The organism is Limnohabitans curvus (assembly GCF_003063475.1).
Taxonomy (GTDB): domain Bacteria; phylum Pseudomonadota; class Gammaproteobacteria; order Burkholderiales; family Burkholderiaceae_C; genus Limnohabitans; species Limnohabitans curvus.
In genome coordinates this window covers 1908364-2138559 of record NZ_NESP01000001.1, presented here as the reverse complement: position 1 = coordinate 2138559, position 230196 = coordinate 1908364, and the positions used below count along the sequence as shown (strand labels likewise).

At 56.4% G+C, this 230196-nt stretch carries 217 protein-coding genes, 1 tRNA gene and 3 pseudogenes (2 of these 221 cut by a window edge); 108 read left to right on the top strand and 113 right to left on the bottom strand.

What is annotated here, in order from left to right:
• Both fdhF and B9Z44_RS10700 read right to left on the bottom strand, forming a co-directional pair.
• Nucleotides 1–542: the start of a formate dehydrogenase subunit alpha gene (fdhF, locus tag B9Z44_RS10705; protein WP_108402436.1), read on the bottom strand. Its footprint begins 2377 nt before the window's first position; 542 of the gene's 2919 nt are visible here — the first part of the coding sequence; its start codon is at nt 540–542; the stop codon falls past the left edge of the window.
• Nucleotides 543–2240 (bottom strand): NADH-ubiquinone oxidoreductase-F iron-sulfur binding region domain-containing protein, encoded by a 1698-nt coding sequence (locus B9Z44_RS10700; RefSeq protein WP_245912809.1) that lies wholly within the window; start codon nt 2238–2240, stop codon nt 543–545.
• An 87-nt stretch (nt 2241–2327) separates the two neighbouring features.
• On the opposite strand from B9Z44_RS10700, the gene B9Z44_RS10695 reads away from it, so the two are divergent.
• Complete coding sequence (locus B9Z44_RS10695; RefSeq protein ID WP_108402435.1) at nt 2328–3068, top strand: class I SAM-dependent methyltransferase; 741 nt, start codon at nt 2328–2330, stop codon at nt 3066–3068.
• On the opposite strand, the gene B9Z44_RS10690 is transcribed toward B9Z44_RS10695, so the two are convergent.
• Nucleotides 3052–4353 (bottom strand): hemolysin family protein, encoded by a 1302-nt coding sequence (locus B9Z44_RS10690; RefSeq protein ID WP_108402434.1) that lies wholly within the window; start codon nt 4351–4353, stop codon nt 3052–3054. The two genes, B9Z44_RS10695 and B9Z44_RS10690, sit on opposite strands and share 17 nt — an antisense overlap.
• A 13-nt stretch (nt 4354–4366) precedes the next feature.
• Here B9Z44_RS10690 and B9Z44_RS10685 point away from each other — a divergent pair, with 13 nt between their 5' ends.
• Nucleotides 4367–5224, top strand: a complete 858-nt coding sequence (locus tag B9Z44_RS10685) for a symmetrical bis(5'-nucleosyl)-tetraphosphatase (protein ID WP_108402433.1) — start codon at nt 4367–4369, stop codon at nt 5222–5224.
• Between the two features lie 36 nt (nt 5225–5260).
• Here B9Z44_RS10685 and B9Z44_RS10680 read toward each other — a convergent pair whose 3' ends face one another.
• From B9Z44_RS10680 to B9Z44_RS10660, 5 genes are all read right to left on the bottom strand, one after another.
• Nucleotides 5261–6862 (bottom strand): AAA family ATPase, encoded by a 1602-nt coding sequence (locus B9Z44_RS10680; protein ID WP_108402432.1) that lies wholly within the window; start codon nt 6860–6862, stop codon nt 5261–5263.
• A 160-nt stretch (nt 6863–7022) separates the two neighbouring features.
• Complete coding sequence (locus tag B9Z44_RS10675; RefSeq protein ID WP_245912808.1) at nt 7023–9005, bottom strand: AAA domain-containing protein; 1983 nt, start codon at nt 9003–9005, stop codon at nt 7023–7025.
• Between the two features lie 127 nt (nt 9006–9132).
• On the bottom strand, nt 9133–9522 hold the full coding sequence (locus B9Z44_RS10670; protein ID WP_108402430.1) for a helix-turn-helix domain-containing protein: 390 nt from the start codon (nt 9520–9522) through the stop codon (nt 9133–9135).
• Nucleotides 9523–9539: 17 nt separating this feature from the next.
• Nucleotides 9540–9848, bottom strand: coding sequence for a type II toxin-antitoxin system HigB family toxin (locus tag B9Z44_RS10665; RefSeq protein ID WP_108402429.1), 309 nt, complete (start codon nt 9846–9848; stop codon nt 9540–9542).
• Nucleotides 9849–9857: 9 nt separating this feature from the next.
• Nucleotides 9858–10070 carry a helix-turn-helix domain-containing protein gene (locus tag B9Z44_RS10660; RefSeq protein WP_108402428.1) on the bottom strand — a complete coding sequence of 71 codons (213 nt, stop codon included), beginning with the start codon at nt 10068–10070 and terminating at the stop codon, nt 9858–9860.
• 107 nt (nt 10071–10177) lie between these two features.
• Between B9Z44_RS10660 and B9Z44_RS10655 the strand changes: the two genes are divergently transcribed.
• Nucleotides 10178–10942 (top strand): BRO-N domain-containing protein, encoded by a 765-nt coding sequence (locus B9Z44_RS10655; protein WP_108402427.1) that lies wholly within the window; start codon nt 10178–10180, stop codon nt 10940–10942.
• Between the two features lie 90 nt (nt 10943–11032).
• Here B9Z44_RS10655 and B9Z44_RS10650 read toward each other — a convergent pair whose 3' ends face one another.
• From B9Z44_RS10650 to B9Z44_RS10630, 5 genes are all read right to left on the bottom strand, one after another.
• A complete protein-coding gene (locus tag B9Z44_RS10650) occupies nt 11033–12532 on the bottom strand; it encodes a DEAD/DEAH box helicase (RefSeq protein WP_108402893.1) in 1500 nt (499 codons plus the stop codon).
• An 82-nt stretch (nt 12533–12614) separates the two neighbouring features.
• The gene (locus tag B9Z44_RS10645) at nt 12615–13448 is read right to left on the bottom strand and encodes a Rossmann-like and DUF2520 domain-containing protein (protein ID WP_108402426.1); all 834 of its coding nucleotides are present in this window, start codon (nt 13446–13448) and stop codon (nt 12615–12617) included.
• Nucleotides 13449–14024: a dCTP deaminase gene (gene dcd / locus B9Z44_RS10640; protein ID WP_100132599.1), complete on the bottom strand. Its 576-nt coding sequence runs from the start codon at nt 14022–14024 to the stop codon at nt 13449–13451.
• 18 nt (nt 14025–14042) lie between these two features.
• Nucleotides 14043–15095 carry an adenosine deaminase gene (locus B9Z44_RS10635; RefSeq protein ID WP_108402425.1) on the bottom strand — a complete coding sequence of 351 codons (1053 nt, stop codon included), beginning with the start codon at nt 15093–15095 and terminating at the stop codon, nt 14043–14045.
• 37 nt (nt 15096–15132) lie between these two features.
• Nucleotides 15133–16350 (bottom strand): polyhydroxyalkanoate depolymerase, encoded by a 1218-nt coding sequence (locus B9Z44_RS10630; protein ID WP_108359356.1) that lies wholly within the window; start codon nt 16348–16350, stop codon nt 15133–15135.
• Nucleotides 16351–16473: 123 nt separating this feature from the next.
• Here B9Z44_RS10630 and B9Z44_RS10625 point away from each other — a divergent pair, with 123 nt between their 5' ends.
• Both B9Z44_RS10625 and B9Z44_RS10620 read left to right on the top strand, forming a co-directional pair.
• Nucleotides 16474–17130 (top strand): glutathione S-transferase family protein, encoded by a 657-nt coding sequence (locus B9Z44_RS10625; protein ID WP_108402892.1) that lies wholly within the window; start codon nt 16474–16476, stop codon nt 17128–17130.
• Between the two features lie 2 nt (nt 17131–17132).
• Nucleotides 17133–17582 (top strand): cupin domain-containing protein, encoded by a 450-nt coding sequence (locus B9Z44_RS10620; RefSeq protein WP_425437181.1) that lies wholly within the window; start codon nt 17133–17135, stop codon nt 17580–17582.
• A 45-nt stretch (nt 17583–17627) separates the two neighbouring features.
• On the opposite strand, the gene B9Z44_RS10615 is transcribed toward B9Z44_RS10620, so the two are convergent.
• From B9Z44_RS10615 to B9Z44_RS10595, 5 genes are all read right to left on the bottom strand, one after another.
• A complete protein-coding gene (locus tag B9Z44_RS10615) occupies nt 17628–18515 on the bottom strand; it encodes an outer envelope protein (protein ID WP_108402424.1) in 888 nt (295 codons plus the stop codon).
• 75 nt (nt 18516–18590) lie between these two features.
• Nucleotides 18591–19733: a BMP family ABC transporter substrate-binding protein gene (locus B9Z44_RS10610; RefSeq protein ID WP_108402423.1), complete on the bottom strand. Its 1143-nt coding sequence runs from the start codon at nt 19731–19733 to the stop codon at nt 18591–18593.
• Nucleotides 19734–19775: 42 nt separating this feature from the next.
• A complete protein-coding gene (locus tag B9Z44_RS10605) occupies nt 19776–20693 on the bottom strand; it encodes an ABC transporter permease (protein ID WP_108402422.1) in 918 nt (305 codons plus the stop codon).
• Nucleotides 20693–21763 carry an ABC transporter permease gene (locus B9Z44_RS10600; protein WP_108402421.1) on the bottom strand — a complete coding sequence of 357 codons (1071 nt, stop codon included), beginning with the start codon at nt 21761–21763 and terminating at the stop codon, nt 20693–20695. Before B9Z44_RS10600 ends, B9Z44_RS10605 begins: the two co-directional genes overlap by 1 nt.
• Nucleotides 21750–23297: an ABC transporter ATP-binding protein gene (locus B9Z44_RS10595; RefSeq protein ID WP_108402420.1), complete on the bottom strand. Its 1548-nt coding sequence runs from the start codon at nt 23295–23297 to the stop codon at nt 21750–21752. Before B9Z44_RS10595 ends, B9Z44_RS10600 begins: the two co-directional genes overlap by 14 nt.
• Nucleotides 23298–23386: 89 nt before the next feature.
• Between B9Z44_RS10595 and B9Z44_RS10590 the strand changes: the two genes are divergently transcribed.
• Nucleotides 23387–23815 carry an acyl-CoA thioesterase gene (locus tag B9Z44_RS10590; protein ID WP_108402419.1) on the top strand — a complete coding sequence of 143 codons (429 nt, stop codon included), beginning with the start codon at nt 23387–23389 and terminating at the stop codon, nt 23813–23815.
• 4 nt (nt 23816–23819) lie between these two features.
• Here B9Z44_RS10590 and B9Z44_RS10585 read toward each other — a convergent pair whose 3' ends face one another.
• Nucleotides 23820–25148, bottom strand: coding sequence for a glycerate kinase type-2 family protein (locus B9Z44_RS10585; RefSeq protein WP_108402418.1), 1329 nt, complete (start codon nt 25146–25148; stop codon nt 23820–23822).
• A 93-nt stretch (nt 25149–25241) separates the two neighbouring features.
• Between B9Z44_RS10585 and B9Z44_RS10580 the strand changes: the two genes are divergently transcribed.
• Nucleotides 25242–26684, top strand: coding sequence for an 8-oxoguanine deaminase (locus tag B9Z44_RS10580; RefSeq protein WP_108402417.1), 1443 nt, complete (start codon nt 25242–25244; stop codon nt 26682–26684).
• A 38-nt stretch (nt 26685–26722) separates the two neighbouring features.
• Here B9Z44_RS10580 and B9Z44_RS10575 read toward each other — a convergent pair whose 3' ends face one another.
• The gene (locus tag B9Z44_RS10575; RefSeq protein ID WP_108402416.1) at nt 26723–27925 is read right to left on the bottom strand and encodes an MFS transporter; all 1203 of its coding nucleotides are present in this window, start codon (nt 27923–27925) and stop codon (nt 26723–26725) included.
• Between the two features lie 204 nt (nt 27926–28129).
• Between B9Z44_RS10575 and B9Z44_RS10570 the strand changes: the two genes are divergently transcribed.
• Nucleotides 28130–28480, top strand: a complete 351-nt coding sequence (locus B9Z44_RS10570; protein WP_108402415.1) for a CidA/LrgA family protein — start codon at nt 28130–28132, stop codon at nt 28478–28480.
• Nucleotides 28473–29213, top strand: coding sequence for an LrgB family protein (locus B9Z44_RS10565; protein WP_108402414.1), 741 nt, complete (start codon nt 28473–28475; stop codon nt 29211–29213). Before B9Z44_RS10570 ends, B9Z44_RS10565 begins: the two co-directional genes overlap by 8 nt.
• A 3-nt stretch (nt 29214–29216) precedes the next feature.
• Here the strand turns inward: B9Z44_RS10565 and modC are convergent, their stop codons facing one another.
• The 9 genes from modC to uraH form a co-directional block, all read right to left on the bottom strand.
• Entirely contained in the window at nt 29217–30305 is a 1089-nt protein-coding gene (gene modC / locus B9Z44_RS10560) for a molybdenum ABC transporter ATP-binding protein (RefSeq protein ID WP_108402413.1), read from the bottom strand.
• The gene (gene modB, locus B9Z44_RS10555) at nt 30302–31006 is read right to left on the bottom strand and encodes a molybdate ABC transporter permease subunit (protein ID WP_108402412.1); all 705 of its coding nucleotides are present in this window, start codon (nt 31004–31006) and stop codon (nt 30302–30304) included. Before modB ends, modC begins: the two co-directional genes overlap by 4 nt.
• A 9-nt stretch (nt 31007–31015) precedes the next feature.
• Nucleotides 31016–31777, bottom strand: coding sequence for a molybdate ABC transporter substrate-binding protein (gene modA / locus B9Z44_RS10550; RefSeq protein WP_108402411.1), 762 nt, complete (start codon nt 31775–31777; stop codon nt 31016–31018).
• A 9-nt stretch (nt 31778–31786) separates the two neighbouring features.
• Nucleotides 31787–33004 (bottom strand): urate hydroxylase PuuD, encoded by a 1218-nt coding sequence (locus tag B9Z44_RS10545; protein WP_108402410.1) that lies wholly within the window; start codon nt 33002–33004, stop codon nt 31787–31789.
• Nucleotides 33005–33184: 180 nt separating this feature from the next.
• The gene (locus B9Z44_RS10540) at nt 33185–34405 is read right to left on the bottom strand and encodes a D-amino acid dehydrogenase (RefSeq protein WP_108402409.1); all 1221 of its coding nucleotides are present in this window, start codon (nt 34403–34405) and stop codon (nt 33185–33187) included.
• 104 nt (nt 34406–34509) lie between these two features.
• Complete coding sequence (gene xdhC, locus B9Z44_RS10535; RefSeq protein WP_108402408.1) at nt 34510–35382, bottom strand: xanthine dehydrogenase accessory protein XdhC; 873 nt, start codon at nt 35380–35382, stop codon at nt 34510–34512.
• A gap of 45 nt (nt 35383–35427) precedes the next feature.
• The gene (gene xdhB, locus B9Z44_RS10530; protein WP_108402407.1) at nt 35428–37785 is read right to left on the bottom strand and encodes a xanthine dehydrogenase molybdopterin binding subunit; all 2358 of its coding nucleotides are present in this window, start codon (nt 37783–37785) and stop codon (nt 35428–35430) included.
• Nucleotides 37786–39258, bottom strand: coding sequence for a xanthine dehydrogenase small subunit (gene xdhA / locus B9Z44_RS10525; protein WP_108402406.1), 1473 nt, complete (start codon nt 39256–39258; stop codon nt 37786–37788).
• 93 nt (nt 39259–39351) lie between these two features.
• Nucleotides 39352–39708, bottom strand: coding sequence for a hydroxyisourate hydrolase (gene uraH / locus B9Z44_RS10520; protein WP_108402405.1), 357 nt, complete (start codon nt 39706–39708; stop codon nt 39352–39354).
• Nucleotides 39709–39814: 106 nt separating this feature from the next.
• Here uraH and B9Z44_RS10515 point away from each other — a divergent pair, with 106 nt between their 5' ends.
• The 10 genes from B9Z44_RS10515 (at nt 39815) to B9Z44_RS10470 (ending at nt 50508) form a co-directional block, all read left to right on the top strand.
• Nucleotides 39815–40483 carry a GntR family transcriptional regulator gene (locus B9Z44_RS10515; protein ID WP_108359234.1) on the top strand — a complete coding sequence of 223 codons (669 nt, stop codon included), beginning with the start codon at nt 39815–39817 and terminating at the stop codon, nt 40481–40483.
• Between the two features lie 27 nt (nt 40484–40510).
• Complete coding sequence (gene puuE / locus B9Z44_RS10510; protein WP_108402404.1) at nt 40511–41494, top strand: allantoinase PuuE; 984 nt, start codon at nt 40511–40513, stop codon at nt 41492–41494.
• A 60-nt stretch (nt 41495–41554) separates the two neighbouring features.
• On the top strand, nt 41555–43387 hold the full coding sequence (uraD, locus tag B9Z44_RS10505; RefSeq protein WP_108402403.1) for a 2-oxo-4-hydroxy-4-carboxy-5-ureidoimidazoline decarboxylase: 1833 nt from the start codon (nt 41555–41557) through the stop codon (nt 43385–43387).
• 43 nt (nt 43388–43430) lie between these two features.
• A complete protein-coding gene (locus B9Z44_RS10500; RefSeq protein ID WP_108402890.1) occupies nt 43431–44711 on the top strand; it encodes a M20 family metallopeptidase in 1281 nt (426 codons plus the stop codon).
• A 319-nt stretch (nt 44712–45030) separates the two neighbouring features.
• Nucleotides 45031–46518, top strand: coding sequence for a nucleobase:cation symporter-2 family protein (locus tag B9Z44_RS10495; RefSeq protein WP_108402402.1), 1488 nt, complete (start codon nt 45031–45033; stop codon nt 46516–46518).
• Nucleotides 46519–46710: 192 nt separating this feature from the next.
• The gene (locus tag B9Z44_RS10490) at nt 46711–47400 is read left to right on the top strand and encodes a TerC family protein (RefSeq protein ID WP_108359239.1); all 690 of its coding nucleotides are present in this window, start codon (nt 46711–46713) and stop codon (nt 47398–47400) included.
• A 244-nt stretch (nt 47401–47644) separates the two neighbouring features.
• Complete coding sequence (locus tag B9Z44_RS10485; protein WP_108402401.1) at nt 47645–48679, top strand: ABC transporter substrate-binding protein; 1035 nt, start codon at nt 47645–47647, stop codon at nt 48677–48679.
• Between the two features lie 14 nt (nt 48680–48693).
• On the top strand, nt 48694–49518 hold the full coding sequence (locus B9Z44_RS10480; protein ID WP_108359241.1) for an ABC transporter ATP-binding protein: 825 nt from the start codon (nt 48694–48696) through the stop codon (nt 49516–49518).
• 6 nt (nt 49519–49524) lie between these two features.
• Nucleotides 49525–50292 carry an ABC transporter permease gene (locus B9Z44_RS10475; protein ID WP_108359242.1) on the top strand — a complete coding sequence of 256 codons (768 nt, stop codon included), beginning with the start codon at nt 49525–49527 and terminating at the stop codon, nt 50290–50292.
• 12 nt (nt 50293–50304) lie between these two features.
• The gene (locus tag B9Z44_RS10470) at nt 50305–50508 is read left to right on the top strand and encodes a hypothetical protein (RefSeq protein ID WP_108402400.1); all 204 of its coding nucleotides are present in this window, start codon (nt 50305–50307) and stop codon (nt 50506–50508) included.
• Between the two features lie 26 nt (nt 50509–50534).
• Here B9Z44_RS10470 and B9Z44_RS10465 read toward each other — a convergent pair whose 3' ends face one another.
• From B9Z44_RS10465 to B9Z44_RS10450, 4 genes are read right to left on the bottom strand one after another with little or no spacing between them, the layout of a single operon-like run.
• Nucleotides 50535–52283, bottom strand: coding sequence for an ABC transporter transmembrane domain-containing protein (locus tag B9Z44_RS10465; RefSeq protein ID WP_108402399.1), 1749 nt, complete (start codon nt 52281–52283; stop codon nt 50535–50537).
• A 1-nt stretch (nt 52284) separates the two neighbouring features.
• Nucleotides 52285–53763 (bottom strand): SulP family inorganic anion transporter, encoded by a 1479-nt coding sequence (locus B9Z44_RS10460; RefSeq protein ID WP_108402398.1) that lies wholly within the window; start codon nt 53761–53763, stop codon nt 52285–52287.
• Between the two features lie 8 nt (nt 53764–53771).
• Complete coding sequence (locus tag B9Z44_RS10455) at nt 53772–54584, bottom strand: 4-hydroxy-tetrahydrodipicolinate reductase (RefSeq protein WP_108402397.1); 813 nt, start codon at nt 54582–54584, stop codon at nt 53772–53774.
• Between the two features lie 25 nt (nt 54585–54609).
• Nucleotides 54610–55869, bottom strand: coding sequence for a putative Na+/H+ antiporter (locus B9Z44_RS10450; RefSeq protein ID WP_108359247.1), 1260 nt, complete (start codon nt 55867–55869; stop codon nt 54610–54612).
• Between the two features lie 66 nt (nt 55870–55935).
• Here B9Z44_RS10450 and B9Z44_RS10445 point away from each other — a divergent pair, with 66 nt between their 5' ends.
• The 9 genes from B9Z44_RS10445 to B9Z44_RS10405 all read left to right on the top strand — a co-directional run bounded on the left by B9Z44_RS10445 (nt 55936) and on the right by B9Z44_RS10405 (nt 63645).
• Nucleotides 55936–56187 (top strand): hypothetical protein, encoded by a 252-nt coding sequence (locus B9Z44_RS10445; RefSeq protein ID WP_146179030.1) that lies wholly within the window; start codon nt 55936–55938, stop codon nt 56185–56187.
• Between the two features lie 94 nt (nt 56188–56281).
• Nucleotides 56282–56857, top strand: a complete 576-nt coding sequence (locus tag B9Z44_RS10440; protein WP_108402395.1) for a hypothetical protein — start codon at nt 56282–56284, stop codon at nt 56855–56857.
• An 8-nt stretch (nt 56858–56865) separates the two neighbouring features.
• Nucleotides 56866–58506: an ion transporter gene (locus B9Z44_RS10435; protein ID WP_108359249.1), complete on the top strand. Its 1641-nt coding sequence runs from the start codon at nt 56866–56868 to the stop codon at nt 58504–58506.
• A 103-nt stretch (nt 58507–58609) separates the two neighbouring features.
• The gene (locus tag B9Z44_RS10430) at nt 58610–59521 is read left to right on the top strand and encodes an ion transporter (RefSeq protein WP_108359250.1); all 912 of its coding nucleotides are present in this window, start codon (nt 58610–58612) and stop codon (nt 59519–59521) included.
• Between the two features lie 7 nt (nt 59522–59528).
• Nucleotides 59529–60482 carry an ion transporter gene (locus B9Z44_RS10425; protein ID WP_170108494.1) on the top strand — a complete coding sequence of 318 codons (954 nt, stop codon included), beginning with the start codon at nt 59529–59531 and terminating at the stop codon, nt 60480–60482.
• 19 nt (nt 60483–60501) lie between these two features.
• Entirely contained in the window at nt 60502–60705 is a 204-nt protein-coding gene (locus B9Z44_RS10420; protein WP_108359252.1) for a hypothetical protein, read from the top strand.
• Between the two features lie 10 nt (nt 60706–60715).
• Nucleotides 60716–61288, top strand: coding sequence for a DUF4337 domain-containing protein (locus B9Z44_RS10415; protein ID WP_108359253.1), 573 nt, complete (start codon nt 60716–60718; stop codon nt 61286–61288).
• Between the two features lie 80 nt (nt 61289–61368).
• Nucleotides 61369–62973 (top strand): ion transporter, encoded by a 1605-nt coding sequence (locus B9Z44_RS15420; RefSeq protein WP_108359254.1) that lies wholly within the window; start codon nt 61369–61371, stop codon nt 62971–62973.
• 57 nt (nt 62974–63030) lie between these two features.
• Nucleotides 63031–63645 carry a flavin reductase family protein gene (locus tag B9Z44_RS10405; protein ID WP_108359255.1) on the top strand — a complete coding sequence of 205 codons (615 nt, stop codon included), beginning with the start codon at nt 63031–63033 and terminating at the stop codon, nt 63643–63645.
• Nucleotides 63646–63672: 27 nt separating this feature from the next.
• Here B9Z44_RS10405 and B9Z44_RS10400 read toward each other — a convergent pair whose 3' ends face one another.
• Both B9Z44_RS10400 and B9Z44_RS10395 read right to left on the bottom strand, forming a co-directional pair.
• Nucleotides 63673–64359 (bottom strand): LemA family protein, encoded by a 687-nt coding sequence (locus B9Z44_RS10400; protein ID WP_108402393.1) that lies wholly within the window; start codon nt 64357–64359, stop codon nt 63673–63675.
• A gap of 67 nt (nt 64360–64426) precedes the next feature.
• Nucleotides 64427–66088, bottom strand: a complete 1662-nt coding sequence (locus B9Z44_RS10395; RefSeq protein WP_108402889.1) for an L-lactate permease — start codon at nt 66086–66088, stop codon at nt 64427–64429.
• 166 nt (nt 66089–66254) lie between these two features.
• Between B9Z44_RS10395 and B9Z44_RS10390 the strand changes: the two genes are divergently transcribed.
• Nucleotides 66255–67013: a FadR/GntR family transcriptional regulator gene (locus B9Z44_RS10390; RefSeq protein ID WP_108359258.1), complete on the top strand. Its 759-nt coding sequence runs from the start codon at nt 66255–66257 to the stop codon at nt 67011–67013.
• Here the strand turns inward: B9Z44_RS10390 and B9Z44_RS10385 are convergent.
• Entirely contained in the window at nt 67010–67819 is an 810-nt protein-coding gene (locus B9Z44_RS10385; protein ID WP_245912807.1) for an amidohydrolase family protein, read from the bottom strand. The genes B9Z44_RS10390 and B9Z44_RS10385 overlap by 4 nt on opposite strands.
• 39 nt (nt 67820–67858) lie before the next feature.
• Between B9Z44_RS10385 and B9Z44_RS10380 the strand changes: the two genes are divergently transcribed.
• From B9Z44_RS10380 to B9Z44_RS10370, 3 genes are read left to right on the top strand one after another with little or no spacing between them, the layout of a single operon-like run.
• Nucleotides 67859–68599: a GntR family transcriptional regulator gene (locus B9Z44_RS10380; RefSeq protein ID WP_108402391.1), complete on the top strand. Its 741-nt coding sequence runs from the start codon at nt 67859–67861 to the stop codon at nt 68597–68599.
• A 26-nt stretch (nt 68600–68625) separates the two neighbouring features.
• Entirely contained in the window at nt 68626–69624 is a 999-nt protein-coding gene (locus B9Z44_RS10375; RefSeq protein ID WP_170108493.1) for a Bug family tripartite tricarboxylate transporter substrate binding protein, read from the top strand.
• Between the two features lie 17 nt (nt 69625–69641).
• Nucleotides 69642–70646 (top strand): Bug family tripartite tricarboxylate transporter substrate binding protein, encoded by a 1005-nt coding sequence (locus B9Z44_RS10370; protein WP_108402390.1) that lies wholly within the window; start codon nt 69642–69644, stop codon nt 70644–70646.
• A gap of 46 nt (nt 70647–70692) precedes the next feature.
• Here B9Z44_RS10370 and ttdB read toward each other — a convergent pair whose 3' ends face one another.
• Genes ttdB through B9Z44_RS10355 form a run of 3 tightly spaced genes read right to left on the bottom strand, consistent with a single transcriptional unit; the run spans nt 70693 to nt 73196 of the window.
• A complete protein-coding gene (gene ttdB, locus B9Z44_RS10365; protein ID WP_104796406.1) occupies nt 70693–71301 on the bottom strand; it encodes a L(+)-tartrate dehydratase subunit beta in 609 nt (202 codons plus the stop codon).
• The gene (gene ttdA / locus B9Z44_RS10360) at nt 71298–72197 is read right to left on the bottom strand and encodes a L(+)-tartrate dehydratase subunit alpha (protein ID WP_104796407.1); all 900 of its coding nucleotides are present in this window, start codon (nt 72195–72197) and stop codon (nt 71298–71300) included. The genes ttdB and ttdA overlap by 4 nt, the downstream gene beginning before the upstream one ends.
• 30 nt (nt 72198–72227) lie before the next feature.
• Nucleotides 72228–73196 (bottom strand): tripartite tricarboxylate transporter substrate binding protein, encoded by a 969-nt coding sequence (locus B9Z44_RS10355; protein WP_108402389.1) that lies wholly within the window; start codon nt 73194–73196, stop codon nt 72228–72230.
• 96 nt (nt 73197–73292) lie between these two features.
• Here B9Z44_RS10355 and B9Z44_RS10350 point away from each other — a divergent pair, with 96 nt between their 5' ends.
• Nucleotides 73293–74207 carry a LysR family transcriptional regulator gene (locus B9Z44_RS10350; protein ID WP_108402388.1) on the top strand — a complete coding sequence of 305 codons (915 nt, stop codon included), beginning with the start codon at nt 73293–73295 and terminating at the stop codon, nt 74205–74207.
• Nucleotides 74208–74229: 22 nt separating this feature from the next.
• Here the strand turns inward: B9Z44_RS10350 and B9Z44_RS10345 are convergent, their stop codons facing one another.
• Together B9Z44_RS10345 and B9Z44_RS10340 are read right to left on the bottom strand one after the other, a co-directional pair.
• Nucleotides 74230–74901 (bottom strand): hypothetical protein, encoded by a 672-nt coding sequence (locus B9Z44_RS10345; protein ID WP_104796410.1) that lies wholly within the window; start codon nt 74899–74901, stop codon nt 74230–74232.
• Nucleotides 74902–74952: 51 nt separating this feature from the next.
• The gene (locus B9Z44_RS10340; RefSeq protein ID WP_108402387.1) at nt 74953–75192 is read right to left on the bottom strand and encodes a putative hemolysin; all 240 of its coding nucleotides are present in this window, start codon (nt 75190–75192) and stop codon (nt 74953–74955) included.
• A 157-nt stretch (nt 75193–75349) separates the two neighbouring features.
• Here B9Z44_RS10340 and recC point away from each other — a divergent pair, with 157 nt between their 5' ends.
• The 8 genes from recC (at nt 75350) to B9Z44_RS10300 (ending at nt 90738) form a co-directional block, all read left to right on the top strand.
• A complete protein-coding gene (gene recC, locus B9Z44_RS10335) occupies nt 75350–78970 on the top strand; it encodes an exodeoxyribonuclease V subunit gamma (RefSeq protein ID WP_108402386.1) in 3621 nt (1206 codons plus the stop codon).
• Complete coding sequence (recB, locus tag B9Z44_RS10330) at nt 78967–82569, top strand: exodeoxyribonuclease V subunit beta (RefSeq protein WP_108402385.1); 3603 nt, start codon at nt 78967–78969, stop codon at nt 82567–82569. The genes recC and recB overlap by 4 nt, the downstream gene beginning before the upstream one ends.
• On the top strand, nt 82566–84377 hold the full coding sequence (gene recD / locus B9Z44_RS10325; RefSeq protein ID WP_108402384.1) for an exodeoxyribonuclease V subunit alpha: 1812 nt from the start codon (nt 82566–82568) through the stop codon (nt 84375–84377). Before recB ends, recD begins: the two co-directional genes overlap by 4 nt.
• Nucleotides 84378–84401: 24 nt before the next feature.
• Nucleotides 84402–85955, top strand: coding sequence for a methyl-accepting chemotaxis protein (locus tag B9Z44_RS10320; RefSeq protein WP_108402383.1), 1554 nt, complete (start codon nt 84402–84404; stop codon nt 85953–85955).
• A gap of 17 nt (nt 85956–85972) precedes the next feature.
• On the top strand, nt 85973–86725 hold the full coding sequence (locus tag B9Z44_RS10315) for an OmpA/MotB family protein (RefSeq protein ID WP_108402382.1): 753 nt from the start codon (nt 85973–85975) through the stop codon (nt 86723–86725).
• 15 nt (nt 86726–86740) lie between these two features.
• On the top strand, nt 86741–88171 hold the full coding sequence (locus B9Z44_RS10310; RefSeq protein WP_108402381.1) for an EH signature domain-containing protein: 1431 nt from the start codon (nt 86741–86743) through the stop codon (nt 88169–88171).
• Between the two features lie 136 nt (nt 88172–88307).
• Nucleotides 88308–90272, top strand: coding sequence for an acetate--CoA ligase (acs, locus tag B9Z44_RS10305; RefSeq protein ID WP_108402380.1), 1965 nt, complete (start codon nt 88308–88310; stop codon nt 90270–90272).
• A 124-nt stretch (nt 90273–90396) separates the two neighbouring features.
• The gene (locus B9Z44_RS10300) at nt 90397–90738 is read left to right on the top strand and encodes a flagellar protein FlaG (protein ID WP_108359282.1); all 342 of its coding nucleotides are present in this window, start codon (nt 90397–90399) and stop codon (nt 90736–90738) included.
• Nucleotides 90739–90756: 18 nt separating this feature from the next.
• Here B9Z44_RS10300 and B9Z44_RS10295 read toward each other — a convergent pair whose 3' ends face one another.
• Complete coding sequence (locus tag B9Z44_RS10295; protein WP_108402379.1) at nt 90757–91383, bottom strand: ParA family protein; 627 nt, start codon at nt 91381–91383, stop codon at nt 90757–90759.
• 144 nt (nt 91384–91527) lie between these two features.
• Between B9Z44_RS10295 and B9Z44_RS10290 the strand changes: the two genes are divergently transcribed.
• The 9 genes from B9Z44_RS10290 (at nt 91528) to B9Z44_RS10250 (ending at nt 99055) form a co-directional block, all read left to right on the top strand.
• On the top strand, nt 91528–91854 hold the full coding sequence (locus B9Z44_RS10290) for a bactofilin family protein (RefSeq protein WP_108359284.1): 327 nt from the start codon (nt 91528–91530) through the stop codon (nt 91852–91854).
• 81 nt (nt 91855–91935) lie between these two features.
• Nucleotides 91936–92568, top strand: coding sequence for an energy transducer TonB (locus B9Z44_RS10285; RefSeq protein ID WP_233246893.1), 633 nt, complete (start codon nt 91936–91938; stop codon nt 92566–92568).
• A 27-nt stretch (nt 92569–92595) separates the two neighbouring features.
• Nucleotides 92596–93333 carry a MotA/TolQ/ExbB proton channel family protein gene (locus B9Z44_RS10280; RefSeq protein WP_108359285.1) on the top strand — a complete coding sequence of 246 codons (738 nt, stop codon included), beginning with the start codon at nt 92596–92598 and terminating at the stop codon, nt 93331–93333.
• A gap of 3 nt (nt 93334–93336) precedes the next feature.
• Nucleotides 93337–93759 (top strand): ExbD/TolR family protein, encoded by a 423-nt coding sequence (locus B9Z44_RS10275; RefSeq protein ID WP_108359286.1) that lies wholly within the window; start codon nt 93337–93339, stop codon nt 93757–93759.
• A gap of 2 nt (nt 93760–93761) precedes the next feature.
• A complete protein-coding gene (locus B9Z44_RS10270; RefSeq protein ID WP_108402378.1) occupies nt 93762–94184 on the top strand; it encodes an ExbD/TolR family protein in 423 nt (140 codons plus the stop codon).
• Between the two features lie 102 nt (nt 94185–94286).
• Nucleotides 94287–94742: a (2Fe-2S)-binding protein gene (locus B9Z44_RS10265; protein ID WP_108359288.1), complete on the top strand. Its 456-nt coding sequence runs from the start codon at nt 94287–94289 to the stop codon at nt 94740–94742.
• A gap of 2 nt (nt 94743–94744) precedes the next feature.
• The gene (locus B9Z44_RS10260) at nt 94745–96988 is read left to right on the top strand and encodes a xanthine dehydrogenase family protein molybdopterin-binding subunit (protein ID WP_108402887.1); all 2244 of its coding nucleotides are present in this window, start codon (nt 94745–94747) and stop codon (nt 96986–96988) included.
• Nucleotides 96985–97962 (top strand): Bug family tripartite tricarboxylate transporter substrate binding protein, encoded by a 978-nt coding sequence (locus B9Z44_RS10255; protein ID WP_108402377.1) that lies wholly within the window; start codon nt 96985–96987, stop codon nt 97960–97962. Before B9Z44_RS10260 ends, B9Z44_RS10255 begins: the two co-directional genes overlap by 4 nt.
• 22 nt (nt 97963–97984) lie before the next feature.
• On the top strand, nt 97985–99055 hold the full coding sequence (locus tag B9Z44_RS10250; RefSeq protein ID WP_108402376.1) for an amidohydrolase family protein: 1071 nt from the start codon (nt 97985–97987) through the stop codon (nt 99053–99055).
• On the opposite strand, the gene B9Z44_RS10245 is transcribed toward B9Z44_RS10250, so the two are convergent.
• The gene (locus B9Z44_RS10245; protein WP_108359291.1) at nt 99052–100101 is read right to left on the bottom strand and encodes a LacI family DNA-binding transcriptional regulator; all 1050 of its coding nucleotides are present in this window, start codon (nt 100099–100101) and stop codon (nt 99052–99054) included. The genes B9Z44_RS10250 and B9Z44_RS10245 overlap by 4 nt on opposite strands.
• A 144-nt stretch (nt 100102–100245) precedes the next feature.
• Between B9Z44_RS10245 and B9Z44_RS10240 the strand changes: the two genes are divergently transcribed.
• From B9Z44_RS10240 to B9Z44_RS10215, 6 genes are read left to right on the top strand one after another with little or no spacing between them, the layout of a single operon-like run.
• Nucleotides 100246–101163, top strand: coding sequence for a dioxygenase family protein (locus tag B9Z44_RS10240; RefSeq protein WP_108402375.1), 918 nt, complete (start codon nt 100246–100248; stop codon nt 101161–101163).
• A 28-nt stretch (nt 101164–101191) separates the two neighbouring features.
• Entirely contained in the window at nt 101192–101959 is a 768-nt protein-coding gene (locus tag B9Z44_RS10235; RefSeq protein ID WP_108359293.1) for an SDR family NAD(P)-dependent oxidoreductase, read from the top strand.
• An 18-nt stretch (nt 101960–101977) separates the two neighbouring features.
• Complete coding sequence (locus B9Z44_RS10230) at nt 101978–102862, top strand: beta-keto acid cleavage family enzyme (RefSeq protein ID WP_108402374.1); 885 nt, start codon at nt 101978–101980, stop codon at nt 102860–102862.
• Nucleotides 102863–102883: 21 nt separating this feature from the next.
• Complete coding sequence (locus B9Z44_RS10225) at nt 102884–103879, top strand: quinone oxidoreductase family protein (RefSeq protein WP_108359294.1); 996 nt, start codon at nt 102884–102886, stop codon at nt 103877–103879.
• Nucleotides 103880–103894: 15 nt separating this feature from the next.
• Nucleotides 103895–104254, top strand: a complete 360-nt coding sequence (locus B9Z44_RS10220; RefSeq protein ID WP_108402373.1) for a cupin domain-containing protein — start codon at nt 103895–103897, stop codon at nt 104252–104254.
• A gap of 29 nt (nt 104255–104283) precedes the next feature.
• On the top strand, nt 104284–105273 hold the full coding sequence (locus B9Z44_RS10215; RefSeq protein ID WP_108359296.1) for a Bug family tripartite tricarboxylate transporter substrate binding protein: 990 nt from the start codon (nt 104284–104286) through the stop codon (nt 105271–105273).
• 29 nt (nt 105274–105302) lie between these two features.
• Here the strand turns inward: B9Z44_RS10215 and B9Z44_RS15415 are convergent, their stop codons facing one another.
• The 3 genes from B9Z44_RS15415 to B9Z44_RS10205 are packed head-to-tail and all read right to left on the bottom strand — an operon-like array spanning nt 105303 to nt 107559.
• The gene (locus B9Z44_RS15415; RefSeq protein WP_281258803.1) at nt 105303–105437 is read right to left on the bottom strand and encodes a hypothetical protein; all 135 of its coding nucleotides are present in this window, start codon (nt 105435–105437) and stop codon (nt 105303–105305) included.
• 8 nt (nt 105438–105445) lie between these two features.
• Nucleotides 105446–106375 (bottom strand): hydroxymethylglutaryl-CoA lyase, encoded by a 930-nt coding sequence (locus tag B9Z44_RS10210; RefSeq protein WP_108359297.1) that lies wholly within the window; start codon nt 106373–106375, stop codon nt 105446–105448.
• Complete coding sequence (locus B9Z44_RS10205; RefSeq protein ID WP_108359298.1) at nt 106372–107559, bottom strand: CaiB/BaiF CoA transferase family protein; 1188 nt, start codon at nt 107557–107559, stop codon at nt 106372–106374. Before B9Z44_RS10205 ends, B9Z44_RS10210 begins: the two co-directional genes overlap by 4 nt.
• A gap of 113 nt (nt 107560–107672) precedes the next feature.
• Between B9Z44_RS10205 and B9Z44_RS10200 the strand changes: the two genes are divergently transcribed.
• Entirely contained in the window at nt 107673–108578 is a 906-nt protein-coding gene (locus B9Z44_RS10200) for a LysR family transcriptional regulator (protein WP_108359299.1), read from the top strand.
• Here B9Z44_RS10200 and B9Z44_RS10195 read toward each other — a convergent pair.
• On the bottom strand, nt 108575–109939 hold the full coding sequence (locus B9Z44_RS10195) for a carbohydrate porin (RefSeq protein WP_108402886.1): 1365 nt from the start codon (nt 109937–109939) through the stop codon (nt 108575–108577). The two genes, B9Z44_RS10200 and B9Z44_RS10195, sit on opposite strands and share 4 nt — an antisense overlap.
• A 135-nt stretch (nt 109940–110074) precedes the next feature.
• Between B9Z44_RS10195 and leuC the strand changes: the two genes are divergently transcribed.
• The 4 genes from leuC to leuB are packed head-to-tail and all read left to right on the top strand — an operon-like array spanning nt 110075 to nt 113397.
• The gene (leuC, locus tag B9Z44_RS10190; protein ID WP_108402372.1) at nt 110075–111496 is read left to right on the top strand and encodes a 3-isopropylmalate dehydratase large subunit; all 1422 of its coding nucleotides are present in this window, start codon (nt 110075–110077) and stop codon (nt 111494–111496) included.
• A 15-nt stretch (nt 111497–111511) separates the two neighbouring features.
• On the top strand, nt 111512–111646 hold the full coding sequence (locus tag B9Z44_RS10185) for an entericidin A/B family lipoprotein (RefSeq protein ID WP_104801556.1): 135 nt from the start codon (nt 111512–111514) through the stop codon (nt 111644–111646).
• Nucleotides 111646–112290, top strand: coding sequence for a 3-isopropylmalate dehydratase small subunit (leuD, locus tag B9Z44_RS10180; RefSeq protein WP_104801555.1), 645 nt, complete (start codon nt 111646–111648; stop codon nt 112288–112290). Before B9Z44_RS10185 ends, leuD begins: the two co-directional genes overlap by 1 nt.
• Before the next feature lie 21 nt (nt 112291–112311).
• A complete protein-coding gene (leuB, locus tag B9Z44_RS10175; protein WP_108402371.1) occupies nt 112312–113397 on the top strand; it encodes a 3-isopropylmalate dehydrogenase in 1086 nt (361 codons plus the stop codon).
• A 57-nt stretch (nt 113398–113454) separates the two neighbouring features.
• On the opposite strand, the gene B9Z44_RS10170 is transcribed toward leuB, so the two are convergent.
• Both B9Z44_RS10170 and B9Z44_RS10165 read right to left on the bottom strand, forming a co-directional pair.
• Nucleotides 113455–113775: a type II toxin-antitoxin system RelE/ParE family toxin gene (locus B9Z44_RS10170; protein ID WP_108359304.1), complete on the bottom strand. Its 321-nt coding sequence runs from the start codon at nt 113773–113775 to the stop codon at nt 113455–113457.
• A complete protein-coding gene (locus B9Z44_RS10165; protein ID WP_108359305.1) occupies nt 113772–114053 on the bottom strand; it encodes a YlcI/YnfO family protein in 282 nt (93 codons plus the stop codon). Before B9Z44_RS10165 ends, B9Z44_RS10170 begins: the two co-directional genes overlap by 4 nt.
• Before the next feature lie 282 nt (nt 114054–114335).
• On the opposite strand from B9Z44_RS10165, the gene asd reads away from it, so the two are divergent.
• The 7 genes from asd to accD all read left to right on the top strand — a co-directional run bounded on the left by asd (nt 114336) and on the right by accD (nt 121687).
• Nucleotides 114336–115466: an aspartate-semialdehyde dehydrogenase gene (gene asd, locus B9Z44_RS10160; RefSeq protein ID WP_108402370.1), complete on the top strand. Its 1131-nt coding sequence runs from the start codon at nt 114336–114338 to the stop codon at nt 115464–115466.
• A 21-nt stretch (nt 115467–115487) separates the two neighbouring features.
• Entirely contained in the window at nt 115488–117086 is a 1599-nt protein-coding gene (locus B9Z44_RS10155; RefSeq protein WP_108402369.1) for a type IV pilus assembly protein FimV, read from the top strand.
• A 5-nt stretch (nt 117087–117091) separates the two neighbouring features.
• Nucleotides 117092–117889, top strand: a complete 798-nt coding sequence (gene truA, locus B9Z44_RS10150; protein WP_108359308.1) for a tRNA pseudouridine(38-40) synthase TruA — start codon at nt 117092–117094, stop codon at nt 117887–117889.
• Nucleotides 117886–118566 carry a phosphoribosylanthranilate isomerase gene (locus B9Z44_RS10145; RefSeq protein ID WP_108402368.1) on the top strand — a complete coding sequence of 227 codons (681 nt, stop codon included), beginning with the start codon at nt 117886–117888 and terminating at the stop codon, nt 118564–118566. Before truA ends, B9Z44_RS10145 begins: the two co-directional genes overlap by 4 nt.
• Nucleotides 118567–118633: 67 nt before the next feature.
• On the top strand, nt 118634–119923 hold the full coding sequence (gene trpB / locus B9Z44_RS10140) for a tryptophan synthase subunit beta (RefSeq protein WP_108402367.1): 1290 nt from the start codon (nt 118634–118636) through the stop codon (nt 119921–119923).
• An 8-nt stretch (nt 119924–119931) separates the two neighbouring features.
• Entirely contained in the window at nt 119932–120741 is an 810-nt protein-coding gene (gene trpA / locus B9Z44_RS10135) for a tryptophan synthase subunit alpha (RefSeq protein ID WP_108402885.1), read from the top strand.
• A 73-nt stretch (nt 120742–120814) separates the two neighbouring features.
• Nucleotides 120815–121687 carry an acetyl-CoA carboxylase, carboxyltransferase subunit beta gene (accD, locus tag B9Z44_RS10130; protein WP_108359311.1) on the top strand — a complete coding sequence of 291 codons (873 nt, stop codon included), beginning with the start codon at nt 120815–120817 and terminating at the stop codon, nt 121685–121687.
• A 65-nt stretch (nt 121688–121752) separates the two neighbouring features.
• Here accD and ychF read toward each other — a convergent pair whose 3' ends face one another.
• Nucleotides 121753–122844 (bottom strand): redox-regulated ATPase YchF, encoded by a 1092-nt coding sequence (gene ychF / locus B9Z44_RS10125; RefSeq protein WP_108359312.1) that lies wholly within the window; start codon nt 122842–122844, stop codon nt 121753–121755.
• Nucleotides 122845–122983: 139 nt separating this feature from the next.
• Between ychF and B9Z44_RS10120 the strand changes: the two genes are divergently transcribed.
• A complete protein-coding gene (locus B9Z44_RS10120) occupies nt 122984–123364 on the top strand; it encodes a hypothetical protein (protein ID WP_108359313.1) in 381 nt (126 codons plus the stop codon).
• 12 nt (nt 123365–123376) lie between these two features.
• Here B9Z44_RS10120 and B9Z44_RS10115 read toward each other — a convergent pair whose 3' ends face one another.
• Nucleotides 123377–124276 carry an MOSC domain-containing protein gene (locus B9Z44_RS10115; protein WP_108402366.1) on the bottom strand — a complete coding sequence of 300 codons (900 nt, stop codon included), beginning with the start codon at nt 124274–124276 and terminating at the stop codon, nt 123377–123379.
• Nucleotides 124277–124309: 33 nt separating this feature from the next.
• Between B9Z44_RS10115 and B9Z44_RS10110 the strand changes: the two genes are divergently transcribed.
• The 7 genes from B9Z44_RS10110 to B9Z44_RS10080 all read left to right on the top strand — a co-directional run bounded on the left by B9Z44_RS10110 (nt 124310) and on the right by B9Z44_RS10080 (nt 130725).
• Nucleotides 124310–125431, top strand: a complete 1122-nt coding sequence (locus B9Z44_RS10110) for an FAD-dependent monooxygenase (protein WP_108402365.1) — start codon at nt 124310–124312, stop codon at nt 125429–125431.
• A 38-nt stretch (nt 125432–125469) separates the two neighbouring features.
• Complete coding sequence (locus tag B9Z44_RS10105) at nt 125470–126195, top strand: DsbC family protein (RefSeq protein ID WP_108402364.1); 726 nt, start codon at nt 125470–125472, stop codon at nt 126193–126195.
• A 14-nt stretch (nt 126196–126209) separates the two neighbouring features.
• Nucleotides 126210–126662, top strand: a complete 453-nt coding sequence (locus B9Z44_RS10100) for a DUF3429 domain-containing protein (RefSeq protein WP_108359317.1) — start codon at nt 126210–126212, stop codon at nt 126660–126662.
• Between the two features lie 2 nt (nt 126663–126664).
• Nucleotides 126665–128455 carry a M61 family metallopeptidase gene (locus tag B9Z44_RS10095; RefSeq protein ID WP_108402363.1) on the top strand — a complete coding sequence of 597 codons (1791 nt, stop codon included), beginning with the start codon at nt 126665–126667 and terminating at the stop codon, nt 128453–128455.
• A 50-nt stretch (nt 128456–128505) separates the two neighbouring features.
• The gene (locus tag B9Z44_RS10090) at nt 128506–129285 is read left to right on the top strand and encodes an enoyl-CoA hydratase (RefSeq protein WP_108359319.1); all 780 of its coding nucleotides are present in this window, start codon (nt 128506–128508) and stop codon (nt 129283–129285) included.
• A 78-nt stretch (nt 129286–129363) separates the two neighbouring features.
• Complete coding sequence (locus B9Z44_RS10085) at nt 129364–130101, top strand: TerC family protein (RefSeq protein WP_108359320.1); 738 nt, start codon at nt 129364–129366, stop codon at nt 130099–130101.
• Nucleotides 130102–130155: 54 nt separating this feature from the next.
• Nucleotides 130156–130725 (top strand): hypothetical protein, encoded by a 570-nt coding sequence (locus tag B9Z44_RS10080; protein WP_108402362.1) that lies wholly within the window; start codon nt 130156–130158, stop codon nt 130723–130725.
• A gap of 89 nt (nt 130726–130814) precedes the next feature.
• Here the strand turns inward: B9Z44_RS10080 and B9Z44_RS10075 are convergent, their stop codons facing one another.
• The 7 genes from B9Z44_RS10075 to B9Z44_RS10040 all read right to left on the bottom strand — a co-directional run bounded on the left by B9Z44_RS10075 (nt 130815) and on the right by B9Z44_RS10040 (nt 137024).
• Nucleotides 130815–131060 (bottom strand): MarR family winged helix-turn-helix transcriptional regulator, encoded by a 246-nt coding sequence (locus tag B9Z44_RS10075; protein WP_146180613.1) that lies wholly within the window; start codon nt 131058–131060, stop codon nt 130815–130817.
• Between the two features lie 546 nt (nt 131061–131606).
• Nucleotides 131607–132182 (bottom strand): DUF2461 family protein, encoded by a 576-nt coding sequence (locus tag B9Z44_RS10070; protein WP_108402361.1) that lies wholly within the window; start codon nt 132180–132182, stop codon nt 131607–131609.
• Between the two features lie 39 nt (nt 132183–132221).
• The gene (locus B9Z44_RS10065) at nt 132222–133757 is read right to left on the bottom strand and encodes an FAD-binding domain-containing protein (RefSeq protein WP_108402360.1); all 1536 of its coding nucleotides are present in this window, start codon (nt 133755–133757) and stop codon (nt 132222–132224) included.
• 162 nt (nt 133758–133919) lie between these two features.
• Nucleotides 133920–134585, bottom strand: coding sequence for a TetR/AcrR family transcriptional regulator (locus B9Z44_RS10060; RefSeq protein WP_211308703.1), 666 nt, complete (start codon nt 134583–134585; stop codon nt 133920–133922).
• Nucleotides 134586–135252: 667 nt separating this feature from the next.
• Entirely contained in the window at nt 135253–135438 is a 186-nt protein-coding gene (locus tag B9Z44_RS15475) for a DnaJ domain-containing protein (protein WP_108402358.1), read from the bottom strand.
• 50 nt (nt 135439–135488) lie between these two features.
• Nucleotides 135489–136091: a TIGR02444 family protein gene (locus B9Z44_RS10045; protein ID WP_108402357.1), complete on the bottom strand. Its 603-nt coding sequence runs from the start codon at nt 136089–136091 to the stop codon at nt 135489–135491.
• A 21-nt stretch (nt 136092–136112) separates the two neighbouring features.
• Nucleotides 136113–137024, bottom strand: coding sequence for a LysR family transcriptional regulator (locus B9Z44_RS10040; RefSeq protein WP_108402356.1), 912 nt, complete (start codon nt 137022–137024; stop codon nt 136113–136115).
• A gap of 406 nt (nt 137025–137430) precedes the next feature.
• Here B9Z44_RS10040 and B9Z44_RS10030 point away from each other — a divergent pair, with 406 nt between their 5' ends.
• From B9Z44_RS10030 to B9Z44_RS09990, 9 genes are all read left to right on the top strand, one after another.
• On the top strand, nt 137431–138888 hold the full coding sequence (locus tag B9Z44_RS10030; RefSeq protein WP_245912805.1) for a UbiD family decarboxylase: 1458 nt from the start codon (nt 137431–137433) through the stop codon (nt 138886–138888).
• Entirely contained in the window at nt 138885–139481 is a 597-nt protein-coding gene (locus tag B9Z44_RS10025) for a UbiX family flavin prenyltransferase (protein ID WP_108402354.1), read from the top strand. The genes B9Z44_RS10030 and B9Z44_RS10025 overlap by 4 nt, the downstream gene beginning before the upstream one ends.
• Nucleotides 139482–139552: 71 nt before the next feature.
• Nucleotides 139553–140752: an amino acid ABC transporter substrate-binding protein gene (locus tag B9Z44_RS10020; protein ID WP_170108492.1), complete on the top strand. Its 1200-nt coding sequence runs from the start codon at nt 139553–139555 to the stop codon at nt 140750–140752.
• Between the two features lie 12 nt (nt 140753–140764).
• Entirely contained in the window at nt 140765–141631 is an 867-nt protein-coding gene (locus B9Z44_RS10015; RefSeq protein WP_108402352.1) for a branched-chain amino acid ABC transporter permease, read from the top strand.
• A complete protein-coding gene (locus B9Z44_RS10010) occupies nt 141628–143418 on the top strand; it encodes a branched-chain amino acid ABC transporter ATP-binding protein/permease (RefSeq protein WP_170108491.1) in 1791 nt (596 codons plus the stop codon). The genes B9Z44_RS10015 and B9Z44_RS10010 overlap by 4 nt, the downstream gene beginning before the upstream one ends.
• The gene (locus B9Z44_RS10005; protein WP_108402350.1) at nt 143412–144116 is read left to right on the top strand and encodes an ABC transporter ATP-binding protein; all 705 of its coding nucleotides are present in this window, start codon (nt 143412–143414) and stop codon (nt 144114–144116) included. The genes B9Z44_RS10010 and B9Z44_RS10005 overlap by 7 nt, the downstream gene beginning before the upstream one ends.
• Nucleotides 144117–144132: 16 nt before the next feature.
• Nucleotides 144133–144906: a sterol desaturase family protein gene (locus B9Z44_RS10000; protein WP_108402349.1), complete on the top strand. Its 774-nt coding sequence runs from the start codon at nt 144133–144135 to the stop codon at nt 144904–144906.
• Nucleotides 144907–144916: 10 nt separating this feature from the next.
• A complete protein-coding gene (locus B9Z44_RS09995; RefSeq protein ID WP_108402348.1) occupies nt 144917–145699 on the top strand; it encodes an SDR family NAD(P)-dependent oxidoreductase in 783 nt (260 codons plus the stop codon).
• A gap of 9 nt (nt 145700–145708) precedes the next feature.
• The gene (locus tag B9Z44_RS09990) at nt 145709–147166 is read left to right on the top strand and encodes an aldehyde dehydrogenase family protein (protein WP_108402347.1); all 1458 of its coding nucleotides are present in this window, start codon (nt 145709–145711) and stop codon (nt 147164–147166) included.
• Nucleotides 147167–147408: 242 nt separating this feature from the next.
• Here B9Z44_RS09990 and B9Z44_RS09985 read toward each other — a convergent pair.
• Both B9Z44_RS09985 and B9Z44_RS15360 read right to left on the bottom strand, forming a co-directional pair.
• Nucleotides 147409–147683, bottom strand: a pseudogene (locus tag B9Z44_RS09985) (integrase core domain-containing protein); the annotation flags it as partial.
• Between the two features lie 4 nt (nt 147684–147687).
• Nucleotides 147688–148669: pseudogene (locus B9Z44_RS15360) on the bottom strand (IS30 family transposase); the annotation flags it as partial.
• Nucleotides 148670–149053: 384 nt separating this feature from the next.
• Here B9Z44_RS15360 and B9Z44_RS09970 point away from each other — a divergent pair.
• From B9Z44_RS09970 to B9Z44_RS09915, 12 genes are all read left to right on the top strand, one after another.
• On the top strand, nt 149054–149929 hold the full coding sequence (locus B9Z44_RS09970) for an AraC family transcriptional regulator (RefSeq protein WP_108402883.1): 876 nt from the start codon (nt 149054–149056) through the stop codon (nt 149927–149929).
• 211 nt (nt 149930–150140) lie between these two features.
• Nucleotides 150141–153125: a xanthine dehydrogenase family protein molybdopterin-binding subunit gene (locus tag B9Z44_RS09965; RefSeq protein WP_245912804.1), complete on the top strand. Its 2985-nt coding sequence runs from the start codon at nt 150141–150143 to the stop codon at nt 153123–153125.
• A complete protein-coding gene (locus B9Z44_RS09960) occupies nt 153122–153946 on the top strand; it encodes an FAD binding domain-containing protein (protein ID WP_108402344.1) in 825 nt (274 codons plus the stop codon). Before B9Z44_RS09965 ends, B9Z44_RS09960 begins: the two co-directional genes overlap by 4 nt.
• Entirely contained in the window at nt 153943–154446 is a 504-nt protein-coding gene (locus B9Z44_RS09955; RefSeq protein ID WP_108402343.1) for a (2Fe-2S)-binding protein, read from the top strand. The genes B9Z44_RS09960 and B9Z44_RS09955 overlap by 4 nt, the downstream gene beginning before the upstream one ends.
• Nucleotides 154439–155977, top strand: a complete 1539-nt coding sequence (locus B9Z44_RS09950) for an AMP-binding protein (RefSeq protein WP_108402342.1) — start codon at nt 154439–154441, stop codon at nt 155975–155977. Before B9Z44_RS09955 ends, B9Z44_RS09950 begins: the two co-directional genes overlap by 8 nt.
• Nucleotides 155978–156013: 36 nt before the next feature.
• A complete protein-coding gene (locus B9Z44_RS09945; RefSeq protein ID WP_108402341.1) occupies nt 156014–156826 on the top strand; it encodes an enoyl-CoA hydratase/isomerase family protein in 813 nt (270 codons plus the stop codon).
• A 50-nt stretch (nt 156827–156876) separates the two neighbouring features.
• On the top strand, nt 156877–158043 hold the full coding sequence (locus tag B9Z44_RS09940; protein ID WP_108402340.1) for an ABC transporter substrate-binding protein: 1167 nt from the start codon (nt 156877–156879) through the stop codon (nt 158041–158043).
• An 11-nt stretch (nt 158044–158054) separates the two neighbouring features.
• Nucleotides 158055–158948, top strand: coding sequence for a branched-chain amino acid ABC transporter permease (locus B9Z44_RS09935; RefSeq protein WP_108402339.1), 894 nt, complete (start codon nt 158055–158057; stop codon nt 158946–158948).
• A complete protein-coding gene (locus tag B9Z44_RS09930; protein ID WP_108402338.1) occupies nt 158941–159927 on the top strand; it encodes a branched-chain amino acid ABC transporter permease in 987 nt (328 codons plus the stop codon). Before B9Z44_RS09935 ends, B9Z44_RS09930 begins: the two co-directional genes overlap by 8 nt.
• The gene (locus B9Z44_RS09925) at nt 159927–160676 is read left to right on the top strand and encodes an ABC transporter ATP-binding protein (protein ID WP_108402337.1); all 750 of its coding nucleotides are present in this window, start codon (nt 159927–159929) and stop codon (nt 160674–160676) included. Before B9Z44_RS09930 ends, B9Z44_RS09925 begins: the two co-directional genes overlap by 1 nt.
• A 9-nt stretch (nt 160677–160685) precedes the next feature.
• A complete protein-coding gene (locus tag B9Z44_RS09920) occupies nt 160686–161393 on the top strand; it encodes an ABC transporter ATP-binding protein (RefSeq protein WP_108402336.1) in 708 nt (235 codons plus the stop codon).
• Nucleotides 161394–161654: 261 nt separating this feature from the next.
• Nucleotides 161655–162796 (top strand): IS3 family transposase gene (locus B9Z44_RS09915; RefSeq protein ID WP_211308669.1). Its coding sequence is split into 2 segments (ribosomal slippage): nt 161655–161901 and nt 161901–162796, totalling 1143 coding nucleotides; the frame shifts between segments, so codons are not numbered across the junction.
• On the opposite strand, the gene B9Z44_RS09910 is transcribed toward B9Z44_RS09915, so the two are convergent.
• The 9 genes from B9Z44_RS09910 to pal all read right to left on the bottom strand — a co-directional run bounded on the left by B9Z44_RS09910 (nt 162781) and on the right by pal (nt 170039).
• Nucleotides 162781–163440, bottom strand: a complete 660-nt coding sequence (locus B9Z44_RS09910) for a phage integrase SAM-like domain-containing protein (protein ID WP_108402335.1) — start codon at nt 163438–163440, stop codon at nt 162781–162783. The two genes, B9Z44_RS09915 and B9Z44_RS09910, sit on opposite strands and share 16 nt — an antisense overlap.
• Nucleotides 163441–163702: 262 nt before the next feature.
• Nucleotides 163703–163779: transfer RNA gene (locus tag B9Z44_RS09905), tRNA-Met, on the bottom strand.
• A 38-nt stretch (nt 163780–163817) separates the two neighbouring features.
• Nucleotides 163818–164732, bottom strand: coding sequence for a ZIP family metal transporter (locus tag B9Z44_RS09900; protein WP_108402334.1), 915 nt, complete (start codon nt 164730–164732; stop codon nt 163818–163820).
• A 6-nt stretch (nt 164733–164738) separates the two neighbouring features.
• Nucleotides 164739–165209, bottom strand: a complete 471-nt coding sequence (locus B9Z44_RS09895; RefSeq protein ID WP_211308702.1) for a flavin reductase family protein — start codon at nt 165207–165209, stop codon at nt 164739–164741.
• 21 nt (nt 165210–165230) lie between these two features.
• Complete coding sequence (locus B9Z44_RS09890) at nt 165231–166424, bottom strand: acetate/propionate family kinase (protein WP_108402333.1); 1194 nt, start codon at nt 166422–166424, stop codon at nt 165231–165233.
• Entirely contained in the window at nt 166421–167848 is a 1428-nt protein-coding gene (locus B9Z44_RS09885) for a bifunctional enoyl-CoA hydratase/phosphate acetyltransferase (RefSeq protein ID WP_108402881.1), read from the bottom strand. The genes B9Z44_RS09890 and B9Z44_RS09885 overlap by 4 nt, the downstream gene beginning before the upstream one ends.
• Nucleotides 167849–167856: 8 nt before the next feature.
• The gene (gene fabI, locus B9Z44_RS09880; RefSeq protein ID WP_108402880.1) at nt 167857–168624 is read right to left on the bottom strand and encodes an enoyl-ACP reductase FabI; all 768 of its coding nucleotides are present in this window, start codon (nt 168622–168624) and stop codon (nt 167857–167859) included.
• Between the two features lie 5 nt (nt 168625–168629).
• Complete coding sequence (locus B9Z44_RS09875; protein ID WP_108402332.1) at nt 168630–169526, bottom strand: NUDIX hydrolase; 897 nt, start codon at nt 169524–169526, stop codon at nt 168630–168632.
• A 24-nt stretch (nt 169527–169550) separates the two neighbouring features.
• Nucleotides 169551–170039, bottom strand: a complete 489-nt coding sequence (gene pal, locus B9Z44_RS09870) for a peptidoglycan-associated lipoprotein Pal (RefSeq protein ID WP_108359672.1) — start codon at nt 170037–170039, stop codon at nt 169551–169553.
• Nucleotides 170040–170364: 325 nt separating this feature from the next.
• On the opposite strand from pal, the gene B9Z44_RS09865 reads away from it, so the two are divergent.
• From B9Z44_RS09865 to B9Z44_RS09855, 3 genes are read left to right on the top strand one after another with little or no spacing between them, the layout of a single operon-like run.
• Complete coding sequence (locus tag B9Z44_RS09865) at nt 170365–171318, top strand: ParA family protein (protein WP_108359673.1); 954 nt, start codon at nt 170365–170367, stop codon at nt 171316–171318.
• The gene (locus tag B9Z44_RS09860) at nt 171315–171797 is read left to right on the top strand and encodes a hypothetical protein (protein WP_108402331.1); all 483 of its coding nucleotides are present in this window, start codon (nt 171315–171317) and stop codon (nt 171795–171797) included. Before B9Z44_RS09865 ends, B9Z44_RS09860 begins: the two co-directional genes overlap by 4 nt.
• A 28-nt stretch (nt 171798–171825) precedes the next feature.
• Nucleotides 171826–173451, top strand: coding sequence for an FMN-binding glutamate synthase family protein (locus tag B9Z44_RS09855; protein WP_108402330.1), 1626 nt, complete (start codon nt 171826–171828; stop codon nt 173449–173451).
• 4 nt (nt 173452–173455) lie between these two features.
• On the opposite strand, the gene B9Z44_RS09850 is transcribed toward B9Z44_RS09855, so the two are convergent.
• From B9Z44_RS09850 to B9Z44_RS09815, 8 genes are read right to left on the bottom strand one after another with little or no spacing between them, the layout of a single operon-like run.
• The gene (locus B9Z44_RS09850) at nt 173456–174712 is read right to left on the bottom strand and encodes a hypothetical protein (RefSeq protein WP_108402329.1); all 1257 of its coding nucleotides are present in this window, start codon (nt 174710–174712) and stop codon (nt 173456–173458) included.
• 1 nt (nt 174713) lies between these two features.
• Nucleotides 174714–175145 (bottom strand): hypothetical protein, encoded by a 432-nt coding sequence (locus tag B9Z44_RS09845; RefSeq protein ID WP_108402328.1) that lies wholly within the window; start codon nt 175143–175145, stop codon nt 174714–174716.
• A 23-nt stretch (nt 175146–175168) separates the two neighbouring features.
• A complete protein-coding gene (locus tag B9Z44_RS09840; protein ID WP_108402327.1) occupies nt 175169–176707 on the bottom strand; it encodes an SPOR domain-containing protein in 1539 nt (512 codons plus the stop codon).
• A 19-nt stretch (nt 176708–176726) separates the two neighbouring features.
• On the bottom strand, nt 176727–177875 hold the full coding sequence (gene flhB, locus B9Z44_RS09835; protein ID WP_158268563.1) for a flagellar biosynthesis protein FlhB: 1149 nt from the start codon (nt 177873–177875) through the stop codon (nt 176727–176729).
• 1 nt (nt 177876) lies between these two features.
• Complete coding sequence (gene fliR, locus B9Z44_RS09830) at nt 177877–178644, bottom strand: flagellar biosynthetic protein FliR (protein ID WP_108359680.1); 768 nt, start codon at nt 178642–178644, stop codon at nt 177877–177879.
• Nucleotides 178645–178656: 12 nt separating this feature from the next.
• On the bottom strand, nt 178657–178926 hold the full coding sequence (gene fliQ, locus B9Z44_RS09825; RefSeq protein WP_108359681.1) for a flagellar biosynthesis protein FliQ: 270 nt from the start codon (nt 178924–178926) through the stop codon (nt 178657–178659).
• 11 nt (nt 178927–178937) lie between these two features.
• Complete coding sequence (gene fliP, locus B9Z44_RS09820; RefSeq protein ID WP_108359682.1) at nt 178938–179708, bottom strand: flagellar type III secretion system pore protein FliP; 771 nt, start codon at nt 179706–179708, stop codon at nt 178938–178940.
• Entirely contained in the window at nt 179698–179970 is a 273-nt protein-coding gene (locus B9Z44_RS09815) for a flagellar biosynthetic protein FliO (RefSeq protein ID WP_108359683.1), read from the bottom strand. Before B9Z44_RS09815 ends, fliP begins: the two co-directional genes overlap by 11 nt.
• Before the next feature lie 104 nt (nt 179971–180074).
• Between B9Z44_RS09815 and B9Z44_RS09810 the strand changes: the two genes are divergently transcribed.
• Nucleotides 180075–180467 (top strand): surface-adhesin E family protein, encoded by a 393-nt coding sequence (locus B9Z44_RS09810; protein WP_108359684.1) that lies wholly within the window; start codon nt 180075–180077, stop codon nt 180465–180467.
• Nucleotides 180468–180471: 4 nt separating this feature from the next.
• Nucleotides 180472–181212 (top strand): hypothetical protein, encoded by a 741-nt coding sequence (locus tag B9Z44_RS09805; RefSeq protein ID WP_108402326.1) that lies wholly within the window; start codon nt 180472–180474, stop codon nt 181210–181212.
• 10 nt (nt 181213–181222) lie between these two features.
• On the opposite strand, the gene B9Z44_RS09800 is transcribed toward B9Z44_RS09805, so the two are convergent.
• From B9Z44_RS09800 to B9Z44_RS09750, 10 genes are all read right to left on the bottom strand, one after another.
• Nucleotides 181223–181663: a flagellar export protein FliJ gene (locus tag B9Z44_RS09800; RefSeq protein WP_108359686.1), complete on the bottom strand. Its 441-nt coding sequence runs from the start codon at nt 181661–181663 to the stop codon at nt 181223–181225.
• Nucleotides 181660–182979, bottom strand: coding sequence for a FliI/YscN family ATPase (locus tag B9Z44_RS09795; protein ID WP_108402325.1), 1320 nt, complete (start codon nt 182977–182979; stop codon nt 181660–181662). Before B9Z44_RS09795 ends, B9Z44_RS09800 begins: the two co-directional genes overlap by 4 nt.
• An 8-nt stretch (nt 182980–182987) precedes the next feature.
• Nucleotides 182988–183656: a hypothetical protein gene (locus B9Z44_RS09790; RefSeq protein ID WP_108402324.1), complete on the bottom strand. Its 669-nt coding sequence runs from the start codon at nt 183654–183656 to the stop codon at nt 182988–182990.
• On the bottom strand, nt 183643–185040 hold the full coding sequence (locus B9Z44_RS09785) for a FliH/SctL family protein (protein ID WP_108402323.1): 1398 nt from the start codon (nt 185038–185040) through the stop codon (nt 183643–183645). Before B9Z44_RS09785 ends, B9Z44_RS09790 begins: the two co-directional genes overlap by 14 nt.
• On the bottom strand, nt 185033–186067 hold the full coding sequence (fliG, locus tag B9Z44_RS09780; protein WP_199220216.1) for a flagellar motor switch protein FliG: 1035 nt from the start codon (nt 186065–186067) through the stop codon (nt 185033–185035). The genes B9Z44_RS09785 and fliG overlap by 8 nt, the downstream gene beginning before the upstream one ends.
• 23 nt (nt 186068–186090) lie before the next feature.
• A complete protein-coding gene (fliF, locus tag B9Z44_RS09775; protein WP_108359690.1) occupies nt 186091–188247 on the bottom strand; it encodes a flagellar basal-body MS-ring/collar protein FliF in 2157 nt (718 codons plus the stop codon).
• 20 nt (nt 188248–188267) lie between these two features.
• Nucleotides 188268–188612 (bottom strand): flagellar hook-basal body complex protein FliE, encoded by a 345-nt coding sequence (fliE, locus tag B9Z44_RS09770; protein ID WP_108359691.1) that lies wholly within the window; start codon nt 188610–188612, stop codon nt 188268–188270.
• Nucleotides 188609–190108 carry a sigma-54 interaction domain-containing protein gene (locus B9Z44_RS09765; protein WP_211308701.1) on the bottom strand — a complete coding sequence of 500 codons (1500 nt, stop codon included), beginning with the start codon at nt 190106–190108 and terminating at the stop codon, nt 188609–188611. The genes fliE and B9Z44_RS09765 overlap by 4 nt, the downstream gene beginning before the upstream one ends.
• A 361-nt stretch (nt 190109–190469) precedes the next feature.
• Nucleotides 190470–194477, bottom strand: a complete 4008-nt coding sequence (locus tag B9Z44_RS09755) for a flagellin N-terminal helical domain-containing protein (protein ID WP_108402321.1) — start codon at nt 194475–194477, stop codon at nt 190470–190472.
• 203 nt (nt 194478–194680) lie between these two features.
• Entirely contained in the window at nt 194681–195148 is a 468-nt protein-coding gene (locus B9Z44_RS09750; RefSeq protein ID WP_108402320.1) for a hypothetical protein, read from the bottom strand.
• Nucleotides 195149–195377: 229 nt separating this feature from the next.
• Between B9Z44_RS09750 and B9Z44_RS15265 the strand changes: the two genes are divergently transcribed.
• Both B9Z44_RS15265 and B9Z44_RS15260 read left to right on the top strand, forming a co-directional pair.
• Nucleotides 195378–195821: an AAA family ATPase gene (locus B9Z44_RS15265; protein WP_211308700.1), complete on the top strand. Its 444-nt coding sequence runs from the start codon at nt 195378–195380 to the stop codon at nt 195819–195821.
• A 33-nt stretch (nt 195822–195854) separates the two neighbouring features.
• A pseudogene (locus tag B9Z44_RS15260) lies at nt 195855–196407 on the top strand (DUF4143 domain-containing protein).
• A 696-nt stretch (nt 196408–197103) separates the two neighbouring features.
• Here the strand turns inward: B9Z44_RS15260 and B9Z44_RS15470 are convergent.
• The 20 genes from B9Z44_RS15470 to B9Z44_RS09645 form a co-directional block, all read right to left on the bottom strand.
• Entirely contained in the window at nt 197104–197382 is a 279-nt protein-coding gene (locus tag B9Z44_RS15470; RefSeq protein ID WP_108402319.1) for an FkbM family methyltransferase, read from the bottom strand.
• A 9-nt stretch (nt 197383–197391) separates the two neighbouring features.
• A complete protein-coding gene (locus B9Z44_RS09735) occupies nt 197392–197787 on the bottom strand; it encodes an FkbM family methyltransferase (protein WP_108402318.1) in 396 nt (131 codons plus the stop codon).
• Between the two features lie 16 nt (nt 197788–197803).
• Nucleotides 197804–198877 (bottom strand): glycosyltransferase, encoded by a 1074-nt coding sequence (locus B9Z44_RS09730; RefSeq protein ID WP_108402317.1) that lies wholly within the window; start codon nt 198875–198877, stop codon nt 197804–197806.
• 23 nt (nt 198878–198900) lie between these two features.
• Nucleotides 198901–200130 carry a hypothetical protein gene (locus B9Z44_RS09725; RefSeq protein WP_146180610.1) on the bottom strand — a complete coding sequence of 410 codons (1230 nt, stop codon included), beginning with the start codon at nt 200128–200130 and terminating at the stop codon, nt 198901–198903.
• Nucleotides 200131–200147: 17 nt separating this feature from the next.
• Nucleotides 200148–202520, bottom strand: coding sequence for an HAD family hydrolase (locus B9Z44_RS09720; RefSeq protein ID WP_108402315.1), 2373 nt, complete (start codon nt 202518–202520; stop codon nt 200148–200150).
• 101 nt (nt 202521–202621) lie between these two features.
• Nucleotides 202622–204775, bottom strand: a complete 2154-nt coding sequence (locus B9Z44_RS09715) for a flagellin N-terminal helical domain-containing protein (RefSeq protein ID WP_108402314.1) — start codon at nt 204773–204775, stop codon at nt 202622–202624.
• A gap of 121 nt (nt 204776–204896) precedes the next feature.
• Entirely contained in the window at nt 204897–205319 is a 423-nt protein-coding gene (locus B9Z44_RS09710; protein WP_108402313.1) for a flagellar protein FlaG, read from the bottom strand.
• Between the two features lie 142 nt (nt 205320–205461).
• Nucleotides 205462–207252 (bottom strand): flagellar filament capping protein FliD, encoded by a 1791-nt coding sequence (gene fliD / locus B9Z44_RS09705; protein ID WP_108402312.1) that lies wholly within the window; start codon nt 207250–207252, stop codon nt 205462–205464.
• Between the two features lie 58 nt (nt 207253–207310).
• Nucleotides 207311–208234, bottom strand: coding sequence for a flagellar hook-associated protein FlgL (gene flgL / locus B9Z44_RS09700; protein WP_108402311.1), 924 nt, complete (start codon nt 208232–208234; stop codon nt 207311–207313).
• Between the two features lie 15 nt (nt 208235–208249).
• On the bottom strand, nt 208250–212143 hold the full coding sequence (gene flgK / locus B9Z44_RS09695) for a flagellar hook-associated protein FlgK (RefSeq protein ID WP_108402310.1): 3894 nt from the start codon (nt 212141–212143) through the stop codon (nt 208250–208252).
• Complete coding sequence (locus tag B9Z44_RS09690) at nt 212140–212640, bottom strand: rod-binding protein (RefSeq protein WP_108359705.1); 501 nt, start codon at nt 212638–212640, stop codon at nt 212140–212142. Before B9Z44_RS09690 ends, flgK begins: the two co-directional genes overlap by 4 nt.
• Nucleotides 212641–212653: 13 nt before the next feature.
• Nucleotides 212654–213793 (bottom strand): flagellar basal body P-ring protein FlgI, encoded by a 1140-nt coding sequence (locus B9Z44_RS09685; RefSeq protein ID WP_108359706.1) that lies wholly within the window; start codon nt 213791–213793, stop codon nt 212654–212656.
• Between the two features lie 2 nt (nt 213794–213795).
• The gene (locus B9Z44_RS09680) at nt 213796–214479 is read right to left on the bottom strand and encodes a flagellar basal body L-ring protein FlgH (protein WP_108402309.1); all 684 of its coding nucleotides are present in this window, start codon (nt 214477–214479) and stop codon (nt 213796–213798) included.
• Between the two features lie 12 nt (nt 214480–214491).
• Nucleotides 214492–215277 (bottom strand): flagellar basal-body rod protein FlgG, encoded by a 786-nt coding sequence (gene flgG, locus B9Z44_RS09675; protein WP_108359708.1) that lies wholly within the window; start codon nt 215275–215277, stop codon nt 214492–214494.
• A 29-nt stretch (nt 215278–215306) separates the two neighbouring features.
• Complete coding sequence (locus tag B9Z44_RS09670; RefSeq protein ID WP_108359709.1) at nt 215307–216071, bottom strand: flagellar basal body rod C-terminal domain-containing protein; 765 nt, start codon at nt 216069–216071, stop codon at nt 215307–215309.
• 22 nt (nt 216072–216093) lie between these two features.
• Nucleotides 216094–219903, bottom strand: coding sequence for a flagellar hook-basal body complex protein (locus B9Z44_RS09665; protein ID WP_108402308.1), 3810 nt, complete (start codon nt 219901–219903; stop codon nt 216094–216096).
• Between the two features lie 40 nt (nt 219904–219943).
• On the bottom strand, nt 219944–220636 hold the full coding sequence (locus B9Z44_RS09660; protein WP_108359711.1) for a flagellar hook assembly protein FlgD: 693 nt from the start codon (nt 220634–220636) through the stop codon (nt 219944–219946).
• A gap of 5 nt (nt 220637–220641) precedes the next feature.
• Entirely contained in the window at nt 220642–221067 is a 426-nt protein-coding gene (gene flgC / locus B9Z44_RS09655; RefSeq protein ID WP_108359712.1) for a flagellar basal body rod protein FlgC, read from the bottom strand.
• A 6-nt stretch (nt 221068–221073) separates the two neighbouring features.
• Complete coding sequence (gene flgB / locus B9Z44_RS09650; protein ID WP_108402307.1) at nt 221074–221457, bottom strand: flagellar basal body rod protein FlgB; 384 nt, start codon at nt 221455–221457, stop codon at nt 221074–221076.
• Between the two features lie 122 nt (nt 221458–221579).
• The gene (locus B9Z44_RS09645; RefSeq protein WP_108359714.1) at nt 221580–222746 is read right to left on the bottom strand and encodes a LysM peptidoglycan-binding domain-containing protein; all 1167 of its coding nucleotides are present in this window, start codon (nt 222744–222746) and stop codon (nt 221580–221582) included.
• 109 nt (nt 222747–222855) lie between these two features.
• Here B9Z44_RS09645 and flgA point away from each other — a divergent pair, with 109 nt between their 5' ends.
• The 3 genes from flgA (at nt 222856) to B9Z44_RS09630 (ending at nt 224521) form a co-directional block, all read left to right on the top strand.
• Entirely contained in the window at nt 222856–223620 is a 765-nt protein-coding gene (gene flgA, locus B9Z44_RS09640) for a flagellar basal body P-ring formation chaperone FlgA (RefSeq protein WP_211308698.1), read from the top strand.
• Nucleotides 223621–223736: 116 nt separating this feature from the next.
• Nucleotides 223737–224057 carry a flagellar biosynthesis anti-sigma factor FlgM gene (gene flgM / locus B9Z44_RS09635; protein ID WP_233246927.1) on the top strand — a complete coding sequence of 107 codons (321 nt, stop codon included), beginning with the start codon at nt 223737–223739 and terminating at the stop codon, nt 224055–224057.
• Nucleotides 224058–224095: 38 nt separating this feature from the next.
• A complete protein-coding gene (locus B9Z44_RS09630) occupies nt 224096–224521 on the top strand; it encodes a hypothetical protein (RefSeq protein ID WP_108359716.1) in 426 nt (141 codons plus the stop codon).
• Between the two features lie 3 nt (nt 224522–224524).
• Here B9Z44_RS09630 and B9Z44_RS09625 read toward each other — a convergent pair whose 3' ends face one another.
• The 5 genes from B9Z44_RS09625 to B9Z44_RS09605 are packed head-to-tail and all read right to left on the bottom strand — an operon-like array spanning nt 224525 to nt 227901.
• Nucleotides 224525–224806 carry an EscU/YscU/HrcU family type III secretion system export apparatus switch protein gene (locus B9Z44_RS09625; protein WP_108359717.1) on the bottom strand — a complete coding sequence of 94 codons (282 nt, stop codon included), beginning with the start codon at nt 224804–224806 and terminating at the stop codon, nt 224525–224527.
• A complete protein-coding gene (locus tag B9Z44_RS09620; protein WP_108402305.1) occupies nt 224803–225888 on the bottom strand; it encodes a flagellar hook-length control protein FliK in 1086 nt (361 codons plus the stop codon). The genes B9Z44_RS09625 and B9Z44_RS09620 overlap by 4 nt, the downstream gene beginning before the upstream one ends.
• Nucleotides 225889–225897: 9 nt before the next feature.
• The gene (locus B9Z44_RS09615) at nt 225898–226299 is read right to left on the bottom strand and encodes a type IV pilus assembly protein FimV (protein WP_146179057.1); all 402 of its coding nucleotides are present in this window, start codon (nt 226297–226299) and stop codon (nt 225898–225900) included.
• Between the two features lie 22 nt (nt 226300–226321).
• Nucleotides 226322–227395, bottom strand: a complete 1074-nt coding sequence (locus tag B9Z44_RS09610; protein ID WP_146180609.1) for a hypothetical protein — start codon at nt 227393–227395, stop codon at nt 226322–226324.
• 26 nt (nt 227396–227421) lie between these two features.
• On the bottom strand, nt 227422–227901 hold the full coding sequence (locus tag B9Z44_RS09605; protein ID WP_108402303.1) for an LPP20 family lipoprotein: 480 nt from the start codon (nt 227899–227901) through the stop codon (nt 227422–227424).
• Between the two features lie 133 nt (nt 227902–228034).
• Here B9Z44_RS09605 and B9Z44_RS09600 point away from each other — a divergent pair, with 133 nt between their 5' ends.
• A complete protein-coding gene (locus B9Z44_RS09600) occupies nt 228035–229135 on the top strand; it encodes a sigma-54 interaction domain-containing protein (RefSeq protein WP_108359722.1) in 1101 nt (366 codons plus the stop codon).
• Nucleotides 229136–229201: 66 nt separating this feature from the next.
• Here the strand turns inward: B9Z44_RS09600 and B9Z44_RS09595 are convergent, their stop codons facing one another.
• Nucleotides 229202–230196, bottom strand: partial view of a flagellar motor protein MotB gene (locus tag B9Z44_RS09595; protein WP_108359723.1) — the 3' portion only. It continues 43 nt past the right edge of the window; the window shows 995 of its 1038 coding nt (coding positions 44–1038); its start codon lies off the right edge, out of view; the stop codon is at nt 229202–229204.

Genomic DNA, 230196 nt, shown 5'->3' with positions numbered 1-230196 from the left:
TTCACTGCCATCGCCGGGTGGGACACATCACACGCGGGTTGTTCGCGACGCAGTGCACGCAATGCAGGTCGCACGGTGACACCCATGCGAGAAGCCCAGTCACTCAACTCACCATGTTGACCAACAGCGCCGCCATCGCTAGCACCTGCTGCGATGGGGGATGCGCCGGGTGACGATTTTGGCTCGCCGCATAAGGAGCCTGGCGTATCCTCCGTCGCAACAGCGAGAGAAGAAGCATCGTTCCACTTGTACCCAACATCAGGCATATCCGATAGTAGCATTTCAAGAACCATCTTCTGGCTCTTGATAGCGCGGTCACTCACCAACACCTCCAGCCCCGCCGTCGCCGTGCGACAGCAGCTAGGTGCCAAAGTGCGCTCGCCTTTGATCTCGACCACACACGCGCGGCAGTTGCCATCGGCACGCAAACCGTCGGTGTAGCAGAGGTGCGGAATGTCAACGCCATTGCGTTGTGCGGCTTTGAGGATGCTCTCGCCTTCATACGCTTGAACCGATTGGTCGTTGAGTTTGAATTCAATCATTCAAGCCACCTCGTGTGGAAAATAGGTTTGCACACAACGCACGGGGTTGGGCGCAGCTTGACCGAGGCCACAAATGGATGCGTCCACCATCACTTCGTTCAAGTCTTCTAGCGTGGCGTTGTCCCAGGTGGGCGCTTGCATCAGCTGCACCGCTTTAACAGTGCCCACGCGGCAGGGTGTGCATTGGCCACAGCTCTCGTGTGCAAAAAACGCCATGGCATTGAGCGCTGCATCACGCGCGGTGTCGTGCTGGCTCAGCACCACCACGGCAGCGGAGCCAATGAAGCAACCGTGTGCTTGCAGCGTGTCAAAGTCCAAAGGAATTTGGTTGAGCCGCGCAGGCAAGATGCCCCCCGATGCCCCGCCCGGCAAATAGGCATAGAGCGTGTGGCCCTCCAACATGCCTCCGCAATACTCGTCAATCAAGGCCTGCACCGTGATGCCCGCCGGTGCAAGCTTGACACCCGGCTGTTTGACGCGGCCACTCACACTGAAGCTGCGTAAACCCACGCGACCATTGGCACCAAAGCTGGTGAACCACTGTGAGCCTTTTTGCACGATGTCACGCACCCAATAGAGCGTTTCAAAGTTGTGTTCGAGGGTGGGTTTGCCAAACAAACCCACTTGCGCAATGTAAGGCGGGCGCATGCGTGGCTCGCCGCGCTTGCCTTCGATGCTTTCAATCATGGCGGACTCTTCGCCACACACATACGCACCCGCGCCACGGCGCAATTCGATGTGTGGCAGCGGGCAAGGTGGGTTAGCTTGCAAAGCAGCCAGCTCGTGTTGCAGCAACGCGCGGCAGCCGTGGTATTCATCGCGCAGGTAGATGTAGATGGCCTCTATGCCCACCACTTGCGCAGCCACCAGCATGCCTTCTAAAAACCGATGCGGGTCACGCTCTAAATACGTGCGGTCTTTGAAAGTACCAGGCTCACCCTCGTCAATGTTGACAGCCATCACGCGCGGTGCGGTTTGCTCGCGCACGATGCGCCATTTGCGCCCTGCCGGAAAGCCCGCCCCACCCAAGCCACGCAGACCCGAGGCCTCCATGGCTTGCAACACATCCTCTGTTTGGGCTGTGCCCTTTGACAGCGAGGCAGCCAAGGCATAGCCACCATCGGCCAGATAGGCGGCCATGTCCACATAGTCGGGCAAAGCTTGTTGGGTGTGACCGGCTTGCACCGCAGCCTTCACTTTGTCGGGCGTGGCGTGCGGCACAGCGTTCTGGTGCACCACGGCCACAGGGGCTTGTTCGCAACGGCCCACGCAAGGCGCACGGATGACGCGCACCTCTGCACCCAAGAGGGCGGGCAACTTGGCCAGCAGCTGTTTGGCACCGCCCATCTCGCAGCTCAGGCCATCGCACACGCGCACCGTCAAGGCCGCCTGCGTGGCGTCATTGGGCAACACCTCGAAGTGGTGATAGAACGTGGCCACCTCAAACACCTCGGCCATGGGCAGCTTCATCTCATGCGCCAAGGCCACCAAGTGGCGCTCAAACAAACCACGGTAAGCGTCGTTCAGCGCATGCAAATGCTCGATCAACAAATCGCGTCGCTCAAACGCATGCACCAAGGACCGCACCTCTTGCAGCGACTGCACATCGGGCTGTCGCCCTTTGAGGTGGCTGATGCGGCGAAGCGTGTCTCGCATCTGGTCAACGGTGCTGAGCGTGTGTGTGGCGGACTGAGTCATGTGAGCTTGTGAACGGATTCCATTGGCTTTGATTCTCAGTCAAATCCACCTGAATAAGCTGTCACGTTGGCTCTATGATTCCTCCTCATGAAATTCATGACTTGGCCCGTTCCCGCCCTGCTTGCTTGGGGTTCGTCTTGGCTCATCTTCAAAGGCCTGCAACTGGTCGGTTTGAGCGAAGCCATTGCCTTCATCGTCGCCACGTGTTTGGGTGGTTTTTTAAGTGCGCTGGCACACACCCCCATGCGTAAAGCCTTGATCGTGTTGGGTTTTCCGCTCTCCATGGCTGCGTCTTCGTCTACCCTGAACGTGCCGCCGATTGGTTGGTTGTTCTTGTTGGGCTTAATTGTTTTGGTTTACCCACGCAAAGCATGGCGCGATGCGCCCTTGTTCCCCACGCCTAAAAAAGCACTGCGCGAATTGCAGCAACACATCGTGCTGCCCGCGGGCGCACGCATTTTGGACGCAGGCAGTGGCATGGGTGATGGTTTGTTGGCGCTGCGCGATGCGTTCCCGCGTGCCGAACTTCACGGCGTCGAAATGAGCTGGCCGTTGCGCGTGCTCAGCGCCATGCGCTGCTCGTTTGCGCGCATTCGCCAAGGCGATATTTGGCTGGTGGATTGGCGCAGCTTTGACATGGTCTACCTGTTTCAACGCCCTGAGAGCATGCCCCGCGCCGTCGAAAAAGCAGAAGCCGAATTGCGCCGTGGCGCTTGGCTGGTGAGCTTAGAGTTTGAAGCGCGAGAGCTGATTCCCAGCGCCATCCTCACCTGCCGCGATGGCCGCCCGGTGTGGATGTACCAAGTGCCGTTTAACCGACGCGGCTGACCAAGAGTTTGTCGATGCGGCGGCCATCGAGGTCGAGCACTTCAAAACGCCACTCACCAAAAGCCACCACATCAGCCACGGCGGGCAGCTCACCCGAAATGGCCATGACCAAACCGGCCACCGTGTTGTAAATGCCACGGTCTTCATCGGGCAATTCTTTGATGGTCAAACGCGCTTTGAATTCGCTCACTGGCATCAAGCCATCGACCAACCAAGAACCGTCTTCGCGCTGCTTGGCCCACGCTTCATCGGTGGGCGTGGCTTGCAGCAGTTCACCCGTGATGGCTTCTAGCAAATCGCGTGGCGTGAGCAAGCCATGCACCACGCCATACTCGTCCACCACCAGCACCATGCGGCCGTGTGCTGTGGCGCGTTCGGCGGGTTTGCGGAATTGCTCCAGCAAATCCAAACCACTCAAAGTTTCAGGAATAAAAGCCACAGGCTTGGCCAAAGCCTCGACCGTCATGTCGGTGCCGGGTGGCAAACGCAAGAGCTGAGACACACTGACCGCGCCCACCACATTGTCTAAGTCACCACGGCACACGGGATACCACGAGTGCGCGCCGCTGGCACCCACTTGCGCCAAGGCTTGGGGCACGGGCAGCTTGGCATCGAGCCACTCAATGTCAGAGCGGTGCACCATGATGGAGGTGAGCGGACGGTCATCGAGGTTGAACACGTTTTGCACCATTTGGTGTTCGTGCTGTTCGATCACACCGGCGTCTACGCCTTCGACCAAGCTGGCCGAAATTTCTTCTTCCGTCACCGTGCGGGCACCATGCACATCAATGCGCAGCAACTTCAACATACCGCTGGTGCTGGCAGACAGCAAATGCACAAAGGGCTTGGCCAAAGTGGCCAAGGCCAACATCACGGGGGCAGCCACACGCGCCACCGACTCGGGAAACAACTGACCAATGCGCTTGGGCACCAACTCGCCAAACAAAATGGTGCTGAAGGTGATGAGGGTCACCACAAACGCCGTGGCCAAACCTGAGGCGAGGTTTTCAGGCACGCCTTGGGCCAACAGCCAATACGAAAAATCATCACTGAAGGCGGCCTCACCCACGATGCCGTTGAGCACGCCAATGGAGGTGATGCCAATTTGCACCGTAGACAAAAACTGTGTGGGCTGCGCCATCAAACGCAGCGCGGCTTGCGCACCACTGTCGCCCGTCTCGGCCAACGCCGCCAAGCGTGCTTTGCGGCTGGAGGCCAAAGCCATCTCAGACATGGCAAACACGCCATTGAGCAGCGTTAAGAAAACAATCAGTAAAACATCCATCACAATCTCCTACATGGCACTTTACTTGATTGGCGACGTGCAAGGCTGTGACGAAGCCTTAGAACGTTTGTTAACCCACCTCGCGTTCTCCCCCAGCCGCGACACACTCTATTTACTGGGCGACTTGGTCAACCGTGGCCCCAACAACGTGGGCGTGCTGCGGCGTTTGATGGCGCTCGGCAGCAGCGCGCAATGTTTGTTGGGCAACCACGATTTGCATGTGCTGGCTGTGTCACGCGGCGTGCGCCAACCCAACAAGCAAGACACCATTCAAGACATCTTGACCGCGCACGACAGCCACGAGTTGTTGCACTGGCTGCGCCACCAAAACATGGCCATGCAAGTGGGCCAAGTGCTGATGGTGCATGCGGGCGTGCTGCCGCAATGGACAGCGGCGCACACCATGGCACTGGCTGGAGAAGTAGAGGCCGTGCTGCGCAGCGACGACTGGGTGCACTTCATGCCGCAGATGTATGGCGGCCTGCCGAATGTGTGGCGTGATGACCTAGAGGGCGCAGACCGCTTGCGCGTGATCGTCAACGCCCTCACCCGCTTGCGCTTTTGCGATGCGCAAGGCGCGATGGATTTCAGCGTGAAAGAAGGTGCAGACAAAGCGCCTGCGCATTTGATGCCGTGGTTTGATGTGCCTGGCCGATTGACCGCTGATGTGCGGATGGCCTTTGGCCATTGGTCTACCGTGCACATTGAAGACCGCCCAGACGTGGTGTGCCTAGACGATGGGTGTGTGTGGGGTGGGTGCTTGAGTGCGGCGAAGCTGGAAGCCAAAGACACGCATTTGAGCGTGGCTGATGCACCTGCGTGGCAGCGAGTCGGCGTGAAGTGCCCGCAGACGATGGATCCGTTGGCCTAGCCAAGTAGTCTGGCCGCCATTGCCCCATAGGCCATTTCAAACCCCAAATACGTCCATGCGCAACTTTTCATAGATAGTCATTCCCGGTTTTATTAATTTCGACAGAGTATTACGTGCGAATGCTGGGGCATCATTACCAACCTGCGTTAACGACAATATTTTCTTAGCCTCAACATAGATTGCGCCTGCAGCCTTCTTAATGTCATCCGCAGGATGACCCTGACTCTTTACGCTATCAATCGCAACGTTCTTGGCTGCGATCAAATCTGCCGCCTTCTCGGGTTTCCCCAACGATATGCAGAGGGCAGTCAACACCTCATCGTCATAAAGGTAGGCCTCTAGATGCCGTAGGCTCAGAACGGTAATGCCCTCATTCTTGAAGGCTAGTACATCATTTGGAGCGTGGTCGTCTAAGTCAATCAGACGGATGATTTTCATGCCCGATGCGAGCTTCGGCAGCACAGTGGCAAGCCCAATGAAATCGTTCTGCACTTCTTTCGAGTTACCGGCAGAAATGAAAGTGGCGTCGGGAATTTCGTTGCCGAAGATCGATCCGTAAATGCGCGCATCGTGCTCTGCGTTCTTCCCTGGCACCGCACCCGTAGGATTGCCTTCGCAGATGATCACTTGCTTCGGAGCTACTAGTGAGGATAGATCGTCAAGTGCGATGTGCATCACTCCTTGCCAAAAGGCTCGAGTCGGTTTGCTTGGCGAGAGCGTAACTACATGGTCGAAGTCATGACCACTGAAATCTATAAAGGCTACCGTGGCCGGGTCGGCATCGTACATTTCACGCGCCTTACGCATCATCCCAATCGAGTGGGATGCAATCCAGAGCTGAGAGTTGCCTGGAAGTAGGCTAACGAGTTCGCCCAAGAGCGCACCCTGCAGCCGCGTATTCATGTGGTTTTCCGGTTCGTCGATACAGTAAATTGTGTCCATATAACTGCGCCGCTTGACTACGAAATCAAGTATCAGATCAAAGGAAGCCTTCTCACCTCCAGAAAGATTTTTATAGTCGAAGCCCTTCGAAGTACCCTTATCGAATTGGAAAGTACCATTGTCTAGAGGGTTACCGATACCGGTGAAAGTTAGATCCGGGAATAACCGCTTAAGCGGCTCTTGGACCTCGCCGATCAGCTTTTCGCGGTAATCGCCCATGGTCGTTGTAACCGCTTCGTTAACGAATACATCCTCCATTGCTTGGGAGGCAAGTCGCTGGTAATTATTGCTAACCGTTGCGTCTGGCTCGATCAGCCGGCTCAAGGTAATGTTGTCTAGGATGGCACCCTGACGTTTAAGAGTACTGGTACTGAATTCATGGTCATTCCTGTACGCACTGCGCACGTAAAGGCTGCCACGAGTAAATTTACCTTTGGCGTCGGCGTCAGTAGCAAGGGAGATTCTGGAGCTTAGGCCACTTGCATTTTGCTGAGGCCGATCGTAGTAGTTGGTATCGTTATTCCATCCGGACGATGTGTCCATACGGTATTTCAAAAGTAAAGCATCGAAGAGGGAGGACTTGCCTGAGCCATTGGGACCAGCAAGAATGACCAATTTGGCACTGGCTGGAATGTCGCTGATAGTGAGATCAAAAAATTTGCGGAACTGTTTGATTTGGCAATTGAGCAGATGCATGGGGGACTTATTTGGAGTGAGAACAAAAATTAGAGCAAGTAAATCGGTAAATGACTAGGTAGCAATGAACCCTCACCCACAACATCACGTAGCCAACTCACCTAATTAACACTCTGCAAGTTTTAATACATTTTAAGTAAATAACTTCTATCTTCAGCGTCTAAATTCCATAGAAAAGTATCCGCAGGTTTGGGTCAATGTCAGCCATCTGATCGGCTGTACGGTAGCCCCCCACTCCCTTCACATAAGCCAACAACTCCACAAAAAACGGATGGCTGCAAAGCGTGGACGAATCGCCCACCAGCAATAGCTTGCACCGTGCGCGGGTCATGCCCACGTTCATGCGGCGGATGTCAGACAGAAAGCCGATCTCGCCTTGGGGGTTGCTGCGCGTCAATGTGATGGCAATGATGTCGCGCTCTTGGCCCTGAAACGAATCGACGGTGCCCACGCTGAGCCTGCGTTGCAGCAGCAAACCATTCAGCACTTCGGTGTCTTCGATGGCGTCTTTTAAATAGTTGATTTGGGCGCGGTACGGTGCAATCACGCCAATGGTCAGCGGGCGCTGGTCTGGGTCGGTGGGCTCCCCCAGCGCCAGCAGCTGAGCCAGGCGCTCCAGCAGCAAGTGGGCTTCTTCGGGGTTGGCGGTTGAACGGCTTTCGGGAATGGCCACTTCTTGATAACCGCAGCCCGCCGTGTCGATGAATTCCACTGGCAGGTCGGGTGCAAAACGCAGGTCATAAGCCTCTAGGCCAGCGTGGCGCACGCTGGCGTGCGGCACCAGTTGGCCGCCATAAAACTTCTCGGAGCTGAAGCCCATGATGTGCTCGTGCATACGGTATTGCGTGGTGAGCATGCGGGCCGTGTTGGGTTGGCGCTGGATGCACTTTTCAAACAGGGTTTCGCGCAGGCCTTCGCGGGCGGCTTGTTCACTTTTCACAGTGGGCGGCAGTTGGAGGTGATCGCCCGCCAACACAATGCGCTGGCCCTTGGCAATGGGTATCCAGCAACCCGGCTCCAAGGCTTGGGCGGCTTCGTCGATAAAGACTGTCTCAAAGCTCAGGTGACGCATGTGGCGATGGCTGGCACCCACCAGCGTGCAAGTGATGACCTGCACCGATTCGAGCACGTCCTCGGTCATGAAGCGCTCTAAGTCGTCGGCGGATTGGCGCAGCGTACGCGCTTCTTCACGCAGCCATTGGCGGTGCTGTCGCTCCTCAAAACCAAAATGGCGAACGTGTTCGTTAGCCGTGTCTCGGTGCTGCTCAGCGGTTTGGCGCATCGCGTGCATCTTGGCGTAGCTGGGGTGGGCCATCACACCAGCATCAAGAGTGTGCTGAAGCAGCAGCTCCGACACGCGGCTGGGGTTGCCCATGCGGATCACGTTCACACCGCGCTCGGCCAGCTTTTCGGTCAGCAAGTCCACGGCGGTGTTGGAGGGGGCGCACACCAGCACGCGCCGCTCACGCCGGATGGTTTCCAAAATGGCTTGGACCAGCGTGGTGGTTTTGCCCGTGCCGGGCGGGCCGTGGATGATGGCCACGTCTTGCGCCGAGATCACATGGCGCACCGCCACCAGCTGCGAGTCGTTAAGCGCACTGGGGTAAAACAAGTCGTCGGCTTGGGGCTCGCGATAGCTGGCTTGCCTCACGCCCAGCAGCACGTCGCGCAGTTCGGCCAAGCGGTTGCCGTGTGCGACCATGACCGCGCTCATGGCTTGGTTCATCTCGCGGTAACTAACCTCGTCAAACGTCAGGTCAATGCCGAGGGTGCTGCCGTTGAGGGTGCTGCCGTCCAGCACCCAGTCGGGCAGCGCTTCTTTGGTGGTGGTCAGCACCAGCTTGTTGCGCCGCACGCTGGTGACAACACCGCTGAGCGTGGGCCTGTCAGATTCCTTATGGCCTGACGATTGGCCTGCTGCATTGCTGAACAGCGAAGCGTTCTTGCCCACCTGAAACAAATGCAGGTCTTGCCGATGCGCTGGGCGCTCTAGCTCCAACACCACCTTGCCACCAAAACCAATGTCTTCTTGGGTGATGGTGACGGGGTACCAAGTCAGGCCACGCCGACGGCGCTCTTTGATGCTGGCACTGGCATTTTTGAGTTTGAACTGCGCTTGATCTTCCTTTTGCTCCAATTGCATGAGGGCACGCACATGGCGTAACTCATGTTGAACATCACGTTGAACAGTGTGTTGAACAGCGCAAGGGGTAGCGGGGGTCGGGTCTTGGTCAGCCAAAGGGAATGGGAAAGGGAGCGATACGGTGCAATCACGCCGCTGCTGATCGGGGCGTGTTGTCGTTTTCCGCAATCAGAACTTGGGCAGAGATACCCAAGCCTTTGTTCAAGTTTCGGATCATGCGCAGCGTCAGCGGGCGTTTGTGGTTGAGCACTTCATACACACGGTTGGGCTGGCCGATCATGGGCTCCAGATCTTTCACCGACAGCCCTGCTTGGTCCATGCGGAACTTGATGGCTTCCACCGGATCTGGCAAATCAATCGGGTAGTGCTTGCGCTCATAGGCCTCAATCAAGGTAGAGAGCACATCCAAGCGTTCGCCTTCTGGCGTGTCAGGCGATGGATCTTGATCCACCAGTGTTGACACCACGCGCAGTGCTGCACGGTAGTCTTTCTCTGTACGGATAGGTGTGATTTCCATGATGTTCTCCTTAACGCTCACGACTGATCCACTATGGCCGCATCGACTTTGTCGTACTCGGCATGGGTGCCTACAAACTTGATGTAGGCAATTTGCATGCGATAGGCAAAGGCGACGATGAGCCGATATTTGTTACCTGCAATGTTGAACACGATCCGGTTGTTGCCAACAATGCTGGCGTTTCCGTATTGAGCTTTCACATCGCCTGGGGACTTCCATTCGGCGCGACATGCCTCACCGTACCAAGTTTTCAAAGGCTCTTCTGAATCTGTACGCCCAGATTTTTCCCAAAATGTCTTGAGAGTGGATACGGCAATGACACGCATGACGGTATTTTAGTCCCAAATTGGGACTGATGTCTTGACTGTGAATGGGTCGCTTTGGGTTGTGCCCATGAGTGCGGCCACATCGCCTTGCGTGAGGCCCGCTTGCCTGCGAGCTGCAATCAGTTCACGAGCCAGCTCAAACTCGGGCGCTTGTGCGTCGTAGGCTTGGCGAACGGCAGAGTTGGTCAGCAGTTTTGCTTTCACGTCTTTTAGGCTTTTCATGTCGATTCCTCCAAGCGTTTCAATGCGGTTTCTATCGCGTAGGAAAGAAATAGCGGTTGCCACAATTCTAAACAACTGTATAGAATTACAGTTTTTATGGGAGCCGTATGAAGAAAATCACCACCCCAAACGATCCCACACACCACATCGCGGTATTCCAGGAAACCACCATTCGCCGTGTCTGGCACAACGCGGAATGGTGGTTTTCCGTGGTGGATGTTTGCGCCACCTTGACCGCTAGCCCAGATGCCGGTGCCTATTGGCGCAAACTCAAACAGCGGCTCAATGCAGAGGGTGGCCAACCCGTGACGTTTTGTCATGGGTTGAAACTAACGGCCTCAGACGGCAAACAGCGCGAAACGGATTGCGCTAACACCGAAGGCCTGTTCCGCATCATCCAGGCCATCCCCTCACCCAAGGCCGAGCCTTTCAAACGCTGGCTGGCACAAGTGGGTTACGAGCGTGTCAAAGAAATAGAAAACCCCGAAATTGCCCGCGCTACCTTTGGCGTGACGCCCGGCGAACACAGCCAGCTTAAGGGCCTGGATGTGGTGAATACTGGCAACAACCTGCGCGACCACATGACCGACCTAGAGTTGATCTTCACCATGCTGGGCGAAGCCAGCACCACCGAGATCGCCCGCCGCAGCGACGCACAGGGTTTTGATGAGAACCGCACCTCCGCCAAAGAGGGCGGCAAGATTGCCGGTAACGCCCGCAAAGCGCTAGAGGCCAAGACGGGCAAGAAAGTGGTGAGTAAAACCAACTACTTGGCCGCGCCAAGCACACCCGATTTGCTTGCTGACATGACGCCCGCACAACCAGCGAAGCCAAAAACACGTATTCGCAAAAAGCCGGCCAAGAGAGAGTAGGGCGCGGAAATAGTGCGCCACCTTAGGCTGAATGCGCTGAGCAGTGGCTGGTGGACCAAAAAAAACGCGCCATTTTTGGCGCGTTTTCTTTTAAGTAGTCGACTTGAACAAAGCCGCCATCACCCGCTTGGGTTTGATGTTGGCCGACTTGCGCAATGGGTCGGGTGCGGCAGGTGCTGCTGCCTCTGCGCTGCGCACAGGCGCTTCGTAGGGTTTGTCAAAGAACGGGTCGTTCTTGATGCGCGGTGCGGGCACGTAGCCCACTTCGCGGCTGCGGCGGCTGTCTTGCTCGCGGGGGCGTGCATCGCGTGAGGCATAGCCTTCACGGGGACGGCTGAACTCGCGGCGCTCACCACCAGCGGACGATTCGCTGCGCATGTCACCACGCTGTTCGCGAGAATCATTGCGTGAATCATTGCGAGGCTCACGTCGCTCGCGCGAACGGTCTTGCTCGACGCTCACGGTTTCTAGCGTGATCTTGGTTTTGAGCAATTTTTCAATGTCGCCCACCAAGCGTTGGTCGCTGCCCGACACAAAGCTGATGGCGTGGCCCAAAGCACCGGCGCGGCCTGTGCGGCCAATGCGGTGCACATAGTCTTCGGCGTTGAAGGGGATGTCAAAGTTGAACACGGCTGGCACATCTTTGATGTCCAAGCCGCGTGCGGCCACATCGGTACAGACGAGCAAATCGACTTCGCCTTTTTTGAAGCCTTCGAGGGCTTTCAGGCGTTCGTCTTGGCTCTTGTCGCCGTGCAAAGCGCTGGTGCGAAAACCATCGCGCTCCAACGAGCGGGCCAAACGGGCGCAGCCGAGCTTGCTGTTGCAAAACACAAAGGCTTGCTTCATGCCGTTGGCTTTGATGAGGTGGCGCAAGGCGTTGTATTTGTCGTCCACGCTCACGCTGTAGAACTGCTGCGTGATGGTGGCTGCAGTCTCGTTAGGACGCGCCACTTCGATGGTGACGGGGTTTTGCAAATAGCTGCCAGCCAAGCGTTTGATCTCTGTCGAGAACGTGGCTGAGAACAACAGCGTGGTGCGCTGCTTGGGCAAGTGGCTCAAGATGCGTTGCAAATCGGGCAAGAAGCCGATGTCCAACATGCGGTCGGCTTCGTCGAGCACCACATATTCAACTTGGTTCAACACCACGTTCTTGGCTTCGATGTGATCGAGCAAACGACCGGGCGTGGCCACCAAGACCTCGACGCCTTTTTTCAGCTCGAGGGTTTGGGGCTTCATGTCCATGCCGCCAAACACCACCATGCTGCGCAGGTTGGTGTGCACAGCGTACTGTTTGATTTGCTGGGCCACTTGGTCGGCCAGCTCGCGGGTGGGCAACAGCACCAGTGCGCGCACGGGGTGGCGTGCTGGCGAGGTGGAGCTGTTTTCGTGTTTGAGCAAACGTTGCAGCAAAGGCAGCGAGAACGCGGCCGTTTTACCGGTGCCGGTTTGCGCGGCGCCCATCACGTCTTGGCCAGTCAGAACCACGGGAATGGCCTGGGCTTGGATGGGGGTCATGGATTCGTAGCCCATTTCGGCTACGGCACGTGCCAGCGCGGGGGCCAGCTGCAAATTAGAAAAAGAGGTCGTCATGTCTGGGGCATATTGTCGCATTGTGGGCGGGTGCGGCCAAAACCAGGGTTTTGCCCCGCTGCCGAGGCCTGATGCGACTCGCTCAGGGCTGTGTGTGACCGTCTTGCTTGAGCTTGGCCGCTAGCGCACTCAGGGTCTTGTACACCTCGCCAGCAGGCGCGCTCCAATCCTTCACCACCGCCCCTTGCGCCTGCACCACCGCTGTGTCGCCACGGGCGGCTGGGCCAGTCAACGCCTGCGCGGGCCCCATAGCCAACACGTTGTCGACTGTGCTTTTGAGCAAGGCCTCGGTCAATGGGCGCATCAGCTCGGGCGGCACACCGGCGCTGCGCCAAGCGTCTTGCGCGATGCCTTGCAACACCACGGTGAAGTTGCTGCTGAACACCGCTGCTGCGTGGTACAGCGGTTTGTCGGCACTGGCAATCTCAAAGCAGCGCCCGCCAATGGCGGTGAGCGCGGTGTGCAACCAAGCCAGAGCGGGCGCATCGCCCTCTAGCCCGCACGGCGTGCCTGCAAACTGGCGCACGCCCGTGTGGGGAGAAGCAAAGTTGAGCACGGGGTGCGCACTGGCCACATGGCAGCCCAAAGCCTGCAAGGGCTGCAGCACGGCAGCACTTAAAAAACCACTGTTATGAAAAACGATAGCGCCTTTTAGATAGGCCCCCTGCGCCTCGGCCAAAGCCTGCGCGGCCACAGCCACTTGAGCATCGGGCACGCTGAGCAGCCACACATCGGCGGCACGCATCTGAGCCAGCTCCGTGGCAGCCGCTCCCGAGCCAACAAGCTGCACCGCTTGCTCGGCACTGCTGAAGCTGCGGGAATACAGGTCTTGCACCTGCACTTGGGCGTGCTGATGTAACAAGGCCGCGAGGGTTTGACCCACGCGGCCACAGCCGATGACGTTGAATGTCTTCAATTAGGTCTTGGGCAGTGTGACGCCCACTTGGCCTTGGTACTTACCGCCACGGTCTTTGTAGCTGGTTTCGCACACATCGTCTTTGTCGCTCTCAAAGAACAACACTTGGGCACAGCCCTCGCCTGCGTAAATCTTGGCGGGCAGCGGTGTGGTGTTGGAGAACTCCAAGGTCACATAGCCTTCCCACTCGGGCTCAAACGGCGTGACGTTGACGATGATGCCGCAGCGGGCATAAGTGCTCTTGCCCAAACACACGGTCAACACGTTGCGAGGAATACGGAAGTACTCCATCGTGCGGGCCAGCGCAAAGCTGTTGGGCGGGATGATGCAGACATCAGATTCGATGTCCACAAAGCTCTTGGGATCAAAGTTTTTGGGGTCCACCACCGTGCTGTAGATGTTGGTGAACACCTTGAACTCGGGCGCGCAGCGGATGTCGTAGCCGTAGCTACTGGTGCCGTAGCTCACGATTTTTTCGCCAGCGGCGTTCTGACGAATCTGGCCTGGCTCGAAGGGCTCGATCATGCCGTGCTCTTGCGCCATACGGCGGATCCATTTGTCTGATTTGATACTCATGGCGTCATTTTAGAGGGGTTAGTGATCGCCCTCGGCGAAGCGCTCAAAACACAGCTTGAGCTCATGGATCCACTTTTGACGTTGGGCTTCGGTCACAAAGCTGGCCTCAAAACTGTTGCGTGCCAACACATAGGCGTGCTGGGCGGTGAGGCCCGCAGCTTCAAAGGTTTGCACAAAGTTGTCGTTGATGTAGCCGCCAAAGTAGGCGGGGTCATCTGAATTGATGGTCACACACAAGCCCGCGTCTAGGAGCTGGCCAATGTTGTGATCTTTCAAATCAGGGAACACGCACAGCTTTTGGTTGGACAAGGGGCACACCGTCAGTGGCGTGCGGTCTTTGGCCAAACGCGCCATCAACGCGGCATCGTGCACGGCTTGCACGCCGTGGTCGATGCGTTCGACGCGCAGCACATCCAAGGCGCTCCACATGTAGGCAGGGGGCCCCTCTTCGCCTGCGTGGGCCACAAGGTGCAAGCCATGCGCATGCGCTAAGGCGAACACATTTTTAAATTTCTCGGGTGGGTGACCCACTTCACTAGAGTCCAAACCCACGCCAATGAACTTGTCTTTGAAGGGCAACGCCTCTTGGAAAGTATGCAAGGCAGCCTCTTCGCTCAAGTGGCGCAAGAAACACAAGATGAGCTGCGCACTCACACCTAACTGAGTCTGGGCATCCGCACACGCTCGGTGCAAGCCGTTGATGACCGTGGCCATGGGCACACCGCGTTCGGTGTGGGTTTGCGGGTCAAAGAAGATTTCGGTATGCACCACGTGGTCTGCTGCTGCGCGTTGCAGGTAGGCCCAGGCCATGTCATAAAAGTCTTGCTCGTGCAGCAGCACGCTTGCACCTGCGTAGTAAATGTCGAGGAAGCTTTGCAGGTTGGTAAAGGCATAGGCCGCCCGCAAGGCTTCGACATTGGCGTAAGGCAGCTTTACGCCATTGCGCTCGGCCAGCGCAAAGATGAGTTCAGGCTCTAACGAGCCTTCGATGTGAATGTGCAACTCAGCCTTGGGCATTTCGCGCAAGAGCTTGGGCAAATTGACGGTGGCAACAGCGTGAACTTTGAACATGGCAGTCTCCTAACAAGACTTCATGCTACCCAAGTTTTTAGTGCGCTGAACGAATCAGGTTGCGCACCACGGGATAAATTTGCGCATCCCAGCGCTTGCCATTGAACACCCCATAGTGGCCCACGCCCGATTGCAAATGGTGCGTTTTTCGATACGCGGGCAACATGCTGCACAAATCTTGCGCAGCCAAAGTTTGGCCCATGCCGCAGATGTCATCACGCTCGCCCTCGACGGTGAGCAAAAAGGTTTTGCGAATGGCCTGCAAATTCAAAGGACGGCCACGGTAAGTCATCTTGCCGGTGGGCAAGGTGTGCTCTTGAAACACTTGTTTGACGGTCTCTAAATAAAACGGGCCCGACAGATCCATGATGGCGAAATACTCTTTGTAGAAATCGCGAATCACGTCGGCTTTTTCGTCCTCACCATTCACGCGGTGTTCATAAAGTGATTTGAACGATTGACGATGGCGATCCATGTTCATATTCAAAAACGCCATCAGCTGCATGAAGCCTGGGTACACGCGACGCCCCACGCCCTTGAAGTGCAGCGGCACCATGCCGATCAAATTGGCTTCAAACCATTCAATCGGTTTGCTCATGGCCAGCTCATTCACCCCCGTGGGGTTCACACGTGTGTCGATGGGGCCGGCCATCAAGGTCAGCGAAGCAGGTTGGCAATCGCTGCGGTCTTCGGCCAACACGGCCGTGGCCGCCAAGCACGCAACCGTGGGCTGACACACACCCATCAAATGCGCATTGGGCCCAAGGTGCTGCATGAACCAAATGATGTGTTCGACGTACTCGTCTAAACCAAACTCACCCTCGCTCATCGGAATGTCACGGATGTTGCGCCAGTCCGTCACATACACCTCGTGGTCTTGCACCAACGTCTGCACGGTGCCACGCAACAAGGTGGCGAAGTGCCCCGACATAGGCGCCACGAGCAACAGCTTGGGCAAGTCTTTCGCGTCTTCGCGGCAAAAGCGAACCAAGTCGCAATACGGCGTTCTAAAACTTGTGGTCTCCATCACAGGCACGCGTTGACCTTGGGTGTTCAACACGCTCGCAATGTTGAAAGAAGGCCGCGTGTGCGTGAAGCCCAGCAAAGCCACCTGTTCGTAATACGCAGCCATGCGTTGTAAAGGCGTGATGCGCTTGTCATCAAACCAATTCAAACTGATCTCGCGCGCATGTTCGGCAAATTTTCGAATCGGGTCTGACACATCGGCCACCGTTTGGTAGTTGTGATAAATCATCGCAGCGTCTCCACGCCTTGCAGCGTTGTCTTGATGCAATGAGAAGTGCAAGACGCGTGCCACGGGATGGCATATCTCTTGCAATGTGAGTTGCACCGCACACAGATGCACCAGAAGGCAACCATGGCCAAAACCACGCTCACACTCAGCAGCAAGAATTACTCGTCTTGGTCATTGCGAGGCTGGCTCATGGTCAAGCTTTCGGGCATTCCCTTCGAGGAAACACCCGTGTCCACCGACAACGTGGACGCACGTGCCGAGCTGTTGCTGCTCTCCCCTTCCATTCTTGTACCTTGCCTCAACCACGGCAGCGCGCGCGTGTGGGACACGCTGGCGATTGGCGAGTACCTCAACGAAATCGCACCAAAAGCAAACCTACTGCCCACCAACGCGGTGCACCGTGCACATTGCCGGTCCATTTGCGGCGAAATGCATTCGGGCTTTTCAGCCCTGCGTGCCTCGCTGCCCATGAACATCAAAGCCAAATTCAGCAAATTCAAAGTGTGGTCTAAAGCACAGCTCGACATTGACCGCGTGCTCTACATTTGGCGCGACTGCCTGTCTACTTACAAAGGTCCGTACTTATTTGGCAAGCAACCCACACTGGCCGACTGCATGTTTGCACCGGTGGTGACGCGCTTCATCACCTATGGCATTGCGCTCGACCCCGTGTGCGAAAAGTACTGCCAACACATTTTGTCGATGCCCGAGATGAAGGAGTGGATGGCAGCCGCAACTGCAGAGCCTGACGATATTGAAGAACTTGAAGTGGAGTTTTAACCATGAGTACCGCTGTTTCTAAAACCATTGCCTACGAGAGCAACACCGACTTCTCTCACGTCAAACCCGAAGATACCCAGTTTTTACCCGGTGGCTTGCGCGACTTCTTTGTGTATCGCGACCTCGGCGTCGCCGCTGCCACACGCGGCAAGGTGATTGCACACATCGCCAAAGCCAATATGCCACCCGACAACGGCACAGGCTGGCACTATCACGTGGCAGAGTTTCAGATCGTCATCATGCTCAAAGGCTGGGCGCGGTTTATGTACGGCGAAACACCCACGCTGGTGTCGGCGGGCGACTGCGTACATCAGCGCCCGGGCATCATCCATTACTTGTTCGACTACTCGCCTGACATGGAGTATTTGGAAATTGTGGGCCCTGCAGACTTTGAGTCCATCCCTGTCGAAGGGCCGTGTGCGGTACCTCAGATCACACCTTGGGTGAAGTAAAAAAAGACCACCCGAGGGTGGCCTTTTTTTGGGCATCACACTTGATTAGAAGTGGTATTCGGCGCGGACCATTGGGGTACGAGCAGTAGCGCCTTGACCAGCTTGGCTGCCTGAGACGACTGTTGCAGTAGTTGGGTTACCAAATTTATTTTTCCAATATTGGTACTCAACGCCAACTTTAAAAGTTTTAGCTTTAGAACCAACTGCGCCGCTCATGTCATACATAACTTGCATGTCAATATTGGTTTCAGCAGCTGTATCGCCACCAAATTCATTTTTACCTTTAGGTGCAATGTAGTTTGCAAAACCTTCAAATGACAAAGGTAACGAGGCAACGTTAAAGGGGATAGCCCAAGATGCGCTCAACATTGGATGTGCGTCATAGTGGTAGCGCTCAACGCCGTAATAAGCACTATTGAGGTAACTCCAGCCAGAAGGTGCATTGCTTTCCCACAATTGCAACAGACTCACATTCAAGAAACCAGCAGGCACATCAACCATCACTGTTGGGCCAAGAACTAACATCTCTTTTTTAGAGTTGTAGCCAGTATCAGTTTTTGTATTGAAGTCAAAGCCACCTGTAAAACCTAGGCCACGAACGCCTGTTGTCTTGAAAGACTTTCCAGTTACTTTTTCAAAGTCAACTGTATTGCGATACACCGCATAAACTTCGTGAGCACCTGTTTTTCCATCTTTAAAAGCTGGGTCTTTTTCGTTAGACAACAAAAGGTCGACATTGAAAAAGTTAGTGCCATAGGTATAGCCGCTAGCGTGAGTCAAACCAATGATATTTTTTGTAATCGCATTGTTTGAATCGTATGGTTCAGAAAAATTTGTACCATGACGCAAGCTAATAGACGTATCGCTCCACTCAGCAGCTTGCACGCCAACTGCAGCAACAGCTAATGCAACGAGAGCAATTTTCTTTTTCATTTTTAAGTTTCCTTCAAGGTTAAAAAAATAGGTATGCAAAACAGATGCCAGAAAACCAGCATCTGCTTTTTTTAATTACTTAGCGCCCGGCACTTTGCCTTCCACGCCTTTGACGTAGAAGTTAATGCCGCTCAAGAGCTTGTCGTCAGCGACTTCGTCTTTCTTCAACACTTCTTTGCCCGTGTTGTCGACCAAGGGGCCTTTCCAGATGGCGAAGCTGCCGTCTTTCAAACCTGCTTTGACTTCGGCCACTTTGGCTTTGGTGTCGGCGGGCACATCGTCAGCGATGGACACGATGTCGATCGCACCGTCTTTCACGCCAGACCATGTGTGTGCACCGCCGGTCCACTTGCCTTCCAAGGCTGCGCGGGTGGCGTTGATGTAGTAAGGCGTCCAGTTGATGACAGCAGATGCCAAGTGAGCTTTGGGGCCGTAGGCGGTCATGTCTGAGTCCCAACCAAAAGCGCGCTTGCCTTTGTCTTGGGCTGTCTTCAGCACAGCAGGTGAATCGGTGTTTTGGAACAAGATGTCAGCACCGCCATTGATGAGCGATGTGGCGGCTTCGGTTTCTTTCGGTGGGTTGAACCACTCGTTGACCCACACCACTTTGGTTTTGACTTTGGGGTTGCTGGACTGAGCGCCCAAGGTGAAGCTGTTGATGTTGCGGATGACTTCAGGGATTGGGATTGAAGCGACAACGCCCAAGGTGTTGCTCTTGGTCATCTTGCCTGCAATGACGCCAGCCATGTACGCGCCTTCGTAGGTGCGGCTGTCGTAGGTGCGCATGTTGTCGGCTTGTTTGTAGCCGGTGGCATGTTCAAACTTGACGTCTTTGGTGTCGGCGGCCACTTTGAGCATGGGCTCCATGTAACCAAAGGTGGTGCCGAAAATCAGCTTGTTGCCTTGGCCCACCATGTCGCGAATCACGCGTTCAGCATCAGCCGATTCAGGCACGTTTTCAACGAATGAGGTTTGAATTTTGTCGCCGAATTCTTTTTCCAACGCCTTGCGTGCGTTGTCATGGGCGAATGTCCAACCACCGTCGCCCACAGGGCCAACGTAGGCGAATGCAATTTTCAAAGGCTCGGCCTTGGCTGCGGCAGCAGGCGCATCCGCAGGCTTGGCTTCTTCTTTTTTACCGCAACCCACCAACACAGCCGCAGAGACTGCGGTCAAGGCTGCGGCTTGCAACCAACGACGTTTCAACAAATTAGTCATCAAAAACCCTTCTAAAAGAGAACAAAAAAAGCGGGGAAATTATCAACCGGGATAAAACGGTTTACCAATCGAGGCGGGCATGTTTACCCTGAGCCAACGCGGATTTTTAGAAATCAGCGCCAGCACCACGATGGTGGACAGGTAGGGCAGCATGCTCAAAAACTGGCTGGGCACATCCACGCCCGTGGCCTGTAAATGGAACTGCAGCATGGTTACCCCACCGAACAGATATGCACCAAGCAATACGCGTGCCGGGCGCCATGTGGCGAAGGTGGTGAGCGCCAAAGCGATCCAACCCTTGCCCGCGATCATGCCTTCCACCCACAGCGGCGTGTAGATGATGGAGATGTAAGCGCCTGCCAAACCGCACAAGGCACCGCCTACGACCACCGCCAACAAGCGGATGCGGCGCACGGGGTAACCCAACGCATGGGCTGACTCGGGCGACTCGCCCACGGCACGCAACACCAAGCCAGCGCGGGTGCGGTAAAGGAAATAAATCAAACCCAAAGCCAGCGCAATCGCGCCGTACACCAAGGGGTGGTGTTTGAACAAAGCGGAACCAATTAAGGGAATGTCAGCCAAGAGTGGCACTTCAAACTGCACGCGCTCAGGCAGCTTGGCCTGCACAAAGCCCACGCCAACAAAGGCCGAAAAACCGCCGCCAAACAAGCTAAGTGCGAGGCCTGTGGCGTATTGGTTGGTGTTCATCCAAATCACCAACACGCCAAACAATGCAGCCATCAGCGCGCCTGCGCCCATGCCTGCCAAAAAGCCCAGTGTGTCGCTGCCCGTGGTGGCTACGGTGGCAAAGCCGGCGATGGCGGCGCACAGCATCATGCCCTCGGCCCCCAAATTCACAATGCCTGCTTTTTCGTTGATCAAAAGGCCAAGCGAAGCCAGCGCCAAAACAGTGCCTGCGTTCATAGTGGAGGCCCATAACAGTGCGTAAGTCTCCATCACAGTGCCTCCACTTTCGATACCCAACGCACGCGGTATTGCATCAAGGTGTCACATGCCAACAGGGTGAACAACAACAAACCTTGAAACACGCCCGTGAGTGAACGCGGCAACCCTAAGCGCGATTGCGCCAGCTCACCGCCGATATAGAACATGCTCATCAACACTGCCGACAGCACCATGCCCACGGGGTGCAAGCGCCCCACAAAGGCCACGATGATGGCGGCAAAGCCATAGCCCACTGGCACAAACGGCGTGAGCTGACGCAGCGGCCCAGCCACCTCTAAAGCACCCGCCAAACCAGCGGCAGCGCCCGAGGTGAGCAGCGCCAGCCACAAGGCCTTGCGTGACGAGAAGCCCGCATAGCGCGCGGCATCAGGGGCCAATCCGCCCACCTGCTGCGCAAACCCTGCGTGCGTGCGAAACAAAAACACCCACAGAGCCCCCGCCCCTGCCAACGCCAGCAACACACCTATGTTGACGCGTGTGCCGCTGATGAGTTTGGGGATTTGGGTGATGGCATCAAAGGTTTTGGTTTGCGGAAAGTTGTAGCCCAACGGGTCTTTCCACGGGCCGTACACCATGAAGTTGAGTGCCATGATGGCCACGTACACCAGCATCAAGCTGACCAAAATTTCGCTCGCGTGAAAACGGTCCCGCAAGAACGCGGTGATGCCCGCCCACACCATGCCGCCTGCAATACCCGCAAGCAAGATGAGCACCCAAAAGCCTGCGCCCGTGTTGGCATCGGCCATCAGCGCCACGCCAGAGGCAAACACCGCGCCCATCACAAACTGGCCTTCTGCTCCGATGTTCCAAACGTTGGAGCGAAAGCACACGGCCAGCCCCAAGGCAATCAACAACAGCGGCGTGGCTTTGACAATCAACTCAGACAAGGCATACACACTCTTGATGGGTTCCCAAAAGAACACACCCAACCCACGCACGGGGTCTTTGCCGAGCGCAACAAAAAGAATCACACCCAACACCACCGTGATGGCCAGCGCCAGCAAGGGCGAGGCATAACGCCACAGCGTCGAAGGCTGGGCACGCGGCTCAAGACGCAGCATGGTTCACCTCCTTTGTGGACTTGTCCCACAAGCCACTCATCCACGCGCCGATGCGCGACACACTGGCTTCTTCGCGTGTGAGCGCGGGCGACAAGCGGCCTTCGGCCATCACATGCAGGCGGTCTGACAGTTCTAACAATTCGTCTAACTCCTCACTCACCACCAGCACGGCGCAGCCTGCATCGCGCAGGGCCAACAGTGCGGCGCGTATTTGCGCGGCAGCGCCCACGTCCACACCCCATGTGGGCTGCGACACGATGAGCAACTTGGGCGCGGCTTCAATCTCGCGGCCCACCAAAAACTTTTGCAAATTGCCACCCGACAGCGAACGCGCAGCCGCATCGGGCCCGCCCGCTTTCACGTGGTATTTGGCAATGATGTGGGCCGCTTGGGTGTGCAGCGTTTTCAAATTAAGCCAACCCAAAGCACCCACCACACCTTTGGAGGCCACCGCGTCATGGCGAGTCAGCAATAGGTTTTGTGCAAGGCTCAGGCTGGGCACTGCGCCTCGACCCAAACGTTCTTCAGGCACAAAGTGCAGGCCGAGGTCGCGGCGTTGGTCAGGGTTGAGCTGGCCCATGCCTTGGCCGCTGAGTTGAATGCTGTCAGCCGCCGCGCGCATGTCTTCACCCGACAACGCAAACAGCAGCTCGCGTTGGCCGTTGCCCGACACACCGGCAATGCCCACCACTTCGCCGGCACGCACTTGCAGGTTCACACCGTTCAAGTCCACGCCAAACGGGTCGTCGGCTTTTAGCGCCAAATCATGCACGCTCAGCACAGCAGCGCCGGGCTTGTGCTCGCGCACATGCAGCTCGGGGGGCAAGCTGCCAATCATCAGTTGGCTCAGCGAGGCATTGGTTTCTTGGCGCGGGTCGCACACGCCGGTCACGCGGCCTGCACGCATCACGGTGCAAGCGGTACACAGCGCACGAATTTCGTGCAGCTTGTGACTGATGTACAAAATGCTGCGGCCTTCACTGGCGAGTTGACGCAACACCACAAACAGTTTTTCCACCGCTTGCGGGGTCAGCACCGAGGTGGGCTCGTCCAAGATGAGCAGCTGCGGGTTGGTCAGCAAAGCGCGGATGATTTCCACGCGCTGCATCTCGCCCACACCCAGCGTGTGCACGGGTCGGGCGGGGTCAATGTCGAGGCCGTATTGCGCGGCAGTGTCGGTGATGCGCTGCGTCACCTCAGCCAAGCTGAACGATTTGTCCAGGCCCAACCACACGTTCTCGGCCACGCTGAGCGTGTCAAACAAGCTGAAGTGCTGAAACACCATGCTGATGCCCAGTCGCCGTGCTTCTTGCGGGTTGCGAATCTGGGCCAGCTCGCCGTTGAAGCGAATCTCGCCCGCATCGGGCTTGACCGCGCCGTAGATGATTTTCATCAGCGTGGATTTACCCGCGCCGTTCTCGCCCAACACGGCGTGAATTTCACCCGGCTGCACCGTGAGGTGGATGGCATCGTTGGCCACTACCGCGGGGTAGCGCTTGGTGATGTGGGTCAGTTGCAGTCGGGGTTGGGGCATCGCAAAAATTGGGGGTAAGCGAAAAGGGGGCTAGGTTAGCAGCACAAGCTGTACATCTTCTTGCAAGCAACGTGCCTGATAATTTGAAAATGAGCAAAACCATTGTTTACAAGCAGAAGGTCGAGTTTGGCGACTGCGACCCCGCACGCATTGTCTGGTTCCCCAACTACTTTCGTTGGATTGATGCCGCCTCGCGCAACTTCTTTGTGCAATGTGGCGTTCCGCCCTGGCATGAAACCGAAAAGACCTTGGGTGTCTTGGGCACCCCCATCGTGGACACGCATGCGCGCTTCATCAATACGGCCAGTTACGGCGATGTGTTGGACATTCACGTCACCATCACCGAGTGGCGCACCAAGAGCTTTGTGACGCAGTACCAAATTCGTCGCGGGGGCGACCTGATCATGGAATGCGACGAAGTACGTATCTTTGCCGCCCACCGCGCCGCCGTGGGCGATCCGCAGCCAGGCATTCGTGCCGTGCCGATTCCGCCGTCGATTCGCAGCTTGTGCGAATGAAGGTTTAAAGCACCAACATCGCGCGGAAGTCGTTGACATTGGTGTGTGTGGGGCCCGTGACCACCAAGTCACCCACGGCCTCGAAAAAACCGTAGGCATCGTTTCGGTCTAGACAGTCCGCCGCTTTCACACCGTGGGCCTCGGCACGGGACAAGGTATCGGGTGTGACGCGGGCACCTGCGTTGTCCTCGATGCCATCAATGCCATCGGTGTCGGCGGCAATGGCCCACACGCCAGCTTGTGCTTGCAAGGCCACGGCGAGGCCCAAACAAAACTCACCGGCACGGCCGCCTCGACCTTTAGGCGTACCCGCTGTCTGCTTGCGAATGGTCACCGTGGTTTCGCCACCGCTCAAAATGACGCATGGTTTTTGGAAAGGCCCTTTGCCCTGCGCCGCGGCGCGCGCCAAGGCGGCGTGTACTTTGCCGACTTCGCGTGACTCGCCTTCTAGCTCGTCGCTCAGCACGTAAGCATTCAGGCCTGCGGCACGGGCCAACTCGGCGGCAGCGTCTAGCGACTGCTGCGGTGTCGCGATCAAATGCACGGGCTGCTTGGCCCATTCAGCGCTGGGTTTGGGTGTTTCTAGTGCGCCCACGTTCAGCGCGGCTTCAATGGCGGCAGGCACTTCGATCTTGTAGCGTTTCAAAATGGCCAGAGCATCTGCACAGGTGGTGACGTCGGGCACCGTGGGGCCGCTGGCAATGACAGAGGGGTCGTCACCCGGCACATCGCTGATGGTGAGCGTGACCACTTGGGCCGGCGCGCAAGCGGCGGCCAAGCGACCGCCTTTGATACGCGAGAGGTGTTTGCGCACGCAATTCATCTCGCCAATGCCAGCGCCACTGTTGAGCAAATCGCGGTTGATGCGCTGCTTGTCTTCCAGCGTCAAGCCATCAGCGGGCAGCGTCAGCAAGGCCGAGCCACCGCCAGAAATCAAGAACAACACCAAGTCGTCAGCGGTCAGCCCTTGGGTGAGTTGCAAGATGCGCTCGGCAGCGGCCAAGCCTGCCGCATCGGGCACGGGGTGCGACGCCTCGACCACCTCAATACGCTCAGGCAAACCCGCAGGACGCGGTGGCGTGTGGTGGTAGCGCGTGACCACCAAGCCCGACAACGGCTTGTCAGCAGGCCACAGCGCTTCAACCGCTTGCGCCATCGCACCACCGGCTTTGCCAGCGCCCAGCACCACGGTGCGGCCCTTGGGGGACTTGGGCAAATAAGCCGCGGTGTTGTGCAGTGGCAAAGCTCGCTTGACGGCGGCTTGGTAGAGCATGGCTAAAAATGCGTCGGGATGGATGGACGGGCTAGGAATAGGTGGGCTTGCTTCTTGCATCCCCAAATTGTGCCGTGCCTGATGCGGCCTAGCCCCTGTGGAAACCACTTGGGTGACACAAGTAAGCCATACAACAAAGGTTAAAGTTTGACCATGACCACCCTGCTCATCCACCGCGCACGTTGCATCGCCACGCAAGACGATGCCAACACCGAACTCAACGACGCCTCGCTGCTGCTGCGGGATGGCCGTATTGAACGCATCATTCCTGCTGGCGAAAACACAGACGCCGAAATGAGCGAACTGCTGAAGCAAGTCGACGAAGTGATTGACGCCCGCCGCCATGTGGTGGTGCCCGGCCTCATCAACACGCACCACCACATGGTGCAAAGTCTCACGCGTGCCGTGCCGCAAGTGCAAAACGCCGAGCTGTTCAGCTGGCTCAAAGGGCTGTACCCCATTTGGGCGGGGCTCACACCCGAGATGGTGCTGGTGTCTAACCAAGTGGCGATGGCCGAGCTGCTGCTGAGCGGCTGCACCACCAGCAGCGACCACCTGTACATCTACCCCAACGGCGTGCGACTGGACGACAGCATTGAAGCCGCGCACACCATTGGCATGCGCTTTACGGCCACACGCGGCAGCATGAGCGTGGGCGAAAGCCAAGGCGGCCTGCCGCCCGACCGCGTGGTGGAAAAAGAAGCCTTCATCCTCAAAGAAACTCAACGCCTGATTGAGACGTACCACGACGCCAGCTTTGGCGCTATGACGCACGTGGCCGTGGCTCCTTGCTCGCCCTTTAGCGTGAGCCAAGACTTGATGCGCGAATCCGCCAAACTGGCCCGCGCACACAAGGTGCGCCTGCACACGCACTTGGCCGAGAACGACCATGACATCGCGTATACCAAAGAAAAATTCAACTGCACGCCTGCGCAATACGCCGAAGACCTCGGCTGGGTGGGCCACGACGTGTGGCACGCCCACTGCGTGAAGCTGGACGACGAAGGCACGTATTTGTTTGCACGCACGCGCACAGGCATTGCCCACTGCCCGTGCAGCAACATGCGCTTGGCCAGCGGCATCTTGCCCCTGCGCAAAATGCTAGATGCCGGTGTGCCCATTGGTTTGGGCGTAGATGGGAGCGCCAGCAATGATGGTTCGCATCTGCTGAACGAAGCCCGCCAAGCCATGCTGTTGGCACGCGTGGGCCGAGCACTAGACGACCCGCGCGTCGAAGACGGGCATACCGTATTCGGCTGTGACCGCGGCCCATCTGAGATGACACCCCGCGACGCCCTGCGCCTAGCCACACGTGGCGGCGCAGAAGTGCTGGGCCGTGCGCACGAGCTGGGACAAATCAAAGAGGGCTATTGCGCCGACATCGCCATGTTCCGCACCGACACACTCAGCATGGCCGGTGGCGCAGTGCACGACCCCGTGGGCGCGCTGCTGCTGTGCGCCAGCGACAACGCCGACTACACCATCGTGAATGGCCGCGTGGTGGTGCGCAAGGGTGAAATTGCCACGGTGGATATGGGGCCGTTGATTGAGAGGCATAACCAACTGGCTTTGCAGTTGACGTTGGGGGCAAAGTGATTCAACACATGAACACACACCGTCACGTTTCAGTGTGTTCAGCGAGGTACATCTATCGGGTTGTCGACCATCGATCGCCACCGAACAGCAAGCCCCAACAAGGCAATCAAAGAATAGATGGCCCCGGCATAGAAGGTTGTTTCGGCGCCGTATTGGTCCCACAACCACCCCGCAAAGCCACTTGCCACCAGCATGGCAATGCCGCTGATGAGATTAAACACACCATACGCCGTACCTCGAAGGTCGGCGGGTGAGTTATCAGCAACCATCGTCGCTAAGAGTCCCTGGGTCATGCCCATGTGAACACCCCACAAGCTGACGCCAATGAGGACCGTCCACCAGTGATGTCCACTGGCCAACACGACATCTGCCGCAATCAGAACGATCAACCCCAACGCCAGTAATTTGGTGTGACTCATGCGATCTGAAAGCCATCCAAACGGGTAGGCTGACCCCGCGTAAACAAGATTCATGGCCACCATCACCAGTGGAACAAACGCTGCGGCCACACCGGATTGCTGAGCGCGAAGCACCAAAAACGCTTCGCTAAACCGAGCCAATGTGAACAATCCACCAATCGCAACCACCCACCAATACGATGCGCCAAGGCGACGTAAGTTGTCGCGTTGAATGGGGTTTGTTCGCTTGTGATGCATATGCCGTTCCGGCTCTTGAACGCCAAACAGCAACAAGAGCACCGCCATTACCCCGGGAATCACAGCGAACCAAAAAACGGCACGGTAGTCGTTAGCCCAAAGCAGCATCAAGCCCACAGCCAGCAATGGTCCGACAAAAGCACCCACGGTGTCGAGCGATTGACGCAGACCAAAAGCGGCACCGCGCATGTCTGGTGCTGCAATATCCGCCACCAGAGCGTCGCGCGGTGCACCGCGAATACCTTTGCCCACACGGTCCATCAATCTTGCAGCGATGACAAGACCGGTGCCTGAGGCAATCGCAAATAACGGTTTGGTCAAAGCACCCAATGCATAGCCGAGGAGCGCCAAGCCCTTGCGTCTGCCCAAATAATCACTCAAGGCACCTGAGAACACCTTGACGATCAAAGCAGTAGCCTCCGCCAATCCTTCGATGATGCCGACGGTAAAAACGCTCATCCCAAGCACGCCAACAAGAAACATGGGCAACAAGCTATGAATCATCTCCGAAGAGATGTCCATGAGCATGCTGACAAATCCCAGTACCCAAATACCTGGTGGAATTTTTTTGACAGATTCAGACATCGGTAAATTTTCTGCGTCGATTGGCTCTCAATTGTGACGTGAACCTCGTTAGCGCGCGGCTTGTGGATGGGCAAATTGAGATGTTCCAGACACAAATGGTGGACGCGATTGTTAGTTTGATGGCAACACCCGTGATCTTGGCAGAGACGTTGGGTTGAACTGTTTTAACTTAATGTCATAGCTTGTGTTGTCTACACTGTGGTCATGATTCAAGGCCTCGTTCAACTCTTCATCTTTCAAGCGCTCGGCGAGCTGGTGTCTAAGTTCGCCCTACCCTTCATCCCTGGCCCTGTGTTGGGCTTGGTGTTGTTGCTGGCGTATCTCAGCGTGCGCGGTCACGTGCCTGCGGCGATTGATTTGGTGGGCGGCAGCGTTCTGCAGCACTTGGGGTTGTTGTTCATCCCCGCGTCGGTGGGCGTGGTGCTTTACTTGCCCGTGTTGCAGGCCAACGCATGGGCCATCAGCGCGGCGCTGGTGGTGAGCGTGGTGGCCACGGTGGCGGTGACGGCGGGTTTACTCAAGGTGTTGGCCAAGAAGGAGCCGACGCATGAGTAATGAATTTCAAACGCACCTGCCGCCGATTTCTGAAATTTGGGTGTATCTCTCGGGCAGCCCGCTGCTGGCTTTGGTGCTGACGCTGAGCGCGTATTTGCTGGGCCTCACGCTGTACGAGCGCAGCCAGCGCAACCCGCTGGCCAACCCTGTGTTGATTGCGGTGGTGGTGGTCACGTTCAGCATCAGCGTGCTCGACATGCCGTATGCCAAATATTTCGAGGGCGCGCAGTTTGTGCACTTCTTGCTGGGCACGGCCACTGTGTCGCTGGCCATTCCGATCTACAAAGGTTTTGCGTCGCTCAAGGGCCGCATGGGCGTGTTGCTGCTGTCGCTGGTGGCGGGCGGCGTCACCTCGGTGTTCACCGCGGTGGGCATGGCGCGTTGGTTGGGTGTGGACGAATCGTTGGTGCGCGGCTTGGTGGCCAAGTCGGTCACCGCGCCCATTGCGATGGGTATTGCCGAACGCGTGCAAGCCTCGCCCACCTTGACCGCCATCTTTGCGGTGAGCACCGGTATCTTGGGCGCCGTGCTGGGCCGCTACGTGTTGGATGCCTTGCGCGCGACCGCATGGTGGCAACGCGGTTTTGCCTTAGGCGTAGCGGCACACGGCATAGGCACCTCACGCGCTTTCAGCGTACACCCCGAAGCAGGCGCCTACGCCAGCCTGGGTATGGGCTTGCACGGCATTGTGGGTGCGGTGGTGATTCCGCAAGCGGTGGCTTGGTGGTTTTAACGCTTACTTGACCAGCGCGACAGACTTCACCTGCGCCCACGCAGGCATGCCCACCTGCAAGCCCAGCTCATACACCCCACGCGCCGTGACGCGCGCCAGCAGCACGGTGTCGCCACAACGCAAACGCAGCAGCACTTGTGACGGATGTGCCTCCGGCGTGATGGCGTCCACCACGCAGGGCACGTGGTTTTGAATGCTGGTGTGAGTGGCCTCATGCAAAGTCACGCTCACGTCGCGGGCCAGCACGCGCAGGCGCACGGTTTGGCCAACCACTAACCCACTGTCGCGCACCCACAGCGCACCACCGGCAAAGCCCACTTGGGCCAAGTGCCATTGGCTGTCGATGTTCAACACGATGCCGGTCAGCAACGCGCCTGCATCTTCGCCCACCACCACGGGCAGTTCGGCTTGGGTCAGCACTTCGGCCACAGGGCCGTTGGCTTGCACACGACCTGCGTTCATCACCAGCAGTGTGTCGGCCAAGCGGGCTACTTCGTCCACAGCGTGGGTGACGTAGAGCATGGGAATGTTGAGGTCGTCTCGCAGCTTTTCTAACCACGGCAGCACCTCTTGTCGGCGCGCGTGGTCGAGCGCGGCCAAAGGTTCGTCGAGCAACAGCAAGCGCGGCTGCGTGACCAAGGCGCGGGCAATGGCCACGCGTTGGCGCTCGCCGCCCGACAGCTCGTGGCTGCGGCGTTTGAGCAAGTGGCCGATGCCCAACAGCTCAATGGTTTGTTGCACCACGGCTTGGCTCATCGCGTTGCGGCTCTGCTTTTCAGCACGTTGGTGGCCATAGGCCAAGTTGCCTGCCACATCCAAATGGTCAAACAACGACGCCTCTTGAAACACATAACCCAAGGCACGTTGGTGCGTGGGCAGGCGCACATGGTTTGCATCGTCTTGCCACACCTCGTGGCCCAGTTGCACCACGCCACGCGCCGAGGGCTCTAGCCCAGCGACGCAACGCAGCAAGGTGGTTTTGCCACAGCCCGAGGGACCATAAATGACGGTGATGCCATGCGCGGGCAACAGCACATCGACCGACACATCAAAGTCGGCACGCGCGAGGTCTAGCTGCAAGTGGATGTTCATGCGCTCGCCTTTGGATGTCGCGTGGCATGACGATGAGGTCGACGGTTGAACCACGACAGACCCAACAACACCACAAACGAAAAGACCAACATCACACCGGCCAAGCCATGCGCTTGGCTGTATTCCATCGCTTCAACATGACCGTAGATTTGGGTGGACACCACACGCGTTTTGTCGGGGATGTTGCCGCCAATCATCAGCACCACACCAAACTCGCCCACCGTGTGCGCAAAGCTCAGCATGGCGGCCATCACAAAGCCGGGCTTGGCCAAAGGCACGGCCACGGTGAAGAAAGCATCCCACTTGCTGGCTCGCAAGGTGGCGGCCACTTCCATCGGGCGCGGACCCATCGCTTCAAACGCGTTGACCAGTGGCTGCACAGCGAACGGCAGCGAATACACGACCGAGCCCAACACCAAGCCCCAAAAGCTAAACGCCAATGTGCCCCAGCCCGCCCATTGCGTGAACTGGCCAATCGGGCCGTTGGGCCCAAGCGCCACCAACAAATAAAACCCCAGCACCGTGGGCGGCAACACCAAGGGCAGTGCGACGAGCGAGGCTACAGGCGCGCGCCAAGCCGAGTGCGTGTGCGCCAGCCACCACGCCACCGGCGTGGCCAGCAACAGCAGCAGCACGGTGGTGACGCTGGCGAGTTGCAGCGTCAACGCAATGGCTTGGAAATCTTCGGCGCTTAAATTCATGCCCACACTTTACAGGGCGTAGCCGTAGCGGGTGATGATGGCTTTGGCGGTGTCGCCTTTCAGGTATTTCAACAGCGCGTGTGCGGCAGCATTGTCTTTGCCTGCATTGAGCAGCACAGCATCTTGCTTGAGTGGTGTGTGCATGCTTTGCGGCACGACCCACGCGGAGCCTTGGGTGATGCGACCATCAACTGAAATTTGCGACAAGGCGACAAACCCGAGTTGTGCGTTTTCGGTGCTGACGAACTGGTAGGTCTGGCCAATGCTTTCACCTTGCACCAACTTCGGAATCACGTGGGTTTGCACACCCATTTTGTGGATGACCTCCATCGCCGCTGCGCCGTAGGGGGCGAGCTTGGGGTCGGCCATGGCAATCTTGTGTATGCCGAGTTTTTCAAAGCTGTGGCTGCGCAGCACCTCGGCCTTCTCGTCCACCAAATGGGGCTGCTTGCTCCACAACGCCAAGCGGCCCGTGGCGTAGGTGAAGCGTGTGCCAGCAACGGCAAAGCCTTCTTTTTCTAAACGTACAGGGGTTTCGTCATCAGCCGCTAACAGCACCGCAAACGGCGCAGCATTTTTGATTTGGGCGTAGAACTTGCCGGTGGCACCAAATGCCAATTGGGCTTTGTGCCCCGTGTCTTGCTCAAACGCTTTGGCGATTTTCTGCATGGGGGCGGTGAAGTTGGCGGCGACCGCCACCGTCACTTCACCGGCTTGAGCCGCAACACAAAAAAGAGTGCTGGCGAAAGCCAGCATCAAACGAAATTTCATAGGCGCTGATTATCTCAGCGCAGCTCCAGCCTCGTACCAACGCTTGATCACAGCCCGCTCGTCTTCCGTGATGCCCGTGGCGTTGTTCATCGGCATTTGCTTGGTCACCACCGCTTGTTGGTAAATGCCCAAGGCATGCTGTTTGACGCCCTCGGGCGTGTCAAAGCGCACATTCTTCATTTGCACTTGTTCACCGTGGCACATGTAGCAACGCTGCGCAAACACTTGGCTCACTTCGGCGTAGGTCACTGGGGCTGTATTCACAGCGGCGGTAGCAGAGGTCGAAGGCGCAGGACGCATCCACACAATCACGCTGAGCAAAATCACCACGCCCGCAATCGCGAACGGCAGCGGGTTCTTGGCGCGGCCCAAGTGGTAGCCGTGGCGTTGCACAAAGAACTGACGAATCAACGCCCCCGACAACATCATCATCACCAAGATGACCCAGTTGTTTTCGTAGGTGTAGAGGAAGCTGTAGTGGTTGCTCAGCATCGCAAAGATAACGGGCAACGTGAAGTAAGTGTTGTGCACGCTGCGCTGTTTGCCGCGCTTGCCGTGCGTGGCCAGCTCTTTGGGGTCCATCGCCACGCCCGAAGTCATGGCGGCCACCACCTTACGTTGGCCGGGGATGATCCAGAAGAACACATTGGCGCTCATGGATGTGGCGATCATCGCGCCCACCAACAAAAAGGCAGCGCGGCCCGCGAACAACTGGCACGACAGCCAAGCTGCGAATGCGACCACCACAATCATGGTGAGGGCCACAATGCGTTCGCCGTTTTCACGGAAGCCAAACACGCGGCATACCGCGTCGTAAATGAACCAAAACGCAACCAAGAAACTCAGTGCCGCCGTGATGGCTGCCGCAGGCGACCAGTCCATCAACGACTTGTCAATCAAGAACGTGCCCGCGTTCCACAGATACAGCACGGTGAACAAGCCAAAGCCTGTGAGCCACGTGGAATAGCTTTCCCAGTAAAACCAATGCAACTTGGTGTGGATCTTCTTAGGCGCCACCATGTACTTTTGCGGGTTGTAAAAACCGCCGCCGTGCACCGCCCACATGGCACCGTCCACGCCTTTTTCCAGCAGGTCGGGTGAGTTGGGTTTGATGAGGTTGTTGTCTAAGAAGACAAAGTAAAACGATGAGCCAATCCATGCAATGGCGGTGATGACGTGCACCCAACGCAACAGCAAGTTGGCCCAGTCTAAGAAATATGCATCCATGTCGAGACCTCAGTCTTTTGAGTCAAAGTTGCCATTCACCACTGCGGGCGCTGTGAATGACACGAGGGTCGCGAACAAGGGCTGATGACCGCCCTGCTCCGCTGCGACAGGTGATGCAAAGTGTATACAAAATTTGTCGCCAAACAAAGCTGAATGTTTCGGGGCAAACCCTAGCGGCATTTATGGCATGGCCCCTGCCACCACACCGGCCACCATGTCTGCGGTGATGGCCGACAAAGTCCAGCCTAAGTGGCCGTGGCCTGTGTTGTAAAACACATTGGGCGCGACACCCTTGCCCACGCGCGGCATCATGTTGGGCATCATGGGGCGCAAGCCCGCCCAAGGCACAACCGAGCGGGTGTTGATGTTGGGGAAACATTCCTCGACCCAGCGGATAAGCGGCTGAATGCGGTCATCACGAATGTCGCGATCTATGCCGTTGAACTCGGCCGTGCCCGCCACACGGAAACGGTCCACGCCTAAACGGCTGGTGACGAGCTTGGTTTCGTCATCGAGCAAGCTCACATTGGGTGCGCCCGCCTGGCTGGCTTCATCGCGCAAGTTCACGGTGATGGAATAGCCCTTGACGGGGTAAATGTTCACACGGTCACCCAACTGCGCCGCAAAATGGCGGCTGGCCACACCGGCACACACCACCACGCCATCAAAGGTGTGCACGGTTTGGGCTGCACCCTCGCCCACCATGACCACGGCTTGCTGGCCGTTGGTGCTGATATGCGTCACGTCTTGCTCGTACAGCGTGTGCACGCCCAAGCGTGCGGCAGCCAACGACAGACCATGGGTGAACTTGTGAATGTCGCCCGTTGAATCGCTCTCGGTGAAGTAGCCGCCGTAATACGTGCCTGCCAACGTGGGTTCAATCGCTGTCATCTCGGCAGGCGTCACCGCGCGGCGTGGCAAGCCACCTTTGGCCAACATGACCGACACCTTGCCTGCGTGGTCAAAGCCTTTTTTGTCGCGGTAAATATGCAAGATGCCTTCGCGCTTGTGGTCAAAGTCGATGCCCTCAGCTGCGGCCCATTCAAACAAGTGTTCACGCGCGGCCACGGCCAAGCGCGCGGTTTCGATGGTGTTGCGTTCGTAATGGGGCATGGCGGCGATGAACTCGGCAAACCAAGACAATTTGTGCCAAGTCGGTGCGGGGTTGACCAGGAGTGGTGCATCGTTTTTAAGCATCCACTTGAGGCCTTTGAGGATGGTGGCGCTGTTGTTCCACACCTCGGCGTTCGAGGCCGAGAGCTGACCGCCGTTGGCAAACGAGGTTTCCATCGCGGCGTAGCGGTGACGTTCAAACAAAGTCACGGCAAAGCCGCGCTTGGCCAAGGCATACGCAGTGGTGATACCCGTGATGCCGCCGCCGACAATGGCGATTGTTTTCATGTGCAGGCCTTTTCTAGAACGTGAGCAACTGAAATGAGCCATGCAATACGCATGCCTTGTTCAATTCATTCTAAAAATGGGGCTGGGCCCCTTGCATACAAACTTCAGCGTTGCTGTAGCAACTGTGCCGCCACCGACACCGCAATGACTTCGGGCTCTTTGCCCTTGATGCCGCTCACACCAATCGGGCATGTGATGAAAGCCAACTCGTCGGCAGTAAAGCCTTTGGCTTCGAGGCGGTGTTGAAACGTGGCCCACTTGGTTTTGCTGCCGATGAGGCCTACAAACTTCAAATCGCCGTGCAGGCGTTGGCGCTTGAGGCAAGCAGCCACCACGTCTAAATCTTCGGCGTGGCTGAAGCTCATGATCAGCACGCTCGCACCGCTGGGCAGGTCGGCGACGGCCGCATGCACAGGGTCGGAGTGCTCGCACACCACATTGGGCGGCAACTGCGCAGGGAAAATTTCGTCGCGGCTGTCGACCCACTGCACGTTGTAGGGCAAGGTGCTGAGCACGTTCACCAAGGCACGGCCCACATGGCCACCGCCAAAGAGTGCGAGCGGTTGGCCATTGGCCAACAAGCGTTGTTTGAGTGCCGGTGCGTCTGCAGCGCTGATGCGCTCAAACTTCAAATGCACCACGCCGCCACAGCATTGGCCCAAGGCGGGGCCTAGGGCGTAGCGCGTGGTGAGGGCATTGTCTTCGTGGGTGAGGGGTGCTGCGACATTGCCGTTGACAGACGGCGCAGCATTATCAGAGGAATTGATATGCGCAGGCCTAGACAACAAAGCACGTGCCTCCGTGATCGCCTGAAACTCCAAATGCCCGCCGCCAATGGTGTTCACCAAAGTCTGCGGGAACACCGCCATCCAAGCACCCACCTCGCGCGGGCCTGAGCCCTGCACGCTGTCAACCGACACCAACACGCCATCGGCATGTTGGAGTTGGTTCAATAGCTCAGCGGTGTGGCGTGGCACAAAGGGTTTAGCGATGCAGGCAATGACAGCTGAAAGGAACAGCTGTTAAACCGCTGCCGCTTTCGCTGCTTCACACGCCATCAAGATGCGCTCGGGCGTGGCCGGGGCATCCATGTACACCACGGCTTTGTGGTCGGCGCTGGCGGCCACTGCATCGCGCAAGGCGAAGAAGGCAGACAGGCCCAACATCAAAGGTGGCTCGCCCGTGGCCTTGCTGTTGAACGGTGTGGGCTTGTTGTTCTGGTTTTCAAACAAAGACACCTTGAAGTGTTCTGGAATATCGCCCGCCACTGGGATTTTGTAGGTGCTGGGGCCGTGCGTGAGCAGCTTGCCCTTTTTGTCCCAAATGCACTCTTCCATGGTGAGCCAGCCCATGCCTTGCACATAGGCGCCTTCGATCTGGCCTTTGTCCAATGCGGGGTTGATGCTGCGGCCCACGTCGTGCACGATGTCCACGGCCTTGAGCCACCACTCGCCGGTGCGGGTGTCGATTTCCACTTCACTCACAGCAGCGCCGTAGCAGTAGTAATAGAAGGCACGGCCGTTCAGTGTGGTGAAGTCGTATTTGATTTCGGGCGTCATGTAAAAGCCCGTGACAGACAAGCCCACGCGGTCGAGCCACGCTTGTTTGGTCACATCAGCCCACTTGACGGCTTTGCCGCCACCGTGAACTTCGTTGTTCGCAAAAGTCACATCGCCTTCGGCACAACCCAACATGCGGGCCGCCACTGGCTTCAAGCGCTCACGCATTTGCATCGTGGCGTTCATGATGGCCGCGCCGTTGATGTCAGCACCGCTCGAAGCGGATGTGGCTGAAGCGTTCGGCACTTTTTGCGAATCGGTGGCGGTGATGCGCACTTTGTCCACGCTGATGCCCAAACCATCGGCACACACCTGCGCCATCTTGGTGTTCAGGCCCTGGCCCATTTCGGTACCGCCGTGGTTGCAGCTGACAGAGCCATCCATGTAAATCACCAGCAGCGCGCCGCCTTGGTTCAAATGGGTAGCGGTAAAGCTGATGCCGAACTTCAAAGGCACGAGCGACAAACCGCGCTTGCGGGTTTTGCTCTTGGCGTTGAAGGCTTGCACCGCAGCGCGGCGCTCGGCGTAGTTGGATTCGCGCTCGACCTGGTCGATCACCTTGTCACCCACCCAGTCTTCAATGAGCTGGTTGTATTGGGTGGTCATGGTGTCGGGCGTGCCGCTGATGGCCGGGTCTTTGTAGAGGTTGAGCTTGCGCACTTCCAAGGGGTCTTTGCCCAAAGTCATCGCAATTTCGTCCATCACCGTTTCGATGCCAAACATGCCCTGTGGGCCACCGAAACCACGGAAAGCGGTGGCGCTTTGCGTGTTTGTTTTGCAGCGGTGGCTGACCAGCTTGAGCGCAGGCAGGTGGTAAGTGTTGTCGATGTGCAGGCAAGCGCGGTCGTTCACAGGGCCTGAGTAGTCGGTGCTGTAACCGCAGCGAGACATCAGCGTGATGTCTGCGCCCAAGACGCGGCCGTTGTCGTCAAAACCCACTTCGTAGTCGATGCGGAAATCGTGGCGCTTGCCGGTGATGGTCATGTCGTCGTCGCGGTTCACGCGCAGCTTGACGGGCTTGTTCAGCTTGTGCGCGGCGAGTGCAGCGCTTTGGCTGAAGATGCTGGCGTTGCCTTCTTTGCCACCAAAGCCACCACCCATGCGGCGGCAAATCACCTCCACATCGTTGGTGTGCAGGTTCAGGGCGTGCGCGGCTTCGCGTTGGTTGCCGTCGGGGTGCTGGGTTGACACGTACAGCGTGAGCTGGCCGTCTTCTTTGGGCACTGCATAGGTAATTTGGCCTTCCAGATAGAACTGTTCTTGCTGGCCGGTGCGTGTGGTGCCTTTGATTTTGTGAGGTGCATTGGCAATGGCGGCAGCCGCGTCACCGCGGGTGATGCCTTTGGCGGGCATGATGAAACTGTTGGCAGCCATCGCCTCTTCCACCGTCAAGATGGGCTGGAGTTCTTTCACCAACACTTTGGCTTTGTGTGCAGCTTCGCGGGCATAAAGCATGTCGCGCGCCACGACCACGGCCACGGCCTGACCGATGAACTCGACCTTGCCTGCAGCGAGGAACGGGTCATCGTGCACGATGGGGCCGCAGTTGTTTTCGCCGGGGATGTCTTTGGCGGTGTAAACCGCTACGACGCCATGCTCTTTGAGGATGGCTGCACGGTCAATGCCGTCGCCGATCAGCTCGCCGTGCGCCACGGGCGACAAGATGAGCGCTGCGTACAAAGTGCCTGCGTGCTCAGGGATGTCGTCGATGTAGGTGGCCGTGCCGGTCACGTGCAAGTGCGCGGACTCATGAACGACGTCGGTGCCTTGCTGAACGCCTGAAACAGGCAGCAGGTTTTTGAGTGCGGTAGGAGCGTTCATTCAAGCCACCTCTTTCTGTTCTTCGATGAATTCCAAAGCCAAGTTGCGAGCCACCAATGCACGATACGCCCATGTGGCACGCAAGCCGTCGCGGGCGGTGAAGCTAGAAGCAATCACGGCATCCAAGTCGGCGGCTTTCACATCTGCTGGTGATTTGCCTTCAAGCACAGCTTCAAGTTTGGGCGCACGCGCTGGGAATGGGCTCAAGCCGTTGTAGGCCAGTTTCACGCCAGCCAGTTTGCCGCCTTTGAGGGTGTAGCTGATGGCCGCGCAAGTGGCAGAAATGTCTTGCTCAAAACGCTTGCTCACCTTGTGGGCGCGGAACACTTGGCCCGCCACAGGCTTGGGCAACTCAACCGCTTCGATGAACTCACCGGCTTCGAGCACGCTTTTCTTCATACCGGTGTAGAAGTTTTCCAGCAGCACGTTGCGTGTCTTCTCGCCACGGCGCAGCACCAGGTTGGCACCCAGCGCAAGCAAGCAAGGCATGGAGTCGCCAATGGGTGAACCGTTGGCAATGTTGCCCGCCAAGGTGGCAGTAGAACGGATGGGGGGCGAACCAAAGCGGCGCAGCACTTCGGCAAAGTCTGGGTAAGCCTTAGACACCAGCGCTTCGACTTGGGTGAGCGACACCGCTGCGCCAATGCGCCAAACCTTGTCGGTCTCGGCCACTTGGCGCAGTTCTTTGACGTTGCCCAAGTACATGATGTGGTCTGGGCGTGCGAACTGTTTGTTCACTTGCAAACCGATTTCAGTGCTGCCTGCCAGCAAAGTGGTGGTGGGGTGTTTGACTAAATAATCGGCCACTTCAGCCAAGGTGGCGGGCGACACAAACTCATTGCCCTTGCGGGTGCGCACCACAGGCTGCACGATGATGTCGCCTTCCAGGCTCATGGTCGGTGTGCTGGCACGCTTGATTTCTTTGAGCAGCGGCAAGTCGGCGCTGTCGTCCACTTTCAAAGCAGCTTTCTTCTCGCAAGCCTTGGCCGCAGCGTCAATGATGGGCGCGTAGCCTGTGCAGCGGCACAAGTTGCCACTCAGGGCGTCGGTGATTTCTTGGCGCACGGGCGAGGTGTTGGTTTGCACCAAGTTGACCAAGCTCATCACGATGCCAGGTGTGCAAAAGCCGCACTGCGAGCCGTGGCACTTCACCATTTCGTCTTGCAGGGGGTGCAGCGTGCCGTCGGCCTTCTTCAAGCTTTCCACCGTCTTGATGGATTTGCCGTCGAGCGAAGGCAGCAACTGGATACACGCGTTGGTGGCCACATAGTCCACGCCCGTGCCAGCGGCATTGAGTTCACCCACCATCACCACGCAGGCACCACAGTCGCCCTCGGCACAACCTTCTTTGGTGCCGGTGCGGTGGAGCTGCTCACGCAGGTAATCAAGAACGGTGGTGGTGCGACGGGCACCTTGGGCTTCAACGATCTGGCCGTCGAGCACAAAGCGCACGGTGTTGGTGACTTGGGTCATGGTGTGGGGTGTGGGAATCTGGGAAAGAACCTAGATTTTAGTGACTTGCACCCCAAATCTGCAGCAGGTATGCCGCTTCGTATACAAAAAAACTTAAGACCCGCGGTAGGTCGAGTAGCTCCAAGGGCTGACCAACAAGGGCACGTGGTAGTGCTGGTCAGTGTGGGCCACCCCAAAATCCAAGCTCACCAAGTTCAAAAAATTAGGCTCAGGCAATTCAACCTTCTTAGCGGCAAAGTAGCCCTTCACGTCAAACACCAAGCGGTAGGTGCCTTTTTTCAGGCTGTCGTTGTCGTACAGCAGGCCGTCAGGATTGCGGCCATCGTGGTTCAGGGTGAACGACTTGACCAAGGTGGCTTGGCCGTCATCGGTGGTGGTGAACAGCGACACTTTCATACCGGCTGCGGGGCCGCCGTGCATGGTGTCTAAAACATGTGTGCTCAATCCCATGAAATGCTCCGAAAATGGTTAGCGACCGACTTGGTCGACTGAAAGTGTATACAATTTTTCCATTTGGGTCTATCATGGGCTCAAGTGAATTTGCCGGAGACCTCAAATGGACAGCTCAACCGCCACCCGAAGCATTGTGGACGCCCTCACCAAAGCCATTGTGGAGCACCGTCTGCACCCCGGCACCAAACTGGCCGAGCAAAAACTGGCCGACCACTTTGGTGTGTCGCGCACCCTCATCCGCCAAGCGCTGTTTCAACTCGTGCAAAAACGACTCATTCGGATGGAACCAGCACGCGGTGCGTTTGTAGCCACCCCCTCTTCCGATGAAGCCCGTCAAGTATTTGCCGTGCGACGCATGATTGAAGCGGAGATGACGCGCAGCTTTGTACGCCACGTGACACCCGCGCAAATCAAAGCCCTCAAAGAACACGTCGCCGAAGAAAAGGCTGCGGTTAGCCGGGGCGATGTGCCGGGCCGTACCGACCTGCTGGGCGACTTCCACGTGCGCATCGCCGAGCTGATGGGCAACCAGGTATTGGCGCAAATCTTGAACGAATTGATTTCGCGCTGCGCCCTGATTACCTTGATGTACCAGAGCAGCAATGCCGCCGAACACTCGGCCGACGAGCATGCCGAAATTTTGAAAGCCATCGCCGCCAAAGACGAAGACTTGGCCGTCAAGCTGATGGACGAGCATTTGCGCAACGTGGAAGAAGGCTTGGCCCTCGACCGCAAAGTGCCCAGCAACGACATCGCCATGGCGCTGGCCTAAGCGGCTATTCAAATACGGAGTTACTGCATGTCAAACCCCAACGCCACCTACGACAGCACCGCCGCCTACCCCCGCGATTTGGTGGGCTACGGCCGCCAAGTGCCACACGCGCAATGGCCCAACCAAGCCCGCATTGCGGTGCAGTTTGTGCTGAACTACGAAGAAGGCAGCGAGAACGCCACGGTGCATGGCGACGCGGGCAGCGAGATGTTTTTGAGCGAGATGTTCAACCCGCCTAGCTTTCCCGACCGCCATCTGAGCATGGAAGGTATTTACGAATACGGCTCACGCGTGGGCGTGTGGCGCATCTTGCGCGAATTTGAAAAACGCGGCCTGCCCCTCACCGTGTTTGGCGTGAGCATGGCGCTGGAGCGCCACCCCGAACTCACCGCCGCGTTTGTGGAGCTGGGCCACGAAATTGCCTGCCACGGCTACCGCTGGATCAACTACCAAACCACCGACGAAGCCACCGAGCGTGCGCACATGAACAAAGGCGTCGACATCATCGAACGCCTCACAAGCACGACGCACGGCAACAGCATTCATGGCGCTGGCTGGTACACCGGCCGCGACAGCCCCAACACCCGCCGCCTCGTGGCCGACCACGGTGGCTTTGAATACGACAGCGACTACTACGGCGAAGACCTGCCCTTTTGGATGAAGGTCCAAAAAACCAATGGCGACGTCGTGCCCCAACTCGTTGTGCCGTACACCCTTGACTGCAACGACATGCGCTTTGCCCTGCCCCAAGGCTTTAGCCAAGCGGAAGACTTCTTTGTGTATTTGCGTGACAGCTTTGACGCGCTGTACGCCGAAGGCGACCCCAACGGCGACAACGCCCCCAAGATGATGAGCATCGGCATGCACTGCCGTTTACTGGGCAAGCCAGGCCGCATCGTGGCGCTGCAAAAGTTCTTAGATCACATCGCCAAACACGACCGTGTGTGGGTGGCCCGCCGCATCGACATCGCGCGCCACTGGAAACAAGTGCATCCCTACAGCGGCAGCTGATGGCTACACCGCACACCGTCAACACTTTCGCATCGTTTCACACCTAAGCAGGACAACGCCATGAGCCACTCGCACATCACGCTGAACCAAATCAACACCCTGCCCCGCGCCGAGGCAGCCGCCCTGCTGACCGGCTTGTACGAACACTCCGATTGGATTGCCGAACAAGCGCTCGCTGCTCGCCCTTTTGCATCTGCCGCCGCGCTCAAGCACGCGATGGTGAAGGTGCTGGAGAAAGCTGGCCGTGCACCGCAACTCGCCTTAGTCCGCGCCCACCCCGAGTTGGCAGGAAAAGCCATGGTGAGCAAAAGCCTCACCGCCGAATCCACCAACGAGCAAACCAAAGCGGGCCTGACCCACTGCAGCGAGCAAGAATTTGCGCACATCCAGCAGCTCAACGCCAGCTACAACGCCAAGTTTGGTTTTCCGTTCATCTTGGCCGTGCGCGGCCCGCGTGGCTCTGGCCTCAACAAACAGCAAATCATCAGCACCTTCGAGCGCCGCCTGCACAACCACCCCGACTACGAACTAGCCGAGTGCTTGCGCAACATCCACCGCATCGTGGAGATTCGCTTGAACGACAAACTGGGCTACGAGCCCGCGCTGGGCCAAGAGGTGTGGGACTGGCACGAATGGCTGGCCCAGTTCAGCGACGCTGGCGTGGTGAACCCACAAGCGCCGCACGCCGCACGCGAAGAACTCACCGTCACTTACCTGACCGACGCACACCTGAAATGCGCCCGCACGATTGAGCTGGGCATGAAAGCCTGCGGCTTTGACGAGGTGCACATCGACGCGGTGGGCAACGTGGTGGGTGTTTACAAAGCTGCATCACACGACGCCAAAACTTTGATGACCGGCTCGCACTACGACACCGTGCGCAACGGCGGCAAGTACGACGGCCGCTTGGGCATCTTCGTGCCCATAGCCTGCGTGCGCGAACTGGCCCGCGCAGGTAAGCGTTTGCCTTTCAACCTCGAAGTGGTGGCCTTTGCCGAAGAAGAAGGCCAACGCTACAAAGCCACTTTCCTCGGCTCTGGCGCTTTGGTGGGCGACTTCAAACACGAGTGGCTGGACCAACAAGATGCGGACGGCATCACCATGCGACAAGCCATGAAACAAGCCGGCTTGAAGGTTGAAGACATCCCTCAACTCACCCGCAACGCCGCAGACTACTTGGGCTTTGTCGAAGTCCACATCGAGCAAGGTCCTGTGCTGAACGAACTCGACATTCCGCTGGGCGTGGTCACCTCCATCAACGGCAGCGTGCGCTTTGTGGGCGAAGTAGTCGGCATGGCCAGCCACGCAGGCACCACACCGATGGACCGCCGCCGCGACGCCGCCACTGCCGTGGCCGAACTGGCCTTGTTTGTAGAAAAACGCGCGGCGGCATTGAACGCCGTCTCTGCCGACACGGCGAAGAACCCAACTTCGGCATGTGTAGGCACCATCGGCATGCTGACCGTCCCCAACGGCTCCATCAACGTGGTGCCCGGCCGCTGCCAATTCAGCCTCGACCTGCGCGCCACCACCGACGCCATGCGCGATGCATTGATGAACGACGTGCTCGCTGAACTCAAAGCCATTTGCGAGCGCCGTGGCTTGCACTACACCCTCGAAGAAACCATGCGCGCCAGCGCCGCACCTAGCGACGCCAAGCTGCAAGGCTTGTGGGAAAACGCTGTGCAAAGCTTGGGCGTGCCCGTGTTCCACCTGCCCAGCGGCGCGGGCCACGACGCGATGAAACTGCACGAAGTCATGCCCCAAGCCATGTTGTTTGTGCGTGGTCAAAATGCCGGCATCAGCCACAACCCGCTTGAGAGCACCACCAGCGACGACATGCAACTGGCCATCGACGCCTTCATGCACTTGCTGCACAACACACATGCCTAAGCTCCAACGCGCTTCACCCGACAACGACAACCCGACACACACCATGAGCCAAACCCTATACGCCCAACTCGACGCCTGGATTGACGCGCACTTTGATGAGCAAGTGAAGTTCTTGCAGGCCTTGGTGCAAGTCCCCACCGACACCCCACCCGGCAACAACGCACCGCACGCCGAGCGCACCGCCGAGTTGCTGCACAGCTTTGGCTACGAAGCCGAAAAGCACGCTGTGCCCTTGCCGGAAGTCAAAGCCTACGGTTTGGAAAGCATCACCAACCTCATCGTGCGTCGCAAGTTTGCCGATGGCGGCAAAACCATTGCGCTCAACGCCCACGGCGACGTGGTGCCCCCCGGCGAAGGCTGGACGCACAAGCCCTACGGCGCTGAGATTGAAAACGGCGCGATGTATGGCCGCGCCACGGCAGTGAGCAAAAGCGACTTCTCGACCTTCACCTTTGCCACACGCGCACTGGAGTCGTTGGGCTTGCCTCAAGAACCAGGCGGGCAGCCGCTGGTGCAGCTGCGTGGCGGCGTCGAACTGCACTTCACCTACGACGAAGAGTTTGGCGGCGAGAAAGGCCCAGGCTGGTTGCTTTCGCACGGCCTGACCAAACCCGACTTGATGATTGCGGCAGGCTTTAGCTACCAAGTGGTCACCGCCCACAACGGCTGCTTGCAAATGGAAGTCACCGTGCAAGGTGAAATGGCACACGCCGCCATTCCCGACAGCGGCACCGACGCGTTGCAAGGCGCAGTGCACATCCTGAACGCACTGCATGCGCTCAACGAGGGCTACAAAAATACGACCTCAAAGATTGAAGGCATCACCCACCCTTACCTGAACGTCGGCCAAATCAGCGGTGGCACCAACACCAACGTGGTGCCGGGCAAGGTCGTGTTCAAGCTCGACCGCCGCATGATTCCGGAAGAGAACCCTGTTGAAGTGGAAGCGTCTATTCGCAAAACCATCGAAGACGCAGCGGCCAGCTTTAACCCACCCCGTGGCGGCAAGCAACTCAAGGTCGACATCAAACGCCTCTTGCTCGCTAAGGCCATGGTGCCGCTGGCAGGCAACAAGCCATTGGTGGACGCCATCCAAAAACACGGTGGTGAATTGTTTGGTGAGCCCATCCCCGCTGTGGGCACGCCGCTGTACACCGATGTGCGTTTGTATGTGGCACAGGGCATTCCGGGCGTCATCTACGGCGCAGGGCCACGCACGGTGCTGGAGAGCCATGCCAAGCGCAACGATGAACGTGTGATGTTGGAAGATGTGCGTCGGGCGACCAAGGTAGTGGCGCGCACGTTGTTGGATTTGTTGAGTTAAATCTGTTTCGTAGGATTTCGCTCCGGTGGGAGTTGTGCGGCTTGGGCACGGCGGCCTCCTCATGCTGGAGTACCAGAAATCGTCGGCCGCCGCCCCCAAGCCGCACAACTGTTTCATCTGAAAAACTGCTCGCCGCAGTCTGTAGGTGGAGGCAGTGGGCAGGTGACGATTTCTGGTACCCCAGCATGAGGAACCTGCCCACTGCCTGCGCCTACAGCGAGCCCAGCAAAACAAAAGCAAAAAATAGGGTTTCTCCGTAAAACAAGCCGCGGCAACTTTGTATACAGTTTTGTATGCGAGAAATCCAAAAGGAAAAACCATGACCCAATCCACCCATCCCGTTGACGAGCACTTGCCTACCGGCAAGCTCGCCGCTCTCGGCTTGCAACACGTGCTCGTCATGTACGCAGGCGCTGTGGCTGTGCCGCTCATCGTGGGCCGTGCTTTGAAGCTCAGCCCCGAACAAGTGGCCATGCTGATTTCGGCCGACTTGTTTGTGTGCGGCTTGGTCACCCTCATTCAATCGTGGGGTGCGACCCAATGGTTTGGCATTCGCTTGCCCGTCATGATGGGCGTGACCTTTGCCGCCGTGGCACCTATGGTGTCTATGGCCAATGCCAACCCAGGCGACGCAGGGGCACAACTCATCTTTGGCGCCATCATGGGCGCGGGCGTGATCTCGATGCTGATCGCTCCCTTGGTCAGCCGCATGCTGCGCTTCTTTCCCCCCGTGGTGACCGGCACCATCATTGCGGTGATCGGCATCAGCTTGATGCGCATTGGCATCAATTGGATTTTTGGCAACCCTTTCGGCCCCACCGCGCCGTCTATCGTCAACCCCGAGCACGCCAAGTGGCTGGCTGACGCTGCGGCGGCGGCTTCGGCCCCTGGCTCCACCTTGTCTGCGGTGCCCAAAGATTTGGCCTTGGTTGCCAAAATTCCAAACCCCAAATACGCCGACCTCACGGGCGTGGGCATTGCCGCTTTGGTGCTGGTGTCTATTTTGATGATCGCCAAATTTGCCAAAGGCTTCATCGCCAACATCTCGGTGCTCTTGGGCATCATCATCGGCGGCGTGGTCGCCACCAGCTTCGGGCTAATGAACTTTGACAAAGTGGGCAAGGCCGAGTGGTTTGGCATCGTCACCCCATTCCAGTTTGGTATGCCTGTGTTTGACCCCGTGCTCATCCTCACCATGACTTTGGTGATGATTGTGGTGATGATCGAATCCACAGGCATGTTCTTGGCCTTGGGCGAAATGACCGACCGTCATGTGGACCGCGCCGCGCTCACCCGTGGTTTGCGCACCGATGGTTTGGGCACGCTGATTGGCGGCATCTTCAACACCTTCCCTTACACCAGCTTCTCGCAAAACGTGGGCCTCGTTGCCGTGACGGGTGTAAAGAGCCGCTTTGTGTGCGTGGCCGGCGGCATCATCCTCATCATCTTGGGCGTCATTCCTAAGATGGCTGCTTTGGTTGAGTCACTCCCCACGGTGGTCTTGGGCGGCGCTGGCTTGGTGATGTTTGGCATGGTGGCCGCCACCGGCATTCGCATCTTGGGCGGTGTGGACTTCAAGAACAACCGCTTCAACAGCTTGGTCGTGGCCATTTCCATTGGCATCGGCATGATTCCGCTGATCGCCCCGAACTTCAAGCAATGGATGCCGCACAACCTGCACCCACTGATTGAGTCGGGCATCTTGTTGGCCTCCATCTCAGCGGTGTTGTTGAACTTGTTCTTCAACGGCGCGTCCAAGGACGACTCAGCGGCTGTCGCGGCTGCTCGTCAAGCAGATAACCACTAAAGACACCTGGGTGACTTGAAAAGGCCCGTTCCGACGGGCCTTTTTCATCTGCACAGCCGGTTGAGGCTGGCATAAGCAGTAATACCAACAAGGCGTGCGATAGCACACAGTTACACTCGCTGATCAAAAAAAGCGACCCCCTCATTGGATCGCAACACCACATTCCCCCCCATTGTCTGGAGCAAACAAAATATGGAACTACTTCAAAGCACTGACTTCTGGCTAGGCCTGCTGTTGATTATTTGGATCAACATCATCTTGTCAGGCGACAACGCCGTCGTGATCGCTTTGGCGGCTCGCAGCTTGCCCCCTGAACAGCAGAAAAAAGCCATCATGTTTGGCTCTGGTGCTGCTGTGGTCCTGCGTATCGGCTTGACCGTGGTTGCGGCCATGTTGATGAACTTGGAATATCTGCAAATCGTAGGCGGCGCGCTACTCTTGTGGATTGGCGCACAACTCTTGGCGGGTGAAGACGAAGACGAAGGTGAAGGCAGCGAGCACAGCAGCCTCTTTTCCGCTATTCGCACCATCTTGATCGCCGACTTGGTCATGAGCTTGGACAACGTCATTGCTGTGGCTGCAGCCGCCAAAGGCGACCAAGTGCTGTTGATCATCGGCTTGGCCATCAGCATTCCGATGGTGATTTTCGGCAGCACTTTGATGATCAAACTCATGGAGCGCTTTCCCATCATCATTACCCTTGGCGCAGCTTTGATTGGCTGGGTCGGTGGTGAAACTGTGGCCAGCGATGCTGTGCTGCGCGATTTCAGCGCCGCCAACTCTTGGTTCCATCTGACAGCAGCCGCTTGCGGTGCAGTCTTGGTGTTTATTTGGGGCAAGTTCAACCAGTCCCGCAAACACAAAGCGATACAAGCTGAATAAGGCAAAGCGCTTTCTGCTCCCCCTCAAAAGCCAGCCAACGTGCTGGCTTTTTTCATACCTGAACGACACAGCAGGCGACGCACCGTGAAAGTGCAGATCACCGCATTGGTGCAATGTCAGCTTGTATACAAACCATTCTCGCGCACAATTTGCGCTCTGCCAGTCTAAAACCGCTACTCTCAGCGGGCACCTTTATTGCAAGGTAGTTGGCATCGACTTTTCAATTTGCTTTTAAGAGGCCCACATGATCAAACGCACCTTCATCAAAACCACCCTCGGCTTGGCATTGGCTGCCACGTTTGCGGGTGCCTCAGCACAAACTACGCCCCTCAAGTTCCAACTCGACTGGCGCTTTGAAGGCCCCGCTGCTTTCTTCTTGGTGCCTGCTGCCAAAGGCTATTTCAAAGACGCCAAGCTCGATGTGACGGTGGATGCTGGCAACGGTTCGGGCGGCGCAGTTAACCGCGTGGCTTCAGGCGCATACGACTTGGGCTTTGCCGACTTGGCCGCCTTGATGGAATTCCACGCCAACAACCCCGACGCACCCAACAAGCCTGTGGCCGTGATGATGGTCTACAACAACACGCCCGCGTCGGTGATGGCGTTGAAAAAATCGGGCATCAAAACGCCTGCCGACTTGGCTGGCAAAAAGCTGGGCGCACCTGTGTTTGACGCAGGCCGTCGCGCTTTCCCCATCTTCGCCAAGGCCAACAGCGTGCCCGCCGTGAACTGGGTGTCGATGGACCCACCTTTGCGCGAAACCATGTTGGTGCGCGGCGATGTGGACGCGATCACCGGCTTCACGTTCACCTCTTTGCTCAACATTGAAGCCCGTGGTGTGAAAGCTGACGACGTGGTGGTCATGCAATACCCAGACTTCGGCGTGAAGCTGTACGGCAATGCCATCATCGCCTCACCCAAATTGGTCAAAGAAAACCCAGCCGCCATCAAAGCGTTCTTGACTGCTTTCGCCAAAGGCGCGAAAGATGTGATCGCTGACCCCGCCAAAGCCATCGAAACGGTCAAGGCCCGCGACGGCATCATCAACACCGAGCTCGAAACACGCCGCTTGAAGCTGGCCATTGACACCGTGATCAACAGCCCAGACGCGCGTGCTGAAGGCTTTGGCCAAATCAAAGCGCCTCGTTTGTCTTTGATGGCATCGCAAGTGTCTGATGCGTTCAACACCAAGACACGCGTCAAAGCAGACGAAATCTGGAACGGTTCTTTCCTGCCCACAGCCAAAGAACTCGACGTGTTGCCAAAAGGTAAGAAGTAAATAGGCCCCTTTTGATGACTGCTTCTCCCGAACACTTCGTCGACTTTCAAAACGTCTGGCTCGCCTACAACGATGAGTTGTTGGCGCAAAACCACTTTGCAGTGGAAGACATCAACCTGCAGGTCAAGCAAGGCGAGTTCATCGCGATTGTGGGTCCCTCGGGTTGCGGCAAATCCACCTTCATGAAACTCACCACGGGTTTGAAAAAACCCAGCCGTGGCGAAATTTATGTCGATGGTCAGCCCGTCAATGGTCCGCTCAAGATCAGCGGCATGGCATTCCAATCGTCCTCGCTGCTGCCTTGGCGCACCACGCTGGATAACGTGCTGTTGCCTTTGGAAATCGTGGAACCTTACCGTTCCAACTTCAAAGCCAAAAAGGCAGAGTACGAAGCCCGAGCCATCAAGTTGTTGCAAAGCGTGGGCTTGAGCGGTTACGAGCGCAAGTTTCCGTGGGAACTGTCAGGTGGCATGCAGCAACGCGCCAGCATTTGCCGTGCGTTGATTCATGAGCCCAAGATGCTGTTGCTTGACGAGCCGTTTGGTGCGCTCGACGCCTTCACCCGCGAAGAGCTGTGGTGCACGCTGCGCGACTTGCACGCCGAACAAAAGTTCAACGTCATCTTGGTCACCCACGATTTGCGTGAGTCCGTCTTCTTGGCCGACACCGTGTATGTGATGAGCAAGAGCCCAGGCCGCTTTGTGGTCAAACGCGACATCGACTTGCCACGCCCCCGTGACTTGGAGGTGACCTACACCCCCGAGTTCACAAACATCGTCCACGAGCTGCGCGGCCACATTGGCGCCATGCGCAAAGACGGCACCCACCTCGGGCAGTAAAAAACCATGAATCAAAAACAACTCGAAACTTGGGCGCCTTGGGGCTTGCTGATTGCCACCTTGGTCATTTGGCAAGGCATGTGCTCGCTCTTCAATGTGTCTGAATTTGTCTTCCCATCACCGCTGCGCATCTGGCAGCAAATGGTCGAATACCGCGACGTCATTGCGGGCCACGCGTGGCGCACCTTCTGGGTGACCATGGTCGGCTTTGGCATTGCCATCGTGGTGGGCGTGCTGCTCGGCTTTGTCATTGGCAGCTCACGCTTGGCCTATGCAGCCGTGTACCCGCTGATGACCGGCTTCAACGCCTTGCCCAAAGCGGCCTTTGTGCCGATTTTGGTGGTGTGGTTTGGCATTGGCGTGGGCCCTGCCATCTTGACTGCCTTCCTCATCAGCTTCTTCCCCATCATGGTGAACATCGCCACGGGCTTGGCCACCTTAGAGCCTGAGCTTGAAGACGTGTTGCGCGTCTTGGGCGCCAAGCGCTGGGACGTGTTGATCAAAGTGGGCCTGCCCCGCTCCATGCCCTACTTCTACGGTTCACTCAAAGTCGCCATCACCTTGGCCTTTGTGGGCACCACCGTGTCTGAGATGACCGCCGCCAACGAAGGCATTGGTTACCTGCTGATTTCTGCGGGCTCGGCCATGCAAATGGGCTTGGCATTTGCGGGCTTGGTGGTCGTGGGCGCGATGGCCATGATCATGTACGAGCTGTTCAGCATGATTGAAAAACACACCACGGGTTGGGCTCACCGCGGCTCACAAAACCACTGATCGCACAGACACATGTACGCACAACAGCAAAAAGAGTTTCTTGAAGCCACCGCGTGGCTTCGCCCCCTGACCCGCTGGGCGGCTGCGTTCTCTTTCAGTGCGTCTGGTGTTTTGCCAGCGTGGCTGAGAAATCTGCCGCTCAAACTGGTCAAGCGCATTCTGGCGGGCTATCAAAAGAAAATGGCCACCAGCTCGGGCTGCAACAGCTGCGATTAAGCGCAGCCCTTCAGCCGTTCCGCTGTTTATTCACCAAACTGCAAGGCGGCCAAACTGGCATACAGACCCGCACGCGCCATCAACTCGGCGTGTGTGCCCTGCTCCACCAAGCGGCCATGCTCTAGCACCCAAATACAGTCGGCACGCTGCACCGTGGCCAAGCGGTGTGCAATCACGAGGGTCGTGCGGCCTTGCATGGCTTTCTCTAACGCAGCTTGCACCATGCGCTCGCTGTTGGCGTCCAAAGCGCTGGTGGCTTCGTCTAGCAGCAGCATGGGTGGGTTCTTCAAAATAGCCCGTGCAATCGCAATGCGCTGACGCTGCCCGCCCGACAAGCGCACGCCTCGGTCACCCAAATACGTGTCAAAGCCTTCGGGCAACTCGTTGATAAATTCCGTAGCAAACGCCGCCTCTGCCGCTGCATGCACAGCTTGGTCAGTGGCATCGGGTTGGCCGTAGCGGATGTTCTCCATCACCGTGCCCGAAAACACCACGGGCTCTTGCGGCACAACGCCAATGCGCTGACGCAAATCGTGCAAATCCATTTGCTCAATCGCCACGCCGTCTAACAGCACTGCGCCTTGCTGAGGCGCATAAAAACGCATCAGCAAAGAAAACAGCGTGGTCTTGCCAGCACCACTGGGGCCAACAATGGCCACGGTTTGCCCTGCATGCACCTCGCCCGCAAGGCCATTGAGGGCGCGCTGCGCGGGCCGCGACGGGTAGTTGAAACTCACCTCACGCAGCACCAAGCTCGAACCGTGTGTAGGCCAAGGCGCACGCTGTGGCTGCTCGGGCGAACGCACATCCGATTGGGTGTGCAGCAGCTCCATCAGCCGCTCGATCGCACCTGCGGCACGCAGCACATCGCCATACACCTCACCCAGCACGGCAAAGGCGCTGGCCAGCAACACCACATACACCACGGTTTGGCCCAGCTCACCGGCGGTGGTCGTGCCCGCACGCACCGACAGTGCACCCATGTACAAGCCCCACAACAACGCCGCACTCGACGCCATGATGATGAAACCCACCAAGGCCGAACGCGCACGCACGCGGCGCAGCGACGTGGCCAAGGCTTGCGCGGTCGAGCCGCTGAATCGCAAAGCCTCGCGCCGCTCGGCCGTGTAGCTTTGCACCACCGAAATGGCATTCAGCACCTCAGACGCCATGGCACTTGAATCGGCCACACGGTCTTGGCTGGCACGCGACAGGCGGCGCACACGGCGGCCCAAATACACACTCGGAAACACCACCAACGCCAGCACCCCAATCACCTGCAACATCAGCCAAGGGTTGGTCCAAATCAGCATGGCCATTGCGCCCACGCCCATCACCGCATTGCGCAGCCCCATCGACAACGACGAGCCCACCACGGTTTGAATCAGGGTGGCGTCGCTCGTCAAACGCGACAGCACCTCGCCCGACTGCGTGGTTTCAAAAAACGTGGGGCTTTGCTGCAGCACATGGGCGTAGACCTTGTTTTTCAAGTCCACCGTGATCTTCTCGCCCAGCCAGCTCACCATGTAAAACCGTGCCGACGAAAACACCGCCAAGGCCGCAGCCACCATGAACAGCTCAACAAACTGAGTGGCCAACACCTCGGGCGTGGCCTGCTCGGCCAAGCCTTGGTCAATCAACGTGCGCAGCGCCCACGGAAAGGCCAAGGTCGTGCCAGCCGCCAGCAACAAAAACAGGCCAGCCAAGGCCACCTGAACACGGTAAGGGCGAATGAATGGAATCAGTCCAGACAGCGATTGGGGGGTGGGCTTCATGTCAGTGACCCAAGATCAGGTCATGCCCATCTTTGTCGTGCACGGCAAACTTATCCACCAAGGTGGCGCTGGCCAAGTTGAGGCCGCGCACCTCCACGTCAAAGCCATTGCGGCGCAACTTGAACACCACTTTGTCGAGAGCGCTGACCGCTGTGATGTCCCAAAAATGTGCGCGTGACACATCCACCACCACCTTGTGCACCGGCTCTTCAAAATCAAACGCATCCACAAAGCGCTCAGCGCTGGCAAAAAACACTTGGCCAATCACGCGGTACACATGGGTTTGGCCGTTGTCTGCTTGCTCGGACTGCACCAGCAAAATTTGGCCAATCTTGTGCGCAAAGAAAAAGCCCGACAGCAACACCCCCACCAACACGCCACGCGCCAAATCGTGGGTGTACACCGTCACCAGCACGGTGGCCAGCATCACCACGCTAGAGCTTTTGGGGTGCTCACGCAGGTTGCGAAACGAGCCCCAGTTGAACGTGCCAATCGAGACCATGATCATCACCGCCACCAACGCAGCCATCGGTATCTGGCGCACCCAGTCGCCCAAAAACACCACCAAAATCAGCAGCATCACACCCGCCACCAAGGTGGACAAACGCCCGCGCCCACCCGATTTGACGTTGATCACCGACTGACCAATCATGGCGCAACCCGCCATGCCACCCATGAAACCTGTGGCAATGTTGGCCACGCCTTGGCCCACGCACTCGCGGCTCTTGTCACTTTTGGTATCGGTCATCTCGTCCACGATGGTGGCCGTCATGAGCGACTCTAATAAACCCACCACCATCAAAGTGGCCGAGTACGGCAAGATGATCAGCAAAGTGTCCAAGTTCAGCGGCACATCAGGCAGCAAAAACACGGGCAGGCTGCTGGGCAACTCGCCCATGTCACCCACCGTGCGAATGTCTAACCCTAAATAAATAGATACACCGGTCAACACCACAATCGTCACCAGCGGCGAAGGCACAGCCTTGGTGATGTAGGGCAAGCCATAAATGATCACCAAGCCCGCTGCCGTCATGGCATACACATGCCATGTCACATGGATCAGCTCTGGCAGCTGGGCCATGAAAATCAAAATCGCCAGCGCGTTGACAAAACCGGTCACCACAGAGCGCGACACAAACTGCATCATGCGGCCCAAGTGCAGCCAGCCCGCCACCACTTGCAGCACACCTGTCAACACCGTGACCGCCAACAAATACTGCAAGCCGTGGTCTTTGACCAAGCTGGCAATCACCAGCGCCATGGCGCCCGTGGCCGCCGAAATCATGCCGGGGCGGCCGCCCGCAAACGCCAAGATGGTGGCAATCGAGAACGAGGCATACAAGCCCACTTTGGGGTCAACCCCCGCGATGATGGAAAACGCAATGGTCTCAGGAATCAAGGCCAGCGCCACCACCAAACCCGCTAGCACATCGGCGCGAACGTTAAAAAACCAAGTTTGCTTGAGTGATTGAAAAGTCATGCCCTAGTTTAGTTGGCCCAAAAACGCCACCAAGGCTTCTTGCTCTTTTGCGAGGTATCGGAGTCCTCATCGGTGAGGCGGAAGAACGGCAACAGCAAATCTTCCATCGAATAAAAGCCTTTGCTTTTGCCTTGCAGCTGCTCGACCGCAAACACAATGCCGTTACCAAATGCTTCGCGTGAAATCGACTCGTGCTTCAAACGCACGGTTTGGTATGGAAAACCAAACAAAATTTCATGCGTGCCAATGATGCCGCCTGCACGAATGGTTTTGATTTGGCTCTCGTCAAGGTCTAGCTGCTTGGCAATGACCTTGGCTGTGCCAGACACTTCGGGCTTGAGTTTGAAATGCTCCTCAATGATTTCAATATCGGTGTAGGGCGCAATATTCTTCAAAATCTTGGCTGAAATCATCAAGAAGTTAATGCCCAGCGTGATGTTGGGCGAGTGCATGACCACCGTCTGCGAAGCAAGCGCCTTGAGTCGTTCCTTCGTTTCTGGCTCGTACTGCGACACCGCGCTGATGATGGTGATGCCTCGCTTGGCCGCCGCTTCGCCGTAATAGCTCAAACCCGAATCGCCCGAAAAATCAATGATCACATCCACTGGTTTTTGGTCCAACAAATTGGCTGCTGTGAATTCAGCCTTTGACAAGATCAACGCAGGCTCGTCCGACTTAACGCCCAAGAATTCTGCTACCGACCGGTGCTCTAAAACATGTGACTGGCGCATCACCCACTGCAGCTGCGTAAGCTCTGAATCCAACAACACTGACGCAACAGCCCTGCCCGTCTTACCAAAACCAATCAATCCAACGCGCATGCTGCACCTCCGTTTAATACATGAATCACAACAAAAGCAAGGCCGCCATGGCCACCGCAGTAGGAAACAAAGCCCCTAATAACAATCCACCCGCCCCCACCGACGCATCGGCAAACCCCGCACGCAGCAGCGCCACACCCGCGGGGTTGGGTGCGTTGGCAATCACGGTCAGGCCGCCGCCGGCCACCGCACCGGCCACCAAGCTGTATTTGGCTTCGTCCGAAATATCCAAAATCAGCGAGCCCAAATACGTCAGCGCCGCGTTATCGGTAAAGGCCGTCAGCACCGTGGTTCCGTAGAACAACACCTGCGGGTTCATGGTCGAGACAATGGGCTGCAGCCACCACTGCTGCATGCCGCCCAACACCACCAAGCCCGCCAAGAAAAAGCCCACCAACAAAGCCTCTTTCAAAATCAGCGGGTTTTGGTAGCGCTCATAGGCTTGTGCAAACCCCATGAACATCACAAACAGCCCAATGAACGCCACGGGGTAATGCGCCAAAGCCACCACCGCCGCCAAAAAAAACAAGTGCACGGCCATCACAGTTTTGGGAATGGGGTCTGTCACGCCTGGCTCGACAGCATGGCTGTTCACACCCAAATGGTTGCGCAGCACAAACACCGCCGCTGTGGCATTAACCAGCACAGCCAACGCAGCCTTCCAGCCAAACTGGGCAAACATAAACGCGCTGTCCCAGCCCCACACAGTGGCCACCATTAACACGGGCGGTGCGGCATATGAAGTGAGCGTGCCACCAATCGACACGTTGACAAACAACACCCCCAGCGCAAAGTACTTCACCCGCTCAGGCACTTCCGTACGAAACACCTGCGAGGCCAACATCAACGCGGCGATAGTCATGGCAGCAGGTTCGGTGATGGCCGAGCCCAACAAGGGCACGGCACACAGACCTAACCACGCCTTGGCCAGCGAGGCCCGCATGGGCATGAGTCGCGAGGCCGCATCTACTGCCGACATGACAAAACTCAAAATAGGTTTAGACGCCGCCACCACCATCACCACAAACACAAACAGTGGCTCGGTGTATTGGCGCGATTCGGCATAAGCCAAAGCTTGCGTGCCGTCTTGCAGCCATGCCATGCACACGATCAGGACGATGGCCCAAAAGCCAAACACAACCTCGACTTCACCCAAGAGGTGAAACAAGCCAGCATGCGCAGGATAACGATGGGACAGCCGTTCAAAGAACTTGGCGGCAAAGGTGTGGGCTAAAGCGACTGCAAATAGAAAAGCAGCCACCCACTCAATAGAAATAGGGGTCATAGCAAACACACAGGTTTTTTCCGCGTGGCGGCCCGACCGACGCTAAACCTGTTGACTCATCATTGAATGAACACCCGTCTCCATTCTAATGAACACATATCAACAATACGTTTGCTATTGGTTTCAACATTGGCATTAGGAGCCGGGCATAACGATTTGGTTGAATTACGTGCAGCAAGTGAAAATGCACAGGCAGTCATCATTCAAAATGAGATGCCCCTTATGCTTTCAAAAGCCGCTTTCGAAGCGGCTTTTTTTATGTCTTTAATATTCATTAAAAACATCAAGTTCGTCGAATATCTAGCCTTAATTCGATAAATTCCTCGAATTTACGAATATCATCAATGCCACTCTCGCCCGGCGCTATACCCACATAGACAAGCCGGATTTCCTCTATTTAAGGCGATCCCCCATGGCATCTTCCACAGACCACTCAACCGAGAGTCGACAACTCGGCCCAAACAAAGCAGACAAACTCTTTTTGACCTTTTTAGCGCTCGTCGTCGTCGCTGTCACTGGGCTTGGCGTTGTCAACTACAAAGAAGCGCTCAAAACAGAGACCGCCAAAAGCAACGGAGAAGCTTGGGTGGCATGGCTGACCGAGACTGGCGCCACACGTTTTGAGGCCAACACGCCGCATCCCGCCTGCAAAGGCGGCGTCAAACCGGCTGCAGACGCCAAAGCAGACACACCCGGCACTTGGGGCGCTTGCCTGGCCCACGTCATGGCCACCACGGAGCTGAAGGACCAAATCAATCCGTTCTTCAATACAACGCCGCATTTTGTGGCAGCTTGCGTGCCATCCGACCGCACCTTAATGGGCGCGATTTTGTTGGAAGACTTGATGCCCACCCCTCCTGGCTCAGCGACACCTTTTGTGGCGTCACAACTACTCGAGACTGACAGCATTGACTACAAGATGCAATTGCGTCTTTCTGTATGTGACAAGGGTGGCTACGCCATCAAAGTTGCTGAATTTGAATTCTGAGGTGAGCCATGGAAATGACTAAACAAGACAAATTTCTACAAGACCTCAACGTAGAGGCCATTCTGGGTCAAGACCAAGAGGCCAACATCCCACGTGACTTGCCCATGCGCAAGTGGCTCTACTCTTGGTTGCTCGACCCAAACATTCCGGGGAACCTACAAGCCGCCTTAGACAAATGGATCAGTTATCTGATCATCGCCAACTTGTTCACCTTGATGTTCGAACACGTGCCCGCGGTTTACGAACCCTACCGTGCTTGGTTTGAGCTCTTTGACATCTTCTCTGTGGCCGTCTTCACCATTGAATACGCCTTGCGCTTGTACCTCGCGCCAGAGGACGAAGAGTTCAAGAACCGCAAGAGCGCGCGCTGGGGCTTTGTCTCTAGCCCATTTGCCATCATCGACTTCTTGGCTGTGGCGCCTTTTTACTTGAAGGCGTTCATTCCCATCGACTTGCGCGTGTTGCGATTCCTGCGACTCTTGCGAATCCTCAAGTTGTTCCGCGTCTTGATTCCAGCCATCGCTGAATTCAAAGAACTCAACAAAGACCGCACCTTCCGCCAAAAGGTTCACGCCCTCGTGTTCCCCAGCAACTACGGCGGCACCATGCAAAACATCTTTGAGGTGTTCATTGCGGTGTGGGTGTTGTTGTCTGTGTTGGCGGTGATCTTGGAGTCGGTCAAAGGCATTCATTACGTGCTGCATTTGCAATTCGTGATCTTGGACGCCGTGGCTGTCGGCATCTTCACCTTGGAGTACTGCATGCGCATTTACTCCTGCGTGGAAGAGCCCGGCTACAAAGGTGCGGTGATGGGACGCTTCAAACAAGCCAAATCGCCATCCACCTTCATCGACTTCTTGGCCGTGCTGCCCTTCTTCTTAGAAGTGTTCTTGCACCACCTGATGGACTTGCGTTTCTTGCGAGTGTTCCGTTTGGCCCGATTGCTCAAACTCACACGCGGCAGCGATGCCACAGCCGTGTTGGTCAAAGTCGTGGTGCGTGAATGGCCCGTCATGAGCGCGGCCACCTTCATCATGTTCTTGCTGTTGGTCTTGACGGCCAGCTTGGGCTACTTGTTCGAATACGACGCTCAGCCTGAGAAGTTTGAAAACATCCCCACGTCGATCTACTGGGCGGTGATTACCTTGGCGTCCGTGGGCTATGGCGACATTTCACCCGTGACCCCCATGGGTCGTGCGATGACCAGCATCTTGGCGCTGATGGGCATTGGTATCTTCGCCATCCCCGCTGCGTTGTTGGCCTCGGCCTTCAGCGATGAGTTGGTCAAAGAACGTGACCAGTTGAAAGCCAACTTGTTCAGCATCCTCAAAGATGGCCATATCAGCGATGAAGAAGCCGCTGTCATTCGTGCTGAAGCCAAGCGCTTGCATTTGACTGTGGCCGAAGTCAACGCCTTGATTGAGGTGGTGGTCAAAGAACACGAGCTTGAAGAGCGCAACCCGCTGCCCATCCACAAGATTGCAGAAAACCCAGCCTTGGCGGTGGAGCATTTCAAAGTCTTGTTGGGCCAAATCAGACAGCTCGGCGTGCAAACCGATGAAGCCAAATTTGAGGCAGCTGCACAACAAGGTGCGCGATTGTCATCAAGCGAGCTTGCTTTGTGGCACAAAATTCAGGGCAACAGCTAAACCGCTTGGCTTAACTTAGCAGGCATTGAGACAAGCGGTCACACCCATCCGTGTGACCGCTTGTTTGTTAAGACATTACATTCAACTTCGTTAGAGCTAGGCAATGACTACAGGTTTTAAGAACACCCTGATGGAAATCTTGGACGGTTCGCCCAAACATACGGCGAGTCGCTACGTCGAATGGCTGATCACCCTGGTGGTGTTGGTCAATTGTTCTGCGGTGATTCTTGACTCCGTCCCAGAAATCCACGCCGAATTCAAAGAATTTTTTCACGAGTTGGAGTTTTGGAGCGTGATGTTCTTCACGGTGGAGTACATCGCTCGCGTGTGGTCACTGGGCGCCAAGTACAACCGTGACAACGGTGGTTCATGGAAAGGCCGCTTTGAATACATGCTCAGCCCGTTTGGTTTGGTGGACTTCTTTGCCACCATGCCGCATTACATGCACATGTTCTTCCCTGCACTCGACCTGCGCATCTTGCGCGTGCTGCGTTTGCTGCGAATCTTGAAACTCTCCAAATACAACACAGCGCTGCAAGACTTGTTTCATGCGGTGTACTCCGAACGTCAAGCGTTTGGCTCCGCCGTGTTTTTGCTGACCATTGCCACCATCGTGTCGGCCTCGTTGATGCATTTCGCCGAAGGTCACCACCAACCCGAGTTCTTTGGCACGATCCCCCATTCGATCTATTGGGCCATCGTCACCATCACCTCGGGCTACGGCAACGTCGAACCTCTCACTAAAGCAGGTGAAGCGATTGCGCTGATCACCGGTTTCTTGGGTGTGTGTATGGCCGCCATCATGACCGGTATCGTGGCTTCGGCGTTCTCTAACCAAGTGGCACGTAAGAAAGCCGCGTTTGAAGCGCAACTGCGTGAAGTCTTTTCTGACGGCAATATGTCTGAAGAGGAACAAGCCACTCTGAAGCGCCTACAAGCCCATTACCGTTTGTCAGATGAACAAGTCGAAGCCATGATGCTGCGCGCCAAAAACAAATCGTCGTCCAATGAATGAGCGCACCATGACCACAGCAGCTCCTACCCTCACCACGTTCCAACGCATCAAGCGTCGCACCTTCGAAATCATGGAAGGTGAAGTGCCTGACAAGTACAGCCACTTCGTTGAAATCTTCATCGCCTTGCTGGTGGTGGCCAACGTGGTTGGCATCATCTTGGAGTCGGTTCCTGAAATTCATGAAGCCTTCATGGCCGAGTTTCATGCCTTTGACGTGTTCAGCGTGGCCGTGTTTTCAATCGAATTCGTTTTACGCGTTTGGTCGTACAGCGAAAAATACATCCACAACGGTGGTACCGCGTGGCAAGGCCGCAAAGAGTACGTGTTCAGCTTCTACGGCATCATCGACTTTGTCAGCACCGTGCCGTTCTACTTGCAGCTGCTTTTCCCAGGCGCAGATTTGCGCGTGTTGCGCATGTTCCGTTTGATGCGAATTTTCAAACTGTCGCGCTACAACAGCGCGTTTGAAGACATGGTGGCGGCTGTCAAAGCTGAGAAAGACTCTTTCTCCTCAGCTGTGTTCTTGCTGTTCATCAGCTGTTTGCTGTTCTCTTCGTTGATTTACATCATCGAAGGTCATGAGCAACCCGAGGTGTTTCCCTCCATCCCTGCGGCGATGCACTGGTTTGTCATCACCATCATCTCGGGCTGGGGCAATGTGGACCCCGTCACGTTCCTTGGCTCTTTGTTGGTCATCCTGACGCAAATCTTGTCCATTGCTTTGGCCGCCATTCTGACGGGTGTGGTGGCCACGGCCTACACCGCTCAAGTTGAACGTCGTCAAGCGTTGTATGAGATGGAAGTTCGTTCTGTGTTGGCCGATGGCGTTGTCACCGATGAAGAACAAGCCAAACTTAAAATGATGCAAGCCAAGCTTGGCATGTCAGACGACCAAGTGCAATCCATCGTCAATCAGATGGAAGAAGAAAAGCACATTTCGGCGGCCAACAAGCAATCGTAAATTTCAACTGAAAGCAATCATGGACAACGGCGCCTACGAGAAATACAAGCAAGAGAACCCCGACGTCTACACGCCACTCTCGACCTACGACTATGTGGACCAGTTTGTCCACAAATTGACGATGGCCGAGTTGGTGGTGTGCGGGGTGGCTGTGGTGCTGGCTGTGTTGGCTCTGTACAAACTTTTTGCCAAACGAAAAGACAAAGAAGATCACCACGAGTAAAGGAAAAGAGATGAGTGAAGTTCCAGAAACCGAATTGCCAGAGCACGGCAACGATCCGTTTCGCACGCGTTGTGCCATGTTGGTCTCTTTGTTGGCCATGTGTTTGGCCATTGCCAGCTTGGGCGGCAACAACGCCTCCAAAGAAAGCATGAGCAACAACATCTTGGCATCGAACGCCTATTCGTTCTACCAAGCCAAAAACATCCGCCAGACCGACTACAAAATCGCAGCCGACGAGCTGCGCATCCAGCTCAGCAATGACAAGTTCTCGCCTGCTGGCAAAGCCTTGGCTGAGAAAAAACTTGAAGCCTACGAAAAGAACATTGCACGCTACGAGTCCGAACCAGAAACGGGTGACGGCAAAAAAGAGCTGATGGAAAAGGCCAAAGCGCACGAACATGAACGTGACATCGCACTGCGACAAGATCCATGGTTTGACTACGCAGAAGCCCTGCTGCAAATTGCCATCGTGCTCACCTCAGTGGCCATCCTGACGGGGGCACATGTGTTGTTCTGGGTGCCATGCGCCTTAGGCATGCTGGGTATTTTTTCAACCATCAACGGCTTCTTGCTTTTGATTTAAATCATCCCCCTCCAGCAAAAGGCTCCAATTGGGGCCTTTTTTATTCACTTGCACGTGATGCGTAAAGGAAAATAAAAATCATGACTGCCCACACCACGCACGCCCACGCATCGCCACTTGCCAAGATTTACAAGTGGTTGTTTGACCCCGAGTTCAAACACGGCTTCCACCAAACCGTCGAGCGCAGTATTGGTTTCTTGATCATCGCCAGCGTGATTGCGGTGCTGATTGAAAACACACCCGAAATCTACAACGCCAATGCCGCATGGTTTCACTGGTTTGACGTGGTGACCGTTGGTATCTTCACAGCGGAATATCTGATGCGCTTGGCCACCGCGCACTTGAACCCAGAGTTTGCAGGCAAGTCTTTCCCACGTTTGCGCTACGCCTTCAGTTTTTACGCCTTGGTGGACTTGGTGGCCATCGCGCCGTTTTACTTTGCACGTTTTGTGGACGTGGATGTAGAAATGCTGCGCGTGCTGCGGGTGTTGCGATTGGCACGGATGTTCAAGCTCTCGCGCCAGCTCATCCCCGCTTGGAAAGAGTTTCAAGTCCTGAACGAAGGCCGCAGCATGCGCGCCAAAGTGTTTGCCATGCTAGAGCCCACCGGCCACTCGGGCCGTTTGCACACCTACATCGACAACTTCATTGTGTTTTGGATTGCTTTGTCCATCACCTGTGTGGTGTTTGAAACCGTTGAATCTGTTCGTGCGCTTTTTGCCAGCGAATTCATGGTGATTGACGTGATCGCGTTCACCATCTTCACCATCGAATACATCGCACGCGTTTACTCTGCGCCAGAGAACCCAAAGTACAAACACCTGCGGATGCCGCATTGGGCGCACATCCGAACCGGACAAGCCATCATTGATTTGCTGTCTATCTTGCCGTTCATTTTGGAGAGCTTGTTCAGCCAACACTTGGACTTGCGCTTCTTGCGCGTCTTCCGTTTGATGCGCATGCTCAAACTCACCCGCTACACCTCGGCGATGGAAACGCTCTACAAAGTGGTGCTGCGTGAATGGCAAATCATCTTTGCCTCCGTCTTTGTGATGATGCTATTGGTGGTGCTCACCGCCAGCTTGGGTTATTTGTTTGAGCATCCCGCACAACCAGACAAGTTCGAGAACATTCCCCAATCCATCTACTGGGCTGTGGTCACGCTGGCTTCGGTGGGCTATGGCGACATCTCGCCCATCACGCCCATGGGTCGCGCACTCACGGTCGTCCTTGCCTTGCTGGGTATTGGTATCTTTGCCATCCCCGCCGGTTTGTTGGCCTCGGCCTTCACCGACCAACTGCGCATTGACCGCGACGCCTTCAAGCACCGCCTGATGATGGCCTACGAAGACGGCTTGCTCGACAACGCAGAGCGTGAACTCATCGTGGCCGAAGCCGAGCGTTTGCATTTGTCGCACGAAGAGGTCAAACGCCTCACCGAAGAAGCGAAAGCCGAATTTGCAGCCAAGGAATCAGAACACCTCACACATGCAAATGGTTTGGTGTTGGACGCCACAGCGCATCCACAACTGGCGGCGGCTCAGTTCAGCCTTTTGGTCAGCCAATTGGATTTGATTGCCCAAGCCACCGGCACTGACACACTGCGTCAAAGCCTCAGCCATAGCAAAGGTGATGCAACAGCCGCTCTGGCCGTGCTGAACCTCTTGGATCAAAAACACGGCTGAGTGACGTGAGTTAACCCTGCGACAGCAGGGTTGCATGTTTGCGTTTAACGTATCGCTATGACGCATTTTTATGAACCTCGCCTAGGCCACGGCCTGCCCCACGACCCCTTCAACGCCATCGTCGGTCCACGTCCCATCGGCTGGGTCTCCACCCGCAGCAACGAGGGGGTTTTGAACCTCGCCCCCTATAGCTTCTTCACGGCCTTCAACTACGTGCCGCCCATCGTGGGCTTCTCCAGCACAGGCCCCAAAGACTCGCTGCGCAATGTGCAAGAAAACGGCATGTTTGTGTGGAACCTCGTCACACGCCCACTCGCCGAAGCCATGAACCAAACCTGTGCCCCCGTTGGCCCCGAGGTCAACGAATTTGAGTTGGCAGGTTTGACCGCAGCACCCTCACGCGTGGTGGATGTGCCGCGTGTGGCAGAGAGCCCCGTGTCATTTGAATGCCGCAGCACACAAATTATTCAGCTCGAAGGCCTCGACAAACAAAAAGTGCCCACATGGTTGGTGTTAGGCGAAGTGGTGGGCATTCACATTGCCGATCATTTGTTGAAAGATGGCATTTATGACACCGCCAGCGCAGGCCATATTTTGCGTGGTGGCGGCCCTGCCGATTACTTCACCATCGGACCAGAGCAACTCTTTCACATGTGGCGCCCCAAGGCTTAAAACCTGCCCATCTGAACAGGCAACCCCTCACTTGGGACGATCAGGACTCGGCACATCGACCGTGAAATAGGGTCGCTCTTTGTAGCCCAACACATACGCCGTGATGTTGGATGGAAATGTCTGCACCGCCGTGTTGTAGTCCTGCACCACCTTGACGTAACGCTCGCTTGTAATTTGGATGCGGTTGTCAACGCTGGCCAGTTGCGCTTGCACGTCAATGAACGTCGGGTTAGCACGCAATTCTGCGTTGCTTTCAGAAACCGCTAAAAGTTGGGTAACGGCACTTGTTACATCACTTTGAGCTTGCTGATATTTTTCTAATTTCTGCGCATCGTTGAGCAAATCGGGGACCGCATCTATCGCCATGGCTTTGTCCCTGGCGTTCATCACAGCGGTCCATTTCGGTTGATCGAAATCTTGTTGGGCTTTCAACAGATTCAACAAGTTCGTCACCACCGCCGTACGACGTTGGTACTCGATCAACAACTCAGCCCCCGTGGTTTTAAGCTGTGCAGAATCGTTTTCAAATTTTTTGTAACCGCACGCCCCTAGGCTCAGCAGCACCATGACCATGAAGAGGCCCATCAACCGACGCACTATATTTTTCATATCAACCCAAATGACAAATGATGAGGGTTTTGAGTGTCGAAATATCGCCGTACCATGTCTGTTGCGCATCGCACATTGCATCAGCAAGGCATTGGCGAATGACATAAAAAAAGCCGCTGTCCGAAAACAGCGGCTTTTGATCAAGGCTGAGGCTTGGCCTCAGCGAGGGTGATTAGCCCACCACCATCAAGTGGAAAGGCCACACGTACGCTTGCAGCGTCACGTACAAGCCCACCAAACAAGCCAGTGCGATCGAGTGGAAGAACACATAGCGCAAGATGTCGCCTTCGTGGTTGAACCAACGGGTTGCGGTAGAGGCCACAACGATGGACTGTGCGTCAATCATCTTGCCCATCACACCGCCTGAGCTGTTGGCTGCGCCCATCAAGTTGGCGCTGAGGCCCAATTGCTCAGCGGCTACTTTTTGCATGCCACCAAACAACACGTTCGATGCAGTGTCAGAACCGGTCATGGCCACACCAATCCAGCCCATCAAGGTACCGAAGAAGGGGTAGAACACGCCCGTGTTAGCAAATGCCAAACCGAGGGTGGTGTCCGTGCCAGAGAAACGTGTCAACGTGCCCAAGCCCAACATCAACACAATGGTCAAGAGCGAGTAACGCACCAACCAGAAAGTGCGTGCATAAGCGCGCACGATTTCTGTGGGCTTGTACTTCATCACCAAAGCGCCAACGATGGCCGACACAAAAATGCCAGTGCCGGTCGCAGACAACAAGCCCAGTGTGTAGACCGCACCTTCTTTGGTGGGGTTAGGCACCACGGGTGGCATCTTCTCGATCAAGTTGTGCAAACCTTCGATGGGGAATGCAGGCGCCCAGATGCTGTTGAAGTAGGCCTTCACCGGTGGCAAGCCCCAGATGAACACAAACACAGACAAGATCGCCCAAGGTGTCCAAGCACGCACCAGCTCGGCACGTGTGTAGTGCGTCACAGGCAATGCAGGCTTGGCTTCGCCGCCGTCGGTTTCGTGGCCTTTGAGCGAGGTGGAAGTCCAAATGGTTTTCGGTTGCCACACGCGCAAGAACAAGATCAGACTGGTCATCGACACGATGGCTGCAATGATGTCCACCAGCTCTGGGCCGATGTAGTTAGACACCAAGAACTGAGGAATCGCAAACGACAAACCCGTCACCAAAATGGCGGGCCAAATTTCCATCATCGCTTTGCGACCGGCAAAGGCCCAGATCAACCAGAACGGAACGAGCAACGAGAAGAAAGGCAATTGACGGCCAATCATCGCGGTGACTTCCATCAAGTCGTAGCCGTGCACTTTGGCCAGCGTGATCACGGGCGTGCCCAAAGCACCAAACGCCACAGGCGCGGTGTTGGCAATCAAGCTCAAACCAGAAGCAGCCAAAGGCGAGAAGCCCAAGCCAATCAAAATACCAGCCGTCACCGCCACGGGTGTACCGAAGCCAGCAGCGCCTTCGAAGAACGCGCCAAAACAGAACGCGATCAACAGCAACTGCAAGCGGCGGTCATCGGTGATGCCCGACAAAGAGTCTTGCAACACTTTGAAGCTGCCGTTTTGCTCGGCCATTTGTTGCAAGAAGATGATGTTCAACACGATCCAACCGATGGGCAACAAGCCCGTCAAGCCACCGTACATCGCAGCCTTACCGGCCATCTCTGCGGGCATACCATAAGCCAAGATGGCCACGGCCACGGCTGCGACCAAACCCAAACCTGCAGCGATGTGTGCTTTGATGTGCATGAAGCCCAAGGCCACCAACATCACCACCACGGGAATCGCCGCCAACAAGGTGGACACCACCATGTTGTTAAACGGGTCATAGACCTGTTGCCAAACCATACTCTTCTCCTTGAAACGTTGAATCAAAAATTGGTAATACCACTTATCCATAGTGTAAGAAGCTGGATACGGGCTAAGAGCTAGGTAATTACCCTGTTATAGGGCTTCTTCGGGGACGAATACTTCTAATTCAGCCAATAATTTGGTCTTACCACTTTTCAAATATATGGCACCACTGTCATCCCCTGTTGTTCGTTTGGCCGATAGCGTGGTCAACGAAATTGAGAGCCAAATTCTGGATGGTGCGCTGCGTCCGGGCGATCGCATCCCCTCCGAACGCAAACTTGCTGAAGACTTTGGCGTGTCTCGTCCCTCCATCCGCGAAGCCATTCAAAAGTTGGTCGCCAAGGGCTTGCTCATCACACGCCACGGCGGCGGCACCACCGTCACCAACAAACTCGACGCACCGTTTGTGGACCCATGGCAAGACATGGTCAAAGACCACCCCGTGCTGCATCGAGACATTTTGGAAGTTCGTGAAATGCTAGAAGCCCAAGCCGCTGAACTAGCAGCCCAGCGCGCCACCGATGTGGACATGGTCCGCCTCGACAAAGCCTTTGCAGCATTAGATGAAGCCTATGCCAGCAAAGACCTCGACAAATCCATCGCTGCGGATGTGGCGTTTCACCAAGCCATTGCCGAGACATCGCACAACGTGCTGATTGGTCACCTCACCGCCAGTTTGATGCGCGTCATCCATGACCACGTGAGCAACAACCTCAAACACTCCCACACGCGCCCCGCGCAATGGGACCAACTGCGCACACAGCACCGCACCATTTGGAAAGCCATCAAAGCCAACAAAGCGGACAAAGCCAGCGCCGCCGCCAAAGAACACAGTGTTTACATCCGCGAAAGCATTGAAAACAATGCGCTGGACGAACACCGCCGCGTCAGCGCCTTGCGCCGCGCAGGTACAAATTAGGCGCCGACAGGCACATCCCAATAAAGCCGCTGTGGGTTGTGGCTCAGCACATCGTCCAGATGCTGAGGCCCAACCCATGCGCTGAGTGCGGCAAACAACACGTCATAGGTGGCCAAGTGTTCGTGGTTGGTACAAGGCCAATCACTGCCCCACAGCAATGCAGCAGGCCCCAGCTCGTGCAACCACAGATGGGCAAGACTCGCCGCATCCACGCCACCGAGGCGATACGCGCCACTGAGCTTGACGTAGGTCGCGGTGTGTTGTGCGCGTCGCACCACAGCCGCAATGCTGGCATCCATGGCTCGCGCTGCAATCGGTTTGGCCATGTGATCGACCACCAGAGGGATGTCCGATGGCAGCTGCCTCAAAACCTCAGGTAATGCGCCTTGGTCGGTGTGTACTTCTAAGTGCCAGCCTAATTCATGCAGGGTTCGCCACAGGCGGTCTGCGCGTGTCCACGCAGCCACATCGTGCGAGACCCCTGCCAAGTTCAGGCGTATGCCGCGCACGCCAGCCGTATGCAAAGCATTTAATTCATCGGCAGGTGTGTCCGCAGCCAACACGGCCACACCACGCAACACCTCGGGGTGCGCCTTTAAAGCTTGGAGCATCAAGTGGTTGTCAACACCCAAAAAACTAGGTTGCACGCACACGCCTCGCGTCACGCCAACGCCTTGCGCAAGTGCCATCCAATCTTGCAGTGCAGCGGTGTACTGCGGCACATAGCGTGCGACTGCAACGGCCTCGCCCGCATTGAACACATGAAAGTGGGTGTCTACCCAATTTTTTGACCTTATCGAATTCATGGTGTACATTCTAGTCCTCTAGATGTCTAGTTTCAAACCATGAGTACCGCAACCCTCACCCAAACACCTGGCCAGAGCCGATACGGCAAACTCGCCCTGGCTTTGCGCGATCGCATCTTGCAAGGTGAATGGGCACCAGGCGACATGATTCCAGCGGAATCAGCGCTGGCCCAAAGCTACGGCGTGGCACTGGGAACCATCCGACAAGCCCTGTCATTGCTGGTGGAAGATGGCGTGCTGCAACGCCGTCACGGCAAAGGCACCTTTGTGACCAAAGGGGTGGACGGCGCATCGATGATGCGTTTTTTTCGCTTTCGTGGTGTCGATGATGGCAGCAGCGAAACCCCGCAATCACGCATCCTGTCCAGCCGCTTGCGGCGTGCCACCTCACAAGAGGCCAGCGTTTTTGGCCTGCCGCCAGATGCTCAAGTACTGCACCTTGAACGCTTACGCAGTTTGAGCGGCGAGCCTTGTTTACTCGAAACCATCGTCTTGCCGCTGCCACTTTTTGGAAAACTGGCGGAGTCTGACACGGAGGTATGGGACGACTTGCTCTACCCCATGTACCAACAACGCTGCGGCATCGTGATTCAAAAAACACAAGACAGCCTGAGCTTCTCGCAGCTCAACGCCACCCAAGCCAAACGACTCAAACTGGCAGCTGCACACCCATGTGTACAGGTCGAACGCCAAGCGTTTGACATGGCCGGGCGTTGCGTCGAATTGCGCACCACACGTGGCGATGCGTTCTCGTTCAAGTACACCACGCAACTGCAGTAAACACATATATTCAAAGGAGACACGACATGCGTCACAACACACCCCTTATTCGCCGCCATGCACTGACAACGTTGGCCTTGGCATCATGGGCTTTGCACGGCGTAGCAACACCAGCCATGGCACAGACCGCGTTCCCCAACAAACCCGTCACCTTGGTGGTCACTTACCCACCGGGCGGCGGCGCGGATGCCATGGCTCGCCTCATTGCACCCAAGATGGGTGAAGCCTTGGGTCAGCCCGTGATCATCGAGAACAAGCCTGGCGCAAGTGGCCAAATTGGCGCATCTGCGGTGGCCAAAGCCACACCCGATGGCTACACACTGATGTTGGATGCCTCCTCTTTTTCAGCCAATCCAGCCCTGTACCCCAAGCTGCCCTATGACAGCCTCAAAGCCTTCAAACCCATTGGCGTGGTGGCTTTGTTTCCAAACGTGGTGTTGGTCAACGCCAACTTTCCTGCCAAAAATATTTCAGAGCTAACCGCGGCTGCTCGCAAAAGCAAAGATGCGGTGTCGTATGCCTCCTCGGGCAACGGATCTGCCCAGCATCTGGCAGGCGCATTGTTTGAGTCTGCAGCCAAAGTTGACATGGTGCACGTGCCCTACAAAGGCGGTGGCCCTGCCTTGAATGATGTGATTGGCGGTCAAGTGCCTCTGTTCTTTGGCAACTTAGCCTCCACACTGCAACATGTGCAGTCGGGCAAGCTCAAAGCGCTGGCGGTGACATCGGCCAAACGTTCGCCCATCTTGCCCGATGTCCCTACATTGGCCGAGTCTGGGTTGAAAGGCGCAGAGATTTACGAGTGGAACGCCGTGTTCGCCCCTGCCAACACACCCGAACCTGTGGTGAACAAATTGGCCGCTGCATTCCAACAAGCGCTGGAATCGCCCGAAGTCAAAGCACGTGTGGCGCAGCTGGGCGGCGACATTCAAAAAGGTTCGCCTGAGCAAGCCAAGAAATTCATTGAGCAACAAATCAACCTGTGGAGCCACGTCATCAAGGAGCGTGGCATCACCACCGAATAAATTGTTGAAAGAAACCTATGAACGACCTGCACACCTCATCGCTCAATCGACGCCAACTGTTGGCCAGCACCGCAGCATCTGCGCTCGGCCTGTCGCCGGTACTCGCACACGCAGAGGCTGCGTGGCCTAGCAAACCTTTGCGTTTGGTGGTGCCGTTTGCACCGGGCGGCAGCTCTGAAATTGTGGCGCGCGCCTTGGCTGGCGAAATGGCCAAGACGGTGGGCCAAAACGTGTTTGTGGACAACAAACCCGGCGGCGCAGGCAACATTGCCATGCAAGAGGTGGCCAACGCAACTGACGAACACACCCTCGTCTTGGGCCACATCGGCACCTTGGCGGTCAACCCCTACATCTTCCCGAAGCTGTCGTATGACGTGAACAAAGACTTCACGCCCATCACACTGATTTCCAAAGTGCCCAGCTTGTACGTGGTGCATCCCGACCTGCCTGTGAAGAACCTCAAAGAGTTTGTGGCCTACGCCAAAGCCAACCCCGGCAAACTCAACTACGGCTCTGCAGGCAACGGCAGCGCAGGCCACTTGGCGTTTGAATATCTGAAGATGGCAGCGGACATTTTTGTGCTGCACGTGCCTTACCGTGGTACGGGCCCCATGCTGACTGATTTGATGGCCGGTCGCTTGCAAGCCGCAGCGGTTGGCGCACCTGCGCTGTTGCAGTTCATCAAAGCAGGCAAGCTGCGGTGCATTGCCACGGGCAGCAGCACACGCTTGCCTTTGTTGCCCGATGTACCCACCGTGGCAGAGCAAGGCTTCAAAGGCTTCGAGATGACGCAGTGGTACGGCTTGATGGCCCCCAGCAAGATGCCTAAAGCACACCTTGAAAAACTGGAGAAAGAAGCCATCGCTGCCGCGCGCGGAAAAATCGTGCACGACAAACTCAGCCAAGACACCGCACTGGCCGTGGGCAACACGCGCGCCGAGTTTGAAGCTTTCATCAAAGTCGAACAAGCGCGTTGGAAGCCCGTCATCGCGCGGGCACAAATCAAGCCTGAAGGCGTTTAACAAAAAAGCCACCCAAGGGTGGATTTTTCTTTGGCTGTGAATTCGCTTATTTGATGAAGCGAATTTGTTGGTTGATGCGCTCAAGAATCGGTTTCTTCTTTTCGTTGAACACCGCTTTGTTTTCTTCAATCAAGTTTTTACCTTTGGTGTCAATCGAGATGATCAAGGGGCCAAACTCTTTCACGCGGTTGACCCACAAGGTTTCGGGCATGCCTAGGTCAGTCCACTCTGCGGCTTCAATCTTCTCCACTTGCGTGGCGGCCAACACAGCGCAGCCGCCTGGGAAGATGGCATGCACCGCTTTGTTTTCCATGCAGCCCGCTTGTGTTTCAGGGCCCATGCCGCCCTTACCCACAATCAATTTAACGCCAGTGCGTTTGATGAATTCCTTTTCAAACTTTTCCATGCGCATGCTGGTGGTGGGGCCAATGGACACCATTTCGTATTCGCCGTTTTCTTTTTGGCGCACGATGGGGCCCGCATGAAAAATCGCGCCGCCTTCTAAGTTGACGGGCAGCTCGCGGCCCAGCTCAATCAATCGGCGGTGCGCTACATCGCGGCAAGTGACCAGCGTACCTGTGAGGTACACCACGTCACCGATGTTCAACGACTCCAGGTCTTCGTCTTTGATGGGGGTGGTGAGAATTTTCTTCACAGCGTGAATCCTTTGTGCGAAATGATTTCGTAAGACATATCGGCATTGATCTTGATCTTGCCGCGACGGTGCGCCCAGCAGCCGGTGGATACCGCCACACCAATGGTGGATGGGTGACGTGCAGATGACTCGATGTTCACGCCCATCACACTGTTGTTACCCGTCAAGCCTTGAGGGCCCAAGCCCAATTCGTTTAAGCCATCGGTCAACAGCTCTTCCATCAAGGCAGCGTTGTCGTTGCTGTGGCGCGAGGTCACGGGGCGAAGAATGGCTTTCTTCGACAAACGTGCCGCGGTTTCAGCCGAGGTAGACACCCCCACACCAACCAACAAAGGTGGGCAAGCATTCACACCGCGTGAGGTGATGACGTCAAACACAAACTCGGCCACACCTTCGTAGCCTTGGCCGGGCATCAATACTTTGGCGGCACCCGGCAAGGTGCAACCGCCACCTGCCATGTACACATCGATGATGACGCTGTCGTCACCGGGCACGATTTCCCAATCGAGCCATGGAATTTTTGAACCGGTGTTGGTGCCTGTGTTTTTCTCGACAAAGGTCTCCACCGCGTTGTGGCGCAGTGGGCCGTCTTTGGTAGCGCCTTGTGTGGCGCCCAACAAAATTTCTTCCAGCTCACCCAACAATGGAAAGTTAGAACCTGCGGTGAGGAAGTATTGAATGACGCCGGTGTCTTGGCAGCTCGGGCGGTCTAACTTGTCGGCGGCGTCTTGGTTTTGACGCATGGACTCGTACACCTCTTTGGCCAAGAAGTTGACTTCTTTCTCACGCAACTCACCCAGCTTTTCGGTCACGTCGGTGGGCAAGCGCTTGCCGATGTATGACGTGAACTTCGCCATCACATGGGTCAGGTCTGCTACTGCTGTTTCTTTGTTCACGGGGAACTCCTTTGGTAAATGGGTGGGCGCTCAGTCGAGCGTGACCTTGCCTGCTTTGACTAAGCCAGCAAACTTTTCGGTTTCTTCTTTGATTTGTTTGGCCATCTCGTCTGGCTTGTTGCCGATGGGCTCTGCGCCGATGTCCAACATTTGCTTCTTGAAATCAGGCGTGTTGATGATCTTCACAATTTCGGTGTTGAGTTTTTGCACCACATCTTTAGGCGTGGCAGCAGGCGCCAACAAACCAAACCAAGTACCAATCGCGATGCCAGGCACACCTGCCTCTTGCAACGTGGGCACATTCGGCAAAGCCGAAGAACGCTTGGCTGTGGTCACCGCCAATGGCTTTAACTTGCCTTCTTTGATGAAAGGCAACACAGGCGTGACGGTGTCAAACGACATGTCCACTTGGCCGCCCAACAAATCGGTGGTCAAGGGTGCGCTGCCTTTGTAGGGCACGTGCAGCACTTGCGCACCCGACACGATTTGAAACTGCGTGCCAATCATGTGTTGTGCTGTGCCATTGCCGTTGGAACCGTAGGCCAGCTTGTCGGGTGTGGTCTTGCCTGCGGCCACGAGGTCTTTCACGCTGTTGTAGGGCGACTTGGCATTGACCACCAACACGTTGGGCACCAAGGCCACGGTAGTAATGGGTGCGAAGTCTTTGTCAAAGCTGTAGGTCAGGCCCTTGTACACACTGGTGGCGATGGTGTGGTGCACGGCGCCCATCAGCAAGGTGTAGCCATCGGCATTGGCCTTGGCCACTTGCGCCGCACCCAAAGTGGCACCTGCGCCGGGCTTGTTGTCCACGATGACGGTTTGGCCCAAATTGGCCGAAAGCTTGGTGGACACCGCGCGAGCCAACACATCGGTCGTGCCACCGGGCGGGAACGGCACGACGATGGTGATGGTCTTGCTAGGCCACGCCTGGGCCTGCGCCAAGCCTGCTGCGCCACATAGGGCAGCCACCCACATTTGCTTTTTGAATTTGCTCAACATGCCTGTCTCCTTTTGTTTGTTGGAAACAACTGTAAATTTTTCAAGGTTAAAAATTCAGCGCTATATTCAAAGCATTGTTAACCTAAAGCTAAAGATATGACCAAGCTCATCAGCCCTGCCGACTTAGGCTTTTTCATCGCGCTGGCCAACGCAGGCTCGCTCAGTGCAGCAGCACGCGAGCAAGGCATTTCTACCGCAGCGGTCAGCCGCCACTTGGGGTTGATGGAATCGCGCTTAGGTATTCCCTTGGTCAACCGCACCACACGGCGCATGGGCCTCACGCCCGAGGGTGAGGTGTATTTGGACTACGCCCGCAAAATCATGGGCGACATCGAAGGTCTTGAAACCCACTTGCTGGGTGCCACCGCTGCACCGCAAGGCCTGCTGCGCGTGAACGCCACACTGGGTTTTGGCCGCAGCCACATTGCGCCACTCATCTCGCAGTTCACGCGCCTGCACCCCAAGGTGGATGTGCAGTTGCAGCTCTCGGTCAACCCACCGCCCAGTGGCGACGATGCATTTGACATTTGCTTTCGCTTTGGCAACCCGCCCGACTCGCGCTCGATTGCGCGTTTCATTGCGGCCAACCAACGCGTGGTGGTGGCCTCGCCTGCGTACTTGAAAAAATTTGGCACACCCAAAACGCCGTCGGAGTTGGTAAAGCACAACTGCATTGGCATACGCCAAGGCGACGAAGCCTATGGCCTGTGGCGCTTCACCACCGCCAAGGGCAAAGCCAAAGAACAACAAACCGAGAGCGTGAAAATTCGCGGCAACCTCACCACCAACGATGGCGGCGTGGCGCTGAACTGGGCACTCGACGGCCACGGCGTGCTGCTGCGCGCGCAATGGGATGTAGAGAAATATGTGCAGTCAGGCAAACTGGTGCAGCTGCTACCCAGCTACAACAGCCCCGATGCCGACATATATGCCATCTACGCAGAACGCCACCGCACCTCGGTGCGGGTAAAAGCGTTGATTGATTTTGTAGCGGCAGCGTTTAAGCGCTGAAAAACTCTTTGATTTTAAAAAGTCACACACGGTCAAGCCAAGCCAAATCAAAAAGAATAGGTTGAGCTGCCGACTGAATTTTTGAAAAATACTCAAACTCATCAGCTGGGCAAAAAATAAAAAGAACCTCACACAATTCGAAAGATAAGTCGTTCGGTACACGCCACTCTCTTTCATGAGTTGCATCAAAACCATCATGAATGATGTTTACAAATGGGTGCAGCTCAACTGGAATGAAGTTGTACACAAATCGTGCATAAACCTCTTCATTACAAACGAAACTCTTCTTTAGCAAAGATTCGCGAATGTTGAGACATGGATTTGCCCCTTTTGAAAAGAGCAAATCTCTATCAAATGCAATACCGTATTTAGCATTAAACATGTCCCGATGCGCTTTCAACCCTGAAAGGGTACTTTCAGTAAAGCACACAGCCTTGGTATGACTTGAACCATTGAATGTTCTGGTTACTGGATTAAAAATCTTCGGGGCTGCTGCGCTGTACCAACCTGAATTCGATGCTTTCAGCAGAGGTTTTTGATGAGCCCCAACGAAATCGAGAATCGAAGAAAGAATTTTTTTAGCTTCATCATCATTCTTATCGTCGTTTTGACGTATCAAATGCGTCAACAAAAAAGAGCAATCCGTGCTCAGACGCGCAAGTTCCTTTGCAACACAAGCTGTTGTTTGGGGCATTTAAAAAGTCCTTCTGAATCAACAATGTAATTTCTAAAAATTGAACGTAAATTAAGAGCACTCACCCCGAAACAAAGCCCACTCCTCGCACACCTTGCCCGAGGGCAATTGGCACATGCCAAATTCGCCTTGCGGGGTGCGTTTGATGATCAGCTTGCCGCCTGCGTTGATGCAGTTGACCGACGCGGGGTTGGCCATTTCGGCGACGGGAACATGGGGCTTGTCAGACGGTGAGCAGGCGCAGCTGGCTAGGGCGATGGCGCAGAGGGTGGCAATTTGCGGCAGATGCATGTCAATTAACCGTCATGTATTCGTTTATTCAATTTAAGTTAATTCTATTGTGTCGATATATAGACGGTTAGCAGGCTCATGGTTTGCGCCCAGCCATCCAGTATGCTCACTGACTTACGCAAATATTTAGCCCCTTTTTTCGCCCGTTCTGCCCCACATGTCTAGCCCCCACGCCATCGGTTTTATGGTGCTTCATAGCAACCAGCTAGAGGGCCTGCGCGAGTTGGCGGTGCAGTTCATCCGCAACCACCCGCTGCCCGTGCTTGCGCCCGAGGTGTTGCTGGTGCAAAGCAACGGCATGAAGCATTGGCTAGAGCTGGCCTTGGCCAAAGACCTTGGCATTTGCGCGGCCACGCAGGTGGAGCTGCCGTCTGCCAAGCTGTGGCAGATTTACCGCGCCGTGCTGGGCCCAAGCAACGTGCCCGCGCACATGCCGCTGGACAAGTCGCCACTGGTGTGGCGCATCATGCGTTTGCTCCCCAGTTTGTTGGCCAAGCCCAGCTTTGCGCCGCTGAAAAACTACCTAGGCCAAGCCGAGGCTGACACGTCGCCCATGAACCGCCGTGCGTATCAGTTGGCCGCGCAGCTGGCCGACGTGCTGGACGGCTACCAAAACTACCGCGCCGATTGGCTAGAAGACTGGGCCAATCACAAAGACACATTGCGCACCCAAGCAGGCATGGCTACCCCCCTGCCCACCGCACAAAGCTGGCAGCCCGAACTGTGGCGCGATTTGCTGGACGACCTTGCGGCTGACGCCGAAGTCAAAGCAGAGCTACAGCACAGCTACAGCTCACGCGCCAAAGTGCACGAGGCGTTTATGACCAAGATGGCCACTCTCCCCGAAGGCCAACGCCCTGTGCGTGTGCCGCATCGCATCATGGTGTTTGGCGTGACGTCGCTGCCCATGCAAACCGTGCAAGCGCTGGCCGCTTTGGGCCGCGTATGCCAAGTGCTCATGCTGGTTCAAAACCCCTGTCAGCACTACTGGGGTCATGTGGTGGAAAGCCGTGTGCCATTGGCCAAACTCTCCAAGCAACGCCAAGCGCACAAAGCCGGTTTGCCTGTGCCGCAAGACGATGGCTCTCTGTCCGAGGCCGACCAATACACCCTGCACACCGACACGCACCCCCTGCTGGCCGCATGGGGCAAACATGGCCGCGACTACTTGCACTTGCTCGATGGCTTTGACGATGTGGACCAATACAAAGGCCAGTTCAACCGCGTGGATGTGTTTGTCGACCCCGCAGACACAGCCGCCCACGAAGGCCGCGAGCCCACGATGCTGGAGCACTTGCAGTCGTCCCTGCTCAACCTTGCGCCACTGCCAGACCACTTAACCGACGTGCCCGCAGACGACACCAGCGTGCGCTTTGTGCAAACGCACTCGGCCCAGCGCGAGATCGAGGTGCTGCACGACCGCCTGCTCGCGTGGCTAGATGCCGACCCCACGCTCAAGCCTGCCGACATCATGGTGATGGTCCCTGACATGGCCAACTTTGCGCCGCACATCCATGCGGTGTTTGGCCGCTTTGCCAGCAACGACCCACGCCACCTGCCCTACACCGTGGCCGACACCACACCGCGCACCGAGCCACTGGTGCAAGCACTCGACACCCTGCTGCAACTGCCCCAACTGCGCGTGACACGCGTGGAGTGGCAAAGCCTGTTTGAAGTAGCCGCCGTGCGCGAACGCTTTGGCCTAGAAGAACACGACGTGGCCCAGCTCGACACTTGGCTGGCCGACGCCGGCGTACGCTGGGGCCTAGACGCACCACACCGCAAGCCGTGGGGCATTGCGCCCGACATGGCCGACGCCAACCAAAACAGTTGGCTGTTTGGTGTGGAGCGTTTGCTGCTGGGCTACGCCGTGGGCACATCCCGCTTAGTCAGCACCGATGCCGCGCACAGCGACAACACCCACGACACATTGGCCACACCTTGGCGCGACACCTTGCCCCAGCCGGGCGTGGGCGGCCTCGACGCACGCGTGGTCGATGGTCTGTTGCAATGGCTGCGCCACACACAAATTGCGTTGATCAAACTGCGCCAAGAACACACACCTACCGAATGGGTGGCGGTGTTGCAGCAACTGGTGGCTTTGTTCTTCAAACCGAGCGACGAAGCCGATGAGCGACTGATCGAACGCGTGATGGCCCCGCTAGAAACATGGCTGGCCGAATGCCAACTGGCCCGCCTCGACAGCCCACTGCCACTGGTGGTGGTGCGCGAACACTGGATGGCCCAGCTGCAACAACCCGCCATGCAACGCCGCTTCTTTGGCGGTGGCGTGCAGTTCGCCACGCTGATGCCCATGCGCTCCATCCCGTTTAAGTGCGTGTGCTTGCTGGGCATGAACGATGGCGACTACCCACGCAGCCAAACCCCACGCGACTTTGATTTGATGAGCGACGCAGCACACGCAGGCAGCACCCAATCACACTGGCGCGCAGGCGACCGCTCGCGCCGCGAAGACGACCGCTATTTGTTTTTAGAAGCGTTGCTGTCGGCACGCGACAAGCTCTACATCAGCTGGCAAGGCCGACGCACGACCGACCACGAAATCAAACCTCCGTCAGTGCTGGTGGCGCAACTGATGGACTACCTCAACGCCGTGTGGACGCGTGATGGTGACGTGGCGTGCGATGCGCCGTTGCAACCGCTGCAAGCGTTTTCGCAAGCCTACTTTCGCCAAGGCACAGGCGTGCAAACCTATGCAGCCGATTGGCAACAAGCGCAAAGCAACTCAAACAGCAAAACACCGCGCACTAAAAATGAAACGGCAGACCAAGCGCCCACAGAGCTGACGCTCAAGCAGCTCAACCGTTTGCTCAAACAACCCGTGGATGTGTTTGTGCGCGACCGCTTGCGCTTGCACCTAGACACACCCGAAGCCGCAAGCGCACAAGAAGAACCCTTTGCGCTAGACCACCTCGACAGCTACACACTCACACAAAGCATCGTGCAAGCGCCCGACCCCGAACATGCGCTGCAAGTGCTTCGCTTGAGTGGCGAGTTGGCCTTGGCTGGTTTTGGTCAAGCGCAGCAAGACATGCTGCTGCAACAACGCGACGAGCTGCTAGAGCGCTTTGACGAGATCGTCAAAGATTGGCCCATGGATGTACCCGTGCAGTCCAGCCACTTTGCACTGGGCGCACATAACCTGAGCGCCGAATGGGCGAATGGCCAACAAATTTGGAAAAGCAACGCTGATCAATCCGCGTGGCTGCAAGTAGAGATGCGCCCCGGCTCGGTGCTGGAAGGCAAAGAAAAAGCCAAGCACCCACGCGCGCAAACACTCACCACGCTGTGGCTCAATCACCTCGTGGCTTGCGCCAGTGGCACACCCACCACCAGTGTGCAAATTGGCCTCAACGGTGCGGTGCAGTTGGATGCGCTGTCGCAGTCAGACGCCTTGGCAGAGTTACAAAACTTGGTCACGCTTTACCAAGAGGCGTGGCACAAGCCACTGCCTGTGGCACGCAAAACGGCGTGTGCCTTTGTGATGGCCATGCCAGCACATCAAGACGAAGAGCAAAAAAATAATCAAGCGCAAAGCGCTACAGACATTGCCCTACAAGCCGCACAAGTGGTGTTTGATGGCAACCGCAACCTCACTGGCGAATACGAAAGCAGCACCACACTGCAACGTGTGTTCCATAGCTTTGCAGATTTGCAAAATGACTTACCCAACATGGCCCAGCGCGTGTACGGCGCAATGGTCAAAAACGCCAGACTGCTGAGTGCAACGAAGATCACTGAAGAGGCCGACGCATGACGCAAAAGCCAAACCATCAAGCCCAACCGCTAGAGGCACTCACCCTGCCGCTACACGGGCGACAAGTGATCGAGGCCAGCGCCGGCACAGGCAAAACTTGGACGCTGGCTGCTTTGTATGTGCGCCTGGTGTTGGGCCATCTGCGCGAAGACGCTTTGTTGCCACCGCAAATTTTGGTGATGACTTTCACCGATGCCGCCACCGCCGAACTGCGTGACCGCATTCGCATACGCCTGAGCCAAGCTGCGGCTTACTTTGATGCCAGTGCACAAGACCGCACATTGCCGCAAGGCTTGAAGCCCGATCCGTTCTTGGTGAATTTGCGAAACAGCTTTGACCCATCGCTGTGGCCACGCTGCGCCTTGCAGCTCAACTGCGCCGCTGAGTGGATGGACGATGCCGCCATCTACACCATCCACGGGTGGTCGCGCCGCATGTTGAGCCAGCACGCCCTCGACAGCCGAAACCTATTTGAGCAAACTCACCTCGACAACGCCGAAGACCTACAACGCACCTTGGTGCAAGACTATTGGCGCGAATGGTTTTACCCACTCAACGCAGACACGCTGCAGCACATCACGCCACTCATTGGCCACGCACCTGATGATTTGTTGGCCACGGTACAAGGCATTTGGCGCGATCAAGAACGCGCGCCAAAAACTATTGAGGCACCTGACACCACGCCAACACAACGGGTAGCGCAACACTTGGCTTGGCAAACTGCACTGGAAGCCAAAGCCACGCACGCACGCACCCTTTGGAGCGGCAGCGTGTGGCAAGCCTTAGAGGCAGCTATTGCCAGCAAAGCCATCAAAGGCCGAGGCATCACTGCACCCAACTTGGCACGTTGGTCAAATGCGCTGAAAGAATGGGCCGAGCAAAACACGCCCATCAAGACCGAATGGCTCACCCGCTTTGCCACCAGTGAGCTGACCGACAAGGGCTGGGCTGATGCCACAGGCTTTGCTTTCTTTGCCGCGGTTGAAGAGTATGTGACCTACCTGCACGAAGAGCCCGACACACACAGGCACATCGCGCTGCACGCTGCACACACGATCGGCACGGCGTACAAAGAAGCCAAGGCGCAACGCGCTGCATTTGATTTTTCAGACCTGCTGCAAAACCTGCACCACGCGATCATGGCCGAAGACGGCCGACTGGCCACCGCCATTCGCCAGCAATACCCCGTGGCATTGGTAGATGAGTTTCAAGACACCGACCCGTGGCAGTACGGCACGCTCAACCGCATCTACGACACACACGCCTGCACTGACGCCAACACCTTGGTGATGATTGGCGACCCCAAGCAAGCCATCTATAGCTTCCGTGGCGCAGACTTGGGCACATACCTGAAAGCGCGTGAGGATGCGCTAGAACACAACCCACTCGCGCTGCACACACTCAGTGGCAATCGCCGCTCCAGCGATGGTTTGGTCAATGCGGTGAACCATGTGTTCACTCAAACCGAAATACCGTTTTCATCGCACATTGATTTCGTGCGCGTGAGTGCCGAGGGTGGTGTTGAACCACTCACACAAGCCGATGGCAAAGCCAATCCAGCCATGACGGTGTGGCACATGCCCTGCGGCGAGAAGCCGACCAAAGCCAGCACGTATGTACAAAGCATGTCAGAGGCATTTGCCAATCACATGGCGCAACTGCTCAACGAGGGTGTGGCACAGCCGGGTGACATGGCGGTGTTGGTACGCGGCCAACAACACGCCGACGCCATACGCGCAGCGCTGCGCGAGCGCCACATACCCAGTGTGTACTTGTCGGACCGCAGCAATGTGTACAAATCCTCCGAGGCGCTAGACCTTTGGCGTTTGCTACGTGCCGCTGCGTCACCACGCCAAACCGCGTGGGTGCGCTCAGCCGTTGGCAGCGGCTTGTGGGCTTTAGACCTTGATGAGGTGCTGCACCTCACCGACCAAGAAGCCCAGTGGGAAAGTTTGCTCGACAGTTTTCATCAATGGCATCTGATGTGGCAACAACAAGGCGTGCTGCCCATGTTGCATCACTGGATGCACAGCCAAGGTGTGGCGCAACGACTGCTCGCACAAATGGATGGCGAGCGCCGATTGAGCAACCTGCTGCACTTGGGCGAACTGCTGCAACACGCGGCGCAAAGCTTGCAAGGCGAACACGCCTTGGTGCGTTTCTTGGGCGAGCAAATTCATTCGACCACAGAAAGCGCAGATGCACAAAAGATGCGCCTCGAAACCGATGCGCAGTGCGTGCAAGTCATCACGTATCACAAGAGCAAGGGTTTGCAATACCCGCTGGTGTTTGTGCCATTTGCGGGAAGCTTCAAAACTGAAACAGCAGCCAAGTCCAGCTATGCCGATGACGACGAAGACACCTCAGACAAAGAAGCTCCTTCATCGGTAGAAGAAGACATGCGCTTGTTGTACGTAGCCCTCACCCGCGCCCAGCGTGCGCTGTGGCTGGGCATGGCTGAAACGTATGGCGATATCAGCGGCGACGCCACCAAAGGCACACTCAAGCAAAGCGCCACAGCCAAGCTTCTCAAGCGCCAAACGCGTGGCGACTTGGGCACTCAGCTCAATACCTTGTGGGGCAGCTGCGAAGACATCACCGTTCAAACTTTGCCTGATAACGCCAAGGTGGTCTATCAAGCACCCAGCGAATCAGCCGCTACTCAAAACGCGCTCACACCCATACGCACCCACCACAGCCTGTGGTGGACCGCGAGCTTCAGCGCCATCACGCGCGGACTGGTATCGGAATCGAAACGCGACGAAGCGGTGGCGGATGCCATCACAGACGCGACCTCGGACGCCCAGTCTTACGCGGTGACCACGCCTGCACCAGAACCCGAGAACATCAGCGCATGGCAAAGCTTCCCCGCCGGTGCGCGCTACGGCACGCTGCTGCACGACTTGCTGGAATGGCTGTCACAAAACAATTGGCCCATGGCCAACGCGCAAGCGCCCGAATGGGCCAAGCAAGCATGGGCCAACTTGCTGGAACGCAAAGTCAGTTGGTTACAACTCGACGAAGCACCGCGCGCGCAACTCGAACCTTGGCTGCAAGCCGTGGTGCAAACGTCGCTGCCTTTGCACGAACTCAACGCTGCACCTTTGACACTGTGCGACCTGAGCACCGAGCACATGTGGCCCGAGATGGAGTTCAACCTAGAAGTGAGCCACGTCAGCGCCACCGCGCTGGACCAACTCATTCAAAACCATGTGTTTGAAGGCACGCCCCGTCCTGCGCTGCAAGCGCGTGTGATGCAAGGCATGCTCACCGGCTCGATGGACTTGGTGCTGCAGCACGATGGTCGCTATTGGGTGGTGGACTACAAGTCCAACAAATTGCCCAGCTACGACAGCGCCACCTTGCAAGACGCCGTGCTGCACAAACGCTACGAAGTGCAGTACGTGCTCTACACCTTGGCCCTGCACCGCTTGCTCAAAGTGCGCCTGCCCGGCTACGACTACGCCCAACACATGGGTGGTGCGGTGTACATGTTTTTGCGCGGTATTCACGCCGAAGGTGCGGGCGTGCATTTGCAGCGGCCACCGCAGGCGTTGATTGAGGCCTTGGATGCTTTGTTTGAGAAAGGCACTGCATGACCACCCTCAAAGACTTACTAAAGCAACCTTGGGGGCAAGCGCACGCAACGCCACTCACCGGCTTAGACACGGCCTTGGCCAACTTGCTCAACAGCAAACAACCCAGCGACGATCCACGCCACCTGTGGCTGGCGGCACTGACTAGCCATCAATGGGGGCGTGGCCATGCATGTCTCGACCTCGCCACTTTACAAACCCAAGCCGCAGCACTGCTGGGCTGGAATGACGAACAGACCTCCACCCTGCCCGCAGACTTGCACCAAGCCGCCAACACGCTACCTTGGACGCAGGGCGATGCCAGCCCCTTGGTGCTGACCGAAGACACCCAAGGTGCGCGCTTGTATTTACGCCGCGCATGGACGGCCGAGCAAAACATTCGTCAAAACATCGCGCAGCGTTTGGCACTGCCCTGCGACGTGCCTGCCGATTTGCAGCAACGCTTGGATGCGTTGTTCACCCCCACCAACAATGGCGAGCCCGACATGCAACGCCTCGCCTGCGAGGTGGCCGCACAAAACCGCATCACGCTCATCACTGGCGGTCCTGGCACAGGCAAGACCACCACGGTGGTGAAGCTGTTGTCGCTCTTGGTGGGCACGTCATCGCGCGATTTGCAAATTCACCTCGCCGCGCCCACGGGCAAAGCGGCAGCGCGTTTGACCGAATCCATCAGCAATGCACTCACCCAAATGCCTGCCGATGTGCAAGCGCGCATTCCCACCCAAGCGCAAACACTGCACCGCTTACTGCAAACCAATAGCAAAGCCACACAGCTGCACCAGCTGGCCACCGATGTGGTGGTGGTCGACGAAGCGTCGATGATTGACCTAGAGATGATGGCCCGCTTGCTGCAAGCTGTGCCACCCACCGCACGCTTGATTTTGTTGGGTGACAAAGACCAACTGGCCTCGGTGGAAGCTGGTGCGGTCATGTCGCAGCTGTGCACGGGCAGTTTGTTGCAGCACCAAACCGTCACCCTCGTTCACAGCCACCGCTTCGACGCCAAGAGTGGCATTGGCCAATGGGCACGCACCGTGAACGCGGATGTGGCCGACAACACGCCCGCGCTCAAAGCACTGTGGAACGCCGCGCCCGATTGGCTGGCGACGTTGCCTTTGCAACAAACGATTGAGGGTGATGCCGCAGAACCCGACGTGACCCGCCTGCAACTGACCAGCGCCAGCGACCCCAAGCTGGCCGTAGGCCTGCGCTACGGTTGGCGCAACTGGCTGGCTTTGCTAGACGCACACCGCCCCAGCAAAACAACTCAGACAGCGCCGTGCAGCGATGCACAAGCAGCGGCGCTGCTCAAAGCCTTCACCGAGTTTTGTGTGTTGTGCGCGGTGCGCGAAGGCCCGCTGGGCGTGGTGCAGCTCAACGCACACGTCGAGCTCGCACTGGGCTTGGGCCAAAGTGCTTGGTATGCCGGTCGCCCCGTGATGGTGACGCGCAACGACTACGCGCTAGAGCTGATGAATGGCGACATTGGTCTGTGCCTGCCCGGGCCTGACGGTGTGTTGCGTGTGGCCTTCCCTGCCGTAGATGGTGGCGTGCGTTGGGTCATGCCCTCGCGCCTCGACAGTGTGGAAACCGTGTTTGCCATGACGGTGCACAAATCGCAGGGCTCGGAGTTCACGCATGTGCTGCTGGTGATTCCAGCACTTGAGTCGCCCGTGCTCACACGCGAGCTGGTGTACACCGGCCTCACCCGTGCGCGCCAGCGCCTGACCGTGTGGGCGCCGCAACTGGGCGTGCTGTGGAATGGCTGTGCGCGGCGCGTGTTGCGCAGTGGTGGTTTGGGCGATTAACTTGTTCACAATAGAGACATGCCTATGAATCAATACCTAGTCCAACTCGAACAGCTGGCTGTGCCACTGGCCATTGCGGCCGTGATTTTTGTGTTCTCGCTCCTCAGCTTCGGCGTGTGGGCTTCGCGCATTCGCCAAGTGCGTGCAGAAGTGGTGGGGCTCGATGCACGCCTAGGCGCGCACCAAGGCAGCAGCCGCGAAGCGCTGGCTTTGGCTGAAACCAAAACCACCGACAACGAGCTGAAGTTCTTACTGCGCGAAACCGAGGCGGGCCTGATTGACCTGCCCTCGCAACACGGTGTAAGCCAAGGCCCCAACAACAGTCACGGCAGTTACAGCTTTCGCAGCCACGCCGACACATGGACGGTGCGCAGCGTGCTGGGTGGCCGCATGAACTTGGCCTTGTTCGAGACCATGCCCAATTTGTTGATTGGCTTTGGTTTGATGTGCACCTTCATCTTCTTGGCGGTGGCTTTGCAACAAGCGGGCTTGGCGCTCAATGCGCTGGATGTGTCGGCGCGTCAACAAGACCAAGCGTTGCAGTCGCTCATTGCCACCGCAGGCGGTAAGTTCATCACCTCCATCGCGGGCTTGTTGTGTTCGCTGGTGTGGAACTGGCGCGCCAAAGTGGCGCTGGAGAACTTGCAGTCCAGCATCGACACCCTGTGCCACACGCTGCGCGCACGAGTGCCCGATAACGCAGCCGAAGCCAGCGTGCGCATGCAACTGGCTTTGTTCCAAGACATCTTGGACGAGAACCGTTCACAGGTGAGCCAACTGCGCCGCTTCGAGGGCGACTTTGCCAACGCGATTGGCGACGCCCTCTCGCGCAACATGCAGCCCGCGTTTGACAAGCTCGGCACATTGGCCGACACCATTCAAGCATCGAGCCAAAGCTTTGGCAGCGCGGGTAGTCAAGCTGCTGGCGAGCTGAGCAAAGCCGGTGCAGCCATGACGCAAGGTATTGAAAACGGTCTAGCCTCATTCAGCGATGCCGTGAGCACTTTGGCGCAAACCATTCAAACCACCCGAGCCACCGTGACCGACTTAGATGCAGCCATGGGTCGCGCCGCCACCGCGGGCAACCAAGGCACACAGCAGATGGAAACCTTGCTCAGTAGCTTTGGCCAAACCATTGCCAGCGTGCAAGGCGCGATGATGGGTTTGCAAGGCACGGTCGACAAGATTGACCAAGTCGCCGACAAGTTCAAAGACAGCGCCAGCTCGATTGAAAGCTCGGTGAACCTGCAACGTGCAGCGGCCAACGACTTCAAAGAAGCTTTGGTGCCAATGAACCAAGCCCTTGGCCAAACCGTGGACACACTCAAGACCAGCGCGGTGTCTGCAGAAGAAGCACTGGGCCATGTGCGCACGCACTTGCAAGACGCACAAAAAGCACTCACCGGCACCGTGGACGCACTCACCAAAGGTGTGTCCGGCTACAGCACGCAAATCTCAGACCTGCACACCAAGATGGACCAACACTTGGCCAGCGCGGTGAACCAACTCAGCGGCAGCATCACCAACCTGGAAGAAGTGTTGGACGAGTTCATCGACGCGTTGCCACCCAAGGCATAAAGCAGCGCGCCTAGATCATGTTCATCAAAACACGCCGCAACACCGCTGCCACCCACGAGCAGGTGGAAGAGTCGGGTTACATGGCTTCGGCCAGTGACTTGATGATTGGCCTGCTGTTCATCTTCATCGTGATGGTGATGGTGCTGCTCTCACGCAAGCCCGAGCAACCGCCCGAGCCCCCCGCCGACCCACTGGCCACGGTGGTGCACACCATTGGCACCAAGCTGCAAAACGCGGGTGTACCGGTGACGATCAACCAAGTGTCGGGCGTCATCAGCTTGCCTGCTGACACCTTGTTTGCACGCGGCAGCGCCGAGCTGGAAGGCTTGGGCGTGCGCACGCTGCGTCAATCGGCCGAGCAACTGCAACAAGTGCTGCCTTGCTACATCTATTCACAACGCCGCCGTCTGCCAGACGACTGCCCGCCCAACCCGCAACAGGTGGAGATTGAAACCATCCTGATTGAAGGCCACACCGACTCGGTGCCTCTGCACCGCGGCGATTACAACAACTGGCATTTGGGCCTGGACCGTGCGCGCGCGGTGTACAAAGTGCTGGGCTCAGAAGGCATGCAAAGCTACCGCAACGAACGCGAACAGCCCGTGTTTGGCATCAGCTCGTACGCCGACGAACGCCCCAGCAGCAAAGACAACGACACACAAAACCGCCGTGTGGAGCTGCGCTTTGTGTTGGCGTTTCAGCCCACCGACATCGGTGCGACCAAAGGCCCGAGCAGCACCTTGAAGAAGATGCAAGAGACGGTGCGCTAAGCGACCGCCAAAAAGATGCACGAGTTCTTCGCCCCCCTGCCGCAAGACTTTGACCAGCTGGCCCATGCTGCGCGCACCAAGCGCGGCGGCGGCTTTGGCAAAGACCCAGACTTGCGCACCGTGGGCGAGCGCACCTACAGCGCGTTTGAGCGCGTGGCGTTTGCACCCACCAGCACCGCACCGCGCCAACGCGATTGGCGACACATTCCCTACGCACTGTGGCTAGCCGCCGATCGCGGCCTGCACACCCACACGCCACTGACCAACCGCTACTTTGAGGTGGCCGTGCCCGAGGCGCTGGCCTCACGCCGCCCGCTCAAGTGGGGCCGTGGTTTGCTGCACACCTATTTGCAAGGCTTCAACCCAGAGAACCCGGTGTTCTTGAAGCTGGCCCACACCGCACGCGACTTCTTTTTAGACCCACGCGTGTTGGCCTCGCTCTCGGAGACCGAAGCCAATGGCCTAGAGCGACTCATCACCACCCTCGATGTACTCGATCCCATCAACGGTCCGGTGCATGTAGCCAATGACATTTTGGGCATGCCTGCCGACAAAACACTGGCGCAATGGCAAGAGCGCCATGCGCTGACCCAAGGCTTTTGGCTGAACAACTTTTGCAAGCAAGCGTTTTTAGAAGCCTTGCAAGCGCCCGAAGAAATTCGAAGTTCCATCGGCTATGTGAAGCGCATGTGCGAATGGGCCATGCACGACATTGGCAAGCCCACGCAGCGCCTGCGTTACCCGCTGTGCCGCGACGAGTTTGCCTACAGCCTGCTCTCGCCTTGGTTTGAGCGCAATCCGCGGCAGGACATCAAGAACGCGCTGCTGTCCGAGTTGCTGCGCACCTTGGGCGACCCACGCCACAACCACGCGGGTTGGCTAGGCGTACGCCGTGAAGCCATGGAGACGGCCAGCCGCTGGTTGACCAGCCGCACCATGGATGCGTTCTTTGAAATCTTGCGCCACACCGAAGACGACATTGGCCCCTACCGCCGTCGTTTTTGGGAAGCGTATTTCCATGCGGGCCACATCTTGGAAGCGTGGATTGCCTTGGGCGAACAAGCGGTGACAGAGTTGCAAAAAATCGACCCCACAGGAGAGCTGAGCTACGCCAAGATTTTGGGCAAGATCGCACCCAACCAATGTGTGCTGATGCTGCGCATGGGCAACATCTTGTTTTGCGACTGGAGCCACCAAGGCCGCTTGCGTGCGATTGCACACAACGCCAAGCAAGCACCCAAGCTGTACCAAAACGAATACGAACTCTTTCAGCTGCGTTTTCCCACCACACTGGACTTCAACGATGGCCAGCTAGACGACCCAGGCCTGGTGCACTACGAGTCCAAGCTGGGCGGCTGGCAAGACACCGCGCGGCACTTCATTGCACAGCACTTGGGCATCCAGCTGCCGCTCAGCGATTTGATGCCTACGGATGCCTCCGACTAAAGTCATCAAATCCTACTAATTTGATCAAACTCAACCCAAGGGTTTGTATGCACCAAAAAAGTCAGACCCTTGTAAGAGCCCCAGCTCACAGTCACGGGGTTTTGACAGATACCGTCATATAAGAGGAGACCGGTTCATGAGCGACATCACCATTCACCAGCCATCAGCTGAGTTCGTTAAACAAGCCAACGTATCCGGCATGGCCGCCTACGAAGCCCTGTGCAAAAAAGCAGAAACAGATTACGAAGGCTTTTGGGCCGAGCAAGCACGTGAATTGCTGAGCTGGAAAACGCCTTTCACCAAAGTCCTCGACGAGAGCAACGCCCCCTTCTTCAAATGGTTCGAAGACGGCACCTTGAACGCCTCTTACAACTGCTTGGACCGCAACATCGAAAAAGGCCTAGGCGACAAGACCGCCATCATCTTCGAAGCCGACGGCGGCGAAGTGACCAAAGCCACTTACAGCCAATTGCTGGCCAAGACTTGCCAATACGCCAACGCCCTGAAATCAGTCGGCGTGAAAAAAGGCGACCGCGTGATGATCTACATCTCCATGTCGATCGAAGGCGTGGCCGCGATGCAAGCGTGTGCCCGTATCGGCGCGACACACTCGGTGGTGTTCGGCGGCTTCTCTGCCCAATCGCTGCGTGACCGCGTGGAAGACACAGGCGCCGTGGCCATCATCACCGCTGACCAACAAGTGCGCGGTGGCAAGCACCTGCCCCTGAAAGCCATCGTCGACGAAGCCCTCACCTTGGGCGGCTGCGACTCTGTGAAGAACGTGTTGGTGGTCAACCGCACCGGTGGCGACATCGCCATGACAGCTGGCCGCGACCAATGGATGGCTGACCTGGCTGACAAACAAGCCACCACCTGCGAACCCGAGTGGGTGGGTGCTGAGCATCCCCTGTTCTTGCTCTACACATCGGGCTCGACCGGCAAGCCAAAAGGCGTGCAACACAGCACCGGCGGCTATTTGCTGCACGCAGCCCTGACCACCAAGTGGACGTTTGACTTGAAAGACAACGACGTGTTCTGGTGTACCGCCGACATCGGTTGGGTCACAGGCCACACTTACATCACTTACGGCCCCTTGGCTTTGGGCGGCACTGAAATCGTGTTTGAAGGCGTGCCCACTTACCCAGACGCTGGCCGCTTCTGGAAGATGATCCAAGACCACAAAGTCTCGATCTTCTACACCGCGCCAACCGCCATCCGTTCACTCATCAAAGCGGCTGAAGCCAACGATGCTGTGCACCCAAAGAGCTACGACTTGTCTAGCCTGCGTTTGTTGGGCTCGGTCGGCGAGCCGATCAACCCAGCCGCATGGGAGTGGTACTACAAGCACGTGGGTGGCAGCCGTTGCCCCATCGTGGACACCTTCTGGCAAACAGAAACCGGTGGTCACATGATCACCCCTCTGCCAGGCGTGACGCCGATGGTTCCTGGCTCTTGCACCTTGCCCTTCCCTGGCATCCAAGCAGCCGTGGTGGACGAAGCAGGTCACGACATGCCCAACGGCCAAGGCGGTATTTTGGTGGTCAAGCGCCCATGGCCTTCGATGATTCGCACCATCTGGAATGACCCCGAGCGTTTCATCAAGAGCTACTACCCCGAAGAGTTCAAGGGCAAGTACTACTTGGCTGGCGACGGCGCGATCCGTGACGAAAAGACTGGCTACTTCACCATCACGGGCCGTATCGACGACGTGTTGAACGTGTCGGGCCACCGCATGGGCACGATGGAAATCGAATCGGCCTTGGTGAGCTGCACCGAGTTGGTGGCCGAAGCCGCTGTGGTGGGTCGTCCTGACGACACCACCGGCGAAGCCATCTGCGCGTTCGTGGTGTTGAAGCGTTCACGCCCTACAGGCGACGAAGCCAAAGCGATTGCCAAAATCTTGCGCGACCACGTGGGCAAAGAAATTGGCCCCATCGCCAAGCCCAAAGACATCCGCTTCGGTGACAACTTGCCTAAGACTCGCTCTGGCAAGATCATGCGCCGCTTGCTGCGCAGCTTGGCCAAGAACGAGGCGATCACGCAAGACACCTCGACACTGGAAAACCCAGCGATCTTGGATCAGCTGACAGATAACCACTGATCAGCCAAAAAGCTCCGGAAACCCGCCCATTCGGCGGGTTTTTTCATTGAGAACGAGGGTTTTTGTGGTTTTAATTACAAATTCAGTAACTTAAAATTACAAACAATCCACTTAAAGCTCTGCTGTGAATACCGTCACGCCCTCCGCCCACACATCTGCCACGGTCGCTGCCGCGCCCGTGAAGCCTGGTGTGTCCAAGGCGCAGCAAGCGGAGGTTCAGGCTAAAAAAGCAGACCCTGTGGCAGAGATGCAAGCCGACAAAGAAGTTCGGGTGCAGCGCCAAGCGCAAGCGCAGGACAAGAGCCAGCTCAATTACTCTTTCGACAAATCATCCAGCACCTTGTCGGTGAAAGTGGTCAACCAGCCATCGGGCGAGCCCATCCGCCAACTTGACTTCCATGGGTTCAAAGCCATGACATTCAGTGCGCATGGCTTCAAAGGCCGCTACGTCGATAACGCCGCCTAAGCGACCTTAGGCGGGCGATCAGTCCTGATCGAGCCAGTGGCAAATTGGCACCCACTGCTCCAAATCTTTTTGAACTTTAGAAGGCGTGATGTCAAACATCGACAAGCCGTGCGCCGCCATGTGTAAATAGTATTGGGTGTCACGCAAATAGCTCAACACGGGCACTTGCAAGGACTCGATGAACTTGCGCAAGTTGGCGGCAGAAATGGTGCGTGTGTCCACGCGGTTGCCCACCACCGCGACTCGGGTGGGCAGCTTTTCTGTGATTTGCACCAACTGCAACAAAAACTCATTCGTGGCTTGCATGTCAAACACGCTGGGCATCACCGGCACGATGACTTTGTCAGCACGTTCAATCACCTCTTGCAAACGCCAACCGCTGATGCCGCCCGGGGTATCAATCACCACATGCGTGGTGCCGCGTGGCGGTTTGGCGGTGAGCACCAAGTCGGGCTGGTATTCCCACGTCGAAATGCGTGGCAATGTCTCAGGCCGTTGACTGAGCCAAAACTTCGACGATTGCTGCGTGTCGGCATCGCCCAGCATGACCTGATGGCCTTGCGATGCAAAGTAACCCGCAATATTGGTAGACAACGTGGATTTGCCAGCACCGCCTTTGGGGTTGGCAACGACAACAACTTTCATAGGCGTATGGGATTAAGAGAAATGGCTGGAATCAAAAGGTGCGTCAAATACGCCACAAAGCGTACACCGTAAAGTGTATTCATTTGCGAAAAATGACAATAAACGTCTAAACTTGCTAAAACTTATTTTTCGAAAGAGCACCCCATGAGCGAAGGCACAAAAGACAAGAGCATTTTTATTGGCGCCGGTGTGGTGTTCAAAGGCTCCATCAACGCCCCCAACCAAGCCATCATTTCTGGCACCGTGGAAGGCGACTTGGTAGCCAAAGACGTGTTGATTGGCGCAGCGGGCGTGGTCACTGGCACCACCGAAGCCGACTTCATTGACGTCAAAGGCGAATTGAACGAGTCGATCTCTAGCAAAAATGTGTTGATCGTGCGCTCTAGCGGCAAGATCACAGGTGATGTGACTTATGGCGAAATCGAAATCGAACGCGGCGGCAAGATCAAAGGCAGCATGAAGCAGGTGTAAAACCACCTTGCTTTATAGGGGCTGCATACAGCGTGACATGCAGCCCACCTAAAATGAGTGAAACTTTCAGAGCATCCTCGTTTGTCTCACCCGTCTTCTTCACACGCAGTATCTGGCGCACACATCGCAACGTCGCCCTACGCTGCACGTCAGCGCTCCCCACGCAAGCATCTGACTGGCATCACGCTGGTGGTGTTACTGCATCTGTTGCTGTTGTGGGCGATCTCGTCAGGATTGGCTCGCAAAGTCGTACGCATGACCGAGAACACGGTCGAAGCCGTGTTGATGTCAGAGGCACCGCCCCCACCCGCGCCTGCGCCTAAAACGCCGCCCCCCAAAACACCAGCACCGCCGCCCCCTGCGCCCACCAGCACCGCACCGGCCATCACCCAAACCGCGACACCACCTGCAGCTGCCCCCGCAGCGCCAGCCATTCGCACGGGTGCTGTTATTCAGCCAGGCGCGCACTGCGCCAAGCCCGACTACCCCAGCGCCTCGCGCCGCATGGAAGAAGAAGGCACCGTGACGCTGAAGTTTTTGATTGGTGTGGATGGCAAGGTCATTCAAGCCGACATTGAAAAAACATCCGGCTTCAACCGCTTGGATGAAGCTGCGCGCAACGCCCTGTCTAAATGCCAGTTCCGCCCAGGCACAGTGGATGGCAAGCCTGAGCAAAGCTGGGCCAGCATCAAATACACATGGCGCTTGGAATAAGTGCCTCACACACCAAAGGAAAAACCGATGTTTCAACACACCTTCACACGCACCGCTGCGGCACTGACCACGCTGGCGTTCAGCGCCAGCGCTTTGGCCGAAGACGTGGTTGAGAACCCTTATGGCTTGTCCGCCCTGTGGGCACAAGGCGATGTGGTGGCCAAAGCCACGCTGCTGATTTTGGTCATCATGAGCATGGGCAGTTGGTATGTCATCTTCACCAAACTGGCTGAGCAAAACCGCGTCATGCGCTATGCCCAAACGGCGCAAGACAACTTCTGGCATGCAGGCGATGTACGCCAAGGCACCGACGGCTTAGAAGCAGACAGCCCTTTCCGCTTCATTGCTGAAAAAGGGTTGGAGAGCGCAGGCAAGCACACCGGCTTGTTGGGCAACATCAACTTCAACGACTGGGTGACCATGAGCATCCAACGCGCCATGAACAACGTGCAAAGCCGCATGCAAGATGGCTTGGCTGTGTTGGCCACCGTGGGTTCGACCGCCCCCTTCGTCGGTTTGTTCGGCACGGTCTGGGGCATTTACAACGCGCTGGTGAAGATTGGCATGTCGGGCCAAGCCAGCATCGACAAAGTGGCGGGCCCTGTGGGCGAGTCGCTCATCATGACGGCCATTGGTTTGGCCGTGGCTGTGCCTGCGGTGTTGGGCTACAACTGGTTGGTGCGACGCAACAAAGTGGCGATGGAAGAAGTGCATGCCTTTGGCGCTGACTTGCATGCAGTCCTCTTGGGTTCAGCGAATAAGTAAATCATGGCCATGCACCTAGGCCCCAGCGAGGGCGACGATGAACTGTTGACCACCATCAACACCACGCCTTTGGTGGACGTGATGTTGGTGCTGCTCATCATCTTTCTCATCACCATTCCGGTGGTGACCACGTCGGTGAAAGTAGAGCTGCCGCACGAGGTGCAACAACCGCGCGAGACCAAGCCCGACAACATCATTCTGTCGGTCAACGCGCAGGGCCAAGCCTATTTGTATGACGCGCCCGTGCGTAGCAACGCAGACCTCATCAAGCAGCTGCAAACCTTTGCCGAGAAAACACCGCAGCCCGAAGTGCAAATTCGCGGTGATGCCAAAACTGACTTTGAAGCCGTGGGCCGCGTGCTGTATGCCGCGCAAGTGGCGGGTTTGACGAAAGTCCGTTTTGTCACAGACCCGCAGGGGAAATAAGCATGGCGATGAATCTGCAAACCCCAGACGAGCCCGAAGTGATGATGGACATCAACACCACGCCGTTGATCGACGTGATGTTGGTGTTGCTCATCATGCTCATCATCACCATTCCCGTGCAGCAGCATTCGGTCAACCTCGACATGCCTCAAAGCGCCACACCACAAACCAAGAAACCGAATGTGGTTCGCATCGAGGTGGACGCACGCAGCGTGGTCAACTGGAACGGCAAACCCTTGGCCGACCGCGCGGCACTCGACATACTGCTGTTAGAGGCCAAAGCCCAAGAGCCACAACCTGAGCTGCACATCAAAGCACAAGGCAAAGCCAAGTACGAAGCGGTGGCCGGTGTGTTGGCCAGCGCCCAACGTCAGGGCCTGACCAAGATTGGGATTGTGGGCACGAAGCAATTTGCCGCGCCCTAAATTCGGGTAATCACTAAGACCATGGCCCTCGTGTTGCCATGGTGACTCACCTGCCAAGAAGCTGTCGATAGGATCCGCCATCCCATCCTTCAGGAGCCTTGCATGGTTCAGTTCAAACTCAATGGACAGGCGGTTCAAACGACTGCCCCCAACAACACTCCGTTGCTGAATGTTTTGTCCAATGATTTAAAAATCAACGGCACAAAATTTGGATGTGGCAAAGCACAATGTAATGCCTGTTTGGTCATGGTTGATGGCAACCCCATGAAGTCATGTGTTGCGCCAGTCGCGTCCGTTGCTGGGCGCAGTGTCACCACACTCTCTGGCATGAAAGAAGGCGACAAACCCAGCCGCTTGCAACAAGCCTTCATCGACGAACAAGCGGCGCAATGCGGTTATTGCACCTCGGGCATGATCATTCAGGCACAAGCCCTGCTCGACCGAAACCCACGCCCCACCGATGCCGAGGTGCGCACGGCACTCGATGGCAACTTGTGCCGATGCGGAGCGCACAACCGGATTGTTCGTGCCGTGCTGCGCGCAGCGAAGGAGGCATGATCATGCACAAAGAACTCACAGCCAGCCGTCGTGGATTTCTGAAGACCACCGGATATTTGTCTTTGGCGTTTGCCATCCCGCTCGACAGTGCGCTGTCACAAGCGAACCCAAACACCCCCCGTTTGCCTGGTGATTTACAAACCAACCGCAAGCTCAGCGCATGGTTGCGCGTGAATGCCAATCAAACCGTCACGCTGCTGGTTGGCAAAGTTGAATTGGGACAAGGCATCTTGACGGCCGTTTCGCAAATCTGCGCCGATGAACTCGACATCGACTTGAACCGCGTTCAGGTTATCTCGGGCGATACCGCACTGGTGCCCAACGAAGGCGTGACAGCAGGCTCGTTTTCCATGCCTTACTGTGCGACGGCGGTGCAGCACGCATCGGCTGAAGTGCGCGCCATCTTGCTTGAACTGGCCGCTGAAAAACTGAATCAACCCGTCAACAGTTTGACGGTGCAAGACGGCAAGGTCTTGGCATCCAATGGCAGCAACGTTGCATATTGGGATTTGATCGTGGGCGAGTCACTCAACCGCGAGGCAACGGGCACCATCAAGCCCAAACCCGCCTCCCAACATCGCTACATCGGTCAACCCGTGCACCGCGTTGACTTGACGCCCAAGATCTTGGGTGAAGCCAAATTTTTGCAAGAGCACCGCCCTGCGGGCATGCTGTTTGGTCATTTGGTGCGCCCCCCCACCTACGCGGCCAAGCTGCTGTCGGTCAACGCAGCTAGCGTGCAAAAAATGCCAGGCGTGGTGAAAGTGGTGCGCAATGGCAGCTTCTTAGGTGTGGTGGCCCAACGCGAAGAACAAGCCTTGGCGGCTGCCAACGCACTGAATGCCTCTGCCAAATGGGAAGTTGAAAAGAAGCTGCCCACGCACGACGGTATTTTTGATTGGCTGCGCACCACCAAGCCCAACCGCGTCATCAACACCAAAGTGCAACCACGTGTCGGCGGCGAAACACCCGCCAAAACCATCGAAGCCACCTACTACCGCCCGTACCACATGCATGCCTCCATTGGTACATCGGCAGCCATTGCCACGATGGGCGCCGATGGTGTGATGCTGATTCAAACCCACAGCCAATCGGTGTTTGAAACCAGTATCGCCATTGCCAAAATGTTGGGCCTTGAACCCAGCAAAGTGCGTTGCCAACACATGCAAGGTGCGGGCTGCTATGGCCACAACATGGCCGACGACGCGGCGGCTGATGCCGCGCTTTTGGCCATGGCTGTGCCAGGCAAGCCCGTGCGTTTGCAATACACACGCGAACAAGAACACAAGTGGGAGCCCTACGGGTCGGCCATGGTGATTCAAACCAAAGCGGGTGTCGACGCCAACGGTAACGTGCTGGATTGGGACTTACAAATTTGGTCCACACCGCATGGCACACGACCTGGTGGTGAACCAGGCAATTTGTTGTCAGCCCGTTACCTAGAAAAACCGTTCGTCCAGCCCGTGCCCACCAACGGCGGACCACCCAACTATGCAGCCGATCGCAATGGCATCGCTTTGTATGACTTTGCAGGCCACCAGGTGCTGACGCACTTCATCACAGACATGCCTGTGCGTGTGTCTTCCACACGCGGACTGGGAGCTTACGCCAACGTGTTTGCGATTGAGTCCTTCATGGATGAACTGGCACTAGCCGCCAACATCGACCCACTCACCTATCGCCTGCGTTTCTTAAAAGATGAACGTGCACGCGACGTGTTGCAACAAGCTGCCGACAAGTTTGGTTGGAACAGTTGGAAGAAAACAATCAACCGAGGTCGCGGCATTGGCTTTGCGCGCTACAAAAACATTGCCGGCTACTGCGCGGTAGCCTTAGAGGTAGAGGTCAACCCACGCAATGGGCGCATTCGTGTTATGCGCGCCGTGGCTGCAGCGGACTCAGGCCATATCGTGAACCCAGATGGCGTGAGCAACCAAATTGAAGGCGGCTTGATTCAGTCTTTGAGCTGGTCGTTGAAAGAAGAAGTGAAGTTTGATGACACACAAATTTTGTCCACCGACTGGAACAGCTACCCCATCCTGACCTTCTCAGAAATTCCTCCGGTGGAAGTGGTGTTGGTCAACCGTCCAGGAGCCCCGTTCTTAGGGACGGGCGAAGCATCGCAGGGCCCCACCAGTGCAGCGCTGGCCAATGCGGTGTTTGATGCTACGGGGGTAAGGTTTCGCCGACTGCCGCTCACGCCTGAGCGCGTGAAGCAAGGCTTGGACAAAAAAGGAACTGCATGAAATTAATCAACACACTGGGGGCACTCGCACTGTGCGTTGGCGCGTTGTCCAGCATGGCGCAAACTAGCACTACACGCGACTACCCCAACCACCCCATCAAAATGGTCATCCCCTACGCAGCGGGTGGGCCGATGGATTTCATCGGCCGCACCTTGGCCCCGCGTTTGTCGCAGGCCTTAGGGCAGCCCTTGGTGATCGACAACCGTGCCGGTGCGGGCGGCGCCATTGGCACCGACGTGGTAGCCAAGTCAGCACCCGATGGCTACACGATGCTCAACACATCGTCCAGCCACGCCAGCTTGCCCGTTGTGTCGGCCAGCTTGCCCTACGACCCCATCAAAGATTTCGCGCCCATCACGTTGGTTGCCAACAGCGTGGGGTTTGTAGTGGCCGCACGGCCTGACCTGCCCGTGAAAAACTTGAAAGAGTTGCTGGCCGATGCCAAAGTCAACCCCGGCAAGTACACCTTTGGTTCTGGCGGTGTGGGCAACGTGATGCACTTTGCAGCTGAGTTTTTGTGTACCAGCGCAGATGTAAAGATGACCCACGTGCCCTTCAAGGGCGTGAGCCAATCGCTCAACGATTTGGTGGCAGGCCGCATTGACTTTGTCATTGGTGCGCCCACCGCCGTGCTGCCTTTGGTCAAGTCAGGCAAGCTCAAGGCCTTGGCCATCACCGCACGCAAACGTTGGAGTGAATTGCCTGATGTGCCCACCATTGATGAAGCGGCAGTGAAGGGCTTTGTTTACACCCCTTGGTACGGCTTTTGGTTTCCTGCGGGCGTGCCTGCCGAGCAGGTTGCACGCATGCGCACCGAAGTCAACAAACTCTTGGAAGACCCAGACATCAAACGCGCGTTTGCAGAACAAGGTTTTACCACCGTGGGCTCTAGCTCTGCTGAGTTCAGCAAAGTCATCGCTGACGAAATTGCGATGAACAAGAAGTTAGCCACGCGTGTGGACTTCACACAGTAAATCAAACACCTAGGAGGCTTCGATGTTTCACACCACCACCGACAGTTCTTGCAACCACTGCGCGCCACGCCGCAGCTTTTTGACAGGCCTGCTCACGGCCACTGCCGCCACCGTGTTGCCTTCGTGCGCCACCACATCTAAAGACGCACCCTTGCCCGCCGTTGCCAAACGTGCCTTGGTCGACGTGCATCACCATGTGTGGGCACCTGCGTCCTTGAAAGAGTTAGAAGCGCGCAAACTGGCCGAGCCCCCCGCACGCAACTGGTCGCTCAACAAAACCATGGACGACATGGCCAAAGCCGGCGTGACCTACACCCTCACCTCGCCCACCACCCCCGCCGCTGGTTTTGGTGATGTGGCCACCATGCGCAGCATGGCACGCATCAGCAACGAGTACGGCGCACAACTCGCACGCGACTACCCTAACCAGTTTGGCTTCTTTGCCACGCTGCCCATGCTTGATGTGGATGGCGCACTGGCTGAGATTGCCTACAGCTGCGATGTGCTCAAAGCCAACGGCATTGCCATGCTCACCAGCTACAACGGCAAGTGGTTAGGCGACAAAGCATTTGCGCCCATCATGGATGAGATCAACCGTCGCAAACTCATCGTCTACACCCACCCGTCGAACACACAGTGTTGCCAAAACTTGCAAGAAGGCGTTCCCGGCTCAACGATTGAATTCGCCACAGACACCACGCGCACCATCACCAGCTTGTTGTTCAGCGGCACGGCCACGCGCTGCAAAGACATCAAGTTCATCTTCTCGCATGCGGGTGGCACCATGCCGTTCTTGGTCGAGCGACTCGTCATGTTGCCAAAGCTCAATGCCAACTTTGGCAAGATCTTGCCCAGCGACCAAGTGCTGCCCACCTTGCGCAGTTTTTACTACGACACAGCGCAAGCATCGCACCCTGGCGCATTGCTTTCCCTCTTGAATTTGGTCGACGTGTCGCAGGTGGTGTTTGGCACCGACTTCCCTTACCGCACCTCGCTTGACCATGTGAAAGGTCTCATGGCCATGGGCTTCAGCATGAACGACCTCACGGCCATCGAAAGTCGCAACGCACTGCGCATACTGGGCCGCGCTTAAGTTGGGCTGGATATCGGCACAGTGGTCGAAGCACGCAACACAAGCTGCGGGCGCAAGACCACCGTTGCCTCTTGGCTTCCAGGACGTTCACGCAACGCGTCGATCAACAATCGCGCCGCCCGAAATCCCATTTCGTAATGTTGGATGCGCACCGAGGACAACGGCGGATTGACTTGATCAAGCAGTTGCATGTCGTTGTGCCCGACCACAGAGACATCACTTGGCACGCTGAGCCCTGCAAGTTTCAACGCCTGCAAACCACCCAAGGCCAATAAATCATTGGCAGCAACCACCGCTGTGAACTGCGTTTTGCTGCGTTTGCTCAACAAGGCATGCATGGCGATTTCGCCACTCTCAACAGAATAGGCGTCTGCACAGGCAATGGCTTTGGCGCCTAAACCGTGCTCGCGCATGGCTTGCTCAAAGCCCAAACGCCGCGCAAGCCCTGTCGACAAGGTCTCGGGGCCAGCAAGATGTGCAATTTTTTTGTGGCCTAAGCCAACCAAGTGATCAACCGCCAAGCGCATGCCCAGCATGTCATCACTGATCACCGCAGGCAAATGTCCGCGTCCATCGGTGCGGTTGATCAGCACGATTCGCGCACCGCTTTGTCGCAGACTGTCTAACCACGCATCGTCACGTGTGGCGGTTGCAACCAAGAAGCCTTCCACGCGTTGTGCTTGCATGCGCTCGACTGCGACCTGTGCGGCATCCACACTGTTGTCAGGGCGGGAGGTATTGGCCAAGAGCGCAAAGTAGCCCTCCTCATCCAAAGCATCTTCAATGCCACGCAAGATGGGCGGAAATACGGGATTGGTGATATCGGGCAACAACACACCCACCGTTTTGGAGCGCCCTCGGCTCAAGGCCGACGCCGCATGGTTGGGGCGATAGCCCAACTCACGTGCAGCCGCCTCAATGCGTTGCAGCAACTCAGCCGCCACCAAATGACGACGCTCAGCATCCATGGCCCGCGAGACCGTCGACTTATGCACACCTAAGTGCAGGGCTAAGTCTTGCAAAGTTGGAACAGGCGATCTGGACATCAGACGAGTTTATTGCAACCGGTCGCTTGAGCGACAAATTAGGGTAAACGGCGGTTTCTCTTTGAGTCAGTAGTGCTTAGGATGACATCAACTTGCAACCGGTTGCAAACTTTTGAAACTCTTTGTGCCGTCTAGGAATTCCCCATGTCGTCCCCACCCCTTGCACTACCGACCACCCCAGAATCCATCTTGCCCTTGGTCATTCAAGCCATGTCCCGCACGCCTGATGCCCGTCTGCGTGAACTGATGGCCTCGCTCACCTCACACTTGCACGCCTTTATTCTGGAGAAACAAGTCACAGAAGCAGAGTTCGAGCGCGCGGTGAAGTTCTTGATTGACATTGGGCAGGCCACAGGTGAAAAAACCAACGAAGTCATCTTGGCCGCTGACTTGCTGGGCGTGTCCTCTTTGGTGGCGGTTTTGAACAACCCCGCCAACGATCTTCAGCACGATGACCACACGGTCGAAGAAGCCGCCTCACACGCCGCATTGCTTGGCCCGTTTTGGCGAGCGAACGCCCCGTTTTGCGAATCGGGCGACAACATTGCGCGCGGCAAAACGCAAGGTACCCCCCTCGAAGTCCGTGGCGTGGTGTACGACAAGCACGGACAACCCTTGCCAAATGCCACCGTTGACGTGTGGCACGCCTCCCCGGTCGGCCTGTACGAAAACCAAGACGATGCACAAGAGAACATGAACCTGCGCGGCCGTTTCAAAACCGATGCCCACGGTGCGTATTTCTTCAAAACTGTGCGCCCCGCTGGCTACCCCGTACCCACCCATGGTCCGTGTGGTGACTTGTTACGCGCGCAACTGCGCCACCCCAACCGACCCGCGCATTTGCATTTCATGGTGTCCACGCCAGGTCACAAAGTGCTCATCACGCAAGTGTTTGCCGATGGTGACGAAAACCTCACCAGTGATCCTGTGTTTGGTGTCACCGCACCGCTGGTGGGCCAATATGAAGAACGCACTGTCAATGACCAACGCCAAGCCCATTTGACGCACGACTTTCACTTAGTGGCGGGCGAGATGACTTTTCCCCATCCCCCCATTCCTTGATTTTTTTACCCAGAAGAACTAGAACACTATGACCTCCCACTTTGAACCCACAGACTCATTGACCGGCAGTGTCGCCGTCATCACCGGTGGTACTGGCGCCATTGGTTTGGCCAGCGCACACCGCTTGGCCAAACTTGGCGCACGCTGTGTGTTGCTCTACAACTCTGAAGCGCCCGAATCAGCAGCAGCCAAAGCGGCAGCTCTGCCTGGCTCAGGTCACCTGACTTTTAAAGCGCAAGTCACCGACAGCGCCTCGCTCCAAGCCGTTGCCGATCAGGTAGCGGCACTGTGCGGCGTGGTCCACATCCTCGTCAATAGCGCGGGCTACACCAAAGCCGTGCCTGCCAACGACCTAGGCGCTCTGACCGACGAACTGATTGACGACATTTTGAAAGTCAACTTTCGCGGTGTGATCGCCACCATTCGCGCCTTCATGCCGCTGCTGAAAAAATCAGAAGACGGCTTGATCGTCAACATCTCCTCCATTGCGGGCTTCACAGGGACAGGCAGCAATTTGGCTTATGTCGCAGCCAAAGCCAGCATCGACGTGGTGGGCGATGCCTTGGCCAAAGCCTTTGCACCTCATGTGCGCGTGATCTCGGTCTCACCCGGCGTGATCGACTCCACCTTTGTGCCAGGACGTGGTGCCGACTTCAACGACAAAGTGGCCCCCACCATTCCGCTGCGTCGCATTGGCACTGCAGATGATGTGGCCGCTGTGGTGCAAGCCTGCGCCACCACCATGCGTTACGTCACGGGCACGCGCATCGTGGTCGACGGTGGTCGCCACCTTTGATTGGAAAGTAAAACTGACATGAGCCAAAAAACATTTCTCACCTGTGCCGTCACCGGCAACATCACAACGCCTGACCAAACCCCACATTTGCCAGTCACGCCAGCGCAGATTGCCGACGAATGTTTGGCTGCGGCCGAAGCCGGTGCCGCCGCCGTACACATCCATGTGCGCGACCCCAAGACAGGCAAACCATCCATGGATCTAGAGCTCTACCGCGACGTGTTTGACAAAGTGCGCCGCGCCAACCCAGAGCTGATCATCAACCTCACCACCGGTCCTGGTGGCCGCTTCATCCCCAGCGTTGATGACCCACGTGTCGCAGCACCAGGATCGACCTTGGTACAACCCGAAAAGCGCGTAGAACATGTGCGCATTCTCAAACCCGATGTGTGCTCGCTGGACCTCAACACCATGAACTCAGGTGGCGATGTGGTGATCAACACCCCGCGCAACGTGCGCATCATGGCCAAGATCATGCGCAAGGCAGGCGTCAAGCCGGAGCTTGAAATTTTTGATTCCGGTGACATGCATTTGGCACGCGACCTGATTGCAGATGGCACGCTCGAAGGCCCCGGCATGTGGACTTTTGTAACGGGTGTGAAGTACGGTTTTTCCCCCTCCCCTGAAACTTTGCTGTACGCCCGCAGCTTGCTGCCTGCAGGCGCCATTTGGTCTGCCTTTGGCATTGGGCGATTTGAATTTCCCATCGTCGCGCAAGCTTGGTTTGCCGGTGGCCATGTGCGCGTTGGCATGGAAGACAACATCTATTTGGAAAAAGGTGTGTTGGCCAAAAGCAATGCCGAGTTGGTAACGAAAGCCAAACGCATCATCCATGACTTGGGTGGCGAATTGGCCAACCCACGCGAAGCACGCGCGATGCTGAACTTGCCCAGCCGCGCTTGATACAAAGAAGGAACACAAGGAATGTCGATTCAAAAAGAAGACTTGCGCGCCGTGCGCGTGAACGCCAAAGCAGCCTCGGCCGACGAACTGGCACCCACCCTTGAAAAACAAACACCACCCACGTTGCAAAAGGGTGAGGCCTTGGTGCGTGTACGCAGCGCAGGCGTGAACCCCAGTGATGTGAAAGCGGCCTTGGGCATCATGCCGCAAGCCGTTTTTCCGCGCACCCCGGGCCGCGACTTTGCAGGCGTGGTGGTGGATGGCCCCAGTGCATGGATAGGCAAAGAAGTGTGGGGTTCAGGCGGAGATGTGGGCATCACACGCGATGGTTCACACGCGGGTTGGTTGGTACTACCCGAAGCTGCCTTGCGCGAAAAACCCAAGAACTTGAGCTTTGAAGAAGCAGGCTCGGTCGGCGTTCCCTTCATCACCGCCTACGAAGGGTTTCGTCGCAGCGGCATGCCGCAACGCGGACAAACCGTGGCGGTCATGGGTGCCAACGGCAAAGTCGGCCAAGCAGCCGTGCAACTCGCCGCACAAGCAGGTGCCCATGTGATTGCCGTGCGTCGCGGCGGCGGTGCGTGGGATGGTCCGTCGAAGGGCGTGCACACCATCGACGCCAAAACCGAAGACGTGGCCGCACGCATGCGCGAGCTCAGCGATGGCAAGGGCGCACACCTTGTGTTCAACACGGTGGGCAGCCCCTACTTCGAAGCCGCCAACAAAGCCATGGCCAAAGGCGCGACGCAAATTTTTATTTCCACCATCGAACGTCCCGTGCCGTTCGACATCTTCACGTTCTACCGTGGCATGCACACCTATGTGGGCATCGACACCTTGGCGCTGAATTGCATCGAAACCAACGAACGCATGGAAGCCATGCGCGCTGGTTTTGAAGCGGGCACGCTGCAACCCTTTGTCGTGAGTCCCGATGCGGTGTTCTCGCTCGACCAAGTGTTGGCGGTCTACAAAGAAGTGCTGAGTGGCGCCAGCCGCCGCGTGGTCTTTAACCCTTAAAACGCAGAGCCCCTCATGAACATCACCCGACTCAACCAAGCGCCTGAATATGTTGCGCCTAACCACTTCGATATGCAGTGTTTACGTTTGCAAGGGCGCGAAGCGGGCCCTGCAGTTCAACTCTGGATGGGTTTATCCATCTTGAAACCCGGTGGCCACACCTCCCTGGACGGCTCGCCCATTGAAAAACATTATGTGGTGCTGCAAGGTGAACTCACGCTGGTGAGTGAGCTCAACGGTGTCGAGACACGCGAAGTGCTGCACACCTTTGACTCGTGCCGCTTCGCCCCCGGGGAAAAACGTCAAATCATCAATCACACCCAGCAAGAAGCGCGGATCTTGTTGGCCATGCCTTTTGATCCCCCCGCTGCTTAAGTCAATAGAAAACAACCGGAGACAAAACCATGCACAACACCCCCTTCACCCGTCGACAGAGTTTGCAATGGGCCGCGGCTTTGGCCGCAGGCACTGCACTGCCCAGCTTTGCGCAATCCGAGTGGCCCAAAGACAAAGCCGTCACCTTCATCGTGCCGTTCACCGCAGGCAGCGGCACGGATGTGATTGCCCGCACCGTCGCTGAAAAGCTCGGCCCCCTCTTAGGCGCACAAATCGTCATCGACAATAAAACGGGTGCAGGTGGCACCGTAGGCGCCGCGTTGGTCGCCAAAGCGCCAGCCGATGGTTACACCATGTTGGTTCACAGCTCGGGGCATGTGGTCAACCCAGCGCTGTACCCCAAGCTCAGCTACGACACACTCAAAGACTTTGACGGCATCAGCCCTTTGGCGAGCTTGCCCAATGTGATCGTGGTGTCCCCAAGCAAGGGCTACAAAGATGTGGCTGACCTGGTGGCCAAAGCCAAGGCGCAGCCCGGCGTCCTGAACTACGCATCGGCAGGCAACGGCTCAGCCACACACATGAATGCCGAAAAGTTTCGGGTGGCTGCGGGCGTTCAAGCCCAGCATGTGCCCTACCGCGGCACGCCCGAAGCCTTGACCGAAACTGCATCGGGCCGCATCGACTGGTTCTTTGCCCCGCTGGTGTCAGCGCTGCCCTTGATTCAAAGTGGCCGTCTACAAGCCTTGGCAGTGAGCACAGCACAGCGTTCGCCATTGCTACCCAATGTGCCATCCATCTCCGAGGCAGGCTTTGCCAGCGCGGCCTACACCTTCTGGGTGGGGTTGTTCGTGACCGCCAAAACACCCAAACCTATCGTGCAAAAACTGCATGCAGGTGTGATGAGCGTACTGGCCATGCCTGATGTGAAAGAACGTCTAGAAAAACTAGGCGCTGCCGCCATGCCAATGCAGCAAGATGCGTTTGAAAAATATTTAGATGCAGAAACCCTTGCCGCAGCGCAGCTGGTCAAGGCTGCAGGTATTCGCATCGAATAAGGACCTCAGTCAGCCGTGATCTTGGCTGACTAGATGACACCGCCCCAATAGTCCAGTTCTTTGCGTGTGAATTCGCCTAACTGTGCAGGCGTGAAGGCCTCGACCGAGGTGTCGGAATCTTCGGCCTTGTTGCGCACTTCTGGCATCTGCAAAATCTTGTTCACTTCAGCGTTCAGCCCTTGAGTTCAGACGCATAAGCAGGTGCTGGGTGCAGGTCGGTGATGCGCCCTGCTTTGGCCACTTGGCCTGGCACATCGTGACCCACGATGGCCGGCAAATGGCGCGCCACGTTCAGCAACTTCGTGAGGTCAATGCCCGTGTCGTAGCCCATGGCATCCAGCATGTGAATGGCATCTTCACTGCAAATATTGCCACTTGCACCCGGTGCATACGGACACCCACCCAAACCGCCCAACGAGCCATCCAAACGGGTAATGCCGCCTTGCACTGCCGCCAGCACATTGGCCAAGCCCATGCCGCGCGTGTTGTGAAAGTGCAGTGTGAGTTGCGTGTGTGGCAGTTGCTGCTGCAACGCCTCCACCATGCGGCTCACTTGCGCTGGATGCGCCATGCCCGTGGTGTCGCAAATGGTGAGGCCACGCACGCCTAAATCGGCAAAGCGTTGCGCGAACTGCTCCACCACCGCCTGAGGTACATCGCCCTCCATCGGGCAGCCAAAGCACGTCGACAACGACACGTTGATCGGCGTTCGGCCATCCACATGACGCACCACCTCGGCCAAAGACGCAAAGCTCTGCTCACGCGTCATGCGCAAATTGGCAAGGTTGTGCGTCTCAGATGTGGACATGACCAAGTTGAGCTCATCCGCACGTGATTCGAGCGCACGTTCGGCGCCGCGCAAATTGGGCACCAGCACGGTGTACTCAACGCCAGGCACGCGGGTGATGCGTCCCATCACTTCTTCGGCATCGCGCAGCATGGGAATGGCTTTGGGTGACGTGAAGGAAGTGGCTTCAATCTTGGCGTAGCCGCATTGGCTGAGTGCGTCGATGAGCGCAATTTTGTCGTCGGTGGCGATGAAGTTGGGTTCGATTTGGAAGCCGTCTCGGGTGACAACTTCATTGAAATAAATACGTGTCATGCGACGATGCCTTTGTCTTTGAGGGCTTGAATTTGTGTGGGCGTCAAACCAATTTCGTTGAGCACCGCATCTGTGTCTTGGCCAATGGTGGGCGCATTGCGGCGATGGCTGCCTGGTGTGCGCGAGAGTTTGGGAATGATGCCGGGCACAGCCAGCGATGTGCCGTCGTCCATCTGCACGTGTTGAATCATGCCGCGCGCTTGGTAATGCGGGTCTGCCGCAATGTCGGCCACGGTGTAGATGCGGCCGGCGGGCACGGCGGCTTGGTCCAACGCCTCCAGCACCTGCGCCACCGTGCGTTGGGCGGTCCACACACCAATGGCGGCATCAATTTCTACCACGCGTTTGACGCGTCCGGCGTTGTCGGTCAACTCGGGGTCGTTGCCCAAATCATCCCTGCCCATCGTGTGCATGAGGCGTTTGAAAATGCTGTCGCCGTTGCCTGCAATCAACACATAACCTTCGTCCTGGCAACGGTAGGCGTTGCTTGGTGCGATACCGGGCAAGGCACTGCCCGCTGCTTCGCGCACGGCGCCAAAAGCGCTGTACTCGGGCAACAAACTTTCCATGCAGTTGAACACCGCCTCATACAAAGCCACGTCAATCACTTGGCCCTGGCCGCTTGTTTGGCGCTCTTGCAGCGCCATCAAAATGCCGATCACGCCATGCAGCGAGGCCAAGGTGTCGCCAATGCTCACGCCCACACGCACCGGCACGCGGCCAGGCTCGGCGGTAAGGTGGCGCAAACCGCTCATGGCCTCGGCCACCACGCCAAAGCCGGGCTTGTCGCGGTAAGGCCCAGTCTGTCCGTAACCGCTGATGCGCAACATGATGAGGCGCGGGTTGAGGGCCAACAGTTCGTCGGGGCCAAGGCCCCAGCCTTCCATCGCACCCGGGCGAAAGTTTTCAATCAACACGTCCGCGTCTTTGACCAGTTGGCGCACGATGTCTTGCGCGGCCACGTCTTTCAAGTCCAGCGCCACCGAGCGTTTGTTGCGCGATTGCACTTGCCACCACACAGACGTGCCGTCTTTGAGCAAGCGCCACTTGCGCAACGGGTCGCCCGTCTTGGGCGTTTCAATCTTCACCACATCGGCACCAAAGTCGGCCAGCGTTTTGGCGGCGAAAGGGCCGGCGATGAGTTGGCCGAGTTCGACCACTTTGAGTCCTGTCAACGCGCTCATGGTTTTAAAGGGGATAAATCAAACATGACGGGACTATAAAAACAAACCACTGAACAAGGAATTGCTATTGCGTAGAATTTCCTTCGCGTTTCGCGAAGGATGAAAATCACGCCATGAAAAAAAGCTTCAACTTAAGCCGGTTCGACTTTGTCACGCTGCGCCTTTTCTGCGCGGTGGCGCAAAGCGGCAGCATCACCAAAGGAGCTGAAACTTGCCATTTGGCCCTGTCTGCGGCCAGCCGCCGCTTGTCTGACTTCGAATCAGCCACGGGCTCGCAGCTCTTAGAGCGCAGCAAGAAAGGGGTGCAGCTCACCCCCGCAGGGCATTTGGCTTTGCAACACTGCATTCGCTTGTTTCAAGGTTTGGAGCGTTTCAACAGCGAGTTGAGCGATTACTCGCAAGGCATCCGCGGCCATGTGCGTTTGTGGGCCAATATGTCGTCTCTCACCGAATACCTGCCGAGCATCCTGCATGACTTTTTATCAAGCCATGCCGACATCGTGGTGGAACTGGAAGAGCAGCTCAGCGGCGACATTGCACGCGCCTTGATCGACGGCATCGCAGACATTGGCGTGTTGGCCAATGAAACGCCGATGGACGGGCTGACCGTGGTGCCTTTTCAAACGAACGAGCTGGTGCTGCTGTGCCATGCGAGCCACCCACTGGCCAAACAAAAAAAAGTGGATTTCAAAACCTGTCTGCAATACGACTTTGTGGGTCTGAACCAAGGCAGCTCGTTGCTAGAACTCACATCACGCGTCGCAGAGAAAGAGGGCCAACACATGCACCTGCGCGTGCAAGTCAGAAGCTTTGATGCCATGTGCCACATGATTGCCGCAGGCCTAGGCATCGGCGTGCTGCCCCTAGGTGCCTGCGCCAGCCAAGTGCAAGCGCTCAAGCTGAAGGTGGTGCGTCTCAAAGACCCTTGGGCACAGCGCCAACTGGCGGTGGCGTTCAACCCCAAGCGCGCGTTGTCGCCGTCGGCGCAGCTGCTTTTGAAGGCGTTAACGCCGGCTTAAAACTCGGCGTGCAAACGCGCCGCATACACATGAACCGGCCCACGGTCGGCGTTGTAGGCAGGGTTTTGAATGCGTTGGTAATCCGCCGTCAGCCAAGTCCCACGCGTCATTTGGAAGCTGTAGAAAGCCTCCAAAACTTGCTCAGGCCTGTAACTCAGCGTTTGCGTGGCGCCTGCCGCATCGCCAATGAAGTACGACATGCCTCCAGCGGCCAAAAAGCCGCGACGTTCAGGCGACAAGGTGTTGCGCATGAAGGCCACGCCCACCGCATCGTCGGTACGTCCCCACAAGCCGCCTTTGAAAACAAGCCCCGTCGACAGCGACCCATCCGCTTCGGTGAAAGCGTAAGTTTCGGTGCGGCCATCGGCTTTCATGGCACGCAAGAAAAACCCCACGCTCGGGCTGATGGCTTGCTCGATGTTGACGCCCAAACCGTATTTGATTTTTTCGCCGCCGCGCACATCGATCAGTGCCTGCGGTGTGGTTTGTAAACCCGGGTGGCTTTGCAGCCACTGCGTCGCATCGTTGAAACTGGCCACTTGCGCGCGATTGCGCCACGCCAGCACACGCACTTTGCCCGGCTGATCGGCCAACATATGACCGCGTTCAACTTCCACTTGGTCGCCATAGTGTTTGCCCAAAGCAAAGTCCACAGGTAAACCATTGGGCTCTTTGGGACCGGTCATGCGGCCAAAGCGCAGCACCCAGTTGTCTTGATACCACTCGCCCGCAAAGCCCCAGCCAAAGCCACGGGCATCTGCCGCGTAGTCGTAAGAGGCGTAGGTCCAGTTGCCCCAGTTCATAAATTGGGTGCGCGGGTCTTTGGCATAGGCGTTGTCGTCAAACACGTCCAAGGTCGAGAAATTACCCGCGGTCAACACAAAGCGGTTTTTGTCGACCAGGCCCGCCATTTGGTTGAAATCGGAATCGACTTTTTCTTGCTCGCCACCCTGGTTCCAAGTTTGGCGCACAAACAGGCGCTGGCGATAGAGCTTGGGCGTACTGCCGCCAGCGCGGGTGATTTCACCATTGGTAAAGCCGCCCAAGCCTACCAAGTTGCCAGAAAACGGGATGCCCGCCGCGACTTCGGGGTTGAAATACAACTCACCGTCTTGCCACGGGCGAAAGCCCCAGTGTGCGGTGGTGCTGAAGGTGTACATGCGCTCACTTTGCGAGGACAAGCTGTTCGCCCCCGAATAGCCAGCCTTGAACGCGTTGTGGTGCTGCCAGTTGTAGGTGAGCTGATAGCGGGCCGTGGTGTCTTCGGTTTCAGCCACTGGCGCAGATTGCGCCCACACCCCCACCGCAGCCAAGCTGCACAGCACCGAAACGGCGAGTTGTTGAAGCGGAAAATGAGGCATGAAAGACGGAAAAGTAAAGCGAGCAAACATCAACCAATGTCGCCGACGGCTCATTGTAGGAAGGCTTTATTTCATTTCCATGAATCAGCACCCGCGCGCCCGCATAAAATCGCAGGCTCCATTTAAGGAAGACTCATGGGACGCACCCTTTACGACAAGATTTGGGACGAGCACGTCGTCCACACCGAAGAAGATGGCACGTCCATCCTCTACATCGACCGCCATTTGGTGCACGAAGTCACCAGCCCACAAGCGTTTGAGGGCATTCGCCAAGCGGGCCGCAAGGTCTGGCGCGTCAGCTCGATCGTGGCCACTGCCGACCACAACACGCCCACCACCGGCTGGGAACTGGGCTACGACGGCATCACCGACCCCATCAGCAAAGAACAAATCACCACGCTGGACAGCAACATGGCCGAGTTCGGCTCTGCCGCGTTCTTCCCGTTCATGTCCAAGCGTCAAGGCATCATCCATGTGATTGGCCCTGAAAACGGCGCCACCCTGCCCGGTATGACCGTGGTGTGCGGCGACAGCCACACCTCCACCCATGGCGCGTTTGCGGCGTTGGCCCACGGCATCGGCACCTCTGAGGTCGAGCACGTCATGGCCACGCAAACCTTGTTGGCCAAAAAAGCCAAGAACATGCTCATCAAAGTCGAAGGCACGCTGGCCAAAGGCGTGACCGGCAAAGACGTGGTGCTGGCCATCATCGGCAAAATCGGCACCGCCGGCGGCACGGGCTACACCATTGAGTTTTCGGGCTCTGCCATTCGCTCACTCAGCATGGAAGGCCGCATGACGGTGTGCAACATGGCCATCGAAGGCGGTGCGCGCGCGGGCTTGGTGGCGGTGGACGACAAAACCATCGAGTACGTCAAAGGCCGTCCTTTGTCCCCCACGGGCGTGGAATGGGACCAAGCCGTGGCGTATTGGAAAACCTTGCACTCTGACCCTGACGCTAAGTTTGACGCCGTGGTCGAGCTCAAGGCCGAAGACATCTTGCCGCAAGTCACTTGGGGCACGTCGCCCGAAATGGTGCTGGACATCAACGGCATCGTGCCTGACCCCGACAAAGAAAAAGACGCCAACAAGCGCGGTGCGATTGAACGTGCGTTGACGTACATGGACCTGCAGCCAGGCAAAGCGCTGAACGATTTGTTTGTGGACAAAGTGTTCATTGGCTCTTGCACCAACAGCCGCATTGAAGACATGCGCGAAGCCGCCGCGGTGGTGAAAAAGCTCGGTCAAAAAGTGGCCAAGAACATCAAGCTCGCTTTGGTGGTTCCCGGCTCTGGCTTGGTCAAAGCACAAGCCGAAGCCGAAGGTCTGCACGAGATTTTCAAAGCCGCTGGCTTTGAGTGGCGCGAGCCCGGTTGCTCCATGTGTTTGGCCATGAACGCCGACCGCTTAGAGCCCGGCGAACGCTGTGCGTCGACCAGCAACCGCAACTTCGAAGGCCGTCAAGGCAACGGGGGCCGCACCCATTTGGTCAGCCCCGCTATGGCAGCCGCTGCCGCCATTCACGGCCACTTTGTGGACGTGCGCAAGTTCGCGTAACTCAGGAGCATCGCTATGAACAAACTTCTGTTGATCGCATTAGCCCTCGTGGCCGTGGTGGGCCTCAGCGCTTGCAACACCATGCGCGGCATTGGCCAAGATGTGCAAAAGGCCGGTACGGCCATTGAAGACGCAGCGAAGAAAAAATAATGCAGAAATTCACCTTACACAAAGGCATCGTGGCCCCCATGGACCGCGAGAACGTCGACACCGACGCCATCATCCCCAAGCAGTTTTTGAAGTCCATCCGCAAGACGGGCTTTGGCCCCAACTTGTTTGACGAATGGCGCTATTTGGACCACGGCGAGCCCGGCCAAGACCCCGCCAGCCGCAAACCTAACCCCGACTTCGTGCTGAACCAGCCCCGCTACAAAGGCGCATCTGTACTCTTGGCCCGCAAGAACTTTGGCTGCGGCTCGTCACGCGAACACGCACCTTGGGCGATTGACCAATACGGCTTCCGCGCAGTCATCGCGCCTAGCTTTGCCGACATCTTCTTCAACAACTGTTTCAAAAACGGCTTGCTGCCCATTGTGTTGCCCGAAGCTGCGATTGACCTGTTGTTCAACGAAGTGCATGCCTTCCCAGGCTATGAGTTAACGATTGACCTTGAAAACCAAGTCATCGTGCGCCCCCAAGGCGAGACCATTCCGTTTGACGTGCAAGCCTTCCGCAAATACTGCTTGCTCAACGGCTTTGACGACATTGGCCTGACCCTGCGCCAGTCCGACAAGATCAAAGCCTTTGAAGCCGAACGCTTGGCCACCAAGCCTTGGTTGGCTCACACGATGTAAATCCACAGAGAAGAAGAACACATGAAAATCGCAATCCTCCCCGGTGATGGCATCGGTACCGAAATCGTCGCAGAAGCCGTCAGAGTTTTGAATGTCTTGGACTTGAAGTTCGAGATGGAAACCGCCTTGGTCGGTGGCGCCGCGTTTGACGCGCATGGCCACCCCTTGCCTGAATCCACTTTGAAGCTGGCCATGGCCTCTGACGCGGTGCTGTTCGGCGCGGTGGGCGATTGGAAATACGACACCCTCGACCGCCCTCTGCGCCCCGAGCAAGCCATTTTGGGTCTGCGCAAAAACATGGGTCTGTTCGCCAACTTCCGCCCTGCCATTTGCTACGAGCAATTGGTGGGCGCATCGAGCTTGAAGCCTGAGCTGATTTCTGGCTTGGACATTTTGATCATCCGCGAACTGACGGGCGACATTTACTTTGGCCAACCCCGCGGTCGCCGCGTGGCCACGGACGGTCACTTCCCAGGTGCGGAAGAAGCGTTTGACACCATGCGCTACAGCAAGCCCGAGATCGAACGCATTGCCCACGTGGCTTTCCAAGCCGCCCGCAAGCGCAAAGCCGCAGGCAAAGAAGGCCGCGTGACCAGCGTGGACAAAGCCAACGTGCTGGAAACCTTCCAATTCTGGAAAGACGTGGTGAGCGAAGTGGGCAAAGAGTACCCAGACATTGCGCTGGATCACATGTACGTGGACAACGCCGCCATGCAACTGGTCAAAGAGCCCAAGCGCTTTGACGTGGTGGTGACTGGCAACATGTTTGGCGATATCTTGAGCGACGAAGCATCCATGCTGACTGGCTCAATTGGCATGCTGCCTTCTGCTTCTTTGAACTCAAAGAACCAAGGTTTGTACGAACCCAGCCACGGCAGTGCCCCCGACATCGCTGGCAAAGGCGTGGCCAACCCCTTGGCCACCATCCTCAGCGCCGCCATGATGTTGCGCTTCAGCTTGAACCAAGCGGCAGCTGCTGACCGCATCGAGACCGCCGTGAAAGCGGTGTTGGCCCAAGGCCTGCGGACCCCCGACATTTACAGCGAAGGCACCACCAAAGTGGGCACTTCGCAAATGGGTGATGCGGTGGTGAAGGCTTTGCGTTAATTCACCTCATGCCTCGCCCATGAAAAACGCGCCTTGAAGGCGCGTTTTTTTATTGGCTCAGTGGTAATCGCTCTCGCGCTGATGCCGAACAGCCGCAATCACCACCGTTTGGCTGTCTGATATTTCAAACAAGGCCACATAGCCGGTAGCCCCAAACGGAATGATCAACTCGCGCAAGAACGGGCTCTGCTCTGCTTTACGACAAGTGAAAGGCGATGTTTTTAAAGTGGCAAACCCACTTTGAATGGCTGTGATCGCCTTGTCAGCCAAAGTCAAATCACCGCCACCTTCGCGAGCCAGTTCGCGTTGAAGCAAGAAATCAAAAAGCCGAAGCAAATCGGCTTCAGCTTCGCGCGTCAGTCGAACTTTAAACGTCATGCACGGCGTGAATGAACTTGCGAACGCGCTTTGGCCAATTGGTCACGCAACTGCGCGAGCATGTCATCGGCTTCGACATAGTCGTTGCTTTGGCGTGCCGTCTCTAAAGATTGAATACCACGCGCCAAAAACTCTGACTGATGCTGCCGCTGCATCAACGTGTCGCGCACCGCGTTTTCCACGAACTGCGACAGACTTTCGCCTTCATGCAAAAGCGACTCCACCGCCGTACGAAACTCGGGCTCAACGCGAATGGAAGGAAGGGTGGCTGATTTCATGCGAAAAGTGTATCGCTTTTGCGATGCAAGTCAATCAAAGAGTACGTGTCAGCTAGCCCCAAGCCCCCATCCGATACAATCGCCCCTATGTTTCACGCCCGCTCGTTCTCTCTGAACTTCGCTACCCCCGCACTGGTGGCGGCGCGCGCGCGTGCAATCACCATCAAAACCACGACCATTAAGGGCTAATCAGCTCCGGTTCGTCGTGCGCCCCCCGGCCAGACGAGCCGGGCAAACAGCCAGGTCTGGCACTGTTTTCTACATTTGAAAAGGCGTTGAAAAATGAGCAAGTTAGTAGGTTTAGTCGGTTGGCGTGGCATGGTCGGCTCGGTGCTGATCGACCGCATGGTTCAAGAAAAAGATTTCGATCTGATCGAACCCGTGTTCTTCTCCACGTCGAACGCAGGTGGCAAAGCCCCCGCGCAAGCCAAAAACGAAACCACGCTCCAAGACGCCAACAACATCGACGCGCTGAAGCGCTGCGAGATCATCATCACCTGCCAAGGCGGCGACTACACCAAAGAGGTGTACCCCAAGTTGCGCGCTGCGGGCTGGAACGGCCACTGGATTGACGCAGCCTCTAGCTTGCGCATGGCCGACGACGCCATCATCGTGCTCGACCCAGTCAACCGCAACGTGATTGACGCGGCCTTGGGCAAAGGCGGCAAAAACTGGATCGGCGGCAACTGCACCGTGAGCTTGATGCTCATGGGCTTGGGCGGCTTGTTCCAACACAACATGGTCGAGTGGGTCAGCGCCATGACTTACCAGGCTGCTTCGGGCGCGGGCGCACAAAACATGCGCGAGCTGCTGAGCCAAATGGGCGCTTTGCACGACGCCGTCAAAGACGACTTGGCCAACCCCTCTTCTGCCATCTTGGACATCGACCGCAAAGTGTCGGCCACCATGCGCAGCGCTGAGTTCCCCACCAAAAACTTCCGCAACACCGCCTTGGCTGGCAGCTTGATCCCTTGGATTGACGTACCTGTCGAAAACGGCCAAAGCAAGGAAGAGTGGAAAGGCGGCGCCGAGTGCAACAAGATCTTGGGCAACCCAGCATTCCGTACAGCAGGCTCGATCCCCATCGACGGTTTGTGCGTGCGCATTGGTGCCATGCGCTGCCACTCACAAGGCTTGACCATCAAGCTGAAAAAAGACGTGCCCATGGACGAGATCGAAAGCATCTTGGCCAGCGCGAACGATTGGGTCAAAGTGGTGCCCAACGTGCGCGAAATCAGCGAACGCGACCTGACACCCGCTGCCGTAACCGGCACTTTGACAGTTCCCGTGGGCCGTTTGCACAAAATGGCGATGGGCAACGACTACTTGGGCGCGTTCACCGTGGGTGATCAGCTTTTGTGGGGCGCTGCCGAGCCATTGCGCCGCATGTTGCGCATCCTGCTCGAGGCGTAAAACAAAGTAATATCTTTGGCTATGAAAAAAGCCCCCCGCACTGCTTCCAATTTGTTCCAGCGTTCAGCGCTGTGGGCAGCCCTGTCACTGTCGGTTTTCGGCAGTGCGCAGGCACTCACCTTGAGCCGCCCTGTCGTACAAAGCAAGCAGGGCGAGGCTCTGCGCGCAGAGATCGACATCAGCGACATCACTGCTGTTGAACAAACCGAGTTGCAAGCGGGGATCGCCAGCCAAGAAATTTACAAAGCGGCCAAGATGGAGCTGCCCGTCAGCAACGGCGTGCCACTTGAGATTCAAGTACAACTGTTGCGTCGCGACAACGGAAAACTCTATCTGAAGGTGAGCAGCAAGCAAGCCATTCATAACAATTCACTCGATGTGTTGATTGATTTGCGATGGGCGACAGGTCGCCTGCTGCGCGACATCAGCTTGTCGTTGGATGATGGCAAGTCAAACGCAAAACCCATCGCGGCCTTACCCGTTTCGGCTGGTGCCGCTGCGGGCAAAACCGCACAACCTATCACCGTCAAACGCGGCGACACCGCCAGCGAGCTGACCGCAGGCAAAACGCCAGAAGGCGTGTCTTTAGAACAAATGTTGCTGGCCTTGTTGCGCAGCAACCCCGATGCGTTTGTCGAGTCCAACGTCAACCGCATGAAGGAAGGCGCTTTGCTGACCTTGCCCACGGAGCAAGAAGCCAAAGCTGTGTCGCGCGAAGAAGCGCGCAAAGCTATCCAAATTCAGACCAAAGACTTTGAAGCCTACCGCGCCGAGTTGGCCGCACGCGCCCCCGGCGGCACCGTGCCCAAGGCGGCCCGCGATACCGCAGGCAAGCTTGAAGCTCAGGTACAAAACAAAAATGCCAAGACCAACCAAGACAAGTTGACCTTGGCCAAACCCGGCAGCAAAGACGCTGCTGCCGACAGCATTGCCCAGCAACGCGAAGCCCAAGACGTGGCCACCCGCGCTGCCGAGTTGAGCCGCAACATTGCCGAACTCGGCAAGATTGCAGCAGCCACCGTGACCAATGCAACGAGCCCTGCGTCTGAAGCAGCCTCTGCAGGCGGCGCATTGCCCGTGGAAGTGCCTGCCAGTGCAGCCTCAGCCAATGGCGAATGGCTGAACGAACTGCGCGAACACAGCCTCACCCCCGTGGGTGCTGGCAGCCTGATTGCCATTTTGGTGTTGGTCGGTTTGTGGCGCCGTCGTGCTTTGAACAAAAGCGACGACGACATTCAAGGCTTGCCACCACTGAACGTGAAGTTCAATCTGGACTTGCCTGAGTTTGACGGCCAAAACCCTGTTGAACGTGGCTACATCCACGAAGTCGCCACGCACATGCACGATGCGCATGAACACCCACACGACCATGCGCACGAAGAAGAACGCACTTACAGCGCCGAGCAACCCGCACGCCCCACCATGGAAATGCCCAACATTTCTTTGGACCTCGACGATGCCGGTTATCCCAGCCCCTACCAAGTGCGCATCGACTTGGCTGACGAGCTGTGGAACCTGGGCCAACTGCACACCAGCCGTGCCTTGATGGAAGAGGTGGCGATAGAAGCCTCTGGTGCTGACAAAGAAAAAGCCCTCCAGTGGCTGGCTGAACGAGGCTAAGCCGCATGCGCATCGCCATGGGCTTGAGCTACAACGGCCAAGCCTACGAAGGCTGGCAGAGCCAACTCTCTGGCAAAACAGTGCAGGACAAGCTTGAAAAAGCCTTGTCCAAGTTCACCCAAACTCCCGTCTCTACCTTGTGTGCAGGCCGCACCGATGCCGGTGTGCATGGCCTCATGCAAGTGATTCACTTTGACACCGAGCTTGACCGCACGCCCTACTCGTGGGTGCGCGGCACCAACCGCTATTTGCCGCTCGACATTGCGGTGCAATGGGCACGCGAAATGCCGCGTGAATTTCACTGCCGTGGCAGCGCCATTGCGCGCCGATATGCCTATGTGGTGCTCGAATCAGCCGTGCGCCCCAGCGTCGAAGTGGGACGTGTAGGCTGGGTGTACCGCCCGCTCGAGCTTGAAGCCATGCAAAAAGCCGCGCAGTACCTGATGGGCGAACACGACTTCACCTCGTTTCGCGCCTCCAGCTGCCAAGCCCTCACACCCGTCAAAACCATGACGCGCATCGACATCACCCGCAAAAGCACCCAGCCCGGCTCAGCCGTGTGGCGCTTTGAGTTTGAAGCCAGCGCGTTTTTGCACCACATGATTCGCAACCTCATGGGCTGCTTTGTGAAGATTGGCACAGGCGACAAACCACCCGAGTGGATGGCCGACGTGCTGGCCGCCCGCGACCGCGATGCCGCCGCCCCCACCTTCAGCCCCGATGGCTTGTATTTCTTGGGCCCCCGCTACGACGCGCAGTGGGATTTGCCTGACCGTACCCCTGCGTATGATGGGTTGCCATGAACCGCACGCGTATCAAAATTTGTGGACTCACCCGTGAGCAAGACGTCGACGACGCCGTGGCCGCAGGCGTAGACGCCATTGGCTTTGTCATGTACGCCCCCAGCCCCCGCGCTGTGACGGTGGAGCGTGCCGCCGAGCTGGCCTTGCGCCTGCCCGCCTTCGTCACGCCCGTGCTGCTGTTTGTGAATGAAACCTCCGAGGCCATTGCCCACGCGTGTGTGCAAGTGCCAGGCGCGTGGCTGCAGTTCCACGGCGACGAAACACCCGACCACTGCCGCAAGATTGCCCGCACCCTAGGCCGCCGCTGGATTCGGGCTGCCCGCATTCCGCTAGAAACCCCTGCGGGCGAAGAAGCTTTCGACCTCTTAAAATACGCACAAGATTACTCAGACGCCCAAGCGGTGCTGCTCGACGCCCATGTCGACGGTTACGGCGGCGGCGGCAAAACATTCAATTGGTCACAGCTTCCTCCAAACGTCAACGCTCACCTCGTCTTGTCTGGTGGACTCAACGCTGCCAACGTGACCGATGGCATTCGCGCGTTGCGTAACCACGGCCATTCATTGGCAGTGGACGTGAGCTCAGGCGTCGAATCAGCCAAAGGCATCAAAGATGCGGCCAAGATTCACGAATTCGTCCGAGCCGTACGCGCCGCCGACGCAGAGCACCCGCTCTAAGCACTCCTCCTGTTTTGTTTGAAGCACTTGGGCGCGTAAGCCCCAAGGCAATTTTTGTAGGCTATCTATGTCGAACTACCAACAACCCGACGCCAAAGGCCACTTTGGCATTTACGGCGGCAGCTTCATCAGCGAAACGCTGACCCACGCCATCGAAGAGCTGAAAGAGGCCTACGCCAAATACCAGCACGACCCCGAATTCATCGCTGAGTTCAAGTCAGAGCTGGCCCACTTCGTAGGCCGCCCTTCGCCCATCTACCACGCAGCCCGCATGAGCCGCGAAATGGGTGGTGCGCAAATCTTCTTGAAGCGTGAAGACCTGAACCACACCGGCGCTCACAAGATCAACAACACCATCGGCCAAGCCATGCTCGCCAAGCGCATGGGCAAGCCCCGCGTGATTGCCGAAACAGGCGCAGGCCAACACGGCGTGGCCACCGCCACCATTTGCGCCCGCTACGGTTTGGAATGCGTGGTCTACATGGGTGCTGAAGACGTCAAACGTCAAAGCCCCAACGTGTACCGCATGAAGCTCTTGGGCGCCACTGTGGTGCCCGTGGAGAGCGGCAGCCGCACCCTCAAAGATGCACTGAACGAAGCCATGCGCGACTGGGTGGCCAACGTGGACAACACCTTCTACATCATCGGCACGGTGGCGGGGCCTCACCCCTACCCGATGATGGTGCGCGACTTCCAAAGCGTGATTGGCGAAGAGTGCCTCACGCAAATGCCGGAGATGTTCAAGAGCCTCAAGATGGCGGAACAACAACCCGATGCCGTGGTTGCCTGCGTGGGCGGCGGCAGCAATGCCATGGGCATCTTCTACCCCTACATCGACCACGCCAACACACGCCTCATTGGCGTGGAGGCCGCTGGCGAAGGCATGGACACCGACCGTCACTCGTGCTCGTTGCAGCTGGGCGCGCCCGGCGTGTTGCACGGCAACCGCACTTACATCTTGCAAGACGAGAACGGCCAAATCACCGAAACGCACAGCGTGAGCGCTGGCCTCGACTACCCCGGCGTGGGCCCCGAGCACGCGTTTCTTAAAGACATTGGTCGCGCTGAGTATGTGGGCATCACCGACAAAGAAGCGTTAGAAGCCTTCCACTACCTGTGCCGCACCGAGGGCATCATCCCTGCGCTGGAATCAAGCCATGCCGTGGCCTACGCCATGAAACTGGCCAAGACCATGAAGCCCGAGCAATCCATCTTGGTCAACCTCTCAGGCCGTGGCGACAAAGACATTGGCACCGTGGCCGACCTGAGCAACGCAGACTTCTTCTGCCGCCCCAGCTGCCAAGGCCAATCGGTCAAAGGCGGCCCGACAGAACAAACCATGAAATTTGTGAAGTGAACCGCACCATGAGCCGTATTGACGCCACCCTCGCCGCCCTCAAGGCCCAAGGCCGCAAAGCCCTCATCCCCTACGTGATGGCAGGTTTCCCACAAGCCAACATCACGCCCGCCCTCATGCACGGCATGGTGGATGCAGGCGCTGACATCATCGAACTGGGCGTTCCCTTTAGCGACCCCATGGCCGATGGTGCTGTGATTCAAAAAGCAGGCGAAGCCGCGCTGCGTTTTGGCATTGGCACCACCCAAGTGCTGGACATGGTGCGTGAGTTCCGCCAAACCAACACCACCACCCCCGTGGTGCTGATGGGCTACGCCAACCCCGTGGAGTGCTACAACCTCAAGCACGGCGCAGATTCGTTCGTCAAAGACGCGTCTGCTGCAGGCGTGGACGGCGTGCTCATCGTCGACTACCCACCGGAAGAATGCGAAGAGTTCGCTGCTACGCTGCGCGCCCACAGCATGGACCTGATCTTCTTGCTCGCGCCCACCAGCACCGACAAGCGCATGGAACAAGTGGCGCGCATTGCCAGCGGCTATGTGTATTACGTCTCGCTCAAAGGCGTGACCGGCGCTGGCAACCTCGACACCGACGCCGTCGAAGCCATGCTGCCGCGCATTCGCCAGCATGTGCACATCCCCGTGGGTGTGGGCTTTGGCATTCGCGATGCCGCCACCGCCAAAGCCGTGGGCCGCGTGGCCGATGCCGTGGTGATTGGCAGCCGCATCATCCAGCTGCTTGAAGCCGCGCCAGCAGGCCAAGAAGTGGCTGCTGCGCACGCATTTTTGGCGGGCATTCGCCAGGCTTTGGACGCTTGAACGTCTCTCAAAACGATACCTACCCCGCCCGTTAAAATCAATCCATTCCAAAAGAACTGACGAAAGGCTCACCATGAGTTGGCTCGAAAAACTGCTTCCCCCAAAAATTCAACACACAGAACCCTCTGAGCGCCGCAGCGTGCCCGAAGGCGTGTGGGTGAAGTGCCCCAGCTGTGAGACCGTGCTCTACAAGAGCGACTTGCAAGCCAACCAAAACGTCTGCCCCACCTGCAGCCACCACCACCGCACCAGCGCGCGCGACCGTTTGGACATGTTCCTGGACGCCGAAGGCCGCTACGAAATCGGTCAAGAAGTGCTGCCTGTGGACGCCTTGAAATTCAAGGACAGCCGCAAATACCCCGAGCGCCTCAAAGAAGCCATGCAAAACACAGGCGAAACAGACGCCTTGGTGGTCATGGGCGGTGCGGTGCACAACATCAATGTGGTCGTGGCCTGCTTTGAATTCGACTTCATGGGCGGCTCGATGGGCTCGGTCGTGGGCGAGCGCTTTGTGCGCGGCGTGCACACCGCCATCGAACAAAAAGTACCGTTCATTTGTTTCACCGCCACCGGTGGCGCGCGCATGCAAGAGGGCTTGCTCTCGCTCATGCAAATGGCCAAGACCAACGCCTCGCTCACCCGCTTGGCCAAAAAAGGTTTGCCATACATCGCTGTGTTGACCGACCCCACCATGGGTGGCGTGTCAGCCGGCTTCGCGTTTGTGGGTGACGTGGTCATCGCCGAACCCAATGCCCTGATTGGCTTTGCCGGTCCTCGCGTGATTGAAAACACCGTGCGCGTGACCTTGCCCGCAGGCTTCCAACGCGCCGAGTTCTTGCAGCAAAAAGGCGCCATCGACATGATTTGCGACCGCCGCGAACTGCGTAAAACCATTGCCAGCACACTGGCCATGTTGCAGCGCCAGCCAGCGGATGCTGTGGCTTAATTTCAGTCACGGCCTTGCATAAAAAAAGCCCTCTTCGGAGGGCTTTTTCATGGGACGCTGTGGGCTTAAGAGCTGAACAAAAAGTTCATCACATCGCCGTCTTTCACCACGTATTCCTTGCCTTCGGCGCGCATCTTGCCTGCGTCTTTGGCGCCTTGTTCGCCTTTGAAGGCGATGAAGTCGTCAAACGCGATGGTCTGGGCGCGGATATAGCCCTTTTCGAAATCGGTGTGGATCACGCCAGCGGCTTGTGGGCCGGTGTCGCCCACGTGGATGGTCCATGCGCGCACTTCTTTCACACCAGCGGTGAAATAGGTTTGCAGGCCTAAGAGCGTGTACGCAGAGCGAATCAAGCGGTTCAGGCCTGGCTCGTCTTGGCCGAGTTCTTTGAGGAACTCCAAGCGGTCCGCATCTTCCATCTCAGACAACTCGGCTTCGATCTTGGCGCAGATGGCCACCACGGGCGCGTTTTGCGCTTGGGCAAAGGCCTTGAGGCGGTCTAAGAAGGGGTTGTTCTCAAAGCCGTCTTCGGACACGTTGGCCACAAACATGGCGGGCTTGGCGGTGATGAAGAAGAACTGCTTGAGTTCGACCAGCTCTTCTTTGCTGAAGTCGATGGTGCGCACGGGCTTGGTGTCGTTGAGCGCGGTTTGGCACTTTTCGAGAATGGCCATTTGCTTGACGGCTTCTTTGTCGCCGGAGCGGGCGATTTTGCTCACGCGGTGAATCGCTTTTTCGACGGCCGCCAAGTCGGCCAAGCACAGCTCGGTCTGGATGACTTCGATGTCGGCAATCGGGTCCACCTTGTTGGCGACGTGGATCACGTTGTCGTCTTCAAAGCAGCGCACCACGTTGACGATGGCGTCGGTTTCGCGGATGTGAGCCAAAAACTTGTTGCCCAAGCCTTCGCCTGTGCTGGCGCCAGCCACGAGGCCAGCGATGTCCACAAATTCCACAATCGCCGGCACGATGCGCTCGGGCGTGATGATCTCGGCCAACTGCTGCAAACGAGGGTCCGGCACTTCGACCACGCCGGTGTTGGGCTCAATGGTGCAAAACGGATAGTTTTCCGCAGCGATGCCCGCTTTGGTCAGGGCGTTGAACAGGGTGGATTTGCCAACGTTGGGCAAGCCCACGATGCCGCATTTCAAACTCATAAAAATATCCTTGTAACTGCCTCAGATTGTACTAAGCCCTCAAACGGCAGGACCCGGCTGTCACTCTGCGATGCACCGCACAGATGTTTTGCCGCACATTCGGTAACCTACGCCTTGAAATCAAAAAGGAAACACGGCTATGACACACACCTCACGCTGGCTTGGCTTGACCAGCCTATTGCTCGCCCTGGGTTCATTCACTGCACAGGCTGACACGCTGGCCGAGGCACAAGCGCGCTACAAAGAAGAAATGGCCGAATGCGCCCGCCTGACGTCCGCAGAAGAATTGAAGACCTGTCGCTTAGAAGCCCGCAATGCCTTGGCAGAAGCCAAACGCAACAAGCTCGACGAGGCACCGGCCTCGGCGGTGCAACGCAACCAATCGCAGCGATGCGACGCGCATGCGGGCGACGAACGTGCCGCATGTGAAGCGCGCATGCGAGGTGAAGGCCGCACAGAAGGCAGCGTGCGCGAAGGCGGCATGTTGCGCGAAATCGTCAGACCCGTGCCCAGCAAATAACCAGCCTTGGCTTTAAAACGACCAGGGCGCTGACACCACTTGCCCCACGCGCAAGGTTTGTCCAACGCCACTGAGCGGGATGGTGTTCATGCCAAAGGTGACAGCACCGTTGACCCGCGCGTCTTGGCGGTATATCTGCAAGGTGTCGCTGACAACAGGGGCCGAAGTGCCCGTGTCGGGGTCAATGTTAGGAATGGGGCAACGGGGACAGGGCTTGACGGGGTGCAGTTGCACGGGGCCTGTGTCGGTGTCGAGGGTCATCACGCCCACGCGGTCTTCGTCATGGGCATGTACGCCCGACAACACCAAGTTGGCACGAAAACGTCGCATATCCACAGCGTCCACCCCTTGCTGGGCCAAGCGTGTGTTGAGTTCATCCAGCGAGGCAGTGCTGGCAACGAGCACCGGAAATCCATCACTGAATTGGTTCAGGGCTTCGACGCCTTGGGCCCACTTGCGGCTGGCCACGCGTTTGTGGCGTTCATCAAAACGCACCAAGCGCAGCGGCCCCAGGCTTTCACCCAAAAACTCCGTCAACCATGCGCTGGCAGCAGTGCCCATGTCGAACGCGGGCACCGCGTCATCCCACACGCGAACGGTGGTGGGGCGCGCTTGTGGGCTGGCACCTTGCACGCTCACAGTTGGCAAATGCAAAGCCACCATGCCGCTGGCGTGCAACACCAGCTCGGTCACGCCCGTCCCAGAATGCACCAGCTCTGGCTGAACCAACGCCATGCGCGGCAGTTCGCGCTGGGTCAGCATCTCGCCCTCGGCGTCCACCACCATCCATGCGCGGTCGTGGACCAGCCCAGTGGGGGTGAGCACCGCCTGCGTCACCGAAATACCTGCGCACGACTTGATGGGAAACACCCACAAGGCGGCAATGCGTGCTTCAAATTCAACAGAGGTCATACGGCATTGTGCCGCCCTCCTACAATCGACTTCATGGCTCAAAAACTGGACGTTTGTATTCGCGGCGATGGCATGGTGGGACGCACCTTGGCCCTGCTGCTCGCACGCCAAAAACTACGCGTGGGATTGGTCACCTCAGCCCCCAAAACCACGCAAGACGTTAGGGCTTACTCACTCAACAGCGCTTCTCGTGACTTGCTGTCTGGTTTGCGCTGCTGGCCCGACGCCATGCACGCCACCCCCGTGCAGCACATGCGTGTGTGGGGCGACGATGGCGGCTTTACCCACTTTGAAAGCCCCACGCCCGAAGGCCTGACTTGGATCGTGGACGTGCCCGTGCTCGAAGCCCAACTGGCCGAAGCCGTGCGTTACCAAGCCGAAATTACCCCGCTCACCGCCCCCGAACCCGCTGCTTTGACCGTGGTGTGCGAAGGCCGCGCCAGCGCCACCCGCGCTGAGCTGGGCGTGAACTTTGAGGTATTGCCTTACCAACAACACGCCGTGGCCGCCCGCGTGCGTTGCAGCACGCCGCACCGCCAACAAGCGCTGCAGTGGTTCACCCAAGGCGTACACGGATTAGAAATTTTGGCGTTGCTGCCTTTGGGCGGTGCGCAGGGCGACACGGCCAGCTTGGTGTGGTCGCTGCCACCCGAACGCGCCAAAGACATGTTGGCGCTGAGCCCCGAAGCTTTTGGCATTGAACTTGAACACGCCAGCAACGGCGTGCTGGGCCAAATCGCGCTCACCAGCGAACGCGCCATGTGGCCCTTGCAGTTGGCCTGTGCCGATCGCTGGACCGGCAGCTTTGCAGACGGCAGCGCTTGGGCATTGGCAGGCGATGCAGCCCACAACATTCACCCGCTGGCTGGCTTGGGCCTCAACCTCGGCTTGGCCGATGTGGCCGAGCTGGCGAATGTGCTGAAAGCCCGCGAGGCCAAAGACTACTGGCGCAGCGTGGGCGACCGTTACTTCATGCGCCGCTACGAGCGTGCCCGCAAAGCCGACATGGTGCCCACTTGGGTGGCGTGCGATGGCTTGCAACGCTTGTTTGCCCACCCCAACCCCGGCGTGCAAGCGCTGCGCAACTGGGGCATGAATGGCTTTAACAGCCTGGCCACCGTCAAAGCTTGGGCCATGCACCAAGCCATGGGCTAACCGCCCGCCCCTTTTCACCCACACGAGGCAACGCACACATGCAACGCACCTTTCGCCAACTCTCTGCCGCTGCATTGCTTGCGCTGAGCATCACCAGTGTTTGGGCCCAAGGCCACGAAGCCACCATTCGCAAAAACCTGAGCGAGCGCATTCCACAAATTCCCAAGATTGAAGAAATCACGCCCACCCCATTGGCAGGCATTTACGAGTTGCGCCTGAGCACCAACGAGATTTATTACAGCGACGCCCAAGGCAACTTCCTCATTCAAGGCAACTTGATTGACACCAAAAGCAAACGCAACCTGACCGAAGAACGCGAAGCCAAACTGAGCGCGGTCGACTTCAACGCCCTGCCACTGAAAGACGCCATCACCATCGTCCACGGCAACGGCAAACGCAAGCTCGCCGTGTTTGAAGACCCCAACTGCGGTTACTGCAAACGCTTCGAGCGCGACTTGGCCAAAATTGACAACGTGACGGTGTATTTGTTTTTGATGCCCGTGCTGGGCCCCGGCTCTGTCGAAAAATCACGCAACGTGTGGTGCGCCAAAGACCCAGCCGCCGCATGGGTCAACCTCATGCAAAAAGACATGGCACCTGCCGCCGCGCAGTGCAACACCGCGGCGATTGACCGCAATTTGGACTTTGGCCGCAAATACAAAATCACCGGCACACCCACGCTGGTGGCGCAAGACGGCACACGCGTGCCAGGTGCCATCAACAGCACGCAAATTGAAAAACTGCTAGCTGACGCCACCAAATAAACGAGTACATCACCATGGTTCATTCCCCCATCACCCCTGACAGCAATGCAGGTCAATTTATTGAACGCTTGGGCTACGCAGGCCTGATTCCGTTTGTGGTGCTCGCCTTTTTCATGTGGATCGTCACCCCCGAAGCGCACCCCTTTGTGGCGATTGCGCTCAGCGCGTATGGCGCCACCATTGCCTCCTTTTTAGGCGGTATCCATTGGGGCATTGGTCTGCGTCACAACGCACCGCAACGCAAGCTGCACATGGTGTGGGGCGTGGTCCCTTCGCTGGTGTCGTGGATCGCGGTCATGATGCCGGCCTACGCGGGCTTGCCTTTGTTGGCCGTGCTGCTGGTGGCTTGCTATTTGGTCGATCGCAAAACTTGGCCCGAAGCGGGCTTGCGCGATTGGATGACCATGCGCTTTCGCCTGACCGTGGTGTCCACCTTGGCCTGCTTGCTCGGCGCGGCAGCGACTTAAAAATGCACTACCGCATCGAAGCCGCAGACCTGCACGCCCACCTGTATGGCGTGACACTCACCATCGCCCAACCCACCGCAGGCCAGCGCGTGTCGCTGCCGGTGTGGATTGCGGGCAGCTACATGGTGCGCGAATTTGCCAAGCAAATCACCGGCCTCAGCGCACGCCAAGGCAAGCGCAACGTGACTGTGCAACAGCTCGACAAAGCCACGTGGGTGATCGGCTGCGAAGCCAACACACCCCTCACACTGCACTACCAAGTGCATGCGCATGACGACTCGGTGCGTACCGCTTGGCTGACCACCCAACGCGGCTTCTTCAACGGCACCAGCTTGTGCTTGCAAGTCGAAGGCCAAGCGGATGTGCCCCACCAGCTAGAACTGGTGGCTGACTCTTTCAACACACACAAGACATGGCAAGTGGCCACCGGCCTCACGCCCGTCAAAACCGACCGCCAAGGCTTTGGCACCTATGTGGCCGCCGACTACGACGAACTGGTGGACTGCCCCGTAGAAATGGGTGCGTTTTGGAGCGGCAGCTTCAAAGCCTGCGGCATCGAACACCGCTTTGTGGTGGCGGGCGCCACGCCCACGTTTGATGGCGAACGTTTGCTGCGCGACACACAAAAGATTTGCGAAACCGCCATTCGTTTTTGGCACGGCCACAAACGCTCGGCCACGCCACACACACACTACGTGTTCATGCTCAACGCCGTGGCCGACGGCTATGGAGGCTTGGAGCACCGCAACTCTACGGCGCTCATTTGCAACCGTGCCGACTTGCCGCGACTCAACGACAACAAACCAAGCGACGCCAAGCAAAGCGAGGGCTACACCACGCTCTTGGGCCTCATCAGCCACGAGTACTTCCACACCTGGAACGTGAAACGCTTGCGCCCCGCCGAATTTGCGCGCTACGACTACCGCCAAGAAAACTACACCGAGCTGCTGTGGTTCTTTGAAGGCTTCACCAGCTACTACGACGATTTGCTGCTGCGCCGCGCAGGGCTGATTGACGATGCGCAGTACTTGAAGCTGCTCAACAAAACCATCAACCAAGTGCTGCAAACACCGGGCCGCGAGGTCCACAGCGTGGCGCAATCAAGCTTTGAAGCGTGGACCAAGTACTACCGCCAAGACGCCAACAGCCCCAACCTCACCGTGAGCTACTACACCAAGGGCGCGCTGGTCGCTTTGTGTCTAGACCTCACACTGCGCCAGCACGGCGTGAAAAACCACAGCGTGTCGCTGGACGATGTGATGCGCGCCTTGTGGGCGCGTTGCTGCACAGGCAAGCACGAAGGTCCGATGAGCGAAGCCGATGTATTGGCGGTGCTCAAAGAACTCACAGGCCGCTCGTGGCACACCGAGTTCAAAGCATGGGTGCACGGCACACGCGACTTGCCGCTAGAAAAACTGCTGGCCGCACACGGCGTGAAGGTGCAGCACGACCCCGCTCAGCTGGCCCAACGCTTGGGCTTGCGTGTGGCGGAAGACCACAGCGTGCAAATCAAAACTGTGCTCAACGGCAGCGCAGCGCACAAGGCTGGCTTTGCACCGGGCGATGAGTGGCTGGGCGTGGACGTGGCGGGCAAAGCACCCTCTGCTTGGCGCCTCAAAAAACTCGACGATTTGCTGCTTTACGCAGGCGCGGCCAAAAAAGTCACCGCCCTGATCAGCCGCGACCGCCAGTTGCTGCGTCTGAACCTCGCTTTGCCTGACGCCAAAGCCAATAGCACCTGGCGTCTCATGCAGGACAACCCCAAACTGCTCAGTCGCTGGCTAGGCCTATAGTTCAGATCACGATTTTCAACTCACCTTTTCACACGTTTGGGAGCATCCGCATGAGCTACGAATTCATCACCATCCACACCGAAGCCGACAAAGTGGGCGTCATCACCCTCAACCGCCCCAAGCAGCTCAATGCGCTGAACGCCGGTTTGATGGTGGAGTTGGGCCAAGCCCTCAAAGACTTTGATGCCAACGAAGCCATCGGCTGCATGGTCATCACCGGCAGCGAAAAAGCATTTGCCGCAGGCGCTGACATTGGCGCCATGGCCACCTACAGCTTTGCTGACGTGTACAAAAACGACTACATCACCCGCGATTGGGAAACCATCCGCAGCATCCGCAAACCCGTCATTGCGGCGGTAAGCGGCTTTGCTTTGGGTGGTGGCTGCGAGTTGGCGATGATGTGCGACTTCATCATCGCCGCTGACAACGCCAAGTTTGGCCAACCCGAAATCAAGCTCGGCATCATCCCAGGCGCGGGCGGCACGCAACGCTTGCCTCGCGCGGTGGGTAAATCCAAAGCCATGGACCTGGCTTTGACAGGCCGCATGATGGACGCGACCGAGGCCGAACGCGCTGGCTTGGTCAGCCGCGTGGTGCCGCTGGACAAATTGATGGAAGAAACCTTGGGTGCAGCGCTGATGATTTGCGGCTACTCGCAAATCGCCGCCATGGCCGCCAAAGAGTCGGTCAACCGCGCGTTTGAAGGCACCTTGGCCGATGGCGTGATGTTTGAACGCCGCCTGTTCCACGCCTTGTTTGCCACTGCCGACCAAAAAGAAGGCATGGACGCGTTTGTCAACAAACGCCCTGCCGACTTCAAACACCAATAAGCCCGCGCTAAAAGCCCACAGTTTGTGGACTTTTAGGCGATCGCTACCATCCGGTGCATCTGAATTAGAAAGTACCACATGGAACTCTTGACCGACCCACAAGCGTGGATTGCCTTTGCCACGCTGACCGCACTCGAACTGGTGCTGGGCATTGACAACATCATCTTCATTTCTATCTTGGTGGACAAATTGCCCCCAGAGAAGCGTGAGTTGGCGCGCCGCATTGGCCTGTTCATGGCCATGTTCATGCGCATCGGCTTGCTGCTGCTGCTGTCGGTCATTGTGGGTTTGGTCGAGCCTTTGTTCACCGCGTTTGGCAAAGATATTTCTGGCCGTGACCTGATTTTGATTTCAGGCGGCCTGTTCCTGATTTGGAAAAGCACTGGTGAAATTCACCAATCCCTCGAAGGTGAAGAAGATCACGGAGGCAGCGCGGTCAAAGCCACCATGTTCGCCATCATCTTGCAAATCATGGTGATCGACTTGGTGTTCTCGCTCGACTCCATCATCACCGCCGTGGGCATGGTGGACGAGGTGGCCATCATGATTGCCGCCGTCATCGCGTCTGTGGGTTTGATGATGGCGTTTGCTTCGGGCATTGGCCGCTTTGTGTCAAACCACCCGTCCATCAAAATGCTGGCCCTGACCTTCTTGGTCGTGGTGGGCGTGGTGTTGATGGCCGAAGGTTTGGGCCACCACATTCCAAAAGGCTACATCTACTTCGCGATGGCGTTCTCGGTGATTGTGGAGATGCTCAACATCCGCTTCCGCAAACGCGCCAAAAACGTGGTCCAACTGCACCAGAACATGCCTTAACGACGCGCATCAGCATGCATACATCAAGCCATCTCTTGTACTTAGAATGGCTTGATGCAGTCGTCGAACAAACTCAGCATTGAAAACCAAGCCATCGTTACTTTCGCATGTGCTGTTGCCTATTTTTATGCTTACCAACTGAACGCCCATTACTTCGAATGGTTTGAGTTTTCTCAAGGCGTCAACTGGCTCTACCTCCCGAGCGGCTTGCGCCTGTTGTTTGTGCTGGTGCTGACGCACATGGGCGCACTGGGCATCACGCTGGGTTCTATCGCCATCAACTACATGTTTGGCGCGTCCGATGCCCATGTGTTCAATCTGGGAACCTCGCTGATCTCTGGTGGTTCACCTTACTTGGCGCGCTTCATCGCGATTCGTTTCTTTCAGCTCAACACAGGGCTAACTGGCCTCAATAGCAAAGCCTTTTTCAAACTCACGGTGCTCTTTGCCTTGACTAATGGTCTCCTGCACCAAGTTTGGTTTTTTGGGACAGGTCAGACAGACAGCCTGATCACCAACGCATTGGTCATGGCGGCAGGCGATTGGTTTGGCACCGTGCTTGTGCTGGCGTGTGCGAGTTTGGCAATACGAACCGTGAAATCGTTTCGCCACATCAAACCTTAAACCGGATCAAAACGACGAGAACTTGAGGCAACGAACAAACGCCTGCGCTGTTCTCGGGCATTTTTCAGTACGCACAGCCTATGGTCAATTTATCGGACGATTACATCTTCATCGGTAACTTTGCCTGGCATCAGTGATTGCTTCATTGCATCACCAAGGCTAGAAAAGTACTGGTTAGCGACTGCGGTGGGAACGAGGTACTTTGTTCTGCGATTTTTATCGTCAAAAACTTTATCAATCAGCCCAAATTTGCATAAAACATCGATTTTTCGCTGAATCGTTGCAGAACTTGCAATTGAACTAAGGGCCATTGCTGTTTTGACTGTCAACGTCATGTCGTGCATATGACTCAGGGCAAGAGTTGTCCTTTGAAATGACAACTTGCCATTCAATAAAACAGGCTGAAAACTGTCTTTTTCTGTCTCAGACTGTCTGAATCTTTAGACAACATGGAACCTGTCAACTTGACACTCAAAGTGACGGCACAAAGAAAAAACCCACAGTCGCAAAACTGTGGGTTTTTATTTTGGTGGTGGGTGCGGACCACGGTTCAAATCCGCGCAGGACTTTACCTGATAACAGGCGTATGAGCCCTGCGGAGGGTGCGAAAAGGTACGTACACCTGCCCTCCCCTGCTCAATGGCCGCAACGCTCCGCAGCTTTTCGATCAACTCGCACCGCGCTCTCCGGGGTCGGAGTTCGACTCAGACCTGACGCTTGAAGCTGGGCTGGCGCCGCCCACTCTGTGTGAAGGTGCGATGGGGCGGTGAGCTACGTGAGCACATCCTCCAGTAAACGATTTAGACGGATCAGTTGCTTGAAGTCCTCCGCCACCGACGGCACCAGGTCCGCAGAGGTGAACTCGGTCGTGCTGAGTTTCTTCACCACCAAAAATCCTTGAGTTTTAACCACTCCATATCCGAATGATCTGGGTTGAACCCTCGTGGCGGGCGGGACGCCACTTCTTCACGTGAAAAGTCGGTCTCGAAGCGAGCCTTGAATGCAGGATCGGCAAACAAAGCATGAAAAGCTTGCGCGTCCCGTGCAATGGCATTTCTGACCCTTTTCAACTGCGGGCCGGAGGGCATGAAAAGCCCACCCGCCACCACGACTCCCTTGTAAGGCGGGATGTTGGGAAGAATGCCAAAAAACAAATGCGGGTTGCGCTCAAAGCGAGACTCCGACGGCTTAGAGATGGAAATCGACAGCCAGTCTTTGCAGCAAGGGCCGCCACTGACCACATGGTTGGCAGTTTTCTTGATCCGGCCGATCCCTTTGACCGGGAAGTGGTAATCCGAAACGATTGGCTGGAGTGCCGTCTTGAGCCTCTCGGCCAGGTCAATGAACGGCCCCCTGACATGGGCTTCATAGGCAGCTTGGTTTTCCTCCAACCAGTTCGGATCGGTCTGCTGGCCAGCTTCGGTCAGAAAAGAGAGTGTTCGGCTTGAAAATTTCATAAACGGCGGCCTTGGTCGCACTTGTGCGTCATCGTGAAGTTAGAAGAGACTGATCTGCGCAGACGGTTTGGCGTCCGCCTGCTTCAGCGCAGGAGTGCGCCGACCGCGTGCAGCTTGGCGGGATCGCTCGTTGAACCCAGGGGCCGCCTGCAATCCGAGGCTGGACCGCAGGGCGGCGATCTCGGCCTTGACGGTGCGGTGCACTTGCTCGAAGTCGACCAAGGAAGCAGGGTAGTCGCCAGCACCTTCCAAGCCGAACCGATGTCGCAATGTCGCTGGCATCGCCCAGGGCATGACGATCCATTCGTCGGGCACCGCCGCCAGCTCAGGCACCCAACGGCGCACGAAGTGCCCCTGCGGGTCCAGCTCACGCGCCTGTGTGACCGGGTTGTACAAGCGCAGCACCGGGCTGGCGGCCATGCAGCTGTGCATCTGGATCTGGGTGTAGTGAATGCCTGGCTCGAAGTCGACGAACATCTGCGCCAGCCAGTCGGCCACGGGTCGCCACGGCAAGGACAGGGTATGCGTGGCCACCGTCACCAGCATGGCGCGCATGCGGAAGTTGAGCCAACCGTGGTGGTGCAGGAATCGCATGCAGGCATCGACCATCGGCCAACCCGTGCGGCCGAGCCGCCATGCATCGAATCGCGCTAAGTCCATAGGGCGCGGCAGCTGCTCCATTTCGGGCACCAAAGCCTGGCGTTCCATCTCCGGCTGGTTTTCCAGCACCTGTAACGCGTAGCAATGCCACCAGAGCCGCGTCACATAGCTATGGAGTTGGCGATGCCAGTGCGTCCGGGGTGCGGCTTCGCGGGCCTCAAGCATGGTCTGCGCGATCTGACGCAGACTCAGGCTACCGTGCGCGATATGCGGGCTCAGGCGCGAGCCTCCATGCTCGGCAGTGGCGGGCGAGCTCATGTTGGCGCCGTAGCCTTGTCCGCGTCCGTCCAGGAAGCTGTCCAGCAGTTCACGCGCGGGTTGCAGGCCGCCTTTCTGTCGGCCAGCGCATGGCAAGGAGTGGGTCTTGATGGCCCTCGGCAGCAGCAACACCGTCTGGCCGTTGGTAGGCTCCAGCCACAAGAGATGGGCCGGCAGGCGCTCCAGAGGCACCGCTGCCCAAGCGTCCCAATGCTCCTTGAATCGTCGACCACGGCGCGACACGGGACGAACCACCCCGTTTTGCGGATACTCGTGCCAGCGAACGTCATGATCCCGGCACCAGGCGGCGACCGCACGGTCTCGTGCATACGTCCAAAGACCGCCGGTTTCCTGGTGGCTGTGCAGCGTGAAGGGGCCCAGCCGCAGGTACAGCGCATCCAGCATCTGGATGACTGGCGCAACGTGAACTTCCAGCGCAGTGCCCAACGATTTGAGTTGCACGTCCAGACTCAACAGGCATTCGCGCACAAACTGCCACTGTCGATCACCGGTGCAAGGCTGGTGCCAATGGTCGAGCTCGACGGCGTAGACAGACAACACCGGCCCTGCGGCTGTGGCGCGTGCGAGAGCCGTATGGTCTTCCACACGAAGATCGCGCTTGAACCAGACCACCTGCGGCATACCCGATGGGGTCATCAGCGACAACTCAGGCCTTGCCGGGTTAAAGGCAGACTGAAACCAAAAAAGCGATTTAGGTCGCGCATTACTTCAACCTTAATCTGGGCAGCAAGGCGCGCATGAGGGGTTTCCGTTGACGGCAAAAACAAGCAGTCTAACAATAATGGACGAAGTCGTCCTTTATGTTCTGGGTTGTTCCCAGTTGGTCATCGCGAACCTCTCTTGGAGCAGTTCGACAGCGTCATGCACACACTGTGACGCACGTAGCCGGAGTAAGGCTGCATCCACTCCGAAGGCCGCCTGGAAAGACAGCGGCTGAACAACCACCTCAACAAAGCGCTGGGCCAGTGTGATGAGCCTCGGATCGGCAGCGTTTAGGTTGGCAGCGCCAAGTCCCTTCAACACGTAAAAGACGGCACCGTCAAAGCTGACCCGGTATGCAGTCAGGGCAAGGTCGGGGAAGTTATCTGCCTCCGCAGCCGTGATGCGCATGAACGCCACACAGCGCGGATGCAACATACCTTCGATCAGTGCCTCGCCGACGGCCTGTAAGCGTTGCCCAAGCTTCAGCCCCTCGGGCACCGGTGCCAAGTGGTCAAACATCGTCTGGATTGAGCGGGTGACTACTGCAGCGAACAAGTCGCCCTTACTGGGATAGCGGGCGTAGAGGCTGGACTTTCCCACTTCGGCATGCTGCGCCACCAGATCCAAGGTAGTGCGGCCAAAGCCCCGATCCAGGAACAAAGAAGTTGCCACCTGCAAGATGCGTTCATCAAACTGACCGGCTTGCGAAGCAGGTGGGCGACCTCGGCGACGGTAAGACTTCTCATGGCCAGCAGCGGGCATTTATGAGGCTTTGCAAAAGGAATTGGGAGAAGGTCGGTGACATTCCATAGGAGCACCAAACTGGGCAGATGGTTACAGCAGATCTTAGGTCCACTGTCCCAACCGCATTTTGAATGACGTCCAAAGCGCTGCCCCTCGTGCTGGCCGAATTGTCATGAAGCGCCTGAAGTGACGGGTACTCGCCTCGGTGCTCCTGCACCATGCGCACTGCACGCTCTTTGACCTCGGGGGAGAACTTGTTTGACTTCTTGTTCATGGCTCAATCTTCTCAAAAGGTTGAGCCTCCTCAAAACCCGGGGCGATTCAACCTGTACCCCGCATTTGTATTTACTGGGATTTCAACTCTTTGTGGCTGATGGGGCTCGAACCCAATCGGGAGGGGCGCTTGGGGGAATGTCGGGGCTTGCAAGTCCTTGATTTCATTGGTATTTACATTTTTTCAAGCCCCGTTATTCCCCGGATTCCTCCCCGAATTCCTCCCCAAAGTAGCCCAGTCTTTTATAAGAGTTGGGCCGCAGTTCGGCGTCAAGAAAAAAAGCTCAACCGCATCGAAAAAAAGTGCGCAGCGTCAAGCTGTACCTGCTGATGTCAAAGGGCCATGCCTGCAAACTTTGCTTGGCCAGGGCCTGTGACCTGCGGCCGTGGCTCTAGCAGAGTCGCCGTAAAGTCAAGAGCCCTCATGGCGCCGAGCGATGAACTCGTAAGCCGCATGAATTTGTTTAGATTTCCGCTCTGCCATCTCTTTAAATTCGGGGGCGAGCTTAGAGACTTTGTCCGAGTGGTACTGCCAAATTTTTTTCTTGTAGGCGGCCTTGATTTCGTCGAATTCTGCTGAACTCGATATTTCGAGCACTTCAAACGTTACAAATTAAGGAGTGCGGTTTAGCTTTTTTATTTGCAGCTTCAATCTTTCGAGTCCCAGCTGATTTCGTCGGCCTCAGCATGTTGCAAACCCTCCGCTTCGCCAACCAGTAGCTCTGCGGCGATACGCACATCAGGCACTTCCAAGGTCCCAAGCAAATGGCCATTCATTTGTGCAAAGTGTGCAAGCACGCACTGCAGAGTATGTTCGAAACCACGCAAGTGCATATCTTGAGATTCATTGGCGTTTGGCAAGCACACGATCTGCCTGTCCAGGTAGGCAATGGCCACCTGCTCGGCGCTCAATTCCGTGATCTTCACCTGCTCGCGTACCCAGTTATTAAGTTCTGATCCAACCTCATGTACGCCTAATTTCATAGCTTGGCGGATTTGTCGCAGTGGTAGCACCACCTGCTCCCGCCAAGCTTTTAGACCCTTATCGGCGTTTGCCAGGGCTTCAGGGCTCAGGGCGCGGTGGCCGTGGGTCGCGTACAGCGCGAATATGAGCACGCAAACATCCAACCCGATGCGTGATTGCAGTTCCAAGCAGGCTGATGAGACGCCTTGACGTCGGTATAGCGTTTGGGCATATCGCCACAACGAGGTGTCTAGCTCAACCGGACGCGACGGGGTGAGTGGGGTCATAGGGACTCCTTTAAGCAGACATCACGGTGTAGTGGTGTTTTGAGCAACTTTGGATTGGGCGTGCTGCTCAAGCAAAGTTATGAATGCGGCTGCCGCGGGGCTGAGTGGACGCAGCGGGTGAGTCACGCAAACTACCTGCCTTGTCAGCGGAGGGTCTACCAGCGTGTGCGCGCGAAGGCTGCCGTCATGCAGCCGACTACGAATAGCTATTCGCGGTAAAAGCGCGGCATAGGTGTCCATCTCCACCAGTTGCAACAATGCGTTAATAGAGTCCACTTCCAGTGCTGGAGCTAGAGCGATGCCCTCTGCTTGAGTGATACTGTCCAGAATATCCCGTAACCCGTGTAAGCGCGTAGGCAATGCCAACTTCAGCTCCACCACTTCGCGAGTAATTAGGATATCAGCCAGCGGTGGGTGCTTGTGACCTGTGACCAGAACAAAGTCCTCGCTCAGCAAAGGGTGGCTTTTGAGTGCCAACTGGCGCCTCGGCTGATTGATGATTGCAGCATCCAGTTGCCCTTCTGTGACTGCCTTGCACAACATAGGTGAATAGCCTTCGCTGAGAGCAAGTGTGACTCTCGGGTGAGCCTGGGAGAACTCTTTCAGCACCTTAGCCAAAAGGTCCTGCGCCACGCTGGCGATGAGCCCAATTGACACATGGCCACTAAGCTCACCATCTGTCTGCATCAGTTGGTCACGTGCCTGTGCGAATTCAGCCAGCAAAGGGCGAAACAACTTGTACATCAGATGGCCGGCCGGGGCAGGCGCCAGTCCCCGTGTGTTGCGATGAAACAGCTGTTGGCCGATCTCGCTTTCCAACTTGGCCATCTGCATGCTCAGCGCCGGTTGCACCACATTCATGCGGCTGGCTGCCCGAGTCATGGACCCCTCCTCATATAGCGCGAGAAAGTATTGGATTTGTCGGAGTTGCATTGAAATTTTTGAACTATTTGCGTGAATTTAACATCAGAATTTATGATTAATGCGATCAGTATATATTAGTGGACATGATGTAAATTGATTCTTAGAATTTCTTCGATACAACAGTCTGTCCCTTCAAGAGGGTAAGACGACAACGAGGAGAAAAGATGAAGTGGTTTAGTTCGCCCAGCCCCCAGGGGCTCGGGATAGTCCTACTGGCAGGCATACTGTTAATGTCCAATGCACTGGCTCAGGGTCCCGCTGTGTCAGCCGCTTTCCCAAGTAAGCCGGTACGCATCGTCGTCCCCTATCCTCCGGGAGGATTTAACGACACCTTGGGACGTCTTGCGGCCAACCAGTTGAGCAAACTGTGGAAGCAACCGGTGGTGTAGATCTCATGTTGAGAAAGCCTGATGCCATGAACAAGCAAACCCCCACTGCCGCCCCCTTCCGCGACCTGCGCGAATGGCTGGCCCATCTGGAGTCCACCGGTCGACTTGCAGTGCTACGCGAGGGCGTGCCCTTGACGCATCGATTGGCTGCGATAGCCAAAAAGTTGGATGGCCGACAAGCTGCTTTCTTTCCCGCTGCGGGTGGTGGCACTGTGCCGGTTGTATCAGGAATCATGTCGCAGCGCAGTTGGATCGCAGAGGCCTTGGGCGTGTCTGAAACAGGCTTATTGGCGCGCTTTCGACAGGCCGCGGAAAAGCCACTGCCCTGCCAAGAGGTGAGTGCTGCGCAAGCACCTTGCCAGCAAGTCGTGCACCTTGGCGCGGATGTGCTCAAGCTCTTGCCTGTACCTACCCACAGCGAGCACGACAACGGCCCTTACATCACCGCAGGGCTGGTGATTGCGCGCAACCCAGTCACAGGTGTGCAGAACGTCTCGATCAACCGTATTCAAGTGCACTCGGGCACGCACATGGCCATCTTGATGTTGCCCCGCCACCTGTTGGCTTTTTATAAAGAGGCCGAATCGCGTCAGCAAGCGCTGGAGGTGGCGGTGGTGATCGGTGTGGACCCGCTAACGTTGCTGGCCTCGCAGGCGATTGCCCCCATCGACTGTGATGAGCTGGAGATTGCGGGTGCGCTGCATGGCGCGCCGCTGCCCGTGGTGAAGTGCCAAACAAATGGCGTGCATGTGCCAGCCAACAGCGAGATCGTGATCGAAGGCAGGCTGCTCCCAGGGGTACGCGAGCTTGAAGGGCCGTTCGGTGAATTCCCCAAGTACTACAGCGCACGCGAGCGCCGCGAGGTCATCGAGGTCGATGCCATCACGCACCGCAAACAACCCATTTATCACACCATTGTGCCCGCAGAAAAAGAGCACCTGCTTCTTGGTTCCATCCCGCGTGAGGCGACCTTGCTGGCCCACCTGCAGCGCAGTTTCCCTAATGTGTTGGACGTGCACTTGTCGGTCGGCGGTGTGGGTCGCTACCACCTGTTCGTCAAGATCCGCAAGGCCCACGAGGGGCAGCCCAAGAACGTGATTTGCGCAGCCTTCGGTGCGCACTACGACATCAAGCAGGTGATCGTGGTGGATGACGATGTCGATGTGCATGAGCCGCAGCAAGTTGAGTGGGCTGTGGCTACGCGCTTCCAAGCCGACCGCGATTTGGTGGTGATCCCTGGTGCGCAAGGCTCGGTGCTGGATCCGTCCACCACGGTGGGTCAGCATTTTGCGGATGGCGAGGCCCCACCAACTCACCTCCAAGGGCTCAGCGCAAAGATGGGGCTGGACGCAACCCGTCCGGTGGTCTACCACGAGCATGTGTTTACCAAGGTGCGCATTCCTGGAGAGGCCGAGATCGAGCTTGCCAATGAGGTGCGTGTGGGTGTGCGCATCAACTGGCAAACAGGAGCTTTGCAGTCATGAACCCATCACAGAAAAAGCGCTTGATCGTGGCCATCACGGGTGCCAGCGGCGCCATCTATGGTGTGCGCTTGCTAGAACAGCTGCGCGTTTTGCCTGAGTGGGAAACCCACCTGATCATTTCCAATTCAGGTGTGCTGACGGCCTCTGAGGAGCTGGGCATCAAACGCGCTGACATCGAAGCCCTGGCTGATGTGGTGCACAGCGTTAAGGACATTGGTGCCGCAGTCTCCAGTGGCTCGTTTCGGACCGCTGGGATGGTGATCGCCCCGTGCTCGATGAAGACGCTCGCAGAGATCGCCCATGGTCTGGCCGATAACCTCATCAGCCGCGCAGCCGATGTGGCGCTCAAGGAGCACCGCCGCCTGGTGCTGCTGGCCCGCGAGACACCGCTTAACTTGGCGCACCTGCGCAACATGACTGCGGTGACCGAGATGGGCGGCATTGTGTGCCCGCCAGTGCCCGCCTTCTACACCCGCCCGACTTCGCTGGACGACATCGTCAACCACACCGTAGGCCGCGTGCTCGACCTCTTTGACATCGACCACCGCGACTTGGTGCAACGCTGGCAGGGCCTCAACGGCTCAACGCCGTGACGCCACGCTGATCGAAGCCTGATTTCTGACCCATGAGATCCCCCACCGATTTAACAACGAGGAGACAAGCAATGAAGACACTCAGTCACCTGATGATGGGCGCTGCGGCGCTGGCAACTTACCTGCCTGCGCATGCCGCACAAGGTTCATGCACAGAGCCTATCGTCTTTGGAACCACCATTTCCGAGACCGGCCCTTTCTCCACACTGGCCGACCGCTGGCGCAAGATGACCGAGGTGTTCGCTGAAGAAGTGAACAAGTCTGGTGGCATCGCCGTGAAGGCGTGCAACAAAAAGCTGCCACTCAAATTTGTCATCTATGACGACCAGAGCGTGCCGGCCACAGCCGTGGCACTGTTCGAGAAGATGGCTACCGTGGACAAGGTGGACTTCTTTGTTGGCCCCGACTGGTCGTCGCTGGGCGGCCCGGTGCCGCCTGTGGCTGACAAGCACAAGATTCCCATGGTGATGGCCAACGTGGCCACACCCTCGGTTTACGACCGCGGCCTGAAGTACATATGGGGCACACCGTTTCCAGTGGTGCCCAATTGGTCGACACGTTATTTCGAGATGTTGACCACCGTCAGCCCCAAGCCGCAGACGATCTTCTTCATCACCCACGACAACCCGGTGATGAAAGGCATTACGGCAACTTGGAGCAAGAAGGCCGAAGAGCAGGGCTTGAAGGTGCTGGGCAACGAGACGTTCTCTGCCGAGCTCAAGGACTTCACCGCATTGATCGCCAAGGTACGAGCGGCCAAGGCTGACATCATTTATGTGAGCTCGTTTGACAACGCCTCGGTGCCTTTGGTGCAGCAAATGCGCCAGCTCAAGGTGCGCGCCATGGATGTGCACCACACCATGTTGACCGGTGCTCTGAGCCGACAGGTTGGCAAAGACATCGAGGGCATGACCGGCGAGTTGAGCTGGTACCCCGGCATCAAAGGCGCTTACAGCGATCTGGTGGAGACGGTGATGAAGCGCTCCGATGTGTCGATGTTTGACTACATCTGGACCTTAGGCCGACTCACCTCTTACCTGGCCATGATCCAGGGCATTGAGAAAGCCGGCGTGGTTGACCGTGAGAAGGTCAAAGAAGCGCTCTTCAAGTCCACCATCAAGTCTCCCGCGGGTGATGTGAGTTTCGACGAGCGCGGCTTCCCCAACACCGGCGCTTTCACCGTGCAGATGAACGGTGGCAAGGTCAATGTGGTGTGGCCGCCCGAGGCTGCGACGGGCAAGCTGGTCTGGCCTTCGCCAAGCTGGCAGTAAGCGAGCATCACAATGGAAGTCCTGCTCCAAGTCCTGATCGGCGGGATCTTGCTCGGCGGTCTGTACGCGCTGGTCGCGTTCGGGCTGTCGCTGATCTACGGTGTCGTGCGCATTCTTAACTTTGCGCACGGCACCCTGCTGGCTGTCAGCGGCGTGCTTGCCAGTCTGGTCTTTGCCAGCTGGCAGTTGCACCCACTGCTGATCGCAGCACTCCTCGCGCCACTGATGTTCGCCTGCGCCTACGCTTACTACCATGTGTTGCTGCGCCCCTTAACTCGGCGTAGCCACTTTGAGGCCACGGTGGGTACGGTGCTGGTCACGGTGGGCACGCTGATGATCCTGTCAGATTTGACGGCGATGGCCGCTGGGGCTACGCAGCGCAACATCCCTGTGCGGCTCGAGGCCCTGGAGTTTGGTGACATCGTGGTCTCCACCACGCAGTTGCTGATTCTTTTGGGCATTGCCTTGCTGACCGCAATGATGCATGTGATCCTCAAGCGCACGTGGTTCGGTCGAGCGGTGCGTGCGGTCACCCAAGAACCTGTGGGCGCCGAGATTTGCGGTGTGCAGAGCACCCGCCTGAAGGCCTTGACCTTCGCCTTCGGTTCAGCCACGGTGGCCATCGCTGCGGTGCTGTATGTGCTGTCGTTTCCGGTGGATCCCTACATGGGCTTTGGACTGACGGTTAAAGCTTTCACCATCATTGTGGTGGGTGGCGTCGGGAACTTGCCCGGTGCCTTGCTGGCCGGCATCTTCTTAGGTGTCGCCGAAGGCTTAACAGGGCTTTACTGGAAGCCTGAATGGGCACCAGCATTGAGCGTCATCCTGATGCTGCTGATTTTGGTGGCTTACCCCAAAGGTGTGGGAGCGAAGACATGAGCAAGAGCTTGAACGCAGTGACTGGCTGGGCACTGGGCACCTTCGGTGTGGCAGCACTGGCCAGCTTGCCATTCCTGGGCAATGCTTACCTGACCACCATCGGGTTCACGGTGTTGATTGCCTACATTTTGGGTCAAAGCTGGGACTGGGTCGCTGGTGAGATGGGCTACGTGAACCTGGGGCACTACTGCTTTTACGGTATTGGGGCTTATGCCTTTGCCATCTTGCTTGTGGGCAATTGGCCGCTGTGGGTGGCCATCGGCTTTGCGGTTGTGGTCACGGCCTTGGCTGCGCTGGTGATTTCGGTGCCGCTTTTCAGATTACAGGGTGACTATTTCGCCTTCGCCACATTGGCTCTGCTGCCACTCATGGAGGTGCTGGCTTACAACCTGACTCCGATCACCAACGGAGCCGATGGCATCGTGCTGCCAGTGGCGCAGGTGCTGCAGCCGGCTTACCTGATTGCGTTGGGTGTGTGCGTGCTGACGTTCATGGTCACCTTGCGCATCAACGCCTCACGTTTTGGGTATGCCCTCAAGAGCATCCGTAACGACGAGCAAGTGGCCGAGACCGTGGGTGTGCGCATCGCACCTATCAAGCGACGTGTGTTGGTGCTGAGTGCCGCTTTTGGCGCAGTAGCAGGTGCAGTGCAAGCCTGGCAGATGAGCTACATCGACCCAGCCACGGTGTTTGGTCTGAACGTGGCGCTGGTGCCGGTGGCGATGGTGCTCTTCGCAGGTTCGGGCTTGCGCTGGGGTCCAGTGGTTGGCGTGCTGGTGCTCGCAACCTTGCAGCAGTGGTTGCTGGTCAACGTCAAGGGTTTCCAAGCCACGCTGTATGGGCTGATTGTGCTGCTCATCGGACGCTTCATGCCCGGCGGTTTTCTGCGCGCGCGTTGGGTCAAGAAGGTGCCGCTGTTGCGCGCTCTGGCGCGTGAGCACCATGAGTACATGGGTGAGACCGCCACGGTAGCGCAGACTTCTGCCGCATCGAAGGAGCTGCCACTGCCACGCTACGCTGCGGTAGGAAGCACGCCGCTCATCCAGCTCGAGAACGTGCGCATGCAGTTTGGCGGCAACGTGGCGGTCAAAGATGTGAGCTTGCAGATTCAGTCAGGCGAAATCGTTGGCTTGATCGGCCCCAATGGCTCGGGCAAGACAACCTTGTTTAACTGCATCTCGCGGGTTTACACCCCTACCGCAGGCCGCGTGTTGTTTGCAGGGCAAGACCTCAAAGGTTGCAGCCGTGACCAAATCGCCCGTCTGGGTGTGGGTCGCACGTACCAGATCCCGCGTCCCTTTGGCGACCTCACGGTGCAAGAGAACATCGCCATTCCGCTGATGTTCAATGAGCAGCCGCTGTCCCCACGCGATGCGATGCGAGAGGCCCGTGTCTTCATCGAGTACGCCGAGCTGGGGCATCGTCTGCGTGAACGTGCCGACGGTTTATCGGTGCAGGAGAAAAAGGCTCTGGAATTTGCACGTGCGCTTGCCTGCAAGCCCCGCCTGCTGTTGGTCGATGAGGTGGCCTCAGGACTCACGCCTGCAGAGGTGCAACGTTTTGTCGACCACATCCGCCATGTGCGTGACCGCTACGGCATGACCGTGATCTGGGTTGAGCATATTTTCTCAGCGCTGGAGAAGGTGGTAGATCGTGTGATCGCGCTGGAGGAAGGCACCTTGATTGCGGACGGTCCGCTGGCCGAGGTGGTGCGCAACGAGCGTGTGCTCAGCACCTACCTGGGCTCAGCTGCCCCTAAGGCTAAGGCAGGAGAACACACATGCTGAGCTTAAAGAACTTGCGTGTGAACCACGGGCCGCTCACGGCGCTGTGGGATGTGTCTCTGGATGTGAGGCGCGGTGAGAAAGTGGGGCTGCTGGGTGCTAACGGCGCAGGTAAATCCACCACCATGGGCGCCATTGTGGGCCTGTACCCCCGGGCCAGCGGCACCATCACCTACGACGGGCAGGTGCTGGAGCGTCCATCAACCGCACAAACTGTGGCGGGGGGGATTGCACTGGTGCCCGAGGGTCGCCGCTTGTTTGCCGCGATGAGCGTGCTGGAGAACCTCGAGATGGGGGTGTATGCCGCGGCCAATCGCAAGGATAGGGCGGCTTCGTTGGCGCGGGTCTACCAGCTGTTTCCGATCCTGCGCGAGAAGGCCACACAAAACGCCGGTGAGCTCAGTGGAGGCCAGCAGCAGATGGTGGCGATAGGTCGCGCACTGATGTCTCGCCCGCGTCTGTTGCTGCTGGACGAGCCCTTCATTGGCGTGGCCCCCAAGCTCATTGATGAGATTTTGTCAGCACTTCACAGCATCGCTGCCGAAGGCGTGACCATGATTTTGGTGGAGCAAAACACCCACCGTGCGCTGGACTTCGTCGAGCGTGCCTATGTGATCGAAAACGGCCACACCGTGCTGGAAGGCAGCCGCGAGCAATTGCTGGCTGATCCCACCTTTGCTGCCAAGTTTCTTGGACTTTAAATACAGGAGTTTTGTCATGAACCGAGAGCAGGAAATTGTTGCCCGTTCCCACGCGTTCCGAGAGGAATACCGTGAGAACACGCCGGGCTGGTACCGCGGTGAAATGCATTTGGCATTTACCTTGTGTTTCACGGTGGGGGCCATCGTGTACTGTGCCAGCCAACTGGCGTCAACGCGCTGGCAAGAGTGGGTGTTTGTGATGATGCCCATGTTCCTGTTCGGCAATTGGGCCGAGTGGGCAGCGCATCGCTATTTGCTGCACAGCCCCAAGAGCATTCTGAAGTCAGCTTACAAGCGGCATGTGGGGACCCACCACCAGTTCTTCTCGCACAAGACCCTGGATTACCACGGCCAGCGCGATTGGCGTGCTTTGCTGTTCCCGCCTTTTGCGCCTGTTTTGTTCGTCTTCGCTGCATTGCCCTTGGCGCTTGTGCTGGCTGCACTTTGGTCGGTTAACGCCGGTTACATCGCGATGATCAGCATGGCTGGCTACTTTCTCATGTACGAAGGCTTGCACACCCTGTCGCATCTCGAGCATCCGTTGCTGGACCGTTTGCCCCTGGTCAACACCGTCAGGCGCATGCATGTTCTGCACCACAACCCGGATTTCATGCACACCCGAAATTTCAACCTCACCTTCCCAATTTGCGATGCGCTGTTTGGCACCAGCGATTTGAAAAGTGGCGTGATCGCAACGCTGTTCAACGGCATGTCGGACGCACAGCGCAAGGAAGAAGACAAGCGCACATTGGCTGCACAGCAGCTTGAGCGCAGTAGCTCACACCAATAAGGAACCCGAGATGACTGAGCCTTTGAATCAACGTGCCAATGCGCTGGCCAACCGTGTTGCCATCGTTACGGGCGCTGCCCAGGGGATTGGGGCGCGCTATGCCCAAGCCCTGTCTGCTGCGGGTGCGGCTGTGGTTTGTGCCGACGTTGTGCCTAGCCAGGCCACGGTCGAGGCCATCCAGGCCGCTGGCGGGCAAGCCTTGGATGTGCGGGTGGATGTGACGTCATCGGAGTCTGCCCGCGCCATGGCCGAAGCGGCCATGCGTGCGTTTGGGCGTATCGACATCCTGGTCAACAACGCCGGCATTTTCACCAACCTGGCACTCAAACCGATGGATCAAATCGACAGCGCTGAGTGGGACAAGGTGATGGCCGTCAACGTTCGAGGCCCCTTCGAGTGCAGCAAGGCTGTGCTGCCCGCCATGCGTGCGCAGGGCTACGGCAAGATCATCAACATCGCCTCAGGCACTGTCTTCAAGGGCGCGCCGATGTTGTTGCACTACGTCAGCTCCAAGGGCGCGGTGGTGGCCATGACCCGCAGCATGGCGCGTGAGTTGGGCGATGCAGGCATCCGGGTCAACACGCTGGCCCCCGGCCTGACCGCCAGTGAAAACACGGTGGCCAACCCGGCTTGGCAAGGCGCGGTGAGTGCCAACAACATTGCCAGCCGCGCCATCAAACGTGAGGTGACACCCGAAGACCTGTGCGGCACCTTGCTGTACTTGGCCAGTCCCGCCAGCGACTTCGTGACCGGTCAGGTCGTGGTGGTTGATGGTGGCTCCGTGATGCATTGAGGACATGAGATGACCCCCCAAGCGCTTAATCTGATCGACAACGAATGGCAGCCCGCGCAAAGCGGACAGTTCGAGGACAGTGTGAACCCGGCCGATGGCCGTGTGATTGGCCGCTACGCCGCCAGTGATGGTGCGGACGCCGAAGCTGCAATCGCTGCTGCACGCCGCGCTTTCGAGCGCCCCGACTGGGCGCAGTCACCGAGGCTGCGCCAGATGGTGATGCTCAAGTGGGCCGACCGGCTCGAAGCGCACGCCGACGAACTCGCGCATTTGTTGACGCTGGAAAACGGCAAGGTGCTGGCGCAGTCGCGCGGAGAAATGGCAGGTGCCATTTCCGAAATCCGTTACTACGCTGGTCTGACCCGATTCATCCCTGGCCATGTTTTTGAAGTTGAACCTGGTGCCTACTCCACCTTGCTCAAGGAGCCTGCCGGTGTGGCGGGCATCATCGTGCCGTGGAATGCACCGGTGGTGCTTTTGATTCGCTCGATCACCCCAGCCCTGGCTGCTGGCTGCACGACGGTCATCAAGCCAGCGCCACAAACCGCGCTGATTACAGCGGCTGTTTTGGCTGACTTGCAAGCGGTGGCTGAACTACCACGAGGGGTACTTAACTTGGTGAGCGAGTGCGGCCATGCGGTGGCGCAGGCGCTGACCACCTCTGCCGACGTTGATGTGATCAGCTTCACAGGCTCGAACGCCACCGGCCAGCGCATCATGGCTGCAGCTGCGCCAACGATGAAAAAACTCTCGCTTGAACTTGGTGGTAAATCTTGCTGCCTGGTGTTTGACGACGTGGATGTGTCACGAATTGCGCCGCAATTGGCAGCGGCTGCCACCATCATTTCTGGGCAGCAGTGCACCGCCGCGCGCCGCGTGCTGGTTCACGCTTCGCGGTATGACGAGATGAAGGTCGCGTTAAGCCAAGCACTTCAAGCCTTGGTGGTGGCGCCTGGTTTAGCCGCTGGCGCGCAGCTTGGTCCGCTGATTGATGCACCTTCGCACCAGCGGGTGAGCCAGGCGATTGCGCAAGCAACCGACTTGGCAGACGAGGTCATCCTTCGCGGTGGGCGCCCCGATGGGCTGTCAGCCAGCGGCCACTTCATGACCCCAACGCTGGTGGCACACCGCGACACCAGTGCTTTCTTCGTACAAGATGAAATTTTCGGCCCCTTTGTGGTGCTGGAGAAATTTGAAGACGAACAAGATGCCGTCAAGCGCGCCAACCACTCTGATTACGGCTTGTCGGCCAGCGTTTGGACCCAAGACGGCGCGCGCCAAATGCGGGTAGCCCGTGCGCTACGAAACGGCACGGTCTGGCTCAATGAGCACAACAAGTTGTTTGCTGAAGCCGAGACGGGTGGGTATCGCCGCAGCGGCCTGGGGCGCTTGCACGGCTATGACGCCTTGATTGATTTCATGGAGATCAAGCACATCTACCAAAACGCTGGTGTAGTCGCACTCTGATTCTGGCTAAGGCCTGTGAATTGGCCTGGTATCGGTATTCATCTTGCCAAACAGCCCCGCGGGCAGCTGTGCTGCGGGGCATTACCCCCACCGATTACCGTCGCAAGGTCAATCTTTTTGACCTGCCAGCCGACAAAGCGCCCTTAATCTGAGTTCAAAGTTACCAGACGATTTGGATGCTTTTCCAACTGGCTGGTCCAAGACCAGACCTGTGGGCTGCTGCCGGTCTCGTAGACACCGACCTAAGCTTCTCGAGCTTTTTCAAACTCTAACGGACTGACGTATCCGAGCGTCGAATGACGGCGCACGGGGTTGTAGAACCGCTCGATGTAATCAAACACGTCGGCACGGGCCTAGGCTCGGGTGCGGTACACCTTTCTGGCCGTCTTCTCCGCCTTCAATGAACTGAAGAAGCTTTCCACCGTCGAGTTGTCCCAGACCTCGCCAGCACGGCTCATGCTGCAGGTAATACCCTGTTCCCGCAGCAGTTCCTGGAAGTGCTCGTGGTGTATTGGGTGCATTCAACCGGTCGATGCAACACTTGCTGCGAGTCTAGCGCTAGGCGTTTCATAGTTCAGCGTCTTACGCGGGCGATTATTCAAACGCAAAGCAATTGCATCAAGTTGAATCTGGTCGAATGGCGAGAGGTCGGTTCCTTTGCGGAAGTATTGGCGCAGCAGACCATTCGTGTTTTCGTTCGTACCGCGCTGCCATGGACTTTGAGGATCACAGAAGTAGACACTGACATCTGTAGCCACAGTGAATCGTTTGTGTTGCGCCAGCTCAGTGCCACGATCCCAAGTTAAGGTGGACATCAATCCCTCTGGCAATGTCTTGACCTGCCGAACCAAAGCGCTCACCACGCTGCTCGTGTCCTTCCCTGTGACATGCACCAACATGACATATCGGGAATGCCTTTCGACTAGCGTTGCAATGTGACTATTCTTTGAGCCAGTGATCAAGTCACCTTCCCAGTGTCCAGGAATGGCCCGGTCCTCGACCTCAGCGGGGCGCTCACTAATTGAGATCGCATCAACGATTTGCCCCCGTGGCTGCCCAGCAGTTGTTGAGTGCTTTCTTTAGGACCCCCCGCGCCTGAATGAACAGGCTACGGTAGATCGTTTCGTGGGATAACTGCATAGCACTGTCATTTTGATACGTGCACTTCAACCATCCTGCGATTTGCTGGGGAGACCAATCGTCTTGCAGCTTCTGTGCATCGATACGCCGCAAACTGCTACTGCCAGCTAGGACGCATTGATTTGGGCGCAGAGTTCGCTCCCAAGCGCGCGCATCTGAGCTCGCTGCACGATGGGCCAATCTGCCGCCGTTGCGAGCGATCTCACGACTGATCGTCGACGGCGAGCGGCCAAGTTGCCTCGCTAACTCGCGTATTGAGTCACCTGCCATCAGGCCTCTTGATATCTCTTCTCTTTGCTCGAGTGTCAAGCTATGCCCGCATCTGGTCCTAGTCCGCGGCAGGATCACGCCGTTTGACGCCAAACTGCACGCGGGGCCTGTGACCTTGCTATGGCAATAATGGTTTAGCCCGGCTTTACCAGATCGTGATCTTGTTCGCAGGTGGAGACAAAGATACTTTCAGTTGCGTAAGTGTTCAAGCGCCAGTTGCACCCGACTGAACACTCCTTCCCCTTCGGGGGAAGGCAGGGATGGGGGCTCTAAACATGTGGAAGCGCTTTATTTCAGTGCTTTAACCTGCCTCTTTGCAGAATTAGAATCGGTGCTGCTATTTGCTGAGAAGACCGAAGACCCGCTTTGCTGTGCGGCTGTTTTATGGCGCGAGGCCAATTGTGGATATACTGTTGCACAAGCAGGCGGGTCACGCTCTGGGCGCAGCCAGGCCCCGCCGTCTGCATGACCCAACACATGTCCTCCGCCGTCAAGATATTTCAAGGCCGATTCGGTCGTGTCGCTTTGCTCGACATGACCGCGCCGCTGGTCGGGCATGCCCATCACCACTGCCATCTCCTGATAAAGGCCGGCGGAGCGGATGGGGCTTTTCGTGTGCGCGGCGAGGTGGCGCCGCTGACCGACGAGACTGCGGTGCTGGTCAATGCCTGGGAACACCATGCCTACGAGCACAAAGCCCCTCTCGGTGAGCGCACCTTGATTCTGGCGCTATACATTGAGCCGGCTTGGCTGGCCGAGATTCAACGCTCGCTCGCCCTATCGGGCCACCCACGCTTCTTTCCGCAGTCAACGGTGCAGCTCAATGCCGCCACGCGCAAGAACATGGAGGAGTTCGTGTTGGAGCTTTGGTGGGCGGACGAAGTGTCTCCCAGCCGCCTGGAGCATCTGCTGTTTGATCTGATCATCGAGGTGATAGAACACTGCTCTGGCTGGCGGGATCTGGCAAGCCTGCTGCGCAGTCGCCCGCCTGCGGCCATAGACCCACGCATCCGCCAGGCGATGTCGCTGATGAAGCAGGATGTGGCACGTGAGCTTGACGTGGATGCATTGGCGCAGCAGACGGGGCTGTCGCGAGCCCATTTCTTCACGCTGTTCCAGCGTGACACCCAAGTCTCGCCTTTGGTTTACGCCAATGTGCTGCGTTTCGAGGCGGCGGTGTCCCGACTCACTCAGGGTCGCGATGCAGTGGGCGACATCGCCGCCGACCTGGGGTTTTCGGAGCCCAGTCATTTCGCGCGATTTTTTCGCTCTCACCTGGGTATCACGCCCACCGACTACCGACGCAAGGTCAACCTCTTCGAGCCTCCGGCCGGCGGCGATACCTTGCTCTGAGCCGCTACCGGGGTTCAGCGGTCTGCGCTGAGGCGTGAGGGGTTGGGCGCAGCGCCCCGACAACCGGCGTGGTGAAAGTCACCAGACGATTTGGATGATTTTCTGACTCCCGGGATGAAGTCCAGACTTTCTTGTTAGTGCATTTCGGTGCTCTTGCCGACACTCGTCTCCACAAATAAGAAGTGCCCGCCGTGGGCACCAGGAGACACAATTGCAAGCATCCCAGGCCCAGACACCAAGCAACGCGCCCTTCGTAGGCCAGCGCCTGCTGCGCCTGGAAGATCATGCCTTGCTGAGCGGCCGCGGAGCCTACGCCGACGACCTTGGTGTCAAGCCCGGCACCTTGCACGCCGCCGTGCTGCGATCGCCTCACGCGCACGCCCGGCTCCAGGCCTTGGACATCAGCGCCGCCCTGCGACTGCCCGGGGTGCACTCGGTGCTCACCGGCGAGGATGTGCAGCGCTGGGCCCAGCCATTCGTGGTGGGTGTCAAACAACCCATGCAGCACTGGGCACTCGCCGTGGACCGGGTCCGCTATGCGGGCGAACCGGTGGCCGTAGTGGTGGCTCAGGACCGCTACATCGCCGAGGATGCCCTGGACCTGATCCGCGTCGACTACCAGCCCCTGCCCGCCGTGGTGGAGATCGAGGCGGCCGTGGCAGAGGGAGCAGTGCTGCTGCACGAGGCCGTGGGCTCCAATGTTGTCTCCGAGCGGCATTTCAGCTACGGCGAACCCGAGACACATTTTTCCGATAGCCAGCGCATCAGCACCACGGTGCACTACCCGCGCAACAGTTGCTCACCCATCGAGTGCGCTGTGGTGATCGCCGAATACATGGGCGAAGACGAAGGCTACGACGCGCTCTCCAACTTCATGGGCCCGTTTTCGCTGCATGCGGTGATGGCGCTGGCGCTCAAGGTGCCTGGCAACAAGCTGCGCCACCGCGTGCCGCGTGATTCCGGAGGCAGCTTCGGCGTCAAGCAGGCGGTCTTTCCGTATGTCGTGTTGATGTGCTTGGCCGCCCGCAAGGCCGGCGCGCCGGTGAAATGGGTTGAGGACCGGTTGGAACACCTGAGTGCTGCAACCTCGGCCACGGCGCGACTGGCCAGTATCTCGGCCGATGTGCGCTCGGACGGCCGCATCCTGGCCTTGCACTGGGATCAGATCGACGAGGTTGGCGCCTATCTGCGCGCGCCCGAACCGGCCACTTTTTACCGTATGCACGGTTGCCTCACAGGTGCCTATGACATCGCCCACTTGCGGGTGCGCAACCGGGTGGTGGTGACCAACAAGACACCCACCGGCCTAGTGCGCGGCTTTGGCGGCCCCCAGGTCTACTACGCACTGGAGCGGCTGATCGACCGCATCGCCGTGGCGCTGCACATGGACCCTGTGGCACTGCGTCGCCTCAACTATGTACGCGCCGATCAATTCCCTTATCGCGCGCCGGCCGGCGCCCTTCTGGACTCGGGCAACTACGAACGCATGACCGAGTTGGTCCTGGCCGCTGCCAACGAACAGGGCCTGTACCAGCGCCAGCAGGCCGCGCGCGCGGCCGGGCGGCTGTACGGAATTGGCGTGGCGGCGATTGTGGAGCCTTCGGTTTCCAACATGGGCTACATCAGTACCGTGCTCACCCCTGAGCAGCGGGCCAAGGCCGGGCCCAAGAACGGCGCGATAGCCAGCGCCACCGTGGCGGTGGACCTGCTGGGCGGGGTCAACGTCACCATCGCCTCGGCCCCCGCCGGTCAGGGTCACATGACCGTGTGCGCCCAAGTGGTGGCCGATGTGCTGGGCCTGCAGCCTGCGCAGGTGGTGGTCAACGTCGAGTTCGACACCGCCAAGGACGCCTGGTCGGTGGCCGCAGGTAATTACTCCAGCCGCTTCGCCGGTGCCGTCGCCGGCACGGTGCATCTGGCAGCACTCAAATTGCGGGACAAGCTGGCTCGGATCGCGGCCGAGCAATTCGGCTGTGCGACGGAGTCGGTGGTTTTTGCCGGCGGCCAGGTCTACGATAGCAACCAGCCCGCGCGCTGCCAGCCCTTCACCCGCCTAGCGGCCAACCCTCACTGGGCTCCGGCCCTGCTGCCCGAAGGCATGACCCCGGGCCTGCGCGAGACCGCCTTCTGGACGCCGGAGGTGCTCAGCGCCCCTGATGCGGCCGACCGAGTCAACACATCGGCCGCCTACGGTTTCGTGTTTGACATGTGCGGCCTAGAGGTAGATCCAGACACCGGTGCGGTGCGAGTAGACCGCTACATCACCGGGCATGACGCTGGAAGGCTGCTCAACCCGGCACTGGCTGACGGCCAGATTCAGGGCGCGTTCGCCCAAGGTCTGGGCGCGGCCCTGTTGGAGGAGTTCCGCTACGGCGGCGACGGCAGTTTCCAGTCTGGCACGTTGGCCGACTACCTGATGCCTACCGCCTGCGAGACACCTGACCCGGTGATCGTGCACCTGGAGACGCCTTCGCCCTTCACCCCGCTGGGGGCCAAGGGCCTGGGCGAGGGCAACAACATGAGCACCCCGGTGTGCATAGCCAATGCCTTTGCCGATGCGCTGCGCCCGCAACGCGACCAGGAAGATGTGCGCCTGCCGCTCACGCCGGGACGCGTGCTGGCGCTGCTGCAGCCCGCCGACCCGGCACCACGGGAGATGCCGCGCCCGGCCGCAGCGCTTCCTGCCGGCGACGGCATGGCCTTGCAAGCGCAGGGCGAGGTGGACATTCCAGCCCCGCCTGAGCAAGTGTTCGCAGTCCTGCTCGACCCGGTGGCGCTGGCCCAAGTCATTCCGGGCTGCCATGCGCTGCAATTGAGCGGACCCAACCGTTACCGCGCCGAGGTTACCGTGGGTGTAGGTCTGGTGAAGGCCCGCTACGAGGCCGAGATCATCCTCTCCGACATCAATGCACCACACAGCCTGCGCTTGTCAGGCAGCGGCCGCTCCTCGCTGGGCACGGGTGCAGGCGATGGCTTGGTCACCCTGCAAGCCATCGATGGCGGCACCCGACTGCGCTACGACTACCGCGCCAAGGTGGGCGGCAAGGTGGCCATGGTGGGCAGCCGCATGCTTGAAGGAGCGGCGCGCATCATCGTGGCCCAGCTATTCGAGTCCCTGGGCCGCCAGGCCAGCGGCACGTCAAGGCCCCCCGTCTGGTGGCGCCGCGTTCTTCGTCTACTGGGAGTGCGCGCATGAAGCCCGCAGCGTTTGACTATGTACGCGCCGACAGCATGGAGGCGGCCTGCGCGCTGCTGGCGGAGCACGGCGATGAAGCACGTATCCTGGCCGGCGGCCAGTCGCTGATGGCCGTACTCAACATGCGCTTGGCTCAGCCCGCGTTATTGATTGACATCTCGCGCAGTGCCTCGTTGGCTCGCATTGAGGTGCGCGATGGCCAGCTTGAGGTGGGGGCCTCGGCGACCCAGGCCGCGCTGGAATGGCGCCCCACTCTGACGCAAGAACTGCCGCTGCTACCGCTGGTGTTTCCGCATATCTCGCATGTGCAGATCCGCAACCGCGGCACGGTCTGCGGCTCGGTGGCGCATGCCGACCCTTCGGCTGAATTGCCGCTTTGCCTGCTGGCCTTGAAAGGCAGCGTGGTGCTGCGCCGTCACCAGGGCCAACGGGTGCTGCCGGCCGAACAATTCTTCACCGGCATGCTCAGCACCGCCCGAGCTGGCGACGAGTTGCTGCAAGCTGTGCGTTTTCCGCTGGCTCAGCCCGGTCAGGGATTCGGCTTTCGCGAATTTTCGCGCCGCCATGGCGACTTCGCGGTCTGCGCGGTGGCCGCTGTGGCCGATGCCCAAAGCCTGCGCGTGGCTGTGGGCGGCGTGGCCGACCGGCCGCAGCTACGGGAATGGCCACTGTTGGACGGCAGCGCACTGGACGATGCGCTCAACGAATTCGCCTGGGCGCTGGACGCCCGGGATGACCCTCAGATCAGCGCAGCCGCGCGCCGCCACCTGGTGCGCCGCTTGGGGCGCCAGGCTGTGGAACAGGCAAGGACACCCCTATGACACACCCCACTCTCAGCCGGACTCAGTTGCACCCGGTCACCATCGAACTCAACGGTCGCACCCGCCAGGGGCACAGCGCGCCGCGCATGTTGCTAAGCGACTACCTGCGTCATGAACTGGGCCTGACCGGCACTCATGTCGGATGTGAGCACGGCGTGTGCGGAGCCTGCACCGTGCGCCTGGACGGCGTGGCCTGCCGTTCCTGCCTGACGCTGGCGGTGCAGGCCGACGGCCGGCGGGTCGACACCGTGGAGGGCCTGGCCGGTGAAGACGGCGTGCTGTCCGAGTTGCAGGCAGCATTCAAACGACACCACGCGCTTCAGTGCGGCTTTTGTACGGCCGGCATCCTGATGTCCAGCGCCGACTGGCTTGAGCGTCTGCGCGCGCAGGGCCGCCGACCCACCGAACAGGAGGTGCGCGAGATGCTCTCCGGGCATTTGTGCCGCTGCACAGGCTACACGCCCATCGTGAGCGCCCTGATGGAGGTGGCACATGCTTGATTTAGGAAGAACTTTTTTACAAAGCTTCGAGCGAGCACCCGGGGCCACGGCTCTGGTCGATGGCGAGCAGCGCCTGACGTATGCGCAGTGGGCGCAACAGATAGGCGCCGTGCAGCGTGGCTTGACCGCGCTGGGTCTCAAGGCTGGTGACCATCTGGTGTCAGTGCTGCAAAACCGCATGGAGGCGGCCACGCTGCATTGGGCCTGTCAGTTCGCAGGCATCGTCATGACGCCACTGAACTGGCGCGCTAAACCTGAGGAAATCACGCACTGCCTGAAGGACTCTGGCGCGCGCGTGCTGGTTTATGAACAGGTCTGTTCCTTAGCGGTGAGCGAAGCCATGCAGGCCCGGCCAGCGACCCTGGTCTTTGTTGGTGAAGGTGAAGGTGCAGGCACCCCTTATGCCGATTGCTTTGGCGGCGAGGCGATGCCTGTGCCGCAGGCCACTGCGCAAGACCTCTCACTGATGCTCTACACCTCTGGCACTACCGGCGCCCCTAAGGGTGTGCCGCGTCGGCACCGGGCCGAACGTGTGGCCGCACTGGCCCACGTGGCACAAAACCAATATGGTTACGGCGAGCGCACGCTGGGCGTGATGCCGCTCTATCACACCATGGGTGTGCGCTCGCTGCTGGCACTGGCACTGGTTGACGGTTGCTTCGTCTGCTTGCCGCAGTTTGACGCCGCTCAGGCGCTACGCAGCATCGCGCAGGAGCGCATCACCCACCTCTACCTGGTACCTACGCTCTACCACGACCTGCTGGCCCACCCCAGCTTTGCAAGCACCGACGTGCGTACGGTGCGCCGCCTGGGCTTTGCCGGCGCGCCGATGCATGACGCGCTGCTTCAGCGGCTGCAGCAGGCCTTTTCACCCGAGCTGTTCGTCAACCACTACGGCAGCTCGGAGATCTACACCTTCTCGCTCAATCAGGACGCGGTGGGCAAGCCCGGCTCGGCCGGTCGTGCCGGCATCAACACCCGCTTGCGGGTGGTGAAGCTGGAAGGAAAGTCGGTGGATGCCCTGGCCGCACCCATGGAGGAGGGTCAGATCATTGCTGACATGCTGTCCGACGAGGCCTTCGAGGGTTACCACAACCGGCCCGAGGCCAACGACAAGAGCCTGCGCGAGGGCTGGTACTTCACCGGCGATACCGGCTATGTCGATGCCGACGGCGACCTGTTTGTCACGGGTCGGGTCGACGACATGATCATCAGCGGTGGCGAGAACATCTCGCCGGTAGAAATTGAATCCGTGCTATCGCTGCATCCGGCGGTGGACGAAGTGGCCGTTGCCGGCTTGAAGGATGAGCGCTGGGGTCAGCGCGTGGTGGCCTTCGTCAAGCGCAAGCAGAGTGTCTCGTCCGATGGGCTAGACCAGTACTGCCGAACTTCCGCTCTGGTGAACTTCAAGCGCCCGCGCGAGTACATCTTTGTCGACGAGATCCCCAAGTCGCCGGTCGGCAAGGTGCTGCGGCGCAAGCTAGTCGCTGGCGAATACCTGCCTGAAGCCAATCCGGCCCAACCGACCTGACCCCTTACTTTCCAGTTTCAACCCAAGGATCCCTTCATGAATCTCTCCGACTTGCAACACCCCGCCATTACACTGAGCAGCGAGCTTGACGGCTTTCGCGTCGAGATTGACGCTAAAGGCGAGCGAGCAGACATCGTGCTCAACCGTCCGCCCTTCAACGTCATCAGCATGCTGCAGCGCGAGCAGCTACGCATTACCTTCGAGGCGCTGGATGCCAACGACGCGGTGCGCGTGATTGTGCTGCGCTCAGAAGGAGATCATTTTTCCAGCGGCGGCAATATCAAGGGCTTCCTGGAAGCCACGCCTGAGCACGTGGCCAAGCTGGCTTGGAACATCGCTGCACCGGCGCGCTGCAGCAAGCCGGTGATCGCGGCCAACCGTGGCTACTGCTTTGGTGTGGGCTTCGAGATCTCTCTGGCCTGTGACTTCCGCCTGGTCACCCCGACAACGCTGTACGCGCTGCCTGAGCAGAAGCTGGGTCAGATCCCTGGCTCCGGTGGCTCGGCACGTTTGCAAAAAATGGTGGGCATCACCCGCACCAAGGACATCGTGATGCGCTCGCGCCGCATCCTCGGCCAACAGGCTTATGAGTGGGGCGTGGCCACCGCCTTGGTGCCTGATGCAGAGCTGGAGCAGGCCACCGACCAACTCGTTGATGAGCTGCGATCCTTCTCGCCACTGGCCCAGCGCACCGCCAAGAAGCTACTCAACGACACAGAGGATTCGCCATTGACCGTGGCCATTGAGCTCGAGGGACATTGCTACTCGCGCCTGCGTAGTTCCGAAGATTTTCGTGAAGGCGTCGAAGCCTTCCATGACAAGCGCGCCCCGAAGTTCGTCGGCCTGTGAGCCGGCGACTATTTTTCCCAACCTGAAAACAAAACCGAAGGAGACTAGAGATGACAACAAAACTAATTCCCGCCTTGATCGCCGCCGCCGTCAGCGTCGCCGCTCAAGCCCAGACGGGTCCTATCCGCGTTGGTGTGGTCACGCCGTTGTCGGGCACCTATGCCGGCATTGGCCAGCAGGTGAAGTGGGGCCTGGACCTGGCCGCCAAGGAAATCAACGCTGGCGGCGGCGTGATGGGCCGATCTATTGAACTGGTCTATGAGGATGAGGAAGCCAATCCAGCCGTCGCTGTGCAAAAGGCTGAAAAGCTATTCCAGGTCGGCAAGGTTGACTTTCTGACTGGCACCGTGAACTCCGGCTCCACGCTGGCCGTGGGCCAAGTGGCCGAACGCAACAACCGCCTGATTGCCACGACCGTGTCTTTTGCTGACTCGATCACCGGAGACAAGTGCTCGCCCAATGTGTTCCGTGTGAACGCCCGCGCCGGCATGCAGTCGGCCGCGTTGGCCGACTGGATGGCTGCCACCAAGCCCAACGCCAATGTGTTTTATCTAGGTCCTGACTACGAGATGGGTCGCAGCACCGTGGCGGCCTTTAAATCGGCCGCCGAAGGCAAGGGCGCCAAGACTGTGGGTGAAGTTTTCGCTCCTCTGGACAACAAGGACTACTCACCCTTCTTCGGCCAGATGCGCTCAGCCCGTCCGACGGTGGTCTACACTTCGGTAGCCGGCAACGACACGGTACGTCTTTTTACCCAGATGGCCGAATTCGGTCTGAACCGCAATGTGCAGGTGGTGGGCGCCTCGGGCACGGTGACCTCACAGAACCTGCAGGCCATTGGCAAAGCGGCTGACGGCTTTGTGACCGGTGTGGGCTTCTCGCCCAACATCGACAGCCCCGAGAACAAGAAGTTCGTCGCCAGCTTTGAAGCAGCCAACAAAGTCCAGCCTGATCTGTATGGCGCCGACAGCTACGGCGTACTTTTCTTCTACAAAGCGGCAGTCGAAAAAGCCAAGAGCACCGAAACAGACCAGGTACGCGCAGCGATGCGTGGCCTGCAGTGGGCCACTCCGCAGGGCGTAAAAACCATGCGTGCCGGTGACCACCAGGCCATGCAGGACATGTACGCGGTACGCGTGAACGGCGGCAAGTTCGAGATCGTCGGCAAAGTGGCAGCCAACGCCGCTATCGGCCCCGATACCTGCACCAAGTTCTGAGGACTTTCCCAATGATCGACGCCCTCGAATGGCTTCAGTTCGTACTTGCGCCTCAGATGATCAATGGCCTGTCCATCGGCGTGGCGGTGGTGCTGATGGCGCTGGGTTTGACCATCATCTTTGGATTGCTGGATGTCATCAACATGGCGCACGGCGAGTTCTACGCCATCGGCGCCTACCTCGCCGTGGCCTTGCTGGGCCTGGGGCTGTCGTTCTGGTGGGCGCTGGCGCTCACCCCCATAGTGATGGCTGTCTTAGGCTATGTCACCGAGCGGGGGCTGATCCAGCGCGTCTTTCACAGCAAGGATAGGCACACGCTCACGCTGTTGCTGACTTTCGGTGTGGCAATCGTGCTGGAGGATGTTCTCAAGATTGTCTTCGGGGCTAACCCGCTGCGCCTAGAGACGCCAATTCAGGGCGCCACCGAGGTCGTAGGCCTTTTCTTTCCGAACTACAGGCTGTTCGTGATGGCAGTCGGCGGGCTGCTGATTGCCGCGGTCTGGCTGCTGGTGTTCCGCACATCGCTGGGCGCCATCGTTCGTGCGGCGGCGTTCGACCGCCACATGAGCGCCTCGCTGGGTGTGCCGGTCTCGCGCGTTTACGCTTCCACCTTCGCCTTTGGCGTGGCGTTGGCCGGCATCGCGGGGGTACTGCTGGCGCCGATCTACTCGGTGTTCCCCACCATGGGCCGCGATTTCGTATTGATCGCCTTCAGCGTGGTCATCATCGGCGGCATGGGTTCGATCAAGGGTGCGGTGCTCTCTGGTCTGCTGCTCACGCAGATCCAGTCCATCTCCAGTTTGTTCATTTCCCCTGTGTGGAACGACCCTCTGCTGTTCGGCATCATGGTGCTGGTGCTCATGTGGCGTCCTCAGGGACTTTTCGGAAAGCTCGGTCATGCATGACAGTGCCACCTCCACGCCGGCAGTACGCCTGCTGGCCATCGTCTTTTTTGTAGGCGCGCTGGGCTTTGCCGCAGTGGCGCTGTTGTTAGGCGATGTATTTTTTCTGCGTCTGGCCACAGAGGCTCTTATTTTCGGCGGGCTGGCACTTTCAGTTGACCTGCTGCTCGGCGGCGTGGGTCTGCTGCCACTGGGCCAGGCGCTGTTCTTCGGTCTGGGCGCATATGTCTCAGCGCTGGTACTCAAGGAGTGGCACGCCTCGTTCTGGCTGGCCCTGAGCGTAGCCCTGGCTGCTAGCGCGTTGGCCGGTCTGGTGGGCGGCATCATCGCAATTCGCGCCAAGGGCGTTTACTTTGCGCTCATTAGTTTCGGGCTGGCCCAGGTGGTCTCCAAGGTGGTGTTTAACACCCGCGAGCTCGGAGCCTCGGACGGCATCATCGGCGTGCCCGCGGCCGTCATAGCGCCAGGCCTGGATTCGGGCCACCCCGGTGGCTTCTTTCTGGTCACGCTGGCGGCGATCTTCGCGCTGTACGCCGGGCTGCGCTACCTGATGGACACGCCGCTAGGGCGTCAGCTCTCAGCCATTCGCACCAACGAGCACCGCGTGGCCTTTCTGGGCTTTGCCACTTGGCGCTTCAAGCTGATGGCTTTTGTGGGGGCAGCCTGCATCGCCGGGCTCAGTGGCGCGCTTTACCCGATGCTGCGCGGCTTCGTCTCTCCCGAGCTGATGTTCTTCCAAGTATCAGGCAATGCGGTGATCAACGTCATCGTCGGTGGCACCGGCACTTTGGTAGGGCCGCTGTACGGCTCAGCCCTGCTCACGGGGCTGCGTTCGGTCGTGGGCTCCTACACCGCACACCACCATATCGTCATCGGTCTGCTGTTCGTGGTGGTGGTGATCATGTTTCCGCGCGGTCTGATGGGCTACCTGACGCCGCTACTACAACGCAGGCTGGACGCCCGCAACAAGGGAGAGCGCTGATGCAGCCGATACTGAGTGTGCGTGGTTTAGGGGTGCGCTTCGGCGCGCTGCAAGCAGTCAACGACGTCAGTCTGGACGCCCAGCGCGGGAAGATCACTGCGATCATCGGCCCCAACGGCGCCGGCAAAAGCAGCCTGTTCAACTTGATCAGCGGGGCGATCGCGCCCTCGACCGGAAATGTGCTCTTTGAAGGCGAGGACGTCACAGGCGCATCACCCGACCGCATGCTGCGCGCCGGGCTGGCCCGTTCGTTCCAGATCACCAATCTGTTTTTTGAGCTGCCGGTACGCGAGAACCTGCGATTGGCAGCCCAGTTCCTGGAGCAGGGCCAGGGCTGGTTGCGCCCCGTGGGCTCATCGTCCAGCGCCGGGGCCAGGGTAGACGAGTTAATTGCGCAGTTCGACCTACAGGCCCAAGCTGATGCGCTGGCCGGCTACCTCTCCCATGGCGAGCAGCGCCGACTGGAAATCGCCGTCGCGCTGGCCGCGCGCCCACGCATGCTGCTGCTCGACGAGCCTACCCAAGGCATGAGCCATGCCGACACCCAGGAGACCGAGGCGCTGATCCGCAGTCTGGCAACCGAGCACGGCCTGAGCATCCTGCTGGTCGAGCACGACGTGGAATTGGTGATGAACCTGTCGGACCACGTCGTGGTGATGCACCAGGGGCAGAAACTGGCCGAAGGCACACCCGCTGAGGTACGCGGCAATGCCAGCGTCCAGGCGGCCTACTTTGGCGAACATAAATAGGAAATCAGCATGCTAGAACTGCGTGATGTACATACTCACTATGGCCTTAGCCATGTGCTGCAAGGCATCGACCTGCGCGTCGAGCCGGGCGAAGTAGTTGGCCTGTTTGGCCGCAATGGCGTGGGCAAGACCACGGTGATGAAGACCATCGCCGGCTGGGTCCAACCATCGCAAGGTGACATTCACTTTGAATCCCGCCCGCTGGCCGGCATCCCGGCCGAGCAGATCAGCCGTCAGGGCATCGGCCTGGTCCCTGAAGACCGGCGCATATTTCCGGGCCTGACGGTGGAGGAAAACCTTCGCCTTGGCTTTATGCAGGCCCCCGGCATGAGCCGCGCTGAACGCCAGCGCAAGCTCGAAGCCACCTACACCCGATTCCCGCGACTGGCCGACCGGCGCCGCCAGATGGGCACCACACTGTCCGGTGGCGAGCAGCAGATGCTGGCCATCGCCCGGGTGCTGAGCGGGGCGCCCAAGCTACTGCTGATAGACGAGCCCACCGAAGGCCTGGCGCCGATGATCGTGGAGGACCTCTTTCGCCTGATGCGCGAGCTGACGCAAGACGGTATCGCCATCGTGCTAGTCGAACAAAACGTGCATCTGGCACTGGAATTAACTGACCGCTTTTACTTGGTTGAGCGCGGCCAGATCACGCTGTCCGGCGATGCACGCGAGACCACGGCCCGCGCCGAGCTGATAGAGCGCATCAGCGTCTGAGCCAATGGCCGATCACGAACCGCGGGCGCGGTCACAAAGGGCTTGAATTTTTTACTTAGTGTCATCTTCAAGCACTTTCTGTTGCTTAACCGTGCAGGCGCCAGTTGCAACCGGCTGAACACTCCTTTCCCCTTTCGGGGAAGGCAGGGATGGGGGATGTTTCACCTGCTCAAGCGCCGCATACGCTTCACTGAACCCGGGCTGGCATTCCCCCAAATCAGTAGACAAATATGATGTCAAAACTGAAATGGAGAATTGCAAATGCAACGAGCGAAATATGCCCCTGAGTTCAAAGACGAGGCAGTCAAACAAGTCATCGATAAAGGCCACTCGGTTGTCGATGTAGCCAAGCGACTAGGCATTGCTGAAGGTGTTCTGTACACGTGGGTCAGTAAGTTCAAAAAGGCTGATGAACCATCTACCAACGATCTAAAGGTGCTGCAAGCCGAGATGGCCAAGCTCAAGGCTGAGCTAAGACGCACTACCGAGGAGCGCGATATCCTAAAAAAGGCCGCCGCGTACTTTGCAAAGCAGTCCGGGTGAAGTACGCATTTATTCAAGCCCACCGATCCGAATTCAAACTCACCAGCATGTGCCGCGTTCTCAAAGTTCACCGCAGCGGCTACTACGCTTGGCTGCATGAGCCGCTCTCAGCAAGGGCAAGAGCCAATGAGGTGTTGACGGCAAAGATCAAAGAGTTCTACGACCAGAGCATGGGCATCTACGGCAGTCCGCGCATCTTCTGTGACCTGCGTGAAGCTGGCGTGGCTTGTAGCGAAAACCGTGTGGCGCGGCTGATGCGTGTGGCTCAAATCAAATCAGTTCGAGGCTACAAACGCCCTAGGTACAAAGTGGGCAAGCCTTCATTGGTTGCGCCCAACCAGTTGCAGCGCCAGTTCCAACACGACGAACCCGACCAAGCTTGGGTGACGGACATCACGTATATCCGCACACATGAAGGGTGGCTGTATTTGGCGGCTGTACTAGATTTGCATTCGCGTGCGGTGGTGGGATGGAGTATGGGCCCACGCATGCAGACGAGCTTGGTGCTGGATGCATTGACGATGGCGGTGTGGCGCAGAAGGCCAAAGGACTCAGTGATCATCCATTCTGACCAGGGTAGCCAATTTGGCAGCGATGAGTTCAACCGCTGGTGCAAAGACAACCGACTGAGCCCGAGCATGAGCCGTCGAGGCAACTGCTGGGATAACGCGGTTGCTGAATCGTTCTTCAGTAATTTGAAGAGCGAACAAATCAAGAAGCGGATTTACCAAACTCGGGCTGAAGCTAAGTCGGACATCTTCGATTACATCGAGGGTTTCTACAATCGAGTTCGACGCCATAAGCACCTCGATCAACTCAGCCCCTATGAGTTCGAGCGGCAGCGTCAAACTGCGCTATGAAAAGTGTCTAGAGGTTTGGGGGAATGCCAGCTTGGGAACTTGGGTATTTGCTGAATCACATCTGTCTCATACGCATGGTTCAAGACTTTGCGAACACAGACTAAGTACTGATGAATCGTGATGTTTGAGTGCTCTTCATTGCTCAACAACTGAACGAATCTAGAAATGTCTGAGTACCCAACATCTTTGATGCTTCTGTCTTTGAAAAAGGGAACAATCGTTTTGTACAGACGGTTTTCAAGCGTCTTGAGACTTGCTTTTGAAAACTCCCCACGACTGACTCTCGCTCGCTCTACAGCGAGTGTGGGTTCTACAAAGTCTCTGAACAACAGTTCTTTGTTGACTCGCTTGGGCGTCAATTCAGTCAATGACGCACCGTAAATCTCAGCTACTGTGTGATGAAAGAACTCTTTAGCTGCGTTCTTTGCGACTGAGCGATTCGTGGTTCTGAGACTCTTTGTGTAGGTCTTGTTCTTGAAGTAGCACTTGACTTGCCAAAACGGGCTCGCATTCGTCAGATAGATGCGTAGCTTGCTTGGGTAGTTTTGTATTGGGGTGACTGACTCAGGGATCTGACTCGTTTGATGGCGTTGGGGCTTGAACTCAGTGTCGTTGGCTGCTTCAAACTCTCTGAAATCACGCATGTGCTCAGAATACTAGTTGAACACTTAGGTACGCAAATTTATCTAGGGGAACAAGTTAGAAGTCAGGCACCTACTTGCCCATCAACTCGCCCACAGTTGTCCTTTGAAATGACAACTTGCCATTCAATAAAACAGGCTGAAAACTGTCTTTTTCTGTCTCAGACTGTCTGAATCTTTAGACAACATGGAACCTGTCAACTTGACACTCAAAGTGACGGCACAAAGAAAAAACCCACAGTCGCAAAACTGTGGGTTTTTATTTTGGTGGTGGTAGCGGGATTTGAACCTGCGACATCAGCATTATGAATGCTGCGCTCTAACCAACTGAGCTATACCACCGAATCAAGGCAGCATTGTAAACCAATTTGCATGCGGCTTTACTCGAGCACCTTGAACAAGAGTGCTGAAAAGAAGCCGCTCAAAGTGGCCAAACCAACCCAGTTGGGCGGTGCCAAATGCGTGGCTTCGGGCAGCATGGCGGCACAAATCATGGTGAGCATGGCACCTGCGGCCAGGCCTTCGATGAAGACCATGGCGTTGTGCGGTACCCACTCCCCCATGATGGCGCCTAGCGCAGCAGCCACGCCGGTCATCAGCACCAAAGAAAGCCACATGATCAAAATGCGTTGCACGCTCATGCCCTGCATGCGCATCTGCGCCGAGCTCGACAAGGCTTCAGGCAAGTTGGACAAGAACAAACCTGCCAACAAGGTGTAAGGCAGCACCTCCCAAAACACCACGGGCGTGCCCGCATGAGCGCTGACCGTCACCGTGGCCATCAACACCGTGCCGACCACAAAGCTCTCGGGTAAGCCATCAAGCAAGTTGCCCAACCAAATGGCGACGGCCGCGTTGTCGTGTGAGGCGTGTTTTTTCTCTAGATCTTGCCCCGTGGGCAAAGGCTGCGTATGGTGCTGGGGCAAGTGGGCCCGCTCGTGCATGATTTTCGAAATCAGAAACGCAGTTTTGCGCAAGTAGCCGCCATGCTCAATCAGTACCCAGTCAAGCAGCACAAAAATAATCCCGCCCACAAACGCACCCGCGACGAGGTGGAAAAAATTGCGGACTTCGTGAGCGCGGATTTCAGCCGTGCTGGCCTGCATGAAAGCATCAATGGACGGCGCTACCAATTCAATGGCCAAAGCCGACAGCAAGGCACCGGCACCAAATGCTGCCATCAAGCCAACAATGCGTTTGGGTATCTTGAAGTAAATGCCAATCAAAGCACCGATCAGCAAAGAGATTGAACACATCACGCCAAGGATGAAGGCCCAGGCAACAACGATGTCCATACGGGCTTAGTCTTCCAGAGGCGAAAGCACGCCAAAACTGCGCTGTGCATAAGCCAAGCCATGGCCGGCTTGCACACCGAAGTCGAGCACTTCACCGATCAGGATGTCATGGTCACCAGCTGACACCACTTGGGCAATGCGGCAATCAAACCAAGCAATCACGCCGTCTAAACGCGGATGCTGGTGAATGCCACGCACTAGGCTTTGGTCTGCAAAGCGTTCTTGTTGTGTCCCTTGCGCAAACTTGAGTGCCACGTCTTTTTGCTGAGCCCCCAACACGTTGACCATGTAGCCACCCGCTTTGACGAAGGCTTCGTGGCTGAGCGAACTTTTGCGCACGCTCCACAACACCATGGCGGGATCCAGCGACACGGTGTTGAACGAGTTGCAAGTCATGCCCCAGTCTTGGCCTTGGGTGTGCGCCGTCACCACCGTCACACCGGTGGTAAAGCAACTCATGGCGTCTTTGATATTCACGCGATTCCTTCAATTCAGTTCTTAGAGAAACGCCAAAGCGTCTTGTGCGGCCACGCGGCCTTCGTCGGTGGGGACCACCCACACCTCAATCTCGCTATTGTCGGCGTGAACCGCAACGACGCTGTCGCCTGTGGCTTGGGTGTTGCGTGATGCATCCATATGGACGCCCATGTAAGCCAAAGCATCGCACACCTGTTGACGCAGCACGGCATCGTGCTCACCAATGCCGCCGGTGAAGGCCAGTACGTCAAGGCCCCCAATACAGGCGCTCAGCGCCCCCACTTCGCGCACCACGCGGTGTGCGAACAAGTCGGTGGCAAAACGTGCAGCAGCAGAGCCCGCTGCACTTGACGCGCGCAAGGTGCGCATGTCGGCACTCTCGCCCGACACACCCAACAAGCCGCTTTGCTTGTAAAGTAATTTTTGAATTTGGTCGTGGCCCCAGCCTTGTTCCATCAAATACAGCAACACACCGGGGTCGAGCGCGCCGCTGCGTGTGCCCATCATCAAGCCGTCTAAAGCCGAGAAGCCCATGGTGGTGGCGCGGCTTTGGTGCTGCGTGGTGGCGCACACGCTGGCACCGTTGCCCAAATGCGCCATGACCGTGCGGCCCGCGGAGCGGGGGGATTCACGCTGCAGAACTTGCGTCACGTATTGGTAAGAAAGCCCATGAAAGCCATAGCGACGCACGCCTTGCTCGGTGAGCTGGCGGTCAATGGCAAACGTGGTTTCGAGTGGCGAGAGCGTGCGATGAAACGCGGTGTCAAAACAAGCGATCTGCGCGACGTCTGGAAACGACTCGGCAAACGCCTCAATGCCCGCCAAGTTATGGGGCTGATGCAAAGGTGCCAAGGCATTGAGCGAGGCCAGCTGAGTCAGCACCTCGGACGTGACGCGCACGCTGCTCGAGAAATAGCTGCCACCGTGCACCACCCGATGGGCAATGGCCTGGACTTTCAAATGCGTGAATCGTGTGGCCAGCAATCCCTTGAGTGTGTCGAGCGCTGTGTCAAACACATCTTGCTCTGGCTTCACCACCACCGGCGCTGACGCTTTGTTTTGGCCCGTGGCGCAAAAGCTGATGCGAGGCTGACCCGACGGCTCTAGACCTTCGATGTTGCCTGTGACCTCGGCCTCACCAATGCCCGCACCTTCAATGGGGTACAGCGCAAACTTCAGGCTGGACGAGCCCGCATTGACGGACAGAATGCTCATGCCGAATGTGTGCGGTTGTGGTGCGCAATCAGCTTGGCCAACAGCGCAGAAGCACTGCGCGTGGAAGCCGAATCTGCACGGCTGGTCAACGCAATCGGCACACGTGCGCCCAACACCACGCCCGAACCGCAAGCGCCTGCTAGGTATTCAAGTTGCTTGGCCATCATGTTGCCCGACTCCAAATCGGGGGCGACCAAGATGTCTGCTTGACCTGCTACAGCGGAGGCAATGTGTTTGATTTCAGCCGCATGTGTGGACACGGCGTTGTCAAAGGCCAGCGGGCCATCAAGCAAGCCGCCTTTGATTTGGCCGCGGTCGGCCATCTTGCACAAAGCAGCCGCATCAATCGTGGAGGGAATGCTGGGGTTCACGGTTTCCACCGCCGACAAAATGGCCACCTTCGGCGTTGCAACACCCATGATTTGCGCAAACAAAATCGCGTTTTGCACGATGTCCGCTTTTTCGGCCAAGGTCGGTGCGATGTTCAGCGCGGCATCGGTGATGTACAGCGGCTTGGGGTACATGGGCGCTTCAAAGCGAAACACATGCGACATGCGTCGGCCCGTGCGTAAACCTTTTTGCGACACCACGGCATGAATCAACTCATCGGTGTGCAAGCTGCCTTTCATCAAGGCTTCTAGCTTTTTGTCTGCCGCCATTTGCGCAGCCAACTCAGCCGCCGCGTGGCTGTGCTCGACATCGATCACGTCGATGCCTGTCAAATCAATGCTTGCTTCTGCGGCCACAGCGCGCAGTTTTTTCTCTGGGGCAATGAGCACCGCATGAATCAAACCTGCGCGGTGGGCATCCATCGCGCCCTGCAGTGAATCCGCATCACACGGATGCACCACACCGCAACGCACAGGCTCAAGATTAGCGCCCATGGCTAACAAATTGGCATGACGTTGCTCAGGGTCAAACAAGCTGATGTGTGGCGCATGCACACGGGGCATGCGCAACTTTTCGGTCGGGGCCATGACACGCGCAATGCCATAAAGCACACGCTCGCCTTTTTGGTTCACCAACAAGCAGTCAAGATCCAGGGTTTTCTTTTCGTCGTTTTTGGCCGTGCAGGTGACGGTCACGTTCAAGGTGTCGCCAACTCGTACAGGGCGACTGAAGTGCAGGTTTTGTTCGAGGTAAATCGTGCCTGGGCCTGGAAACACCGTGCCCAACAAACTGCTGATCAAAGCACCGCCCCACATGCCGTGGCCAATCACGCCATGAAACAAGGTGGCATTGGCGTATTCAGGGTTCAGATGTGCGGGGTTGATATCGCCCGACACCGCAGCGAACGCTTGGATGTCAGCCAAGGCCAAAGTACGCACCATGCGCGCTGCCTGCCCCAACACGATGTTCTCGTAAGGGTAGTTTTCTAGCCACTCGTTGTTGGGGTCATTCGTGGTTTCGGTGATGTCGTTCATGGTGTTCTTCAATTGACCGCGTGGCTGCCGGCGTCTACATAAATCGTTTGGCCCGTCATGCCACTGGCAGCATCGGTACACAAAAAGGTGCTGAGGTTGGCGATTTCATCCAAGGTCACCAACCGACCCAGCGGCGCTTTGGCAACGTTGCTTTGCATGAGCGCATCAAAGGCTTCAATGCCGGAGGCTGCTCGCGTGAGGATAGGGCCAGGCGACACGGCATGCACGCGCACACCCTGTGGGCCCAACTCTTGCGCCATGTAACGCACCAGCGATTCCAAAGCGGCCTTCACCGGCCCCATCAGACCATAGTGCGGCACAGCTTGATCCGCACCCAAGTAAGACATGGTGACCATGCTGCCGCCTTGCGTCATGTGTGGGGCACACAGCTGGGCCAAGGTCGCAAACGAATGGCACGACACCTCCATGGCCCGAGCAAAGCCCGTGCTGGAACTGTCCACCACGCGGCCATGCAAATCAGCCAAAGGTGCCCAAGCAATCGAATGAATCACAAAGTCCAAGCGACCCAGTTTGGCTACAGCGTAGGCCACCAGCTTTTCTAAATCTTCTGGTGTTTCAATATTGCAAGTTTGCAGGTCTATACCCAGCGGCTGTGTGAGCGGCTCAACATACGGGCGTGCTTTGTCGTTCAAGCAAGACGCCACCACCTCGGCCCCCATGGCCTGCGCTTGGCGGGCACAACCCCATGCAATGCTGCGGTCGTTGGCGAGGCCAAGCACCAAACCTTTTTTGCCCTGTAAATCAAAGGCTGACATCGGGTTCATAAAAAATCCTCAAAACCACCGACGGGCTCAAAACGACCCGCCACAAAACGCAAACGGGTAGGTCCAGGCATGGCACGTTGCGCCACCGAGTGACGCGGATCACCGGGGTAGCACAGGGTGCGCACGCCTTCGTCATCAAACGGTTCAGGAAGAATCAACGCAGGCGTTTGCTGTTTGGCACAGTTCAACACATCCGTTGTACAACTGTGTGACAGCAACGACACCAGGGTCATGATTTGTGGCGGCGCCAGCGGTAGGCCGCCGGCCCAATAACGGTCCAAGGCTTCACGCGGGCTGAGCCACACGCTGTCGATGGCTTCGATGTTGTCGTGTATGGGGTGTTGCCCCGGCGGCAACACCGCAATAAAAAAACGGGTGTCAAAACGCTTGTTGGTCACCGAGGGTTGAAGCGGCGTGATCCAACGCGACCAAGGTGCCAAGTGCTGCGTGTCCACACGCAAACCTGCACTTTGCAACACGTCGACAAACGCTTGACCGCCATGCAGTGCGTGTTGCCAATGTTGGCGTTGTGCAGCGTCATGCGCCAAGGCTTGGCTGTCGTGCAAGCGGGCATACAACACGCCACACTCTTCCAACACTTCGCGCACGGCAGCTACATACAAGCCTGCGGCCGTGTGCACGTCTAAATCGGGCTCACCCAAGGCACTGTGCAGTGCTTGCGGCGAGGCGTCGAGATGGGCATGCAAATCAGGCGTGCAATCGGCCTCGTCTAATTTGCCACCCGGAAAAACATAAACACCACCCCACACAGCCGAGGCCGTGTGGCGGCGCAGCAAAAAGACTTCCAGGCCTTTTTGGGGAACGTCACGTAACAACACCACCGTGGCCGAGGCCCGCGGTGGTGTTGTGATGACTTCGCTGTTGAGTTGCATCAACCGCAGCGATTAATCAGCGAATTACTTGCTTGGGTAAGCCAAGTCAACGCGGCGGTTTTGTGCCCAAGCAGCTTCGTCATGACCTGCGGCCAAAGGCTTTTCGCTACCAAAGCTAACGGGTTCAACTTGGCCGTCTTTCACGCCGTAGGCTTTCAAACCACGCACCACAGCTTCAGCACGCTTTTGGCCCAGAGCCAAGTTGTATTCGCGGCCACCGCGCTCGTCGGCATTGCCTTCGGCACGAATTTTCAAAGCAGCGTTGGCAGCCAAGTATTTGCCTTGACGCTCAACCACAGCGGCTTGGTTGGCTTTGATATCGAACTTATCAAAGTCGAAGTACACGCTGCGCTCTTTAGAGATCAGGCTGTTGGGGTTCAAGTGATCGGCGGCCACGGAAGCAACCGAAGAAGATGCTTTGGCATCAGACACGTTGTCCAGTTTGGTTGAACTGCAAGCAGTCAACAAAGCAACTGACACGATGGACAAGAGAGCAAAAAGACGTTTGGACATGAGGACTTTCAATTTGTAGAAATTAACCTTCCAATTTTAACGGATAGCACTTCCCGCCCGAAGTGTTGTTTTTTTTGACACTTTGCATATTCTTTTTAAAAATCAACAACATAGGTAATCTTCTTAATTTTGATTCTTTTAATTATATGGATAAGCCTAAAAGTATTCAATTCAGGTAAAGGTGTCCCATTTATCTTGTATTTGTCGGCTAAATGGCGCATTGACCAGTGTGGTGGCCCCCATGTAAATTCAATCCCCCCGTTAGAAATTGCGGGTGTTCCATAAAAAAATACAGCGCTGAGCGCCAGCGCGAAGGATAAAAAAGATGTCGACATTCAAAATTTTGGTCACCAGTCAAAAAGGTGGCGTGGGCAAAAGCACCGTTTCAGCGAACTTGGCTGCTTATTTGCGTCGCCAAGGCCAAACGGTCACGATGATTGACTTTGACACACACGGCTCGTCTAGCACTTGGCTGACACGAGCTCCCAACATTGGCGTGGTGGTGCAACACCACATCTTGCCGCTCGACCAAGGCGGCAACCGCCCCATCTTGGATGCCCGCTTGCATTTGCGCCGCGCAGCCAGCAGCACAGAAGTTGTCATTTGCGACTTGACCTGGACCGACTCCATCGCAGGCGAGCTGATGTTTGAATACGACTTGGTGATCGTCCCCACCTCGGTCTCTGAAATTGAACTGGCTGCGACAGCTGGTTTCTTGAGCCGTCACCGTTGGGTGTTCGACTCGGCCATCCACACACCACCCACGTTGTTGGTTTGCCCGACGCGCGTGCAGGCGGATCAGCTCAAAAGTGATGTGTTCTCGAAACAGCGCTTTCCCGTCAGCTTCATGCTCGCCCCCCCGATCTTGGAAGCGCAAACCGCGCGCGAAATGTTTGAGCGCGGCTATTTGATGGACTTGCAAGACGCTTGCGGTGCGTCGTTCAACGAGTTTGGTCAATCGGTGTGTGCCGCGCGTGAAATGCGCGAATCAGCACAAGGCATGCGCCAAACCACCAGCAACACCCGCGTCACACAACCTGCCATGCGCGGCAACACAGCCTCGGCATTTGATAGCCCTGCTGCAGGCGTGAAGCGCAACAACTTGTTGGCCACATCCAGCACGCTGTCTAGCCAATACTCCATCTTGGGCCGCCACCGCATGCAAAAAGTCCGTCCCGACGAGATGCCCACAAAGCAGGCGCAACAGACCACGCAAATTGCGTCGATGGGCATCCCGCAATTCCTCAAACGCATGTCCATGGGTGTGATGAGTAAATGAGCTCCGAACCACAATTCTTGTCCTTCAAAGGACTCAAGCAGTACTCGCCTGAAGAGGGGTGGGGCCAGGTCAATGCGATCTTGCAATCTCACACGCAGCCAGCGGCGGTGCCCGAAAACGTGCCAACGTTGACCGAAACCCCAGACGCGCGCGAGAACACCTCGCCCATTTTCGATCCACTCATCCATGAGTTGTTTGAACAACTGCGCGTCGCCCCGAGTGATGAGCTCACACAAACATGGCGCACCATTGCAGCTGAAGTGAATTTGCTCACTCAGCGCATGGCCTTGCAACGCGAGTTGCAAGAGCGTTTGCACAAGCTTGACCAAGACTTGCACGACTTGCGCGGCACGATCTTGTCGCACCTCTCTGATGTGCAACATGCCGCGGACCAACAACTGTCCTCTGCACGCTTGCGCGCCGAAGTCTCGGCCTTGGCGCAATCTAAACTCGCTGCCAAACTGACGAACCCACGATAAACACCATTTAGCCCAAGGAGCACCTCGCATGCTGGACAAACTCAATCAGATTTATCCAGTGCGCTACACAGCGTTCATGGCCTCGGTGGTTTTGCTGATCTTCACGCTGCTCGGTGCAGGCGTGATGGGCCTGAGTGGTTGGTGGCCCACGCTGTTTTTGCTTCTCAGCATTCTTGGTCTGTACGACTTACAGCAATCGCACCACGCGATTTTGCGCAACTACCCCATCATTGGGCATTTGCGCTTCATGCTCGAAACCATTCGACCTGAAATTCGCCAATACTTTTTAGAGTCAGAAACCGAGGCCTCACCCTTCTCTCGCGCCCAACGCACCTTGGTGTATTCGCGCGCCAAGGGCGCTTCAGACAAACGCCCCTTCGGCACACAGCTGGATGTACGCGCCATTGGGTATGAGTGGATCAACCACTCCATCGCCCCCACCAAGTTGGCCGGTCACGACTTTCGCGTGAAAGTGGGCGGCCAAGCCTGCACACAACCCTACGACATCAGCCTGTTCAACGTGTCGGCCATGAGCTTTGGCGCCTTGAGCGCCAATGCGGTCTTGGCCCTCAACCAAGGCGCCAAACTGGGTGGTTTTGCACACGACACCGGCGAAGGCTCGATCTCGCGTCACCACCGCACACACGGTGGCGATTTGATTTGGGAAGTTGGCTCAGGCTACTTTGGCTGCCGTGATGCGGCGGGTCATTTCAGCCCCGAGCGTTTTGTAGAAAACGTCAGCTCGCCTCAGGTGAAGATGGTGGAGATCAAGCTCAGCCAAGGTGCCAAGCCCGGCCACGGCGGCGTCTTGCCCGGCCCCAAAGTGACCGAAGAAATTGCCGAAGCACGCGGCGTGATGGTGGGCCAGGACTGCGTGTCGCCTGCCACGCACAGCAGCTTTTCAACTCCGTTGGAGTTGATGGCCTTCATCCAACAACTGCGCACCTTGAGCGGCGGCAAGCCCGTCGGCATCAAGCTGTGCATTGGTCATCCATGGGAATGGTTTGCCATTGTCAAAGGCATGTTGGAAAGCGGCATTCAACCCGACTTCATCGTGGTCGATGGCGCTGAAGGCGGCACAGGCGCTGCACCGTTGGAGTTTTCTGACCACATGGGCATGCCCCTGCAAGAGGCCTTGCGCTTGGTCCACAACACCTTGGTGGGCGCAGGCTTGCGTGACACCATTCGCGTGGGCGCCAGCGGCAAAATTGTGAGTGCCTTTGACATGGCACGCACCTTGGCCCTCGGTGCCGACTGGTGCAACAGCGCACGCGGGTTCATGTTTGCATTGGGTTGTATTCAGGCGCAAACCTGCCACACCGGCAACTGCCCCACAGGCGTCACCACCCAAGACCCCAAACGTCAAATGGCGTTGGTCGTCCCTAGCAAAGCGGAGCGCGTGCACAACTTTCATTCACACACGCTGGAAGCCTTGCAAGAGTTGATGGAAGCCTCGGGCCTGCAAACACCGCACGACTTCACACCACGCCATATCATGCGTCGCGTGAGCGAAACACAAACATTACATTTGTCAGAGTTGGTGGACACCATCGCGCCGGATGCCCTGCTGCAAAGCGATGTCAGCGTGTTGCCTGCCGTGTTCAGCGACTGGCCACTCAGCCGTGCCAACAGCTTCGCAGTCCAGCCCGCTTGATTGATCAATCCGCGGCGCGTGGGTATTGAATGGGCTTCTCGCGCACGATGACGGGTTGAGTCGCAGCGGCGGCGGCAGAGGCCGCACGGGCTTTCTCAGCTGCACGCTCAGCGGCTGCGGCTTTGTCTGCAGCGGCCTTGTCGGCTGCAGCTTTGGCAGCACGGGCGGCAGCAGCTCTTTCAGCGGCCGCACGTTCAGCGGCGATTTGCTCGGCTGATTTTTCTGGCTTTTCAGGCTGCATGCGCATGGCCACCGCACGCTCAGCAGCTGCTTTTTGCTGCGCCAAACGCTCAGCCGCAGAGGCCTTCTCGGACGCCGCAGCGGCCTTTTGTGCATCAGCCGCGGCCTTGGCAGATTGGGCGGCTTTGTCAGCCGCTTTCTGTGCATCGCCTGCAGCCGCAGCCGCTTTGTCCACGGTCTTCTCGATGTTCTTGATCGCAGTCGCTTCTGCTGCGGTTTGCGTGCGTTCACGCACTTGCACCGCGGCATTCAAGTCAGACTTGATTTTTTGAATTTCGGTCAGCAACACTTGTGTGCTGGGGCCTTGCGACGTAGCCGGTGCAGGGGCTGGTGCGCGTGAAGATGCTTTCTCAGCCACCGATTGCAACTTGGAGTCAAACGACTGAAGCTTGCTCTCCAAACCCGTCAACTGCTTTTGCATGTCTTTGAACTTGAGGTCGCTGGACTTGTTGGCTTCCACCGCCACCACGGCGGGCATGGCGGCCATGCTCTTGCCAATTTCTTCCAAGCGTTTGGCCACTTGGGTTTGGGTGGTGATGACTTCTTCTTGCTTCTCGGTGATCTCAGAAAAATCAGAGTTGGTTTTGCCAATCGCCGTTAGGCTGGCATCCACCTCAATCACCCGCTTGGCCATGGCATACACCATGGTGTCGAGCTCTTTGATGGATTTGGTCATCTTCAAGGTGATGGCAAAGAACACGCCCATGGCAATCAGCAAACACGCGCAAAAAGCGCCCAGCATGATGCGCGAATGCATCACGTTGCGGCGGTTGTTCTCTTGAATCTTGGACACCACAGCGCGCATGGTGGCGCTGACGTCAGCCGCAATCGATGCGGAGCGTGTCGACACCTCGGCGGAGTCAAGCACCACCGATGTCAGCTCTTCAATCTGACGTGCCACCTCGCTGGTGTCCAGCGATTGAGAAGCAATCTCGGTCAAACGGTCAGCAGTTGCCTCGACATCAACGATGGCTTCGGCAGGCGCTGCCGCATCTTCCGTGGTGTTTTGTTCTTCAGCCATGTCAAGCCTTTGCCTTATTTTGTTCATCAAGTCGGTCTAGCCGAACATTGAGTGTTTGGATGTCGTCCGTGAGCTTGCCCATGCGGACGTGCAGCTCTTCAACCCATGTATCGGCTTGAACTGGCGTGTCTTGAGGGGGTTCTGAAGGCGCTGGACTGGCCAGCTCGTCGGCCATGGCCGCAGCAGGGTTCGAATCCGCAGGCTCAGCCACTGGCATCACCCGTGACGCCGGAGCGCCGTCCACCAGGTCTTTGCCGGGCGCGTCGTCCACTTGTTCGGTCAGCGTTGGCACTTGTGCCAAGGCTTCAGCTGTCAGGCCTTGCGCGTCGTCGGGCAAATCGGGGACTGAAATCTTGGGCAACGAATCAACCTGATAACCAGGCTCAAAAGGAGCAGATTCAGAATGAATACTTTTATCGTGTTCTTGGCTCATAAGGCTCGTTCCTAGCGTGCGCGTCAGGACTTTGTGAATTGGGTTTGCATAGACTTGGTGCTGCGCAACCAACCTTTGGCCAGCAACGGGCTGGACTGCATGAAAGCATCGGCCTGAGCTTTGGTTTCAAAAGGCCCAGCCACCAAAATGACATAGCGCTTGCCCGTGTCTTTGTGGCGCGCACGCATGATGCGGGCCTTGGCATAGGCCACATTGCTGCGCTGGAAGCTACGCATGTCTTCTGTCGTATCCATCGCCGCCAGCTGCACCACATAGCCGTTGGCGGGCAGTTGCTTGACCCAGGCTTCATCTGAATTGGCGTCTGGCTTAGCCTCTGCTTTTTCAACGACTTTTTCGGTGGGTTTTGATGTCTTAGGTTCAGCCGATGCAGCAGGCGCAGGGGCTGATGCGGCCACCGCCACGGGTGCAGCCACCGATGCGGTTGCACTGGCGGCAGAAGCCATTTCCTCGGCTTGGCTGGCAACGCGTGCGGCTTCATTCGCCACCGAGGCGGCGAGCTCGGCAGCGGCCAAAGCCTCGGCACTTGCAGCAGCAGCAGCCGCAGCGCTGGCAGCCTCATCAGGCGCGGCGACAGCGGGGGTGCCGCGCAGCAAATATTTTTTCAGCAGCTCGGCCTCTTCAAGCACCAAGTCTTTGTACATGAAGCCAAACGCGGCCATGGACATGAGCAACACCAACAGCACCCAACCCGCACGCGAGCGGCGCACAGGGCGTTTGAAAAGGTCAGCGTCTGTCACCGCAGGTGCCGCTGCAGCCAAGGGGGCAGGCGTGGTCAGTGCGGGTTCGCGTGAGCTGTCCGGCATCGCTGGCGGGGTTGGAGGCGTTGGCGGCACAGGCAATGGCGTTGGCACAAAAGCGGGCAAAGGCTCTGCATCCAATTGGGGCTCTTGCTTTTTGCCAAAGCCGGGCACACGCCAAGCGGTTTTGGTGGGGAGGTTGAGCAGCTTTGAAACGGGGATCACTTCATCGCTGAGCGTGGGTGGCTCGGGCAAGAAGGAAGGTTCAATCAACGTGGGTTCAGGATCGGGTGTGGTGGCGACCCAATCGGTGAGTTGTTTTTTGGGCTCGCCGGCTTCGGTTTCGACGTCCCATTTCAGCAAATTCTTGCCAAAGGCATCGAGCTTGCCTTGGTGGTTGCCCGCGCTGTTGATGAGCAAAATCACGCTGATGTTGCCCGCTGGAAAACCATTGACCAAACGCGCCAAGAGCTGCAGCTCAAAGTCTTGCATCAAGATGGAATCGCGGAACACCAAGAAGCGACGCGGCGCATGCTTTTTGTCTTTTTCCAGCGCTTGGTCCAGCGTGATTTCAGACAGGATTTCGTTGAACTTTTGAACCAGACGTTCAGAGTTGGTCGAGCTGCACCACTCGATGTGGTTTTCGCCCTTGGCACGCAGACGCTCTTCAAACAAACTGCCGTAGTAGTCGAGCACCCTATCGTGGTCACTCAACACGGCGAGATTGATACTGCCTTCGGTCAATGACTTCAGGAGTATTTCAAATCGCAACCGGTCACCGGGGCTTTGGTAGATGTCTGTCATGCGGGCTCAAACTAGGGTCTTAAGAGTTCATCAAAGCGCCATTCGAATCGAATTTCATTTCGTCCGGAATGGAGGGCGATGGTTTGACCACTTCCTGGCCACGACCATAAGACTGGTTCAGGCTGAACACATAGGCAATGACCTGCGCAACAGCGTGGTACAGCGCCTCTGGAATCGGATGATCCAGCTTGGTCGTGAAGTATAAGGCGCGAGCCAGTAAAGGCGCCTCAAAAATATAAACATTGTGCTCTTTGGCTTCCTCACGAATACGGGCCGCCAAGCCATCTTCACCCTTGGCAATCAAGAGCGGCGCACCGTCGCCCATGGGGTCGTAAGACAAGGCCACCGCGAAGTGGGTTGGGTTGGTGATGACCACGTCCGCATCTTTCACCTTGCCCATCATCTTGTTGTTCAAAATCTCGCGCTGGCGTCGGCGAATTTGGCCCTTGACCTCGGGGTTACCTTCCGAGTTTTTCATCTCGTCACGCACCTCTTGCTTGGTCATCTTCAGTTTCTTGTTGAGCTGATGGCGTTGCAACGGCACATCCACCAACGCCACCAAAACCAAACCCAGGCTGAGCCAAAAACACGAATCCACAATGATGGTGCCAGCCACTTTGACGGCGGGGTTCAAATCCATTTGCGAGATGTGTGTGAGGTCTTGCAAGTTGTTCATGACCGACACCAACAAAATGGCACCCACCACCAAAAACTTGAGCAGTGATTTGCCCAGGTTGATGAAGGCTTCGGGGCCAAACATGCGGGCCAAACCTGTCATGGGATTGAGCTTGCTGAACTTGGGCATGATCATCTTGGGCGAGAAAATAAAGCCCCCCGCCAAAGTTGTTGACAACACGGCGATCACATAAAGAATCGCCAGCAAGGGCAACACAATCAAAAAACCGTCCACCACGGAGCTGCCAAAAATAGCGGGCAGCAACTCGGGTTTGTCGGTGATGCGTCGGTCAAACTGCAACTGATGTTTGAACAAGTCACTCATGCGGGTGAACAGGTACTGCCCCATCATGCTGAAGAACAGGGTGGCGATCACCATCATGGCGGCAGGTGCCAACTCTTGCGAACGTGCAATTTGCCCGTCTTCACGGGCTTTCTTGAGCCGCTGCGCCGTCGGTTCTTCGGTTTTGTCTTGGCCGCTTTCTTCCGACACGTCAGCCTCCCAAATACGAACGCAGCATCATGAATGCTTGCGTCCATACCCAATCAATGCGGGCCACGTTGTTGCCCATTGAAAAAATCATGACGATGAAGCCAGTCAAAATCAGCGCGGGAAAGCCCACGGTAAAAATATTCAAACTGGGTGCGGCACGTGCCACAAAGCCTAAACCGACGTTGATGAACAGCAAGGTCATCATCACGGGCAACGCGATCAACAGCGCGCCCAAAAACATCATGGCACTCCAGTTGATCATCTTGCCCAACATGTCTTGGCTGAAAAACGCTTGGCCAATCGGGATGAGCTTGAACGACTCCATCACCAAGCCAAACACAATCAAGTGCCCGCCCATGCCCAAGAAAATCAGTGTCCCCATGATGTTGAACAACTGGGACAACACAGGCACGCTGCCCATGTTGGGGTCGACCATGTTGGCCATGGACAAACCCATAGAGCCCGACATCGCTTGACCGGCCACCACCAACGCCGCAGAGGCCACTTGGAACACCAAGCCCATGGTCAAACCAATCAAGATTTGGCGTGAGATTTCCATCAAACCATCGGCTGTGATCGGGTCGATTTTGGGAATCTCAATTTGTTGCGACACAAAAAAGGCCATCGCAAACGCCAAAGAAATGCGAATGCGCATGTTGACGGCACGCGCTGAAAAAATAGACGTGAACGCCAGAAACGCAGACAAGCGAAGCATGGGCCAAATGACGACCAAAAACTTGTCTAGGATTTCAATGAGCGAGGCGTTCATGGTGGCGCGTGGTTACATGAACAAGCTAGGAATACGAATGAAGATGCCCTTGGTGTAGTCCACCATGGTGTTGATCATCCAACCGCCCGCCAGTGACATGGTCAAGCCGACGGCCAAAATCTTCGGAATAAAACTCAAGGTTTGTTCGTTGATGGAGGTGGCGGCTTGAAAAATACCAACCACCAAACCGACGATCAATCCCACACCCAACAGGGGGCCTGAAATGATCATCGTCATCCACAGGGCTTGGCGTGCTAAATCTACAACTGCTGCGCTATCCATGATGCGGCTCCTTAAAACACAAAGCTGTTGGCCAACGAAGCCATCAACAGCGTCCAACCGTCAATCAGCACGAACAGCATGAGCTTGATCGGCATCGAAATAATCATGGGCGACAACATCATCATGCCCATGGACATCAACACGCTGGCGACGATCAAGTCGATCACCACAAACGGGATGTAGATCAAGAAACCAATGGTGAAGGCACTTTTGATTTCAGAGGTGATGAACGCTGGCATCAAGGTGGTGAACGGCACTTGCGTGGCGTCCGTCAACTCACGGCGATTCGAGATTTGCATGAACATGGCAATGTCGTCTTCACGGGTTTGCTTGGTCATGAAATCGCGCACGGGGACTTCGGCTTTGATCAATGCTTTGTCAAAGTCGAGGTTGCCGTTCATGTAAGGGCCGATCGCTTCTTTGTAAACCGTCTCAAAAACGGGCGACATGATGAAGAAGGTCAAGAACAAAGCCAAACCCACCAACACGGTGTTGGGCGGCGTTTGCGCAGTGCCAATGGCTTGGCGCAAGATGGAAAGCACGATGATGATGCGCACGAACGAAGTCATCATCAACAACATGGATGGCAACAGCGTGAGCGTGGTCATCAAGCCCAACAATTGCAGGCTCATGCTGTATTGCTGACCGCCTTTGCCAGCGCCCGTCACGTTGACCAACGGAATGCCTTGGGCGTGCGCCATCATGGGCAACGAGGCCAAAGCCACCAAGAGCAAAGCCAAGATGACATAAAGAATTTTTTTGGTGATGGGCTTACGCAGCATGGCTGGCCTCCTGGGTCCACGCGTGCAAGGTTTTCACCTCGGCAGGGCTGACACTGGCCAACACCATTTGGTTGTCGACTTGAATCAACACCATCTTGTGTTTGAGGCTCAAGGGCAAAGCCTCGAGCACTTGAATGCGTTTGTCATCCATGCCATTGGCGGAAAAACCGCGGTTGCGCTTGACCCACCACAGGGCGCCGCACAGCAGCAGCAACACGCTGAATGTGCTGGCGATGAACTGACCCCAATCGAAACTTTGCATGATGTTTTTCCTGTGCGCGATGACGGTTTTTTGACACTGGACGTGCCTATCTCTAGGGGTATTGCAAGGCACGTGCCAGCTTCTCAGCACGGTATAGTTATTTCATGCACCACCTCAAAGCCCTCCTCCTTGCCAGCCTCGTGCTCACCAGTAACCTCACGCTTGCCGCGCAATGGACGGCGATTGGTTTGTTTGACATCGGCACGTTCTATGTAGACACCGACAACATCACGCACGCAGGTGAGAACCACAAAGCGTGGACCATGCTGGACTACCGCGAACCCAAAGTGCATGCCCCCACTGGCAAACACTTCAAGTCCACGCGCATGCAAATGGAGTTCAATTGCAAAGAACAAACCGTGCGCACCTTGTCGCTGTCGTACCACACGGGCGTGCGCTTGAGTGGCGACGCCTTGTCGACCGAAGGCGTGATTGGCCCTTTCGAGCCGGTGCCACCTGAGACCCCCATCTTCAAAATCATGCGCTTGGTTTGCTAAAGGCATGGGTTTCGTTCGTGATTTGATTCACGCAGGCGGCACAGGTGGCCTGAACTGGCACGTGCATGCGCACTACGCGCGCAAACGCTGGCAACCCACGCTACAACTGATCGAGCAGTTCTTGGCGCAAGTGCAACCTGAGTCTGAACACTTGCTGCTGATTGGCGGCAGCGCAGGCTGGATGATGCCGCCCAACTGGCTGGCACGCTTCAAGCGCATTGATGCGTATGACATCGACCCCTTGGCGCCGTGGTTGTTCAACTGGCGTCATGGCCGTCGATTGAAGGCGCAAGGCACGCACGTGCATCACCACCGCCAAGACGCTTTGGCCACCCTGCCTGACTTGCTGCAACAGCACCCACAAGCCTGCATTTGGTTTGACAACGTGTTGGGCCAACACCGCTACCGCGTGCGTGATGAAGCGCGTGTGGAGCGCGAGTTGGGGCAACTCAAAACGACGCTCCAAGGACGTAACTGGGGCAGCTTGCACGATGTGTTGTCTGGCCCCACCGATGGGCGCTTGTTACCGGCGGGTCTGAATGTGTGGAGCCACCACGTCTCTGCCAAGCAAGGCATGGACAGCGCGTTTTCACAAAAATTATTGGCCAGCGTGGGGGCCAAAGAGGTTTGGCAAGACCACCTCACAGGTCAGGTATTTGCACCCGAAACCCAAACCACCTGGATGCCATGGGCCTTCAAGCCCAACTACTGGCATTGGCTACAAGCCGGCTGGGTCAACGCCTGACGCGCAGGCGTCAGTGCTTGAGGTTGTAGAGGGTGATGCCTGCGGCATCCATCTCTTTTTGTTCACGCTTGCGGTGAAAGTCACGCACGGCCTTCATGTCTTGTTCGACCAAGGTTTCCATTTGAATGCGCTTTTGCTCAGCCGCTTTGAGTTTGAGGCGCGTCAGCTCAAACGCATGTTTGGCTTCGTTCAAGTCAAGGTTGACACGGCCAATCAGCGCTTGCAGCTGCTGCATGAAGGCGCGAAAGTTCAGTGTCTCAGCCATGCTGTGTGGCCGACTCTCAGCCGCTTTGCTGCGCGTCACATAGTCAGCGTAAAGCAGCTGCATGCGTTCTCGGCTTTGCACCAAGTGCGTGATGCGATCGCGTGCTTTGTTGACTTCGGCTTGCGCCTCTTCACATTTTTCTTTGGCTTTTTTGGCCAACACGGGCCAGGCGGCGCGTGGCTTCATGACAGCATGTGGCTCAGTTGGTTACGCGTCATGGCGTAGTCTTGGCCCTTGTCCATGTCTTGGCGCAGGAAGTCCAAGATTGGCTCGCGCAAGCGGATGGCCTCGTCCAGCTCGGGGTTAGAGCCCGCTTCGTAGGCCCCCACTTGCACCAAGTCTGCGTTTTGTTGGTAGACCGACCACAAGCGGCGCAGTTTGTTGGATTGCTTCAACTCCTCGGGGCTGACCAAAGATTGCATGACACGCGAAATGGAACCGTTCAAATCAATCGCGGGATAATGCGCTTGGTCGGCCAAGCGACGCGACAACATGACTTGGCCATCGAGCGATGCACGCGCGATGTCCACAATCGGGTCTGACGCGTCATCGCCTTCGGCGAGCACGGTGTAAATGGAAGTGATGGAACCGTGACCATGACGGCCCACACCACCCCGTTCAATCAAGTTGGGCAACAAGGCAAACACCGAAGGTGGATAGCCTTTGGCCGTCGGTGGCTCGCCAATGGCCAAGCCAATTTCGCGCTGCGCATGGGCCACACGGGTCAAGCTGTCGCACAGCATCAACACGTTTTTACCTTGGTCGCGAAAGTACTCGGCAATCACGTGTGTCATGTGCGTGGCTTTGAGGCGCAGCACCGGTGACACGTTGGCAGGTGCTGCGATGACCACCGATTTGGCCAAGCCTTCCGCACCCAAAGATTCAGTGATAAACGCCTGCACTTCGCGGCCACGTTCACCAATCAAACCGATCACCACGATGTCGGCTTTGGTGAAGCGCGTCAGCATGCCCAAAAGCACGCTCTTACCCACACCAGAACCAGCCACCAAACCAATGCGTTGGCCACGGCCAATGGTCAAAGCACCGTTGATGGCTTTGACGCCCACATCCAACACTTCTTCAATCGGACCACGCTCCATGGGGTTAAGCGGACAGCCCAACAGGCTGAGTTGGTCGGGCAAATGCGGCATGGGTTTGCCATCAATGGGCACTCCACGACCGTCAATCACGCGACCCAACAATTCATTGCCCAAACGCACTTGCCCAGAGTTAGACATGATGCGCACCGTGTCACCTGGGCCCACACCGACGGGGTCGGTGAACGGCATGAGGTACAAGGTTTTGTCGTTGAAACCCACCACCTCGGCTTCGACGCGGTGACCCTCTTTGCCCATCACTTCGCAGCAAGCCCCCAAGGGGGCCATGATGCCGCGCGTCTCCAGTGTCAGGCCGACCAAGCGCACCAAGGTGCCGCTGCGTTGCGGCTCGGGGGTGCGCAGCTTGGGCAAGCTGATCTGAACTTCTTTGGCAAAGTCGAGCATGGGTTTGTTTACTTCACTTCAATCATGCCGCGAATCGCAGCGGCCACACGGCCTTGGTCGGCTTGCACCACCATGCGGACCACGCCCACTTTGTCTTCGTAGCTGTTGGCGCTGTTGAGCAACTCTGGCGGAATGGTGGGCTTCTTGGCTTTTTGTTGTTCTTTGCGAATGCGGTCTTTGATTTCAGCCAAAGTTTCGCCTTCGCGAATTTCAATCTCGCCTTCCGCCATCGCTTCTTCTTCGGGCTCAGCTGCTGGCGCTTCGGCGCTTGCGTCGCCTTCAGCCAAGGCCACTTCAGCAGGCGCTGGGTCCACAGGGGCTTCAGCCACTTCTGCCGTCACGGGCTCTTGGGCCACCACCTCAGGCTCAACAGCCACCGCGGGCTCGGGCACCACCTCGGGCTCTGGCTCGGTTTCAAACACAGGTTTTGGCCTTGGCTTTTCAGGCTTTTCCAAAAGCAACATTTGGTATTTGATTTTGTCCGCACGCTGGGCTTCAAACAATTCGGCCTTGCGAATCATCTCGCGCTCAACCGCAGCAACGGCTGCTTTTTGCATCTCGCTGTTGGAGGCGACTTGGCCCACCATGTTGAGCACAAACGGGCGCACGATGGTCACAATCACGACCATGAAAATCAAACCCATCAACAAGGTGTTGATGACGTCAGGAATGAACATCGTCGTCCTCCGCTTCTTCTTGAACTTCTAAAAGGGGTTGCGCCAGAGGCGACTTTTCGCGCCACGCAGGCACATCGACCAGCAAGGCATGCGCCAAGCCTTCAAGGCGATGCGCCACCAAATCTTCAATCACGGTGTCATTGGCAAACACGCGCACACTGCCGGGTTGCATGTCATGCACGGCTTCAAGGCGCATGCCTTTGATGAAGTCGGCACTGTGTTCTTGCAAGCGGGCTTTGTCTGCGGGGTTGAGTTCCAACACCACCGCGCCATGCACCGGGTGATCCAACTCATCCAAGCAACGCTGCACCAAACGCTCCATCGCTTTGCTGGACGTTTGCAACTCACCCACCACCACTTGCTCGGCAATGTGCAGGGCGAGGCGTTTGAGCGGCTCAAAAAATTTCTTGGGGTCTGCCATCAGCGCGCCCAGTTCGGTCGATGCGTTTTCAAACAACACGCGTTGCGCGGCCATTTCTTCGGCCACTGCGGCGCGCGCTGCTTGCTCGCCGTCGGCCAGACCTTGTTCTTTGCCCTGTTCTAAGCCTTGCTGCAAACCTTCCGACTGACCTTCGGCTTTGCCTTGTTCCAGCCCTTTGGCCAAACCTTCGGCCATGGCTTGTTCCACCGCTGCGGCCAGCTGCACCGCAGCTTCTTCTTGCGCTTGGGCCAAGCCCTTGGCAAATTGTTCGGCCTCGCGCTGCGCGACTTCTTCAGGGGGAATACCGCCCACCACTGCGGGCAGTTCGGGCTCTATGGGTTCAACGGCTTCAGCTAGTTCAACGGCCTCAGCTTCTTGTGTTTCAGCAGCCACCTCAACTTCGGGCGCTGCGTCCACAACGTCTGTGGCTTCCGTGGCAGCGGCCTCTGCGGCCAATGACTCAGGCGTTGCCTCGTCTGCCACATCGGGATGAATCACGATCGGGTCTGCCACTTTGTCGTCGGACGTGATGGGGCTGACCACCAAGGTCTCGGCCAATTCGGCTTGTGCCAACGCACGTTGCAACACAGAGGCGTCGACGTTGACACGCAATTTAGATTTGCGTGTCGCGCCAAATGAGTCCATCACAAACGGCAAATGCTCGTTGGTTTCTGAACCCACGTGAGACGCAGGTTTTTCTTCGCCCAATGCCTCGTTGCGGTACTCGCCCTCTAAGAGTGCGAGCGAAGCTTGGGCTTGCTTGGACAAAGGTTGGCGCATCGGTTGGTAATGCGCCGCCGAAAACCCGCTGGACTTGGCTGGGTAGCTCAGGTCCGCAAACGTTTGCGGCTCATCGTTGGTCCAGCTGGTCGTGGCATAGCCACGGCTGCTCAGTTTTTCTGCGATGCCGGCATTGGGCTGCCAAGGAACGTCAGCCCGAACGGGATGGGGTTGATTAAACAAAGTCTGCGCCGCCCAAGATCAATTCGCCCGAATCGGACAACTTACGCGCTTTGCGCATGATCTGCTTTTGCGCATCTTCCACGTCAGCCATGCGTTGCGGGCCTTTGGCTTCCATGTCGTCGCGGAACATACCGCGCGCACGTTCGGACATGTTGTCGAAGAAACGGGCTTGACAGGGTTCGCTGGCATTTTTCAAGGCCATCATCAACATGTCTGGCTCCACCGCACGCATGAGCACCTGGATACCTTTGTTGTCCACGCTGACCAAGTTCTCGAAGGTGAACATGTTGTCTTGGATCTTGAGCATCAAGTCCGGATCAATGTCGTTCAAGCCGTTCATGATGCTGGCTTCCAGCGCCGTCTTGGTCAAGTTCATGATCTTGGCTGCAGCTTGAATGCCACCAAAGCTCGACGACTGGGCCGATGCGTTCTTGGAGAACTGCTGCTTCATGATGGCTTCGAGTTCGGCCATGGCAGAGGGCTGCACGGTGTCCAAACTGGCCACGCGTTGAATCACCTCGGCACGGGTGTCGGGTGGCAAATAGTTCAAAACGTCAGCGGCCACTTCGCTCTCTAAGAGCGACAAGATGATGGCCACCACTTGTGGGTGTTCGCCACGAATCATGTCGGCAATGCCACGGGCATCCATCCACGACAAGATGTCCAAACCTTTGGTGCCTTGGCCCGGCATGATGCGGCCCAACACCGAGGCGGCTTTGTCGTCACCCAAGGCGAGGCGCATGACTTTTTCAACATAGTCGGCACCGCCGATGCTGACGTTGTTTTGGTTCTTCAAATGGTCCACAAATTCGTCGAGCACATAGTTGACCGCTTCTTGTGAGAAGTTGGCCACTTGCACCATCGCAGCGCCCAGCGCTTGGACCTCTTTGGGGCTCAGGTATTTGATGATTTCTGCCGCTTGCTCTTCGCCGAGCAACAGCATCAAAACGGCAGCACGTTGGGTGCTGGTAATGCCTGCGAGCTCAGCACGCAGTTTGTCGGTCATCACAATGGTGTCGTCAGCCATGATTCAAATCCTCGGAAAATTTATTACTTCTCGATCAAGCTCTTGAGCACACCCGCCACGCGGGTGGAGTCCTCAGCCATGATCATGCGAATCAACGCCACTTTATCGTCATACGAATTGGCTGTGTTGAGCAAGTCGGCAGAGATTGACTGTTTCTTAGGCTTCATGCTGGCCATGCGGGCTTTGACCGACTCCAGCGACTCACCTTCTTCAATTTCAATTTCTTCCGATGACTCTTCAGCCGCTGCATTGACAGCCGCATGGTGTGCTGCAGCTTCGACTGCAATTTGTGCATCACGCTCAGCACGCAACGCTTCTTCGCGCAGTCGGGCTTCTTCAGCAGCCAAGGCATCTGCGGCAGCTTTGGCTTCTGCGGCAAGGCGAGCTTCTTCAGCAGTACGGGTGGCATCTTGGGCCAAGCGGGCGGACTCTTCGGCGGCACGGATGGCCTCTTCGGAAATACGCAGCATCTCGCCTTCGTGTGATCGCTTGGCGTGTGCAGCGGCAGCTTGTGCGGCAGCGTTCTCAGCGGTGGCCACATCAATCGCCATTTGCGCTTGGGAGGTGGCGGCATCGGCAGCTGCAGCGGCCAAGGCTTTGGGATCGATCTCGGGGGCCAACAAGCGGCGCACCATCGGACGAACCACGGTCAAGAGGATGAGCAAGAAGATGCCACCCACCACACCGGCGTTGACCATGACTTGGTAGTTCTCGTCACGGTACCAAGGGATGACTGTTGGGTCGTACTGAGGCTCAAACTTGGTGCCCACCACGGTGACCACGTCACCACGGTCGTTGTTGAAACCGACAGCGCCTTTGACCAATTGGTTCAAGCGTTCGATTTCTTCTGGGGTGTAAGGCACTGAGGTTGGGGTAGAACCATCGGCGTTCTTTTCGACCTTGGCACCCGGTGCCACAGGACGTTCGTTGATCAACACACCCACACCAATCTTGGTGATCGTGCCCATGGCACCTTTGGTGTGACGCACGGCGCGGTCGAGTTCGTAGTTTTTGGTGCTACGGGCTGTCACTTGCACGCCTTTTTCGCTCACGCCCTTCAAGGGGTCGGCGTTGGTTTGCGTGGTGGCTTGTGGGTTGGTCGGCGCTGGCGGTGTGTTGGACAACGAGCCAGGAATACCAATCGCATCACGGAACGTGTTGCGGTCTTCCACAAACAATTCAGAACGTGTCTTGGGACCTTTGTCTTGGCCATCAAATTCTTCGTTGGTGACTTCGGTTTGCGTGAAGTCCAAGCTCATGCTCACCTGAGCCGTCACGTTGGTTTCGCCCACGATGGGGGCCAGCAACTGAATCAAGCGGGTGCGATAGAGGTCTTCCATCTGCTGCTTGTGGGTGAGCTGCTGTGCGGTCAAGCCCAAAGGCGCTTCCGTCAACATGTCGTTCATCAAGCTGCCAAAGTTGTCGACCACCGACACGTTTTCAGGCGCAAGGTAAGGCACGCTAGACGCCACCAATTGGATGATGGCTTGCACGTTGGCCGATGAAATGGTGCGGCCAGGCAAACGCGTGATGATGACCGAAGCCTTGGTAGGTGCGCGGTCACGCACAAACACGCTTTGCTTGGGCGCTGCCAAATGCACGCGGGCTGATTTGATGCCGCCGATTTGCACAATGCTGCGCGCCAGCTCTTGTTCCATCGCGTTGTTGTAACGCACCTGCTCCATGAACTGGCTGGTGGTCATGGCGGGCATGTCTTTGAGGTTGTCCATGCCCGAAGCTTCGGTGCGTGGCAAACCTTTGGAAGCCAGCAACATGCGGGCTTCTTGGTAACGGTTGGTGGGCACAGAGATTTGGCCAGTGTTGGCGTCCACCTCTGGCTTGTATTCGCCGGTCTTCAAGGCTTCGATGGCTAACTGCTTGTCTGCATCATTGAGCATCAACACCAAAGGACGGTAAGGCGTGGGCTTCATCGAGGTGAAGAACACGGCCACCGACATCAGCAGCATGAAGATCACCACAAAGGGCAAGACCTTGCGCACACTGGGTTGACGCAGCACGTCCATCACCACGGCGCCGGGGCCTTCTTTGGCGTTGATCCATGCGGGCATGCGTGATGCGTCGCCTGACGCAGCACCATTCGCATTGGAGGCTGAAGCGTTGTCTACGCCGTTGGCTACGGGCATGCCCACAGCGTTCATGTTTAAGGTATCGGTTGCCATATCAGTCTTTCAATCCAGCATCACACAGGCATGTTCATGATTTCTTCGTACGCTTTCATCACTTTGTTGCGTACTTGCAAGGTGGCTTCAAAAGCCAGCGACGATTTCTGCATGCTCAACACCACTTCGGTGAGCGGTACTTCTTCGCCGCGGTCATAGGCGTCTTGCATGGCCGATGACTTGAGCTGTGTTTCGTTCACGCTGTCGAGCGCGTTTTGCACCGACTTGAAGAAGTCGGGCTGGCCTTGAATCTTGGTGGGCGACGTTTCGCCAGCAGGCGAATTGACACCGGTGGCCTGCGTCTGGTGCGAACGCAGCGTTTCAATCATCGATTGAATGTTGGCGTTGGAGATGCGGTCAATCATGCTGAGGCTCCTTCATTCATGCCACGGGTGCGCATTTGCGCCAGCTTGTAGCGCAAGGTGCGTGGGCTGATGCCCAACTTGGCAGCTGCTTCTAGGCGACTGTCGGTGCTTTGAATGGCCGCCATGATCACTTGCAGTTCGCTGGCTTTGACCGCGCTGTCCAGGTTGATGGGGGCTGCTGGCTCTTCGCGCATCTCAATCGGTGCCATTGCGGTGGCGCCATAGGCTGGCACAGAGGCGTAATAAGTTACGGCGGGTGCCACGGGTGCGGCTGCAACAGATGCAGGTTCAACAGGCGCTTGCGCATAAGTTGGCGGCAAGGCTGCGGCGATGCTGGGCATCGCGGGCATGGCTTGCTCGTCCATCTGTGCATCGTCAAACATCAAATGTGCGGGGCTGATGGTGCGGCCACCGCTCAACACCACGGCGCGTTGCACCACGTTTTCGAGTTCGCGCACATTGCCAGGCCAGGGGTAGCTTTGCAACAACACTTGCGCTTCTGACGTGACCGTGAAAGGCAAACCACCTTTGACGTGACGGGCCAAGGACTGAGCCACCAAAGGCACGATGTCACCTGGACGGTCTTTCAAAGGCTGAATGCGCAAGCGGAAAGTGCTGATGCGGAAATACAAGTCTTCGCGGAATTCGCGTTGCTCAATAGCGAGCTTCAAATCTTTGTTGGTGGCCGCGATCACGCGGATGTCGAGGTCGATGGTGGCTTCGCCGCCCAAGCGGTTGAGTTTTTTCTCTTGCAAGACGCGCAGCAACTTGGCTTGCAAGTTCATGGGCATCTCGCCAATTTCGTCCAAGAAGATGGTGCCGCCATGGGCTTGTTCAAACAAACCTTTGTGCTCTTTCAAAGCGCCGGTAAAAGCGCCCTTCTCATGACCGAACAACATGTCTTCGATCAAGTGCTCGGGCATGGCCGCGCAGTTGAGCGCCACAAACGGCGCCTTGGCGCGGGGTGATGACTCGTGCAACACACGGGCCAACACTTCTTTGCCAGCGCCTGTGGGACCCACCAGCAAAGCCGTCACATCGGTTTGTGCCACGCGTTGGGCCAAGGCCAACAAATGCTGGCTGATGGGGTCCACAAACACGTAGCTTTTGGTTTTGAGTTCGGGGGCGTTCAGGCCTTTCACAGCGCCTTGCCATGCGGCGGCAGACCACTCGTCTGACGACAACACATGCAACGCACCCAAGCGCATCGCGTCCACAGCCACTTCCATGCGGCGACGGTCCACGCGGCACAGCACGGGCACGGTGTGGCCGAGTTGGGCAATGAGGGTTTGAACTTCCTTGAGTAGCTCGGCACTATCGCCCAAGCGAATGACCAGCACATGTGCACGGCGCAAAGCCAGCGTGAGGTCGCCCAAGGTAGACACAGTTTCCAGACTGATACCTGCGGCATCCAGCTGGGCGCGTTCTGCGGCGTCGATTGGACTAAAAGGGTCCAACCAAACGGCATGAATTACGTTGACAGAAGAAGCATTCACTTTGAGTACAGTCCGAAATAAAGGTAAGACTGTTATGCAAAGGCCGTGCCAGGTTGTTTTGTAACCTATGTAATTAAATTAATGTGGTAAACAGGCCTGCGAGGGTCATTTTCTCGACGTTGCGACGAGTTACCGACAGGCTTCTTCGATACTTTTTGGGCGTCTGTCTTGGCTGGTTTAGGCGAGAAACCGCCACAAAACCGCCCGTCCGTGCGCAGCACCTCCAACGAGGGAACGACTTTCGAACGAAAGCCCATGAGCTTGCAGCCGTAAGGCATGCGCACATCCCACGTGATCGCCATGTAGCGACACTCCCAGCAATTGGGGCCCTTGGGTAAGGGTGTGGGGCTAGTGGCTGCCATTAACCACCCAAGAGTTTGAGCACCGACTGCTGGCTGGTGTTGGCTTGCGCCAGCACCGCAGTAGCGGCTTGCTGCATGATTTGCGTCTTGGCCAGCTCGGTCGAAGCAGACGCGTAGTCGGCATCTTCAATCTGACTACGAGACGTAGACATGTTCATCGACACGTTGGTCAAGTTGTTCACCACGTGGTCAAGTCGGTTCATCACCGCACCCATGGTGGCGCGTGTGGCGTTGACCTTGTCCATCGCTGCATCCAACAAGTTGAGCACAGCGGTTGCACCATCACGTGTGTGGATACGCACTTTGCGCGCATCTTCTGCCAAGTCCACGTCACCCGTGATCTGGCCTGTGATGGAGCCGTTCTTACCAAAGTCGGCCAAATCGATGGTCACCACTTGGTTCGCCGAAGCGCCCACTTGGAAAGCCATGCGACCCACTTTAGGAGGATCCATTTCTTGGCTTGCGCGGCCACCGAAGGTGCCCTCGTGGAAGCCCAATGTCGAGAAGTTACTCAGCGCGCCAAAACCGTCAGCACCGCTGCTGATCACAATGGCAGAACCGCTCAGGCCCAACTGAGAAGGCTTGATGCCATCGGCACCAGGCAAACCTGGCAACACAGGTGCATCAGCAATCAGTTTGACCGTGCCGTACATCGTGCTCACGTTTTTGGCATTGCTCTCGCCAGCCAACACGTTGTCGCTGTAAGCAGTGCTCAAGTCAATCGCTGTGACGTCTGTTTTGCCTGCGTTGTTGGCGGTCACGGTGCTCATGGTCATTGTTTCGGTGCCAGCAATACCTGTAGTACCGAATTTAGCGCCGCGCAAATCAAAACCACTACCTGCCACTGTTGACTTGATCAACACAGATGTGCTGTCAGCAGGGTCCAGACTTGCTTCGATATTCTTGAGTGATGCATTGGCATTGATTGCGTCACGCAACGCAATGGCAGACACACCTGGAGCAGAACCCGAAACCAAGGCAGCAGAAACCTCCACGCCGTTAATCGTCACCATTGCAGTCGTTGCTGCTGTCGGGTTAGTTCCACCCACCTTGACTTTAGAAACTTGCGCAACTGCGCCGCCCTTGTCCAAGCCGAAGTTGGCTGCGGACAAATCGTCTTTGCTGGAGTCAAACCACACCGACATGTTGCGACCGTCAGAGCTCAGGGTTACACCGTAACCGTTGTCTGTTGCAGTCACACCGTGTTGGCCTACGCGTTGGTTGATGGCGTCCATCACCTTGGTGCGACGATCGGTACCGGATTCGTTTTGCACGAAATCCACTTGAATTTCTGTGTCGTTCACCCACAACGATTGCTTGCCGCTCAAAGGCACGCCAGTCAAAGTGTTGATACCTTTTGACACCACGGGGTTGGCTTCAGCGCGAACGCCCGTCAAATTGGTGCTGTCATTGATAGCTGCAGCCAAAGCAATGGCGCTTGAACCTGGGTCACTGCTGGTAACTGCTGTGGTTGAAAAACGATCATCGTTGGGTGTGCTGGGGCGAATCTTGACGCCATTGATCATCAGATCATCCATGCCCAAATTCTTGACATCTGCCACGGCGTTGGGTGTGATTTCTTTCGCTGCCACACCCATTGCTGTTGCGCTAGCACTCTTGGTGGTTGTCATGGTGTACGACATACCTGGAGTTTTTGCCGTCAGCAAAATTTCGCCAACTTTGCCACCGGCTGTCGCAATGACGCCTAGATTTTTGTTGGTATTGATCTTTGTGATCAAGTCATCACGCACTGCTTGAGGCTTAGTCAAGGTCGCAGTCGATATGAACTGAGTGCCGTTGATCACGATCGTTGCAGTGTCGCCACTGGCAACGGTACCTGTGAACTCGACACTGCTAACTTGTGCAGTTGCAGGAGCCACAGCAGCACGTGTCGCTGTGCTCAGCACCGATTCATTTTTAGAGTAATTACCTGCGTCCAAACCGGCGCGGGTAATGTCACCTGATGATGCCGAGGTCAGCATCACAGGCGCTTGAATTTTAGATTCCAAAGAAATCGTCGAACTTTGCACACCCTCACGCATACCAATGCGGTCGCCAAATACGCTGGCGTTGTCAGGTGTTTCAAAGCGCACTTCAATGTTGCGACCATCAACTGCCACCAAAGAAATACCTTTGGCCTCAGATCCTGTGTCAATCGCTTTGACACCTGTCTTGTCACTGATCAAGTTGATGGCGCGAGCCACAGCTTCACGGGTAGCTTGCGGGTTGTTCAACACCGTGGTGATGTTGGCAGACGCATAGCCGTTGACAAACACCACACCTGAGGTCACCGAAGACCCTGTCATGGCTTTGCCAGTGAAAACGTTTTCGTTCACTTTAGCGAACACACCTGTACCAGGTACCGATGTCAAATATTGGGCAGTCGTGTTGACTGTGCTGGCTAAGCCAGTTGCACCCGGGGCAATTTCGATGGCCGATACATTGCCTTCGCTGGTCGGGAAGTCAATGTTCACAACACCCGAGCCTTTGGCGTAAGTCACCAAACGACCTGTTGATTGGTCAAACAACGGGCTCGCTTGCAAAGCTGTTGCAATTTTTTCAGCTGCATCTGCAGGCGTTTTGTCTGCATTGGTCAGCACCACACTCACACCCGCCACCGTGATGGTGCCGGGCATCGGTGTGCCTGAGAATGTGATGGACTGCGATTCGCCTTGGCTAATGCCTTGGTCTACAGCCACACGGTTAATTGCAGCGGCTTTGGCGATGGCACTGCCTGCTGCGTTGTTGCGTGGCGACTGCAAGTCGTCAGCTGCCACAGATGGGCCAATGGTGACGCCATTGATCATCAAGTCGCCGGCGCGCAATGTCGGAATACTGCCAGCCACATCCACGTTCACGGAAAGGTCACGAGGAATACCAGTGGCTACAGAAAGATCCAAAGCCGTTCCACTTGGGTCACGGAATGTGTAGCTCAGGTCATCCGAAAGCACTGAACTGTTTAAGCCTGCGCTTTTGGCAAAACTCACGACACCAGTCGCTGCAGTCAATGTACCTGTCAACAAAATGGTCTTGTTGTCTTGGGTAATGAATGATGCCGTGACGTTGGTATTGCTAGAGTTGACACTCATCTTGAGCGCGCCACTTTGCAAGAACTTGCCGTTGTTGGCAAACACCTCAGTCGCACTGGTCATAGCCTTGCGTGCCACCACGGGCGTGGTCGCCGTCATGTTGGACGACCCCAAGGTGATGGCTGTGTCAGGGACATCACCATCGGTGCTGTTGTAAGTAATCTTCAACTCACCTGCGTTTGCAGTGAGCTCAACCTTGCGGCCAGAATTTGCATTAAAGAAGGTGTTGTCGGTCAAGGTTGACTTGATCTTGTTCATCACCGTGGTCATGCCTGCGGCAGCTTCAGTGGCTGTAATTTGCACAGACACACCCGCCACACTGACGATGCCTTCAGAAGGAACCGTTGCAGGTGAAACTGGGGCAAGTGTCAGCGTCTGGATCTCACCAGAACCTGCACCATTGATCGTACGTGTGGTGGTTGGGTCAATAAAGACACCACCAAACTGGTTTTTAGACGTTGCCTTGAATACTGGCATTTCGCCAACGCGCTCGCCAGCTGTTCCGTTCAACACGGGGAAACCGTTCCACTCGGTGTTGTCGGCAATCTGAACAATTTGTTGCTTCAGCTGCTGGAACTCAAGATCCAAGTAACTGCGTTGCGCGTTGTCGTTTGTATCGTTCACTGCCTGAATGGCCAACTCACGCATGCGTTGCATCATGTCTGTGATTTCGTTGGTCGCGCCTTCAGCGGTCTGGATCAGCGTGATGGCATCACCCGCATTTCGCACTGCCTGGTTTAAGCTGCGAATTTGCTGCGTCATGCGTGTGGCAATAGCCATACCCGCAGCATCATCGCGAGCTGAGTTAATGCGTTTGCCGGTTGACAATTGCTGCATCGCCACACTTTGAGCACGACCGGAAGATCCGAGTGCCATCTGTGAAAACAATGCTTTGACGTTGGTGTTAATTACTGCCATTTTTTTCTCCTGACCAGACGTGGTCAATCAAACTTGCAACTGATTAAGCACATAGCGTGCCAACTAATTTTGACGCTGCTAAATAGGGGTTTACCCTTTTTTGCCGATGTCATTTCGTTCATTTAAGTATTCAGTGGCAAGGTTTTGTCATCTAAAACGGCAAGCGGTTGCCGCTTGCCGCTAAGTGACACTTGCGTTGCCGCTTAGTGCTGAACGCCCGATGTCGGCATCATGGCGTCGCTGAAATCATCCAGCGACAACTTCTCAGCCACCAGCTCCACTTGGTCTGGGTAAACAGCCAAGCCCTGACGCGCCACAGCCAAAGCGCGCACGGGGTCGAGGTTGCAACGCAAGGCGCGAACCAGCATCACATATGTAAAGGGAGGTGTGTTGGCACCTTGAATTTCAACCAGCTCATCCATGAGCTCGACAGCCAAAGGCCAGTCTTGGTTCATCATGGCCAACAAACTTGTAATAGCCAAGATGTCTTCGCTGTGTGGGTACAGGCTCATGCCAGCGTCGCCCAAGGCGTTGGCCAATTCGAGCTGCTCTGTGGCGACGAGCGCTTGAATCGTCTCGCGAATTTCAGCAGGGCTGAAACGTTGGATGGTTTGCGCGTTGAGCAAGCTACCAACGGCGGCTTGGTTCATCAATTCTTGAATGAGGGTCATGGATTACTCCTGCTAGTGGTGTCAGAAAAACATGCCAATCGCAGAAATGCGAAGGCGCATGTACACATCTAAGCAAAACCGGTGCCAGATAGTTCTCACACTGATCTAGCTTGCGTTCACAAGCGATAAAACCTAGATTAGATCTTTAACATCGGATTTGTAAGAACGGATTCCACGCCAAGCCACATCCACGCTACAGCGCCTTGCCAAGTGGTTTCCCATCGTTGCTTTGACAGGGCCGCGCCAATCGGACAAAACAACTTTGGCCAAACATGTGTTTGCGCAAAAAGAGTATGTGTCACTTGAAAACCCAGATGAACTGGAGTTTGCCAATAGCGACCCACATCGGTTCTTGGCACGTTTCGATCAAGGCGCCATCTTGGACGAAGTACAACGCTGCCCTGCTTTGTTGTCGTTGCTACAAACCTTGGTGGACGAGCGCGGTGTGATGGGCGACTTTGTACTCACCGGTTATGCACAATTTGAATTGATTGCGGGCATCACCCAGTCCTTGGCTGGACGAGTGGGTCGCGTCGAACTCTTACCACTGACTGCACAAGAGTTGAGAGCAGCAGAAAAATTACCCAGTGATATCAACACCATGCTGCTGCAAGGCGGCTATCCAAGCCTATATAACCGTGACGTGAGCCCGCAAGATTGGTTCAGCAACTAAATCGCAACCTACATTGAACGTGATGTAAGGCAATTGATTGCGGTACGTGATCTGTCGCAATTTCAACGCTTTGTCAAAATGTGTGCGGCTCGGTCAGGGCAACTCTTGAACCTCACTTCACTGGGTGCCGATTGCGGGCTCTCTGCCAACACTGCGCGAGAGTGGCTGTCGGTTTTTAGAAGCCAGTTATTTGGTCACGCGCTTACAGCCGCACCATCAAAACTTTGGCAAACGGCTGGTCAAGTGCCCCAAACTTTTTTTCCTGGATGTGGGTTTGATGGCCTGGCTACTGGGTATTCGTGATGCCAACACGCTTGACACCCATGCAACCCGCGGCGCGCTATTTGAAACCTTTGTCGTGAGCGAGTTGATCAAACAACGGTTCAACCAAGGCAAAGCCTCGGACTTGTTCTTTTGGCGGGACAGCACAGGCCATGAGGTGGATGTCTTAGTTGGCACGCCTGCTGGGCTGCAGGCCATAGAAATCAAATCAGGCAGTACTTTTGCATCTGACTGGATCACAGGCCTCAAAAAATGGCAAAGTATTGCAGGCAAAGTACTCTACCAACTCAGCTTATTATTGTAGGCAAGGGCTTGTACGAGCGAGAAGACTGCAAAGTTAAGGGCTGGCAAAACATCGAATGAAATATTCTCTGAACGTCTCAAGCTCGCTCGACTTCATCGGATGAATCACCCCGTGTTTTGAGGAGGCACCAACCTTTGAGAAGATGAAGCTATGAGCAAATCAAATCGTTTTTCCCCCAAAGAGCGCGAACGCGCTGTTCGCATACTGCAAGACCACCACAGCGAACAGCACCACATAGGTTAATGTTGATTACTACGACCTAGCATCCTAAACAAAACTGATAACCACGGTACAGAACAAACTAAACGATGCAATGTCATAAATAGCGCAAGCAAATATGTCTTCAGTCATGGCGGCCAACCTCTTGAATCAACACATCGCCTAGAATATGTCAATAAACGCCGATTTAACTTAAAAATGGTACTGTTGGTGTCTGGACATGATCATCGAACGGTTAGATTTAAAACAACTCTCTGGCACGGGCCAAAACCTAACGTTGGAGGAGTTCGAGGTTGAACACAGATTTTTTTGCGCGAACAGGAAAAGTCTTCAACTTAACAATTATTTATCACTTTTCGAAACAGAAAAAATCCACTAAATACGCACGAACACTCCATCGCTTCCTCTCTGAATGCAACAACCGCTTGGGTTTAGAGGGTGCTGCGCAATATAGTCATGGGCATGGATAAGAGTTAGCTAGTAACCTAGGGACAAGAGAAACTCAAGCAAGTCTTGTTTGTTAATTTTGTACCATTCATAACCCCAAATTTCAAGCAAAATTGGAGGAAACTGATGTTCTTTAAGAAAGTTGACGCCGCCTTGCAACACGGGTAACTCCATACCTTCAACGTCTAATTTGATTAGACAAGGCGAAACATGTAATTTCACCGAATCGAGAATAATCATCGGGACTATTTCTGTTTGACCATTAGTCCGTGGCGGAACCTGAGTCAGCTTGTGAACTTCTGGATCCAACGAAAAAGCTCAAACGTTATCGCTTTGCTCGAAATCAAGCGCTGGTATCTCAATTTGCCTCTCGGTTGAACCTAATGCAACGTTATATGTAAATACATTGTCTAATCTGTTAAGAACAACATTACCGCACAACTGATAATAGACAATTCGCTGTGGCTCAAACGCATAAATTTGGCCTCCAGTTTCCATGATTTCACGTGCGACAGGGACAGAGTAAGCACCAAGATTGGCACCAATATCCAAAATTACAGGTGTCGAAAGTTTTTTATAGATGAGCCGACTTATTGTTAGCAGATGAGGGTCCCAGCTACCTTTGGCGTAGAGATGCCTTGAAATATAGTCCTCTGTAGAAAAGAGAAGGAACTCACCTGTTTCGGTGCGGATGTTATTTACTCGAGGCAGCATTTAATTTCTTTCTCTACTAATTTACAGAGTATAAACCTTCAGTAAGACTGAGCCAATTAAGGTCAGGTATCACTTGGTCAGACAACGCATTAATCGGTATTTGACGAAGATGAGTTTGACCCCGTAAAATATCTTGATAAGCTTGAACGTAATGAACAACAAGATTTTGTGTATTCCAATATTGTCGCATCCAAGCTGCCGAATACTGTCCTAAGTTGCACCGTAACTCAACATTCTTTAGGAGGTGAACCAATGCTTTCGGTAAGGCCGTCAAATGCATATTTATCCACGGCAAAGACGCGCTTCCTGTGAGTAGGCAAAGTGTGGCAACCATGCGGGAGTCTAAAAAACCTAACGTTGGCTTACCCAAAGCCATTGCCTCTAATCCGGAAAGATGGTAGCTACCCGTCACCATGTCATCAATCACAATATCAGCGCTTGCTTTGCGTATTAATGATTGAGCATGTGGCAAATCGCGAAAAACGTCCATATTGAAATCCAACTCTGACTGAAGCTTGCCAAGCAAAACCAGTGTTTCGGGTGCTCCTTTTGTATTCCAACGATCCATGCCTGCCGGGACTTCGCTGGTTGGGGCAAACGACACACTGCACTTAGCGTTTTTTTTAGCCAAGAGTGGCGCCCCCAGAGCAATATCAATGGAATCAAAGTTGAGCAGGTTGGGAACAGGTCGGGCATTGGGGTAAAGCCGCTCATGGAATTGGGCGACCACAAGCTGAGGGCAGCGATCATTAAGAATAATTTCAACAGGAACCCCTGCATGACGTGAAACAAACCCAGGTTCTGAATGGAATTGCCTTACTACTAACTTGCGCGTTAAATCTATTCCAAAAGGATTGTTTTGTAGTTCAATCCAGTGATGGCAATGAACAATGTCCGCTTTCTCAACTAATTCATGCACTAATTCGGATTGTTTTGTAAAATCTATGTCTTCGTCGAAGGCCCTATTTCCATATATACGCGGATTAAAATTCACCAATCTCGCTTCAACATCCGTGAATCTATTCAGCGCTTGCACCAATCGAATAGGCGCACCAGCAAGTGGAGTAAGACATAAATGCAAAACTTTCATAAAGACAAATATTAATTATAGTATCAATTATAAATTGCAAGATGTTTAGCCAGCTCCTCTGAAGAGGCTGAAGAATTATCAGGGCTTATATCCAATAAACAATAATCAAATAAAAAACAAATCATTTTCTTTACTTCTTCATTTCTTTTAACCCAATCATTTTTATTTTTTATACAATTTAAAAAATCTTCAATTGAATTAAAGTCATCAACAAATGGCGCCATATCCGGCCCACTCAACAAACCCCGCGATAACAAACCAAAACGCTTATCCATAAGTGCGGCATTAAACTGAATCGTGCTACAAGTAAATAAAAAATAATTACCCTGAAATAAAAGCTGATCAACCCCTTCAAGCTTCGACATGATTATATTTTTACAATCAAAGGATTCCATATTAATTTCAGAATCATACAAAGAATTAAAAGGATGTTCTTTGATTATCAAATAATCGTTATTTAAACTTATTGCGTGAGCAATACTCTTGATTTTAAGTTCCAATCCATCAGAGTCCATTGAATGATTTATTGTCAATTTATTATCCAATGCATTTAAATGAGGCTCTCCATGCGTAAATAGTACAAAAATCTTTGATGCCGCAGGAATTTCATAAAGTTTTCTTATATTTTCTTCACTGGTACATTTTTTTTCCGCATATCTAGCAGTACTCTTGCCCTTCACCAACCTAGCTTTAATATTTTCATACAAGTCTGGTTTTGACTTATACTGATAATAAATTCTATTCAACGCAAAACTTGTAGTAACTTCACTCAATCGATTATTCTCAGATAAATCAAGCATCAAAGTGTCATTTATCCAACCACGTTCGGCACACCACCAAGGCAGATCCATATCCAAGCACAGTCGTCTAACCAATCGTGATATTGGGTTAGCACTTTGCCAAGAAATCACGGCAGATGGATTAAGCTCATTAAATAATTTCTTAAATAAATTTTCACAAACTAAAAGCCTAGCTACCGCCTCCTCGAATCCACACTTATACCAATTTTGAATCGATTTAATTTCAGTAGCGTTAGAAATAGTATTGGTAGCAGCACAATCAAGAGAATGGTACTCTGTAATCTTAAACGGGACTTGGACATACTCAATATTATTTGAATATATTTCAGTCGTCGTTATAAGAATAAGATTTCTCCCTAATAAACGTAAGCGTTCACTTAATAAAATCCAAAAGTTTTCAACATTAGGATCTACATCATAAGGAACGCAATGAAATGCAATAATATTAATCATTTAATCTATAGCCCAGTTTAATCAAGCGGCCTGAAAACTATCATAATTGAATTTTTCAGATCAAATTTTATCGACTTTATCTCAATAAATGAACCGCCATCAAATCTAAAAATATTTTCACGAATTTTTTCACAGCCTTCAAATTCATAATCTAAACCTTCGATCAATTTATCGCCAGCAGCCAATGAGTCTGAATCCCAAACAATTAACTCTTGAATTTGGACTAAACCTGAATATTTTCCGAATGAAATTCCAACGCTTGCATTAGAAACAGGGGGAATAACGCATGTATAAAATCCTTCATAAGTCTTGAAAGTTTCTAGATCTAAAATATTTTGCGCTGACTCATTAACTAGCAAAAGTTTAATTGAAAAATCAGCATAAGAAAAATCTTTCAATTTAACATTTAATCCAAATCTATTTGCAGCCATTAAATAATTAGATAAGAATAAATCAAATTTACGAATCTCTAATGGATGACTCATCCTTAGCTCTTTATTTATAGCAGATTGAGCGCCAATTGCCGTATAAGTTATACCTACTCTTCGTAAATCTTCTTCACATTTGCTAAAGTTTAAAAGATCTACACTGGTCTCGCTGCCTAAATTTACATCAAATTGAAATTCCGATAAGGCACGCAACTCATGCCGAAGAGGGAAAAACAATAATCGCGCGAGATCTGATGCAACTGATGAAGAAAAATACTCTTCATCATAGATATTTTCACCGAAATTAGATTCATTAAATTTCGCAACAAAATCAACGCAACCAGATTGAATTGCTTTAATTCGTTCAATTTGCGATGCATTATATTTACTAGCTAATAAGAGCGGGGTTCCATCATCTTCGTAATTTACAACACTGCCGTATTGATTTGTGCACATCATCTCAAGAGTTGCAATATATTTAGTTAATGTTTGAATAGTTCTCAAATCATAATTTCTTTGATCTATTAAACCAACTCTATCTAAATTATCTAAATTAACGCAATTCGATATTAAATAAATGCCATACGGATTAACATTTATTTCATTTAGTAATATTTTTTTCAGCTTATTCTGAATAGTTCCATTGTACCCAAGATCTATCAATACTAAAGTCTGTCCGTTAGAGACACCGGTCTCGCGTCGCACATGACGCATTAATCTTTCTCTGAAATTAAACGAACGTGAAATTATTTTTTCTTGAATTTCCTTTATTTCAATAAATTTAATTAGAGAAAGCAAAAGTTCGTAGTGATTCCTGTCGGTGTGCTCTTGAAAAAATTTGATATCTTCATTATTTAACAGGAGTTGTTTAAGCAATGAATCAATGCTTCCCGCGCTTACACCATCTTTGATAAAAGCAAGTATGTCATTTTTTGAATAAAATGAAGCTGCAATAGCTGTAAAACGGCTTATGTTTAAACTACACAGTTCTCTTTCTGGCAAAACACTTTTTAAACATAGCGACGGCAAATATCCATCTCGCATTAGAAATGCAACTTTGAAGTCTTTGGAGCTTTTTGAAAGGTTGTTAACCGTAGTCTCAATGAAATTAGTAAAACCTGAAAGAATTGGCCCTATCGACCTAAAGCCTATAGAATATAGCGATTCTTCATCAAATTTAACTTCGGAAAAGATACCATGATTGAGTGATGGCATCCCCTGCTTAAATCTCAAATTTGGCATCAATTGCAAACCAGCATTCACACGAGCATCTAAAATTTGCTCTACCTGATCGGAGTGCTGAATTAAATGCATAGATTTAATTCCAAATGATGAGGCCGACAAAAAATCGGATCGATAACTATCACCAATGTGAACAATTTCCGCAGGTGGTATATTAATACTATTTAAAACATTCTCCCATATTCCATCTGCTTTTGATTTCGAATTTTCGCATGATGTGAAAACATTATCAATTAAATTATCAATATTCGATTCTTTTGATCTAATCAGTTGCAATAATTCATCGCTCTTTAAATATGTATCACTTACAATGATAACCTTAAGTCCTTTTTGTTTCGCAGCCTTAATAAGCTTTAGCACAGGAAAAAATATATAACCATATTTTATTTCTGTTTCTATTTCCGCATGAATTAATTTAATTATTTCATACTCATTCAGAAGTGGGAGTCCTTCTTTGTATATTTCATATAAATTGACTTCCGTAGATCCTGTATTTATATATTTTTGAAATCGTGCTCTTTTTTCAAAACTAATACGATGAGCAGCTTTTATTCCATATTTAGAGAATAAAGAATTTTTTTCGAATTCAAAAAAAACGTCAACTGGCGATGCGAAATTTCGCCAGAAAATTGTGTCAAAACAATCAAGAGATAGGCATGAGACTCCGCCCAAAATTACTTCAATGTGATCAACCAACTCTGAGGCTTGTATTTGTTTCATGGTGAGCAGAAATATTTTTGTCAGTATTTCAACATTCTATCAACCAAAAAAAACGGCGAGCAAAGCTCGCCGTTTTGGAAAAGTCGAATTTTAATTCGAACTTACTTCAAGAGTGACAGCACAGACTGTGCCGATTGGTTGGCTTGAGCCAACATCGCTGTAGCGGCTTGTGCAACGATTTGTGAACGAGCCATCGCAGTAGTTTCTGTCGCGTAGTCAGTATCCAAAATACGGCTGCGTGAGGCAGACATGTTTTGAGTCGACTCGGTCAAGTTGCTGACCACTGCATCCAAACGATTTTGGTATGCGCCTGCAGTGGCTTGATACTGGCTAACTGTATTGATGGCAGCATCAATAGCTTTCAGTGCTGTCGTTGCACCAGCCATAGTGCTCACGTCAATCTCGGCGACTTTAACGCCGGAGTTAGCACCACCAAAAGTACCTTGAGTGAAACCAAGATTTTTAAATCCTAAAGTATCACCTTCGCTGCCACTGTCAACTGTGAAGGCTTTGTCAGAAGACAACTGAACACCAGCGTAGTGAGTAGCGCCCGCACCTGCTGCACCAACCGTCACACCTGTCAAGCCCAATGCAGCAGCACCACCAGTACCAGTGACAGCAATAGAAATATTGCGACCATCGGCAGCTGTCAATTTAATACCCGCATCGTAAGCCGTTGCAACAACACCTGTCTCACCAGACTTAGCGTTCAAGGTTGACAACACGTCGTCGCGGGTCGAATTTGCACCCAGAGTGGATGTAAATGAAACACCATTGAGCTCAATCGCTGTAACCACACCTGCAGTGAAACCTGTGCCAGCAACAACGTTGGCTGCCGCCGTAGCAGTCACACCTGTCATGCTTGTGGATTTGTTGATCGCAGCAGCAATCGAAATCGCACTAGCAGCTTTTGTCGAACTGACAGCCAGAGAGCCTTCATAAGAAGCAGTGTCAGAGGCGCCGTTAGCAGCAGCAATACCCACACCATTGATCACCAATGTGTTACCACCCAGCAAACCAGAGGTTGCATTGGTTGGAGCTGCCACTTGAACAGTACGGTCGGTAGTAACAATCTGTGCTTTGTCAGCAGCGTATGTTCCGAAGTTCAAACCTGATACTTTTTCGCCAGTTTGCACGTTTGAAACCAAGCTACCCACGGTGATAGGTGCGCCATCTTTGGTGCTCAACTCGTAAGAACCGACATAAGTACCAGCAGCGGCTAAACCCATTTGACCAAATGTAGCGGTACCAGGTGTTGAGCCTGCAGCCAAAGTTATGTTGCGGCCATCAGCAGCCACCAAGCTCAAGCCTTGGTTATCGTCACCAGTGTTGGTTGCACGCACGCCAGTACGGTCAGAAATGTCGTTAATTGCTTTGGCAACAGTCGCACGGTTAATCTCGTTGTTGGTTGTTAACGTGAAGGCTGCAGTGTCAACGCCGTTGACCTTGACCATGCCGGCAACTGCAGTACCTGTAGCTTGAACAACGCCTGAAACTGTAGTTTGACCAACAGTTGCAAATACGCCGCTTTGTGCTGATACTGCATTGATGGCCGCTGCTTTGGCAATTGCGCTGGTTGCCTTAGAGCCTGCAGCAGCTTGGTATGACAATGTATCGCTAATGTCTAATGAAGCGCCAACAGATACGCCATTCAAAGTGATAGAGCCTGCCACAAAAGCAGCATTAGCAGTACCAGCTGATGCGCCAGTAAAACCACCTGTAGATGTCAATGCAGCGCGTGAACCCAAGCCAATGTCTTTGGTTTTCACAGAACCAAAACCAATGGTCATGGTGTCGTTGGCGTTGGTGCCAGTTTGCAAAACAATCTTGCCAGCCGAGCCGTCCAACAACTTGATGTTGTTGTGGTTAGTCTTGTTAGCCACATCGTCAATTTGCATTTTCAGTTGTGACACTTCTTGCTGAATGTTGCCGCGGTCTGCGTCAGACATTGCACCGTTGGCTGCTTGCACAGACAGTTCACGCATGCGCTGCAACATGCTGGTCACTTGCCCCATAGCGCCGTCGGCGGTTTGAGTCATCGAGATACCGTCGTTACTGTTGCGGATGGCAACGGCGTAACCACGGATTTGAGAAGTCATACGGTTGGTAATGGCCAAGCCTGCTGCGTCGTCGGCGGCGGTGTTGATGCGCAAACCAGTAGACAGGCGCTCCATCGAAGTTTCGAGAGCCTTGTTCACATTGCTCAGCGAGCCTTGTGCTGCAAGAGCTTTAACGTTGGTGTTGATCACTGACATGATGTTTCTCCTAAAAAGTCATCACTGAGGGTTAATGTGTTGGGGAGCACGAATTTGTTCCCCTCCATGGTTGATGATTCGTCAGCCCCTAAAAAAACTTGAGAGGCAAGCGAAAAATTATTTAACTAAGTTCGTTATGCAAGATGCCTTTGAAGGCTTCAATACTGTGCGCCATGCGCACCACAGTCTCGTTGGGTATTTGACGCACCACTTCGCCTGTATCTGCGTTCTTCACAAGCACAACCAAGCCGCCCACTTTTTCATCCATGTGAAAGTTCAAGTTGCGACCACCATCACGCAAAGATTCATTGAGCTTTTCAATAGATGCTTTGAGATCAGTGCGCATCTTTTCAATGTCAACTTTGATTTCGACCGGTTTGGGCGTCTGCACTTTGGGTTTGGATGTGTCGGCTGCTGTATGCACATCCACAGCAGGGGCTGGTGGCTTAGCCAATTCAGGAGCGGGCACAGACACAGCTGCGCGCCCCTGAGGTGCAGGTGGCACATAGTTTTGGCGGTTAGCGCCTTGAATTTCTGAAAGCATAAAGACCTTCCTTTCGGCCTTGCCGAAAAAATGGCAAGGAGTGTCGTGTTAGCTCTAATCGACACAAAGGCGGCAAACTTTAGCCGCTTTACAAAAAAACTTTGCAAAGCGGCTAAACAAGCAGAAAGAGAATTAAGAAGTATTAGCCCGACTTACCTGTCAGGCTGGCCATCATGCCGTCAAATGTGGACTTGAGGCTGGTCTTCTGGCTATTGACGCTACCCACCAAACTATCCATGGATGCAAATTGCTTTTGGTAACGAGCCAGCAATGCGTCCATGCGCGTTTGCAGCTTGGTTAAGTCTGCTTGGTATTTGGTGTTTTGCGTGGTGGCTGATGTGCTTTGCGATGTCAAGATGCCTGTCGCGCCCAACATGGTGGTGAGCTTCCGCACCGCATCACCCGCAATACCGCCCGAGGCTGGGCTATACACAGTCAGGCCATTTTGGTTGCCAGTAAAGGTCTTAACCACATCGCTGTAGTTAGTAGTCAGGGCCGCATCGAGCTTGGTGTCGTCAATCGACATCACTCCCGACTCGTTGACACTGATTCCCATTTGCCACATGGCCCCAACGGTAGCGCCGGGGGTTGAGGAAGGCCCCATGATCATTTGACGCAATTGCTGCTTGAGCGATCGAACCGTAGAGTCACCCACCAAGGTGGCACCATAGGTTTCAAAAGTCGATTTAGGGTTAGACACCTCACCCATGATGGATATGGCATCGTTGTATGCCGTCACCATGGCGTTGAGCTTTTCTTTGACGGCGCTGGTGTCACGTGTCAAATCAACTGCAGCTGCCGTGGTCGTGGTGGCTTTGAGGTTGAAGGTGAGGCCAGGCACCACATCGGTCATGGTGTTGGTGCTACGCGTGAATGTGATGCCGTCTACTTTGACTTTGGCATCGGCTGCAATTTGGTTCACCGGATTGCTTGCAGTGAAATTCAAACCAGGACTGACCATCACCTCATCACCAGCGCCATAGTCGACAGAAAGCGAGAACGCAGATGGCGCACCGCTTGGACCAGTTAAGAAAATTTTGTAGGGAAAGTCTGAGCCTGCTGCATTGGCAACCAAGGACGCTGTGACACCTGCATTTGCAGCATTGATGGCAGCAACCATTTTCTGCGGTGTATCGTCACCAGCGGCCAAAACGATATTTGGCACGGCGACACCGCCTACGGCAAGCTTTAGGGTCATGCCATTGCCGTCGTTGACAGATGTTGTCGGCTCGGGCACGCCACCTGCGCTGTATTTGGGAGTCAGACTAAAGGCTCCTGCACTGCCCTGATCACCCGTTAGGACGATTTGGAAGGGATTGGCAGAACCATCGCCTGTGTCTACCAGCTTAGCCGTCACGCCCTTTTTGGCGGCGTTGATGAAATCTACGACGTTTTGAGGGGTGTCGTAGCCGTCGGGCAGCTTGATATCGCTGCTCGTGCCACTCACGCTTAGGCTAAAGGTGATGGCTTTGCCGCCATTCAAGGAGGCATTGGCTGAGGGTAAACCGTCACTCACCGTGCGCTGGGCTTTGGCAAGCTGCAGCACGCTGACGTCATGACTGCCAGAAACCGCCGTAGCACCTGCAGTGACACTGAATGCAGATGGGTTCGAGTTGCCAGCAACGAGTGAGTTGAAGCTGTTTTGATCCTTCAACGAAGTCATCGCGGTTTTGACACCGTCCAGCACAAATGAAAGCGCTGAGTAGCCAGACACCCGAGCCTCGTTTTTGGTAATCTTGGCATTGATCGCGTTTTCTTGGGGCGCGCGTTCAGCGTCCACCAAGTTTTTGGCCAAAGAGGCGACGTCCACCCCTGAACCAGCGGATAGGGAGGTAATCAGCTTTTGCGCACTAGCCTTGTTGGCCGCAGCAACAGATGCAGCCGAAGTCGCCAGTGCACTGGATGTGGATGAACTTACTGCAGTGGTTGCCATTTAATAGTCTCTTAACTCAATCGATGAATCGGACAGTTCAAACAAAACTTGAGCCCATTTAATTCAAATACTTAAACAAACTCAGCTGCGAAATCTTGGCAAAGCTGCTTTGTGCAGCTTCCAAAGCCAGCTGGTCTTTGTTCATGCGCGTGATGGCTTCGGTGTAATCGAGGTCTTCAATGTCAGAACGGGTGGTTTGCAAGCGAAGCACCACTTGGTCCAGCACATTGGTTTGCATATCAACCACTGACAAGTCTGCGCCGATCTGACCCAAGCCTTCACTGATGCCGCCTTGCAAGGTGTCAACTTCAGCAATGCCGCGTTGAATTTTTGTGCGATCAGCAGACTTCACAGCTTGTGTGAGGTCATCCAAAGCCTGAAAGAAGTCCACGCCCACTTTGTTGCCCTTGCCGTCATCACGCACCACACGGGTGTAGATATCCGAGCCAGGCAGGTTCAGGTTCATGCGGCGGTTGTCGCCCACATTCACCTTCATGCGGGAATGGTCGCCTTGGTACACCACACGGCCATCTGCGTCTTTGCTGAAAGCGGGCTCGCCCGCCCGGCTGCCGGAAAACAAAAAGTTGCCATTGCTGTCTTGGCTATTGGCCATGCTCAAAATTTGATCGCGCAAGGTGCCCAGCTCCAAGGCAATGCTTTGACGGTCTTGCAGGCTGAGTGTGTCGTTGGCGGCTTGAACACCCAACTCTTTGATGCGGTACATCACATCGCTGGTGTTTTTAAGCGCAGTTTCTTCGGCAGTCAAACGCACGTTGACCGCTTTAAGCGTGTCTTGGTAGCCCGCTTGGCGGGCCAACTCAGACTCCAAACGCGTGACCAGCGAAGCCTTGTCTGGCTCATCGCTAGGTTTAACGATTTGTAAACCTGTTGACAACTGTTCTTGAACTTTGGTGAGCTTGGCTTGCACATTGCCCAACTGGTTTGTTGAACGATCGAAGTAAAGGCTAGTAGAAATTTTCATAATGTTTTACCTTGATCAGCGGATTTGGACGATGGCATCAAACAACTCACCCGACACTTGCAGAGCCTTGGCGCAGGCCTGATAAGCCTGTTGATAGCGAATCAGTGCTGCAGCCTCATCGTCGAGGTTGACGCCCGACACTTTGTCGCGTGCTGCCACAGCTTGCTCGTTCACTACCGTCAACGCTTCTTGCGTGATGATGGCTTGTTGAGCCAAGTTGCCGACGTTGTTGATTTGGTCGATGTACGTGTTGGCAATGGTCTTGCCATTGGCGGTGGGCTTTTTATTCAAGTCCACCATGTCGAGCATGTTGACGTTGTTGCCCAAGCCGTCAAAGTTGCCGTCAATTTTGTAGCTGTCACCCACGGCAGGTGCGTGGCTGAGTTTGATTTGCAAACCTTGAAACTCAACCACAGGCTCGAGCACAGAGGGGTCGTAATGGCGATCCGCCAATTCAGTCCCTGTGGCTGCGTCCACGATGGTGTAACGGTCTGCGGCTGTGAACTTGATGGTGAGCGATTGGGCACGCAAGCTGTCGCGCACGTTGTCGGGTTGACCTTCAAATCCAACCGCTACATTGGCGGAGCCCTTGCCTGTCAAGAACAACAGCAAATCATCAGGGCAACCGGCTTCAAGGTAAGCGCCCGTGCGCAACCCCATCTTGGAGAGGTCGGCTGGGTCACCAAACTCCGCAGGGTCACCGTAGCTGCCGAACGACACACGAATGTCTGTGTTGAAGTCTGGGTCTAACAATTTACGCTTCAAGCGCTCTGTGACATCAAAGTCCATCGGGTCAAGACCCAAAGCGTTTGGCGTTTGGTTGCCTGCCGCATCTTTGCCTGGGCCCACAGAAATGCTGCGTGTGCCCTTTTCATCTGTGGTGCTGAGTTTTAAGTCACCGTACAAGTCAATTTCAGCAACAACGCCAGTACTGGCGCTCTTAGAGTTGATGCGATCGACAAATGCGCTGAGTGTTTTGATTTCTGTTTGGGGTGACAAAAACTCGCTGTCTGACTTAACAGCAAACGTGTTGTCTAAATCAGCGTCGCTGACCTCGCCTTTTTGAGGCGTGATGACCAAGCGCTGACCTGTGACCTTGGCTTGGTATGAGGCAGCAAAAGCTGCATTGGCATTTAACGCTACCTCTAAAGCTGCAGGAGTTGCTGCCGATACAGATTGCAGCGGAGAACCGAACTTGATTTCGTAGTCAGTCGAATGAACGACTGGTAAGTCGTAAGCCACCTCGCCAATGTTGACACCGTTGAGTTGCAACGGTTTTTTAAAGTCAACGTCAGTTGCCGCAATGCGCATGTCGCGCACGACTTGCACCATGCGCACTTGCGCGTTGTAAGTCGTGGGTTGGATGTTCAGTGCGTTGCCATCTGCTGTGGCGTTGATGCGAATCGGACTGCCCAAGGGGTCAGACAAAACAAATTCACCGTTGGTTTCGATAGAAGCAGTGACACCCGCACTGGATGCGTTGATTTTGTCTACCAACTCGTTGACGGTCTTGTAATCTGTGATGGGTTGACCATTGATGGTCAACGGCTTCTTCAAATTCAATTGCCCCACAGGCACACGCACCTCTGAGAACACCTCAGCTCGCACATTGGTTTGCGAGACATTGCTGTTGGCAATTTCAACCTGGCCACCAGAGGCAAGCGACGCCGGATCTGCCGGGGTGAGCGCAAAGTTTTTAAATGCACGTCCTTGACTATCAGTGATCTTCAAGTGTGTGCCATCCACCACAACGCTGATGTCTGTGCTTTTGTCTTTGTCTCTGAACTGTTGCTGCAGTGCCGCGGCAAGGCTATTGAGGTCGGTGGCCGTTGTCGGTGTCAATTCAAACGACACGCCGCCCAATGTGGCTTGAAATTTGGAGAACCCAGGGTTACTTCCCGTCCCAAACATCGGATTGAGCACCGTAGCCTGCGAGCTGCCATTGATCCAATTGGCCACCTGAACGGCAGCTGAATAGACTTGCACATTTCCAGCGGATGCACCTGCAGCCGTAGAGGTGGGTTTCAATGAAACGCCACTGATGTCACGCCCCCTGCTATCCGTGATACGGATGTCAGCGTTGTTGTTGATGACCGTGGCAAAGAGGCCTTGCGATTGCAAGTTGGTATTCAATGCCGCGGCCAACTGGCTCAGGCTCGCTGTATTGGCAGATGAGACGGTGGTCGAAATGAGTTCACCACCCACCACCGCTTGAAAGCTAAAAGGCGTGGCGGTAGTTCCCACCTTGGCCCCTGCAATGATGATTTCCGAATCTGTGTTGGCATTGAAGGCTGACAGCGCCAAGCCATTCACGGTGATCGCACCAGCGGCAATCTTGGCATCGCTCGACGAAATGCGTGATGTTTCCATCGAAGCAGCCAAAGGCAAAGCTGTGCCCGCGGCACCGTATTGGTCAAAGTTCTGACCATAAAGAACTTCAGCTTTCGCGCCATAGAACATGTCTAAGCCACGGTAAGCCTCTGCCCCTGTTTTGTTGAGGTACGCATCGCTGTAGTTGGCGTTTGCGGAAAATCCGTTTTCAGGCGTGAAAAGTTGAAACTTTTCAGTTTCAGTCAAAGCCTGTCCTAGCAGCTGACGGCCATCGCGCGTCATGACCTGCAGCTGTTGACCTGGCTCTGCTTCATCCAAATAGAACGCAGCTTTGACACCGGCAGACAAGGATGTGACGGGCGTGTACACACGTGCGCCATCAACCTTAAAGGTCACACCGGCAGACGCGTTGGGGTTGTTGACCAGCTGTGCATTACTCAGCTGCGTTGCAGGTGTTGTGCCGGTGAACTTGACCGTGGCACGTGTGGTGGTGATGTTGGTACTGCCCTCACCCACACGGAACTGCGCAGCAGTGGCAACACGCATGCCGTCATTCACAGCCAAACGAATGGCTGCGGCAGGCATGCTCACATCAGGGGCAAACGCAAACAGGTCCGCACCCATTTGGCCGTAGCCATCGATGCCGTTGCGTTGAATGGTGTTGGTTTCGGCCACAAAGGTTTGCGCCAACGCCGACAAGTTTTTCTGTGCGGGCTCCAGCACTTGGCTGATGAAGCTTTGGTAGCCGCCGAGCTGGCCACCACTTGCGCTGGCCAATGATTCGGTGTTGCCATAGGGGTCGAGCACCAGCTCAATTTTTCCCTGAACAGAGCTGTCGATACCAATGGGACGGGCCTTGTTGCCGTTGACCACCAAGCCTTGCGTCATGGTGGTGCCCAAACTGACATTCACCGTGCCGTTGGCTGTGAAGGTCGTTTTAATGCGCACTAAATCTGACAACTGACGCAAAGTCAAATCACGACGGTCTAACAGCTCAGCAGGCTGACCTTCTACCGTGGGTGATTTAGCCAAGCTTTGATTGACCAATGCCAACTGACTGGTCAGCGTGTTGATCTGCGCGGCCACACTTTCAACACCTTGACGAGTTTCAGTGGCAATCAAATCGAGCTGAGTATTCAGTTCACCGAAACGAGAAGCCACACCATCGGCGCTGCGCAAGAAACTGGTGCGCTGCACTGTTGATGCAGGATCGGCCGACAGCGCGCCGGCAGCGGCAAAGAAATCATCGAAGGCAGAGCTCAAACCAATGCTCTTGTCACCCATGATGTCCATCACGCGTTTGGCGTAATCGACCATGGGTTTTTGACTGGCCAAGTCGCTGGTGCTGTTGCGCAAATTCGATTCGGCAAACGCGTCGTATTGGCGCTTGATGTTTTGCAACATGACGCCCGTACCCACATACATACTAGCCAATTTCTTGGGCGCAGAGTCTTTGAGCACCACGTCTTGGCGTGAATAGCCTTCGGTGTTGACGTTTGAGATGTTGTTGGCAACCGTGCTCAGGGCACGTTGGTACGCACCAATCGCATTGCTGCTGATGCCGAGCATGTCACTCATTTACGGCCTCCAGAGAAAGGGGCCTTGAACTCTTGCAAGCTCTTGAGAGGCAGTGCTTTTTCCAAAGCAAAGCCTTTGCTCAACTCTGCTGCAGTGGGCAGCGGAATGGGCTGTTGTTTGGGGTTCAGCGCCATGCCCTTGCTGCGCGATTTCAGCAGCGCATCGGTGCTGGGGGCTGGTGCTTGTTGTTGCTTGACGGCACGTTCCATGAAGTCGGCCACGCCCAAGGCGCCGCGCTTGGACATTTGCAAAGAGACTTCTTTGTCAAACATGCCTTCAAAGGTTTCAAGTGCGTGCGATTTGTTTTCTTCGTCCTTCATGGGCTCGTTGGCCTCACGCATGGACTTCAACATCATTTGAATGAAAAGGCCTTCAAACTGTTGTGAAGATTCTTTCAGCGCGCTGTTTTGGTCTTGCTGCGCTTTGCCGCGCAACTCGCCCAGGCCTGTGAAGTCCGTATAGGACCTAGGCGTTGAGGTGTCGACGGGGCTGCTCATGTCTGTGCTCGCTTTAGATGATGACTAGCTCGGCGCGCAGGCTGCCAGAGCTTTTCAAGGCTTCAAGAATGGCGATCAAAGCAGAAGGTGTGGCACCCACTTGGTTGACCGCATCCACAATTTGACGCAGCTCCACACCGGGCTGGAACAAGAACATGGGTTTGTTCGGCTCAGCCACTTTGATGTCGGCGTTTTGCACTTCGGTGGTTTGTCCACCAGCGAGCATGTTGGGTTGTGACACTTCGTTGGTCGCCGTGATGGCCACCGAGATGGTGCCGTGCGACACCGCTGCTGCTGTGACGCGCACCGAGCGGTTAATCACCACCGTGCCTGTGCGTGAGTTGATGACCACGCGCGCAGGCGGCTCACCGGGCGTGACCTCTAGGGCCTCGATCATGCTCATGAATGCGACACGTTGGTTCAAGTTTTGGGGAGCTCGTACCGATACCGATACACCATCAATGGCTTGTGCCACATCGCCGCCAAATTTTTTATTGATCGCGTTGACGATGGCCGTCGTGGTGGAGAAATCGTTTTCACGGATGTTGTAGATCACGTTTTCAGCAGACTCGAACGGCGTGTCCACAATGCGCTCCACAATCGCGCCGCCAGGAATTCGGGCAGAGGTAGGCACGCCAATTTGCACCTTAGAGCCAGCGGCACTGACATCAATGCCTGTGGCCGTCAACGCGCCTTGTGCCAAAGCGTAAATTTCGCCGTCCACACCGCGCATGGCCGTCATGATCAGGCTACCGCCACGCAAGCTAGAGGCTTTACCAATCGCAGACACGTTGATGTCAATGCGTTGACCAGGTTTGGAAAAACCTGGCAAGTCAGCCGTCACCAACACGGCGGCGGTGTTTTTGATGTCCACACGCGCGGCCGTGGCGGCTGTTTCAAAGTCGGTCAAAGGACCGTCAATGCGCACACCCATTTGCGAGAGCATGGCTTTCATGCTTTGCGTGGTGAAGGGCACCGAGGCGTCATCGCCCGTGCCTTGCAAGCCGACCACCAAACCGTAACCAATCAATTGGTTGGGGCGTTGGGCAGCCAGCGTGGCCAAGTCTTTGACGCGGTCAGCTTGTGCAGCACCGGTGGCCAAGACACACAGGCTGGTCACGCAAACGCGCAAGAAAGAGGAAAAGTTTTTCATACTTAGAAAGGCCAGTACTTGTGCATCAAGCTGGTACCCCAGCCTGCTTTGGTGGCATTGGCCAAGTCACCCGAACCGCGGTAGGCGATTTGTGCGTTGGCCAAACGGCGTGATTGCACGGTGCTGTTGGGGCCCACGTCTTCAGGGCGAATCACGCCTGAGACTTGAATGACTTCGGTGCCTTCAGACAGGCCGAGTTTTTTCTCGCCACGGACCATCAAGTTGCCGTTGGCCAAAATTTCGACCACGGTCACGGCCACTGAGCCGGACAACGAGGCTTGTTGGTCGGCTTTGCCTGCGCCTTTGCTGCTGTTGTTGTTGGCGTTGACGTCAATGCCACTCAAGAAAGGCGACATGTTGCCAATCTTGGTGTTGAAGCCAGAGGGCAATGAGTTTTTAGACTCACGGCTCACGTCTGTGTTTTGTGTGCGTGCAGCTTGTGTGGATTCGTTCAACAACACGGTGATGATGTCGCCCACCTGGTAATTGCGGCCACGGCCGAACCAGGCATCACTTTGCCGGTTGCTGTAAATGCCGCCGGTGGCAACTTTTTGCCGGTCAGCGGCAAGGGGGTACACCGGTTGGAATTCGGGCGAAGGTCGCAACACCATGTCGACGGGCTCGGTGGCGCAGCCTTGCAAGGCAACCACGAGACCGATGACGGATAAAGCACGCAATGTTGTCATGATGAACCTCAATCAGATGTTTTGGTTCAAGAACTTGAGCATGCCGTCCACGGCAGAGATGGACTTGGAGTTCATCTCGTAAGCGCGCTGGGTTTCGATCATGTTGACCATTTCTTCCACCACGTTCACGTTGGAGGCTTCGAGCGAGCCTTGCTTCAAAGCACCTGCGCCATTGAGGCCAGGTGTGAGCACCTGGGCCACACCGCTGGCTTGTGAGGCTTCAAACAAGTTGTTGCCAATCGGCTTCAAACCGCTTGGGTTCACAAAACGTGCGATTTGAATTTGGCCAATGTTTTGTGAACCACCACCGGCCACGATTTCGGCGGACACGGTGCCGTCTTGACCAAAGGTCACGCTGGCTGCGTTCTCAGGGATGGTGATGTTGGGAATCAGCGGAAAGCCAGACGCAGTCACGATCTGGCCGGTGTTGCTGATCTTGAAGTTACCGTCACGGCTGTACGACGTGGTGCCGTCCGGCATTTGAATCTGGAACATGCCACCACCCATGATCGCCAAGTCCAAAGGCGATTGGGTGTTGATCAAGTTGCCCTGCAAGTGCAGCTTTTCAGTGGCATTGATCTTCACACCGGTACCGAGCATCAAGCCCGTGGGTGACAAGGTGTTGTTGGTGGTTTGACCACCGGGTTGTTTGACGTTTTGATAGAGCAAGTCTTCAAAAACGGCACGGTCGCGTTTAAAGCCAGTCGTGCTCACGTTGGCCAAGTTGTTCGAAATGACGTTCATGCGCGTCTGCTGCGCGTCAAGACCGGTTTTGGCTACCCACAATGATGCATCCATGGCTTTAAGCCCCCTTTAATCTGTCAAATTCAGGACACCTTCATCATGGAGGCGCCCGACTCATCGTTGGATTTGCTTTCTTTGATCAACCGAACCTGGTGCTCAAACGAGCGGCTCTGTTCAATCAGCTTCACCATCGATGCCATTGGATTGACACTGCTGCCTTCTAAAGCCTGCGGTGTCAAAGAAACTGGCTCAGGACCAGTTGCAAAGTCCGTGCCAAGTGGTTTTTCGTCAACCCGAAACAAACCGTCTTCGCGTTTGATCAAGTTCGTGGTGCTGGCATCGCGGAGCATCAGGCTGCCCACCAGCTGTTCCTGTGGAATGCCTTGCTGGGTGGGGTCTGAGGCGAAGATTTCGCCTGTTTTGGTGATGTTGATGCGTGAGCCCACGGGAATGGTGATGGGGCCGCCATCTTGGCTTTGCACCATGTGGCCCGAACCGGTTTCCAACACGCCGTTGGGGTTGACGCGCAGGTCACCGCGGCGAGTAAATGCCAGTTTTCCGTCATTGCCGGTCACGCCGAGGACGGTTTTGTTGTTCAAAGAGACGTCCAGGTCACGGCCTGTGACCATCAAAGGACCGGCATCCAAGCGCACGCGGTCTGTGGTGTACAGACGGGGCTGCAAGCGCGAATCAAAGCCCTCACCCACCGCTTGGTGCGGTTGGATGGTGGCTTCGAAGGTTTGCTTGAAACCGACGGTGGTGACGTTGGCGATGTCGTTGGACAACTGTTGGCGGATCAAACGGTCTTCGTTGATCGCGGCCATCGCGTTGAAAGATAAACGGTCCATGTCAGTCTCTTAATCAGGCAGATTAGTTACGGATCTGAATGATGGTTTGCGTCATCGAGGTGCTGGTTTCCATGGCCTTGGCGTTGGCTTGGAAGTTACGCTGCTCGGTGATCAAGTCCACCAATTCTTGGGTCAAGTCCACGTTGGCACGTTCGGTCGCGCCGGAGCGCACCGTACCGAAACCAGCCGAACCGGCTTCACCGTATTTCGGTGTGCCTGAGTCAGAGGTTTTGTAGTAGTTGGTGTCACCGATCTGACGCAAGCCAGACGGGTTAGAGAAGTTGACCAACACCACTTTGCCCAAAGACTTTTGTGCGCCGTTGGAGAAGCTGGCAGAAACCAAGCCGTCATCGGCAATCGCCAAACCGACCAAGTCACCTTCGGGTGCGCCGTCTTGCGACTGCGACAGCACCGAGAACGGTGACGCAAACTGCGTGGACTTGGAGTAGTCAATGTTGATGGTCAAAGCGCCCTTACCGTTTGGCAAGTACACCGTGTCCAACTGCGCGCCTTGCTTGGGTGACACCAAGTTACCCGCGGTGTCAAATGTCAGCTCGCCTTTGTCAAAGTAAACAGGCGACCAGGCTGGCAAGGTGTCAAAGCCCGTAGCGGTCGATGACTCGGCACCGAAGCCGTCGATGTAGACCGTGGCGCCTTTTTCGTCTTTGAACGCGGTGGGCTTGATCCACGTGGTGGTCGTGCCGAACTGAGCGTCCAAACCGTCCAAGCCCCAACGTGCATCGCCGGTGACTTTGATGTACGAGTCAGTGGAGGCCGTGCCGGTGGTGAACTCTAAAGAGCTGGAGGCGCTGTTGTAGCTCACCTTCACGCCGTTGACAGACTCAGCCGTCAGGCCGTTTTTAGACTGGCTCTGCAAGTTGTTGATACCGTTTTGCAGCGCTTCCATGAAGGTGCCCAAGGTGTAGGTATCTTTAGGCGGAACCACCACCGTGCCGGTGATGCCGTTGACCGACACCACAAACTGGTTGTTGGTGCTGTCCACAGAGAAGTTGTTGTCCACGTTCACAGCCAAGGGGTTGCCTGTCAACACGGCGGGCTTGGAGGTGATACCGCGCAAAGCATCAACGGTCGAAGGTGCCACGGTGTAGTTGGCAGGGTCACCGGTCATGCCCAAGCCTTTGGAGGTTTGGGTTGCCAAACTACCAGGACGAATGTTGGTGATCGCAATGCCAGAGTTGTCACCCGTGGTGCCAGACTTAAACACAAACGTTTGTTTGACCGAGTCGTACTCGACTTTCATGCCGTAGCGCTGCTCGTTCAACGCACGGTAAGGCGATGTGGACACAGAAGGCGACAGGGTCAAGCCCACAGAAGAATCATTGACACCTTGCACCAAGGGGTCGCTCAAGTCCATGGCGGACTGCTCGCTGGACACCGTGACCTTGGCGTTGTCGGTGGGTGTGAACACCAGTTTTTGAGCTTGCGTGTCGTAAGTCACATCAACCAAACCGCTGTACTGCGAGTTACCGTCAATTTGAGACTGCACTTCGCGCACCAAATCTTCGCTGCGCATGTCTTTAGAACCAGACAAGTCGATCGGCAAATCTGGCAACACCGTTTTGTTGGATTTGGTCAGTGACAACTTAAACGTTGGCGTGCCGACGGTGGAGAAGTTGAATGGTTTTTCATCGCCATACGCACGGCTGATGACGTTGGTCAATTCATCCGCAATTTGAGCACCCGAGAGCTTTTTGCTCTGCGATGTAGACAAATGGCTCATGGACTCCAACAAGTGATCGAGGCCAACGACCACAGGGTCAATCGCGTTGTCGATGTTCACCGAAAAGAGGTTCTTCAGATCGTCAACGCTTTTCTTGGTGGTGTCCAAAATGGATGCCACGCCGTTGGCCAAGACGGGGTTGTTGGTTACTGCTGAGGTTCCGGGATTGTTAATCTCAGTGAACGTGGTGGGTGCCAATGCGGTGTTTGAGTACAGCTTCACTGCACCCGAAATAGAGGATGCGTTGGCGTTGCTGGGGTCTTTGGCTGTCAAGGTCAGCGCAGTTCCCGAGTAGCTGGCCACGTAGTCGGCAGAGAAGGTGGCGTTCTTGTTCAAGTTATCGGCCAAGTCCGTACCGCTGGTACCTTCCACCGTAATGGGTGCCGAGGTGGGGCCAAAGCTGGCTTTGAAAACGGTGGGCGCACCTGCAAAGGTGTAGCTCACCTTGGCGCGTGTGTAGGGTGTGGCTTGGTTGGAGCCTGTGAGGGTGACCGAGTTTTGTTGAACCACCACACCCGTGCTGGTGTCGTTGATTTCAGCGGCCGTCACATTGGGATCCAGCGCGGTGATACGTAGCACTGTATTGCCATAAACAGGCTCTGAACCCACCGACACATCGGTTGCTGCTGTTGAGATTTTGGTCAGTTCCATGCCGGTGATGTTGCGCTTTGCAGCGTCTGTCACGACCAAGGAGCCAGAGGTCAAGCTCACAGAAATATCAGAGCGGCCACCATCTGCCGCACGCAATTTGGTTTGCAATTCAGCGGCAAACGTGGAAGAGGTCAGTGTGCTGGTCAAGCCCGTCAAATCAAACTGCTGACCACCCACATTCACGCCAAAGCTTGCGAATGGGTTGGTAGGTGTCGAGGCTGCGCCAAAGTTCACGCTGCTGATGGTTCCCGTGGGTGACGCAGCTTGCGCCACGTAGGTCGAGGCAAAGCTAGAGTTGTTGTTCAAGGCCGTGACCACTTCAGCCAGCGTGGGCGCAGTGGTGCCGTTTGCAGGAATGTTGACCGTCACACGTGCAGCCGCAGGGCCGAAGGTGATGTCGCGTGCACCGACCGTGGTTGAGTCCACGGGGTAAGTCACCGCACTGCTGCCCTGTTGGCGCAAGAGGTCAGACTTGCTGACGTTCAAATAGTTGGCAAAGTCAACGCCATCGTTAGAGCCGGTGCCCAAATCTGTGGCAATGCCTGCTGTCACCGCAGCGGGTTGCGAGGTGCGAATGTCGGTCAAGTTGTCCAACGAGAACTTGATGGTTTTCTTAGAGAAGCTGCTGTTCAATTCAGCAATTTCTTCTGGCGTCTTAAAGTCGCTCTTGGCCTTGAGTTCGCCGTATTTGTTGACATACATGTCTTCACCCAAGGTGTTGGTGGCTTGCTGCAACGAGGCGTTGACCAGCTTGTCACCGACATACACATAGGTTTGCCATTTGTTGTTGGGGGTTTCTTGGCTCGCGTTTTGTGTCTTCACGTAGTAGACGGAGGCCAAGTAAGAGTTACCACCCGCGTCATACACGGTCAGCGCGGTGCTCTTGTTGTAGGTGTCGGGGTCGTTGCGGTTGAAGTCCTTGGTAATCACCTCGGCATCCGCAGGAAAGTTCAAGCCCAAAGACACCTTGCTGGTTTGTTTGGCCATGCCGGTGGTTTTTTGCGGGATGGTCAACACGTTCATGTCATCCAAGTTCGCTTTGCCGGACGAGTCAACTGACGCCGCCATCAAACGCTGACCTGCGGAGTTCACTACGTTGTATTGGTCGTTCATCATGAACACACCGTTACGCGTGAAGATGTCTTGGAAACCGTCTTGCGACTTGAGCGGGAAGAAACCGTCACCACTGATCGCCAAGTCCAAGGTGTTGGACGAGAACATCATGTTGCCCTGACCAAACTCTTGCACCACGCGTTTCAAGGACACACCTTGACCAATCGTGGCCGATGCTTTTTGCAAAGGGGATGTCGCAAAAATGTCGCCAAAGTCGGTACGGCTGCGCTTAAAGCCTGTCGTGCTCACGTTGGCAATGTTGTTGGACGTCACGCCCAGCTGTGCGGTGGCGGCATTCAAACCAGTGAGAGAGGTATAAAAAGACATGGTGCTTTAGCTCCTGAGAGAAATTCTTGAATTCTTGAAATTAGTAGCTGATGCGTTTCACATCAGTCAAATTGACTGTCTTGCCACCGGCGACTTCGAGCAACATGGTGCCGTCGGCGGTGCCTGCGCTGGTCACACCGGTCACTTGCGCGTAGGTGTTGACCGTGGGTTTGGTGACGGTGCCGTTGCTGTTGACCGAGGCCACATAGCGGTAGTTGCCGTTGGGCACTGCGGTGCCGCCGTCGTTCATGCCGTCCCACGCAATGGTGACGTCGCCCACAGGCTGTGGGCCCAAGATTTGGGTGCGCACCAAGATGCCTTTGTCATTGAAGATTTCAACCTTGATACCGTCTGCGCCCGTGGGTGCATTGACCACGCCTTGCGACACGGTGGTGTCCGTGACGGCCACAGGACCATCGGGCACGCCAACGGTTTTGCCAATCAAGGAAGTGGCACCCAGCAAACGGTCATTGGCCAAGCTAGAGACCAAGTTCTGCATGCTGGTTTTCATGGCCGTGGTGGCTTCGAGTTGTGAGAACTGCGCGAGCTGGGCCACGAAGGCTTCGTTCTTGACAGGGTCCAACGGGTTTTGGTTCTTCAACTGTGTGGTGAAGAGTGTCAAAAATTCCGTCTGGCCCATGTTGGTGTTCGTGGGCGTGGCTTTTTGTTGCGCTTGGTAGTCTTCGTACTTGACGATGCCACTAGGCAGGGTGGAGGTTGCTGTAGTTGCCATGATGATTAGCTCTTGGTGATTTCAAGGGTGCGCATCATCAATTGACGTGCGGTGTTCACCACTTCGACGTTGTTTTGGTAAGACCGCGAAGCGGCCATCATGTCGACCATCTCAGACATTTCGTTCACGTTGGAGTGAAAGACATAGCCTTCTTTGTCGGCGAGTGGGTTACCTGGCTCCCACGTCTTGCGAATGGGTGCGGGGTCGTTGACGATGCGGTCCACCTTGACGCCACCGACGAACTGAGCGCCTGCGTGTGTCATTTCTTGGTCCATCAAAGCTTTGAACAAGGGACGACGGCCGCGGTAGGCCTCTTCCTCTGAACCCGCGACCGAGTTGGCGTTGGCCAAGTTGGAAGCTGTGGTGTTCATGCGAATGGACTGCGCGTTCAGCGCGGTGCCTGCAATACCAAAAACGTTGTCGAGTTGCATGGTCTATTACTCCCCGCGCATGGCTTTACGAAGACCGCTGATGCGGTTTTCTAAGAATTGCAAAGTCGCTTGGTATTCACCAGCGGCTTTACCGTATTGGGCTTGTTCCACGTTCATCTCCACGGTGTTGCCGTCGAATGAGCTGTTGAACGGTGTGCGAAAACGCATGCCGTTGTCTTGCGCTTCTTGCAGACCGGCGTAGTGCTTGTCGTTGGTGGCCGTCAGATATTCAGTCTTGGCTTCTTTGAGCATCGCCTTGAAATCAACGTCTTGTGCTTTGTAGTTAGGCGTGTCGGCGTTGGCGATGTTGCGCGCCAGCACTTCCATGCGTTGGCTTCTCACGCCAAGCGCACGCTCGTGAATTCCAAAGGCTGATTTAAAAACGTCCATAACAAGACTCCTGTTTATTGACACATGGCCTCAAGTTGTGAGACCTCGTGTCGATTAATGCAAGAGCCGTGCCACGGTGGTTTTGACGGTTTGAGCGGCAAATGTTTGCCGCTGACGTGAAGTTAGCGAGCTTCCGTCACAGCCGCTTGTGCGGCATAGGCGCTCAAGCGAGCCGCCTGCATGGAGGGGCGTTGCGCCACTTCCGTCCCCAAACGTTCATTGGCGTTTTGATGCAAACCCGCCAAGATGGAATTGCGCGTGATGGGCGCACGCATGTCGCGGTTCACATGCAAATAAGCCGCTTGCTGACCCGGAATGTTCAAGGCAGCGTTGGGACGCGTTTCGTTACGCGCGGCTGGGGTGAGCACGGTTAAGTACAGATCATCCAAACCCACGGGGCCAAAGTTCTTCAAGCCCGTGTCATCAAAATACTTGCCCACCATGTCGAGTTGCTGCAACACGCTGTGGCCCAGAATGGCTTTGGGATTGGCACCAAAACCTGCGCTGGCTGCGCCGCGGTCAGGGCCATCACAAAACTGGATGATGCCGTGACAACGGCTGTTAGAGGCTTTGGGGTTCATGCCATCGCTCTCCATCAAGGTGAGGCGAGCAAAGTCATCGGGGGCAAAGCGGTGCTCTTGCGAGAGCTGAACAATCTTGTTCATCACCGCTTGTTTGTCTTGCGCGGGGATGAAGCCCTTTTCAATCGCGCGATCGATGGTTTTTTCCAGCACCACATTGCCACTGCGGTCTGAGCGCGTGAGCAACTGCACTTGGGCAGTGCCTGCCAAGGTGGCACTGCCCAAGGCTGTGTTGGTGTTCAAGGTGTTGACGTTGGCGGCAGGCGTGACCGCGGGGGCTGCCGCCGAAGCTGCGGCGGCTTTGTTGGCCGCAATGGCTTGGTTCACCGCTTGCGCTTGTTGCAAAGAAAAATTCAAACTGTCCAGGTTCAGCTGCTGACCTGGGTGAATCATGTTGGGGTTGGCGATGTTGTTCGAACGCGCCACGGTTTGCGCCAAGCGCATGGCTTCGTTGTTCGAAATGTTCACGCCGCGCGCAGCCATTTGCTCGCGCACGATGCCTGTCAACGTTTGGCCTGAACGAACCGCGGTGCCCCACGCTGCCGTGCTGCCCTCGGGGGCCAATGAACCAGATAGGCTGGCGCTGGCCATCGCGCGCGTGAAAGCGGGCGCGGTGCGGGCATACGCCAACTGACTCCGCGGCAGCTTGGGCATGCCGGAGGCGTCGGTGGTGTTCACCTGAGGGTTGTAGGACGGGTCGAGTCGCATGGAGGGCTCCGGTTAGTCGGTCCGTTGTAAAAGTTGGCTTCGTTCTTGCATGAAGGGTTGGGTCTGAACACATGTCAAAACATCAACACCGACCCGTATGACTATGCAAATGCTGTGCCTAAAAAATGCCGACACCCCACGCGTCAAGCGCTGGGGCTTGTGGCTGGCCGCATGCGTGCTAAGCCACGCCCAGATTGGGTTTGCAGCGGATTCACCTTTGCCAGATAGCGCCTTTGAGGCTTTGCAAAAGCAAGCCCAACAATGGGCTGCAAACCACCCTTCTTTCCAGGGTAAACAGGTGCAAGTGGTGCCTGTGGACCCACGCATCACGGTGCAAAACTGTCAACAAAACCTGCAGTTTGAGCAGCCGTTTCCTAATCAACCCGCCCTTCGCGTGCGCTGTGCGCAGCCCGCTTGGCAGCTTTTTGTCAACGTGAACACGGGTCAAGCCACAGCGCCGCTTAACCGCGCCAGCCCATCCGCGCCTGCGCTGTACAAAGTGCTGGTGTCCAAAGAGCTACTCAAGCGCGGCACGGTCATCAAGCCAGACATGTTCAGCTATGCCGACATGCCTGCTGCGGGCATGGAAAACCAAATCATTTCTGATACCAAATTACTCAAAAACATGGAGTTGGTGCGTGACCTCACGCCCAACACCCCTCTGCGTTCGTACGACGTGAAGACCGCTGTGTTGGTCAAGCGCGGACACGAGGTTCAGCTCACAGCAGGCGAAGGACAAGGCTTTTCCATCACAATGCGCGCGGAAGCGTTGCAAGATGGTGGTCTAGGTGAACAAATTCGCTTAAAAAATGTCGAGTCGGGTCGATCAATATATGGCGTGATCACCGGACCGAATGCCGCAAAACTGAGGTGAAAAGTGGTATTTAAAAAATATTTCAAGAAAACACTCAAGTTCTAGAATTTGAGGTCGATTGAAGTGTTGTGAAAAAGTTTTGACCTGGGTTACAGGTTAGAGAAAGTGAAAACATCATGAATGACGCAATTTCAAATTACGGTCGGATGACGCAATCGAACGCTGCGATTCGCAGCGCCATCGACAAAGTCGAAAAACGAAGCCCTTCTGCCGCGCAAGCCAAGGAAGACTTGGCTCCGTCTATGGAGAAAGCATCTTCCGCAGGAGCAGATAAAGTGAGCTTGAGCAACGTCGCCCAAAAAGTCATGGCGCAACCAGACTTTGACCGCTCCAAAGTAGAAGCCATCAAGCAGGCGATCAAGGAAGGCAACTACCCTGTGAACCCACGCCGAATTGCTGAGAACTTTGTGGCCCTCGAAAAAATGATCGGTAATTGAACGGCACTTCTGTCCCGATTGATTTTCTTTTGTCCGATATGACAACACCCGCCACTGACACACAGGCCTCCTCGCTCGAGCAGGCTTTGGCGTTGGCGAAAACACTGGAAGACATGCTTGAACAAGAGTTCGAGCAGTTGAAGGTGCAAGATTTAGATGCCTTTGAGGCGTCGCAAAGCACCAAGAATGAGCTGCTTCAGCAGCTCGCGCAGCTGGCTGGCATTCAAGGCCCAGACTCAGCCGACGCGCTCGGCCCAGAATGGGACGGTTTCAAAGCGCACATGGCCCATTGCCGCGACATGCATCGCCGCAACGAGGTGCTGATTGGCCGAAAGATTGACGCCATCCGTGGCGCTCTGCAAAGCATGCAAGTGCAAGACCCCACCAGCTCGGTCGAGATTTATGACCGCCTGGGCAAGGTCTCGCGCGGTCGACGCGGTGGCCGCGGCTACGCTGAAGCTTAAAAATTATTTAGGCTTTTCATCCCCGGGCTGCATGCCCTTGAGCCAGTACACCCACGCCAAAATCACGGCGACAGCGGTGAACATATCTTCCGGAATTTCTTGCCCCACATCGAGTCGGCTCAACATGGCCAACAGGCGTGGGTCTTCGGCCACGTACACGCCCTGCTTCTTAGCCTCAGCCACGATGCGGCGCGCCAGTTCGTCGTCGCCCTTGGCGGTGACGGTGGGTGCCTTGTTGCGCCCATATTCCAGGGCCACGGCTTGCATGTAGTGTTTGTCGGTCATGCGCGGGTGTCCACCAAGCTGCCATGTTCGGTCGGGGGATGGTCTTCTAGGGCCTCTGGGCGTGGCGCGTTGTAGACCTGAAAACTGCCCATGCGCAGACCCGCGCTTTCAAGTTCATCGGTCAACTCGCTGGCGTTGAATTTGGCCAAATCAGCCACGTCTTTGTTCAAGGCCCACATGGTCAAGTCCACCTGGGCGTTGTTGCTGATGGTGGTTTTGAGCCACACCTCTCCCAGCACGCGGCTTTGGGTGTGCATGTTGACCACCAGCGGGTTCTTGGGCTGGCCCGGTTTGTTGCCTTTTTGCTCAAAGTGCAGCGCCACAGGGTCGGCATCGCGAAACGGAATGACCAAGGCGAAGTTCAGCTCGCCTTTGCGCAAATTTTGGGCAGACTGAACTTGCGCCGCTTCGACTTCATCAAGGGCGTGATGCAGGCTTTCTTGGGTGTCGCCACTGTCTTCTTCCACACGCGCACGTTCAGCCATGAGCAAACGCAGCAGCACCTTGGTGTTGTCGGCCACGGGCTCGCCCTCAGCCAAGCTGGCTTCAGAGGTTTTGCTGTGGCCCAGCACAAAGCGTTTCAAGGTTTGCGCTTGCAAACTGCCCATGCTCAGCCGTTGTGCGGTGATGCGCTTTTTCAATTCGCCCGCGTCTTGCACCGGCGGCACCAAGCTCTCCAACACGCCGGGACGCAGCAGGGTCAGCAAACTGGCAAAGCCGCCGGGCTGAAACAGCAGGGTGTTCAAGCGCGTGGGAATGGCCGCCTGCGGTGCCTCGGGCCCCGCAAAATTGCCTGTGTGCAGCAACTGCAACGCCCACTTGCCAGCAGGCAAGAGTTGCGCGCGCAGCTGCACCAAATCGCCCTCTTTGATGTAGGGCTGCAAGGGCAAATTAAAAATGTGCTCGTTGAGCGCCAGCTTGAGCTGTTGGTTCACCACAGTCGCAGTGGCTTGCACCACTTGGCCATCGTGCAAACCGAGTTGTCGTGCCACGGGCGCTTCTACATACGCGGTGCGCATTTCCAAATGAATAGGCGCCACACGCGAAATCGCGTTGACGCCTTCTGGACCTAGGATGGCCATGACAACCCTTTACGGGAAGCGCACCCAGTTTTTGCGCTCGCTCATGTTCATGTCAGCGGTCGAATAACCACCGCCACGGCTCATGCCGCTGTTACCCGGGGCTTGGCCTGGCACCGTGTAGCTGCGCAGCAAGTCATCGTGGTTGGGCACGTTCAAGACAGCGCCGGCCATCAAGGCACGGGGAGGTGATTTGGTGAAGGCTTGAGGGTTTTGCTGCACAAACGCATTGCGCAAAATTTCCACGCGCAACGGACTGTCGGGCATGGTTTTGCGAATCACTTTGTCCAGCGTGTCACCCGACACCACTTGGTAGGTGCTGCGTGGTGCGGGGCCCGCAGCGAATGCCCACATGGGCGTCGCCACAGCAAGGCAACACAACAAGGTGCGAAGAGAGGTCGTAGGCGTGTTCATGGTCGGTTCTCCCGTCGATCTTTTAATACGTGTAAGGCCAAGCAACCCAAGCCCCATTGAATTTTTGTTTGCGTCCAGCCACTTGCTTGAGCTCGGCCTGATAGGGCGTGACTGATTTGACTTCGGCCAACACGGCGGCGTCAAGCGCGCCGGGCTCCAGTGTGTGACGGGGCAGCACAGAGGGGTCGGCAATCATCAGTTGGTCGCCCACGCGCAAGCCAGAATGGCTTCCCGCGTTGAGGGCCAATCGGCCCTCATTTTGCTGAACCGCAAAAGTTTGTGGGTCGCACGCCAGCTGCTTTTCAAGCTTGGCCACCATGGCCGCCACAGCACGCGCAATGGCGGTGTGGGTGTCGTTGTCCATTTTTGGCGTGCCATGGGCTTGGGTAGGCAAGCTTGGCACCACCACTTCTTCAGCTGTGAACCACCCTTGGCGCTGGCCGGGGCCACTCACCAACAAACTCAAACCAAACGCGGCGTAGTCGTCAGAAACGCCCGCAAAAGGCACAGGTGTCACCGTGAGTTGGGCATGCCATTGCACATGTTCTTCGCCATGGCCATGAATCAAGCGGTCATAGGTACGGGCTGGCGATTGGCTTTGAATCAAACGCCAACGCTCGGCGCGTGCGCCCGCTTGCACCAGACGCGTCCGCGCCGCGAAACCAACTTGTTGGGCTTGGTAGCGCTGGGCTGGTGCCAGGCCTGTGGACAGATCCATGCCCACCGTCATCACGTGACGCAAGGGGGCTTTGGCTTGTGGGGCTTCACAGCGTCCCGGTTGAACGCTTTCCACCTGAGCAACGGCCAGCTCTGCTTGAGGCTGTTGCCCAGCGTCACGCACGTATTGGGCAAGCTGCAAATCGCGCAGTTTGATTTCAGACGAAAAGCGGTTGAGTTCGCGCAACTTGCCATCGCTTTCCATCCAGCTCGTGGCGCTCACGCGGGTGTTGGACTTCATGGCCGCTTCCACCATGGCGCTGCGAATGGCATTGAGGCGCTCTTGCGCACTCAGGTCTGCTGCACCGACGGAAAAATTGACACCCACCAACGCCAGCAAGGTGGCGATACACAGGCGTCGGCGCGAAGAGGTCCACATGGCCATGTTTTCTAAAAAGCCTGTACTTAGCGCTTGTTGCTCAAACTGGCGATGTACAAAGCACGCAAATCGTTGACCACGTGGCGGTCCAACGACATGGTGGTTTCATAGGTGTCGTCACCCACGGGGGTGATGCTGACCAGCACTGCGCCATAAATGACACCTTCCACACGGGCGCGGAAGGTATCGCTCATCACGGTCATTTCAGCCACGGTGGTGCTGGCATCGAGCTGCTGGCCATAGACCTGCTCGGTCAAAGCGCGGTAAGCGTCAAGTTTGGAGGCACGGATGGCTAGCAAACGTTGCTGAGCCGCGTTGCGGTGGTTTTGAATACTAATGACCGCATAACCCGTCGCCACCAAGGTTTCGCGTTTTTGGGTCATCGGCGTGATCATGTTGGCGCTGTCGTCCACGCGTGCTTGTGCAGGCATGGGCGGTGGTGTGCTGGCGCAAGCGGTCAACAAAAGAGCAGAGGCTGCAATAGCCCAATGTGTGATGCGGTTCATGTCTGTGTCCTTGAGAGGTCTCCCCCTAGATTCGGCACCGATCAAGGCATCTTTAACATTTTCAAAGACGAATACTTTTTCTGTCTTGTGAAATGTTTGTTGTCACCGACAATCATGTGTAGGAATTTTTGACATGAAACCCACGACGAACTTTATTGGCTCCAGCGAGTCAGCGGCCACGCTGCGCCAATTGGTGGCAACGATGGCCAACTCCAACGCCACCGTGATGATCACGGGCGAAAGCGGCACCGGCAAAGAGCTATTGGCTCGGCTGCTGCATGAGCAATCGGACCGCTGCGGTGCCAACTTTGTGCCCATCAACTGCGCGGCCATTCCCAAAGACTTGTTAGAAAGCGAACTGTTTGGCCACCGCAAAGGCGCATTCACGGGCGCTGTGGCCGATCGCATTGGTCGCTTTGAGCTGGCCCATGGCGGCACGATCTTCTTGGATGAAATTGGCGACATGTCGCTGGACATGCAGGTCAAACTGCTGCGCGTGCTGCAAGAGCGCACCGTGGACCCGATTGGCGGCACCCGCCAGGTTCAGGTGGATGTGCGCGTGGTGGCTGCGACCCACCGAGATTTAGAAACCGAAATTGCAGCTGGTCGGTTCCGCGAAGACTTGTATTACCGCCTCAATGTGTTGCCCATGGTGACCCCACCGTTGCGTGAACGCAACGATGACGTGGCCGAGTTGTTGGGATTCTTTGCCAAGAAATGTGTCAACTTTGGCAAGCAACCCATCCGCTTCAAGGCCGACTTCATGACGGCCCTGCAAAAATACCCTTGGCCCGGCAACGTGCGCGAGTTGTCTAACTTGGTGGATCGTTTCAGCACGCTGTACGCAGGCCAAGAGCTGGATTTACGCGCCATCCCCCCTACCCTGCTGCCAAGGGGATTGGTGTCGGCACAGGCCGAGCTTCAGGCACAAGCCCCCCTGCTGGCCAAACTGGAAATGACACCGCCCCCCGAAGTGCTGGCCGAAATGAACGAGCAGCCCGAGGAAGAGGAAAACGAGATCGAGGGCATCATCATGTTGGCCCAAGGCATGCCTCATTTGCCACCCGAAGGCTTGTCGCTCAAAGAGCGCATGGCCCAGATTGAGCGCAGCATCATTGAACAGGCCCTCACCCGCAACTCGGGCAATGTGTCACGCACAGCCAAGTTGCTCAATTTGCAGCGCACGACGCTGATTGAGAAGATCAACAAGTACGACTTGCGTTCAGCGGCTTAACGTCTCTGACGGCACCCAAGAAAAAAGGCAGCTCAATGAGCTGCCTTTTTTGCGTCTAAGCCGTGCTTAGTCTTGTTCGTTGTAGAGCACCGTGATACTCATACGACGGTTACGCGGATCACGCGGGTCTTTGGGGTTGAACGGATCGGTATCAGCCACACCTTCAATTCGAGCAAAGCGGCTCTCTTTGATGCCGCTCTTTTCTAGCAGCGCGCGCGTCACTTCTGCACGCTCAGCAGAGAGCGACCAGTTGTTGCGGCCTTCTTTGTTGTTGAAAGGCACGCTGTCGGTGTGGCCGCGAATGGCAATCTTGTTGGGCATTTCTGCCAATGAAGCCGCAATTTCGCTGATCAAACTCGAGGCCTTGCCTTGCATGCTCATACCGCCGCTGGGGAACATCGCAAAGTCAGCCTTGTCGATGATCTCAATGCGAAGGCCTTGTTTGTCACGCGTGACGGACACTTGGTCTTTCAGGCCGCCGAGCTTTTTGTTTTCAGACAACTTTTGCTCAATCTCTTTTTCGAGCTTGTCAAAGTCGGCTTTCTCTTGCGCAGCGGCAATTTCTTTCTTCTGCTCAGGCGTCAGCTTGTCTGGGTCTGAGTAGGGGTTGTTGTTTTCTTGGCCAGGGTCGGTGCTGGGGTTGGGGCCACCTTCTGAACGAGGTGTCAAACGTTCCAGCAGCGCCGTTTGCTTGGCAGCAAACGGAAAGCCATCGGGGTCAATGATGGAGCGACCACCCAACACACCGTTGGAGCCCGCCAATTGGCCAATGGCCACCAAGCTTTGTGAGGTGGGTTTGAAGTAGTCGGCAATGCTTTTGCGCTGGTCTTCGTTGGACGCGCCCAAGAGCCACATCAACAAGAAGAACGCCATCATCGCCGTCATCATGTCGGCCAACGCGATCTTCCAAGCACCACCGTGAGCGCCGCCGTGGCCCTCGTCGATGATTTTTTTGATGATGATGACGGGCGCAGGCGCCTCGTCCTTCTCTTCTTCTGCTGCTTTTTTTGCAGCTTCAGCCGCAGCCGCAGCGGCGGCAGCGGCTTCTTGGGCTGCTTTTT

Bases quoted from the DNA above. Each gene is read 5' to 3' on its own strand.
- B9Z44_RS10700 (WP_245912809.1), bottom strand. From the start codon at position 2,240: ATGACTCAGTCCGCCACACACACGCTCAGCACCGTTGACCAGATGCGA.
- B9Z44_RS10695 (WP_108402435.1), top strand. From the start codon at position 2,328: ATGAAATTCATGACTTGGCCCGTTCCCGCCCTGCTTGCTTGGGGTTCG.
- B9Z44_RS10690 (WP_108402434.1), bottom strand. From the start codon at position 4,353: ATGGATGTTTTACTGATTGTTTTCTTAACGCTGCTCAATGGCGTGTTT.
- B9Z44_RS10685 (WP_108402433.1), top strand. From the start codon at position 4,367: ATGGCACTTTACTTGATTGGCGACGTGCAAGGCTGTGACGAAGCCTTA.
- B9Z44_RS10680 (WP_108402432.1), bottom strand. From the start codon at position 6,862: ATGCATCTGCTCAATTGCCAAATCAAACAGTTCCGCAAATTTTTTGAT.
- B9Z44_RS10675 (WP_245912808.1), bottom strand. From the start codon at position 9,005: ATGCAATTGGAGCAAAAGGAAGATCAAGCGCAGTTCAAACTCAAAAAT.
- B9Z44_RS10670 (WP_108402430.1), bottom strand. From the start codon at position 9,522: ATGGAAATCACACCTATCCGTACAGAGAAAGACTACCGTGCAGCACTG.
- B9Z44_RS10665 (WP_108402429.1), bottom strand. From the start codon at position 9,848: ATGCGTGTCATTGCCGTATCCACTCTCAAGACATTTTGGGAAAAATCT.
- B9Z44_RS10660 (WP_108402428.1), bottom strand. From the start codon at position 10,070: ATGAAAAGCCTAAAAGACGTGAAAGCAAAACTGCTGACCAACTCTGCC.
- B9Z44_RS10655 (WP_108402427.1), top strand. From the start codon at position 10,178: ATGAAGAAAATCACCACCCCAAACGATCCCACACACCACATCGCGGTA.
- B9Z44_RS10650 (WP_108402893.1), bottom strand. From the start codon at position 12,532: ATGACGACCTCTTTTTCTAATTTGCAGCTGGCCCCCGCGCTGGCACGT.
- dcd (WP_100132599.1), bottom strand. From the start codon at position 14,024: ATGAGTATCAAATCAGACAAATGGATCCGCCGTATGGCGCAAGAGCAC.
- B9Z44_RS10635 (WP_108402425.1), bottom strand. From the start codon at position 15,095: ATGTTCAAAGTTCACGCTGTTGCCACCGTCAATTTGCCCAAGCTCTTG.
- B9Z44_RS10630 (WP_108359356.1), bottom strand. From the start codon at position 16,350: ATGATTTATCACAACTACCAAACGGTGGCCGATGTGTCAGACCCGATT.
- B9Z44_RS10625 (WP_108402892.1), top strand. From the start codon at position 16,474: ATGGCCAAAACCACGCTCACACTCAGCAGCAAGAATTACTCGTCTTGG.
- B9Z44_RS10620 (WP_425437181.1), top strand. From the start codon at position 17,133: ATGAGTACCGCTGTTTCTAAAACCATTGCCTACGAGAGCAACACCGAC.
- B9Z44_RS10615 (WP_108402424.1), bottom strand. From the start codon at position 18,515: ATGAAAAAGAAAATTGCTCTCGTTGCATTAGCTGTTGCTGCAGTTGGC.
- B9Z44_RS10610 (WP_108402423.1), bottom strand. From the start codon at position 19,733: ATGACTAATTTGTTGAAACGTCGTTGGTTGCAAGCCGCAGCCTTGACC.
- B9Z44_RS10605 (WP_108402422.1), bottom strand. From the start codon at position 20,693: ATGGAGACTTACGCACTGTTATGGGCCTCCACTATGAACGCAGGCACT.
- B9Z44_RS10600 (WP_108402421.1), bottom strand. From the start codon at position 21,763: ATGCTGCGTCTTGAGCCGCGTGCCCAGCCTTCGACGCTGTGGCGTTAT.
- B9Z44_RS10595 (WP_108402420.1), bottom strand. From the start codon at position 23,297: ATGCCCCAACCCCGACTGCAACTGACCCACATCACCAAGCGCTACCCC.
- B9Z44_RS10590 (WP_108402419.1), top strand. From the start codon at position 23,387: ATGAGCAAAACCATTGTTTACAAGCAGAAGGTCGAGTTTGGCGACTGC.
- B9Z44_RS10585 (WP_108402418.1), bottom strand. From the start codon at position 25,148: ATGCAAGAAGCAAGCCCACCTATTCCTAGCCCGTCCATCCATCCCGAC.
- B9Z44_RS10580 (WP_108402417.1), top strand. From the start codon at position 25,242: ATGACCACCCTGCTCATCCACCGCGCACGTTGCATCGCCACGCAAGAC.
- B9Z44_RS10575 (WP_108402416.1), bottom strand. From the start codon at position 27,925: ATGTCTGAATCTGTCAAAAAAATTCCACCAGGTATTTGGGTACTGGGA.
- B9Z44_RS10570 (WP_108402415.1), top strand. From the start codon at position 28,130: ATGATTCAAGGCCTCGTTCAACTCTTCATCTTTCAAGCGCTCGGCGAG.
- B9Z44_RS10565 (WP_108402414.1), top strand. From the start codon at position 28,473: ATGAGTAATGAATTTCAAACGCACCTGCCGCCGATTTCTGAAATTTGG.
- modC (WP_108402413.1), bottom strand. From the start codon at position 30,305: ATGAACATCCACTTGCAGCTAGACCTCGCGCGTGCCGACTTTGATGTG.
- modB (WP_108402412.1), bottom strand. From the start codon at position 31,006: ATGAATTTAAGCGCCGAAGATTTCCAAGCCATTGCGTTGACGCTGCAA.
- modA (WP_108402411.1), bottom strand. From the start codon at position 31,777: ATGAAATTTCGTTTGATGCTGGCTTTCGCCAGCACTCTTTTTTGTGTT.
- B9Z44_RS10545 (WP_108402410.1), bottom strand. From the start codon at position 33,004: ATGGATGCATATTTCTTAGACTGGGCCAACTTGCTGTTGCGTTGGGTG.
- B9Z44_RS10540 (WP_108402409.1), bottom strand. From the start codon at position 34,405: ATGAAAACAATCGCCATTGTCGGCGGCGGCATCACGGGTATCACCACT.
- xdhB (WP_108402407.1), bottom strand. From the start codon at position 37,785: ATGAACGCTCCTACCGCACTCAAAAACCTGCTGCCTGTTTCAGGCGTT.
- xdhA (WP_108402406.1), bottom strand. From the start codon at position 39,258: ATGACCCAAGTCACCAACACCGTGCGCTTTGTGCTCGACGGCCAGATC.
- uraH (WP_108402405.1), bottom strand. From the start codon at position 39,708: ATGGGATTGAGCACACATGTTTTAGACACCATGCACGGCGGCCCCGCA.
- B9Z44_RS10515 (WP_108359234.1), top strand. From the start codon at position 39,815: ATGGACAGCTCAACCGCCACCCGAAGCATTGTGGACGCCCTCACCAAA.
- puuE (WP_108402404.1), top strand. From the start codon at position 40,511: ATGTCAAACCCCAACGCCACCTACGACAGCACCGCCGCCTACCCCCGC.
- uraD (WP_108402403.1), top strand. From the start codon at position 41,555: ATGAGCCACTCGCACATCACGCTGAACCAAATCAACACCCTGCCCCGC.
- B9Z44_RS10500 (WP_108402890.1), top strand. From the start codon at position 43,431: ATGAGCCAAACCCTATACGCCCAACTCGACGCCTGGATTGACGCGCAC.
- B9Z44_RS10495 (WP_108402402.1), top strand. From the start codon at position 45,031: ATGACCCAATCCACCCATCCCGTTGACGAGCACTTGCCTACCGGCAAG.
- B9Z44_RS10490 (WP_108359239.1), top strand. From the start codon at position 46,711: ATGGAACTACTTCAAAGCACTGACTTCTGGCTAGGCCTGCTGTTGATT.
- B9Z44_RS10485 (WP_108402401.1), top strand. From the start codon at position 47,645: ATGATCAAACGCACCTTCATCAAAACCACCCTCGGCTTGGCATTGGCT.
- B9Z44_RS10480 (WP_108359241.1), top strand. From the start codon at position 48,694: ATGACTGCTTCTCCCGAACACTTCGTCGACTTTCAAAACGTCTGGCTC.
- B9Z44_RS10475 (WP_108359242.1), top strand. From the start codon at position 49,525: ATGAATCAAAAACAACTCGAAACTTGGGCGCCTTGGGGCTTGCTGATT.
- B9Z44_RS10470 (WP_108402400.1), top strand. From the start codon at position 50,305: ATGTACGCACAACAGCAAAAAGAGTTTCTTGAAGCCACCGCGTGGCTT.
- B9Z44_RS10465 (WP_108402399.1), bottom strand. From the start codon at position 52,283: ATGAAGCCCACCCCCCAATCGCTGTCTGGACTGATTCCATTCATTCGC.
- B9Z44_RS10460 (WP_108402398.1), bottom strand. From the start codon at position 53,763: ATGACTTTTCAATCACTCAAGCAAACTTGGTTTTTTAACGTTCGCGCC.
- B9Z44_RS10455 (WP_108402397.1), bottom strand. From the start codon at position 54,584: ATGCGCGTTGGATTGATTGGTTTTGGTAAGACGGGCAGGGCTGTTGCG.
- B9Z44_RS10450 (WP_108359247.1), bottom strand. From the start codon at position 55,869: ATGACCCCTATTTCTATTGAGTGGGTGGCTGCTTTTCTATTTGCAGTC.
- B9Z44_RS10445 (WP_146179030.1), top strand. From the start codon at position 55,936: ATGAACACCCGTCTCCATTCTAATGAACACATATCAACAATACGTTTG.
- B9Z44_RS10440 (WP_108402395.1), top strand. From the start codon at position 56,282: ATGGCATCTTCCACAGACCACTCAACCGAGAGTCGACAACTCGGCCCA.
- B9Z44_RS10435 (WP_108359249.1), top strand. From the start codon at position 56,866: ATGGAAATGACTAAACAAGACAAATTTCTACAAGACCTCAACGTAGAG.
- B9Z44_RS10430 (WP_108359250.1), top strand. From the start codon at position 58,610: ATGACTACAGGTTTTAAGAACACCCTGATGGAAATCTTGGACGGTTCG.
- B9Z44_RS10425 (WP_170108494.1), top strand. From the start codon at position 59,529: ATGACCACAGCAGCTCCTACCCTCACCACGTTCCAACGCATCAAGCGT.
- B9Z44_RS10420 (WP_108359252.1), top strand. From the start codon at position 60,502: ATGGACAACGGCGCCTACGAGAAATACAAGCAAGAGAACCCCGACGTC.
- B9Z44_RS10415 (WP_108359253.1), top strand. From the start codon at position 60,716: ATGAGTGAAGTTCCAGAAACCGAATTGCCAGAGCACGGCAACGATCCG.
- B9Z44_RS15420 (WP_108359254.1), top strand. From the start codon at position 61,369: ATGACTGCCCACACCACGCACGCCCACGCATCGCCACTTGCCAAGATT.
- B9Z44_RS10405 (WP_108359255.1), top strand. From the start codon at position 63,031: ATGACGCATTTTTATGAACCTCGCCTAGGCCACGGCCTGCCCCACGAC.
- B9Z44_RS10400 (WP_108402393.1), bottom strand. From the start codon at position 64,359: ATGTCATTCGCCAATGCCTTGCTGATGCAATGTGCGATGCGCAACAGA.
- B9Z44_RS10395 (WP_108402889.1), bottom strand. From the start codon at position 66,088: ATGGTTTGGCAACAGGTCTATGACCCGTTTAACAACATGGTGGTGTCC.
- B9Z44_RS10390 (WP_108359258.1), top strand. From the start codon at position 66,255: ATGGCACCACTGTCATCCCCTGTTGTTCGTTTGGCCGATAGCGTGGTC.
- B9Z44_RS10385 (WP_245912807.1), bottom strand. From the start codon at position 67,819: ATGAATTCGATAAGGTCAAAAAATTGGGTAGACACCCACTTTCATGTG.
- B9Z44_RS10380 (WP_108402391.1), top strand. From the start codon at position 67,859: ATGAGTACCGCAACCCTCACCCAAACACCTGGCCAGAGCCGATACGGC.
- B9Z44_RS10375 (WP_170108493.1), top strand. From the start codon at position 68,626: ATGCGTCACAACACACCCCTTATTCGCCGCCATGCACTGACAACGTTG.
- B9Z44_RS10370 (WP_108402390.1), top strand. From the start codon at position 69,642: ATGAACGACCTGCACACCTCATCGCTCAATCGACGCCAACTGTTGGCC.
- B9Z44_RS10355 (WP_108402389.1), bottom strand. From the start codon at position 73,196: ATGTTGAGCAAATTCAAAAAGCAAATGTGGGTGGCTGCCCTATGTGGC.
- B9Z44_RS10350 (WP_108402388.1), top strand. From the start codon at position 73,293: ATGACCAAGCTCATCAGCCCTGCCGACTTAGGCTTTTTCATCGCGCTG.
- B9Z44_RS10345 (WP_104796410.1), bottom strand. From the start codon at position 74,901: ATGCCCCAAACAACAGCTTGTGTTGCAAAGGAACTTGCGCGTCTGAGC.
- B9Z44_RS10340 (WP_108402387.1), bottom strand. From the start codon at position 75,192: ATGCATCTGCCGCAAATTGCCACCCTCTGCGCCATCGCCCTAGCCAGC.
- recC (WP_108402386.1), top strand. From the start codon at position 75,350: ATGTCTAGCCCCCACGCCATCGGTTTTATGGTGCTTCATAGCAACCAG.
- recB (WP_108402385.1), top strand. From the start codon at position 78,967: ATGACGCAAAAGCCAAACCATCAAGCCCAACCGCTAGAGGCACTCACC.
- recD (WP_108402384.1), top strand. From the start codon at position 82,566: ATGACCACCCTCAAAGACTTACTAAAGCAACCTTGGGGGCAAGCGCAC.
- B9Z44_RS10320 (WP_108402383.1), top strand. From the start codon at position 84,402: ATGAATCAATACCTAGTCCAACTCGAACAGCTGGCTGTGCCACTGGCC.
- B9Z44_RS10315 (WP_108402382.1), top strand. From the start codon at position 85,973: ATGTTCATCAAAACACGCCGCAACACCGCTGCCACCCACGAGCAGGTG.
- B9Z44_RS10310 (WP_108402381.1), top strand. From the start codon at position 86,741: ATGCACGAGTTCTTCGCCCCCCTGCCGCAAGACTTTGACCAGCTGGCC.
- acs (WP_108402380.1), top strand. From the start codon at position 88,308: ATGAGCGACATCACCATTCACCAGCCATCAGCTGAGTTCGTTAAACAA.
- B9Z44_RS10295 (WP_108402379.1), bottom strand. From the start codon at position 91,383: ATGAAAGTTGTTGTCGTTGCCAACCCCAAAGGCGGTGCTGGCAAATCC.
- B9Z44_RS10290 (WP_108359284.1), top strand. From the start codon at position 91,528: ATGAGCGAAGGCACAAAAGACAAGAGCATTTTTATTGGCGCCGGTGTG.
- B9Z44_RS10280 (WP_108359285.1), top strand. From the start codon at position 92,596: ATGTTTCAACACACCTTCACACGCACCGCTGCGGCACTGACCACGCTG.
- B9Z44_RS10275 (WP_108359286.1), top strand. From the start codon at position 93,337: ATGGCCATGCACCTAGGCCCCAGCGAGGGCGACGATGAACTGTTGACC.
- B9Z44_RS10270 (WP_108402378.1), top strand. From the start codon at position 93,762: ATGGCGATGAATCTGCAAACCCCAGACGAGCCCGAAGTGATGATGGAC.
- B9Z44_RS10265 (WP_108359288.1), top strand. From the start codon at position 94,287: ATGGTTCAGTTCAAACTCAATGGACAGGCGGTTCAAACGACTGCCCCC.
- B9Z44_RS10260 (WP_108402887.1), top strand. From the start codon at position 94,745: ATGCACAAAGAACTCACAGCCAGCCGTCGTGGATTTCTGAAGACCACC.
- B9Z44_RS10255 (WP_108402377.1), top strand. From the start codon at position 96,985: ATGAAATTAATCAACACACTGGGGGCACTCGCACTGTGCGTTGGCGCG.
- B9Z44_RS10250 (WP_108402376.1), top strand. From the start codon at position 97,985: ATGTTTCACACCACCACCGACAGTTCTTGCAACCACTGCGCGCCACGC.
- B9Z44_RS10245 (WP_108359291.1), bottom strand. From the start codon at position 100,101: ATGTCCAGATCGCCTGTTCCAACTTTGCAAGACTTAGCCCTGCACTTA.
- B9Z44_RS10240 (WP_108402375.1), top strand. From the start codon at position 100,246: ATGTCGTCCCCACCCCTTGCACTACCGACCACCCCAGAATCCATCTTG.
- B9Z44_RS10235 (WP_108359293.1), top strand. From the start codon at position 101,192: ATGACCTCCCACTTTGAACCCACAGACTCATTGACCGGCAGTGTCGCC.
- B9Z44_RS10230 (WP_108402374.1), top strand. From the start codon at position 101,978: ATGAGCCAAAAAACATTTCTCACCTGTGCCGTCACCGGCAACATCACA.
- B9Z44_RS10225 (WP_108359294.1), top strand. From the start codon at position 102,884: ATGTCGATTCAAAAAGAAGACTTGCGCGCCGTGCGCGTGAACGCCAAA.
- B9Z44_RS10220 (WP_108402373.1), top strand. From the start codon at position 103,895: ATGAACATCACCCGACTCAACCAAGCGCCTGAATATGTTGCGCCTAAC.
- B9Z44_RS10215 (WP_108359296.1), top strand. From the start codon at position 104,284: ATGCACAACACCCCCTTCACCCGTCGACAGAGTTTGCAATGGGCCGCG.
- B9Z44_RS10210 (WP_108359297.1), bottom strand. From the start codon at position 106,375: ATGACACGTATTTATTTCAATGAAGTTGTCACCCGAGACGGCTTCCAA.
- B9Z44_RS10205 (WP_108359298.1), bottom strand. From the start codon at position 107,559: ATGAGCGCGTTGACAGGACTCAAAGTGGTCGAACTCGGCCAACTCATC.
- B9Z44_RS10200 (WP_108359299.1), top strand. From the start codon at position 107,673: ATGAAAAAAAGCTTCAACTTAAGCCGGTTCGACTTTGTCACGCTGCGC.
- B9Z44_RS10195 (WP_108402886.1), bottom strand. From the start codon at position 109,939: ATGCCTCATTTTCCGCTTCAACAACTCGCCGTTTCGGTGCTGTGCAGC.
- leuC (WP_108402372.1), top strand. From the start codon at position 110,075: ATGGGACGCACCCTTTACGACAAGATTTGGGACGAGCACGTCGTCCAC.
- B9Z44_RS10185 (WP_104801556.1), top strand. From the start codon at position 111,512: ATGAACAAACTTCTGTTGATCGCATTAGCCCTCGTGGCCGTGGTGGGC.
- leuD (WP_104801555.1), top strand. From the start codon at position 111,646: ATGCAGAAATTCACCTTACACAAAGGCATCGTGGCCCCCATGGACCGC.
- leuB (WP_108402371.1), top strand. From the start codon at position 112,312: ATGAAAATCGCAATCCTCCCCGGTGATGGCATCGGTACCGAAATCGTC.
- B9Z44_RS10170 (WP_108359304.1), bottom strand. From the start codon at position 113,775: ATGACGTTTAAAGTTCGACTGACGCGCGAAGCTGAAGCCGATTTGCTT.
- B9Z44_RS10165 (WP_108359305.1), bottom strand. From the start codon at position 114,053: ATGAAATCAGCCACCCTTCCTTCCATTCGCGTTGAGCCCGAGTTTCGT.
- asd (WP_108402370.1), top strand. From the start codon at position 114,336: ATGAGCAAGTTAGTAGGTTTAGTCGGTTGGCGTGGCATGGTCGGCTCG.
- B9Z44_RS10155 (WP_108402369.1), top strand. From the start codon at position 115,488: ATGAAAAAAGCCCCCCGCACTGCTTCCAATTTGTTCCAGCGTTCAGCG.
- truA (WP_108359308.1), top strand. From the start codon at position 117,092: ATGCGCATCGCCATGGGCTTGAGCTACAACGGCCAAGCCTACGAAGGC.
- B9Z44_RS10145 (WP_108402368.1), top strand. From the start codon at position 117,886: ATGAACCGCACGCGTATCAAAATTTGTGGACTCACCCGTGAGCAAGAC.
- trpB (WP_108402367.1), top strand. From the start codon at position 118,634: ATGTCGAACTACCAACAACCCGACGCCAAAGGCCACTTTGGCATTTAC.
- trpA (WP_108402885.1), top strand. From the start codon at position 119,932: ATGAGCCGTATTGACGCCACCCTCGCCGCCCTCAAGGCCCAAGGCCGC.
- accD (WP_108359311.1), top strand. From the start codon at position 120,815: ATGAGTTGGCTCGAAAAACTGCTTCCCCCAAAAATTCAACACACAGAA.
- ychF (WP_108359312.1), bottom strand. From the start codon at position 122,844: ATGAGTTTGAAATGCGGCATCGTGGGCTTGCCCAACGTTGGCAAATCC.
- B9Z44_RS10120 (WP_108359313.1), top strand. From the start codon at position 122,984: ATGACACACACCTCACGCTGGCTTGGCTTGACCAGCCTATTGCTCGCC.
- B9Z44_RS10115 (WP_108402366.1), bottom strand. From the start codon at position 124,276: ATGACCTCTGTTGAATTTGAAGCACGCATTGCCGCCTTGTGGGTGTTT.
- B9Z44_RS10110 (WP_108402365.1), top strand. From the start codon at position 124,310: ATGGCTCAAAAACTGGACGTTTGTATTCGCGGCGATGGCATGGTGGGA.
- B9Z44_RS10105 (WP_108402364.1), top strand. From the start codon at position 125,470: ATGCAACGCACCTTTCGCCAACTCTCTGCCGCTGCATTGCTTGCGCTG.
- B9Z44_RS10100 (WP_108359317.1), top strand. From the start codon at position 126,210: ATGGTTCATTCCCCCATCACCCCTGACAGCAATGCAGGTCAATTTATT.
- B9Z44_RS10095 (WP_108402363.1), top strand. From the start codon at position 126,665: ATGCACTACCGCATCGAAGCCGCAGACCTGCACGCCCACCTGTATGGC.
- B9Z44_RS10090 (WP_108359319.1), top strand. From the start codon at position 128,506: ATGAGCTACGAATTCATCACCATCCACACCGAAGCCGACAAAGTGGGC.
- B9Z44_RS10085 (WP_108359320.1), top strand. From the start codon at position 129,364: ATGGAACTCTTGACCGACCCACAAGCGTGGATTGCCTTTGCCACGCTG.
- B9Z44_RS10080 (WP_108402362.1), top strand. From the start codon at position 130,156: ATGCAGTCGTCGAACAAACTCAGCATTGAAAACCAAGCCATCGTTACT.
- B9Z44_RS10075 (WP_146180613.1), bottom strand. From the start codon at position 131,060: ATGACGTTGACAGTCAAAACAGCAATGGCCCTTAGTTCAATTGCAAGT.
- B9Z44_RS10070 (WP_108402361.1), bottom strand. From the start codon at position 132,182: ATGAAATTTTCAAGCCGAACACTCTCTTTTCTGACCGAAGCTGGCCAG.
- B9Z44_RS10065 (WP_108402360.1), bottom strand. From the start codon at position 133,757: ATGACCCCATCGGGTATGCCGCAGGTGGTCTGGTTCAAGCGCGATCTT.
- B9Z44_RS10060 (WP_211308703.1), bottom strand. From the start codon at position 134,585: ATGCCCGCTGCTGGCCATGAGAAGTCTTACCGTCGCCGAGGTCGCCCA.
- B9Z44_RS10045 (WP_108402357.1), bottom strand. From the start codon at position 136,091: ATGACCCCACTCACCCCGTCGCGTCCGGTTGAGCTAGACACCTCGTTG.
- B9Z44_RS10040 (WP_108402356.1), bottom strand. From the start codon at position 137,024: ATGCAACTCCGACAAATCCAATACTTTCTCGCGCTATATGAGGAGGGG.
- B9Z44_RS10030 (WP_245912805.1), top strand. From the start codon at position 137,431: ATGAACAAGCAAACCCCCACTGCCGCCCCCTTCCGCGACCTGCGCGAA.
- B9Z44_RS10025 (WP_108402354.1), top strand. From the start codon at position 138,885: ATGAACCCATCACAGAAAAAGCGCTTGATCGTGGCCATCACGGGTGCC.
- B9Z44_RS10020 (WP_170108492.1), top strand. From the start codon at position 139,553: ATGAAGACACTCAGTCACCTGATGATGGGCGCTGCGGCGCTGGCAACT.
- B9Z44_RS10015 (WP_108402352.1), top strand. From the start codon at position 140,765: ATGGAAGTCCTGCTCCAAGTCCTGATCGGCGGGATCTTGCTCGGCGGT.
- B9Z44_RS10010 (WP_170108491.1), top strand. From the start codon at position 141,628: ATGAGCAAGAGCTTGAACGCAGTGACTGGCTGGGCACTGGGCACCTTC.
- B9Z44_RS10005 (WP_108402350.1), top strand. From the start codon at position 143,412: ATGCTGAGCTTAAAGAACTTGCGTGTGAACCACGGGCCGCTCACGGCG.
- B9Z44_RS10000 (WP_108402349.1), top strand. From the start codon at position 144,133: ATGAACCGAGAGCAGGAAATTGTTGCCCGTTCCCACGCGTTCCGAGAG.
- B9Z44_RS09995 (WP_108402348.1), top strand. From the start codon at position 144,917: ATGACTGAGCCTTTGAATCAACGTGCCAATGCGCTGGCCAACCGTGTT.
- B9Z44_RS09990 (WP_108402347.1), top strand. From the start codon at position 145,709: ATGACCCCCCAAGCGCTTAATCTGATCGACAACGAATGGCAGCCCGCG.
- B9Z44_RS09970 (WP_108402883.1), top strand. From the start codon at position 149,054: ATGTCCTCCGCCGTCAAGATATTTCAAGGCCGATTCGGTCGTGTCGCT.
- B9Z44_RS09960 (WP_108402344.1), top strand. From the start codon at position 153,122: ATGAAGCCCGCAGCGTTTGACTATGTACGCGCCGACAGCATGGAGGCG.
- B9Z44_RS09955 (WP_108402343.1), top strand. From the start codon at position 153,943: ATGACACACCCCACTCTCAGCCGGACTCAGTTGCACCCGGTCACCATC.
- B9Z44_RS09950 (WP_108402342.1), top strand. From the start codon at position 154,439: ATGCTTGATTTAGGAAGAACTTTTTTACAAAGCTTCGAGCGAGCACCC.
- B9Z44_RS09945 (WP_108402341.1), top strand. From the start codon at position 156,014: ATGAATCTCTCCGACTTGCAACACCCCGCCATTACACTGAGCAGCGAG.
- B9Z44_RS09940 (WP_108402340.1), top strand. From the start codon at position 156,877: ATGACAACAAAACTAATTCCCGCCTTGATCGCCGCCGCCGTCAGCGTC.
- B9Z44_RS09935 (WP_108402339.1), top strand. From the start codon at position 158,055: ATGATCGACGCCCTCGAATGGCTTCAGTTCGTACTTGCGCCTCAGATG.
- B9Z44_RS09930 (WP_108402338.1), top strand. From the start codon at position 158,941: ATGCATGACAGTGCCACCTCCACGCCGGCAGTACGCCTGCTGGCCATC.
- B9Z44_RS09925 (WP_108402337.1), top strand. From the start codon at position 159,927: ATGCAGCCGATACTGAGTGTGCGTGGTTTAGGGGTGCGCTTCGGCGCG.
- B9Z44_RS09920 (WP_108402336.1), top strand. From the start codon at position 160,686: ATGCTAGAACTGCGTGATGTACATACTCACTATGGCCTTAGCCATGTG.
- B9Z44_RS09910 (WP_108402335.1), bottom strand. From the start codon at position 163,440: ATGCGTGATTTCAGAGAGTTTGAAGCAGCCAACGACACTGAGTTCAAG.
- B9Z44_RS09900 (WP_108402334.1), bottom strand. From the start codon at position 164,732: ATGGACATCGTTGTTGCCTGGGCCTTCATCCTTGGCGTGATGTGTTCA.
- B9Z44_RS09890 (WP_108402333.1), bottom strand. From the start codon at position 166,424: ATGAGCATTCTGTCCGTCAATGCGGGCTCGTCCAGCCTGAAGTTTGCG.
- B9Z44_RS09885 (WP_108402881.1), bottom strand. From the start codon at position 167,848: ATGAACGACATCACCGAAACCACGAATGACCCCAACAACGAGTGGCTA.
- fabI (WP_108402880.1), bottom strand. From the start codon at position 168,624: ATGTCAGCCTTTGATTTACAGGGCAAAAAAGGTTTGGTGCTTGGCCTC.
- B9Z44_RS09875 (WP_108402332.1), bottom strand. From the start codon at position 169,526: ATGCAACTCAACAGCGAAGTCATCACAACACCACCGCGGGCCTCGGCC.
- pal (WP_108359672.1), bottom strand. From the start codon at position 170,039: ATGTCCAAACGTCTTTTTGCTCTCTTGTCCATCGTGTCAGTTGCTTTG.
- B9Z44_RS09865 (WP_108359673.1), top strand. From the start codon at position 170,365: ATGTCGACATTCAAAATTTTGGTCACCAGTCAAAAAGGTGGCGTGGGC.
- B9Z44_RS09860 (WP_108402331.1), top strand. From the start codon at position 171,315: ATGAGCTCCGAACCACAATTCTTGTCCTTCAAAGGACTCAAGCAGTAC.
- B9Z44_RS09855 (WP_108402330.1), top strand. From the start codon at position 171,826: ATGCTGGACAAACTCAATCAGATTTATCCAGTGCGCTACACAGCGTTC.
- B9Z44_RS09850 (WP_108402329.1), bottom strand. From the start codon at position 174,712: ATGGCTGAAGAACAAAACACCACGGAAGATGCGGCAGCGCCTGCCGAA.
- B9Z44_RS09845 (WP_108402328.1), bottom strand. From the start codon at position 175,145: ATGAGCCAAGAACACGATAAAAGTATTCATTCTGAATCTGCTCCTTTT.
- B9Z44_RS09840 (WP_108402327.1), bottom strand. From the start codon at position 176,707: ATGACAGACATCTACCAAAGCCCCGGTGACCGGTTGCGATTTGAAATA.
- fliR (WP_108359680.1), bottom strand. From the start codon at position 178,644: ATGAACGCCTCGCTCATTGAAATCCTAGACAAGTTTTTGGTCGTCATT.
- fliQ (WP_108359681.1), bottom strand. From the start codon at position 178,926: ATGGATAGCGCAGCAGTTGTAGATTTAGCACGCCAAGCCCTGTGGATG.
- fliP (WP_108359682.1), bottom strand. From the start codon at position 179,708: ATGCTGCGTAAGCCCATCACCAAAAAAATTCTTTATGTCATCTTGGCT.
- B9Z44_RS09815 (WP_108359683.1), bottom strand. From the start codon at position 179,970: ATGCAAAGTTTCGATTGGGGTCAGTTCATCGCCAGCACATTCAGCGTG.
- B9Z44_RS09810 (WP_108359684.1), top strand. From the start codon at position 180,075: ATGCACCACCTCAAAGCCCTCCTCCTTGCCAGCCTCGTGCTCACCAGT.
- B9Z44_RS09805 (WP_108402326.1), top strand. From the start codon at position 180,472: ATGGGTTTCGTTCGTGATTTGATTCACGCAGGCGGCACAGGTGGCCTG.
- B9Z44_RS09800 (WP_108359686.1), bottom strand. From the start codon at position 181,663: ATGAAGCCACGCGCCGCCTGGCCCGTGTTGGCCAAAAAAGCCAAAGAA.
- B9Z44_RS09795 (WP_108402325.1), bottom strand. From the start codon at position 182,979: ATGCTCGACTTTGCCAAAGAAGTTCAGATCAGCTTGCCCAAGCTGCGC.
- B9Z44_RS09790 (WP_108402324.1), bottom strand. From the start codon at position 183,656: ATGTTCATTCCTGACGTCATCAACACCTTGTTGATGGGTTTGATTTTC.
- fliG (WP_199220216.1), bottom strand. From the start codon at position 186,067: ATGGCTGACGACACCATTGTGATGACCGACAAACTGCGTGCTGAGCTC.
- fliF (WP_108359690.1), bottom strand. From the start codon at position 188,247: ATGGCAACCGATACCTTAAACATGAACGCTGTGGGCATGCCCGTAGCC.
- fliE (WP_108359691.1), bottom strand. From the start codon at position 188,612: ATGATTGACCGCATCTCCAACGCCAACATTCAATCGATGATTGAAACG.
- B9Z44_RS09755 (WP_108402321.1), bottom strand. From the start codon at position 194,477: ATGGCAGTAATTAACACCAACGTCAAAGCATTGTTTTCACAGATGGCA.
- B9Z44_RS09750 (WP_108402320.1), bottom strand. From the start codon at position 195,148: ATGACCCTCATTCAAGAATTGATGAACCAAGCCGCCGTTGGTAGCTTG.
- B9Z44_RS09735 (WP_108402318.1), bottom strand. From the start codon at position 197,787: ATGCTGCCTCGAGTAAATAACATCCGCACCGAAACAGGTGAGTTCCTT.
- B9Z44_RS09730 (WP_108402317.1), bottom strand. From the start codon at position 198,877: ATGAAAGTTTTGCATTTATGTCTTACTCCACTTGCTGGTGCGCCTATT.
- B9Z44_RS09725 (WP_146180610.1), bottom strand. From the start codon at position 200,130: ATGATTAATATTATTGCATTTCATTGCGTTCCTTATGATGTAGATCCT.
- B9Z44_RS09720 (WP_108402315.1), bottom strand. From the start codon at position 202,520: ATGAAACAAATACAAGCCTCAGAGTTGGTTGATCACATTGAAGTAATT.
- B9Z44_RS09715 (WP_108402314.1), bottom strand. From the start codon at position 204,775: ATGTCAGTGATCAACACCAACGTTAAAGCTCTTGCAGCACAAGGCTCG.
- B9Z44_RS09710 (WP_108402313.1), bottom strand. From the start codon at position 205,319: ATGCTTTCAGAAATTCAAGGCGCTAACCGCCAAAACTATGTGCCACCT.
- fliD (WP_108402312.1), bottom strand. From the start codon at position 207,252: ATGGCAACCACTGCAGTAAGTTCATCCACATCCAGTGCACTGGCGACT.
- flgL (WP_108402311.1), bottom strand. From the start codon at position 208,234: ATGAAAATTTCTACTAGCCTTTACTTCGATCGTTCAACAAACCAGTTG.
- flgK (WP_108402310.1), bottom strand. From the start codon at position 212,143: ATGAGTGACATGCTCGGCATCAGCAGCAATGCGATTGGTGCGTACCAA.
- B9Z44_RS09690 (WP_108359705.1), bottom strand. From the start codon at position 212,640: ATGAGCAGCCCCGTCGACACCTCAACGCCTAGGTCCTATACGGACTTC.
- B9Z44_RS09685 (WP_108359706.1), bottom strand. From the start codon at position 213,793: ATGAAAAACTTTTCCTCTTTCTTGCGCGTTTGCGTGACCAGCCTGTGT.
- B9Z44_RS09680 (WP_108402309.1), bottom strand. From the start codon at position 214,479: ATGACAACATTGCGTGCTTTATCCGTCATCGGTCTCGTGGTTGCCTTG.
- flgG (WP_108359708.1), bottom strand. From the start codon at position 215,277: ATGGATGCATCATTGTGGGTAGCCAAAACCGGTCTTGACGCGCAGCAG.
- B9Z44_RS09670 (WP_108359709.1), bottom strand. From the start codon at position 216,071: ATGGACCGTTTATCTTTCAACGCGATGGCCGCGATCAACGAAGACCGT.
- B9Z44_RS09665 (WP_108402308.1), bottom strand. From the start codon at position 219,903: ATGTCTTTTTATACCTCTCTCACTGGTTTGAATGCCGCCACCGCACAG.
- B9Z44_RS09660 (WP_108359711.1), bottom strand. From the start codon at position 220,636: ATGGCAACTACAGCAACCTCCACCCTGCCTAGTGGCATCGTCAAGTAC.
- flgC (WP_108359712.1), bottom strand. From the start codon at position 221,067: ATGCAACTCGACAACGTTTTTGGTATTGCAGGCACCGCGCTGAACGCG.
- flgB (WP_108402307.1), bottom strand. From the start codon at position 221,457: ATGGACGTTTTTAAATCAGCCTTTGGAATTCACGAGCGTGCGCTTGGC.
- B9Z44_RS09645 (WP_108359714.1), bottom strand. From the start codon at position 222,746: ATGCGACTCGACCCGTCCTACAACCCTCAGGTGAACACCACCGACGCC.
- flgA (WP_211308698.1), top strand. From the start codon at position 222,856: ATGCTGTGCCTAAAAAATGCCGACACCCCACGCGTCAAGCGCTGGGGC.
- flgM (WP_233246927.1), top strand. From the start codon at position 223,737: ATGAATGACGCAATTTCAAATTACGGTCGGATGACGCAATCGAACGCT.
- B9Z44_RS09630 (WP_108359716.1), top strand. From the start codon at position 224,096: ATGACAACACCCGCCACTGACACACAGGCCTCCTCGCTCGAGCAGGCT.
- B9Z44_RS09625 (WP_108359717.1), bottom strand. From the start codon at position 224,806: ATGACCGACAAACACTACATGCAAGCCGTGGCCCTGGAATATGGGCGC.
- B9Z44_RS09620 (WP_108402305.1), bottom strand. From the start codon at position 225,888: ATGGCCATCCTAGGTCCAGAAGGCGTCAACGCGATTTCGCGTGTGGCG.
- B9Z44_RS09615 (WP_146179057.1), bottom strand. From the start codon at position 226,299: ATGAACACGCCTACGACCTCTCTTCGCACCTTGTTGTGTTGCCTTGCT.
- B9Z44_RS09610 (WP_146180609.1), bottom strand. From the start codon at position 227,395: ATGTGGACCTCTTCGCGCCGACGCCTGTGTATCGCCACCTTGCTGGCG.
- B9Z44_RS09605 (WP_108402303.1), bottom strand. From the start codon at position 227,901: ATGAACCGCATCACACATTGGGCTATTGCAGCCTCTGCTCTTTTGTTG.
- B9Z44_RS09600 (WP_108359722.1), top strand. From the start codon at position 228,035: ATGAAACCCACGACGAACTTTATTGGCTCCAGCGAGTCAGCGGCCACG.